204 protein-coding genes, 2 pseudogenes and 1 riboswitch (2 of these 207 cut by a window edge) are annotated in these 230686 nt (G+C 39.7%); of the genes and pseudogenes, 109 read left to right on the top strand and 97 right to left on the bottom strand.

Going from position 1 to position 230686, the window contains the following annotated elements:
- The 8 genes and pseudogenes from VOI17_RS01610 to VOI17_RS01580 form a co-directional block, all read left to right on the top strand.
- On the top strand, positions 1 to 994 hold the end of the coding sequence (locus tag VOI17_RS01610; RefSeq protein ID WP_323755486.1) for a hypothetical protein. It extends 3677 nt beyond the left edge of the window; only the last 994 of its 4671 coding nucleotides appear in the window; its start codon lies off the left edge, out of view; it ends in the stop codon at positions 992 to 994.
- A gap of 74 nt (positions 995 to 1068) precedes the next feature.
- Positions 1069 to 2457, top strand: coding sequence for a dipeptidase (locus tag VOI17_RS01605; protein ID WP_323755485.1), 1389 nt, complete (start codon positions 1069 to 1071; stop codon positions 2455 to 2457).
- A 58-nt stretch (positions 2458 to 2515) separates the two neighbouring features.
- Positions 2516 to 5020, top strand: a complete 2505-nt coding sequence (locus VOI17_RS01600) for a protein-disulfide reductase DsbD family protein (protein ID WP_323755484.1) — start codon at positions 2516 to 2518, stop codon at positions 5018 to 5020.
- A gap of 49 nt (positions 5021 to 5069) precedes the next feature.
- A pseudogene (locus VOI17_RS17985) lies at positions 5070 to 5267 on the top strand (cation transporter); the annotation flags it as partial.
- A 117-nt stretch (positions 5268 to 5384) separates the two neighbouring features.
- The gene (locus tag VOI17_RS01595) at positions 5385 to 7283 is read left to right on the top strand and encodes a copper-translocating P-type ATPase (protein WP_416376042.1); all 1899 of its coding nucleotides are present in this window, start codon (positions 5385 to 5387) and stop codon (positions 7281 to 7283) included.
- A gap of 71 nt (positions 7284 to 7354) precedes the next feature.
- On the top strand, positions 7355 to 8632 hold the full coding sequence (locus VOI17_RS01590) for a M23 family metallopeptidase (RefSeq protein ID WP_323755482.1): 1278 nt from the start codon (positions 7355 to 7357) through the stop codon (positions 8630 to 8632).
- Between the two features lie 47 nt (positions 8633 to 8679).
- Positions 8680 to 11010: a patatin-like phospholipase family protein gene (locus VOI17_RS01585; RefSeq protein ID WP_323755481.1), complete on the top strand. Its 2331-nt coding sequence runs from the start codon at positions 8680 to 8682 to the stop codon at positions 11008 to 11010.
- A 56-nt stretch (positions 11011 to 11066) separates the two neighbouring features.
- The gene (locus tag VOI17_RS01580) at positions 11067 to 13322 is read left to right on the top strand and encodes an OmpA family protein (protein WP_323755480.1); all 2256 of its coding nucleotides are present in this window, start codon (positions 11067 to 11069) and stop codon (positions 13320 to 13322) included.
- Positions 13323 to 13330: 8 nt separating this feature from the next.
- On the opposite strand, the gene VOI17_RS01575 is transcribed toward VOI17_RS01580, so the two are convergent.
- On the bottom strand, positions 13331 to 14191 hold the full coding sequence (locus VOI17_RS01575; RefSeq protein WP_323755479.1) for a hypothetical protein: 861 nt from the start codon (positions 14189 to 14191) through the stop codon (positions 13331 to 13333).
- A 214-nt stretch (positions 14192 to 14405) separates the two neighbouring features.
- On the opposite strand from VOI17_RS01575, the gene VOI17_RS01570 reads away from it, so the two are divergent.
- The 3 genes from VOI17_RS01570 to VOI17_RS01560 all read left to right on the top strand — a co-directional run bounded on the left by VOI17_RS01570 (position 14406) and on the right by VOI17_RS01560 (position 18484).
- The gene (locus VOI17_RS01570) at positions 14406 to 14942 is read left to right on the top strand and encodes a PepSY-associated TM helix domain-containing protein (protein WP_323755478.1); all 537 of its coding nucleotides are present in this window, start codon (positions 14406 to 14408) and stop codon (positions 14940 to 14942) included.
- A gap of 91 nt (positions 14943 to 15033) precedes the next feature.
- Positions 15034 to 18099 carry an AsmA-like C-terminal region-containing protein gene (locus tag VOI17_RS01565; RefSeq protein WP_323755477.1) on the top strand — a complete coding sequence of 1022 codons (3066 nt, stop codon included), beginning with the start codon at positions 15034 to 15036 and terminating at the stop codon, positions 18097 to 18099.
- A gap of 163 nt (positions 18100 to 18262) precedes the next feature.
- Positions 18263 to 18484 carry a hypothetical protein gene (locus tag VOI17_RS01560; RefSeq protein WP_323755476.1) on the top strand — a complete coding sequence of 74 codons (222 nt, stop codon included), beginning with the start codon at positions 18263 to 18265 and terminating at the stop codon, positions 18482 to 18484.
- On the opposite strand, the gene VOI17_RS01555 is transcribed toward VOI17_RS01560, so the two are convergent.
- The 4 genes from VOI17_RS01555 to VOI17_RS01540 are packed head-to-tail and all read right to left on the bottom strand — an operon-like array spanning position 18481 to position 22346.
- A complete protein-coding gene (locus VOI17_RS01555) occupies positions 18481 to 18882 on the bottom strand; it encodes a VOC family protein (protein ID WP_323755475.1) in 402 nt (133 codons plus the stop codon). The two genes, VOI17_RS01560 and VOI17_RS01555, sit on opposite strands and share 4 nt — an antisense overlap.
- A 5-nt stretch (positions 18883 to 18887) precedes the next feature.
- On the bottom strand, positions 18888 to 19394 hold the full coding sequence (gene purE / locus VOI17_RS01550; RefSeq protein WP_323755474.1) for a 5-(carboxyamino)imidazole ribonucleotide mutase: 507 nt from the start codon (positions 19392 to 19394) through the stop codon (positions 18888 to 18890).
- A complete protein-coding gene (locus tag VOI17_RS01545) occupies positions 19391 to 20530 on the bottom strand; it encodes a 5-(carboxyamino)imidazole ribonucleotide synthase (RefSeq protein WP_323755473.1) in 1140 nt (379 codons plus the stop codon). Before VOI17_RS01545 ends, purE begins: the two co-directional genes overlap by 4 nt.
- 28 nt (positions 20531 to 20558) lie before the next feature.
- Positions 20559 to 22346 carry a MutS-related protein gene (locus VOI17_RS01540; protein WP_323755472.1) on the bottom strand — a complete coding sequence of 596 codons (1788 nt, stop codon included), beginning with the start codon at positions 22344 to 22346 and terminating at the stop codon, positions 20559 to 20561.
- 206 nt (positions 22347 to 22552) lie between these two features.
- Here VOI17_RS01540 and VOI17_RS01535 point away from each other — a divergent pair, with 206 nt between their 5' ends.
- Genes VOI17_RS01535 through VOI17_RS01525 form a run of 3 tightly spaced genes read left to right on the top strand, consistent with a single transcriptional unit; the run spans position 22553 to position 25646 of the window.
- Positions 22553 to 23125, top strand: a complete 573-nt coding sequence (locus VOI17_RS01535; RefSeq protein WP_323755471.1) for an RNA polymerase sigma-70 factor — start codon at positions 22553 to 22555, stop codon at positions 23123 to 23125.
- A 47-nt stretch (positions 23126 to 23172) separates the two neighbouring features.
- Positions 23173 to 24153, top strand: coding sequence for a FecR family protein (locus VOI17_RS01530; protein WP_323755470.1), 981 nt, complete (start codon positions 23173 to 23175; stop codon positions 24151 to 24153).
- Between the two features lie 8 nt (positions 24154 to 24161).
- Positions 24162 to 25646, top strand: a complete 1485-nt coding sequence (locus VOI17_RS01525) for a carboxypeptidase-like regulatory domain-containing protein (RefSeq protein ID WP_323755469.1) — start codon at positions 24162 to 24164, stop codon at positions 25644 to 25646.
- A gap of 25 nt (positions 25647 to 25671) precedes the next feature.
- Here the strand turns inward: VOI17_RS01525 and feoB are convergent, their stop codons facing one another.
- The 3 genes from feoB to VOI17_RS01510 form a co-directional block, all read right to left on the bottom strand.
- Complete coding sequence (gene feoB / locus VOI17_RS01520; RefSeq protein ID WP_323755468.1) at positions 25672 to 27786, bottom strand: ferrous iron transport protein B; 2115 nt, start codon at positions 27784 to 27786, stop codon at positions 25672 to 25674.
- A 3-nt stretch (positions 27787 to 27789) separates the two neighbouring features.
- Positions 27790 to 28011, bottom strand: a complete 222-nt coding sequence (locus VOI17_RS01515) for a FeoA family protein (RefSeq protein ID WP_323755467.1) — start codon at positions 28009 to 28011, stop codon at positions 27790 to 27792.
- Between the two features lie 116 nt (positions 28012 to 28127).
- A complete protein-coding gene (locus tag VOI17_RS01510) occupies positions 28128 to 29468 on the bottom strand; it encodes an HTTM domain-containing protein (protein ID WP_323755466.1) in 1341 nt (446 codons plus the stop codon).
- A gap of 55 nt (positions 29469 to 29523) precedes the next feature.
- Here VOI17_RS01510 and VOI17_RS01505 point away from each other — a divergent pair, with 55 nt between their 5' ends.
- Positions 29524 to 29688: a hypothetical protein gene (locus tag VOI17_RS01505; protein ID WP_323755465.1), complete on the top strand. Its 165-nt coding sequence runs from the start codon at positions 29524 to 29526 to the stop codon at positions 29686 to 29688.
- 8 nt (positions 29689 to 29696) lie between these two features.
- On the opposite strand, the gene rsmI is transcribed toward VOI17_RS01505, so the two are convergent.
- The 9 genes from rsmI to VOI17_RS01460 form a co-directional block, all read right to left on the bottom strand.
- Positions 29697 to 30371 carry a 16S rRNA (cytidine(1402)-2'-O)-methyltransferase gene (gene rsmI / locus VOI17_RS01500; protein ID WP_323755464.1) on the bottom strand — a complete coding sequence of 225 codons (675 nt, stop codon included), beginning with the start codon at positions 30369 to 30371 and terminating at the stop codon, positions 29697 to 29699.
- The gene (locus VOI17_RS01495; protein ID WP_323755463.1) at positions 30371 to 30601 is read right to left on the bottom strand and encodes a 4a-hydroxytetrahydrobiopterin dehydratase; all 231 of its coding nucleotides are present in this window, start codon (positions 30599 to 30601) and stop codon (positions 30371 to 30373) included. The genes rsmI and VOI17_RS01495 overlap by 1 nt, the downstream gene beginning before the upstream one ends.
- A 3-nt stretch (positions 30602 to 30604) precedes the next feature.
- Positions 30605 to 31279, bottom strand: coding sequence for a class I SAM-dependent methyltransferase (locus VOI17_RS01490; RefSeq protein WP_323755462.1), 675 nt, complete (start codon positions 31277 to 31279; stop codon positions 30605 to 30607).
- Between the two features lie 11 nt (positions 31280 to 31290).
- On the bottom strand, positions 31291 to 31554 hold the full coding sequence (locus VOI17_RS01485) for a DUF493 family protein (protein ID WP_323755461.1): 264 nt from the start codon (positions 31552 to 31554) through the stop codon (positions 31291 to 31293).
- 61 nt (positions 31555 to 31615) lie between these two features.
- Complete coding sequence (locus VOI17_RS01480; protein WP_323755460.1) at positions 31616 to 33745, bottom strand: peptidylprolyl isomerase; 2130 nt, start codon at positions 33743 to 33745, stop codon at positions 31616 to 31618.
- Positions 33746 to 33830: 85 nt separating this feature from the next.
- Complete coding sequence (locus VOI17_RS01475) at positions 33831 to 35111, bottom strand: hemolysin family protein (protein WP_323755459.1); 1281 nt, start codon at positions 35109 to 35111, stop codon at positions 33831 to 33833.
- 198 nt (positions 35112 to 35309) lie between these two features.
- Complete coding sequence (gene lptC / locus VOI17_RS01470; protein ID WP_323755458.1) at positions 35310 to 35858, bottom strand: LPS export ABC transporter periplasmic protein LptC; 549 nt, start codon at positions 35856 to 35858, stop codon at positions 35310 to 35312.
- Between the two features lie 61 nt (positions 35859 to 35919).
- Positions 35920 to 37245, bottom strand: a complete 1326-nt coding sequence (locus tag VOI17_RS01465) for a hypothetical protein (protein ID WP_323755457.1) — start codon at positions 37243 to 37245, stop codon at positions 35920 to 35922.
- 11 nt (positions 37246 to 37256) lie between these two features.
- On the bottom strand, positions 37257 to 38534 hold the full coding sequence (locus VOI17_RS01460; protein ID WP_323755456.1) for a hypothetical protein: 1278 nt from the start codon (positions 38532 to 38534) through the stop codon (positions 37257 to 37259).
- A gap of 760 nt (positions 38535 to 39294) precedes the next feature.
- On the opposite strand from VOI17_RS01460, the gene VOI17_RS01455 reads away from it, so the two are divergent.
- Both VOI17_RS01455 and VOI17_RS01450 read left to right on the top strand, forming a co-directional pair.
- On the top strand, positions 39295 to 40788 hold the full coding sequence (locus VOI17_RS01455) for a sodium:proton antiporter (protein ID WP_323755455.1): 1494 nt from the start codon (positions 39295 to 39297) through the stop codon (positions 40786 to 40788).
- An 83-nt stretch (positions 40789 to 40871) separates the two neighbouring features.
- A complete protein-coding gene (locus tag VOI17_RS01450; protein WP_323755454.1) occupies positions 40872 to 41093 on the top strand; it encodes a hypothetical protein in 222 nt (73 codons plus the stop codon).
- Here the strand turns inward: VOI17_RS01450 and VOI17_RS01445 are convergent, their stop codons facing one another.
- Together VOI17_RS01445 and VOI17_RS01440 are read right to left on the bottom strand one after the other, a co-directional pair.
- Positions 41094 to 41516, bottom strand: coding sequence for a Fur family transcriptional regulator (locus VOI17_RS01445; protein ID WP_323755453.1), 423 nt, complete (start codon positions 41514 to 41516; stop codon positions 41094 to 41096). It lies immediately after the preceding gene.
- 83 nt (positions 41517 to 41599) lie between these two features.
- Positions 41600 to 41926 (bottom strand): DUF6787 family protein, encoded by a 327-nt coding sequence (locus VOI17_RS01440; RefSeq protein WP_323755452.1) that lies wholly within the window; start codon positions 41924 to 41926, stop codon positions 41600 to 41602.
- 145 nt (positions 41927 to 42071) lie between these two features.
- Between VOI17_RS01440 and VOI17_RS01435 the strand changes: the two genes are divergently transcribed.
- Positions 42072 to 42998: a universal stress protein gene (locus VOI17_RS01435; protein WP_323755783.1), complete on the top strand. Its 927-nt coding sequence runs from the start codon at positions 42072 to 42074 to the stop codon at positions 42996 to 42998.
- Position 42999: 1 nt separating this feature from the next.
- Here the strand turns inward: VOI17_RS01435 and VOI17_RS01430 are convergent, their stop codons facing one another.
- Together VOI17_RS01430 and gpmI are read right to left on the bottom strand one after the other, a co-directional pair.
- Positions 43000 to 43563 carry a hypothetical protein gene (locus VOI17_RS01430; RefSeq protein ID WP_323755451.1) on the bottom strand — a complete coding sequence of 188 codons (564 nt, stop codon included), beginning with the start codon at positions 43561 to 43563 and terminating at the stop codon, positions 43000 to 43002.
- Between the two features lie 14 nt (positions 43564 to 43577).
- Entirely contained in the window at positions 43578 to 45095 is a 1518-nt protein-coding gene (gene gpmI / locus VOI17_RS01425; RefSeq protein WP_323755450.1) for a 2,3-bisphosphoglycerate-independent phosphoglycerate mutase, read from the bottom strand.
- Positions 45096 to 45207: 112 nt separating this feature from the next.
- Between gpmI and VOI17_RS01420 the strand changes: the two genes are divergently transcribed.
- The 6 genes from VOI17_RS01420 to VOI17_RS01395 all read left to right on the top strand — a co-directional run bounded on the left by VOI17_RS01420 (position 45208) and on the right by VOI17_RS01395 (position 51164).
- The gene (locus tag VOI17_RS01420) at positions 45208 to 45639 is read left to right on the top strand and encodes a DUF4783 domain-containing protein (protein WP_323755449.1); all 432 of its coding nucleotides are present in this window, start codon (positions 45208 to 45210) and stop codon (positions 45637 to 45639) included.
- A 31-nt stretch (positions 45640 to 45670) separates the two neighbouring features.
- Positions 45671 to 46540 (top strand): carboxylating nicotinate-nucleotide diphosphorylase, encoded by an 870-nt coding sequence (nadC, locus tag VOI17_RS01415; protein WP_323755448.1) that lies wholly within the window; start codon positions 45671 to 45673, stop codon positions 46538 to 46540.
- 98 nt (positions 46541 to 46638) lie between these two features.
- Complete coding sequence (locus VOI17_RS01410) at positions 46639 to 47139, top strand: YcxB family protein (RefSeq protein ID WP_323755447.1); 501 nt, start codon at positions 46639 to 46641, stop codon at positions 47137 to 47139.
- 79 nt (positions 47140 to 47218) lie between these two features.
- Positions 47219 to 48082, top strand: a complete 864-nt coding sequence (locus tag VOI17_RS01405; RefSeq protein ID WP_323755446.1) for a DMT family transporter — start codon at positions 47219 to 47221, stop codon at positions 48080 to 48082.
- 97 nt (positions 48083 to 48179) lie between these two features.
- On the top strand, positions 48180 to 48512 hold the full coding sequence (locus VOI17_RS01400) for a PadR family transcriptional regulator (RefSeq protein WP_323755445.1): 333 nt from the start codon (positions 48180 to 48182) through the stop codon (positions 48510 to 48512).
- A 3-nt stretch (positions 48513 to 48515) separates the two neighbouring features.
- Positions 48516 to 51164 carry an ABC transporter permease gene (locus tag VOI17_RS01395; protein ID WP_323755444.1) on the top strand — a complete coding sequence of 883 codons (2649 nt, stop codon included), beginning with the start codon at positions 48516 to 48518 and terminating at the stop codon, positions 51162 to 51164.
- A gap of 73 nt (positions 51165 to 51237) precedes the next feature.
- Here the strand turns inward: VOI17_RS01395 and VOI17_RS01390 are convergent, their stop codons facing one another.
- Positions 51238 to 51429 carry a hypothetical protein gene (locus VOI17_RS01390; RefSeq protein WP_323755443.1) on the bottom strand — a complete coding sequence of 64 codons (192 nt, stop codon included), beginning with the start codon at positions 51427 to 51429 and terminating at the stop codon, positions 51238 to 51240.
- A gap of 161 nt (positions 51430 to 51590) precedes the next feature.
- Between VOI17_RS01390 and VOI17_RS01385 the strand changes: the two genes are divergently transcribed.
- A complete protein-coding gene (locus VOI17_RS01385; RefSeq protein ID WP_323755442.1) occupies positions 51591 to 52610 on the top strand; it encodes a helix-turn-helix domain-containing protein in 1020 nt (339 codons plus the stop codon).
- A 105-nt stretch (positions 52611 to 52715) separates the two neighbouring features.
- Positions 52716 to 54287 (top strand): PQQ-dependent sugar dehydrogenase, encoded by a 1572-nt coding sequence (locus tag VOI17_RS01380; protein ID WP_323755441.1) that lies wholly within the window; start codon positions 52716 to 52718, stop codon positions 54285 to 54287.
- A gap of 221 nt (positions 54288 to 54508) precedes the next feature.
- Here the strand turns inward: VOI17_RS01380 and VOI17_RS01375 are convergent, their stop codons facing one another.
- The 5 genes from VOI17_RS01375 to uvrA all read right to left on the bottom strand — a co-directional run bounded on the left by VOI17_RS01375 (position 54509) and on the right by uvrA (position 59544).
- Positions 54509 to 55120: a MarR family transcriptional regulator gene (locus tag VOI17_RS01375; protein WP_323755440.1), complete on the bottom strand. Its 612-nt coding sequence runs from the start codon at positions 55118 to 55120 to the stop codon at positions 54509 to 54511.
- Positions 55121 to 55173: 53 nt separating this feature from the next.
- Positions 55174 to 55437, bottom strand: a complete 264-nt coding sequence (locus VOI17_RS01370) for a DUF2024 family protein (RefSeq protein WP_323755439.1) — start codon at positions 55435 to 55437, stop codon at positions 55174 to 55176.
- A 4-nt stretch (positions 55438 to 55441) separates the two neighbouring features.
- Positions 55442 to 56164, bottom strand: coding sequence for a hypothetical protein (locus tag VOI17_RS01365; protein ID WP_323755438.1), 723 nt, complete (start codon positions 56162 to 56164; stop codon positions 55442 to 55444).
- Between the two features lie 64 nt (positions 56165 to 56228).
- Positions 56229 to 56462: a thioredoxin family protein gene (locus VOI17_RS01360; protein WP_323755437.1), complete on the bottom strand. Its 234-nt coding sequence runs from the start codon at positions 56460 to 56462 to the stop codon at positions 56229 to 56231.
- A 262-nt stretch (positions 56463 to 56724) separates the two neighbouring features.
- On the bottom strand, positions 56725 to 59544 hold the full coding sequence (gene uvrA / locus VOI17_RS01355; RefSeq protein ID WP_323755436.1) for an excinuclease ABC subunit UvrA: 2820 nt from the start codon (positions 59542 to 59544) through the stop codon (positions 56725 to 56727).
- A gap of 277 nt (positions 59545 to 59821) precedes the next feature.
- Between uvrA and VOI17_RS01350 the strand changes: the two genes are divergently transcribed.
- From VOI17_RS01350 to VOI17_RS01335, 4 genes are read left to right on the top strand one after another with little or no spacing between them, the layout of a single operon-like run.
- Complete coding sequence (locus tag VOI17_RS01350; protein ID WP_323755435.1) at positions 59822 to 60421, top strand: RNA polymerase sigma factor; 600 nt, start codon at positions 59822 to 59824, stop codon at positions 60419 to 60421.
- Entirely contained in the window at positions 60396 to 60632 is a 237-nt protein-coding gene (locus tag VOI17_RS01345; RefSeq protein ID WP_323755434.1) for a hypothetical protein, read from the top strand. The genes VOI17_RS01350 and VOI17_RS01345 overlap by 26 nt, the downstream gene beginning before the upstream one ends.
- 14 nt (positions 60633 to 60646) lie before the next feature.
- Positions 60647 to 61300, top strand: a complete 654-nt coding sequence (nth, locus tag VOI17_RS01340; RefSeq protein WP_323755433.1) for an endonuclease III — start codon at positions 60647 to 60649, stop codon at positions 61298 to 61300.
- Positions 61301 to 61318: 18 nt separating this feature from the next.
- Positions 61319 to 62509: a glycosyltransferase family 4 protein gene (locus VOI17_RS01335; RefSeq protein WP_323755432.1), complete on the top strand. Its 1191-nt coding sequence runs from the start codon at positions 61319 to 61321 to the stop codon at positions 62507 to 62509.
- Here the strand turns inward: VOI17_RS01335 and VOI17_RS01330 are convergent.
- A complete protein-coding gene (locus VOI17_RS01330) occupies positions 62506 to 63489 on the bottom strand; it encodes a hypothetical protein (RefSeq protein ID WP_323755431.1) in 984 nt (327 codons plus the stop codon). The two genes, VOI17_RS01335 and VOI17_RS01330, sit on opposite strands and share 4 nt — an antisense overlap.
- A 43-nt stretch (positions 63490 to 63532) precedes the next feature.
- On the opposite strand from VOI17_RS01330, the gene VOI17_RS01325 reads away from it, so the two are divergent.
- Entirely contained in the window at positions 63533 to 64180 is a 648-nt protein-coding gene (locus VOI17_RS01325; protein ID WP_323755430.1) for a porin family protein, read from the top strand.
- 29 nt (positions 64181 to 64209) lie between these two features.
- Here the strand turns inward: VOI17_RS01325 and VOI17_RS01320 are convergent, their stop codons facing one another.
- The gene (locus VOI17_RS01320; protein ID WP_323755429.1) at positions 64210 to 64491 is read right to left on the bottom strand and encodes a hypothetical protein; all 282 of its coding nucleotides are present in this window, start codon (positions 64489 to 64491) and stop codon (positions 64210 to 64212) included.
- Between the two features lie 173 nt (positions 64492 to 64664).
- On the opposite strand from VOI17_RS01320, the gene VOI17_RS01315 reads away from it, so the two are divergent.
- Positions 64665 to 64877, top strand: a complete 213-nt coding sequence (locus VOI17_RS01315; protein ID WP_323755428.1) for a helix-turn-helix transcriptional regulator — start codon at positions 64665 to 64667, stop codon at positions 64875 to 64877.
- Between the two features lie 167 nt (positions 64878 to 65044).
- Positions 65045 to 65416 carry a helix-turn-helix transcriptional regulator gene (locus VOI17_RS01310; RefSeq protein WP_323755427.1) on the top strand — a complete coding sequence of 124 codons (372 nt, stop codon included), beginning with the start codon at positions 65045 to 65047 and terminating at the stop codon, positions 65414 to 65416.
- Here the strand turns inward: VOI17_RS01310 and VOI17_RS01305 are convergent.
- Both VOI17_RS01305 and VOI17_RS01300 read right to left on the bottom strand, forming a co-directional pair.
- Entirely contained in the window at positions 65413 to 67680 is a 2268-nt protein-coding gene (locus VOI17_RS01305; RefSeq protein WP_323755426.1) for a TonB-dependent receptor, read from the bottom strand. The two genes, VOI17_RS01310 and VOI17_RS01305, sit on opposite strands and share 4 nt — an antisense overlap.
- 120 nt (positions 67681 to 67800) lie before the next feature.
- The gene (locus VOI17_RS01300; protein ID WP_323755425.1) at positions 67801 to 68250 is read right to left on the bottom strand and encodes an Lrp/AsnC family transcriptional regulator; all 450 of its coding nucleotides are present in this window, start codon (positions 68248 to 68250) and stop codon (positions 67801 to 67803) included.
- A 119-nt stretch (positions 68251 to 68369) separates the two neighbouring features.
- On the opposite strand from VOI17_RS01300, the gene VOI17_RS01295 reads away from it, so the two are divergent.
- From VOI17_RS01295 to VOI17_RS01280, 4 genes are all read left to right on the top strand, one after another.
- The gene (locus VOI17_RS01295) at positions 68370 to 68801 is read left to right on the top strand and encodes a VOC family protein (RefSeq protein WP_323755782.1); all 432 of its coding nucleotides are present in this window, start codon (positions 68370 to 68372) and stop codon (positions 68799 to 68801) included.
- Between the two features lie 161 nt (positions 68802 to 68962).
- The gene (locus tag VOI17_RS01290) at positions 68963 to 72079 is read left to right on the top strand and encodes a S41 family peptidase (protein WP_323755424.1); all 3117 of its coding nucleotides are present in this window, start codon (positions 68963 to 68965) and stop codon (positions 72077 to 72079) included.
- Positions 72079 to 72405, top strand: a complete 327-nt coding sequence (locus VOI17_RS01285; protein ID WP_323755423.1) for a Rieske (2Fe-2S) protein — start codon at positions 72079 to 72081, stop codon at positions 72403 to 72405. The genes VOI17_RS01290 and VOI17_RS01285 overlap by 1 nt, the downstream gene beginning before the upstream one ends.
- Before the next feature lie 40 nt (positions 72406 to 72445).
- A complete protein-coding gene (locus VOI17_RS01280) occupies positions 72446 to 73678 on the top strand; it encodes a DUF418 domain-containing protein (protein ID WP_323755422.1) in 1233 nt (410 codons plus the stop codon).
- 2 nt (positions 73679 to 73680) lie between these two features.
- On the opposite strand, the gene VOI17_RS01275 is transcribed toward VOI17_RS01280, so the two are convergent.
- Entirely contained in the window at positions 73681 to 74655 is a 975-nt protein-coding gene (locus VOI17_RS01275; RefSeq protein WP_323755421.1) for a N(4)-(beta-N-acetylglucosaminyl)-L-asparaginase, read from the bottom strand.
- 94 nt (positions 74656 to 74749) lie between these two features.
- On the opposite strand from VOI17_RS01275, the gene VOI17_RS01270 reads away from it, so the two are divergent.
- The 3 genes from VOI17_RS01270 to VOI17_RS01260 all read left to right on the top strand — a co-directional run bounded on the left by VOI17_RS01270 (position 74750) and on the right by VOI17_RS01260 (position 76408).
- Positions 74750 to 75385, top strand: coding sequence for a hypothetical protein (locus VOI17_RS01270; RefSeq protein WP_323755420.1), 636 nt, complete (start codon positions 74750 to 74752; stop codon positions 75383 to 75385).
- Entirely contained in the window at positions 75382 to 75747 is a 366-nt protein-coding gene (locus VOI17_RS01265) for a YccF domain-containing protein (RefSeq protein ID WP_323755419.1), read from the top strand. The genes VOI17_RS01270 and VOI17_RS01265 overlap by 4 nt, the downstream gene beginning before the upstream one ends.
- A gap of 94 nt (positions 75748 to 75841) precedes the next feature.
- Entirely contained in the window at positions 75842 to 76408 is a 567-nt protein-coding gene (locus VOI17_RS01260; RefSeq protein ID WP_323755418.1) for an RNA polymerase sigma factor, read from the top strand.
- Between the two features lies 1 nt (position 76409).
- Here the strand turns inward: VOI17_RS01260 and VOI17_RS01255 are convergent, their stop codons facing one another.
- Both VOI17_RS01255 and VOI17_RS01250 read right to left on the bottom strand, forming a co-directional pair.
- Entirely contained in the window at positions 76410 to 78845 is a 2436-nt protein-coding gene (locus tag VOI17_RS01255; protein WP_323755417.1) for a bifunctional UDP-N-acetylmuramoyl-tripeptide:D-alanyl-D-alanine ligase/alanine racemase, read from the bottom strand.
- A 9-nt stretch (positions 78846 to 78854) separates the two neighbouring features.
- Positions 78855 to 79196, bottom strand: coding sequence for a tRNA-binding protein (locus VOI17_RS01250; RefSeq protein WP_323755416.1), 342 nt, complete (start codon positions 79194 to 79196; stop codon positions 78855 to 78857).
- Between the two features lie 130 nt (positions 79197 to 79326).
- Here VOI17_RS01250 and VOI17_RS01245 point away from each other — a divergent pair, with 130 nt between their 5' ends.
- Complete coding sequence (locus tag VOI17_RS01245; protein ID WP_323755415.1) at positions 79327 to 79698, top strand: hypothetical protein; 372 nt, start codon at positions 79327 to 79329, stop codon at positions 79696 to 79698.
- 158 nt (positions 79699 to 79856) lie between these two features.
- The gene (locus VOI17_RS01240) at positions 79857 to 82154 is read left to right on the top strand and encodes a TonB-dependent receptor (RefSeq protein WP_323755414.1); all 2298 of its coding nucleotides are present in this window, start codon (positions 79857 to 79859) and stop codon (positions 82152 to 82154) included.
- A gap of 5 nt (positions 82155 to 82159) precedes the next feature.
- On the opposite strand, the gene VOI17_RS01235 is transcribed toward VOI17_RS01240, so the two are convergent.
- The 3 genes from VOI17_RS01235 to VOI17_RS01225 form a co-directional block, all read right to left on the bottom strand.
- On the bottom strand, positions 82160 to 82894 hold the full coding sequence (locus VOI17_RS01235; RefSeq protein ID WP_323755413.1) for a 1-(5-phosphoribosyl)-5-[(5-phosphoribosylamino)methylideneamino] imidazole-4-carboxamide isomerase: 735 nt from the start codon (positions 82892 to 82894) through the stop codon (positions 82160 to 82162).
- Between the two features lie 181 nt (positions 82895 to 83075).
- On the bottom strand, positions 83076 to 83783 hold the full coding sequence (locus tag VOI17_RS01230) for a response regulator transcription factor (RefSeq protein WP_323755412.1): 708 nt from the start codon (positions 83781 to 83783) through the stop codon (positions 83076 to 83078).
- Positions 83776 to 85326: a sensor histidine kinase gene (locus VOI17_RS01225; RefSeq protein ID WP_323755411.1), complete on the bottom strand. Its 1551-nt coding sequence runs from the start codon at positions 85324 to 85326 to the stop codon at positions 83776 to 83778. The genes VOI17_RS01230 and VOI17_RS01225 overlap by 8 nt, the downstream gene beginning before the upstream one ends.
- Positions 85327 to 85466: 140 nt before the next feature.
- Here VOI17_RS01225 and VOI17_RS01220 point away from each other — a divergent pair, with 140 nt between their 5' ends.
- The 4 genes from VOI17_RS01220 to VOI17_RS01205 all read left to right on the top strand — a co-directional run bounded on the left by VOI17_RS01220 (position 85467) and on the right by VOI17_RS01205 (position 89357).
- The gene (locus tag VOI17_RS01220) at positions 85467 to 86468 is read left to right on the top strand and encodes a T9SS type A sorting domain-containing protein (protein ID WP_323755410.1); all 1002 of its coding nucleotides are present in this window, start codon (positions 85467 to 85469) and stop codon (positions 86466 to 86468) included.
- A gap of 95 nt (positions 86469 to 86563) precedes the next feature.
- Entirely contained in the window at positions 86564 to 87796 is a 1233-nt protein-coding gene (gene lysA / locus VOI17_RS01215) for a diaminopimelate decarboxylase (RefSeq protein WP_323755409.1), read from the top strand.
- Positions 87797 to 87922: 126 nt separating this feature from the next.
- Positions 87923 to 88336, top strand: coding sequence for a cytochrome c (locus VOI17_RS01210; RefSeq protein WP_323755408.1), 414 nt, complete (start codon positions 87923 to 87925; stop codon positions 88334 to 88336).
- 100 nt (positions 88337 to 88436) lie between these two features.
- The gene (locus VOI17_RS01205; RefSeq protein WP_323755407.1) at positions 88437 to 89357 is read left to right on the top strand and encodes a hypothetical protein; all 921 of its coding nucleotides are present in this window, start codon (positions 88437 to 88439) and stop codon (positions 89355 to 89357) included.
- Here the strand turns inward: VOI17_RS01205 and VOI17_RS01200 are convergent.
- Entirely contained in the window at positions 89354 to 90130 is a 777-nt protein-coding gene (locus VOI17_RS01200; RefSeq protein WP_323755406.1) for a LytR/AlgR family response regulator transcription factor, read from the bottom strand. The two genes, VOI17_RS01205 and VOI17_RS01200, sit on opposite strands and share 4 nt — an antisense overlap.
- Before the next feature lie 106 nt (positions 90131 to 90236).
- Between VOI17_RS01200 and VOI17_RS01195 the strand changes: the two genes are divergently transcribed.
- Positions 90237 to 93260: a PAS domain S-box protein gene (locus tag VOI17_RS01195; RefSeq protein WP_323755405.1), complete on the top strand. Its 3024-nt coding sequence runs from the start codon at positions 90237 to 90239 to the stop codon at positions 93258 to 93260.
- Positions 93261 to 93280: 20 nt separating this feature from the next.
- Here VOI17_RS01195 and VOI17_RS01190 read toward each other — a convergent pair whose 3' ends face one another.
- Positions 93281 to 96964, bottom strand: a complete 3684-nt coding sequence (locus tag VOI17_RS01190) for a metallophosphoesterase (protein WP_323755404.1) — start codon at positions 96962 to 96964, stop codon at positions 93281 to 93283.
- Positions 96965 to 97009: 45 nt separating this feature from the next.
- Entirely contained in the window at positions 97010 to 97846 is an 837-nt protein-coding gene (locus VOI17_RS01185; protein WP_323755403.1) for an SdiA-regulated domain-containing protein, read from the bottom strand.
- A gap of 86 nt (positions 97847 to 97932) precedes the next feature.
- On the opposite strand from VOI17_RS01185, the gene VOI17_RS01180 reads away from it, so the two are divergent.
- The 3 genes from VOI17_RS01180 (at position 97933) to VOI17_RS01170 (ending at position 102620) form a co-directional block, all read left to right on the top strand.
- Positions 97933 to 99159, top strand: coding sequence for a Pycsar system effector family protein (locus VOI17_RS01180; protein WP_323755402.1), 1227 nt, complete (start codon positions 97933 to 97935; stop codon positions 99157 to 99159).
- Positions 99160 to 99396: 237 nt separating this feature from the next.
- Complete coding sequence (locus VOI17_RS01175) at positions 99397 to 101802, top strand: ABC transporter permease (protein WP_323755401.1); 2406 nt, start codon at positions 99397 to 99399, stop codon at positions 101800 to 101802.
- A gap of 143 nt (positions 101803 to 101945) precedes the next feature.
- Positions 101946 to 102620, top strand: coding sequence for an ABC transporter ATP-binding protein (locus VOI17_RS01170; protein WP_323755400.1), 675 nt, complete (start codon positions 101946 to 101948; stop codon positions 102618 to 102620).
- Between the two features lie 46 nt (positions 102621 to 102666).
- On the opposite strand, the gene VOI17_RS01165 is transcribed toward VOI17_RS01170, so the two are convergent.
- From VOI17_RS01165 to VOI17_RS01125, 9 genes are all read right to left on the bottom strand, one after another.
- Positions 102667 to 103953 carry a hypothetical protein gene (locus VOI17_RS01165; RefSeq protein WP_323755399.1) on the bottom strand — a complete coding sequence of 429 codons (1287 nt, stop codon included), beginning with the start codon at positions 103951 to 103953 and terminating at the stop codon, positions 102667 to 102669.
- A gap of 93 nt (positions 103954 to 104046) precedes the next feature.
- On the bottom strand, positions 104047 to 104733 hold the full coding sequence (locus tag VOI17_RS01160; protein ID WP_323755398.1) for a fatty acid desaturase: 687 nt from the start codon (positions 104731 to 104733) through the stop codon (positions 104047 to 104049).
- 23 nt (positions 104734 to 104756) lie between these two features.
- Positions 104757 to 105602 (bottom strand): 4-hydroxy-3-methylbut-2-enyl diphosphate reductase, encoded by an 846-nt coding sequence (locus tag VOI17_RS01155; RefSeq protein WP_323755397.1) that lies wholly within the window; start codon positions 105600 to 105602, stop codon positions 104757 to 104759.
- A gap of 74 nt (positions 105603 to 105676) precedes the next feature.
- Positions 105677 to 106513 (bottom strand): phytoene/squalene synthase family protein, encoded by an 837-nt coding sequence (locus tag VOI17_RS01150; protein ID WP_323755396.1) that lies wholly within the window; start codon positions 106511 to 106513, stop codon positions 105677 to 105679.
- A gap of 26 nt (positions 106514 to 106539) precedes the next feature.
- Entirely contained in the window at positions 106540 to 108015 is a 1476-nt protein-coding gene (locus tag VOI17_RS01145; protein ID WP_323755395.1) for a phytoene desaturase family protein, read from the bottom strand.
- 14 nt (positions 108016 to 108029) lie between these two features.
- Positions 108030 to 108539 carry an RNA polymerase sigma factor gene (locus VOI17_RS01140; protein ID WP_323755394.1) on the bottom strand — a complete coding sequence of 170 codons (510 nt, stop codon included), beginning with the start codon at positions 108537 to 108539 and terminating at the stop codon, positions 108030 to 108032.
- A 251-nt stretch (positions 108540 to 108790) separates the two neighbouring features.
- Positions 108791 to 109690 (bottom strand): MerR family transcriptional regulator, encoded by a 900-nt coding sequence (locus tag VOI17_RS01135; protein WP_323755393.1) that lies wholly within the window; start codon positions 109688 to 109690, stop codon positions 108791 to 108793.
- Between the two features lie 2 nt (positions 109691 to 109692).
- The gene (locus VOI17_RS01130) at positions 109693 to 110148 is read right to left on the bottom strand and encodes a sterol desaturase family protein (protein ID WP_416376039.1); all 456 of its coding nucleotides are present in this window, start codon (positions 110146 to 110148) and stop codon (positions 109693 to 109695) included.
- Between the two features lie 33 nt (positions 110149 to 110181).
- Positions 110182 to 110832 (bottom strand): carotenoid biosynthesis protein, encoded by a 651-nt coding sequence (locus VOI17_RS01125; RefSeq protein ID WP_323755392.1) that lies wholly within the window; start codon positions 110830 to 110832, stop codon positions 110182 to 110184.
- Positions 110833 to 110912: 80 nt separating this feature from the next.
- Here VOI17_RS01125 and VOI17_RS01120 point away from each other — a divergent pair, with 80 nt between their 5' ends.
- Positions 110913 to 111215: a DUF4286 family protein gene (locus tag VOI17_RS01120; protein ID WP_323755391.1), complete on the top strand. Its 303-nt coding sequence runs from the start codon at positions 110913 to 110915 to the stop codon at positions 111213 to 111215.
- 37 nt (positions 111216 to 111252) lie between these two features.
- Here VOI17_RS01120 and VOI17_RS01115 read toward each other — a convergent pair whose 3' ends face one another.
- Together VOI17_RS01115 and serS are read right to left on the bottom strand one after the other, a co-directional pair.
- Positions 111253 to 111729 (bottom strand): GNAT family N-acetyltransferase, encoded by a 477-nt coding sequence (locus VOI17_RS01115; protein ID WP_323755780.1) that lies wholly within the window; start codon positions 111727 to 111729, stop codon positions 111253 to 111255.
- A 45-nt stretch (positions 111730 to 111774) separates the two neighbouring features.
- Positions 111775 to 113046 carry a serine--tRNA ligase gene (serS, locus tag VOI17_RS01110; protein ID WP_323755390.1) on the bottom strand — a complete coding sequence of 424 codons (1272 nt, stop codon included), beginning with the start codon at positions 113044 to 113046 and terminating at the stop codon, positions 111775 to 111777.
- A 259-nt stretch (positions 113047 to 113305) separates the two neighbouring features.
- Here serS and rho point away from each other — a divergent pair, with 259 nt between their 5' ends.
- The 7 genes from rho to VOI17_RS01075 all read left to right on the top strand — a co-directional run bounded on the left by rho (position 113306) and on the right by VOI17_RS01075 (position 122970).
- Positions 113306 to 114982, top strand: a complete 1677-nt coding sequence (rho, locus tag VOI17_RS01105) for a transcription termination factor Rho (protein ID WP_068410243.1) — start codon at positions 113306 to 113308, stop codon at positions 114980 to 114982.
- A gap of 203 nt (positions 114983 to 115185) precedes the next feature.
- Entirely contained in the window at positions 115186 to 117147 is a 1962-nt protein-coding gene (locus VOI17_RS01100) for a histidine kinase dimerization/phosphoacceptor domain -containing protein (RefSeq protein ID WP_068410241.1), read from the top strand.
- Positions 117148 to 117153: 6 nt separating this feature from the next.
- Positions 117154 to 117765: a response regulator transcription factor gene (locus VOI17_RS01095; RefSeq protein ID WP_068410238.1), complete on the top strand. Its 612-nt coding sequence runs from the start codon at positions 117154 to 117156 to the stop codon at positions 117763 to 117765.
- Between the two features lie 2 nt (positions 117766 to 117767).
- The gene (locus VOI17_RS01090; protein ID WP_323755389.1) at positions 117768 to 119810 is read left to right on the top strand and encodes a sensor histidine kinase; all 2043 of its coding nucleotides are present in this window, start codon (positions 117768 to 117770) and stop codon (positions 119808 to 119810) included.
- A gap of 84 nt (positions 119811 to 119894) precedes the next feature.
- Positions 119895 to 120281: a response regulator gene (locus VOI17_RS01085; protein ID WP_323755388.1), complete on the top strand. Its 387-nt coding sequence runs from the start codon at positions 119895 to 119897 to the stop codon at positions 120279 to 120281.
- Between the two features lie 78 nt (positions 120282 to 120359).
- On the top strand, positions 120360 to 120974 hold the full coding sequence (locus VOI17_RS01080) for a response regulator transcription factor (RefSeq protein ID WP_323755387.1): 615 nt from the start codon (positions 120360 to 120362) through the stop codon (positions 120972 to 120974).
- A gap of 457 nt (positions 120975 to 121431) precedes the next feature.
- Positions 121432 to 122970 carry a GH3 family domain-containing protein gene (locus VOI17_RS01075; protein WP_323755386.1) on the top strand — a complete coding sequence of 513 codons (1539 nt, stop codon included), beginning with the start codon at positions 121432 to 121434 and terminating at the stop codon, positions 122968 to 122970.
- Here VOI17_RS01075 and VOI17_RS01070 read toward each other — a convergent pair.
- Complete coding sequence (locus tag VOI17_RS01070) at positions 122956 to 123555, bottom strand: hypothetical protein (RefSeq protein ID WP_323755385.1); 600 nt, start codon at positions 123553 to 123555, stop codon at positions 122956 to 122958. The genes VOI17_RS01075 and VOI17_RS01070 overlap by 15 nt on opposite strands.
- A gap of 232 nt (positions 123556 to 123787) precedes the next feature.
- Here VOI17_RS01070 and VOI17_RS01065 point away from each other — a divergent pair, with 232 nt between their 5' ends.
- Both VOI17_RS01065 and VOI17_RS01060 read left to right on the top strand, forming a co-directional pair.
- The gene (locus VOI17_RS01065) at positions 123788 to 124144 is read left to right on the top strand and encodes a response regulator (RefSeq protein ID WP_323755384.1); all 357 of its coding nucleotides are present in this window, start codon (positions 123788 to 123790) and stop codon (positions 124142 to 124144) included.
- 1 nt (position 124145) lies between these two features.
- Positions 124146 to 125519, top strand: coding sequence for a sigma-54 dependent transcriptional regulator (locus VOI17_RS01060; protein WP_323755383.1), 1374 nt, complete (start codon positions 124146 to 124148; stop codon positions 125517 to 125519).
- Between the two features lie 87 nt (positions 125520 to 125606).
- Here the strand turns inward: VOI17_RS01060 and VOI17_RS01055 are convergent, their stop codons facing one another.
- A complete protein-coding gene (locus VOI17_RS01055; RefSeq protein WP_323755382.1) occupies positions 125607 to 126227 on the bottom strand; it encodes a porin family protein in 621 nt (206 codons plus the stop codon).
- 152 nt (positions 126228 to 126379) lie between these two features.
- On the opposite strand from VOI17_RS01055, the gene VOI17_RS01050 reads away from it, so the two are divergent.
- The 7 genes from VOI17_RS01050 (at position 126380) to VOI17_RS01020 (ending at position 131120) form a co-directional block, all read left to right on the top strand.
- Entirely contained in the window at positions 126380 to 127819 is a 1440-nt protein-coding gene (locus VOI17_RS01050; RefSeq protein WP_323755381.1) for an ATP-binding protein, read from the top strand.
- A 132-nt stretch (positions 127820 to 127951) separates the two neighbouring features.
- Positions 127952 to 128476, top strand: coding sequence for a DNA starvation/stationary phase protection protein (locus tag VOI17_RS01045; RefSeq protein WP_323755380.1), 525 nt, complete (start codon positions 127952 to 127954; stop codon positions 128474 to 128476).
- Between the two features lie 191 nt (positions 128477 to 128667).
- Positions 128668 to 128859, top strand: coding sequence for a general stress protein CsbD (locus VOI17_RS01040; protein WP_323755379.1), 192 nt, complete (start codon positions 128668 to 128670; stop codon positions 128857 to 128859).
- Positions 128860 to 128863: 4 nt separating this feature from the next.
- Entirely contained in the window at positions 128864 to 129781 is a 918-nt protein-coding gene (locus tag VOI17_RS01035; protein WP_323755378.1) for a mechanosensitive ion channel family protein, read from the top strand.
- A 33-nt stretch (positions 129782 to 129814) separates the two neighbouring features.
- Positions 129815 to 130204 (top strand): hypothetical protein, encoded by a 390-nt coding sequence (locus tag VOI17_RS01030; RefSeq protein ID WP_323755377.1) that lies wholly within the window; start codon positions 129815 to 129817, stop codon positions 130202 to 130204.
- Between the two features lie 25 nt (positions 130205 to 130229).
- Positions 130230 to 130718, top strand: a complete 489-nt coding sequence (locus tag VOI17_RS01025) for a hypothetical protein (RefSeq protein ID WP_323755376.1) — start codon at positions 130230 to 130232, stop codon at positions 130716 to 130718.
- Positions 130719 to 130961: 243 nt separating this feature from the next.
- Entirely contained in the window at positions 130962 to 131120 is a 159-nt protein-coding gene (locus VOI17_RS01020) for a DUF1328 domain-containing protein (protein ID WP_084362715.1), read from the top strand.
- An 87-nt stretch (positions 131121 to 131207) separates the two neighbouring features.
- Here VOI17_RS01020 and VOI17_RS01015 read toward each other — a convergent pair whose 3' ends face one another.
- From VOI17_RS01015 to VOI17_RS01000, 4 genes are all read right to left on the bottom strand, one after another.
- A complete protein-coding gene (locus VOI17_RS01015) occupies positions 131208 to 132824 on the bottom strand; it encodes a mechanosensitive ion channel family protein (RefSeq protein ID WP_323755375.1) in 1617 nt (538 codons plus the stop codon).
- 57 nt (positions 132825 to 132881) lie between these two features.
- On the bottom strand, positions 132882 to 133601 hold the full coding sequence (locus VOI17_RS01010) for a LytR/AlgR family response regulator transcription factor (RefSeq protein WP_068410203.1): 720 nt from the start codon (positions 133599 to 133601) through the stop codon (positions 132882 to 132884).
- A 17-nt stretch (positions 133602 to 133618) separates the two neighbouring features.
- Positions 133619 to 134665: a sensor histidine kinase gene (locus VOI17_RS01005; RefSeq protein WP_323755374.1), complete on the bottom strand. Its 1047-nt coding sequence runs from the start codon at positions 134663 to 134665 to the stop codon at positions 133619 to 133621.
- 68 nt (positions 134666 to 134733) lie between these two features.
- Positions 134734 to 136053, bottom strand: a complete 1320-nt coding sequence (locus VOI17_RS01000) for an NAD(P)/FAD-dependent oxidoreductase (protein ID WP_323755373.1) — start codon at positions 136051 to 136053, stop codon at positions 134734 to 134736.
- A gap of 357 nt (positions 136054 to 136410) precedes the next feature.
- Between VOI17_RS01000 and VOI17_RS00995 the strand changes: the two genes are divergently transcribed.
- Positions 136411 to 137304, top strand: a complete 894-nt coding sequence (locus tag VOI17_RS00995; RefSeq protein ID WP_323755372.1) for a 1-aminocyclopropane-1-carboxylate deaminase/D-cysteine desulfhydrase — start codon at positions 136411 to 136413, stop codon at positions 137302 to 137304.
- On the opposite strand, the gene radA is transcribed toward VOI17_RS00995, so the two are convergent.
- From radA to rbfA, 4 genes are all read right to left on the bottom strand, one after another.
- Positions 137301 to 138674, bottom strand: coding sequence for a DNA repair protein RadA (gene radA, locus VOI17_RS00990; protein WP_323755371.1), 1374 nt, complete (start codon positions 138672 to 138674; stop codon positions 137301 to 137303). The genes VOI17_RS00995 and radA overlap by 4 nt on opposite strands.
- A gap of 289 nt (positions 138675 to 138963) precedes the next feature.
- A complete protein-coding gene (locus VOI17_RS00985; RefSeq protein ID WP_323755370.1) occupies positions 138964 to 141894 on the bottom strand; it encodes a DEAD/DEAH box helicase in 2931 nt (976 codons plus the stop codon).
- Between the two features lie 95 nt (positions 141895 to 141989).
- Complete coding sequence (locus tag VOI17_RS00980) at positions 141990 to 143216, bottom strand: ABC transporter permease (protein ID WP_323755369.1); 1227 nt, start codon at positions 143214 to 143216, stop codon at positions 141990 to 141992.
- Between the two features lie 3 nt (positions 143217 to 143219).
- A complete protein-coding gene (gene rbfA / locus VOI17_RS00975; protein WP_323755368.1) occupies positions 143220 to 143600 on the bottom strand; it encodes a 30S ribosome-binding factor RbfA in 381 nt (126 codons plus the stop codon).
- A gap of 118 nt (positions 143601 to 143718) precedes the next feature.
- Here rbfA and VOI17_RS00970 point away from each other — a divergent pair, with 118 nt between their 5' ends.
- Positions 143719 to 144738 carry a hypothetical protein gene (locus VOI17_RS00970; RefSeq protein ID WP_323755367.1) on the top strand — a complete coding sequence of 340 codons (1020 nt, stop codon included), beginning with the start codon at positions 143719 to 143721 and terminating at the stop codon, positions 144736 to 144738.
- A 13-nt stretch (positions 144739 to 144751) separates the two neighbouring features.
- Here VOI17_RS00970 and rpiB read toward each other — a convergent pair whose 3' ends face one another.
- From rpiB to VOI17_RS00950, 4 genes are all read right to left on the bottom strand, one after another.
- Positions 144752 to 145183, bottom strand: coding sequence for a ribose 5-phosphate isomerase B (gene rpiB, locus VOI17_RS00965; RefSeq protein WP_323755366.1), 432 nt, complete (start codon positions 145181 to 145183; stop codon positions 144752 to 144754).
- A gap of 1 nt (position 145184) precedes the next feature.
- Positions 145185 to 146003 carry a twin-arginine translocase subunit TatC gene (gene tatC / locus VOI17_RS00960; RefSeq protein ID WP_323755365.1) on the bottom strand — a complete coding sequence of 273 codons (819 nt, stop codon included), beginning with the start codon at positions 146001 to 146003 and terminating at the stop codon, positions 145185 to 145187.
- 4 nt (positions 146004 to 146007) lie between these two features.
- Entirely contained in the window at positions 146008 to 147282 is a 1275-nt protein-coding gene (gene glyA, locus VOI17_RS00955; protein ID WP_323755364.1) for a serine hydroxymethyltransferase, read from the bottom strand.
- A gap of 96 nt (positions 147283 to 147378) precedes the next feature.
- Positions 147379 to 147822 (bottom strand): response regulator, encoded by a 444-nt coding sequence (locus VOI17_RS00950; protein WP_323755363.1) that lies wholly within the window; start codon positions 147820 to 147822, stop codon positions 147379 to 147381.
- Between the two features lie 300 nt (positions 147823 to 148122).
- On the opposite strand from VOI17_RS00950, the gene VOI17_RS00945 reads away from it, so the two are divergent.
- The 18 genes from VOI17_RS00945 to VOI17_RS00860 all read left to right on the top strand — a co-directional run bounded on the left by VOI17_RS00945 (position 148123) and on the right by VOI17_RS00860 (position 165644).
- The gene (locus tag VOI17_RS00945) at positions 148123 to 148662 is read left to right on the top strand and encodes a sigma-70 family RNA polymerase sigma factor (protein WP_323755362.1); all 540 of its coding nucleotides are present in this window, start codon (positions 148123 to 148125) and stop codon (positions 148660 to 148662) included.
- Between the two features lie 6 nt (positions 148663 to 148668).
- A complete protein-coding gene (locus VOI17_RS00940; protein WP_323755361.1) occupies positions 148669 to 149700 on the top strand; it encodes a tetratricopeptide repeat protein in 1032 nt (343 codons plus the stop codon).
- Positions 149701 to 150125: 425 nt separating this feature from the next.
- Positions 150126 to 150776 carry an ATP-binding protein gene (locus tag VOI17_RS00935; protein WP_323755360.1) on the top strand — a complete coding sequence of 217 codons (651 nt, stop codon included), beginning with the start codon at positions 150126 to 150128 and terminating at the stop codon, positions 150774 to 150776.
- A gap of 17 nt (positions 150777 to 150793) precedes the next feature.
- Positions 150794 to 151024, top strand: a complete 231-nt coding sequence (locus VOI17_RS00930; protein WP_323755359.1) for a hypothetical protein — start codon at positions 150794 to 150796, stop codon at positions 151022 to 151024.
- 66 nt (positions 151025 to 151090) lie between these two features.
- Entirely contained in the window at positions 151091 to 151381 is a 291-nt protein-coding gene (locus VOI17_RS00925) for a YSC84-related protein (protein WP_323755358.1), read from the top strand.
- Between the two features lie 127 nt (positions 151382 to 151508).
- Entirely contained in the window at positions 151509 to 152420 is a 912-nt protein-coding gene (locus tag VOI17_RS00920; RefSeq protein ID WP_323755357.1) for a type II CAAX prenyl endopeptidase Rce1 family protein, read from the top strand.
- 105 nt (positions 152421 to 152525) lie between these two features.
- Complete coding sequence (locus tag VOI17_RS00915; RefSeq protein ID WP_323755356.1) at positions 152526 to 154253, top strand: DUF885 family protein; 1728 nt, start codon at positions 152526 to 152528, stop codon at positions 154251 to 154253.
- Between the two features lie 111 nt (positions 154254 to 154364).
- Entirely contained in the window at positions 154365 to 155024 is a 660-nt protein-coding gene (locus VOI17_RS00910) for an FKBP-type peptidyl-prolyl cis-trans isomerase (protein ID WP_323755355.1), read from the top strand.
- Between the two features lie 116 nt (positions 155025 to 155140).
- A riboswitch (cobalamin riboswitch) is annotated at positions 155141 to 155339 on the top strand.
- A gap of 26 nt (positions 155340 to 155365) precedes the next feature.
- On the top strand, positions 155366 to 156559 hold the full coding sequence (locus tag VOI17_RS00905; RefSeq protein ID WP_323755354.1) for an ABC transporter substrate-binding protein: 1194 nt from the start codon (positions 155366 to 155368) through the stop codon (positions 156557 to 156559).
- Positions 156560 to 156579: 20 nt separating this feature from the next.
- Positions 156580 to 157638, top strand: coding sequence for an iron ABC transporter permease (locus VOI17_RS00900; RefSeq protein WP_323755353.1), 1059 nt, complete (start codon positions 156580 to 156582; stop codon positions 157636 to 157638).
- Between the two features lie 7 nt (positions 157639 to 157645).
- Positions 157646 to 158656, top strand: coding sequence for an ABC transporter ATP-binding protein (locus VOI17_RS00895; protein ID WP_323755352.1), 1011 nt, complete (start codon positions 157646 to 157648; stop codon positions 158654 to 158656).
- A complete protein-coding gene (locus VOI17_RS00890; RefSeq protein ID WP_323755351.1) occupies positions 158653 to 160533 on the top strand; it encodes a TonB-dependent receptor plug domain-containing protein in 1881 nt (626 codons plus the stop codon). Before VOI17_RS00895 ends, VOI17_RS00890 begins: the two co-directional genes overlap by 4 nt.
- 106 nt (positions 160534 to 160639) lie before the next feature.
- Positions 160640 to 161344, top strand: coding sequence for a diphthine--ammonia ligase (locus VOI17_RS00885; RefSeq protein ID WP_323755350.1), 705 nt, complete (start codon positions 160640 to 160642; stop codon positions 161342 to 161344).
- A 96-nt stretch (positions 161345 to 161440) separates the two neighbouring features.
- On the top strand, positions 161441 to 162214 hold the full coding sequence (locus VOI17_RS00880; protein ID WP_323755349.1) for a DUF547 domain-containing protein: 774 nt from the start codon (positions 161441 to 161443) through the stop codon (positions 162212 to 162214).
- Positions 162215 to 162380: 166 nt separating this feature from the next.
- Positions 162381 to 163655 (top strand): serine hydrolase domain-containing protein, encoded by a 1275-nt coding sequence (locus VOI17_RS00875; RefSeq protein ID WP_323755348.1) that lies wholly within the window; start codon positions 162381 to 162383, stop codon positions 163653 to 163655.
- A 49-nt stretch (positions 163656 to 163704) separates the two neighbouring features.
- Positions 163705 to 163995: a nucleotidyltransferase family protein gene (locus tag VOI17_RS00870; protein WP_323755347.1), complete on the top strand. Its 291-nt coding sequence runs from the start codon at positions 163705 to 163707 to the stop codon at positions 163993 to 163995.
- Entirely contained in the window at positions 163988 to 164320 is a 333-nt protein-coding gene (locus VOI17_RS00865) for a DUF86 domain-containing protein (RefSeq protein ID WP_323755346.1), read from the top strand. The genes VOI17_RS00870 and VOI17_RS00865 overlap by 8 nt, the downstream gene beginning before the upstream one ends.
- 91 nt (positions 164321 to 164411) lie before the next feature.
- Positions 164412 to 165644: a hypothetical protein gene (locus VOI17_RS00860; RefSeq protein ID WP_323755345.1), complete on the top strand. Its 1233-nt coding sequence runs from the start codon at positions 164412 to 164414 to the stop codon at positions 165642 to 165644.
- A gap of 43 nt (positions 165645 to 165687) precedes the next feature.
- Here the strand turns inward: VOI17_RS00860 and argH are convergent, their stop codons facing one another.
- From argH to lon, 4 genes are read right to left on the bottom strand one after another with little or no spacing between them, the layout of a single operon-like run.
- On the bottom strand, positions 165688 to 167019 hold the full coding sequence (argH, locus tag VOI17_RS00855; RefSeq protein WP_323755344.1) for an argininosuccinate lyase: 1332 nt from the start codon (positions 167017 to 167019) through the stop codon (positions 165688 to 165690).
- A gap of 40 nt (positions 167020 to 167059) precedes the next feature.
- Positions 167060 to 168448, bottom strand: a complete 1389-nt coding sequence (gene hslU / locus VOI17_RS00850; RefSeq protein ID WP_323755343.1) for an ATP-dependent protease ATPase subunit HslU — start codon at positions 168446 to 168448, stop codon at positions 167060 to 167062.
- A 1-nt stretch (position 168449) separates the two neighbouring features.
- On the bottom strand, positions 168450 to 169481 hold the full coding sequence (gene porQ / locus VOI17_RS00845; RefSeq protein WP_323755342.1) for a type IX secretion system protein PorQ: 1032 nt from the start codon (positions 169479 to 169481) through the stop codon (positions 168450 to 168452).
- A 57-nt stretch (positions 169482 to 169538) separates the two neighbouring features.
- The gene (lon, locus tag VOI17_RS00840) at positions 169539 to 172004 is read right to left on the bottom strand and encodes an endopeptidase La (protein WP_323755341.1); all 2466 of its coding nucleotides are present in this window, start codon (positions 172002 to 172004) and stop codon (positions 169539 to 169541) included.
- Between the two features lie 167 nt (positions 172005 to 172171).
- On the opposite strand from lon, the gene VOI17_RS00835 reads away from it, so the two are divergent.
- The gene (locus VOI17_RS00835; protein ID WP_323755340.1) at positions 172172 to 174157 is read left to right on the top strand and encodes an OmpA family protein; all 1986 of its coding nucleotides are present in this window, start codon (positions 172172 to 172174) and stop codon (positions 174155 to 174157) included.
- A gap of 205 nt (positions 174158 to 174362) precedes the next feature.
- Here the strand turns inward: VOI17_RS00835 and VOI17_RS00830 are convergent, their stop codons facing one another.
- From VOI17_RS00830 to VOI17_RS00810, 5 genes are all read right to left on the bottom strand, one after another.
- Positions 174363 to 175154, bottom strand: coding sequence for a nucleotidyl transferase AbiEii/AbiGii toxin family protein (locus VOI17_RS00830; protein WP_323755339.1), 792 nt, complete (start codon positions 175152 to 175154; stop codon positions 174363 to 174365).
- Between the two features lie 27 nt (positions 175155 to 175181).
- Positions 175182 to 175946, bottom strand: coding sequence for a type IV toxin-antitoxin system AbiEi family antitoxin (locus VOI17_RS00825; protein WP_323755338.1), 765 nt, complete (start codon positions 175944 to 175946; stop codon positions 175182 to 175184).
- A gap of 275 nt (positions 175947 to 176221) precedes the next feature.
- A complete protein-coding gene (gene rseP / locus VOI17_RS00820) occupies positions 176222 to 177529 on the bottom strand; it encodes an RIP metalloprotease RseP (protein ID WP_323755337.1) in 1308 nt (435 codons plus the stop codon).
- A gap of 3 nt (positions 177530 to 177532) precedes the next feature.
- Positions 177533 to 178696: a 1-deoxy-D-xylulose-5-phosphate reductoisomerase gene (locus VOI17_RS00815; protein WP_323755336.1), complete on the bottom strand. Its 1164-nt coding sequence runs from the start codon at positions 178694 to 178696 to the stop codon at positions 177533 to 177535.
- Between the two features lie 11 nt (positions 178697 to 178707).
- A complete protein-coding gene (locus VOI17_RS00810; protein WP_323755335.1) occupies positions 178708 to 180204 on the bottom strand; it encodes a GH3 auxin-responsive promoter family protein in 1497 nt (498 codons plus the stop codon).
- A 217-nt stretch (positions 180205 to 180421) separates the two neighbouring features.
- On the opposite strand from VOI17_RS00810, the gene VOI17_RS00805 reads away from it, so the two are divergent.
- Positions 180422 to 181906 (top strand): trypsin-like peptidase domain-containing protein, encoded by a 1485-nt coding sequence (locus tag VOI17_RS00805; protein WP_323755334.1) that lies wholly within the window; start codon positions 180422 to 180424, stop codon positions 181904 to 181906.
- A 49-nt stretch (positions 181907 to 181955) separates the two neighbouring features.
- On the opposite strand, the gene dnaA is transcribed toward VOI17_RS00805, so the two are convergent.
- The gene (gene dnaA, locus VOI17_RS00800) at positions 181956 to 183371 is read right to left on the bottom strand and encodes a chromosomal replication initiator protein DnaA (protein WP_323755333.1); all 1416 of its coding nucleotides are present in this window, start codon (positions 183369 to 183371) and stop codon (positions 181956 to 181958) included.
- Between the two features lie 266 nt (positions 183372 to 183637).
- On the opposite strand from dnaA, the gene VOI17_RS00795 reads away from it, so the two are divergent.
- The 7 genes from VOI17_RS00795 to VOI17_RS00765 all read left to right on the top strand — a co-directional run bounded on the left by VOI17_RS00795 (position 183638) and on the right by VOI17_RS00765 (position 191479).
- Positions 183638 to 184774 (top strand): methylmalonyl-CoA mutase family protein, encoded by a 1137-nt coding sequence (locus VOI17_RS00795; RefSeq protein WP_323755332.1) that lies wholly within the window; start codon positions 183638 to 183640, stop codon positions 184772 to 184774.
- Between the two features lie 9 nt (positions 184775 to 184783).
- On the top strand, positions 184784 to 186901 hold the full coding sequence (gene scpA / locus VOI17_RS00790) for a methylmalonyl-CoA mutase (RefSeq protein WP_323755331.1): 2118 nt from the start codon (positions 184784 to 184786) through the stop codon (positions 186899 to 186901).
- Positions 186902 to 186985: 84 nt separating this feature from the next.
- Positions 186986 to 188107 carry a hypothetical protein gene (locus tag VOI17_RS00785; RefSeq protein WP_323755330.1) on the top strand — a complete coding sequence of 374 codons (1122 nt, stop codon included), beginning with the start codon at positions 186986 to 186988 and terminating at the stop codon, positions 188105 to 188107.
- 364 nt (positions 188108 to 188471) lie between these two features.
- Positions 188472 to 189527: a hypothetical protein gene (locus tag VOI17_RS00780; protein WP_323755329.1), complete on the top strand. Its 1056-nt coding sequence runs from the start codon at positions 188472 to 188474 to the stop codon at positions 189525 to 189527.
- A 107-nt stretch (positions 189528 to 189634) separates the two neighbouring features.
- Positions 189635 to 190213, top strand: a complete 579-nt coding sequence (locus VOI17_RS00775) for a hypothetical protein (protein ID WP_323755328.1) — start codon at positions 189635 to 189637, stop codon at positions 190211 to 190213.
- A gap of 100 nt (positions 190214 to 190313) precedes the next feature.
- The gene (locus tag VOI17_RS00770) at positions 190314 to 190502 is read left to right on the top strand and encodes a hypothetical protein (RefSeq protein ID WP_323755327.1); all 189 of its coding nucleotides are present in this window, start codon (positions 190314 to 190316) and stop codon (positions 190500 to 190502) included.
- 533 nt (positions 190503 to 191035) lie between these two features.
- Entirely contained in the window at positions 191036 to 191479 is a 444-nt protein-coding gene (locus VOI17_RS00765) for a hypothetical protein (RefSeq protein ID WP_323755326.1), read from the top strand.
- A gap of 561 nt (positions 191480 to 192040) precedes the next feature.
- On the opposite strand, the gene VOI17_RS00760 is transcribed toward VOI17_RS00765, so the two are convergent.
- The 4 genes from VOI17_RS00760 to VOI17_RS00745 are packed head-to-tail and all read right to left on the bottom strand — an operon-like array spanning position 192041 to position 196414.
- Complete coding sequence (locus VOI17_RS00760) at positions 192041 to 192892, bottom strand: hypothetical protein (protein ID WP_323755325.1); 852 nt, start codon at positions 192890 to 192892, stop codon at positions 192041 to 192043.
- Positions 192893 to 192918: 26 nt separating this feature from the next.
- Complete coding sequence (locus tag VOI17_RS00755; RefSeq protein WP_323755324.1) at positions 192919 to 194226, bottom strand: hypothetical protein; 1308 nt, start codon at positions 194224 to 194226, stop codon at positions 192919 to 192921.
- Complete coding sequence (locus tag VOI17_RS00750) at positions 194219 to 195706, bottom strand: cellulose synthase family protein (protein ID WP_323755323.1); 1488 nt, start codon at positions 195704 to 195706, stop codon at positions 194219 to 194221. The genes VOI17_RS00755 and VOI17_RS00750 overlap by 8 nt, the downstream gene beginning before the upstream one ends.
- Positions 195707 to 196414 (bottom strand): glycosyltransferase family 2 protein, encoded by a 708-nt coding sequence (locus tag VOI17_RS00745; RefSeq protein ID WP_323755322.1) that lies wholly within the window; start codon positions 196412 to 196414, stop codon positions 195707 to 195709.
- Between the two features lie 199 nt (positions 196415 to 196613).
- Between VOI17_RS00745 and VOI17_RS00740 the strand changes: the two genes are divergently transcribed.
- From VOI17_RS00740 to VOI17_RS00730, 3 genes are all read left to right on the top strand, one after another.
- On the top strand, positions 196614 to 197111 hold the full coding sequence (locus VOI17_RS00740; protein ID WP_323755321.1) for a hypothetical protein: 498 nt from the start codon (positions 196614 to 196616) through the stop codon (positions 197109 to 197111).
- 81 nt (positions 197112 to 197192) lie between these two features.
- A complete protein-coding gene (locus VOI17_RS00735; RefSeq protein ID WP_323755320.1) occupies positions 197193 to 197714 on the top strand; it encodes a hypothetical protein in 522 nt (173 codons plus the stop codon).
- A gap of 622 nt (positions 197715 to 198336) precedes the next feature.
- A complete protein-coding gene (locus VOI17_RS00730) occupies positions 198337 to 199047 on the top strand; it encodes a pirin family protein (protein ID WP_323755319.1) in 711 nt (236 codons plus the stop codon).
- A 37-nt stretch (positions 199048 to 199084) separates the two neighbouring features.
- Here the strand turns inward: VOI17_RS00730 and VOI17_RS00725 are convergent, their stop codons facing one another.
- The gene (locus VOI17_RS00725; RefSeq protein ID WP_323755318.1) at positions 199085 to 200182 is read right to left on the bottom strand and encodes a DegT/DnrJ/EryC1/StrS family aminotransferase; all 1098 of its coding nucleotides are present in this window, start codon (positions 200180 to 200182) and stop codon (positions 199085 to 199087) included.
- A gap of 181 nt (positions 200183 to 200363) precedes the next feature.
- Between VOI17_RS00725 and VOI17_RS00720 the strand changes: the two genes are divergently transcribed.
- Positions 200364 to 201185: a universal stress protein gene (locus VOI17_RS00720; protein ID WP_323755317.1), complete on the top strand. Its 822-nt coding sequence runs from the start codon at positions 200364 to 200366 to the stop codon at positions 201183 to 201185.
- A gap of 12 nt (positions 201186 to 201197) precedes the next feature.
- Here the strand turns inward: VOI17_RS00720 and VOI17_RS00715 are convergent, their stop codons facing one another.
- The 3 genes from VOI17_RS00715 to VOI17_RS00705 form a co-directional block, all read right to left on the bottom strand.
- Positions 201198 to 201974: an HAD-IIA family hydrolase gene (locus VOI17_RS00715; protein ID WP_323755316.1), complete on the bottom strand. Its 777-nt coding sequence runs from the start codon at positions 201972 to 201974 to the stop codon at positions 201198 to 201200.
- Between the two features lie 11 nt (positions 201975 to 201985).
- Positions 201986 to 202942: a Gfo/Idh/MocA family oxidoreductase gene (locus tag VOI17_RS00710; protein ID WP_323755315.1), complete on the bottom strand. Its 957-nt coding sequence runs from the start codon at positions 202940 to 202942 to the stop codon at positions 201986 to 201988.
- Between the two features lie 274 nt (positions 202943 to 203216).
- Positions 203217 to 204593 (bottom strand): pyridoxal-phosphate dependent enzyme, encoded by a 1377-nt coding sequence (locus tag VOI17_RS00705; protein ID WP_323755314.1) that lies wholly within the window; start codon positions 204591 to 204593, stop codon positions 203217 to 203219.
- 198 nt (positions 204594 to 204791) lie between these two features.
- Here VOI17_RS00705 and VOI17_RS00700 point away from each other — a divergent pair, with 198 nt between their 5' ends.
- Positions 204792 to 205496 (top strand): RluA family pseudouridine synthase, encoded by a 705-nt coding sequence (locus VOI17_RS00700; RefSeq protein ID WP_323755313.1) that lies wholly within the window; start codon positions 204792 to 204794, stop codon positions 205494 to 205496.
- A gap of 15 nt (positions 205497 to 205511) precedes the next feature.
- On the opposite strand, the gene VOI17_RS00695 is transcribed toward VOI17_RS00700, so the two are convergent.
- Genes VOI17_RS00695 through VOI17_RS00675 form a run of 5 tightly spaced genes read right to left on the bottom strand, consistent with a single transcriptional unit; the run spans position 205512 to position 209975 of the window.
- Complete coding sequence (locus VOI17_RS00695; protein ID WP_323755312.1) at positions 205512 to 206483, bottom strand: alpha/beta hydrolase; 972 nt, start codon at positions 206481 to 206483, stop codon at positions 205512 to 205514.
- Between the two features lie 4 nt (positions 206484 to 206487).
- Positions 206488 to 207420 (bottom strand): aspartate carbamoyltransferase catalytic subunit, encoded by a 933-nt coding sequence (locus VOI17_RS00690; protein ID WP_323755311.1) that lies wholly within the window; start codon positions 207418 to 207420, stop codon positions 206488 to 206490.
- Positions 207420 to 207968 carry a bifunctional pyr operon transcriptional regulator/uracil phosphoribosyltransferase PyrR gene (gene pyrR, locus VOI17_RS00685; protein ID WP_323755310.1) on the bottom strand — a complete coding sequence of 183 codons (549 nt, stop codon included), beginning with the start codon at positions 207966 to 207968 and terminating at the stop codon, positions 207420 to 207422. The genes VOI17_RS00690 and pyrR overlap by 1 nt, the downstream gene beginning before the upstream one ends.
- Positions 207969 to 208020: 52 nt before the next feature.
- Positions 208021 to 209568, bottom strand: a complete 1548-nt coding sequence (locus VOI17_RS00680) for a hypothetical protein (protein WP_323755309.1) — start codon at positions 209566 to 209568, stop codon at positions 208021 to 208023.
- Positions 209568 to 209975: an EVE domain-containing protein gene (locus VOI17_RS00675; RefSeq protein ID WP_323755308.1), complete on the bottom strand. Its 408-nt coding sequence runs from the start codon at positions 209973 to 209975 to the stop codon at positions 209568 to 209570. Before VOI17_RS00675 ends, VOI17_RS00680 begins: the two co-directional genes overlap by 1 nt.
- Positions 209976 to 210079: 104 nt before the next feature.
- On the opposite strand from VOI17_RS00675, the gene polX reads away from it, so the two are divergent.
- From polX to VOI17_RS00660, 3 genes are read left to right on the top strand one after another with little or no spacing between them, the layout of a single operon-like run.
- Complete coding sequence (gene polX, locus VOI17_RS00670) at positions 210080 to 211792, top strand: DNA polymerase/3'-5' exonuclease PolX (protein ID WP_323755307.1); 1713 nt, start codon at positions 210080 to 210082, stop codon at positions 211790 to 211792.
- Entirely contained in the window at positions 211785 to 212801 is a 1017-nt protein-coding gene (locus tag VOI17_RS00665) for a glycosyltransferase family 9 protein (protein WP_323755306.1), read from the top strand. The genes polX and VOI17_RS00665 overlap by 8 nt, the downstream gene beginning before the upstream one ends.
- The gene (locus tag VOI17_RS00660; RefSeq protein ID WP_323755305.1) at positions 212798 to 213067 is read left to right on the top strand and encodes a hypothetical protein; all 270 of its coding nucleotides are present in this window, start codon (positions 212798 to 212800) and stop codon (positions 213065 to 213067) included. Before VOI17_RS00665 ends, VOI17_RS00660 begins: the two co-directional genes overlap by 4 nt.
- Positions 213068 to 213122: 55 nt before the next feature.
- Here VOI17_RS00660 and VOI17_RS00655 read toward each other — a convergent pair whose 3' ends face one another.
- Positions 213123 to 213413, bottom strand: a complete 291-nt coding sequence (locus VOI17_RS00655) for a hypothetical protein (protein WP_323755304.1) — start codon at positions 213411 to 213413, stop codon at positions 213123 to 213125.
- Positions 213414 to 213430: 17 nt separating this feature from the next.
- On the bottom strand, positions 213431 to 214783 hold the full coding sequence (locus VOI17_RS00650) for a PhoH family protein (RefSeq protein ID WP_323755303.1): 1353 nt from the start codon (positions 214781 to 214783) through the stop codon (positions 213431 to 213433).
- A 193-nt stretch (positions 214784 to 214976) separates the two neighbouring features.
- Here VOI17_RS00650 and VOI17_RS00645 point away from each other — a divergent pair, with 193 nt between their 5' ends.
- Together VOI17_RS00645 and VOI17_RS00640 are read left to right on the top strand one after the other, a co-directional pair.
- Positions 214977 to 216344, top strand: a complete 1368-nt coding sequence (locus tag VOI17_RS00645; RefSeq protein WP_323755302.1) for a Gfo/Idh/MocA family protein — start codon at positions 214977 to 214979, stop codon at positions 216342 to 216344.
- A gap of 53 nt (positions 216345 to 216397) precedes the next feature.
- Complete coding sequence (locus VOI17_RS00640; RefSeq protein ID WP_323755301.1) at positions 216398 to 217450, top strand: M42 family metallopeptidase; 1053 nt, start codon at positions 216398 to 216400, stop codon at positions 217448 to 217450.
- Positions 217451 to 217626: 176 nt separating this feature from the next.
- Here the strand turns inward: VOI17_RS00640 and crcB are convergent, their stop codons facing one another.
- From crcB to VOI17_RS00620, 4 genes are all read right to left on the bottom strand, one after another.
- Positions 217627 to 218001: a fluoride efflux transporter CrcB gene (gene crcB / locus VOI17_RS00635; RefSeq protein WP_323755300.1), complete on the bottom strand. Its 375-nt coding sequence runs from the start codon at positions 217999 to 218001 to the stop codon at positions 217627 to 217629.
- Positions 217998 to 218357 carry a hypothetical protein gene (locus VOI17_RS00630; protein ID WP_323755299.1) on the bottom strand — a complete coding sequence of 120 codons (360 nt, stop codon included), beginning with the start codon at positions 218355 to 218357 and terminating at the stop codon, positions 217998 to 218000. The genes crcB and VOI17_RS00630 overlap by 4 nt, the downstream gene beginning before the upstream one ends.
- Before the next feature lie 87 nt (positions 218358 to 218444).
- A complete protein-coding gene (locus tag VOI17_RS00625) occupies positions 218445 to 218963 on the bottom strand; it encodes an acyl carrier protein phosphodiesterase (RefSeq protein ID WP_323755298.1) in 519 nt (172 codons plus the stop codon).
- 125 nt (positions 218964 to 219088) lie between these two features.
- A complete protein-coding gene (locus tag VOI17_RS00620; protein ID WP_323755297.1) occupies positions 219089 to 221566 on the bottom strand; it encodes a DUF5916 domain-containing protein in 2478 nt (825 codons plus the stop codon).
- A gap of 199 nt (positions 221567 to 221765) precedes the next feature.
- Here VOI17_RS00620 and VOI17_RS00615 point away from each other — a divergent pair, with 199 nt between their 5' ends.
- The 3 genes and pseudogenes from VOI17_RS00615 to VOI17_RS00605 all read left to right on the top strand — a co-directional run bounded on the left by VOI17_RS00615 (position 221766) and on the right by VOI17_RS00605 (position 228025).
- Entirely contained in the window at positions 221766 to 222557 is a 792-nt protein-coding gene (locus VOI17_RS00615; RefSeq protein ID WP_323755296.1) for a class I SAM-dependent methyltransferase, read from the top strand.
- A 65-nt stretch (positions 222558 to 222622) separates the two neighbouring features.
- Positions 222623 to 223898: pseudogene (locus VOI17_RS00610) on the top strand (amidohydrolase family protein).
- A gap of 122 nt (positions 223899 to 224020) precedes the next feature.
- Positions 224021 to 228025, top strand: a complete 4005-nt coding sequence (locus VOI17_RS00605; RefSeq protein WP_323755295.1) for an AAA domain-containing protein — start codon at positions 224021 to 224023, stop codon at positions 228023 to 228025.
- Here VOI17_RS00605 and VOI17_RS00600 read toward each other — a convergent pair.
- The 3 genes in view from VOI17_RS00600 to purD are tightly spaced (at most 34 nt apart) and all read right to left on the bottom strand, a layout consistent with a single transcriptional unit that may run on beyond the window.
- Positions 228022 to 228492, bottom strand: coding sequence for a gliding motility lipoprotein GldH (locus VOI17_RS00600; protein WP_323755294.1), 471 nt, complete (start codon positions 228490 to 228492; stop codon positions 228022 to 228024). The two genes, VOI17_RS00605 and VOI17_RS00600, sit on opposite strands and share 4 nt — an antisense overlap.
- Entirely contained in the window at positions 228489 to 229682 is a 1194-nt protein-coding gene (locus tag VOI17_RS00595) for a regulatory iron-sulfur-containing complex subunit RicT (RefSeq protein WP_323755293.1), read from the bottom strand. Before VOI17_RS00595 ends, VOI17_RS00600 begins: the two co-directional genes overlap by 4 nt.
- Before the next feature lie 34 nt (positions 229683 to 229716).
- Positions 229717 to 230686, bottom strand: partial view of a phosphoribosylamine--glycine ligase gene (purD, locus tag VOI17_RS00590; protein WP_323755292.1) — the 3' portion only. The gene runs 320 nt beyond the window's last position; 970 of the gene's 1290 nt are visible here — the last part of the coding sequence; its start codon lies off the right edge, out of view; the stop codon is at positions 229717 to 229719.

Raw genomic sequence — 230686 nt, 5'->3', positions numbered from 1 at the left:
TCTTTCTTTTATAACGGAAAAGCGAGGCTTAGACGATGAAGACTTTTTTATTCCTAAAGGCGGAAACCTGTTCTATGATCAAAATACAGGCTCTTACAATATCGTAAACCCCAATAAGCAGGAAGATCCGGCCAATTATTACAAGGGTAATATGTTTTCATACAACGAAGATAGCCAAGACGTTTCTTTTGAAGGAAAACTGAATTTTGTGAGCCCACTGAGTAAAGGGTTGACCGTCCAAGGGGCAGGCAAAGGCACTGGAAATTTAGATTCTGCTGACTTTAAAATCAACGCCATGTTGGTTATGGATTTTGGTTTGCCAGTGGCAAGTGTTCCGTTAATGGCTCAAAACTTGAAGGACATGGCCGAAAAATTAGGCATAAAAAGAGCCCATGATGACCGCTCTGATTTAATCTATAAAGCAGCCGAGTTTATTGGTGATGAAGCCGTAAAAAAATGGGACAAGTCATATCAAACGGTCCCAATTCCTTTGGTGAATGCTTCAGCTAATGGTGAGTTGATGAAAAATTTGGTCATCTCAAACGTAGACTTAAGGTGGTCTAAACAGTTAAGAACTTTTTATAGTGAAGGGAAAATTAGCGTTAGCAACATCAACAATATCGACATCAATATGGAGCTGGATGGCTTTGTCGAAATTAAGAAAACCCCAGAGGGTGACATCGTAAATGTTTTGATTCAGATGACCGATGGAACGTGGTATTACTTCACTTACGATGGGTTTAGCTTAGGTGCTTTTTCTTCAAATGCCGCCTTCAATGCCTCCATTGGGAATCCCTTAGACGGGAAGGGAAGATCGAAACCCAAAGTGGGCGAATTCAATGTCTTCTCATACTCTTTAGAAGAAGTTATCGCTTGGTCACGGAATTATCGCAAGCTGTTCTACGGCATAGACGAACCCTACAAGTTACTTATGGCCAGCGAATCGGATCAATCACTTAAAAAGAAAGAAGTGGTTGAAGGCGATGGGTTTTAGAACTTCCCAAAACCCATAATCTCAATGGGCGTTTCACTACAAATCAATTATCTTCGAGTCATAAATTAAAAGACATGGCAAACATCAACGATTACATTGAAAATAATAAGGATCGCTTTTTAAACGAACTCCTCGATTTACTTAGAATTCCTTCGGTAAGTGCCGACAGTAAATTCAAAGGAGATGTATTAAGAGCAGCTGAATTTGTACACGGAAAATTATTAGAAGCCGGTGCTGATGTGGCAGAAATCTGCCCAACAGGTGGACATCCAATTGTGTACGGAGAAAAAATTATTGATGCCAAACTACCTACCGTTTTGGTTTATGGTCATTACGATGTTCAACCAGCCGATCCCTACGAACTTTGGGATTCCCCTCCCTTCGAACCCGTAATTAAAACCACAGAGATTCACCCTGAAGGTGCAATTTTCGCCCGTGGTGCTTGTGACGACAAAGGTCAAGTATACATGCACATCAAGGCTTTCGAAACCATGATGAAGACCGACAATCTTGCCTGTAACATAAAATTCTTAATTGAAGGTGAAGAAGAGGTTGGGTCTGACCATTTAGGCATTTTCCTTGAAGAAAATAAAGAGAAATTGGCCGCTGACATTGTCTTGGTTTCTGATACGGGTATCATAGCGAACGATGTACCTTCAGTTACGGTTGGCCTAAGAGGCTTGAGTTATGTTCAGGTAGAAGTGACTGGGCCAAACAGAGATTTACATTCAGGTTTATACGGTGGGGCTGTTCCTAATCCTATCAATGTATTGGCCGAAATGATTGCTTCGTTGAAAGACGAAAATAAAAAAATAAACATACCGGGCTTCTATGCCGATGTCATTGAGCTTACTGCAGAAGAACGAGCGGCAATGGCCAAAGCGCCTTTTAATGAAGAAGACTATAAAAAATCAATCGGGCTTAGTGCTACTGAAGGCGAAGCAGGCTATACGACAATTGAACGTTCTTCAATCAGGCCGACACTAGACGTGAATGGAATTTGGGGCGGATATATTGGTGAAGGAGCCAAAACCGTAATTGCCTCAAAAGCCTATGCTAAAATATCGATGCGTTTGGTGCCAAACCAAGACCCGGATAAGATAACGAAGTTGTTCGAAGATTACTTTACTTCGATTGCACCCCCTTCTGTAAAAGTAAAAGTGACCCCACATCATGGAGGTCAACCTGCTGTTACGCCAACAGATTCTCCAGCATATATTGCTGCGTCTAGGGCTATGGAAACTACTTTCGGAAAAACACCTGTGCCATTTAGAAGTGGAGGAAGTATTCCAATCGTGGCACTTTTTGAACAAACGCTTGGTTTGAAAACTGTACTGATGGGCTTCGGTCTAGATTCAGACGCTATTCATTCGCCAAACGAACATTATGGTGTTTTCAATTACTTTAAAGGCATTGAAACCATTCCATTGTTTTTCAAAAACTTCGCAGAGTTGAATGACTAAATTACATTTATCATGAGCCTTAATTTTTAGGCTCATTTATTTTCCAAATGCTGGTTTTATGAGAAAGTATCTATTGTCATTAATCCTTATTGGTTTTGCCCTGAGTTCTTTTGCTCAGTTTCGTCAAACCACCAATTGGACTTTTGATGCTTCACAAAATGAGGTAAAAGTAGGAGATGAAATTGAGTTGATCTTCAATGTCAATGTCGTTAAGGACTGGTATATCTATTCTTCAAATCAGAAGGAAGATGTGATGGCGATACCCGCCACTGCAGAGCTGAATGCAGATCCTTCTTTCGAAGTCATTGGTAAACTTTATGGGGTTAATCCAAAGCATAAATACGATCCTATTTGGGGTGATACAGTAGAGTATTTTGGTAGTAAAGGAGAATTCAGACAGAAGATAAGAATACTCAAGAGCAACCTTAATATTTCTGGTGTACTTGATTTTCAAACTTGTACAGATGTTACAGGGCAGTGTGTTCCAGGTGAACAAGACTTTTTAATTGACTTTATAAAAGTAGCTGGAGGTGAAAAAACACCAACAGAATCGCCAACCCAAGTCGCACCTCAAAGCTTATTAGGTCAAGGGCCAGGCATACGAAAAGTTACCTCTTGGAAACTCAGCAAAGAAGGAACTGCTGAAGTAGGCAGTGAAATTGATTTGGTTTTCAATGTGACGGTTGATGCCAACTGGTACATCTATTCTAGTGATTTAGCCCCTGATGCCTCGCCAATTCCTGCTACGGTGATTTTTGAAGAAACTGACGGTTTTGAAGTAATCGGAGGATTGGTTCCTACTAACCCAAAGAAGAAGTTTGATAACTTTTTCAATGAAGAAGTGACCTACTTCTCTGGAAAAGGTGAGTTTAAACAGAGAATTAAAATTCTGAAACCTGACTTTCAATTGAAGGGCGAATTAGATTTTCAAACCTGCTCTGATGTAGAAGGTCTTTGCATTAATGGGAATGAAGATTTTGATGTAGCCTTTTCTGCCTTAGAAGATGGCGCACAAAAGATTACCGCAGCAGCTGGAGTAGCAACGGGTACCAGCAGTAAAGCAAGCAAAAGCAGTTATGAAGATTTACTAAAACCCGAAGATAATGGCTCCTTATGGGGCTTTTTTATTACCGCATTTCTTTTCGGTTTGGCTGCATTGCTAACGCCATGCGTTTTTCCAATGATTCCGATGACGGTTGCTTTCTTTACGAATAGCAGTCAGTCGAAGGCGCAGGCCATTACCAAAGCCAGCATTTACGGGGTCTCGATTATTGTTATCTATATCCTAATAGGCTTGCTTTTCACAAGTTTATTTGGGGTAGGCATTGCCAATGAATTGGCCACAGGCGCTATTCCAAACATTATATTCTTTGCGGTATTTGTGGTTTTCGCACTTTCCTTTTTTGGTCTTTTCGAAATCGTATTGCCAAGTGGGCTGGTAAATAGAATGGATAAAAAGGCCAATAAGGGCGGAATGTTCGGCACCTTCTTTATGGCTTTTACTTTGGTGCTGGTATCCTTCTCTTGTACAGGACCAATTGTAGGAACAATCTTAATAGAGTCTTTTCAAGGACAAGTAACTAAGCCCGTGGTGGGAATGTTGGGCTTTTCTATTGCCTTTGCCATTCCTTTTACGCTGTTTGCCATTTTCCCTGGAATGCTGAAGAGCCTTCCGAAATCGGGGGGTTGGTTAAATTCGGTAAAAGTGGTTTTAGGTTTTATTGAATTGGCTTTGGGTTTCAAATTCCTAAGCGTGGCTGATCAGGCCTATCATTGGGGCTTGCTCGACCGTGAAATATACATTGCCATTTGGTTGGTGATTGCGGTGCTTTTAGGCTTCTATTTATTAGGAAAACTGCGCTTGCCACACGATGATGAAGTTCAAAAAACTTCGGTACCACGTTTGGTTATGGCTATCATCAGTTTTGTATTTGCTGTGTATTTATTGCCAGGCATGTTTGGCGCGCCTCTCAAAGGGCTTTCAGGCTATTTACCTCCACTCACCACACATGATTTTGCTATAAGGGAAATGATCAGAGAGGAAATCGGAAATGCTCAAATTTCAGGTTCCACAGCCGGAACTGGCTTTCCGACCAACGTAAAGTATTCCAACATTCTACATTTGCCACATGGTATCAAGGGCTTTTTTGATTACGAACAAGCTATGGCTTATGCCAAAAAAGTAAAAAAACCACTCTTCATTGACTTTACAGGACACGGCTGTGTAAACTGCCGTAAGATGGAAGAATATGTTTGGTCAGATCCAGAAGTGCTCAGAAGAATGAAAGAAGACTATGTAGTGGTGGCTTTGTATGTAGACGACAAAACCGAACTTCCTGAGTCAGAATGGTACACTTCCGAGTTTGACAACAAAGTGAAAAAAACGATCGGAAAGCAGAACTTCGATTTTCAGATTACCCGTTTTAATGGCAACGCTCAACCCTACTATGTGCTTTTAGATAATAATGAACAGGCATTAGTTCGTCCAAAATCTTATGACGCTGAAGTATCCAACTTTGTGGAATTTCTAGACAAAGGGCTTGCTGAATTTGCTAAACGCTAATACCATACCTAAGGCACTTTTTGAGCGTTGGTAGTGTTGACTGAACGCAATGCAAGAAGCCATGATTAAAGATACATATCCAGTTGAAGGAATGCACTGCGCGGGCTGTGCTTCCACCGTTGAGAAAACCCTTAAGAACAGCAAAGGCGTACAAGAAGCTTCGGTAAACTATGCGACCAATGCGGTAAGTATGGTCTACAACGAAGCCGAGGTTGATTTCAAACTGCTCCAGAAATATGTAAAAGGGGCGGGTTACACATTGCAAGCCAAAAAGGACAAAGCCTCAGTTGATGCATCGCGCGAAGAAGGCTTAAAGCAAACAAAACGAGTATTGGCCTTGGCCATCTCTCTTGGAGTAGTGGTCATGGTGCTATCCATGTTCGTGGGCGATTTCCCCGATAAGAACTGGATTTTACTCACCCTCTCATTTCCAGTTGTCTTTATTTCTGGGTGGAGGTTTTTTACAAGTGCCTTTTCGCAGATCAAGCGTGGAGCCGTAAATATGGATACGCTCATTGCGTTTGGAACGGGCTCGGCTTTTCTGTTCAGCATGTTCAATACCATTTTCCCAGAAATAATCAGAAACCAAGGCTTGCAGGTGCACGTTTATTATGAGTCGGCCGCAGTGATTATTGCTTTTATTCTGCTTGGAAAATATTTGGAAGAAAAGGCCAAGTTCTCCACATCAAAGGCCATTGAAAAGCTCTATGAACTTCAGGTTAAAAAAGTAATAAAGATTGAAAACGAAGAACAGAAAGAGATTCTGTTTGAAGAAGTAAAGCTTGGCGATATTCTCTTGGTAAAAGCCGGAGAGAAGATTCCCGTGGACGGGAAAATCATTTCTGGGCGAGCCAGCTTAGATGAAGCCATGATTTCTGGTGAATCTGTTTTAGTGGAAAAATCTGAGGGGGATGAAGTAAAAGCGGGAACCATTAACACCGATGGCAGCCTTCAGATTAAAACCGAGAAGCTGGGTGAAGATACCGTTTTGGGTAAAATCATTCAGATGGTCACCCAAGCCCAAGGTTCCAAAGCTCCCGCCCAACAGCTTGCGGATAAAATTGCCAGTGTGTTTGTGCCCATAGTCTTGGGTTTGGCAGCACTCACTTTTGTGATATGGTATTTTGTTGGGCCCGATCCTGCGCTTACCTACGCTTTTGTAAATACTTTTTCAGTTTTAATTATCGCATGTCCTTGTGCATTGGGTTTGGCTACACCAATGGCCATTATGGTCGGAATTGGTAAAGGAGCCAAAAATGGAATTCTCGTTAAAGATGCCGTTGCCTTGGAAAACGCCTCAAAAGTGACCAAGCTGTTTGTTGATAAAACCGGAACAATATCAGAAGGAAAACTCTCGGTTACTGATTTCAAAACCTTCTTTACAGAAGACAATAACCTTGAACTCTTAAGTGTGCTCAACGCAATGGAGGCTGCATCAAATCACCCAATTGCAGGTGCCGTTACCGATTACCTAGAGGAGAATTATTCGCTTTTCCCTGTGCAGATCAAAGACCTGAAAACCATTGCAGGTGTTGGATTAGCCACCACATTAGGCCAACATAATTATAAAATTGTAGGAAAGAGTGGCTTGAAGGAGATCTCACTTTCAAATGAGATAGAAAGCTTAATCAAATCATACGATGAGGGTGGACGAACCCAGGTATTCTTTATTCGGGACGAAAAGGTGTTGGCCGTAATTGCTTTAAAAGATACCGTCCGTAAATCATCCGCAGCCTTGGTGGCGCAACTACAAAAGCGTGGAATAGAGATTGAAATGCTTTCTGGCGATAACGAACAAATTTGTGCTAATGTGGCACGTGAAACAGGGATTAAAAAGTTTCAGGCCAACCTGATGCCAGACGATAAACACAGGATTGTACAACAGGCCAAAGCTGATGGAAATGTTGTAGCTTTTGCTGGTGACGGCATTAATGATGCGCCTTCCATGGCCGAAGCGGATTTAGGAATCGCTATGAGTACAGGGGCCGATGTGGCCTTAGAGAGCGCGTCAGTAACTTTACTCAACGGAGACATTTCTAAACTACACCAGCTTATTTTGCTTTCCGAAAAAACCACAAAAACCATGAAGCAGAACTTGTTTTGGGCTTTTGCATATAATGTGGTGGCCATTCCATTGGCAGCAGGCGTGCTTTTCCCGATCAATGGCTTTCTTTTAAACCCCATGATTGCGGGAGCAGCCATGGCATTTTCGTCCGTATCTGTGGTGCTCAATAGCCTCAGATTAAGGAGTTCGAAAATATAGTGTAAAAAAAAGGCTTACAAAAGGGACACATTTTTAGTACTTTGCCGTTGAAAGGTGAAAACTAACGGAGAATGAAAAGAAACTTAGGACTTGCCAGTGTTGTGGGTTTAGTTGTTGTGGTAGTTCTATACTTCTATTTTAGCAGAGAAAGTACTACCTATATTGAGGAGACAATACCAATGAATGAGGTGGCGGATATTCCCGAACCACTCTATAAGTTTGGAATCCCATTAGATCAGTATCAAGTACTCGAAGGGAAGATCAAACGCAATCAGACAATTGCGGATATACTTCTTCCTTTTAACATCAGTAATCAAGATATTTTCAGCATAGACCGTCTCTCCAAAGACGTTTTTAGTGTGCGCAACTTTATTCCAAATCGGGACTATACCCTTTTTTATACAGAGGACTCTCTAAAGCGAGCCGCTTATTTTGTTTATGAGCCTAGCCCATTAGAATATGTGGTTTATCAATTGAAGGATTCGATATCTATCTATAAAGAGGAAAGAGAGGTTGAAATAATTGAAACAACCATGTCTGGAAGAATTACCGTTTCACTCGATCATTCGATTAGAGAAAAAGGAGGTTCAGCTGCTTTGGTGAGTGCTGTGGCTGATGTTTTCGGTTGGCAGATTGACATGCGTTCTTTACAAGTGGGAGATTGGTTCAAGGTGATTTATGAAGAAAGACAAGTAAATGGTGAGCCCATAGGTATTGGAAAAGTATTGGGCGCAGAGTTCAACCATATTCGAAATGACTACATGGCCTATGCCTACGACCAAGGAGATGGCCTAGATTATTATGATGATTTAGGCGAAAGTCTTCAAAGAGCATTCTTGAGATATCCTGTTGAGTTTTCTCGAATTTCTTCCCGCTATAGTAAAAGTCGACTCCACCCGGTACTCAACACCAGAAGGGCTCACTTGGGAACCGACTTTGCAGCTGACAAAGGGACTCCAATTAAAGCTGCTGCCGATGGGGTAATTATTGCGCGAGGCTATACTGGTGGAAATGGCAACTACGTGAAAATTAGACATAATGGTACCTACACGACAGGATACCTACACATGTCTAAATTTGGTAATTACAAGAATGGTCAAAAAGTCAAAAAAGGAGATATCATTGGCTATGTTGGAAGTACGGGCTTGGCTACAGGAAATCACCTTTGCTTCAGGTTTTGGAAAAGGGGTGAGCAAGTTGATTTCTTGAGAGAGGATTTGCCAGCTGAAAAACCACTTTCACCCGAACATATAGTAAAGTTTGAAGCCATGAAAGAATTAATGGATAAAAAACTAAACGATATACCCATGGAGTGGGTTAAAGATGTTATAACTGCGAGTAGTAGATAAGCGAAATTGAATCTATATTTTTAAGCAGGCTAATTCCTGCTTTTTTTATGCCAATTAGAATAGTGAACAAGTCTCTAATTATTACACTATTGCTGTGTAGTTCCTTTATCATCCATGCACAAAAAGTAGGATTGGTACTAAGTGGAGGAGCAGCAAAAGGCATTGCTCATATTGGCGTGATGAAAGCGCTTGAAGAAAACAATATTCCTATAGACTATGTAGTGGGGACTTCAATGGGGGCTGTGGTTGGCTCCCTTTACGCTGCAGGCTTTAGCCCAGAAGAAATCGAGATAATTGTAACCAATCCGAACTTTGAAGATTGGATTAATGGAAAATCTTCAGAGCGTTATCAATACAATTATACGAAGTCGCTGGACGATGCTTCATGGATCACGGTAGATTTACTTTTCGACAAAGATTTTCAAGCATCCATTAGTACACCACTGGCCAATGATATCATCATCAATTTTCTTTTGAATGAGTATTTAGGTCAAGCAGCGCAAGCAGCCAATTATAATTTCGACCATCTTTTTGTTCCTTTTAAGGCGGTTGCTGCAGATATATTTTCAGAGAAAGTAGTGAGATTAGACACGGGCTCTTTGATGCAAGCCACACGCTCTTCTATGGCAGTACCGTTCTTTTACAGGCCTATAAAATTTCAGAATCAGTATATATTCGATGGAGGTGTTTACGATAATTTTCCTGTAGACATTATGAAGGAAGACTTCAAGCCTGAAGTTACTATTGGTTCAAATGTGGCCACCAAAAAGGCAGAGACTTATCCTTTTGATGCCGATGAAGAAATTTTGACCGATGCCCTACTTTTTCTGTTTCTGAATAAAACGGACCCAAGTCAGCTAGACAGTACCGACATCTATCTTGAGCCCGATATGAAGCCATTTACGGCCTTGTCTTTCGATAAAGTACCAGAACTAATCAAAGCAGGGTATGATGTCACTATGAGTCAAATGGAGGGCATTAAGCAGAAGATTTCTAGGCGGGTGGCAAAGGACGAAGTGGAACTGGATCGAGCTGAATTTAGAGATCAATTTGTAGATTACAAGTTTGGGGCGATTAAGCTCTTTGGGTTTATGCCCAAACAGGAGCTATTGATCAACTCCCTCGTTTCGTTCAAGGATGGACCGTTAAGCTTGTTGCAAATTAGACAAGCTTACTTCAAATTAGTTTCCGAAGCTTACTTTAGAAATATATACCTGAATTTCGATTTTGATTCTGATAAGGGCTATTATGTGTTGGAATTTTATTTGAAGCCTACAGCCAGAAATGGACTTTCGGTTGACTTTGGAGGTAACCTTTCCACTAGAAGCGTGAGCACCCTTCACTTCGGGTTAACGCTGAATTCATTTAATCGTTATCTGAATTCGTATAAACTGAAAATTTCGACTGGCAAATTTTATGAATCCGTTTTTCTAGGTACCCGTTTCAATCTTAACCCACGAACAAGGTTGTTTGTAGAGCCTTCTTTTTTACTTAATCAATGGGATTACCTCAATACAGATGATTTTTTTAATGAAAAGGCAAATCCAACCATTCTAAATCGAATTGATAGAAAGTTTGGGGCGACTGTCGGCTTAGGTTCTGGCCAACGCAGCGTATTTGCAGTTGAGGCTGCTTATGTAAGAAACTCAGATAACTTTAGCAATATCTCAAATGTATCTGTCGAAGAGAGTTTAGATCATACGAGATTTGAGGCTTTCAAGGGTAAGCTGAGTTATGAACGGAATAGTCTGAATGCGAAGCAATTTGCCACATCTGGAGTAAGGCTATATGCCTCGGCCAATACTTTGTTAGGCCAACTTTCTTATACACCCGGGAGCACGTCTGTTTTATATAGGCCCAATGAAAAGACTACGTATACGGAATTGAAAAACTGGCTCTCATTGGAGCTGTACTTTGAGGAGTACAAGAAAATTTCTGAGAATTATCGTGTCGGGTGGAAGTTTGAGTCGGTATATAGTAATCAACCGAATTTTATAAACTACCAGTCCAGTTTGGTTTATGCTACTCAATTTAACCCAATGTTCGACTCAGAGACTTACTTTTTACCAAACTATAGGGCTTATAGCTATATTGGTACTGGCATGGTTCATTCTTTTCATTTAGCCAATAGCCTCTTTTTAAGAGCCGAAGTCTATGGTTTCAGTGCCTATAATCGACCTCAACAAATAACCGGGCAAGGAGCACAAGATAAAAAGGGATTTGATAGTGTACACTTTTTGGGAATGGCAGGGTTGATTTATAATTCCGTTTTGGGGCCACTTACTTTTCGTTTGAATTATTTAGAGAACCCAACTTCCAGTTTAGGGTTGTCGCTCTCATTCGGGTATATGATCTTCAACCAAAGATCAATTGAATAGGAAAAAGGGTATTTGCTATACCTAAATATTTATTTACTTGTTATAATTGGCTATTATTGAAACTCAATAACATACGTGTTTTCACTTCTATGAGAATTGTCCTTTGTGTGCTTCTTTGGGTGTTCTGCTTTCCTGCAACCTATTCCCAAACCACAGTTCAGTGGGCATCACGTGTGATCGATTATTCTTCTGAAATTTCTCAGCTACAGGGGTCGGCCAAGCAGTTGCTAGGTAAACCTGATGCATTACCTGCTGGAGGAGAGAGTCCTAGTGCTTGGGCACCCTTCAACCCCAATACTGTTGAATTTGTTAAGGTACAATTCAGTTTGGAAATGCCTATTGAACAAATTGCAATAGGGGAGACATTTAACCCAGGAGCCATAAGGGAAGTGTTTCTTTATGATGATGATAACAAGGAGCATTTAGTGTTTAAACAAATCCCAGGGCCAGTTGATGAGCCTCATAGGATGTTCAGGATTTTTTTGGAAAAGACCCCTTACAATGTAAAAGCAATCAAAATTGTAATTGATGGAAGAAGGGTTGATGGCTTTTCGGCCATTGACTGTATTGGCGTTTCTAATTCACAAGAGCCGATTGAGGCAGAGATTAACCTATTACCTAACATCAACACTAAGCTGGAGGTCAAAAGATTGAATGACTTGGTGAATAGTGCAAATAGGGAGATAAAGCCTTTATTGACAAAAGACAACAAAACATTGTATTTCAGCAGAAGAGGGCACCCTGGAAATGTGGGAGGAGAAGATGACATGGAAGACATATGGTATGCTGACTTTGATTCAACCACTTTAGACTGGGGTTTGGCAACCAATATTGGTGATGTGCTTAATAATCCTGACCCCAATTTTATAAGCTCATTTCTGCAAGAAGGCGAAGAACTGATTATTCTGGGCAATAAGTATTTGCCTGGCGGAATGAAGTATGGTATTTCGAAAAGTCTGAGGATATCCAAAAAGGAATGGACCAAGCCTGAAAATCTTAAGATTTTCAACGATGTTAATGTTCATAGAAATGTGAACTTTTGGCTTACACCAGACAGTGAAGTTCTTCTTATTTCTGAAGAAGGTAAGAGAACCGAAGGAGGAAGAGATTTATATGTTAGTTTTTTACAGAGAGATGGTCTATGGACGGAGCCATTACATATGGGACCTGTGGTTAACTCTGCTGGCGAAGAAGAAGGACAATTTTTAATGCCAGATAAAAAGACAATGTTTTTCACCTCTGAAGGGCATAGCGGCTATGGGAAGAAAGACATTTATGTAACCAGACGCTTAGATAACACTTGGACAAGTTGGACTGAACCGGAAAATTTAGGGCCAGTTATTAACACAGAAGAGGACGATATGTTCCTATTCGTTCCGCAAAATGGCTCGCTTGCCTATTTCTGTCGAGAAGTAGAGGGCAACGACCTTGATATTTTTTCTATGACGCTGCCTTTGGTAACACGTCAATTGAGGCTAGTGACCTTATGTGGAGCAATTACGGATCCCGAAACAGGGGATCCTTTAGATGCCGAAGTAGTATTTTCTAGACTGAGAGATGGAGTTGAAGTAGGCCGAGTGAGAACCGATGCCGCTGGAAATTATTGTACGGAATTGCCAGCAGATGAAATTTACACTTATAGAGCCGAGATACCTGGTTTTATTCCAGTTGGAGCAACAGTTGACTTGTTGGATATTTCCGAAGTCAATGTATTTGCAGTGACACTAGATAAATTAGACCTTGATAGTGCAGATTTGGCTACTGGTGAACCTATTAGCGTCCCAGAGAATATTATGAAGGCGGTGGCCATTGACCTTGCTTTACCTCAAATTAAGAGAGACACCTTTGAACTTTTAAATGCCCAGAGAAAAGAATTGGATGAGGCACCAATCGAATCTAATGCTTTGGTAAGTGATATTCAGAGCCCCGTCATAAACATAAATGCTCAGGTGGTGAAAGCCGCTCCTGGAGCTTCTTTTATTATAAGAAACGTATTTTTCGATTTTGATAAAGATCTGCTCAAACCCAGGTCTTGGACAGAAATTAGGAACCTTGCTAAATTCATGAACGACTACCCAACGGCCATTGTAGAGTTGGCCGGCCATACTGATAACTATGGCAGTCCAGAGTATAACGTTGACTTATCTAGAAGAAGGGTGGAGGCTGTTCGGAAAGCACTTGCAGGCTTAGGAATCAAAGAAGATCGGCTTCAGTTTGTTTGGTATGGAGAAAGTGTGCCATTGGCCACCAATAGAACCGATGCGGGTAGAGCCCTAAACCGAAGAGTTGAGTTCACCATTATAGGTATGTAAAGAGAAAATTATTTGGTTTGACTGATCTTATTCCCACGAACGTGAGAAATGTAATTGTTCAAGGCATCTTGTTTTACCTCTTGAGTTAAGCCCTCGCTATAAAGGATTTGATTTACTAATAATTGCATAAGTTGTTTTATTCTAACTGAAGGATACAGTTTGTGAGACTCCTCAGTATATTTTAACGCAGTAATCAGTTCAGAGTTCTTAAAACTTTCAATGGCCTTATTATAATACTGTAGGCCAGCCAGCTCTTTTAAGCCAATTTGATTATTAATATATGAGGGTTGTTCACTACTCTTTAATGAAGCTACGGCCGTCATTGATTGATTTACCACCGACCGCTCACTATAGCCACTCAACGCTTTTTCTATGTCCTTTTTGTTTGCGATAAAACCCCTAGCGCCCAAGGTTGATTCAAAAATGAATTTTGAGTTATCTTTTTCTACTAATAAGTAAACATGATCTGAAAGCTCAATCGCTGTAAAGTCAAAATCGAAATGCGATAGAAGAATGGAGTATAGTATTGTGCCTGATAAGCAGCCATAGTTTCCGTTCAGTAAGGTTTCAGAAAAATCAGAGTAGAGACTATATCTTCGAAGTGTTTTTCTATTTGTTTTAAGAAATAACTTGCGCAAAAAGGTCTCGTCATTGTTTTCTTTTTTTCTTATAATCTCAAGATTATCAATGATTTGAGTAAGGTTCTGATGAGCCTCTATTCTTTGCTGCGGTTCAGCCTCTACAAGAAATATATCAGCTTTGCTAAGTGTTTCCTGTAACGAGTTATTTTGAATACCAGTTTGAGCACATAGGTTAAAATTGAGAAATCCCAATATTATTATCCACCATATGTCTCTACTTTTATTCATTGTCTAGGTACAAAGTTACTGCTTTCCAACTCAATTCGTAACATTAAGTTAACATACGGGTAACATAATAGCAAATTACGTAACACACAATTTATGTTCACGTAATTTATGACAGTCGTTTTCTCACATTAATCAGAGCTTTGCTCATATAATTCTGGTTGTGGATTCCAGTTAAATTCCACTTATTCGCGTTTTCAGCAAAACTCATTGATTTATGGCCAAGGCTCCTGTTAAGCTTGTTAAAAGCATAAGATCATACCGTCAAATTCACAAGACACTTGGTTTGTTCATCGTGGTTTTTCTGATTTTAAGTTCAATTACAGGGCTAATTTTGGGATGGAAAAAAAACATAGATATTCTTCAGCCCCCTACTCAGGAAGGTGAAACATTGAATATTTCCGATTGGCATCCTGTTCATCGTTTGGCTGAGGTCTCACTTCAGGCCGTAGATAGTTTGGGTTTAGATGCGTCCAATTTTGATCGAATTGAATATCGACCTACCAAGGGAATTGCGAAAGTGATCTTCGATACAGGAAGTTGGGAAGTTCAAGTAGATGCGAAAACGCTTGAGGTTTATTCGGTAGCCAAGCGAAATTCTGATTGGATAGAGCAGATCCATGATGGAAGTATAATCTCAGAGCTGTTCAAGGTGATTTCAATGAACATTTTAGGATTGGGCCTTTTAATCCTTTCGATATCAGGTATTTGGTTGTGGTATGGCCCTAGGAAGATTAGAAAGCTCAAATCTTAATCCTTCAAGATTATTTAATCTCAATTTTCATAACATCAAGGCTTCTTCCTAGTTTATTCTATACTTTTGTATTATTAAAAACTAAAGGTTTATGAAGCGCTTTTTTAAAATTGTTCTCGGAGTATTTCTATTTGTCTTTTTATTGTTGCTGCTTATCCCCATCTTTTTCAAAGATAAAATAAGAGATAAGATTGTTTCCGAGTTTGACAAGAATACTGAAGCCACCTTATACTTCGATATTGATAAATTTGGGCTTTCGCTTATTACAAATTTCCCTGACTTTACGGTTAGCCTTGGCGACTTTGGGGTAATAGGAAAAGGTGTCTTTGAAGGAGATACGTTAGCTAACGTAAAGAACCTTGAAGCTCAAATTAATTTGAGAGAAGTGCTTTTTGGTGATGCAATTACTATTAAAGGAGTGAATCTAGATTCTCCTGATATTACCATCATTGTTTTGGAAGATGGGACAGCCAATTATGATATAATGAAGGTTGTGGAAGGCGCTGAAGAGATAAATACGACTGAGTCAGAAGGCTCTCTAAGCTTTGGGATTAAAAGCTTTTTAGTTTCAAATGGAGATTTTATTTATTTCGATCAATCTTCACAAGTATTTACGCAACTCAACGGAATAAACATTTATGGAAAGGGCGATTTTGCCGAAGACATTTTCGATTTAGTCTCTGAGGGAAAGGTTGATGCAGCAACATTTGCTTATAACGGAACAGAATATGTAACCAATAAAACACTAACAATGGACTTGGTGATGAGCATGGACCTGCCCAACATGAAGTTTACATTTAAGGAAAACGAATTCCTGATTAATGAATTTCCTTTAGCTGCCAACGGCTCATTTACGATGTTCGATGATTCCTACGGTATGGATCTTTCGTTTAGCTCTCCATCATCAGAATTCAAGAAAATATTCTCACTTATTCCTGGGGCTTATACAGAGAGCTTCGATGATGTAAAAGCCACCGGTAATGTTTCGTTTAGCGGAATGGTGAAGGGTAAGTATTCCGATACAGAAATGCCTGCCTTTGGCCTTAATCTTAATATTGACGATGCATCTGTTCAATACCCTGGTTTACCAGAGACGATTGATAATATTCAGGTTGCCTTGAATGTAGACAACCCAGATGGGGTAATCGAAAACACGGTAATCGACTTGAAGAAAATGCACATCGACTTTGGTAAGAATCCTTTTGATGCTCGATTAAAAGTGGCTAACCTAAAGGATTACCCTATTGATGCCTATATCAATGGTACGTTGAACCTAAAAGATTTAAATAGCATGTTGCCTATTGAAGGACTTGTTCTAGACGGAATAATGACATTGAATGCAAAGGCAAATGGCAAGTATGATAGTCTGCAGTCAATCATTCCTACATTAGACATTACCATGAACCTTAAAGATGGTAAAATACAGTCTACCGAGTTTCCAATTCCTTTGGAGAAAATCAATGTGGTGGCAGAAGTGCTTAACCCAACAGGTAAAATGAAGGACACCAAAATCAATGTTTCAAACATGGATTTCGTGATGGATGGACAACCTTTTCAGGCCAAGTTGATGTTACAAAACCCTGATAATTTTGAATGGGATGCTACGGCAAAAGGAACGATTGACCTTGAGAAAATTTTCAAAATTTACCCGATGGAAGGTGTTCAGGCCTCTGGAATCATTATGGCCGACTTGAGCTCAAAAGGCCGAATGAGCGATATAGAAAATGAGCGTTACCAAAACTTGGATACTAAAGGGGTTTTGAAAGTGACTAACCTTGTATATGCTGATGAAGCCATGGGGAAAACTTTTAAAATATCTTCTGCAAACACTTCTTTTGATAAAAGCAGTATTAACCTAAATGAGCTAAACGGCTCAGCTGGTGAAACCAACTTTAGTGCTACTGGTAAAATTGAAAACTACTTGGGCTTTGCTTTAAATGATGGAAATCTAAAAGGTAATTTAAATGCTACGGCTGATGTGCTCAACGTTAACGAATGGATGACCGAATCGGAAGAGGAGGTCGTTGACGAAACAGGTGAACCTATGCAGGTGGTTAGAATTCCTGAAAATGTGGAGTTCAACATGAATGCTTCGGTCAATAAAGTAATATACAATAAGCTTGAGCTTAAAGAAGTGAAAAGTGGTTTAGTCGTGAAGGATGGAAAAGTAGCCCTTGAAAATGCCAACATGAAAACCCTCAATGGTACAGTCGGATTGCAAGGTTCTTATGACAGTAAACCTGAAAAACCACTCTTTGCCTTTGGGTTCAAAGTGAAAGAGATTTCAATTCCTCAATCTTTCCAGAGCATCGAGATGATTCAAAAATTAGCTCCAATTGCTGAGAAGATGCAAGGTCTTTTGTCCACAGATTTTGCAATGGCAGGAGCCTTGGGTGCAGACATGATGCCTGATTATAGTACCTTATCTGGTAGTGGAGTATTGCAGTTATTACAAGCCAGTTTAGATCAAGATTCAAAAATAGTAACAGGTCTAACCTCGCTGACTAAACTTCAAAAAATTTCTACTTCAACTTTAGATAAAGTGAAAATGTCGGCCGAAATTAAGGATGGCCGACTTTTCGTCAAGCCATTTGATGTGAACCTTGGTGATTATAAAACCACCATTGCCGGAAGTACTGGAATTGATGGTTCAATCGATTATACTTTAGGAATGGATGTTCAAGCAGGACAAATTGGAGCTCAGCTAAATAGTTTAGTTTCTCAAGTTACAGGTAGTTCAGCAGTTTCTAGCAGCACAGTGAGACTCAATATTGGTATGAGTGGAACATACGCGAAACCTGAATTTGGACTTAGAAGTGTGGGTAGTGGTGACGGTACGGACGTTAAAAGTGCAGTAACTGCTTCAGTAAAAGCTAAAGTAGAGGAAAAGAAAGAAGAGGTAAAGCAAGAAGTTCAGGTAAAAGTTGATCAAGCAAAAGACTCAGCAAATATAGTTTTGGATGCGAAGAAAACAGAACTTAAGTCTAAAGCCGACTCATTATTGAAGTCCCAAACCGACAGTGCTGCTCTTAAATTGGCGGGTAAATTAGGGGTTAAAAAGGATACTACTGAACAAAAGCTTGAAGAAGCTAAGAAGAAGGCTGAAAGTGTATTGAAAGGTATACTCAAAAAGAAAAAGGGCGGAGGGGGCAATTAGAAATAATTTCTGAAGCCAACTGTAACATTTTACTCAATTAAGTCATCTTAACAATAAGTCGCTTGAAATGCAGGCGACTTATTGTTTTAGATACACAAATTTAATAATCTGATAAACAGCTGATTAAGTTACGTGTGTCGTAATTGATTAAAATTGCATTCAAATGAAAGCACAGCCCCACATCGACTTAGGCACTGGATATGTTCAGGTTTCTAGGTTACCATTTGATCAAGTGTTCAAACTTCGCGAGTGGTTGCCGCAAACGAGTTTTGTTAGACTCAATTTGGCGGATCAGGTTTTAGAAGATTGTATTCAATATTCAGAATATGAGTATTGGTTCGATTTCCAATATTCTGGAATTCATGAATTAGAATACGAGATTTAATTATCCCAAAGTTCGTTCGGAACAATTTCTAGAACATTGCCGTCTGGATCTTCAAAGTAAAGAGAGTATATGTTTTCTCTCCAATGGTGTTCATAGGTAATAGGAATGCCCAAATCTATCAGCTTCATCTTCCAATCTTCGTATTCTTTCAGAGGAATCCCAAATGCCATATGTTGTTTGCCTTTCGCAAAATGAGGCGGTAAAGTCTCTTCCATTTTACTCACTTCGGGCAGAAAACAGAGCAACATACAGTTACCTACTTTAAAAAAAATATGTCGCCCATCGACTTTGGCGACAACCGACAACCCAAGTTTGGTATGATAAAAATGCTCCGTCCGATTTAGGTCAGAAACATACAGGCAGGTTTCTTTTATATGGGATAAATGTAAATCAGCCATTTGGCTTATTTTTTCCAACCTTTAGAGGCTAATTCTTCTACACTGTCTTCAACCTTTTTGCGCATTTCCGCTTTGTACGACTTCAAGTTTTCAGCCACCTTTTCGTTAAAAGTACCCACGATTTGAGCTGCCAAAATACCAGCGTTTTTGGCGCCATCTAGGGCTACAGTCGCTACTGGCACTCCTCCTGGCATCTGTAAAATAGAAAGTACCGAATCCCAACCATCTATGGAGTTACTCGATTTAACAGGTACGCCAATTACAGGCAAAGTAGTTAAGGAAGCCACCATGCCTGGCAAATGAGCTGCACCACCCGCGCCAGCGATAATCACCTTAAGCCCTTTGCCAATCGCTTGCTCAGCATAGTCTACCATTCTATGTGGTGTGCGGTGCGCAGAAACTATGGTTACCTCGAAAGGAACACCCAATTCTTCTAAAACAGAAGCCGCATCAGACATTACACGTAAATCTGACTGACTACCCATGATGATTCCTACTAGTGCCTTGCTCATGCTTTTATCTTTAATTCTGCTTTTACGAAATTAACTTTTTCCTTCAAACCTTCTATGTTGCTTGCGGTAATCGTAGCATGCCCCATTTTACGGTGAGGTTTGGTGATTCTTTTGCCATAAAGGTGTACATGGATGCCTTCTTGGCCGAGTACATTTTCCATTCCTTCATATTTGGCGAGTCCTTCGAAGCCATCTTCGCCCAAAAGGTTAACCATTGCAGCCGGTTGAACAATTTTTGTGCTGCCCAAAGGCAAGTTTAAAATGGCCCTTAAATGTTGTTCAAACTGAGAGGTTTCGTTGCCTTCAATGGTTTGATGACCACTGTTATGCGTTCTTGGCGCTACTTCGTTCACCAATATTTCTCCTTCTTTAGTCAAGAACATTTCAATGGCCAGTAAACCGACCATGTTCAGTTTACTGATGAGCGTCTTGGCAATTTCTTGTGCTTTATCCTCAACCCTGGTGCTCACGATAGCGGGCGAAAATAGGTATTCTACCAGATTCAATTCAGGGTGAAAAACCATTTCAACTGTTGGAAAACAGGTGACCTCGCCCTTTTCATTTCTGGCAGCAATCACTGCTATTTCCTTTTCGAAAGGAATAAGTTTTTCAACAAAACCCGGGGCATCAAATGCTTTGCTGAATGCCTCTTCAGTGCGAATGACTTGCACCCCACGTCCATCATAACCGCCAGTAGCCAGTTTGTTTACAAAAGGAAGAAAGTCTTTATGCTTTGCCACATCAGTGTTGGATTCGGTTTCAATAAAGTCGGCTGTGGGTATTCCGTTTTCTTTATAAAATCTTTTCTGAAGTGTTTTGTTTTGAATCAACTCAATAACCTCAGGCTGCGGAAACACCTTTCTCCCTTCCTTAGCCAATTGCTTTAAGGCTTCAGTGTTCACGTTTTCAATCTCAATGGTAATTACATCTTTGTCTTTACCAAAATTGTAAACCGTATTAAAATCGGTGAGTTTTCCGTGTGTAAATGAAGCAGCAATTTCCTTACAAGGTGCGTTTGCATCGGGATCTAATACGTGCACATTAAAGTTGAAGTCTATGGCCGATTGAATCATCATTCGACCCAGCTGACCTCCTCCTAGAACCCCTATTTTGAAATTAGAATCAAATACCGACATGCTTGTTTTTAATGGAATGCGGGCAAATTTAGTCAATAATTTCTATTCCCATTTTTTGCATGAGCTTAGTTGCGTTAAAGCTTTTACAAAGTCCTGGGGTAAGTGTATAATCGAAGATGATATCGTCATTCTCAATCACACTATTGAAACTGTAATTTTTAATGCCATGCAGTTCCGTTGTTATTTTTCCCAGCGTTAAGTCATGTGTGGAAACAAAACCAAAAGCATATGATTTATTGAGCTGCCTAATTAAAGCTATCGCGCCTGTGTGTCTATCTTCTGAATTGGTTCCTTTCAACACCTCGTCTATCATAAATAGTGTAGGAATTTCTGTGTTGATTGAGCCCAAAAGCTGCTTCAATCTTTTCAATTCAGCATAAAAAGAAGAAACGCTTTCTTCCAAATCATCCTGTGTACGCATGCTGGTAAACACCTGAAGTTTAGAGATATTCATGGATTCGGCACAAACTGGAGCTCCCATAAGCGCCATAATCGAATTTACCCCCACTGTTCTTAAGAATGTACTTTTTCCACTCATGTTCGATCCTGTGATCAAGCAGATTCCACCTTTACCAGAGAAATCAAAATCATTACTCACCCTCTTTTTCGCGTTGAGCATTGGGTGGCCCATTTGAGTTGCTTTAATTATGAAAGGATCCGTTTCTATGGTTGGGAAAACAGCCGTTGGATTTGAAAAGTAGAATGCACCAAGGCTATTCACGGCTTCAATTTCTCCAATGGCCTCAAACCATGACTGTACATCTTCCTTGGTCTTTTGCCTCCATTTTTCTGCCTGTATCAACCAATATACATCAAGAATAAAAAGTGTATTGAATATCTGGTACATCATGTTGGCTCTGTTATGCAGATTATCCAAAATAAACTGGAGCTGGTTGATGACCACAGAAGCGTCTTTACCGTCCGTTTTCAGTTTTCCTTTTAAGTCTTTCATCAATGGAGATGTCAGCTCTTGTTTTTCTATCCAGGCTATTTGAGACTCGTAAGCCTTTAATATTTTATTGCTAAATACGGTTTTTTGATATACCTCACTGGCATATTTCAACACCGTTGCCAATACTCCTATGTTGATAAATACGGCTAGAATAGGAAGCCCAATGGGGGCTATGCCTATTGAAGAGAGCACAATGCAAGTGAGAGAAAGCAGTGGAAAAATGAAAATAGCGAGTCTATAAAATGTTTTTGTCAATAAAATATTGGGTTCTTTTATCCAAGAAAGTAGCGGTTCAATATTTGCCTTTTCTTCGTTGAAAGCCCTTCCACTGGCCTGAATGTTTTGCCTCCAATCAATTAAAGGAGCAATTTCCTTTGTTGCTTCTTGCCTCAATAGTATTTCTTCCTGATCGGCAGGAGTGCTTAACCATTTTGCCATGGTCTCTCGGCCAAAGGCGGTAGAAGCCCTATTGATTAATTGAAAAATAGAATGTCTCCCAAATACATCAAGGTCAATATGATATTCGTGAAGTGGGTTGATAAACTCCGCCCCATCATCTAAAGTGGAAAGCTTCATTTCTAGTCTTTGCAGCTCTTCTTCATTTACCTTAAGTAAGGCTTCTGTAAAGTCGAGTTGTTTCTTTACGGCAACGTGTTTTTTTAGTAAGTAGAAAAAGAGCAGAATAAAACCAATCACTGTTGCGGTTATGCCCTCTGTTATTTTTGCGTTTGCAAAAAGTGTGATTAAGATGATTGCAGCAAAAAAAGAAGAGACCCTAAGCCATGCCAGTGAAAGGGACCTTTTTTTTAGGTCATTAAGGCTATGTTCAAATTGCTCTGCCCTTTCTTTAAAAAGTTTTTCCATTTTGTTAATAAAATATTTAGGTACGGCTTTGGATAAGATGAAGGGAATAAAAAAACCATTCTTACCATTAAGGCGTACTTATGTTCAAACATAGACACCACAATTTACACTTCTACCAAAAATGTCAATTAATTAGTATGGGAACACGTAAATTCATTGGAATATGTTTTTTCTTTTTATCTTCATCGCTGCTGAAATCCTAAAGAGTGTCGTTAAACGAAAATCAACTTCTTGCTGCATTTGCCAAAGGCGATAGACGTGCTTTTGAGCATTTATTCAAAGAGCATTACAATGGCGCTTGCCGATATGTTTTCAGAATACTTCGTGATGAAGATACTTGCGAAGAAATTGTGCAGAGCACTTTCGTAAACCTTTGGGAAAAACGAGAGATGATTCGAGAAGACATCAATTTTAAATCATACCTGTTTAGAGCTGCTTACAATACTGCCCTTAATTATATTAAGCATGAAAAGGTGGTTAACAAGTATGTGAATAATAAGCAAGATTCTATTGAAATCAGCATGCAAAGCTATGTGAGTCATCAGCCTGATTTTGAATTACAAAAACGAATTGAAGACGCCCTTGATAGTCTACCTCCGCAATGTCAGAAAGTTTTCAGAATGAGTAGGGAAGAAGGATTAAAGTATCATGAAATTGCAGAGGAATTACACATTTCTAAAAAGACAGTTGAAGTGCATATGGGCAAGGCACTTAAGATATTAAGAAACCAATTACAGGACTATCTAGTTTTTTTTCTGCCTTTGGTGGTTTTGTTATAGGGGAATAAATTGTCAGGGTTGTTACATTAACTGACAGAAAGAAGGAAATGATGGAAGAGTTAATGGCCAAATATTTGGCCAATGAACTAGATACTAGTGAAAGAGCCGATTTTGAATCTCAATTGATTCAAGATGAACAGCTTAGACTCGACTTAGAGGTCTACGCTAATGTGCTTGATTTAACGAGCAATGAGAATGATAAAATTTTCAATGCTGATTCCGCTTGGAATAGAGTAAGTAAACGTACAAAAGACACTAAGGTTGTTGCGCTTGAAAAGAGCAGATTCAGCTTTTTAAAGATTGCAGCTTCGCTTTTGGTATTGTCAGTTGCCGGATATTTTATTTATAGCTCTACGAAAACTACAGGTTCTGATGGCACTGAGTTGGCCTCAGTGACTCATGGAGTCAAAGAATTTACATTGCCAGATGGATCGTTGGTGAAGTTAAACGCTAACGCCAAACTCACCTTATCCAAGCATTTTGGAGATAGTAATCGTAACGTGATTCTAAAGGGAGAGGCAAATTTTGATATTGTTCGAAATGAAGATTTGCCTTTCGTGATTGAGGCAGGAAATAGTACAGTAAAAGTTCTAGGTACTAGTTTTAATTTGGCCACTGAAGCTGATGATGGCGTAGAGCTGGATGTTACGGAAGGATTGGTTGAATTCTCTTCATCGATTACTGGAGTAAAGGAGCATGTAGCCAAAGGGCAAAGTGCGAAACTGGATAAAGCAGGAAAGATTATTCAAAAGAATGAAATGAAGGATGCCAACTTTAGCGGTTGGTGGACAAGAAAACTTGAATACGATGCCACGCCTCTCAGTGAAGTATTTAAAGATTTAGAAGATACCTATTGGGTAAATATAGATTATAATGAGGCCATTGGAGCTTGTACTCTTACTACAACATTTCAAGGAACTTCTATAGAAGATGTAATTAAGACCATTGTGGCTACTTTTACAGAAGTAAAACTCGTATCCCTTAAAGAAAATCAAATAAAATTAGACGGAAAGCCCTGCGATCATTAAATTGGTCCATGCTCAGGGGATTTCTGGTTTCCATCTACGCATTTTGGTGTATTAACGCACAAGCTCAAGAGAGGTCTAATTCAATTTTAGACTTCGAATACGTTGTTGAATTTGATAACGTAACGCTAAGTGCTGCTTTACGCCAATTGAATCGGCAGACGCAAATCAATTTTTCATACAATACTATGATCATTCCGAAAATGGATAAATTTTCGGTTACATATGATAGTGTCTCACTGCGATCAATCCTTGAAGATATATTATCTAAAGCCAACCTTTACTATAGAGAGGTAAATGGCACGATTGTGATTCTCAAGCAGCCTTCCACGGATCGAACAATTAAGGGGCAAGTGCTTGATGTCGAGACCCAAACGCCTCTTCCTTATGCCAATGTGTTTATAGATAATAGCACCTTTGGAGTGGCGACAAATCGTGAGGGCTATTTTGAAATTAAGAACATCCCTTATATCGCTTTCAATCTTGTCGTGTCTCATGTTGGATATGAACCTAAAACAATTCCTTTTAATTATAAACAGCCGTTACAAAATAATAGGTTTATTATTGAAATGGATGTTGAAGAAGTGGCTTTGGAGCCCGTTGAGGTTTCGGCCAACAAGACTAGAAAGCAACGTAAAAGCGACAGGAGACTTCTGAAAAGGTTTGAGGAAGATTTTTTAGGGAGAGATAGCAATGCCAAAGATTGTAGGATTGTAAACCCCGAAGTACTTGACTTCTTTGTACTAGATTCTCTGAATAACTATGAAGTAACGGCCAATGATAAGTTATATATTGAGAATTACGCCTTGGGTTATCAGGTGAGTTACATTCTGGAAGAATTCACGTTTATTAATGGCACGAAAACATACATTGGGAAGGCACAGTTTACGGAACTTGAACCTAAGTCGCGAAAGCAGAACAGTAGATGGGAAGAGGCCCGAGGGAAAGCGTATTACGGGTCGGTCAACCATTTTTTGAATTCCTTAATCGAAGGTAAAGTGGCCCAGGAAGGTTTTTCAGTGAATACCGTTCAATTTGATTCTGTTACTTCAGAATACAGTACCCCCCTTAATCCAGCCAAACTATCAGAAATTATCCGGCTTGAACCATCGGGTAAAGATTTAGAATACAGATTATTAGGATCATCGGATATAGAGGTGACTTATACGAAAGGCTTTGAAGACCAAGAGTATAAGAAGCTTTTTAGAAGTAAGTCTAAAAGTGGAAACTATAAATACACTGATCAGAAGTCGAGATCTACAATTTCCTTAAGCAACGATCAGAGTCTTACGAGCTATCAGGTAGTGGGTATGGATATCAGTGACGTTCCATTGTTTCAAAAGTCCGTAATCCTATTTCAGGAAAAACAACCATTGATTGCTTTTCCAGGCTATTTTAGCAGTAAGCGGGCCGCCCTATATCTCGGGTGGTGGACATGGGGTGGCTTTTCTGTAAAGCTGCCTTTAAACTTTAGACCAAAGGAGCAAGACCAATAACTCTAGGTCTCGTTATTCTACCATTCTAGGAGAAAATATTATAGGTAATAAGTGCCGAAATATAGGCGACTGCGGTCATGTAAATGGTTTGGATTATAGGCCATTTCCACCCTTTAGTTTCTCTGTAAACAATCGCTAACGTACTCATGCATTGCATTGCAAAAGCATAGAATACCATCAGTGAAAAAGCAACAGCAGGAGTATACATGGCTTCACCTGTTTCAGGATTTTTTTCCTGGCTCAACCTTTCCCTTATTGTTACATCATCATCATCACTGGCACCAATGCTGTATATGGTGGACATCGTGCCTACAAAAACCTCTCGTGCCGCAAAGGAAGTAATCAGTGCAATTCCTATTTTCCAGTCATAACCGAGTGGACGAATTGCAGGTTCTATAATTTTACCAAATGAACCAGCCACAGAGTATTCAAGCTTATAGGAGCTCAGGGCAATTTCATATTCTTCTTGAGATGCATTTGCCCCAATGTTTTGCCTAACGTTGGTTTCCGCATTTCGGAAATTATCGTTGAAACCATAGGAGGCCAAAACCCATAATACGATAGAGATAGCGATGATTATTTTACCTGCTTCAAATACAAAGGTTTTTGACTTATCGTAAATGGTGAGCCCAATATTCTTCCAGCTTGGGATTTTATACCCAGGCAGTTCCATAATAAAATAAGATTTTTCACCACTCTTAAGGATAAGCTTCATTACAAATGCTGAGCCTATGGCGGCAAGAAATCCTAGGAGATATAATGCTTGAAGCACCAAGCCTTGGAGGTTAAATATGCCAATCACCTGTTGGTCGGGAACAACTAAGCCAATTAGAATAGCATAAACCGGTAACCTCGCAGAGCAACTCATAAATGGGGTTACAAAGATCGTAATGAGGCGATCTTTCCAGCTTTCAATGTTTCTGGTGGCCATAATGGCTGGAATAGCACAGGCCATTCCGCTGATTAATGGCACTACAGACTTTCCATTGAGACCAACTTTTCTCATTAGTTTATCCATAAGGAAAACCGCTCTCGACATGTAACCACTTTCTTCCAAAAGGGCAATAAAAGCAAAAAGAATGGCGATTTGCGGTATAAATACCAGAACACCAGCAAGTCCAGCAAGGACACCATCGGTGAGCAAATCAGAAAGAATTCCTTCAGGAAGCACATCTTTCACCCAGCCACTAAACTCTGCTATTGATCCTTCAATAAGGTTCATAGGAGCTTCTGCCCAAGCGAAAATGGCCTGAAAGATAAGCATGAGTACCGTAAAGAAAATGAGGTATCCAAACACAGGGTGAGTCACCACCCTATCTATTTTCTGGCTAACGGATTTCTTTAACGGGTCTTGTGAGTTCTTTACATTTCTATCTACGATATCAGAAATGAGCTGATACCTACCTAAAGTCTCTTGGGATTGAGTTGGGACATCATAAAAGCCATTTTCAGCCTTTATTTTATCGATCTTCTCCTTTTCCCCTTCAGTCAAAAAATTCAAACGCACAGATTGTTGTGCGTATTGGTAGGCACGGTAATTTTCAGTCAGGTCAAATTTTGCTTTGATTACATCTATGGTTTTAGGAGCTAAATCATAGATATCATAGAATGGCCGCTTACTTTTTATAAGGGGCTGGGTGAGGGCTTCTTTTAAAGCCGCTACTCCATGGCCATTGTGTGAGTTCGTTGGAATAATTTTTATTCCTAAGTCAATAGAAAGGCCCCTTAAGTCGATATTGAGTTTCTTGAGCTGGGCAACATCCATCATGTTTAGCACCAAGATCAATGGAATACCTAAATCTCTTATTTGAGTAAAAAGGAGTAAGTTTCTTTTAAGGTTTGAGGCATCGGTGACTACAATTACTTTATCAGGGTATTGCGAATGTTCAGGGTCTAGCAGAATGTCTTGGACGATCTGTTCATCCAATGTTTTCGGGTAGATACTATAAGTACCAGGAAGGTCAATAATTTCGGCCGTGGTGCCATCAGGTAGTTTTGAGAAACCAGATTTCTTATCTACGGTTACCCCGGGAAAGTTTCCCGTTTTTTGATTTAGCCCAGTAAGTAAGTTGAAAAGTGTTGTTTTTCCAGAGTTAGGATTTCCAACAAGCGCAATTTTAATTCTGTTCGCCTTTGCCATGCTCTAATCTTCAATCATGATACAGGCCGCTTCATCTTTTCTGAGCGATAAGCAGTAACCAGAAACGCCAATAGCAATAGGGTCGCCAAACGGAGCGATGAGATCCACAGAAACTTCAGTTCCGGGCAAGCAGCCCATTTCAATAAGTTTGACTGAAAGAGTGTCATCTTTAAACCCATTTATGATCCCTTTCTCGTTTTTCTTTAGCTCTGCTAGACTTCTCACGGCTCTATGCTTATTTAGATTAAATATAAACAGGTGCAATTTACTAGAGACGGTGTTCATAACAAAATACTGATGCCTTTAAGGTTAATCTATTTTAAGAGGAGGAAAAGAAATGTTTATTTGGGACTCAAAATCCAAGCAGAATGCTTGAACGGTTGCCATTTCATTTGGGTAAGATCTATTTCAGGATCAATAATAATATGTCGCGCACTTCCATTTAGAGAGACACTTGTATTGGCATAAATTTCTATGTCTGCTATTCCTTCTTTTTTATAATACTTTTCCATCCATCGGACCATTTGCCAGATCATATCGGGTTTTGATGCCGCTGCTGCGACTTGTTTGGCTGTAAAGAAATCCAGCGGATCTACACGCCAGATCTTATCTGCTTTTGGGTCTTTTATGTCAAAATTTAAATTGCCATACTTTACCCTTAACATCATTCGCCATGAAAGACGGTGCCCTTCTTCCGTCCAAGACACATCGCCTTTATAAAGGTGATGCCGAAGGGGTAGATAGATTTGAAAGCAAAAGTAAATAGAGAAAACTACCGCTAACGCCAGTCTGCCAGCTTTGAGTTCAGTTTGCGTATTATTGGAAAGCCCTATTAAAGTCTTTTTTGGAAAGAAGGTTTTTCGGATGGTTTCAGGGTCGAAGAATAACACAGTCAGGCCAATCATCATGAACGGAAAAATCCCAATTTGAAAAACCACTGCGTTGAAGATGTGGAAGACCACCGAAATGCTAAATGCAATAACTCTGGTTTTCTTCCAAAGCAGGAAGTAGACAATGAGTAAATCAAAGACGATTCCGCCATAAATAACCAGGTTTTGGAGCCACTGTTTTTGTAAAAGATCGCCTATTAACCAGTATCTATTTTTTGAACCTAGGGCCACTTGGATAAAGTGGCCTTCTACCCACCCAGGATAAATTTTGTTGAAGGCGGCAAATGTGAAAACAATCCAGAGCTGTATAATGAAGATGCTGAGGCACCATCTTGGGCAGGTCATACTTACGACTGAATTCCATCTTTTAGCATCGAATGAGGCATAGGCATGGGCGGGAACGCAGAGCATGAAAAGACAAAGAAGGATAAGAAGGTAATAATGATTATTGTAATACGATTTTTGCATCCAATAGACCAGTGTCCAAAGAATAGTGAAGGCACTAAGACTAAGCCTGTAATGATAACCTACCATAACACATAGCCCACAAATTGCCATTAGTGCGAAATATGCATACATTCCATTGCCTGGAAGTGGTTGGAGCCACTCTAAACCAATAAGTGTAAAGGTAAACTTGGGCTCAATTAGGGCTTGTTTAACCCATCCAGTCAATATGGCACCAAAGGTCTCTGCGAAAATCAGAAAGCCGAAAATCATCCGAAATAATACGAGCGGAGAATTGTCGACTGGATCGAATTGCTTTTGAATGATTTTGGAAAAGAAATTCAACATATTTCTAATCTATAAAAATTTGGAATTTTAAACAGGAAGATTCGGTTATAAAATCATGAAAGAAAAAAGGGTAAAAGGTCCAAAACAGAAAAAAAAAGCGCCTAACAAGGATGCTAAAATCGTTGAAAAAGAGACGCAGAATGCTGAAAACGATGATTTTGATTTTGGAGGGATTCCAAAGAATGTTTCTTTAAAAAGAAACATCGGTTGCGGAGGTTAATTAAGGGCTTAAACCTTCCCTTCAACCAAAACAACGAATTCACCTTTCACACCTTTAATGGTAAAATGATCAATCAGTTCGGATAAAGAGCCTCGGACAGTTTCTTCAAACATCTTCGAAATTTCTCTCGACACGGAGGCTTTTCTGTCTCCTAAATGTTCTTTCAATTGCTCTAAGCATTTGATCAGTCGGTGCGGTGATTCGTAAAGAATTATGGTTCGATCTTCTTCAGCTAATTTTATCAGTCTTGTCTGACGCCCCTTTTTATGCGGAAGAAAGCCCTCAAAAACAAAACGATCAGATGGCAGACCAGAGTTGACCAAAGCGGGCACAAAGGCTGTGGCGCCCGGCAAACAGTTGACTTCGAGGCCAGCCTTTAACAGTTCCCTTACTAATAGGAAACCAGGGTCGGAAATTGAAGGTGTACCAGCATCAGAAATGAGTGCAAACTTTTCGCCTGACTCCATTCTATTGATTAGTTTTTCAACCGTTTTATGTTCGTTGAAAATATGATAACTCTGGAGTGGCTTGGTGATATTATGATGCTTTAATAGCTTGCCGGAAGTACGCGTGTCTTCCGCCAAAATAACATCCACTTCACTCAATATTCTCAAAGCTCTTAAAGTGATGTCTTCAAGATTTCCAATGGGAGTGGGTACAAGGAATAGAGAAATCTCAGACATTAGATTAATTGGTCAATTGAACTGGCAAGCTCACGATCTTTTTTCGTGACAGTATTCCCAGCGTCATGTGTGGTTAACTCAATGGTCACCCAATTATACACATTTGACCAATTTGGATGGTGGTTCATTTTTTCGGCACAAATGGCAACTCTCGTCATAAAACCAAAGGCCTCTACAAAATCGGTAAACTCGAATTTGCGAACGAGCTTATTGTCTTTTTCTTCCCACATATCTTAGTTTTTAGCTGTAATAATGTATTGATATTGTAGACTCTTGTTGTCAGTCTCTGTATTTGAGAAACCTGCTTTTTTCAAAGATTGTTCTAATGTTTTGCTCGAAACCTTGGCTTCATCTGAGGGGCCCACTGGAATGTCGCCCGTTTTGAAATCGATAATAAGCAAAGTCCCGCCTTTCTTCATTCCTTTTTTGAGTCGGCTTAAATATTCATCCTTGTTGGGAATATAGGCATAGGTATTTACAATCAACACAACGTCTACCTCATTGTCGAGTAAATTAGGCACATCGGCTGGGGTCAGTCGTGTATCAATATTATCAGCCCACTTGCCCACAATTGACTTCTGGTTTTGGATATACTCCAGTGAATTGGGGTCGATGTCTAGTGCGATCACCTTTTTCGCTTTTCTGGCAATTTTGAATGTAAAATACCCAGCTCCAGCTCCAACATCTGCCACTGTTTTATTGGTCAAATCACCCAATAGATTGATTACAAACTCTGGGTTTTGCCAATCGGTTCTCCCTTCATCTTCTTGTAATTCAGATGATTCTTGATGCTCGTTTAAAACTTCGGGCACTAGTTCTTCTTGCTGCAATACCGGAGAGTCTACACTTTTTTCTTTGGGTTTACTAGAGCAAGACCAGAGTAAAAAAATGAGCGATATGTAGGACAATGACCTCAAAGTTATAGGGCTATGATTCCTTCAATTTTTGCTGCTTCGAGATAGGTATCAATGATGGCATCGCTAGAAGGCATCATCAATTGGGCGGTAATACTTACGTATTTCCCTTTACTGGAAGCCTTCGTTTTTACATCATGGCCGGGGAAAAGCTTTTTTACTTCATCTTGCTTCTCGTCTTCCACGATAAATTTGAACATGTATAAAGCTGGAAAGTTAAGGGTGCTCTCTAGTTTTTCCTTAAAATTCTCTGAAGTGAATTTTTGCATCACGCTAAGTTAAGGTAGGAAGGGGCAAAAAAAAATCGGCCCGAAGGCCGATTTAATATTTTTAGTAATATTTATATCGTTTGTCTAGAATTTCGGCTTTATCTCTTACCGCTTGATTCATCTTCAGTTGAGCGTTGCTGAGTGCTCTTTGCTGAATTTGATTCACATAAGTAGTGTAATCCGTTATGCCAGCTGGCGTATTCTTCGCTTTTAACTCCATGATCACAACTCCTACATCGGTAGTAATTGCTTTAGATCTATCGCCTACATTTTTGAGTGCAAATGCTGTTCCTACAGCAGTAGGAGCAACGCCTACATTAGGCAAAGCGTTAGAGTTTAATTTCACTTGAGTATCTGTGTATACTTGTGCAATGGCATCGAATGAAGCAGCCATATCAGACAATGAACCTGAAGCAGCTGAAATTTTATCAGTGATGTATTTTGCTTTTTTATTGTTTTCAACCTTAAGTTTGATCTGGCTTCTTACCCCACTATCAGTAAGTTTAGCAGTACCTGCCTCTACTTTCGCTCTGTAAACAGCTACAACATATTCTTCGGCAAGGTCGAAGTCTTTCACGTCTCCTACAGATGCTTCTCCATATAACCATGTTACAATCTGACGAGCACTTTCTAATCTACCAATACTTGAGCTGTTAGAGTTAATATTGTTACCACTGAAAACAGAGTATCCGTTTGCAGATGCATTGTTTACGAAATCATCATATGAGTCAGTTTCTAAAACAAACTGACCAGCTTTCTGGTATGCCGCATCGATGGTCTCATCTGATGGGGTTAATTCTTTAAGAATCATGGCTACCTTATATCTGTTGTTGCTTGGTGCTCCAGTCACATTCATAATGTGGAAACCGAAATCACTTTCTACAAGACGGTTGATTACGCCTTCACGGCTTACAGAGAAAGCAGCATTTTCGAAAGGCTCAGCCCACTGACCTTGCGCATCTCCACCTTTTCTGTACCAACCTAAATCTCCACCTGAAGGGCCAGAAGAATCTTCAGAATTTAGTATGGCCAATTGGGTAAAATCTGCTCCATTTCTTGCTTCACGTAAAATTCCTTCAGCCTTTGCTTTTACTGCGGCTTTGTCTGCTGCTGACATTCCTTCTGTTCTCAGTAGGATGTGGCTTACTTTTACAAATTCGGATTCGCTCTTAATAACATCCGATAGTTTGAAAAGTGTATAAATTCCGTTTGTTAATTTTGGGCCAATTACATCACCTTTTTTAAGGTTCGATAGGTTGTTAACAATGTCATCAGGAAGTGCTGATGGATCGAATGTTCCAAAACCAATTCCCTGTTCCGTATTAATCACGGCTAAAGTAGAGTCATTGTCTCCAGCTTCAAGCTGAGTTCTAAGGTGATTTAGTTCTTCAGTATAATAGGCGCTGTCGGCAGCTGATGGGATAACAGGGAAAGAGATGTAGTCGATTGAACGACTCTCTTCTACAGTATATTCATCTTTGTGCTCATCTAAATAGGCTTGTAAATCGGCATCAGAAACTTCAGCAACTTGGTCATCATTTACAGCCAAGAAAGGAATGTAAAGGTAATCTAAAGTGACTCCACCCTCTTGCTCCATATATTCTTGCTGTGCTTCGGCCAAGGTTACATAGTTGGTCTTCAGAATTAGATTCTGATATTTTGCCATACGTCTGTTTTCAGCCAAGCTGTTTTCGAACATTTGCCATTGCAGTCTAGACTGAGGGTCTAAATCACTGTTGACCAAAACTTGGTTCAAAAACTGACGGTCCAGTTCACCTGTTTGAGGATCTGCAAATTGTTGCATTACTTGAGGTGAAATGTTTTTGCCCTGAACCATATCGATTCTTTCATCGCCAGAAACTGCAATGCCAGCTTTATCGAATCGTTTGGTATAAGCAATTTGAGCTATCAACTGCTCCCATGCCTGATTTCTTATGGTTTGCATTAAGAACTCATTCGGGTTAACACCGTATTGAGCCATGTAATTTTGTTTGATACTTTCTACTAGGTTAGCATATTCTTGCTGACTGATGGATTCTCCGGAAATTTCACCAACTTCTTGTTGATCACTACCAAGAATGGACGATCTGCTGCTTAATACATCGGTTAAAACGAAAGCTAAAATCGATGCCCCTACTACGACTACCAAGAGTCGTCCCATCTTTTCACGAAGCGTGTTAATTATTGCCATTTGTACTTATTAATTGAAATAGCCGCAAACATAATTGATTTATGACCTATTAGCAAAAGAAAATACAGACAAAAAGCCCTGTTAATCAGTCTTCTCTGTCTGGAAGGATGCTAAGCATTACGGTATCAATCCTAGCATCTTCCATTGCCACTATTTTTATTTTGAACGGTGGAACGGAAATGGTCTCATTTACTTGAGGGATATTCTCGGTGATTGACAGGATAAATCCGCCTAACGTGTCGTAATCACCTTCTGGAATATTGAAATGGTACTTCTCGTTCAAGTAATCTACTTCATGGCGAGCGCTGAAAAGATAATTGTTGTCGTCAAGTTTTTGCTCAACCCAGTCTTCATCATCGTGCTCATCTTGAATCTCACCAAAAATCTCTTCGATTACATCCTCTAGACTTACCAAGCCAGAAGTCCCTCCAAATTCGTCCACTACTAGGGCCAAACTTTTTCTTTCTTGAATAAACTGGATCATTAGCTCATTCACCAACATAGTTTCAGGCACAATGATTATTGGTGTAAGGATACTCTCAATGTCTTGCGGTTTTTTGAATAAGGCCAATGCATGACAATACCCAATTACCTCATCAATATTATCTCGGTACACCAACACCTTGGAGTGACCGCTTTCAATGAATTCATTTTTTAAATCTTCTATAGAATCCTCAAGCTCAACTGCGGCAATGTCCGTTCGAGGAATCATACATTCCCTTACTTTAACGGTTTTGAATTCCAGTGCATTGTTGAAAATTTTGGTGTCCAATTCTACTTTGGACTCTTTAATGTCTTTATGGGTATTGCGCTGAATGTATGAACGTAAGTCAGTAAGCCCGAAAACAGGACGATCTTGTGAGAATTTCTGTCTTAGAATATAAACGATAATAAAACGAGACATTTGCTCAATTACCCACACCAAAGGAAACATGATGATGAAGATGAGCATGATTGGAATGGAAAGAATGCTTAATAACCGGTTAGGGTTAATTAGGAAAATACTTTTAGGTGTAAACTCAGCGGTGAATAAAACCAACAGGGTAGATAGAATGGTTTGTATGATAAGCACTGCCCCTGGGTTAATTAAGTATTCTGGCAGAACATCCATGATTAATGGTTCCAGAATTAAGGCCATAAAATAGCCGTAGATAACCAGTGCAATAGTATTCCCCACCAAAGCGGTATTGATAAGTCGGGAAGGCTTTTGGGTGAAGAAGGCTAGAATTTTCCCGCTAAGTGTTCCTTTTTTACTCTGAAGCTCAATTTGGAGCTTGCTCGAGGTTACAAATGCGATTTCAGTTCCAGAAAAAAATGCTGAAAAAATTAGGGCAATGATGATAACCGTACCTTGGTAATAGTCCATTAATGTTTCTTTTTCCGCTTAGGAGTCGACTTTGTTTGTTCTTCCTTTTCTTTATGTTTTGCTTTCCTATATCTGTATAAAAATAACAGACCTATTGATATCATAAAAATAAAATAGGAATAGGCAATGCCATAGGTCATGGTCTGATGTACGCCAATCACAAATGTGACTACACAAAGTGAAAAGATTATGGTGCCACTAGTTGTTCTCATTTGTCTCTTTAATTAAGAATTCCGTATCCTTTGGGTTCGTAACCTTAAATTCTGAAAAATCTTGAGGAGCATCCATACCCGTACCTTGAATCAAATCTGTTTCAGTAGTCACAATAAAAAACTGGTCGGTATAAATTCTTTCTGTATTTGGGTTCCAAAACAACTCTTCAGTTTTTAAGGTCTGATTTTCCTTTAGGTTTATAACTACTACGTCACCAGTTGCTCTATAAAGCTTTGTTTTAGCATCATAAAAACCTTCCAATGCAGTGAGCACTGAAGTAGTATCTCCCTCGCCATCAAAAAAGTCAATTCTTATAGTTTCAGGAAACTCTAAATCTCCATTGGAGAAAGTTAGTTGTTTATTTCCCTTAATTCCCAATTTCCGGATAGAACCTTCGGTCATAATGATTTCTACATTCTCCGATTCTAGAATAGGGCCTTTATACTCTTCCATTTCGGCCAATTTTTTTGGCTCAGAAAAACAGGCAGTAAAGGCCAGAATAAATATAAGAGGTATAAGCTTTTTCAATGTCATTGTATGAAAAACGGTCTTCCCTAAGAGAGAAGACCGCTATTATTTTTCATTTGGGAATCAACTATTGCTGATCTGGTCTTTTCTGCAATTTAACAGTTTGTTGTATCCAACATCCTACTGATACAGAGTCACCAACTTCTTTTCCTTCGGTAAAGATTTCTCCACCACTTGGAAATTGCGCCTTAGCTTGGCTTGCTTTCAGTTGATTACCTCCTTTAACGTAATATTCGTAGGCAACAATGAATTTTGCTCTATCATCCACTTGGCTTTTCTGCTGATCACACTCTGTACTTTGCATCACCATGTCACCAATCAATGTGTACATCTCTTCCTTTAAAGTAGGGTCAATTTCTACAGTAGCAATGGCCAATTTTCTGGCCTCCGCTTTATTTCCTTCAAGACGTTCCATTAACACAATCTGCTTCATGGCTTTTCCTTTGTCAGTATTGTCTTCGGCAATTTCTATAGCTTTCTCATAATAGAGTTTGGCATTTACATAGTCTTTTTCTTTAACATATGTTGAGGCCAATAAATTAGCTACACCGTACTGTGGCTTTGTTTCGAGAACCGTTTTAGCGGCATCAAGAAACCAGTCAGCATCGGTACATCCACCATCGTAAGCATAAACAAATATTTTGTTTGCCAACTCCTCATCCTTAGGGTTTGCCTTAAACTGAGGAACAAGTTTTTCAATAATAAAGGTACAGTCGATTAAGTTAAGGTCAGCCAATTTTTTATCGACAAACTCTTTTACTGCATCCATACTCTTGGTGCTCTTATTCTGACTTTTCGCCTTTTTGATTTGATAATCAATGTGCTCAGTACACCTGTTATAAACCTCAAGAATTTGCTCGTCAGTAAGACCTATATTACGTGTGTAGCCTAAAACAGCAGTCTGCATGTAATAACGACCCGTTGAGTAGAAACCTTCATTTCCTTCAAGATCATAGGTCAGCTTAAATAGGTCAAGCAAATACTGAGTTTTGGTAGCATCGGTTATATAATACTTATAGGCAGAAATAGCCTGACGACCAATGTTTTCCTTTTTGGAATCTGGGTACATTTTAAAGCGCATCTCGTAGAGTGACATCACTTTAGCGGCTGCTGCTTCTTTTTCAGCTTCGGTTTTTCCGTTTTCCCAAGATTCGTCCCAGATCGCAATCCCTTTAATATAAGTTGACTCACTTAAATCAGGGAAATGCTCCAAGATATATTCTAGATGACCTTTGGCTGCATCGTAATTACCAGACTTCTCTGTATCGCTAAACAAGGTCCATTTTGTTTGGGCATCGCTTCTTTCTTCTGGTGGTTCTGGCCATTTGAATTGAGCCATAGCAGAGTACCCAGAGGTAATGATGATAAAGGTCAATAAAAATTTAATTCTCATAATACTGTAGTTTAATTATACTTCTGTCTCGCAAACCATGTCTGGTCTTGCAAGCTAAATCCAATGCTCAACTTGAGGTAGTTTTCTCTCATTAACCCATCGGTTACGTTACCTCTATTTCCAAAGGTAGCTCCTAAATTTATATTTGAAACACCCACAATTCCGTTCAACGGTAAGGACGTTCCAATATTTATACCAAAGTCGTTTACTTCTTGTGAATTGATTAAAAAAGGAGTCCTTTCATAATGAATCCCGAATCTATAAGTTATTCTCGGGCCAGCCTTCGAAACTTCGTAGTTTGGTAATAATTCTCCACCAACGGCAATTCTAAATGCATCTCCAAAGTTTGAACTGGTTTGGCCAGATTCGTCAAGATACTGACTCCATGCCTGAGTTTGTACATCTATGCCAATGGCAAATCTCTGCGATTTTTCATAAGAAATACCAAATCCAATACGTTTGGGAATAGATATTTGGGTGTCTAAATTATTTTTTAGCGTATCACTCGAAAGAACGTTTCCGTTGATATCCTGACTCTCTAGCCTGGTCAGATTCCTGCTTCTTATATTTGCCTCCAAATTATAGAATGCTCCAAAATTCAGGAATTGCTTGTCATTAAATTTCAATTTATATGCTAAACCAATATTGGCAGTCACATCCGAAAAACTTCTTCTTTCATTATAAATTGTGCTACTAAAGGTGATCGTTGGAATACCTGAAAGAAGGTATTCTGTATCCCTTTCAATCGAGCCAAAAAGATATGAAGTTTTCAGGCCAACCATGAAGTTACCAAGTCTTAGAGCATGGGTCATAAAAGCTTCGTCTATCCCCCCATTTCCGTCTAATTGAGATAATAGAATTGAGTTATCAGGGCCAGTGGAGGTTTGGAGAATACCGTAGTTCACTGAAGTATATGGACTAAGACCCAGTGCCATATTCCATTTTCCATATTTTATGGGTAACGAAAAACCAAAATCTTTGAACCCACCCGTAAACGAGCTGTAGCTCTGGTCACCGTTATTATAAGTTCTTGAGTCAAAGGAAGTACCAATTTGAAATACAGCCTCGAAGTTAGTGGCGATTAAAGCAGGATTAAGATTATTGAGGTAAAGCCTGTTGTTATAACTTATACCGAATCCTCCCATTCCAGCATTATGGGAATAACCTCCCCAGTTTACATCCCCTACTCCAAAAGCAGAATAAGAACTTTGAGTATACTGTGCCTTAAGAGTGGTACAGAATAAAAATGCCCCAAGAAGGGCCGAATATTTAATGATATTTTTGAGCATTACTTAACCTAAACACATTCAGTCCAACGAGCACTAATTTGAGGGTTACAAATATGTCAGCTTTTCTTTTAGTTTCAAACCTTTCTAAAAAAGGTAAGCCAATAATCCGCTTAAAATCAGACATTTTTAACCAAAATTGTGAGAATTACCTCTAATCCCACGCTTAGATACATTTATAAAGATCTAACCATAGCTCAAAGTTTGACTCGGTATCGTCATAATAAGCACAAAGGCCTAGACCATTACCGTTTCAAAATAAAGACAAATTGAATTTATATATGACTATAAAATTAGTTGATAAAAATGAGTATGGCAATGCTCCTTTGTTATTTTTTGTTAGGCTTCGATTCAAAGTGATGGGAAACCGGTTTCCAGAGCAAAGCGCTTAAGTTTTCATAACTTAAAGAATCTTTATTTCGTAAGGCTAATCCATTGGCAATTGAGGTCAACACTTAAGGGATTGGTTAACCCTCTGATTTTAATTTTTGCCTTTCGAGTAAATATTCTTTGGTCAGTCAATCAATAGTCTAAAATTGACTTTATAAATTGAACAACAGTTTAAAAATTCTAAAGCATTTCAAGACGAGTTGGTTTTGGAGGGTTTAAAATTAAATGAGAACTTAATATTTCGTGTAATCCACTGAATTTGATTTTTGATTAACATTGGTTTTACCGCTAATGCTTATCTTAGCCCAAAATCTGCAAAGCGAATTTGTATTCTCGAATCAGAAGTATACTTTAGCGACACACAGCGACTTTAATGAAAAACAGATTCCTACTAACATTGTGCATGTTGTTTATGGTTTTTATAGCCAAAGCTGAATATATCAACGGGATTGCCCCAACGACTTCAGTTACGGTTATGACTTCCGAAGAGATATCTATTGAATCGCATGATGATTCAGCTGCCGCCTCTTCAGACGAAGAGCATCCATCTCCTGCGGGTTGGTCCGTAATTCCATTTGTCTTGTTATTGGTAATGATTGCCACAGGGCCTTTGTTCTATGAGCATTTTTGGCATAAGAACTATCCAATAATTGCGGTGTCTTTAGCGGCAATTGTGGTTATATACTACCTCTTTGTCGTTGGTGACGTTAACCATCCTGTACATGCTTTAGCAGAGTACGTTCAATTCATTGCCTTATTATCTTCCTTATACATTGCTTCTGGAGGGATAATGATTGATGTGGACAAAAAAGCTACACCACTAACCAATGTAGGATTACTGCTTATTGGAGCTGTTATATCTAACCTAATTGGAACAACTGGAGCCTCAATGCTTTTAATCAGACCCTTCGTTCGTTTGAATAAAGGTAGAATTCAGCCATACCATATTATCTTCTTTATTTTTATAGTGAGTAATGTTGGTGGCGCACTGACCCCAATTGGTGATCCGCCATTGTTTTTAGGCTTTTTGAAAGGAGTACCATTCTTTTGGACTTTAGAGCATAATCTTTTACCATGGATTACTGGAGTGGGAATCTTATCCTTTGTATTCTACATTTTTGATAAAAGGAATACGGATGAAGATTTGGAAGAAATTTCAACTTTCTCCAACAAAACCAAAATTCTTGGGTCAAGAAATTTTATCTGGTTGGCCATTATAATTGCTGCTGTTTTTATTGATCCGAATGTAATTGAAGGGGTTCCAGCAATTCACTATGACGGAATGAAGTTCTCCTATATTAGAGAATTAATTATGTTCTCTGTAGGCTTCCTGTCTTTTAGATTTGCCGATAAGCGTGCGATAAAGGGGAACGAATTTAATTTTGAGCCCATACGGGAAGTGGCATTTATATTTATTGGGATTTTCGGAACGATGATGCCTGCACTGGCCTTGGTAAGTGAATTTGCGCAGTCTGAAGCTGGTAGTGCACTAATCACGCACAATACCTTGTATTGGGGTACGGGGATTCTCTCTGGATTCTTGGATAACGCACCTACTTACTTGAATTTCTTAGCGGCTGCCATGGCTTCGCAGGGCGGAGATATTGCTGTAATTAGCGATGTTCAAAGTTATGCGATAGGTGGCGTTTATGATGACTCCGTGTTCATGCTAATGGCGATATCTATTGGTGCAGTGTTTTTTGGTGCCATGACCTACATTGGAAATGGGCCAAATTTTATGGTGAAGTCTATTGCTGAGCAAATGGGAATTCACATGCCTTCGTTCTTTGGCTATATATTGAGGTATTCCATTCCTATTCTATTGCCAGTTCTCTTTGTTATTTGGCTTGTTTTCTTCGCTTTTTAAATTTTGAATCAAAGAAGGAAAGCCTTCGTTTAATTGATTTTGTGTAGAAACATTTTGTAACTTCATTTCTCCGAAGTTTTGAAATGGATAGCATTTACTTAGATTTGATTTTAAGCGGCCTCACTTACGTGATTCTTACTTACTTGACTTTTCAACTGATGAAAAGCCGAAAGGTAAATAATCATGAAGATGATGACGAGGGAGGAATTCATGAGTTTACACCTCCAAATATAGACTTACCGCCTGGTGTAGTTTGGCCTGATTCCCCTTTACTCAAAAAGAGAAAGGCTGAAAAAGCCTATTAATTAATGCTGCTTACATTTATCACAAATACCAGTAATCAAAAAATTACTTTCTTCGCCAGTGAATCCCCTAGGTAGTTTTACCATGGGAATTTCAACATGTTCCAAGCAAGTGGTTTGCTCACATTTGTTGCACTTAAAATGGATGTGATTATGTTGATGACTTCCTTCGGAACAGGCATCGGCACAGAGGGCATAACGTATTCCTCCTTTATCATCGAGTATTTTGTGAATCAATCCCTTGTCTAAAAAAGATTTAAGCGTTCGATAGATTGTAACCCTGTCATATTTTCCATCCACAGCCACCTCAATGTCGGCATGAGAAACCGCTACTTCGTGATTTAGAAAAACATCAATTACATCAGCCCTGCCTTGGGTTAGTCTTAATGTGTGATCTCTTAAAAGTTCTTTAATATGATTGTCCACGAAATAAAGATAGTTATTCGTCAGAAGAATGCTACACAGGGTTTATTAGTTCCTTGTATTCGTGGATAGAGTTTCAAAAGAAGTTAATCCTTCTTTTTCCGCTTTCGGAAAAGCTTCCCTATTGAATTGAAAGTTTTCTTTTCCCACTTCCAGAAAAAAGAAAACTGCCCAAGTAAGGTGCCATATACCATTAAAAGGATTTGGTATAATGGCGGAATTAAGAGCAAATAAAGAAAGATCCCCCTTATGCCTGTAAGCCTTTCAATACCAAAAAGCTGAAAAACATAGGGCTTTAAAAACACCACTGACATTCCAGTAAGTGAGAACACAACCAACACCAAAACCACCTGAATGAGCGAGTTGAGATTCCAACGCTCCTTCATTTTCTCTAAAAACTGTGTATTCGCCAAATTTTTTACCTTTTAAAAGCGCACGAAGTTAGGCATGTTGATACCAATCACCAACCCTAAATAAAACCTTATCAAAAAAAACTTCAATGCGTGGGTATGGGCTAATTATTTCAATAAATTACATCAACAAATTTCCTGATTGAAGATGTACGACTTAAGCAAGTTTCAGCGAATGATGGTCTGTTTAGACCTTACCCAAATGGATAAAGGGCTTATCCAGTATGCGTCTATGATAGCGCGCGTTTTTGAAATTGATTCTGTTTACTTTTTACATGTGGCCGAATCATTGGAGCTACCTGTTGAAATTCAAGAAAAATACCCAGATTTGATCGCTCCGCTAGACGAAACGCTTGAGCACGAAATAAAGGCTAAGGTGGATGAGAACTTTGTGCTGCCAAATGGTTGCGATGTCCAAATCAAGGTAGCCACTGGGAAAGTGACCGAAGAAGTGATAAAAATGGCCAAAGTAAAGGTAATAGACCTTATGGTTTTGGGGAGAAAGCATCACCGTTCTAATGCTGGTTTGAATTCTAGCAAAATCGCCAAGAGCTCTCCTTCTTCCGTAATGTATGTTCCTGAAAACCCAAAACTGGAGCTGAATAAGATTCTTATACCAATTGATTATTCAGAGCACTCTCAAATGGCTTTTGAGATTGGATTGGCTCTACAGAAGCAAACAGGAGCGAAACTGATGAGTAATCATATATATAGAGTGCCGACTGGTTATCATAAATCAGGGAAGAATTATGAAGAGTTTTCTGAGATTATGCTCGAAAACACTAAGAAAGACTCTGAAAAGTTCTTTAAGAAAATGGATACTGGTGATGTGAAATTTGAACACACTTTTGCGCTTGACGATGACCCACACCCAGCAGACAAAATCTATAAGACGGCTTCTGAAAAAGGAGTGGATTTGATTATTCTTGGGTCGAAAGGCCGAACCAGCGCTGCTGCATTTTTAATTGGTAGCGTAGCCGAAAAGCTTGTTTATGAAAGTGGAGATATTCCTTTATTTTTGGTAAAGAAAGGAAAAGAGAACCTTAGCCTACTTGAGGCATTATTCCGTTTGTAATCTATTTTCCGATTGTGGCTTTTAAGCTATAATTCAGTTCGTCTTTTAAGATCATGCTCTGATCTCCAGAAATAGTAAAAGAGCTCAAAATCGACTTTCCTTGCACCACATTGAAATAGAGGTTGAGCTCTTTTTCGAATTTATACACTGGATTTTCGTCCTTCACTATGATTCGAATGCTTTCTAACTGGTCTGCCTTATAGTTATATTCAATGGAGCGAACAGCGGGCCTATCTGTTTTGGCCGAATCAATGACTTTTTTGATATCTGTTCCGGTTGAAAGCTCTTCTGTAGTGTAGGATGTTTCCAGTCCTAGCTTATTAATGTCAGCCTGATAAAAGAGACCAAGCTCTTCTTTCCATTGTTTTGCAGAATCAAACTGAACTATCACTTGATCGGTTTCGCCATTCACGCTTAGTTCCTTAGTGAGGATTGGCTTTTCCACTTCAAACACAGCAATTTGCTCGTCTAATAGCTCGACAAGGTCAAAATAAGTACCTGTTCTAATCGGCTCAGATTTCTGTCCCTCGGTACAGCTGACAAGGGATAGAGCAAGTAAGAACATAAAGTTTTTCAATTTCATAAGAGTATCTCTCCGCCCATTTCTTTAGGAATTTTAAGCCCCATTAATGTTAAAATAGTAGGGGCTAAATCGCCCAATTTACCATCTTTCATTTGAGGTCTCAATTCATTGTCAACGAGAATACAAGGCACCAAGTTCGTGGTATGGGCAGTATTTGGGCTGCCATCTGGATTTGTCATTACATCGGAATTACCGTGGTCGGCAATTACGATGGTCGTATAGCCATTTTTCAAGGCCGAATCAATTACTTCTCCAGCACACTTGTCTACGGTTTCGCATGCCTTTACTGCAGCTTCAAAAACCCCAGTATGCCCCACCATATCTGGATTGGCAAAATTGAGGCATACAAAATCTACTTCTTGTATACCTAGCTCCTTAACAATCGCTTCCTTAATATCATTTGCACTCATTTCGGGCTGCAAATCGTAGGTGGCCACTTTAGGAGATGGACATAAAATTCGTTTTTCCCCCTCGAATGGCGTTTCTCTTCCACCATTAAAGAAGAAAGTTACATGCGGATATTTCTCTGTTTCAGCTATTCTAATTTGCCTTTTGCCTGCTTTGGCAATTACTTCACCCAAGGTGTTTCTAAGATTGTCTTTGTCAAACATTACCTTTACGCCACTAAATGAATCATCGTAATTCGTGAGGGTAACAAAGTAAAGCTTCATGGCTTTCATTTCCTGTTCAGGAAAATCACGCTGCGTAAGGGCTTGGGTAATTTCTCTTCCTCTGTCAGTTCTGAAATTGAAATAGATCACCACATCATCTTCCTCAATAGTGGCCAATGGGACACCATTCTTAGAATGAATTATTGGAATAATAAACTCATCCGTGACACCTTCGATATAGGATTTAGCAATGCTCTCTGTGATATTTTCTGAGTTTACTCCGGTTCCTTTCACCATGGCATCGTAAGCCAATTTGACTCTTTCCCAGCGATTGTCTCTGTCCATGGCGTAATAGCGGCCAATCACAGAAGCCACTTTTCCAGTGGTTTTTTCCATGTGTGCCTCAAGGTCTGCCATATACTTTATTCCTCCTTTTGGGTCAGTATCTCGGCCATCGGTAAAGGCATGCACAAAAACATTGTTCAATCCTTCATTGTGCGCAATGCTAAGTAATGCTTTCAAGTGATTGATATGAGAATGCACTCCTCCATCGGAGAGCAGACCTAAAAAATGTACTTTTTTAGAATTCGTCTTTGCGTAGTGGAAAGCAGATTTCAATGTTGGGTTATCTGCCAAAGTGTTCTCTTCCACTGCTTTGTTTACCTTCACTAAATCTTGGTAAACTACTCTACCAGCACCAATATTCATATGGCCTACTTCTGAGTTTCCCATTTGACCAGCGGGCAAACCAACGGCTAAGCCAGAAGCCTCTAGTTTAGAATGAGAGTATTTTTGATAGAGAGAATCAATAACGGGAGTTTTGGCATGATCAATGGCAGAAACGTTGGAATCGGTACCTAAACCCCAACCGTCCAAGATCATTAAGAGAACGCGTTTTTCCATGGGGCAAATATATATTATTATGATCTGGTTTGTAAGTCCAAAGCGATTGTATTAATTTGATTCTGAACTAAACCTAAGGAGAGTAATAATTGGCATTATTTTCGTTAAACTAATGGCTAAGTCACTAAAAATGAGGAAGAAAAATATTGTTATTACTTTCATGTCTCTTTTGATGATGCTGAGCTCCTTGTCAGGTTTTGCTCAGACGCCAGAGGAAAAGTTGATAAAAAATGTTCAAGAGGCATTAAAGTCTTCGAGTTCTAGAGAGTTAGTGAAATATCTGCATGACAGGGTAGAGATCAAACTCGACAATGAAAAAAAGGACTATAGCACCAATCAGGCAGAAATTGTTCTGAAGCAATTTTTTCAAAAAAACCCTGCCGATTCCACGGAATTCATTCATGAAGGAAATTCAGATGGCGGTATTATATATGCCATTGGTTCCTATGTTTCTGGGAATAAAAAATACAGAGTTGTACTTCGGGCGAAGAAATATAAAGCGGACTATAAAATCTATCGACTGGAATTTACCGAAGACCGTTAAGCCCTTGCAATCTATTTAGTATTTTTGGCCCATGTGGCCGAAATACATTACAGAAAAATCTCTCAATCAGTTTATTGAAAGTGCTTTAGCCGAAGATATTGGCGATGGCGATCATTCATCTTTAGCGTCTATTCCAGAAAATGCTGAAAGCTCAGCTTATCTGCTGATGAAAGACAGCGGCATTATTGCTGGGGTGGAATTGGTCGAAATCATTTTCAAAAAATTGAGCCCTTCGATTAAAGTAGAACCTTTGGTAAAAGATGGTGATGTGGTCAAAAAGGGCGACATCATCATGCGGATCCACGGTAGTTCAAGGGCCATTTTGTCTGGTGAGCGCTTAATGCTTAACTGCATGCAGCGCATGAGTGGCATTGCTACTTATACCAATAAACTGAATTTGCTTATTTCTCATACTTCAACAAAACTTTTAGACACTCGAAAAACCACCCCTAACTTTAGGTTAATGGAAAAATGGGCGGTTTTTATTGGGGGAGGCGTAAACCACAGGTTTGGATTGTATGATATGATCATGCTGAAAGACAACCACAATGATTTTGCTGGCGGAATTACTCCGTCAGTTTCAGCAACAAAAGACTATTTAAAGCGCACTGGCCGTGACCTTAAAATCGAAGTAGAAACCCGTAACTTAGAGGAAGTTAAAGAGGTTTTGACCTTGGAAGGAGTACATAGAATCATGCTCGATAACATGAGCCCGGAATTAATGAGCGAAGCTTTGGCTTTGATCAATGGCCGTTTAGAAACCGAAGCTTCCGGTGGCATTACCGAATCGACCATTGGGGCGGTGGCAGAGACTGGAGTAGACTATATTTCCGTTGGTGCACTTACCCATTCGGCAAAAAGCCTGGACATAAGTCTAAAAGCAGAAGAATTTGAAAGTTAAGAAACGCAATTTTTTAGTGTTAATGATTGAAGCCTTGGTTTTGATCATTATGTTTGTGTTCCTTTTTCGACACTGTGCGAGTTAGCAGGTAAATTATCATGATTGTAAAAACAAAAAAATACGCTTTAGACAAAAAAGCTTACATCCGTGCGGGGATGAGAAACATCCTTAAAGAGCAATGGTGGGTGGTTTTAATTGCTATTGGCATTTCGTCCATGGCCTTTGTCATTCCTTCAAATTGGTGGTGGATTGGCGCTTTGATCGCTTATGTACTTTATCTTTTATTCTGGTTGATCCAGTTTACGGGAGTAACCCAGCTAGAACAAAGTAAAATGCTTTTCGATAAGCTTTCTTACGAAATTGACAGCCGTCAGATTTTGATCAAAATGAATTCTAAGCAAGGTATGCCCATGAAATGGGAGCAAATCAAATATGCTTGGATGGACAAAAAGCAATTTGTGCTTGTGGTAAACAAGGCCCAAATGATGATGTTCCCTTTCACCGTTTTCAAAACTCAAAACGAAATAAAATTCGTGGAGACGATTATGAGGCGCAAGGGATTGATCAAAGAGAAGAAAGAGCAACAAATAGAAAAATAAGCACAGCTAAGAATTTTGTAAAAGCACGGTTATTCAATAGCCGTGCTTTTTTGCGTTATTTGTTTTCTAATTCAGAAAGTTGAAATCACGCTACTACATCGAAGGGTTGATTGCCGTTTTTCTCTTTGGCATTACTCCCATTTTTATCAAGGAAGTTTCTGCCAATGCAGTAACCATTGGCTTGGTGCGGTTAGTAATTGGCGCAAGTTTTCTCTTTTTCATAGCGGGAAATAAGAATCTAAAAAAGCTCACCAAAAAGGATTGGAAGGCACTTGTACTCATTGGTATTGTTTTCGGTGGGCATTGGATCACCTACTTTATGAGTGTAAAACTCGCAACCCCGTCAATGGCCATTCTTTCCGTTTCGTCATTTGGGCTGCACATGATTTACCTCAATTGGATCATCAATATGAAGAAGCCGTCACCCTATGATATCATCGCGGTACTGATTGCCCTTTTCGGGATTTACCTCATCGTCCCTGCTTTTGACTTAAGTAATAATCTCACCACAGGTATTTTAGTCGGACTGGTCAGCGCAGCCTTTTTTGCCATACTTCCCTTTATCCAACAAAGGAATCAGCACCTAGACTCTATGACCCGGGCCTTTGGCCAATACAGTTTTGCGCTTATAGTTTTCTTGCCCATGTCATTCCAGTCCAATTGGGATTTGACCCAACAGGATTGGGTTTACCTGGCAATTCTAGGAACAGTTTGTACGGTAGGCGCACACACTTTATGGCTGAGGGCCTCCACGGTTTTACCGCCCACCAACACCAGTCTTATTTTCTATCTGGGCACTCCAATTGCCATGATTACCAGTTTTATTTTCTTAGACGAAGCTATGCCTACTCAGAAAATCGTGGGGGCAAGTCTCATCATTTCTGCCAATGTTTTTGCCGTATTTATCAGCAGAATGAAGCGCAGAAAAAGCCTTAAGGCTTAACGCCTAACTCTTCTTCCAATAAATTTTTTTTTGACAAATCAAGTTTCATATTTGTAGATTTTGATTATGTTTGTTCTACAAATACGAAACTTGAAGAATGAAAGGAACGCAATTAGGTGAATTTGAAGAGCTGGTATTGTTGGTGGTTGGCGTATTATTTCCAGAAGCTTACGGCCTAAATATCCGCGAGGAAATCATTAATCAAACCAAACGAAAGGTAGCGATTGGCGCAGTACATTCTGCACTTAGTAGGCTGGACGAAAAAGGATTTTTAGAATCTGAATTGGCCGAAGGAACTCACGAACGCGGAGGTAGAAGAAAGCGCCTTTTTAAGATTACCGCAAGCGGTAAACAAGCCCTTGAAAGAAATCATGAATTGAGAAACACTCTCTTCAACCAAATTCCAGAAATGGCCTTAAAAATAGTCTAATCCTTGGGCCTACAACCAACATATGAACCACCAAAAATTGCTGTCAAGCTGCTCTCGCTTGTCTGCAAAAATAACCTTTTTGAAGAAATAGAGGGCGATTTATACGAATACTATCAGTCCCAAAGGGAAGAAAAATCGAAGCGAGTAGCCAACCTCCATTATTGGTTTCACATGTTCAATTTTATCCGACCCTTTGCCATCAAAAAACTCGGTCAAAACTCAAATACAATCATCATGTACAGAAGCTATTTTAAATTTGCTTGGCGCGGAATGCTCCGCCAAAAACTGCAAACCAGTTTCCATTTACTAGGACTTATTGTGGCCTTTTGCGTTTGCGGATTCATCTACTCGCACATCAAATACGAGTCGTCTTATGATTCTTTTCTCGATAACGCTGATGACATTTATCGCGTAGCATGGATGAGTGAAAACCCTCAAACCAGAACGCCTCATCCAATGGCCCAGGCCTTGGTCAACGATTTCCCTGAAGTGATTGATGCGGTCAGTATTTCGCCAATTTATGGCCCTGGGCTGACTAAAACTACCATTCCACTTCGGAACGAAAAAAGAGACGTAGGCTTTAGCGAACCCAATGGTTATTTTGCCGACAGTACCTTCTTCGATGTTTTTAGCTTTAAAGCGGTGGAAGGCAATGCAGACAAAGCATTGCGAAAGCCTTTCGGAATAATTCTCTCCGAGTCTATGGCCAAGCGCTATTTTGGAGATGAAGAAGCGGTGGGTCAAACGCTATCTTTTATGGGAAATCCAGATATGCTGGAAGTGGCAGCGGTAGTTGAAGACGCCCCAAAAAACTCACATTTCCATTATAATTTCATCATCTCCTATGTAACATTAAAGTCGTTACAATTTAACGATCCGTGGATGTCGTGGGATGATTTTGGGCATTTCAATTATTTGAAACTTGCGCCCGGAACCGAGGCAAAAGCTTTCGAAGCGAAAATTCCTGATTGGGCACCTAAGTATTTAGACTGGGGAGAAGAAAGCTTGGCTTCTCTCAAAGCTGGTGATTTAAAGTTTGAGTTACAGCCTGTCCAAAGTATTCACCTGCATTCGAATATTCGCTGGGAACTGGAAGCCAATGGAAGTTACAGCTATCTGCTTATTTATGGCATCAGTGCTCTGTTCATTCTGCTGATCTCTATTATTAATTTCGTGAATTTGAACACGGCAAAAGCTGCGCAAAGACTAAAGGAAGTTGGCGTGAAGAAAACTTTAGGCGCCTACAAATCTCAGGTGTTTTCGCAATTTATTTTCGAAGCGCTGTTCACTACGTTTTTGGCCCTCGTACTTTCCTTTGTGGCCATGTATATGTTGGAAGCCCCCTTCAATCAATTGGTCAATGGAAACGTTTCGGTGGCGGATTTATATCAGGCAGATATCATTTTACTCTTGCTTTCAATTGCCATTATCACCGCACTTTTATCGGCCATTTATCCCTCGCTCTACCTTAATTCTTTTGAAGCAGGGCAAATTCTGAAAGGATTAAAACTCAGTAAACTGGGTGGTAATAATATTAGAAATGGGCTTTTGGCAGTTCAACTTATTGCGGCAATCGTGATGATTAGCGGCAGTTTGGTGATCAAACATCAGATCACGTTTCTAAAGGAAAAAGACCTTGGCTTTAAGCAGGACAACCTGATGGTTTTGGAAGTGGATGGTTATGACCCAAGAACTAAACTAGTTAAAACGGAATTGCTGAAAAATTCGGCTGTATCAGGAATCACTGCGGTTTCAAATATTCCCGGTGGTCAATTTAACCAACACCCGATTTATGCTGAAAACAACCCTTCTGAAAGAGTAGATGCCTCTGAAATGTTTGTGGATGATGATGTGGCCGAAGTACTTGGACTGAAGGTATCGGATGGCAGAATGTTGAGTAAAGCCTATGCTGCTGATTCGGCAGGGCGTTCTTTTGTGCTGAATCAGTCAGCCATCAACCAGCTGAACTTGACCGACCCGATTGGTAAGCAATTGGTTTGGCAAGACAATGAAAACCTAGTGAAGGGCACCATTGTAGGAACCGTAGAAGACTTCCATTTCAGGTCATTGCACGAGCCGATAAGACCGATGATTATGCTGATGCAGCCGCTGAACTCGAACTTCATGTTGGTAAAGGTAAACCCAACTGACCTCAGTCAAACGGTATCGAAAATTGAAGCTGATTATAAGGAGATCATTGCGGATGGTCAGTTCAGTTATCAGTTTCTGGACACCGAAATTCAGGACTTGTACAAGGAAGAATCACGCACGCTCAAGCTCATTACTTTGCTTTCGGCCATTTCCATTCTATTGGCTTGCGGTGGACTCTTGGGCATAATCTCCATTGTAATTAAGCAGCGCGTAAAGGAAATCAGTATTCGTAAAATTATGGGCGCTTCGGCTTCTCAAATTCTATGGCTGATGAACTTTAAGTACCTCTTAATCGCTGGCGTTTCGCTGCTGATTGCCGTGCCTGTTTCCGTCTATTTTATGAAAGACTGGCTCAGCAATTTCACGTACCAAATTGGAATAGATCCTTTGGCCTATGTGCTTACTGCGATAGCGGTGTTATTCTTAATTGGCTTTACCATCACACTTATTTCCATGAAAACAGTAAAAAGCAATCCAGTAAATGCGTTGAGGTCGGAGTAGAAATGGGAGAGCTTTGAGGTCAGTACAATGGAATGGTTAGTATATGGCACGTTTTAATGTGCTATATACATTGCTAGCCATTTTTATTAGGATTGTCATCATTTTCCATTTTGCTTCGTTGTTGCGTTAAGGTTGTTCCAATTCCAGCACCAATTGCTATTCCTACGGCAATCCATAGTCCCGTATTTTCAGTTGCAACTCCTATTGCAGTCCCTATTCCAGCACCTAATGCAATTGCCATCCCTAATCTATTCTGTTTTTTCATATTATATTAATTATAGCTAATGTTAGTGATCAGTCATAAATTTATTGAATTTTATGGATTTTAGCTCTCTTCCTTAAGCACAACATCAACCTGAACTGAATCGAACCGTTAGATAAACAGAGTCTTTTTCTATCTTTATCCTATCATTCTAAAACCTCAAGATGTCAGTACTTTATTTGCTCTCCAGTTTGGGGGTAATCAACGGATTATTGATTGGTGTTTTTCTGGTTTTTCGCAACCAGAACAAAGTCGCGAATGCCTATCTGGGTGGTTTGCTATTGGCGCTGAGCTTACGGATTGGTAAATCTGTTTTCTATTATTTTGAAGAGAATGTAGACTTACTGATCCTTCAAATTGGGCTTTCGGCCTGTACTTTTATTGGGCCATTCTTTTATTTATATACCAAAGCCATTTACAGGCAGCATCGGAAAATTCATACCAAGGATGTTATGCTGCTCATGCTCCTTTTGGTATCTATTGTAACAATCGGTTTAATCTATCCATACCGAACGCAGCCCTCCATATGGAATGGCTATGTCATTTATAGGATCTATATCAACTGGGGCCTATTCACATTAATGGGTTTGTACTACGCTGTCAAAATGCTGAAACCTGTAATACTCAAACCCTCCACAATAAGCAAACCACAGCAACATTTGGCCATACTCACCATTGCCATGCTCATCATCAATTTGACCTACCAGATGGCACTATATGGTTTGTTTACCTACATCTGGGGGGCACTCATTTTTTCCTTTACCTTATATTTTCTCTTGGGAAGGATGCTGCTTTCTAGCAAGTTTTTTTCACCCAAGTCTACCGACCAACCTCTTGCTAATGCTTCAAAAAAACTGGAGGAACTGAATGTCCTCATGGATACGCAAAAACCATATATCAATCAGAAACTTAAACTGGACGACCTGGCCGCACAGACAGGGCTTTCAAAACACAGCTTGTCCAAGTTATTGAATGAAGAGTACCGATATGGCTTTGCGCAATATGTGAAGGAGTTTAGGGTGAAAGAAGCGAAGCAATTGATTCACACCAGAAATGAACTTTCGCTGGAAGGCATCGGCTTTGAAGCAGGCTTTAGCTCCAAGTCATCGTTCTTTGATGCATTCAAAAAGATCACGAATTCCACCCCCTCGGAGTATAGAAAGACTCAGCAGCTGGTGACATAAGCTACAAATCACTCCAGAATGATCATTCTGGACTTCTTATCTCCAATTAATTCGATTTCTTGACGGCACTGCTCGTAATCTTGGCTGAACAAATCAATTCATCCAATGAAAATTAAAGCATTCATCTTTCTCGTAGTCATAAGTATCAGCCCGTGTTTTGCCCAAACAGATCACGAACAAATCACGAAAATACTCAACCAGTTTATTGTGGGTACCCAGTATAACTATCCAGATTCGATAGCCACGGCTTTCCATCCGGGCACCCGTATGTTTCTTTATAATGGAACGGACTCGGCCTATTATATGACCTCTGAAAATTATGCCGGATTGTATGGACGTAAAGCGCCAGGCACACTGAATAATCGGCCATCAAAGATCATCGGCATTGAGATTGTGAGAGATGTGGCTTATGCCAAATTGGAGATTGATATTCCATCTTTTGGGAATCGATATCATGATTTACTGTTGCTTAAAAAGATCCTTGGTCATTGGAAAATTGTGGGCAAGGCCACTTCAGCCGAACCGATTCCTAAAGCGGCCGAAGAGTTTACGCCCAGCCCAGCAAAGGAAGTTATATTGAAAGGGCTCAACAAGCCTTGGAGCATGGCTTTCCTTTCAGAAAAGGATGTGCTTATTGCTGAAAAGGATGGCAGTCTTCTTCGTGTTAATTTGGAAACCAAAGAACGGAAAGCTATTTCAGGATTACCCAAGGATATAGCGAGGGCCGTGCAAATTGATTCTACGAAATTCGAAAAAGGCATTTTTCCGAATAGTCTACATGGGCAAACCCTAAGCGCTAATGCTGGCTGGTTTCAGGTGCTCCTCGACCCAGACTTTGACCAAAATAGCTATGTATATATGTCCTATGCTGCGGAGAATAAAGCACGCGCCAGCACGACCAAAGTTATTCGCGGAAAGCTCATGGATAATCAACTGAAGGAGGTGGAGACACTTTTTGTTGCAGAACCCTATGTGCATGGGCTCTATCACTATGGAGGCGGCATGATCTTCGGCAGGGATGGCAAGCTATACATTACCATTGGCGAGCGTAACTTCTTTGAGTACATGAACCCCGAAATTCCAGTTGCGCAAGATGTACAAGACAAGCGTGGAAAAATCATTAGAATTAATCCTGATGGAAGCATTCCAAATGACAATCCCGATTTTGGATCAGATGCAGTTCAAGGGTTGTATGCCATTGGTATTCGTGCTTCGCAAGGCTTGGCCATTCACTCAGAAACGGGCGATATTTGGTTTAGTGAACACGGTACAAATCAAGGAGATGAATTGAACATTCTGAAGCCTAGTGCAAACTACGGATGGCCGAATGTTACTACGGGCAATTACCGAACGGATTACCAACCAAAAGCCATTTCGGGAGCCACTTTCACCGATCCATTATATTCATGGGGCCATACTGTTGCGCCAACTGGACTGACCTTTTACTCAGGAAGAGAATTTCCAGTATGGAATGGGAATTTGATTGTGCCTGGGTTGAGCAAAGGCAGTTTGTGGAGAATGGTGGTGGATGGTGATAAAATCATAAGTGCCGAAGAACTATTCATCAATAGCAGGGTGAGGTTAAGAAAAGCAATTGTTTCACCTGGAGGGCAACTCTATTTGCTTTCTGACGAAGAAGACGGCAAACTGATTCGGGTGTTTAATAGTGGGCGTTGAAATGTAAGAAGTTGTTTAGAGGGGGTTGACTCTCTAAGAAATTGGTGAAAATGTAATTTTGAAATGCAAGGGATTAGAGTAGAGAATAAGGGTTACTAAATTGAAAATGGTCTGAGTGGAGAATGGTGAAAAATTGCTAGAGTAACGGTTAGTATATGAAAAGTAGGGTAGTTTGTAAGCGATTACTTTTTGGTTAAGCACTTAGCCATAATTTTACATTGTTAACCACGGGCTTTTTCTTCGTATTCTGGACAGTCCAATCGGATTTCCTTGTTCAATAATTCTTTTTGAAGTAGGTAACAATAATCAACTTCATGATTTCTTTCATAAAACTTACAACCGTAGCAAGTTCTTTGAACGCTTAATATTCCGTTACGATTCAATTTGAAAATCAGTTGACTTAAAGTTCCGAACAAACTTTCTAATTCGGATTGCGAAAAACCATTAATTTCCTTTTTTAACAGATTTGAGAAGTCATTCGTTTGAGAAACTATATCATTGCCTAAATCAGATAATAATATTGAATAACTTCGACTATCTGATGATGAAAAGTCCTTTATGATAAGCCTTTTCTTGTCCAAAATCCTAACAGCGTCACTTACAGTTGGTTTTGTTACGTTAAACTCTTTTGCAAGATGGCTAACGTTGCATAAACTCCGTTTATGAAATGCTATGAAAATAAGTATCTGAATTTGTATCGGACTTAAACCAACCATTTTGGCTTTCTCCCATAACAAGATTTTAAATACTTCCGAAACTCGTTCCAACCCTGCAACGATTTTACTCGAAATATCCTTTTCCTGTTGATTCGGGTTAAATGTACTTTCTTTCATAAAAAAGCCTGTCGAGATTAGTTCGACAGGCAAAGTTAGTAATCCTAATTAAATTAACTGCAATTTTCCATTTCTATAATTGAATATCCTTTTTGTTCAATTGACAAGATAGTATCTTTGGTAGCTTGCTCCATGTGGCAAAGACGACATTCATCAGCAGATAATTGATTAGTTGGAAAAGGCTTGGTTTTTAGATAAGCCTTACCATAGGCAAATATGGTTTTTTCATCCGTTACACTGTTTGGTACTAAAATATCAAAATGCATAACCTTGCCATCTTCCCTTTTTACATATGTGTCCCAAATCGCTATTTTCATAGTATCACTTTTTGACTTTATACGGTAGAGACAAATCTCCACTTGCTACACTAAAAACTTCGTAAACGCCTAGCATTGGTAGGTTTTCATTGCTTGTGTTTACTTGCATAAATGCTGTTACACCATCATAATTGAAGTCCGTTTTGTTGTTCATTCGGTAATCAGGGACTATAACTTTTATGGTATTGCTTTTAGCGGTAACAGGATAACCTGGTGAATCCATATACATTGGCATTCCTGGGTTAGTTGGTGGCAATACAACTGTTTCATCTGCTTTTTTAAATTGTTTTACAGAAAGACCACCTGCTACTCGCTCATCTTCGTGTAGGATTACCCAGTGCGGATGCCAAACAAGGCCATCGTTATCATACACTTTGTCGTTATTCTCGTCCCACAGAGGTGTATCGTCAAAATCGGGATGAGATGTTAGGGCAAGTGCCACAATACCGTCTGTTTGATTAAAACCTACATCAGTTGGTTTTAAACTGGTGGGAAACACATATCCTAAAACTGGTGCGCCATCAAGCTGTCCAACTTTTGTCGGTGTTGTTTTTCCTGCTGTTCCATTGACTCTTATTTCCCAAACAGTAACTCCGAGTTTGGGTTCGTGACTTACACTTACTTCTTTAATGTTGAAGTCGTCATTTTTGTATTGGTGTTTTTGCGCAAAAGATTTTGCGCTTAATAGTAAGGTGGTTAACAGTAATATCAGTATTGATTTCATCATGAATTGTTTTTAGAAGTTAGAATATCGATATAAATTAGGAATCCTAACTATTTTAATTAAAATATTACCCTTTTACATCTGCCATAGATGCACCGAAATTGATATGTAGAGTGTTACCGTTTGGTGTTACCAATGCAGGTACAGAATTAACACCTGCTTTTTCTGCCTCTGATATTCTTACTCGGTTTTCGCCAATATTGACAACTTCAACATTGTCAGCTCCAACTAAATTGACAATGTCATGTTCTGCGCTTACACATACTGGACATCCTGCGTGATAAAAAATTGATTTTTTCATTTTAATAGAATTTGATTTTTGCACTATTGCAATGCAAATATAGTAAGGAATCCTAACTATACAAGTTTGTTTCAAAATAATCTTGAAGTGGAAAGGTTATTTTGTGTCGATAAGTTTTTTTCGTGCAGTATTTTCAGTTTTTGGCTCACGTTATTTATCAGTCACATTTATGACGTATACCCATAAATATATTGAGTTTTCTGACTATAATACTTGATATATCAGGTATTACAGTCACTGGCTAGCGTATAATTGGAAAAGTTTATTTACTCATATCCGCAGCCAAATACTGTGCAGTGTAGTTGTCATTGAGCTTTATCATTTCTTCTGGGGTGCCGGTAAAAGTGATGTTTCCGCCTTCTTGTCCACCTTCTGGGCCAAGGTCAATAATCCAGTCGGCTAGTTTGATGACTTCCGTATTATGCTCAATAATAATTACCGAGTTGCCTTGCTCAATTAGTGCATTAATGGCTTTCATTAGTTTACTGATGTCATGGAAATGAAGGCCAGTAGTCGGTTCGTCAAAAATGAAAAGGATGTGCTCCTTGTCATTCGATTTGCCCTTTCCTAGGTAGAAAGCCAATTTCACCCTTTGTGCTTCACCTCCACTGAGTGAGTTCGAAGATTGCCCCAAACGGATGTAGCCCAAACCTACTTCTTGCAGTGGCTTCAACTTGCTATGCACCGCTTTTTCGTTGGCAAAAAAGTCCATGGCATCGTCAATCGTCATGTCCAACACATCGGAAATACTCTTATCGTTGTAAGTCGCTTCTAAAATTTCTTGTTTAAAGCGCTTGCCTTTGCAGCTTTCGCAGGTCAACTGAATGTCGGCCATAAACTGCATTTCAATTTTTACTACACCTTCCCCTTGGCAAGTTTCACAACGACCACCATCTACATTGAAAGAGAAAAACGCAGGCTTATAACCACGCTGTTTCGATAGTGGTAAGTTGGAATACAATGCCCTGATGGCATCATAGGCTTTTACATAGGTAACGGGGTTCGATCGGGATGATTTGCCAATCGGGTTTTGGTCGATGAACTCGATTTGAGTTACCTTTTTGGTGTCGCCTTCCAGTGCATCCATTTTCCCGGTCTGTTCACCAACCGTACCCAACATTTTGCCCAATGAAGGATATAGAATTTTCTTTACTAAGGTGGATTTCCCCGAACCACTTACGCCCGTAATTACGGTAAGCACGTCCAATGGAATATCGACATTTACATTCTTGAGGTTGTTTTCTCTGGCGCCTTTAATTTTAAGTGCGTCACGCCATTTTCTTCTTTGTTCAGGAATTGGCAAACCCTCTCTTCCACTTAGGTAATTGGCGGTATGACCTGTGCCATTTTGAATCAATTCGTCAATTGTGCCTTGAAAAATCAACTCACCACCATGCGTACCAGCATCTGGACCAATGTCGATGATCTGATCTGCCGCTTGCATTACTTTCTCTTCATGTTCTACCACCACTACGGTATTTCCTAAATCTCGAAGGGTAAGTAAAACAGAAATCAGTCGGTCGGTATCGCGGGGATGGAGACCAATACTGGGTTCATCCAAAATATACATGGAACCCACCAAGGCACTGCCCAAAGACGTGGCAAGTTTAATGCGTTGGTACTCGCCTCCCGATAAAGTGCTGGTTAATCTATTTAGGGTGAGGTAACCTAAACCAACACGGCTCAAATACTCGAGCCTATTTTGAATTTCTTTCAGTAGCCTTTTTGCCACTTTTTCTTCATGCACAGTAAGCGGAAGTGTTTCAAAGAATACAGCGGCATCCTTCACTGGCATTAGTACAACATCGGTAATACTCTTGCCATTTACTTTTACATAAGCTGCATCTTTCCTTAATCTGGTGCCCTTGCATTCTGGGCAGTCGGTGCGGCCACGGTAACGCGAAAGCATTACGCGGTACTGAATTTTGTGCGTTTTCGATTCTAAGTGCTCAAAAAACTTATTCAGTCCTTTGAAGAATTTATTGCCTGTCCAAAGTAGCTGCTTCTCTTTGTCGGTGAGTTCCGCAAAGGTTCTATGAATGGGAAAATCGAATTCTATTCCGTGCTTTAATAGTGGTTGCAACCATTTATTCATGGTTTCACTGCGCCACGGAGCAATAGCACCTTCATACACGGAAAGCGATTTATCTGGGATCACCAAGTCGATATCGATGCCCAAGACCTTCCCAAAACCCTCGCAGCGCTTACAAGCGCCAAAGGGGTTGTTAAAGGTGAATAGGTTAACGCTTGGTTCGTCAAACAGAATTCCGTCTGCTTCAAATCTATCCGAAAAAGTGGTTCGACCTTCGCCTGGAATTTCAATAATACAATCCCCTTGACTTTCGAAAAGTGCGGTTTGTACTGAATCTGAAAAACGGAATTGGGTGTCTTCGTTATGGGCTACTACCCCTCTATCAATCAGGATTTCTAAGTCTTTTGAAACAATGTCTTTTCCGTCCTTGAGTAAATCTTCTATAAAATAAGGCTCGCCTTTGGCCACTACACGGGTATAGCCTTTTTGCAGTAGTAAATTCAATTCCTCTACAACGCTTCTTTCTTCCTTCTGAATAAGCGGACAAAGAATCATCAACTTAGTGCCTTCTTCTTTGGCCATTAAAAACTCTACAATACCTGTAACGCTATCACGGCTTACCTCTTTGCCACTCACTGGGCTGAAAGTTCTACCGATACGGGCGAAGAGTAATTTTAGGTAATCGTAAATTTCGGTGGTAGTCCCAACCGTAGAGCGCGGGTTTCTATTGTTTACCTTCTGCTCAATGGCAATGGCGGGTGAAACCCCTTTGATGTAGTCAACCTCAGGTTTCTCCATTCTGCCTAAAAACTGACGCGCATAAGAACTCAAGCTTTCCACATACATCCGCTGTCCTTCCGCAAAAAGCGTATCGAAAGCTAGCGATGATTTGCCAGAACCAGAAAGGCCTGTTACCACCACCAATTTATTCCTTGGAATGGCTACATCGATGCTTTTAAGGTTATTTACCCTAGCACCTTTAATGATGATGAACTCTCTCGGGTTCAGGTCGTCAATAGGGGTAGGGCGGTTAAGTGTTGTTGAATTCATAAGATTGCAAAGATAACAGAGCTAGCAACTAATTGTTAATTGAGAATAATTACCTTTTTCAGAATTAAATTCTAAACTCTGGCATTATACTTGAGTAAAGTTTTGCGATAGTCTTGATGGCATTAGCCTAAAGCTTGAAAATTAAAAATCACGATCAAATATTTGTAATCTATATTTGATTGAATACATTTGAGATCGTTACTATTATTAATCCATTTCTAAAAACTAAACATTACCGTATGATATAAACCTCTACTTAGACCTAACAATAACTAACATGAGGAAATATGAAGTAAGCGATAGCCAATTGATATCGCTATACAAAAACGGTAATGAAGACGCATTCGCGGAATTAGTCTCTCGTCACAAAAATAAAATCTTTACTACAATCTTTATGATTGTGAAAGACCATGATCTTGCACAAGATTTGTTGCAGGAAACTTACGTTAAAGTGGTGAATACAGTAAAGTCTGGACGCTACAATGAGGAAGGTAAGTTTCTGCCTTGGGTGAGCCGAATCGCACATAATTTGGCGATTGATCACTTTAGAAAGGCCAAGAGATACCCAACTATTGTGATGGAAGACGGAAGCAATGTGTTCAATAGTTTAGAGTTTTCGGAAGAATCTATCGAGGATCGTCAAATAAAAGAAGATACACATGCGTTACTTAGGGAGTTAATAAAAGAACTACCCGATTCACAGCGAGAAGTTCTTATGATGAGGCATTACATGCAAATGAGCTTTCAGGAAATTGCTGAAGTAACAGATGTTAGTATCAACACCGCCCTTGGCCGTATGCGTTATGCGCTCATCAATCTTAGAAAAAAGATGGACAAAATGAACGTTGCGTATGATAAGAACATCTACCCAGAATGACCTGATCAGATACATATATCAGGAGACCGACACAGAAGAAAATATCGAAATTCAAACTGCCGCCATTTTAAATGGCGCACTGGCGCATGAGTTGCATGAACTTGAGCAGACAGTGTCGTCAATAACGGCAGCTGAACGAGTGCCTTCTGAATCGATAATCGACAAAATACTGAGTTACTCTAAATCCTATGACCTTCATTCCTTGAAATAGCCTAATTTAGGGGCATGACGAGGAAGCAGAGATACGAGGCTTTTATAGCATACTTTAGTGAAAACCAACCACAGGCCGAAACGGAACTGCAATATGGCAATCCGTTTGAGCTGCTAGTGGCTGTGGTTTTGAGTGCACAATGCACTGACAAACGAATCAATTTGGTGACACCCAAATTGTTTCAAGATTTTCCTACTCCAGCCCATTTAGCGGCTTCTCATTTTGACGAACTTTTTCCCTATATAAAAACCATTTCATACCCCAACAACAAAACCAAGCACCTTTTGGGCTTGGGAAAGATGATGGTGGAAGATTTTAATTCTGAAGTTCCTGAAACCATTGAGGACTTACAGAAACTACCCGGTGTGGGAAGAAAAACGGCCAACGTAATTACCTCCGTAGTTTGGAATCAGCCCAGCATGGCGGTAGACACACACGTGTTTAGGGTGTCTAAAAGATTGGGTTTGGTAAATCAGAATGCCAATACTCCATTGGCCGTAGAAAAACAGTTGGTAAGCCACCTTCCAAAGGAGGTAATTCCTTTAGCTCATCATTGGCTCATATTGCATGGACGCTATACCTGCTTAGCGCGAACGCCAAAGTGCGAATCGTGTGCTTTAACTTCTTTTTGCCGTTATTTCGAAAAAAAGGAAGGGATTGTGCGTTAAGTCAGCTGATTGTTTACCATGAAAATTCTGTATATCCACCAATATTTTAAAACGCCTCAAGAAGGAGGAGCTATTCGCTCTTACTACTTGGCCAAAGGCTTGGTGGACCAGGGATTTGAAGTGGAAATGATTACCAGCCACAATGCGAGTATTTATCAAAAAACCGTAATTGATGGAATCACAGTCCATTACTTGCCTGTTTATTACAGCAACGACTTAGGCTTTCTTAAGCGCATTTATTCTTTCTACTCGTTTCAAAAGAAAGCAAAGCAACTGATTTCAAAAGAAGGTTTAAGTTTTGACTTGGCTTATTTGACTTCCACACCCCTAACTGTTGGCTTGGTCGGTCTTTGGCTGAAGAAGAGGTTGAACAAACCCTATATTTTTGAAGTGCGTGACTTGTGGCCTACCGCTCCTATTCAGATTGGTGCAATTAAGTCCCGCTGGCTGAAAAAGTGGCTTTACGCGCTTGAGAAAAAAATATATGTGCAAGCGGAAAAAATCATCGCTCTTTCCCCCGGTATGGAAGATTGGATTAGAGAAGTGGTTCCTGAAAAGGAAGTGCACATGATCCCGAACATGGCAGATTGCGAGTTCTTTAGCAAGGAATTGAAAGACCCAAAGCTGACTTCTTTTTATAATGTGAATAATGCTTTTGTGATTACTTACTTGGGTAGTATTGGAATTACAAATCACCTTGAGTTTTTGTTGGTTGTCGCTGAAAAATGCTTAAAACTGAGGCTGAATATCAAATTCAAAATTGTGGGCGAAGGAGCAAAACTGCAGCGAATAAAACTAGAGGCCTATCTGAAAAAACTGAACAATGTGGAGTTCTATGGCCATCAGAATAAAGAAGGGGTACGAAGAATACTTAATGTAACTGATGCGACTTATGTCTCTTTTGCCAATTTCCCTGTTTTGAGCACCAATAGCCCCAATAAAATGTTTGATAGTCTAGCGGCAGGTAAACTTACGATTGTGAACTCACTTGGCTGGACAAAGGATTTGGTGGAGGAAAATAAGTGCGGTTTCTATACTAACCCTGAAGACGCAAATGATTTTATTCAGAAGATCACACCATTTATTGAACAAAAAGATAAACTAGATACCTATAAAAACAATGCGCGAATTGTTGCAGAAAAACTTTACTCGAAGCGATTACAAGTACAAAAATTGATTGCAGTTTTAGAATCAATCAAGGGAGGCTAGTTGTTTTTAGGCCTATACCTCGACTGCAACAAAAAGTCATTGGCGTCTGTCAGCTTCATCAATGCTGTAAAGTCCAAATCCTTTTCTTCTTGATATTTCTGAACAATACGCCAGCCTATCCATTGGCCAATTCTGCCAGGGCAAATCGGATCAATTTCAGGAATTCCTGGGCGCTCATCAATGTATTTGGATAAATTGAGTGGGTTCTTGTCGTATAATAAAGCATTATCCACAAAATACGACCAAAGAAAACCTTCACTTCGAATGGACGAGGCCAGGCTTTCACCATCATAGCCCATAATCAAACTGTCTGGCAAACAAGGTAACATGGTTTTTGTGAACTCAAGTGCCTTTCCGTAGTACACCATTTCCTCTAAAATAGTGCGTTCACCATTGTCAAACGTATCGTTGAATTTTAAAGAAGAGAACTGAACAATGTGTGGAACAAGGTGTTCCGGAGTAAGCCTTACCAATAGGTAGTCATAGACGTTTGGTCGGTAAGAGGCCTTAGGGCCCAAATAATAGTCAATACCAATAATGACTAGGGAGTCAGAGAAAAATACATCGTTACCAAAAGCCGAGTAAACCGTTTGAACTTTAGGCACCTTGTATTCAGGGTAATATGATTTTATACGTTTAAAGGCTGTTTCTAAATCTTGCTCTAATTGAGCCTCGTCTATAATCTGCTTGGTTTGTTGATAAAGGGTATCAACAAATGGGTTTTTTATTAAATTGAAAACCTCGGTAAGCATCTCAGCTTTAGATGGATAATCGGCCGCTAAAAAGAAGTAATCACGTACAACAGGGTTGGCTTCTAAAAAATCATTTAAAGCCGCTGTATCTTCTACTGAATGAATTTGGTCTACTAAACTCGTATAGTCCAAATCAAGGGCTATATTTGGGATGTCTATGCAAGGGTCATCTTTGCCACAAGCCATTACCAACAAGAAAACGAAACTAATAATCCAGCTTTTGTTCATACTTAATTTTAAATGACAAAAGTATTCATTTATTTTATTCCCCATGAGAAAATTCACTTTAGCAGCGGTTTTGTTATCATTGTTTAGCGTGGCAGCTGTAGCGCAAGATTATAATATTGGCATCAAATTAGGGCCAACCCTAACGTATTCAAAGCCAAGTACAGACGGGACAAGCACAAACTATGATGATGACGGTTCTTCCGTTCAGTTTTTGATCGGTGCTTTTGTAGATTATCAGTTTAAGGAAAACTATTTTTTCAGTACTGGGATCAACTATGCCTCCAAGGATTTTGGGATAACTGCTAGATCAACTAATAGTATAGCTAGTGTGATTGGGGCAGCCAGCTTTAACCAAGAGTTTTTGCAGGTTCCGGTCTTGCTAAAGCTATACACCAATGAGGTGATTCTTGATACTAAGATTTATTTCAACTTTGGTATTGTACCCGAAGTACGTTTGAGCAGTTCTCCGAAATCTACTAATTCTGATATCATCCGTGAATTTAGAAGTTTTGATTTAGCAGGTAATTTTGGTGGAGGCTTAGAGCGTAACATTGGGGTGAATACCCGTGTGTATGCTGGTATTTTCTCTAATCTCGGTTTTATTAATCAGGTGAAAACCCAAAATGAAGCTTACGATGAGCTTATCCTTAAAAACCGACTATTTGCATTGGAGGTAGGTATTAAGTTTTAATTCCGCTGCATAAAATGTTTGTTTACAAATCAGTTAAAGCTTTCTAATGATTTGTAAATGTTGAGTGCTACAATATAAATCCCTGCCTCATTACCCCAAGTTATCTTTTCTATCTTGGCCATTCCTTGCACATAAACATCTACCCAATCGTCTATTGTCTTAACATTGGAATGCCCCATTAAAGCACGGATAACACGTACCAAATCAGGGTGAAACTCTATTTGAATACCAACGCTGTTTTGGGCAACCACCATTTGGCGGTATTTAAGGTCTTGTTTTATGAGATGAAGGGCAAGGGCTTTTTTGTCCATAACAATTAGCTTTAACGTTTGTAATATTTAATCAAATTTAAAATTATTATCGTTAAACACAATTAATAGTTCATTATACGATATAATAATTTATTTATACGATAATTGTAGTTGTCAAAAAGTAGTTTCTATTTTCTTATTTTAGTCAATAATTAGTGTATAACGATAATTTTATGGCTGATAAAAAAACCTATAACCGGATAAAGGCAGTATTGGCGGAGAAAGGAAAAACTAACAATTGGCTTTCTGAGCATACTGGGAAGAACATTACTACTGTATCACGCTGGTGTACTAACGATATGCAGCCCACCATGGAAACCCTGTTTACTATTGCTGAAACATTGGATGTAGATGTTAGGGAGTTATTGGTTAGCACAAAAGCATAGCACAAGCGGTTTCAGACTCCTTTTAAGTGTCTTAAACCTTTTGCCGTATTTCTTTATCCGAGCTTTTAACTATGTTTGAGTCTATGTTTTGGTTCAATGGCCATTGAGTTAACAAATATGTAATCATTTGATTACAATATCAAACATATGAGAACAATATTTTGTATATGTCAGTAAACGATCGTTTAGAATTGTTAATGAAGCATTTTGATTTGTCCGTGAATTCGCTGGCAAAACAATTGGATTTCAGTCGTACTACAATTCATAATATCATTTCTGAGAATGGCAGACGTACTTCGCCCAGTCATGATTTCTATGCAAAACTGAAAGAATCATATGAGAACATAAATCTGAACTGGTTAATTACTGGGGAGGGTGAAATGCTACTTGATGAATCACAATCAATGGTAGCCGACTCTGTGGGTGAATACAAGGTGAAAACAAAACAAAATCCCGATCTACAAGGGGCTTTGGCTGATATTCAAAAAGAACTCCAGTCTGTAAATCAGCGTATCGATCGTTTGGAAAAAGGTCTTTAGTCTCTAAAAGATAATTTCAATCGGGCACCAAAGTAATAATTCCTTCCTGGTGCAGGTTGAAAATAACGATTGCCAAATGCATTAAGGTCGTTACCCAAACTATAATCCACATCAAAAAGATTATTCACTCCTCCGAACAATTCCCATTGCATCTTTTTCTTTTTCGGGATGAGGTAACTGTAATTTATGTTCCAAAGGTTATATGGCCTTGAATACACGGTGTTTGAATCATTTAGTGGAATGGCGTCTGAATAGTGATAACTCAGCTTAACATCCAAACCATAAATAAAACTGGCGTTTACTTGTAGGTTCAATACTTTTTTAGCCGTACCTGGAAGGGCGTTTCCTGAAAAATCATCCCCATCATTCACGTAATTTTTATACTCAAAGTCATGGAAAGTATAGGAAATTGAAGTACTTAAGTTTTGCACAGGCTGTTCTTCATCTTTAATCCATTCACCAATAACCTGTAACTCTAAACCTTGTTGAGTGTTTTTCCCTGCATTTCTGAAAAGCACCACACCATCACCATTGGTATATGATGAAATAGATTCTTTTAGGTCGAATCTAAAAATGGCCATGTCAAAGGAGAGTCTCGAATCCAGTAAATTGCCCCTCACATTCCATTCGTAATTGGTGCCTTTTTCGGGTTGAATATCGCGGTTAATACTGCCCTCATTGGTGCGTACTTCTGTGGTGGTTGGAGGTGAAAAGCCCTGCGAAACACTAAAGTGAATCGATAGATCCTCATTTAACTTTTTAGAGACGCCAAGCCTTGGCGACCATACAGTTTCAAAAGTCTTGTTAAATTGAGTGGGGTTGTTGTTTACCTTATCCACCAAGCGATTAATATCGTAATTCAATGTATTTCGGCTAAGGCCTGCAGTAACAAAAAGGTCATTTATGGGTTCTATTTTAAATGATCCAAACAGAATGGATTGCTTAGAATTGATATCATCTTCAAAATTAATGGTGTCTGCCTGACCCATCACATTGCCAAAATTCTTCCCTAAGAAGGAAGAATTCTGAAGTTCAGTCCCCACTACAAAAGAGGCAGGTTTTCCAGCCAAAATCACATTCCGGCTCACCTCCATTCTTCCACCCAAAATATCTTGCTCATCTTGTTTATAGTCTAGAATGAAAGGATTTTCAAAATTCATCTTCGAACCAAAAATTGACATTTTACCCTTCCAAGCTCTTCCCCATTCTAACTCTTGCCCCAGTTTTACAAGCCAATACTGATTATCAACAGAAGCATTTCTGTCAATACTTCCTGGTCTTGATTGTCTTCTGTTTTCACTTCGTTGTAAAGGATTGAGTGCCCCGGGTATTTCATAAAATAGGTTAGAGTATAGCCATGAAACGGATAAGGTTTGCTTGTTACTTGGAAAGAATAAGGCATCCATTTCCAAAGTACGTCTGTCCATTGCATTGTGCTCTCTATAGCCATCCGCTTTTTGAATGGCCGCTTTTACGGTAAGGCTATTTTTTTGGCTTAGCTGATTGAAAATGGCATCAGCTTTTTGCATTCCATAAGAACCCGCTGTGGCCGATGCCTGAATACTATTGTTCAAGTCGCCCGGTACCGTACTTTTCAGCTTTATTACTCCGCCTGTTCCTGCACCATAAATACTGCTTGCAGGGCCTTTTATAATTTCAATTCCTGAAATATTCGTCAGGTCGAGTAAGTTGATGAAGGTGTTTCCTCCAGGCTCTGTAAAGGGAATGTCGTTCCAGTAGACCTTTACATTTCGCACACCAAAGGGAGAACGAACTGAACTTCCACGAATCGAAATACGGTAGCTTGCTCCAGCCCTTTCTTCAAAACGAATCCCTGGTATAGCATTTACGGCTTGTACCAAAGAACTTCGATCGGAGCGCTGTAAGTCTCTGAGGCCAATGGTTGAAATGGCACCGGCTTGTTCACGGAGGTCAGTGTTTTCTAAAAAACCCTCAACTTTTACACTCTGTAAATTGGTGGTGTTTGGTGTAAGTGTAATGGTTTGCCAAGAGTCGACCGCTACTTCAATTTCTGTAGTTTTGAAACCTACATGAGTAATGTTGACTTTGCTATTTTCCGTAATTTCTAAAATTACAATGCCTCGCTGATCACTTACCTTGACCTGACTTGTGCCCAGTACAAATACCAAGGCTCCCTCTACTGGTTCAGCATTCTTACCTAAGAGTATTATTCCTGTTTGGGCTTTGGTTAAGGAACTAATGCTTAATAGGGTGAGCACTAATACCAAATGAGTGAATTTCATACTTCTTATTGATCTGCAAACTTCTTTAACCATTGACATGTAACTTTCCACACTCGAAGATCGGATTTTTTGTGGATTAGGGAATACTTCTCGGCCTTGTTTATAGGGGTTCGATGTTACTTACTTCGAGATGGTGTAGCTGGTTTTTTCTTTGTCGATTTCTACTTCGGATAATATGAGTTGAGTGAGCGTATCACCGTATTCCATAATTTTATCGATGAGCTTCTGTAGTTGCAGTCTGTCCTTTGCAATGATTTCCAGTTGAACATTCTGCCCGCCAGTTATTCTATAGGCTCTTTTTACTTCTGGAAATGTTCCTACAATGCTTAGAAAAGGCTTGAGTTTTCCATGGAATACTTTTACAGAGATAAAGGCCTCAATATCATAGCCAAGTAACCGACTGTTGATTTCTACTGTATAGTTAGAGATCACTTCTTTCTCTTCTAGCTTTTGCACCCGCTCTCTTGTGGCAGACGGAGAAAGGCTTACAATCCTTCCAATTTCGGCAAAGGAGAGCCTCGAATTTTTCTCTAAAACTTTCAGGATTTTCAAATCTAAAGCATCAATCATTGAATCAACTGTTTTTGTTTAATAAAACCATTCATAAAATGGAAATATCAAACTTAGACAATTCAATCAATTTTAGAATGAAGCTATCTCAAAAGATATTTGTGGAAAAAGAGAAACATATGAAAAAACTTAATCCATTTCACTTGGCTATTCCCGTGCAGAACTTAGCGCTATGCCGAGAATTTTATGGTCAAACCTTAGGTTGCGCTGAAGGAAGAAGCGCTGAAAAGTGGGTTGATTTCAGTTTTTTTGGACATCAACTCGTCATTCACACAACTGCTAAAAGCCAAAGTGTCGACAAAGCTCAATCCAATCCAGTAGACGGGCATGATGTTCCTGTTCCTCACTTTGGAGTAGTATTGGGTTGGGGTGAATGGATAGATTTGTCAGAAAGGTTAAAGACTTGGGGAATTCATTTCATTATAGAACCTTATATCCGTTTTAAAGGGGAGGCTGGAGAACAGGCCACCATGTTTTTTCTAGACCCAGACGGTAACGCTTTAGAGTTTAAAGCATTTAAAAATATCGATCAGTTATTCGCTAAAGATTAACGTTTCGTTTTTTAAACTCAATTGGTATTTTGATTCAAAAGCCAAACGATTCAAGGCGGACGTTTGAAAGTAAAGTACAAATCTGATACATTTAATAACTAGTCACATGGTACAACTGCAGTTATACCATGTGATACGTTTCCATTATGAATCAATTTTGTATGAAAAAGGCTTACTCGATACTCGCTTTACTGATTTTTGCAACGACACTTCATGCGCAAAGCGATGTTTACTTTGCTTCAACTCCAAGTTTAAACCCTGATGGTTCCGAAATCATTTTTTCTTATGATAGTGATTTGTGGATAGTAGCTACAAATGGTGGCACCGCCACTAGAATTACGGCCATGGACGGGAATGAAAGTTATCCACGCGTAAGCCCAGATGGTAAGTGGATTGCCTTTTCTTCGGAACAATATGGAAATACAGACATTTACCTGATGCCATATGGAGGAGGAGAAATTAGGCAACTCACCTTTAATTCCTCAAGTGATCAAATGGAAACTTGGTCGTGGGATAGTAAAACCATTTACTTTCAATCGAGCAGATACAACAGCCGCTCAGCCTATTCGGTAAGTATTGAGGGTGGTACGCCAAAACGTATTTTCGAACATTTTTTTAACTGGCCACACAACTTGGCCATTCATCCTGATGGTTCAATTTATTTTAATGAAAGCTGGGAAAGCAGTAATCAAGTGGCGCGTAAACGCTATAAAGGGGCCTTCAACCCAGATATTAAATCATATAACCCGAAAACGGAAGAATTTAAAATACATACTGACTATATAGGTAAAGATATGTGGGCTACCATTGACCGCAAGAGCAACCTATATTTTGTGTCGGATGAATCGAACGAACAGTACAATTTGTATGCTTTTCAAAACGGAAGCAAAACCAAACTCACCAGCTTTAATACTTCCATAAAAACCCCTCAGGTAAATGCTAATGGGGGTAAGGTGGTGTTTGAAAAAGACTATCAGTTATACGTTTATGATGTAGCCAGTAAGAAAAGTGAAAAGGTGAAGATTTCTATATTCCAGAATTCAACACTGGCCAAAACCACCAATTTCAATACAAAGGGAAATATTTCTGCTTTTGATGTTTCGGCCGATGAGAAGAAAATGGCCTTTGTTTCTAGGGGCGAACTCTTTGTGTCTGACATCAGCGGAAAATTCATCAAGCAGATTAAAACCAATGACAGGGAAAGAGTAACGGAAGTAAAATGGCTTAAGGACAACCAAACTTTATTGTATGCCCAAACGGTAAAGGGCTATACCAACCTTTTTACCATTGATGCTTCTGATGACCAAGCCAAGGAAAGGAAACTGACGCAAGACGATCAATCCAATAGAAATTTAGAGTTTAATGCACATAGAACCCAAGCCGTTTACTACAGTGGAATCAACGAAGTGCGTCTGCTAGATTTGAACACATTAAAGAGCGAAACGATTGCCAACGAAGAACTTTGGGGACTTTATAATGCGCAACCAAGGTTTTCGCCAGATGGCCAATACATTGCTTTTACTGTAAAAAATGATTTTGAAGATGATGTTTACCTTTATCACCTTCCTACAAAAAAATTAACCAATTACACCCAAACTGGCGTAACAGAAACCAGTCCGTTTTGGGGGCCAGATGGCAAATACCTCTACTTTGTTTCCAACCGAACCAAGCCGAGTTATCCTTTTGGTTTGGAAGATGGAAGGGTGTATCGTGCACCTCTTTCCCGTCAGGAAACCGATTTTAAAACCGATAAACTAGATGAGGTTTTTGAAAAGAGCGACAAGAAGAAAGACAGTACTAAAGTGGTTGTCAACATTGATTTCGATCAAAACTGGTTACGTAATTTAGAGCGTATTAGCCCCAATTTTGGAACTCAAAGCAACCCCAATGTCATCAAGTCTGGCGACAAAACTTATGTGATTTACTCTTCTAACCACGATGAAAACCAACGCGCCCTTTGGATGACTACCTTAGAAGATTTTGAAAGAAATAAAACGGAGAAAATAGCCGGTTCAAATAGAGCAAGTGGCGAAATTCTAACGGTGAAAAAGAACCACTATTTAATCAATGGAGGTTCCATCAGTAAACTCAATTTGAGCCAAAATAAGCTCACAGACATCGAAACTGATTTCACTTTCAGAAAATCACTTCGCAACGAGTTCGACCAGATGTATGATGAAACTTGGGCAGGTATTGAAGAGAATTTCTACAACGAAACTTTTCATGGGGCTGACTGGGCTAAGCTTAAAACTCAATACGCCCAATTTCTCTCTCATGTAAAAAGTAGAGCTGAATTACGCGTGCTCCTCAATGATTTACTAGGTGAATTGAATTCTTCTCACATGGGTTTTAATTCTGGCGGTGCTGAGGAGCGCACCTACTACAACACGCAAAGCTTGAATCTTGGCGTCCTTTTCTCTAATGAGAATCCATATGAAATTACAAAAGTGGTAAGTGAAGGGCCAGTCGATTATTCGAATAAAAACATCAGAAAAGGGGATGTGATTACATCTATCAACGGAGAAGTCATTGACCCGAAAATGAATCGGGAATATTACCTTTCTAAGCCTTCCGTGGATGAGGAAGTTACCTTGGGCATAAAAAGAGGGAAGGAAGACTTAGAAGTAAAAGTACATCCATCGAGTATGGGCGCACTGAGAAATAACCTGTATGATGAATGGATAGCTGACAATCAAAAACGGGTGGATGAAGCCACAAAAGACCAAGTGGCTTATGTGCATATGAAGAATATGAGCACGGGTTCGTTAGAGGATTTTTTAATTGAGATGACTTCTGAAGGTTATAATCGTGATGGACTTATTTTGGATTTGAGATATAACACTGGTGGAAATGTTCATGACGAAGTGCTTAAATTCCTTGCTCAAAAGCCTTACTTGAAATGGAAATTCCGTGAAGGAAAATTGACCACTCAGGCCAATTTTGGAGCTGGTGCTAAACCGATGGTATTGCTCATTAATGAGCAATCTTTAAGTGATGCAGAAATGACAGCGGCTGGCTTTAAAGAGTTGGGTTTGGGTAAAATAATTGGAACCGAAACGTATCGCTGGATTATATTCACGAGTTCGGCAAGATTAGTAGATGGCTCCTCATACCGACTACCTTCGTGGGGTTGTTATACCATGGATGGCAAAAACTTGGAAAGTGAGGGCGTGAGTCCGGATATTTTAGTGAATATGAATTTTACAGATCGCCTTAGCGGAAAAGATCCACAACTCGATAGAGCGATTGAAGAGGTAATGAAGCAAATCAATAACTAATGAAATCCTTTAAGCTCTTTGATTCAAAGAAAGAACTGCTGGAAAGAATAGGAGTGAATGGGCGCAGTATTGTTCGAATTGGGGATCATAAGATTTGTCTCGTTTTAAATGCGGGAGAATTTCACGCGTTTGACCATCTTTGCCCCCATAATCAACATTCTTTGTTAGAAGGAGCAATTAATTACAAGAACGAAGTAGTTTGCCCACTTCATTCGTATCGTTTTAGCTTGAAGGATGGAAGCGAATGTGAGCAGCGAACCAAGCCATTGAAAATTCATGCTTTAAAAATTGAAAGTGATGGTGTTTTTTTGCAAGTGAACGACTGATTTTCAGATTGAAAACTAATGAGTTATTATTAATGCGGTTATGGCAGGTACATCATATATTCTACAGCCTATTGGTACTAAAAATAGAGTTATAACTCTAGATATCTTGAGAGGTTGCGCAGTGCTCGGAATATTACTCATGAGTATTCAGAGTTTTTCGATGCCATATTCGGCCTACTTGCATCCTCTTTCTTTTGAAAACCTTGAAGGGCTTAACTTATATGCTTGGCTGATAAGCCATGTGTTCGCCAACGGAAAATTTTCAGCAATGCTGGCCATGTTATTTGGAGCAGGCATAATAATGATATCACAGAAGGCGAGAAAGGAACATATGAGGTCGAGTAAATTGCAGTATCGCAGACTATTTGTGTTACTGCTTATTGGAATTTTACATGCTTACCTTCTTTGGTTCGGGGATCTCTTGATGGCATTTTCTATATGTGGTCTTTTTATGTTTGCCTTTCGGAGCAAGAGCAAAGCCTATCTCTTTAAGTCGGGGATAATATTCTTGGTAGTTGGTTCAGGCTTAAAACTTATGTTGGCCTATAGCATTCCATTTTGGGAGCCAGGTCAATTTCAATTATTAGAATCGGAATTATGGAACCCTAGCGCTCAGGAAATCACCAATCAAATTAGCTATTACAGGGGCACTTGGGAACAACAAATGCTGAATAGAGTTCCTGATGCATTTTTTATGCAAACCAAAATCTTCTTTTCAGAAGTATTTTGGAAAGTGAGTGGCTTAATGTTGTTAGGAATGGCTTTTTATAAGAAAGGAGTCCTAATTGGAAAACAGTCCAAAAAATACTTATCAAAAATGTTCATTTACGGGATAGGTTTGGGCTTACCATTGGTGGTGTCGGGTGTTTTACTCGACTTTCACTATCGTTGGAGTTTTGAATTGAGTTATTTTTATTTTTCTCAATTTAATTATTGGGGAGGCGTTTTAATGGCAATTGGTTACTGCGGGTTTATTGTTCTACTCTGTAAAATTTCGACTAGAAGTTTTATTGCCAAAAGCCTATCCTATGTAGGACGAATGAGCCTCTCCAACTATCTGATGCAGTCCATTATATGCAGCTTTATATTTTACGGACATGGCCTGAGCCTTTATGGTGATTTAGACCGTTCAGCTCAAGTGGTGGCGGTATTAGCACTTTGGGTTTTTCAGATTGTCTTTTCTGCTATATGGTTAAGCTATTTCCAATTTGGGCCGTTTGAATGGGCTTGGCGCTCGCTAAGTTACGGGCGCACTCAGCCCATAAGAAAATAGGATTAAACAGCAGATTTAGAATCTATCAATTCATCCTGCGTATTTGATTTTACCGCAAAATTAAATCCTTTGTGGATGCCATAAGCTCCATACTCTCCGGTTTTACTCAGGGCTAAAAAACCAACTTGCAAATCCATGTAGTTGTTTTTGTACTTTCTGACAATCCGATCCACAGCTTCTTTACAAGCTTCTTGTGGAGGGTAACCTTGGCGCATGAGTTCAACAATCATATGTGAACCACAAATCTTAATTACAAATTCACCCAAACCAGTGGCGGTTGCTGCTCCAATTTCGTTGTCAACATAAAGGCCAGCGCCAATAATAGGAGAATCCCCCACGCGGCCGTGCATTTTCCAAGCTGCACCGCTGGTGGTACATGCACCAGAAAGATCACCATCGGCATCCAAGGCTAACATACCAATGGTGTCGTGGTTTTCTACATTAATTTTTGGTTTGTAGTCCTGATTTTTCAGCCAGTTTTTCCAAGCTTTTTCAGAATTGGGAGTGAGTAGGTTTTCTTCTTTAAAACCTTTTTCTAAAGCGAACTGCTTGGCGCCTTCACCTACCAGCATTACATGAGGTGTATCGTCCATTACCTTTCGGGCAACAGAAATAGGGTGCATAATGTCTTGCAAAAAAGCAACTGAGCCACAGTTCTCATTGTGGTCCATAATACAAGCATCGAGCGTTACGAAACCATCACGATCAGGAAAACCACCAATGCCCACAGTGGCATTGTTGGGGTCGGCTTCGGTAATTCTTACGCCTTGCTCTACAGCATCAACCGATTTTCCTCCTTTAGATAAAACCTCCCATGCACCTACATTCGCCTGCATTCCGTGGTTCCAAGTAGAAATAACAATTGGCTTCTGACCTGCTTTGGCTGGAGTAGCACAAGCCATGGTTGATAAGCTTCCAGTAGTAACAGCAAGGCCACCTAATATGCCTGATTTTATGAATTTTCTTCGATTGCTCATGGTAAAAATTTTAGGAAGTTAAAAAAATGTACCGACCTGTAACATACCTTTTAACATTGATTTTATATTTGGTTGAATCTCAATACCTTCCTGAATGAAAAGAAAAGTAATATGGAATGGAGTTTTAGGCGTAATGCTCTTGGCATTGGGCTTAACTGCTTGCGACCAAAGAAACGATGAAGATAGGTTTCAGGCCGAAATCCGTTATTTCATATTGGAGCATTTAGAAGATGACATTGCCTATAACCCCATTCGTTTTCAACGTATCGACAATAATTTCCTGTCGTCTGATGTAGAGTTAATGACTTCCGTTTTGGCCATTCAAGATACGGTGAGAACGAAGATGAACTTAGCTTTAGGCAATGCTGTGGTATTTGAAAGTCCTGTGATCAAGGCCTTTCTTGGTATGGAAAACGATTTTGAAATCGACTTGATCGATGAGTTAATTCTGGAGAACATCAAATTGGACAATGCGCTAAAGTCCAAACTGGATCATAAGCCACTTCCTGAAAATTATCGCGCACAACAGCAGCTTTTCACCGACCAGCTTTTCGATATTAATAATGCCCTGAGCCACTTTAACCTTTCTGCTTATCATATTGACCTTAGCGGAAAAGCATCTACTTTTTATTTACACCAATACCAACTTAACCAAGCGCAAAGCATTACCACGATTTTTGAATTAAATACCGAGAGCTTAGAGGTGCTTTCTTTTAAAGATATTATATGAGTTTAATCGGAAACATAATCTGGATCGTATTTGGGGGTTGGATGATCGCCTTGGAATACATTATTGGTGGCATTGCCTTATGTCTCACCATTGTAGGAATTCCGTTTGGGATTCAGTGCTTTAAACTGGCCATTGTAGGTTTTGCGCCTTTTGGTCAACGAATTGATGGGGGCAGAACGCTTACCGGTTGCCTTTCCCTTCCCTTAAACATTATCTGGTTTATTTTCGGTGGCTTCTGGGTCTTCCTTACGCACTTGGCTTGGGGGCTGATCTTCTGCATTACCATTATCGGTATTCCTTTCGGTATGCAACACTTCAAACTCGCAGGCTTGGCCTTTGCTCCGTTTGGGAGGGGGATTTAAACACCACACCTTTACCAAAAAGCGATCATGTATTTTTCTACCTTTGTATTTCTTTGGCCAAAGGCTTAAGAAAGGAACATTGGGTTAAAGCTTTATGCTGAAAAACGACAACTTATCGGACGAGGAAGTAGTTGCCTTCTTGAAAGCGGGAGGCCACGAACGCTATTTCGAGATCATTACCAGAAGGTATGAGACTTATATTATTAAGAAGTGTCGCAGCTATGTAAAGAATGAAGACGTTTCGGAAGATCTTTGTCAGGAGATTCTGATCAAGGTGTTTATGCAGCTCAAGAATTTCCGCAGCGATGCAAAATTCAAAACCTGGCTCTATTCTATTATTCATCACACCTGCATTGATTATTTACGGAAGGAGAAAAAGAAAACGCACACCGTGATTTCTGAAAAGTTGATGGACGAAATGATCGACTTGGTGGATGACGATGTGCTGGACAAAGAGGCCATGGAAAATGCCTTGTTTAAATTATTGGAAGACATTACCCCTGAGGAAAAGTTGATTCTGCTGCTCAAATACAAAGAAAAACACTCCATTAAAGAGATTGAGCAAACCATGGGCATTTCGGAAAGCGCTGTGAAAATGCGGCTTTCAAGGGCCAAAGAGAAAATCAATAAGCTATACTCCAAATACAGCCATCACGATTAGCCTATTCGGCAAAGTAGACACGCTTTACGCGATCACTCACATTGGTCAGTATTTCGTAAGGAATCGTTTTCGCATTTTTAGCCAAGTCGGAAATGGTAGGCTTTTCGCCAAAAATAATCACGGAATCCCCTTCTTCGGCTTCAATAGTAGAAATATCGATCATCGTCATATCCATACACACGTTGCCAATCACTTTCGCCATTTGCCCGTTTAGCATTACCTCGCCATTTCCGTTACTGAAAATTCTTGAGAAGCCATCGGCATAACCAATCGCAATGGTAGCAATACGCATATTCTTGGTCACTTTTCCTTTTCTTCCATAACCAATAGTTTCTCCCTTCTTCACATTTCTAATTTGAGAGATCACGGTTTTTAAAGTGCTTATCGACTTCAACTCGTGCTGCAAATTGCCACTAGGTTCAATGCCGTAGAGTCCAATACCTAATCGCACCATATCAAACTGGTAATCGGGGTAGGCCACAATACCAGCGGAGTTCAATGCATGTTTTATGGTTTTTATGCCCAGTTGCTGCTCAACCTTTTCAGCATAACCTTTAAAACTTTGCAATTGCTGAAGCGAAAATTCTTTGTGCTCATGTTCGTCCGAAGCGGCCAAATGCGTGTACAAACTCTGTACTTTAATATGGGGCTGAGCATGAAGCTGCGCCATTAATGTAGCTAATTCTTCAGGGTCAAAACCCAAGCGGTTCATTCCGGTATTAATGGTGAAATGACCTTTGAGCTCAATTCCTTTTTTTAAGTAGAATTCAGAAAAAGTTTTGAGCTGTAAGAAACTATAAATTTCAGGCTCGATGTCGTAGGTTACCAAATTGGGTAAATCTTCCTCCGAAGGGTTGATCACCATTATCGGAAGATTGATTCCTGCTTTTCGCAATTGCACCGCTTCATCTACATAAGCCACGCCCAAGTAATCTACCTTATGAAACTGTAAAAGGTGAGCGATTTCTGTACCTCCACTGCCATAGGCTAAAGCCTTCACCATAATCAACAGCTTGGTTTCTGGCTTTAACTGCTGGCGGAACACATTAAGATTGTGTGTGACAGCATCTAAATCGATTTCAAGCACCGTGCGGTGAATGCGCTCTGTTAGCTCTTTGGCAATTTGCTCGAAACCAAAACTCCTTGCTCCTTTGATGAGGACAACTTCTTTTTCAAAATCATCAAATGAATGCTGAAGGAAATCCTCAGTGGAGGGATAAAACTTGGTTGAAGAAGGAAACAGGTTTTTAAAGTCCGTCAATTCATTTCCAATGGCATACAATTGCGTAATGCCTTTTTCTTGTACCAGTTCGGCCACACGAGCATAGGTACTTTCTTTCGGAGCAGACTGTGGAATGTCGGAAAGAATCAGTGATTTTTTGGGGTAATGCTTCTGTTGTGCTAAAAAATCGAGCGCAATTTCTAACCCAGCCAAGTCATTGTTATAAGTGTCATCTATAATGTAGGTTTGGTTAATGCCCTTTTTCAATTCCAGCCTCATTTTTATAGGTCGCAGAGCATCAATTCCTTTTTGAATTTCTGAGGGCGTCCAGCCATTGAAATAGGCGAAACAAATGCAATGCATTATGTTCTCTACATAAGTCTCGTTAACAGAATGAAGCTTAAGGGTGAAACACTCGCTTTTACTTTTCAACCTAAAAAACGAACCCTCCTTTTTTTCAACCTGAAGATCTGCTTTGGAATTAAAGCCCCAAGAAGTTTTGTGCTTGGGTGGCTTTTTCATCCGTGCTATACCTTCATTAATCAGCGGGTTGTCATTGCGGTAATAGAGCTGGTCAATGTCTTCGAAGAGAATGAGTTTTTCATCCAGTTTTTGATCGATGGAGGCGAAGTATTGCTCATGTGCCGAACCAATATTGGTAAGAATGCCGTGGGTAGGTTGAATTACCTTTTTCAGATAAATCATTTCGCCAGGCTCGGAAATACCCGTTTCAAAAATTCCTAGGTCGTGCGCTTCGTTTAAAGGCCAAACCGAAAGCGGAACACCAATTTGAGAGTTAAAGCTTTTGGGACTTTTACATACATTTAGCTTTTCTGAAAGCAATTGTGCCAGCCATTCTTTAATAATGGTTTTTCCATTGCTACCAGTGATAGCCACCACATTTTTATTAAATGCAGCCCTTTTCACAGCAGCTATAAGCTGTAAGGTATTAACGGAAGAGGCTACTTTGATGACGTTTGTGTTTTTATGAATTGGTCCTACTTCCTTTTCCACCACAAAATTTTGAAAGCCTGCTTTTATCAATTCAGGAATAAAAGAATGACCATCATGATGTGGGCCATCAATGGCAAAGAAAAGCCCCGACTCTAAATCAAAAGCCTTTCTACTGTCCGTCATTAAATGAGCGATATCGTTATCTATTCCTTGAGATAGATACTCGCCATCAATTGCATCAAAAATCTGTGAGAGTTTCAAGCCTTAAAATTAGAAAAGTTTAGCACCATTCGGCACGGGTTTATCTGGTCTTGCCAATATTATATTTCCATCTTGATCGGGAAAGCCTGTCACTAGAATTTCGGACTTAATATTGGCGATCTGTTTGGCTGGAAAGTTCACCACGCACATTACTTGACTGTTAAGCAAATCTTCTTTAGCATAATGGTGTTTTATTTGGGCGCTCGATTTCTTTATGCCCAATTCTGATCCTAAATCCACATAAAGTATCCAAGCAGGCCTCCTCGCTTTTTCAAAATCTTCTACCTGTACAATGGTGCCTGCCCGAAGGTCAACTTTCTCGAAATCGGACCAGCTGATAAGATTGTTCATGTATCTTTATTGTTTACAGAGTTTTAACACTAAGTTAGCACTTAGGTAAGAAAACTAAACAAAATAAAATATCTACCGTTTAGATAATTGAGATTTTTTATTAATTTTATCCCCCCATGAGATAAATACTATGAATAGACAACTACTTCGTATCTTCACTTTCGGAATTTTAGGGATGTCCATGCATTCTATGAGTGCCCTGGGTCAAGAGGGTGAAGAAGTGCTCTTACCTGTTCCTAGACACGAAAATACAGTTATTCAAGATAGCATCATCCCAGTAGATTTTCATTCTGAAGCTAAGCGTGACATGCCTCGTGGCACTTCTGAGGCCGCCATTTTAGGGAGCGAGTTGAATTCTGTTAATCTAGAAAAACCCTCAGAAAGAAAGGACAACCAACCAAAAGTTACTACCAAAGAAGAGAACCAATCGGCTCTTTCGTTTAATTTCCTCTATTACATCTTTTACAAGTTTAAGCCTTCTGACGTTTTTGAGAAGAAATAAATACCTTCTTTAACTTCTTTTGACCTTTTGAAAATTCATTGTTGCAATGGTGTTGCATTTACGCATACCTTGCCAACATGATTTTAAAGCGTCTCTCTTTTTTAATTTTATTACTAACCTTATTTAGCGTAGCGGCCTTTGGTCAAACCAGCTGTGATTTGAAGCTATCTGGAGTTATCATTGGAAAAGATAGTGGCGAGACAATTCCTTTAGCTACAATTGAAATAGCCCATACCCAACATCGGGCAGTCGCAAACGAAAAGGGGGAGTTTGAAATAGCAAATCTATGTGCTGGTAGCTATGAAGTTTTAATTCGATTTGTTGGCTATACACCTTACAAAGAAACCATTAGCATTACAAAAACCACTAAAATTCAAGTGGAGTTGGTTCCTGAGATTACGGATTTGAGTGAAGTAACGGTTGAAGGAGAAAAAGCAGAAGAGGTTGCTACGCTAAAACAGCTCGAAATAAAGAAAGAAGAACTTTTTAGAAAGAGTGGTGAGTCACTAGGCAAGGTACTCTCTACAATGTCTGGAGTAAATATGCTTCAAACAGGCCCCAATATTGCTAAGCCAGTAATTCATGGATTGCACAGTAGTCGTATTCTGATTTTGAACAATGGGATCAGGCAAGAAGGCCAGCAATGGGGTCAAGAACATGCGCCTGAAATAGACCCATTTGTAGCCACTAACCTTCAGTTAATAAAAGGCGCAGCAGCAGTAAAGTACGGGTCTGATGCCATTGGTGGTGTTATTTTAGTAAACCCACCAGATTTACCAGAGACAGCAGGAATTTCTGGTTCACTGAATGCCGTTGGTAATTCTAACAATGGTATGTACACAGGTAGTGCCATGGTAGAAGGAGGAGTTGAAGGCCTGAATGGTTTTGGTTGGAGACTTCAGGGTAGTTATAAGAAGGCAGGCGATTCTAAAGCGCCTAATTACAGGCTAACCAATACAGGAACTTTAGAAAGGAATTTTTCTATAGGATTAGGCTATCATAAGGAAAAAGGTGGGCTCGAATTATTCTTCAGCAGTTTTGATGCAGAAATGGGCGTGCTAAGAAGTGCTCATACAGGAAATCTTACCGATTTAGAAAGAGCAATTGGAAGTGACCGCCCTCTTTTTATCAGCGACTTTAGTTATGATATTAATAACCCAAAGCAAAGGGTTCAACATCAATTGCTGAAAGTAAATGGGCATTTGGATTGGAAAGACCTAGGTGAAGTTACTGTGCAATACGGACTTCAGCGAAACTTAAGGAAAGAATTTGATATCAGACGAGGAGGCCGATCTACCACTCCTGCTCTTTCGCTAGAGTTGATTACACATACCGTTGAACTGGACTTGGACATGAAGCCTATGGGTGACTTTAAAGGAGATATAGGTGCAAGCTTTCTTTATCAAGGAAATTCCAACGATCCAGAAACGGGAATACAACCATTGATTCCCAACTTTGACAATTGGACTGTGGGTGTACATGCCATCTGGAGATATATTCAAAATTCATATGAATTGGAAGGAGGCGTTCGCTATGATTTCAAGCATTACCTGGTCAAGCGTTTCGATTCGCAAAACAACTTGCTGAAACCTGAATTCGACTTTAATAATGTAACAGGGTCGGTTGGAGCTGTATTCTTTCTTCCATCGGGATGGAATTTCAGAACTAATTTAGGGACCGCTTGGCGTGCACCTCACATTAATGAGCTGTACAGTGGAGGGCTTCACCATGGGTCTGCAGCCATTGAAATGGGAAATGAGAACCTTTTGAGCGAAAAGGCCATTAAGTGGATCAGTAGCTTCGAAAAGACCTCAGAGAAGTTTGATATGAACATAGCTGCTTACTACAATTACATCTACGACTATATCTACCTGAGACCTGAGAATGTTGAGCTTACAATTCAAGGGGCTTTTCCGTTGCTCAGTTATACCCAAACGGATGCTTCATTTATTGGCTTCGATACAGATTTAACTTATCACCTCGATGAACATTTTGATGTCACTGGTAAGCTATCACTGATTAAAGTTGAAGATCAGTTGAATAATGGGCCGTTGATTAATATCCCTACGAATAGACTCTCAACTGGTATTACTTACAATTTTAATGATGGCTGGTTAAAAGACCCTTATATTTCATTGTCGGCCGATATGGTCGATAAACAAAGGAATGCACCTAGGGTGGTGAGCATTTCTGAGGTTATTGAGGCCAATGAGACCAATACGGACCTCTTCACAGGTAATCAAACTGTTTTTGACTTTCTGGCCGCTCCTGCTGGCTACACCAATTTTGGGTTTAGTGTTGGATTTAAAGTGCCAGTTTCTGCAAATTATATTGCAGTATATGCTTCTGTTGAAAACATGTTTAATAACAGTTACCGCGACTACATGAATAGATTACGCTACTATTCGGATGAGGTGGGTAGAAACTTTAGTATTAAGCTGAATTACAGTTTTTAAGGAGCTTATTTAGATTGGCTGACAATGAACTTCTCAATGTCTTTTAAGGTCAGGTTACCTTCATAATATGCCCTTCCGAAAATCACGGACTTAACTCCAATTTCTTCTAATTTTTTGATATCGTCTATGTTCCTTACCCCACCACTGGCCAGTACGTGAATTCCTTTAAAGCGAGATACAATCTCCTTGTACATATCAAAATTTGGTCCTTCTTGAATACCGTCTTTGGCTACATCGGTGCTCTTCACGTACTTAAGTCCCCTCATGTAGTAGTAATCAATATGGTCAAATAGGTCGATATCGGTATTTTTCTGCCAACCCCTAATGGCTATTTTCCCATCTCTTGCATCCGCACCAAGAATGATCTTTTCTCTTCCATAAGATACTAACCAAGAGCCAAACTGTTCTTTATCCGAAGTGGCAATGGATGCCGCAGTAATTGAATTGGCTCCGTACTCATAAGCTTTACTAATGTCTCCATCAGTAGCAATACCTCCGCTATAATCAACTTTTAGTTTGGTATAACCGACTATAGATTCTAATATATCGTAGTTGACAGGAGTGCCACTTCTTGCGCCATCTAAATCAACAATATGGATTTTCTTTACCCCGCAATCTTCAAACCTTCTAGCGATATCAACAGGGCTATCTTTATATACTGTGCCGTGTTCGTAATCACCTTGTTTTAAACGGGTTACTTTTCCGTTGATAATCGATATAGAGGGAACAATTCTTATCATATAGTAGGTGTATAAAGCTTATAGAGCCAAAATTAGCAGTTTCTAACACTAAAAAGAAAAAATCTATATTAATATTATGTTAGAATTCAAGCCAAGTAAAATAGCCTTTTTACACCAGTATTCAAAATTTGGTGGCTATAAAATCTCAAACTATTGAACGTCAATATCCCAAATTGGATGATTACTTTTCTGCAATGCTTTCGGTAATCAATTTGAAACCAGACCCGTGAATAGTGATGATCTGAACAGAGTCATCTTCTTTTAGCATCTTTCTGAGTTTGGCAATATAGACATCCATGCTTCGGGCATTAAAATAGCTATCGTCTCTCCAGATAATTTTTAATGCTGTTGATCTATCCAAAGGCTGGTTTTCATGCAAACATAAAAGGCGTAAAAGCTCAGACTCTTTAGAAGTGAGCCTGTTTTCGCCTCCATTCCATGAAAGAATTTGTTTGTCAAAATCAAAATGGAAAGAGCCAAATTCAAAAATCTTTTGGTCGGAAACTTGAGGGTTCTTTTCAGCTGTTCTTCTCAGAATAGCTTGAATACGGAGCAGTAATTCTTCCATACTGAAAGGCTTTGTAATGTAGTCGTCACCACCAATCTTAAAGCCCTCAATGGTGTCTTCTTTCATCGATTTGGCCGTTAGAAAAATTATTGGAGTCACTTTATCGTCTCTCCTTATTTCTTTGGCCATAGAAAAGCCGTCCTTTTTAGGAAGCATCACATCAAAAAGGCAAAGGTCGAAAGCTTCGCGTTTGAATGCCTTAACGCCTTCTTCGCCATCGCGGCAAAGTTTCGTTTCATACCCTTTGAGCGAAAGGTATTCATTTAGAATTTGCCCAAGATTGGGGTCGTCTTCTACAAGTAATATTTTAAAACTAGCCATGATTGAAAGGTAAATAAATTTTAAATGTGCTCCCTTTTCCTAGGTCGCTTTTCACTGAGATGGTCCCTTTGTGCATTTCAACGATGTTTTTTACGTAGGATAGGCCAAGACCAAATCCTTTAACATCGTGAACGTTGCCCGTGGAAACACGGTAAAATTTCTCGAAAATCTTTTCAATGTCTTCCCGCGCCATTCCAATACCCTTGTCTGATATTTTGATGATGACACCCGTTGAAATGTTTTCGGTTCTAATATGTATTTCTGGAGGATCTGGAGAATACTTATTGGCGTTGTCCAATAGGTTATAAATGATATTCGTGAGATGCACCTTATCGGCTTCAATAATTGGGTTTGAAGCCAACAGCTGACTGGTGATAGAACCTTGACGTTTTTGTACCAAGATGTCAATGTTAACCAATGCCTTCTCTATAATATCATGCACATCGGAAGTTTCAAATTTCAACCTAAAATCCTTTTTATCCAGGCTAGCAATCTGAAGTACTTTCTCCACTTGCATTCCAAGCCTTTTGTTCTCGTCCCGAATGACTTGAATATATCGGTCTACGATGCCTTCATTCTTTCTAAGGTCTGGATCTTGAAGGGCTTCGGTGGCCAAAGAAACTGTAGCAATCGGGGTTTTGAACTCATGCGTCATGTTATTGATGAAGTCGTTCTTGATTTCAGAAATTCTCTTTTGTCGAAGAATGACCATAACGGCATAGGTAAAACAGCCAATCAGAATAAGCATTAAAAGCCCAGAAGCTGTTAGTGGCAGTAAGCCTTGCTTCAGCAAAAACTGCTTTTGACTTGGAAAGTAAACACTAAGAAAATAGTCCTTTGGCTGTAAATCTGTAGGGAATAAATTCGCCTGTAAATTTGAGTTTTTAATATTATCTAAATCGTCTGCGTTGGGGGTATTAATCAGGTTGGTCTTGCCTGTTTTACGTTCAATAATTCCATAATTGTAGTCCAAATCAATACCCCGATTCCTCATTTCTCTTTTTAATAGTGTATCCAATTCTATTGGATTGACCCTTGAAAAGAGGTTGTTACTTCCTACTAAATGCTCAGCCCAGTCTCTCTGTATAGACCTCAATCTATTCTTCATTTGCTGCTCCAACTGAAAACGTTCTTGGTCGAGATTAGGATTAGTTTGGGAGTAAAAATCTTGGAGCATTAACCCAAGGTTTACGTTAAAATCAATTTTGTTATTTGCTTCATCTACAGCAAGGTTGTAGGTGATTAGCGTTGGGTCAAGGTATGGCATTGGACGCCTGTTTTGAGGAGGGTATGGATTTGATGAGCTATCTCCTTGCTGCATTCGCTCTGGCGGACTCGGCATCATTTGACTAATGTCTGTCTGCAAAAAGTTGGTGTCATTTTGACGGGCCAGCTTATTTGTGACTTCATTCAAAGCCGTCTGAACATTCTGGGTAAAACGTTCTTCGTTTACTTTGGTTACTTCCTTGATCCAATAAAACTGGAAGACGATCAAACCGAGCATGGCTATGCTCAGCAATCCTATCAACCACCTTATCTTCATTATACTCATGGCTCAAAAGTACTTTAATAAAATGGTCATGGCTGTGGGCTTAACAAAAATTAACATGATTTAACCGCCTTTTAACAATGTCGTTTTTGTTAATTAAATACTTTCGTATCAACAACTTAAAGGTTTAAAAGATGAAAAGGTCGGTGAATAAAAAAACGCTAAAAGTCATGGCTTTTCTTGCCATGATCATTTTAATGGCCACCAGTTTTGATGGCTTTGCACAAACACAAGAACGCAGTCAGTCCAAGTCGGTTTCCGTAAATACCACTGAAGATGGTAAAGTAAGGCTCAAAGTAGTGACAAAAGTAGGAGATGATACCAAGACTTTTGAAAAGACCTATGATAGTTATGATGAAATTAACGGTGACCCAGATTTAGAGAAAAATGGTATTGATTTGAGCGACTGGAATTTTGGTGGGGGGAGCTCAGCCTTTGGTTCTTCTGGGGCTTTCCAAATGGGACAAGGACCCTCTTCTATGTTTGATTTAGACATGGATAATATGCGCAAATACATGGAATCGATGATGCGAGGAGGCTTTGGGACGAACAACTTCTTCTTCAACTTCGATAATGACGATCCTTTTTTCATGGATATGGATTCGCTCCAAAATCAACTGAATTTTCATTTTAAGAATGGAAAAATGTTTCAGAATGGAGACGAGATTATGGACATGGATTCGTTGAGAGAAGTCTTGAAAAACAGATTTGGCAACATGGATTTTGACAGCGGTAGTGAAGATGGAAATTTTAAATCTTGGAGCTTTGGGGACGACAAGGATGATGACGGCTTCCATGTTATTTCAAGAGCAAGAGTCTTTATTCGCGCAGCAAAAGACAAGGACAAAGAGATCGTTGGGGCAGATAAGATGGAACCACTTGAAATTAAGGACATCAGTTTTTACCCCAACCCAAGTGACGGTAGGTTTGATTTGCAAATAGAAACTACCGACAGCGGCCCTATACAAGTAAAAATTGTGAGTCCAATAGGAAACGTAGTTTACGATAAAACAGATTCTACTGGGGCATCAATTTATAACTTCAAAATCGATATTTCAGACGAAAGAGAAGGTGTATACATTTTACAGGTAATTCAGAACAATAAAACGCTTACAAAACGAGTAATTATTGAGTAATAAATATTCATTCTCATTTTCTAAGAGGAAGGTTTGGTCAATCTTCCTCTTTTTTATTTTTCTACACAGTATATTTGCCCCTTAATTTATTCGAAATGGATTTAGTGAATGACCGATACACCATTCAAGGTGTAGATTTAGTGGAGCTTACCGAAGCGTATGGCTCTCCACTATATGTATATGATGCCGAGAAAATAGAAACTCAATTTAAAAAGCTTACTTCTGCTTTTAACGGAGTTAAAATGAAGGTAAAATATGCCACTAAAGCCCTTACCAATATTTCTATTCTTAAGTTGCTTAAAAACATTGGATCAGAGCTTGATTGTGTTTCCATTCAGGAAGTACAAATGGGGCTAAAGGCTGGTTTTGAGCCAGGTCAAATTCTGTATACGCCAAACTGTGTTTCTATTTCGGAAATAAAGGAAGCGGTTGAATTAGGGGTTATGATTAACCTCGACAACATTTCCATTCTAGAACAATTCGGAAACGAATTCCATAATACGGTACCAGTCTGTATCCGTCTGAATCCTCATATTATGGCAGGCGGAAATAAGAAAATTTCAACTGGCCACGCTGATTCTAAATTCGGGATTTCCATCTACCAGCTTCAACATATTGTGAGGGTGGTAAATACCTATGGCCTCAATGTTACAGGCCTTCATATGCACACGGGTTCTGATATATTGGATGCTGAAGTATTTCTAAGAGCAGCTGCAATTTTATTCGATGCCGCTAAAAGCTTTAAAGATTTGGAGTTTATCGATTTCGGAAGCGGTTTTAAAGTGGGCTATAAAGAGGCCGACATCGTAACCGATATTGAAGAGCTGGGCGAAAAATTAAGTGCAGCTTTCAAGGATTTTTGTAAGGAATATGGCCGAGAACTAGAAATGTGGTTTGAGCCAGGTAAATTTCTTGTGAGTGAATCAGGGGTATTTCTTACCACGACTAATGTGGTAAAGACTACTCCTGCTACGGTATTTGTTGGTGTTGATTCTGGAATGAATCACTTGATTCGTCCAATGATGTACGATTCTTATCACGAAATCATGAACCTATCAAACCCCAATGGAACAAAGCGGATATACACCGTAGTGGGCTATATCTGTGAAACCGATACTTTTGGTTTGGATAGGAAAATGAATGAGGTAAAAGAAGGTGATATAATTGCTTTCAAGAATGCTGGGGCATATGCTTTTAGTATGGCTTCAAACTATAACTCAAGACTAAAGCCTGCGGAAGTACTAATCCATAAAGGCGAAGCAAAATTGATAAGGCAAAGAGAAGTTTTTGAGGATTTGGTTCGTAACCAGATTGAGGTAGACATTTAAGCTGAGCGATTTTGGTTCGATTTCTGTACTGTACGGATTGAAATTAATGTTGTGGCTTTTTTATTTTATGAGCTACGGGTTTCGGAAATATTCTCATACTTTTACTAACGACACAATCTAAGAGAGATGAAAAAAACACATATTCTATTTGCAGTACTGGCGGTTGCCACAATTTCATTCAGTTTCACTACCGTTCAGGATGCCGCCTTGAAGAAGAGCATGACTGAAGGAAAGGATGTTTATGAAGGTCTTTGTATGGCTTGTCATATGAATGAAGGACAAGGAATTGCCAGTGTTTTCCCTCCTTTGGCTAAATCTGATTTTTTAATGAAAGACCTCGATAGATCAATTAACGTATTGATTAAAGGACAACAAGGGGAGATCACGGTAAATGGGAAAAAATATAAAGGAGCCATGCCAGCCACCGGCTTGGACGACAAAGATATCGCAGATGTACTTAATTATGTCCGAAACTCATGGGGCAATAAAGGTGATAGAGTAACTACAGAACAAGTAGCCAAGGTTCGAGCGAAAAAATAATCACAGAATTTAATAGCCTCACTGGAGGCTATTTTTATTTGTTCCCAGTCTTTTTTATCGAAGTAAAAATACTTTTCAGAAAATGAGCGTTAAGCCTATAATGAAAACTCTAAAAAGCGGATTGTTACTTTTTGCGCTTATGACTTTTGTGGCGGCAGGCTGCAAAGAAGTTTCTGGAGATGATGATCCAATAGACAATAGTCCAATCAGCGAATTATTTGCTGCCGCTCAAGAAGTGGGTACAATTGCCTCCGAAGATATTGACGAGGCATCTGGTCTTGTAGCCAGTCGGTCAAACAGCAACTACCTTTGGACGCACAATGATAGTGGGGGCGAACCTATCGTTTACCTTATGTCTAAGGCGGGAGCAGATTCTAGCCAGGCAAGATTTGAAGGAGCGCGGAACACAGACTGGGAAGACATTGCGATGGGACCAGGCCCTGATGATGCCATTCAATACTTATATGTGGGTGACATTGGTGATAACAGTGCCAGGAGGTCTAATCTAACCATATACCGAGTTGCTGAACCTGACTTAAATGTACTAGATATTCCAAATCAGCAGACTTTATCTAATGTTGATGCCATTAATTATGTTTACTCTAATGGAGCTAGAGATGCCGAAAGCTTGATGGTTGATCCAGTAACCAAAGACATTTATGTCCTTTCGAAAAGAGAGTCTCAAGTAGGGCTTTATATATTGCCCTATCCTCAGTCATTAATAGAAATGGACACAGCAGAGTTTTTAATGAGTATGCCTTATACTGGATTTGTAGCAGGCGATATTTCTTTAGATGGCTCTGAAATTCTGATCAAGACCTATTCTGAAATTTATCACTGGACTCGGACCAATGGGGTGACTGTTAAGGATGCCCTCACTGGAAAACCAAGTAGGTTGATTTACACACCTGAATCACAAGGAGAAGCCATCTGCTTTTCAACAGATGGCTCTGGGTTTTATACTGTAAGTGAAAAGAATTCTGCGGATCCTGTTTCTATATTTTTTTATAGGAGAAATTAACTGGCGCTAATCGTATTTAAGGTTGCAGTAAAAGCATTGTAATACGATCTTCCAATCGGAATCTTCTTATCCTCCATGTGTACATGGTTAGTGTCAATTGCAGTAACCGCGTCAACTTGAACAACAAACGATTTATGTACCCTGAGGAATTTATCCTTAGGAAGCTTGTCCGTAATTTCTTTGAGTGATTTTCTTACGGTGTAGCTTCTATCTTTTGTTGCATGTAAGGTAATGTGGTTGCCGTCTGCCTCTATCCACATTAAGTCCGAATACTTTACTTTTTCAAGCACAGTTTTCTTCTTAATAAAGATGGAATCATTGTTATAAGTGGTTGGATTTGAATTGGATAAATTTTGCCCAGAGTTTACCGCGATACGATTTTTATTAAATAGCGCTACCTCAATAGCAGCATAAACGTCATCTTTGGTAAAAGGCTTTACAATAAAACCCAAAGGGCGAGTGTGCTTAGCGCGATTAACGGTTTCTTTGTCGGAATAGGAAGTAATGTAAACAAAAGGTACTTTATATTGCTCATGAATAATGCTTCCCAGTTCTATTCCGTCTTGATCGCCTTTGATTTTTACATCGAGTAGTATAAGTTCTGGTAAGGAAGCTTTAATTGCTTTGATCGCCTGATTTGCTGAGTTGGCTATTTCGGTTTGTTCATAACCGAAAATGGCCAACATTTCTTGAAGGTTTTCCGCAATAAAAGGTTCATCTTCAACTATGAGAATTCTTGGCGATTGGTCATAGTCATTGTTGATTACAGCCATTTTAAATTTATATTTAGGGGTGTTGGGTGAATTGTTTTTTTGTCAGTAATTACTGAATATGCTATCTTAAATTTAGACAAATTAATTCACAGAGGCCATAGTTGTTATGCAAAACATTTTCGAGGATTCTACAGACGAAATACAAGATACAAGTGAAAAAAGTATCAATTATGAGTCTGTAGTTAAGAATCTCTTTGAAGTCGTTTGGAGCATTAATATGTCGATGGAGCCGTATGAAATTATTTACCTTAATGATCCGCTGACTAGAACACCAGGAGGAGTTTATAAAAAAGCAGCAGCCACAATTGAGGAATGGCAAAACACAATTCATCCCGAGGATCAAGAACGTATTCTTGATGAAGTAGTGAGTGTTCTTAATATAGGCAGTGGTAATTATGCCTATAGGGCCCTGAGAGGTGAAGACAACTACCGCTATGTCAGGGACAGGGTGAAAGTGTTCTATGAAAATGGGAAGCCCGTTCGTTTGGATGGTATTACCACAGATATTGACGATATCAGAAGGTCCAGAAGAGACTTGGAGCTTAGTCAACAGCGGCTCAGAAGTATTGTAGAAGCATTACCAGACCCTGTTTTTATTTCAACACAAGACACGGGAAAGGCAATTTTTGCCAACGAGATGCTTTTTGAAGTTTATGGAATGAAGCCCGATGAATTTTTGGGAAAGAAAGCAGTCCAGTTCTATCAAAACTTTGAGGGGAGAAAGTCATATCTAGAAACTTTGGCGAATAATGGATCAGTACAAAACCATGAGCTTCTACTCCAAAACAATAAGGGAGCGTCATATTGGGTTAGTGCTTCGACAATGCCCTTGGAGTTTCAAAATGAGCCTTGTTACATTACCATTCTTCAGGATATCACAGTTAGAAAGTCACTTGAAAGGGAGTTGAAGCAAAGCAATGACCGCTACCAACTTGCAGTGGAGGGAACCAATGATGTGATTTGGGAATATGATTTCAAAAAATCCACCTCTTATCTTTCTCCTCAGTTTTGGGAAGCCATGGGCTTAAAACCTAAGAAGAATCCGCTTGACAAAAATTTACTAGCCAAATTCATTCAAGAAGAAGATAGGGTCGAATTTCTTCAGCTTATTCATCATAAGTTCGAAACAAGGAATGAAGAACTGGAACTGGAAACCAGAATGGTGGGGAAGGATGGGGAAATTCTTTGGCTTTTTGTAAAAGCAAAAATTTTATACAGTGAAGGAATGGGCCAGCCAAGAAGGATTGTTGGCTCGCTTTCCAACATTACATCCTTAAAACAAGCGCAGTCGAAACTGAGAGAAAGTGAGGCCAAGTATAAGTTGATTTCTGAAAACTCTAGTGATTGTATTTGTCTACAAACTCCTGATGGAGCATTTATTTTTGTAAGTCCATCTTCCAGAGATATCATTGGATATGATGCTTCTGAGCTAGAGCAGTTGAGGTTACACGAGTTTATAGAAAAGGAAGAGCTGATTCAGGTGTCTCAGGCTATGCTAAGCGTAATTAATCAAGAGACCAAAATGGCGAGTGTAACCTTTAAAGCCAAGCATAAAAAAGGGTATGACGTATGGCTAGAAAGTAGAGGTGGGTTAATTACAGATGGGGAAGGAGACCCCTTGTATTTACTTACCTCAACAAGGGATGTAACAGAGCGGTTTATTGCCGCTCAAAAACTAAAGGAAAGTCAAGAGAGATATAAACTCATTACCGAAAACTCACATGATATTGTTACACTCATGGACGTGGAGGGTGTTTATGATTTTGTGTCACCATCGATTAAGGAAATGCTGGGCTATGAAGTCGATGAGGTATTGGGAAAGAAAATTTCCTCATTTATTCACCCACAAGACTTAGATGAAGTAGTAAAAGAGCTGGATAAAACTGTCGATGAAAAGCTAAAAGACCATAAGATGACCTTTCGGTATAGAAACAAGGAAGGAGATTGGCGATGGATGGAGGCCCAGGAAGGGGTTATACTTGATGATAACGATCAGATAATTTATATAAGGACTAATCAAAGAGATATTACTGATAGAATCTTAACCCAACAAAAACTTCAAGAAAAGGAAGAGCAATATAAACTGGTATCTGAGAACTCTGGCGATGTAATTGCTTTACAGGATTTCGAAGGTAGAATTTCCTTTATTTCTCCGTCATCAAAATTTTTACTGGGCTATGAACAGGAAGCCTTGTTAGATACTTTTTACTCTGATTTAATTCATCCAGACGAGCAACCATTTGTTCAGTCTATTATTAATCAAGTAACCCAAAATAGGAGTAAGAATATTAAGGTTACCTATAGAATTCAAACTCAAAATGAAGAATGGATTTGGGTGGAGTCGTCATATAGTTCGATAGAGAGCCCTAACAATGATTTTTTATACTTACAATCTTCCACCCGTGATATTTCTGAGAGAATAAAGGCCTTGGAGAAAGAAAGGCAACTAGGAAAACTGAAGTCAAGCTTTATTTCTATGGCTTCGCATGAGTTTAGAACGCCATTGACGACTATTCAGTCTAGTAATGAACTGATCAATATGTATTTGGATGCAGACCCAACCCCTAATGTCAAATTTAAAAAGCACGTAGGTCGAATTAGAACCGAATTGGAAAGAATGAATTCCCTGCTTAAGGATGTTTTTACATTAGGCAGATTAGATGTGGGTAAAACCATAATCAAAAAAGATATTACTTCTTTGACAGGTATTATAAAACAAGTGGTTTTAGAGAATAGTGTACAGCATAAATCAAGAAGTATCCAGATCAATATTGAAGGAGAAGAAAGGCAAGTGGAATTGGATAGCCAGCTGATAAGTCACTCGCTCTCGAATCTAATTAGCAATGCGCTAAAATACTCTGAGAACAAACCTGATCCAGAAATTATTGTCACCTACAAGAAGGTAGGCGTGTGTGTGGAAATAAAAGATTATGGAATTGGAATCCCAGAGAAAGACCAAAAAGGGCTTTTTGAATCTTTTTCGCGTGCGACTAATGTTGGCGACATTGAAGGAACAGGGTTGGGGCTCATTATTGTAAAGCAGTTTGTAGAGATTCATGGAGGCACTGTCACTTATAAAACCTTACTTGGTAAGGGTACCTCATTCTACATTAATTTACCTGATGTATAGTGGTTGAACAGTTTCGAAAGCTAAAAATAGAAACCAAATTTGACCAAAGGAAGTACGCTTTCTTCAGAAACCGCTAGCAGAATGTTAATGGCTGCGAAGTTGAATGGTGTAATATAAAACCCACCGCCATAACCGTGGTGAATTTTATTAGACTCCTCTCCATCTACCCAAACCCTGCCGAGGTCATTAAATAAAATCATCCCTACTTGTGAAGGAAGATAGAATGACCTCCAATCGAACAGTTTCACTCGCATTTCTACTTGGTGATATAAGCTGCTTTCGCCCGAAAAGCGATAACGTCTATAACCTCTTAAAGTATTAAAACCGTCCAGTTGAGAGGATTGGAAAAACTCAAAATCTCCAAAGCTCTTTTCGTAACCCATCCTTGTAGCAAATATAGTTCTAGAAGGCTCGTGGAAGCTCCATCTGAAAGAAGCATCGGTTTTGAAATGGGCGCTATTGCCAGAAAGTTTGTTTATACCAGCATTGTAGTCTAAAACGGCATTGAAGTTTAATCCGCTTTTAGGAATTAGCTGATCTGAAGTTTCATTAAAGTGAAGGCCAACAGTTCCGCCAGCATAAGTTTTATGTTCAAAAACGTTGACGCCTAGCGGGTCGGTATTGGCAAAATCACTGATGAACCTATCAGTACTTTCCTCAACTTCCACCGTTCTGAACGTTGGCCCAAAATTAAGAGAAGTATTCTTTCCGAGGTTTAAAGTCAATGTTGGTTTTACTGCATATTCTTCGAACCTGGTACGGTAATACCGCTCCTCGATATCTTTATTGTAGGGAGTTTCATTACCCATCCCAAAGAAGTTGTTTACAAAATTGGGTGCTTTGGCTTCAGCCGATAGTGAGAAATCCAATTTCCCAAAAGCATCAATGATATCAAGGTCATATGAGAATTGATAAGAAGAAGTGCCGATGGCATAACTGCCCAAAATCTTATGTTTGGTGGCGTAAGGAGTCTTTCTGAAGCCATCCGTTTTTATATATACGCCTCCTCCTAAGAACAAGCCATCATCGGAGTTGTAGTTTATCGATGCTAATGGAGCCAAAAGGTTAAAATCAAACTCCTGACGATTGTAGGCATTGATATTTGGGTCTGTATCGGTAGTTAAGTTTCTGGTTTCAGAGCTCACTTCTAAATCAGTTCCGCTCTTTGTGTCATAAATAATTGTCTTTTTCCCAAGGCCTCTCACTTTACTGTTGTCAACGATAACATCATTATCGTCACCAGCAATAATTCTTACTTTAATGCCTTTGTTTACTTCTCCCGTAATTTCGTATCTGTCGTTTCCATCAAAACCGAAAAGGCGAATTTCGTCTGTTTCCGAAGTTTTGAAAGTACGTTCATAAATGGTTTGCAAATTTCCTTTTTTGGAAATCTTTTGAACCGTCACTTTTGTGTGTTCATCATCCAGCCTTTCCACTTTAAAAAGTTCCTGTTTGTCACTGGCCAAAACATCTACTTCTTTTGAAATCAAGAGGTAATAATCCTTTGCGTAATTCTCGAGATTATCTCTTCTGTTTTTCAGTTTTCGAATAATCTCTTCTCCGTGCAAATCATAAATTTCATCAGGCCATTGCCTGATGGACGATTCGATGATTTTATCGGTTAGTGCGGCTTTCAATTCACGGGCTTGCGCTATCCAGTTTTCCATTGAAACCTCAGTCATGAAAATGCGGTCAAAATAGCGAATACGATAAGACCCCATGCTTGGCAAGTAATCAATTTCATCATGAAAACCCCTTAGCGCAGGTTGAGCCCATTTTGAGGAGGCTACTTTTTTAAAGAGTCCCTCTCCGGCAAAAAAGGCTACATCTCTATCTCTTGGGATCGGTTTGTATAAATTCTCGTCATCTTTTTTATCGTATTCAACCCATCGCCATTGGTCGTCATGGCGATCCCAATCGCCTATCCAGAAATCAAAGAGGCGGTTTCGAGCCACAAAAACTTGGTCTACATGGTTGTCATTATCTTTCCTTAGTTTTTCATACAAGTCTGGACTTGATAATACGTCATCTCCGCTTCCAAAAAAGGACTCTTCTATATTTTCTTTATTTGGCCTTTCTTCAAACAGCGCCAGCGTATTTGCGAAATCTTGCATGTGAAGTCCAAACCTTGGGTCGTTAGGAATGTAAACCACTTTTGGGTTGGTGTGGAAGATCCCAGCGGCATCGGCCAAAGGTGGAATAATGAAAGGCGCGTAAGGATGAGATGCCGAAATTCCATCTTGAACAATCGTCTTTATGAAAGTCTTTCGAAACTCTCGAGGCAAAGTAAGCGCTGGGTTTTTATCCATCGACCGCAGTACATATTGTTTTCCGTTTTCCGCTTCTAACCTAAGCGAAATGGTTTGGTGCCCGCCTCCTCTTTGCAGAATCTCTAAGCCACCTTTTTCACTACCAATATCAAAAACAGGGACTTTTACTTTTGTTGCCCATTCATTGCGATAGTTCTCACCAAACATTTTTAAATGGAAATTACTACGCTCATGGTAAAGTTCACTTGCAGCAAAAACAGTGTCCTTGCCTGCGAAAGAAAGGTTGGCAAACGTTTTCAGCAAATCTTCTGGGGCTGGCTTAAATGGCTTCTCAGAAAGAATCTTGGTATAAATCTCAGAAGACTTTTCATCTTCTGGCGTAATAAATTTTAATTCTGTTTTTCCATCTGCATAGTAATCTAGACGGGCATAACCCATGGTGTTGGTGGCAAATAGCGCATCGCCTTTTTGCTTTACATGTGCATTGTTTTTAGAACCTGATCCGCTTACAACAAAGTCCATTCCTTCCTTTTGAATATGCTGGAGGGCATGCTCATGTCCAGCCACATCAACAATATCAGGGTGGTTTTTCATTAGGGAAACCATCGCATCTCTAAATTGGCGGTAGACCGGGTGGGCAGTGTCTTGAATATTGCCGAGCCACTTTCTATAGAGGGGATAAATAGAACCAATAACTGGCAAAGGGAGATACAGGTTCTTTGTTTTACTTGATGCCGTAAGTGGGAAAAGGTGATCCTTCAGACTAAAAATCCCTCCGTGAATTCCATAAGTGTACATTGGGTGATGTGAAGCTACGATCACTTTTTTATGGGCATTTCTTTTTAGCGCATCCTGAAAATTGGCCATCACATCAACAATCGTAGAAGCTCCACAGTCAGAGCCTTCTCTAGGTTTATCTCCTCGGTGCAAAAACCATTGGGTATCCATTACGATCAACGTGATGTTTTCATTGAGGTCTACTTCAACAGGGCCAGGACAACCTCTGGTGGGAATCCAAACATCTTGGCTGTCGAGCTTATCTTCCACATATTTCTCTTGAATAGATAGCCATTCTAGACCGTTCGATCTTCCTTGCGCCCAATCATGATTGCCAGGAATAAAGAACTTTTTTCCTTTAAAGTCTTTTACAGCATTGATTTGTCCATCAATAGCAATTTCAGCATTGGCCCTCAGTCTATGTCCTTTTGGCGGCATTCCTTGCGGATAAATATTATCACCAAGGAAGAGCACAGTTCCTCGATCACCAACTTTGTCCAGCTCCGTTTTCAGTAAGTCCAATACTGGGTTTTTGCCAGGTTCGCCAGCATCGCCTATTAGAAAAACAGAATAAATGGGCGCTTCCTTTTGCTGAAAACCATATACCGATGTTCCGAATATAAAAAAGCTAAAAATGGCAATAAAAATGCTTTTCATAGAGCTGTAAAACTGCTTCAAATTAAGTTATTCAAATCAGGGTACTTAATTTTGTTTCATATTGAAACGATGAATTATTCCACCATCATCCCCTTCATTTGATATAAATAAGTCGCCATTGGGCATAAAAGCAATGCCCTCTGGTTGAGGGAAAAGGCTTCTTTTTAAAATACTTAAGTTTTTAGGGCTGCCGTCATTGTTAAAAACAACTAAAGCAGAACCTACTGAGGCAATCATATAGATTTCCCCACTGATGGGGTGAACAGCAATGGCTGATGGCCGAAATTTTGAGCTGTTAGAGCCTAGCACGCGTTCGAGGTCTTTGTCTTGTAAGATGAAGAGTGGGGTTTTGGAGAACTTTTCGGTGGTCAAGTTATAGCCATACACTGCTTTGCCTTTTACTTTGACATGATCAATATCCCCTTTTCCCTTTAGGGCGATCAGTAAATTATTGCTGTTTTTGTCATAACCCAGACCTTCAACATCATTTTCAGAGTTGAAAGGGGTGTCAATGGACTCTACAACACCTTCAATATCAATATTGAACTTATATAGCTTTCCATTGCTTTTAATGGCATACATGTTTTTACCAACTAATTCTAAGCCTTCAAAATCGCCATTGCCTTCAAACCGAATGCGTTGAACAATCTCCTTTTCATTAAGGTCATAGATATAAACCCTACCCTGTTCATCATTGAGTGTTGCCAACTGACTAGGGCCATAGTAACTGAGTGCAGATATTTCCTCTAATATTGAGGGAAGTCGATAGCTTTCGGAAGGTGATTCGAGGTTATAGGGAAAGCTGGCTTTGTCTTGAGCCCAAACCGAATAGGGTAAAGTGAACAGGCACACAACAATGAATAGAAAGGGCGTTCGTTTCATGCTCACTCGAACAAAAATAAAGAATTTATAATTCACCCCGAGCAATACTTTTATGTTATGTGAAATGAGCAGATTATATTTAAGCAATGATTGATCAGAAGTCGATAATAGAAAAAGTAGTCTTGTATGCGAAGGAAATCCTCGAAAATGAGATTTCTTCTGACTTTGTTTATCACGACCTATACCACACAAGCAGAGTAGTGAAGGCCGCACAAATGATTGGTGAAGAAAGTGGGCTGTCTGTTCAAGATCTTGAAATTGTAACCATTGCCGCTTGGTTTCATGATTTGGGCTATCGTTTTGGTTGTGTTAAGCATGAAAAGGCGAGTGCCGAATTGGCGCGTGAATTTTTACTAAAAGAAGGTTACCCTGAAGAGAAAATTATAAAGGTGGAAAGCTGTATTATGGCTACCCAAATGCCTCAGGCGCCAAAAAATTTATTGGAAGAGGTTTTGTGCGATGCAGATTTGCATCACCTCGCTTGTACCGATTACAGTGTGACGGCTGAGAAGATGCATTCGGAGATCGAAAAAATCAAAGGGCATGAGATAAAAATGGAAGAATGGAACTCCATGAATTTCAACTTCTTTAAAGACCACAAATATTTTACTAATTATGGTCAGCAATATTTGGAGCCGATTAAAAAGCAAAACCTCAAGTCGATAAAAAAGAAGAGCAAAGGGCAGAATAAAAATGACAATTATATCAAAAAGCTTGAGGGAAAGATTGAAAAACTAGAGAGTAAAGCAGCACAAAAGCCGGATCGAGGAATTGAAACCATGTTTCGAACCACTTCTAAAAACCATTTAGAGTTAAGTGCCATGGCCGATAACAAAGCCAACATTATGATTTCCGTAAACACCATTATTCTTTCGGTGGTGGTTTCCGTTTTGGTCAGAAAGCTTTATGAATACCCAAACTTGGTCATCCCAACCATGATGCTCGTAGTGGTTTGTTTGTTTACCATAGTTTTAGCCATTTTGGCCACTAGGCCTAATGTTTCTTCGGGTGTGTTTACCGATGAAGATGTGTTGAACAAAAAAACCAACCTGCTTTTCTTTGGGAATTTTCATAAAATGAAACTAGACCGCTACCAATGGGGTATGCGCGAAATGATGAAAGACAGCGAGTACCTTTATGGGAGCCTTACCAAGGACATTTATTTTTTAGGAGTTGTACTTGGTAAGAAATATAAGCTGTTGCGAATTGCTTATACCACCTTTATGATTGGTTTTGTACTTTCTATTTTGGCCTTTTTGTGTGCTATGCTCTTCTTTCCACCTCAAGACACGCCAAGCTTCTATACCTTTTAAAAGTCCTTTAATTGACAGTTTGATGCTTCTGGAATTTCTGTGATCCATTTTACCAGGTTAAAACGATCGTACTTTTTATGCCTGCTTATTGAAAGGTGATTGACTTAAGTGCTTGTCTATCAGTAATTATTTTTTGAGCGGCATATATGAGTTCGGTAATTAACGTAATTTATCAATGTGTAATTTAGTTCGCAAAGGTCTTCTAGCGCATTGCTCCGTACTATTAAAGTCATTAGAATGATAAAAAATTACTTAAAAATAGCCTTTAGAAGTATTCTGAAAAACCCTGGTTATTCGGGTATCAATATTTTTGGATTAACCCTAGGCATTACCTGTTTTCTCTTTATTTTTTTGGTTGTACAATACGAACTCAGCTACGATCGATTTCATAAAGATGCTGATTTGATTTATCGGGTTGATAACGCCCTGCAGTTAAGCAGTGGAGAATATAAATACCCAAATGGCCCGAGTGGCATTGGCCCTTCTTTAGTTACTGAAGTGCCTGAAGTTACCGCCTTTACAAGGTTAACAGGCAATGGACAACAGCGGATTTTTGAAGTAAACAATGAGCTCTACCAAACCGAAAATGCTTTTTATGCCGATTCTACCTTTTTCGAGTTTTTTGACTTTAAACTGACTTTTGGAGATCGCAGGGAAGTACTTGATGAACCCTTAATGGCAGTACTTACAGAAAAGGCTGCCTTACGATTTTTCGGAAAAAAGAATGCTGTAGGAGAAATATTAACCCTAAAGGGAAATCAGGATGCACGTTATTTAGTCAGTGGAATCATGGCTGACGTACCTGCCAATTCCCACATGAACTTTGAGTTGTTGCTCTCATTAGAAACGCTCCGCAATCCCAATAATCCTTCAAACCTCAATAGCTGGAATGGTGGTGGAGCCTTTACTTACGTAAAACTGAATTCACCAAAGTCAGCAGAGTTGGTCTATCAGAAAATGCTTGAATTAAAGGCCAAGTATGTTGAAGAAAGCAATAGTATTCGGGTTAATCCATCATTGATTGCCATGACGGATATTCACCTTAAATCCAATTTAAGAAATGAAATGCAACCCAACGGTAGTATGGAGGTGGTGTATGTATTTTCTGCCATTGCCATTTTTATCCTTTTGATAGCCGCTATCAATTATATGAATTTGGCTACTGCACGGTCAGCAAAACGGGCAAAGGAAGTTGGGGTTAGGAAAGTATTGGGCGCTTATAAAAAACAGTTGATTGCCCAGTTTATGGGAGAGTCAGTAGTATTAGTAGTTATTTCTGCCCTGCTGTCCATCGCGGTAATTGGTGCTACTATTAACTTAATGGCAGATTTTACTGGCAAAGCACTAATCATTGATATGCTCTTTCAGCCCAGAATTATTGGGGTGCTATTAATCGTGGTAGTCCTTATTGGCTTTGGCTCTGGAATTTATCCTGCTCTTTTTCTTTCATCCTTTAAGCCCGTTGTAGTGCTTAAGGGCAAGCTCACACCCGGCATGAACAGCTCAGGTATTTTAAGAAAGGGCTTGGTCATTTTTCAGTTTGCCATTTCTATCATGCTTATGATAGGCACTTATACAGTTTACAACCAACTGACTTATATGAAGAACAAGTCGCTAGGTTTTCAGAAGAAGAATATGCTCGTCATTTCGAATACGCGGAATGCCGTAACACCTCAACTCAATGCTTTCAAGAATGAATTGATGAAAAATCCTTCCATCGAGGCTGTGACTTCTTCTATGAGTAAGCCGGGAGGACTAAGGCCTATTATCTTCATAAAATCTGAAACTGTAATAGACGATGAGGGTAGTTTGAACCTTGCAGGTATTAGTACAGATTTCGATTACATGAGTACTTTTGGTATCGAAATCCTGAAAGGGCGTGACTTCGACAGATCGATACCGAGTGATTCTACTCAAAATATTTTGTTAAACGAGCAAGCCGCCAGAGAGCTCAATATTCTAGAGAATCCTCTCGGTCAAATCATACAAATCAATCAAGGTCAGAATTGGGTGAACAAAAAAGTGATTGGGCTAGTAGCAGATGTCAACTTTGAACCCCTGCAGCGCAAAACGGAGTCAACTATGTATGGGCCACTTTTCGGGTCTAACTTATATATATACGTCAAAGTAAACCCCGATAGAGTAGTAGAATCGGTTGAATCCGCCCGCGCCACCTGGGAACAGTTTGCCCCTCAGCAACCCTTTCAGTATTCATTCTTAGAAGACGACCTGAATCAACTTTATCAGTCGGAAGAACAACTTAGTCAGGTTGTTATTTTCTTCGCCATACTGACCGTTATCATTGCCTGCCTTGGGTTATTTGGTTTGGCCTCTTTTGCTACAGAACAGCGCATTAAAGAAATTGGAGTGAGAAAGGTGCTAGGAGCTTCGGTAGCCCAAGTGCTTCTGCTACTTTCCAAGGATTTTATGATCTTGATTATAGTTGCCTTTTTGATTGCCGCACCTGCCGCCTATTTTCTGTCGGATTGGTGGCTCCAAAATTTTGCTTTCAAAGTAGACCTAGGTGCTTTTACTTTTATATTGGCAGGTTTGGGAGCCTTGGTGATCGCACTGGGCACAATTAGTTATAAAACCTTTAATGCGGCCAGATCAAACCCAGTAAAAGCATTAAGAATTGACTGATTTCAGTGTCAAAATCGAACGCATATGATCGTTACCGAACATATTTAAAGGCGTTTGCTTTGCTTAACTACTTAGTATGAATAAATTAGGCCTTGGCATGTTAATTGGTAAATGCAGAAAGGTCAGAATCTAAATCAACCACAATGATTAAACTAAATGATGTCGATAAATTCATCGATTCAAAATACCAGAGAACCTTCATACTCAAGGGTATCGATCTAGAGATTAAGCAAGGCGAGTTTGTTACCATTATGGGGCCCAGTGGTGCTGGAAAATCCACGGTAATGAACATTATCGGAATGCTTGACGAGCCTTCTCAAGGTGAATATTATTTTTTGGATGAGCCTATCCATAAAATGAAAGAAAGAAAGCGTTCCGAATTGCATAAACATCATATCGGATTCGTATTTCAGGCTTATCATTTGATTGATGAGCTAACGGTTTACGAAAACATTGAAACCCCACTTTTATATAAAGGGGTTAAGTCTTCTGAAAGAAAAAGTTTGGTGGCAGAAATGCTAGACCGTTTCCAAATGGTAGCCAAAAAAGATCTTTTCCCTGAGCAACTTTCGGGTGGACAGCAGCAATTAGTAGGCGTAGCCCGTGCGTTAATTGGTCAGCCTAAATTGCTTTTGGCTGATGAACCAACTGGTAACCTTCATTCGGACCAAGCCGAAGAAATTATGAAGCTTTTCCAAAAACTAAATAGTGAAGGAATGACGATTGTGCAGGTTACACACTCAAAAGAAAACGCGTCTTATGGCAAGCGTACAATCAATATTGTAGATGGTGCCATTGAGACTGATGACACGCATTAAGTTTAAACCCTCTTTGAAATTGAAAGCTACCTAAGTGTAGCTTTTTTTATTTCTCAGATTCATCGTTTACTTCTTTAAAATAGAACCTTAAAAAGGCATTTGAGCCTGCCAGATTTTTTGAATACGTTTTGGCATTTTCAATATTAAGGTACCCATTTCCAATCACCATTACTAACGCGATTCGGATGTGTGGCTCATAGAAAAACTGTTTATAGAATATTAACATAACAGTATCAATACTTACTATAATCGTTGTGATTAGTAGCGCTTGTTTGAGCTTTAGTTTAGCAAGAAAACCAAAAATGAGTAATAACACCGGAAACATAAAGTATTGAAAATATGGCGCTTCTTCAAAGGATTCCAACAAGAGGTAAACCGTTCCAGAATTAAGGAATATTAGTGGTTCATTTTTGAATATGACGCTCAATGCAGAGAGGGTTGTTCCAAGAATTATTATATCAATAAGTATGAATGAAAGCCTTGTTGAAAATAAGGCTTTACTGTTTAAATTTTCTCGCCTATGATATTTTTGGGCTTCTTTCAATCCATAGTCCTTGTTCAGACTATATTCAGGGCAGTCAGCAATAAATGTGGGCTTTTTTCGAGTTAAGCCGCAAACAACCCCTTGATACTTATCAAATGATCGGTTTGTACATTGTTTACAAAAAAATAGTTTGTCATCAAGTGAAAGTTCTTTTGGTTGCTCCAAGAGGTGTTTTTTTAGAACCTCCTGTGCTACATCAATGGAGTTGAAAATTCTGTCATTATTGGCTATTATAACTTTGTTACTTAGGAAGCTGTTTAGGAAAGTCTGTTCGTTTTCTAAAGCTGCTCTATAAATGACATCTATTTTTTTCTGATCACGATAATGAAACCAAATTAAGGTGAATAGAAGAGTAACGATGTTTAGCCCTAGATTTAAATTTGATTCAATAATTACAGAATAAACTAAGGCGGCAAAGAGTATGCTATAAACTAAATGTCTGTAATTATAGGTGAAAGGTGTAGCTAAAAGAGCTATTGGGAAGCAAAGCAAAGCAAGTAAGTTCCATGGGCTTATAATTAAAGCACTAGCAAAAATTGTTAAAAGTAAGATTACGGGAATTGTATTTAATGATACATATACTGCTCTTTCCAAAATGGAAGAACTCTCTTCAAAATTTTCAAGAGGTATATCCTGATTCACAAATATCTTAATATCTCCGTTTTTTAGTTTTTGCTTTACAGAATCAAATGAAGTGGCTGGTAAGAGACTTTTGACATCGGCTACCTTGAGATCAGTCAGGTCGACTTGATCAAATTCTAAGATCAAGGGGAATGGATTTGCTTCCATAGTCGGGTTAAGTTATGGACTCAAGATATGCTAAATTTTCAATGTCTACTTTCATCATTATAGTTTTTACATCTAATGAATGTAGCTTGTTGCTTAAACCTTTCCCTTGACCTTATATAATTGCCACCAAGGTGTACCTGGAGAATCATGATGCTCATAATGGTAGCCAAAGAAATAACAGCTTAAAAAAGCCCAAAGGTGGTTCTTCTTTTGACTTCGTGAAAAGTGCTTATTATCTGGCGCATGAATGCCTCTGTGTGGTAGGTAGGTGCCAAAATAGAAAAGCTGGAAAGTAGAGAGTATAGCAGGCAACATCCAGAAGAGTATCAGGTTTTCCACCGGAAAAAAGAGTTTAAGAATATTAAAGCTAATGGCCATTAGCACAATTTGCTGCCAAGTAATATACTGTTTCAAAAAACTTAAATACCAAGGAAAAAAGCTTCCATGGTGATAATCAGGATCTTTATCTGTTGCTACAAACCTATGGTGTTCATGGTGTTTCGGGTTGAGCTTATAATAGAAATTGAAGCTAAAAAGCAAAGCACTGATGGTGCCTATTAGTTTATTCGTCTGCTTATTCTTAGAAATCGTACCATGCATTCCGTCATGGGCGGTAATGAAAAGGCCCGTATATAAGTGCATTTGAAACAAGATGAGCAGATAAGTGAACGGAGAAGAAAAGTTGACATTGAAATTCAGGCCAATGGCAAGGCATACTCCCCAAGTCATAATAATGATTAGCGCGATAATCACCCCCAAATGATTTTTGATGCTATTCATACTACAAAGAAAGGAATAATCAATTAGAGATGCTGCAAGTGTTGCTGAACCTCTTGCATAAGCCACATTGGCGTAGACGTAGCTCCACAAATGCCAACACGTTCATTTTTCCCAAACCATTCCGATTTTACATCAGCAATTGAAGAAACGAAATAAGTATTCGGGTTCTGATCTAAGCACACATTATAAAGCACCTTCCCATTAGATGACTTGGTGCCACTTACAAAGACAATGCGATCGTAGTTTTTAGCAAAATTGCGCAGTTCTTTATCACGATTAGAAACCTGTCGACAAATGGTGTCATTGGTATTTACCGTAATTCCGTTTTCCGCTAACACCTTATTGATTTCATAAAAGCTGTCGGTGCTTTTCGTGGTTTGGCTATAAAGCGTTATTTCTTTAGGCATGGTAGCCAAATCGAGTTCTTCCAAATTCTGAAAAACCACTGCTTCTTCATTTGTTTGACCTAATAAGCCTACTACTTCTGCATGGCCGTGTTTGCCATAGATATAGATGTTTTCTTCCTTATCGAATGAGTTTTTGATTCTATTCTGAAGTTTTAAAACGACTGGGCATGAAGCGTCTATCAGTTCGATATTATTTTCTAAAGCCAGTTGATAGGTAGAAGGCGGCTCGCCATGGGCACGAATTAAGACAGGTGCATTTTTGATTTCTTTGAGTTCCGCGTGATTAATGATCTTCAATCCCTTAGATTCAAGTCGTCTAACCTCTTCATCGTTGTGCACAATATCACCCAAGCAATAGAGCGTGCCTCTTTCGTCCAGAATATCTTCAGCCATTTCAATGGCATAAACAACTCCGAAACAGAAGCCTGAACTAGGGTCAATTTCTACAGTGAGGTCAAACATGCGGTTACAAACAAGTGTTTAACTATTTTGTTTAAAATTCTAACTACTATTTGGATTGCCTGTTCTAACGAAAACTAGAGCACTTTGATTCTATGCTGAAAATAAGTCATCACTAGAATTCCCATTTTCATGCTGTCTTTAATCCTTATTCTTTCCTCTTTTATGCGTGAAGCAGGTAATCTTTTTATTTTTCTAAAAAGCTTTAAGTAGTATCTATAAGCCAGGTAAACTCCCAGCTTAGCTCCTTTGGGCAATCTTAAAATGCCTTCGAGAGCTTCATCAAAGTCGCGCTGAATGTCTTCTTCAATTTCCTTTTTCGTTTGTTTTGTAAAATCATTGAAATCAACCCCAGGAAAATAAACTCTTCCTCTCTCTTCAAAATCACTTTTGATATCTCTAATGAAATTGACTTTTTGAAAAGCCGCCCCAAGCTTTTTAGCAGGCCCCACAAGAGAATCGTAAAGTGCTTGGTTGTTTTCACAAAACACTTTTAAGCACATTAAACCAACCACTTCGGCTGACCCATAAATATATTGGTCGTAGCCAGTCTGGTCATAGGTCGTTTCCTCCAAATCCAGTTCCATGCTATGAAGAAATGCTTCGATCAAATCATGGTCAATTTGATATTTGTTGACCATCAATTGAAAGGAATGTAAAACAGGATTGAAGCTTACGCCATCTTCAATGGCCTTATAGGTTTCTGCTTTAAAATTCTGAAGCAGTGTTTTTTTATCGTAATCGTGGAATGTATCTACAATTTCATCGGCATAACGCACAAAACCATAAATAGCGTAAACGGGCAAATGGAATTTCTTATCCAAAGTTTTTATCCCTAATGTAAAGGAGGTGCTATAGCGTTGAGTAATCAGCTTGCTGCACTCCAATGAGGTTTGATTGAATAAGTCCATCATTTTAATTTACAAAATCTGTTGCCCATTTAGGCAAAGTCCTTAATAATTTCTTTTGCCACCACTTGTCCAGAAATCAAACTTGGAGGTACTCCAGGGCCCGGTACAGTCAGTTGACCGGTGTAAAACAGATTGTTTAACTTTTTGTTTGCCAACTGCGGTTTTAAAATCGCAGTTTGGTTTAAGGTGTTTGCTAAACCATATGCATTTCCCTTAAATGCGTTGTAGTCTTTTACGAAGTCTTTATGTGCAAAGGATCGTTTAAACACTATATTTTCCTTAAAATCAAGTCCCATTTTATCCTTCATTCGTTCTAACATGAGGTCGAAATAGTGCTCTCTAATTACTTCGGTGTCATCTAGACCGGGAGCCACTGGAATGAGCATGAAAATATTTTCACTGCCTTCTGGCGCAACGGTATCATCCGTTTTTGAAGGTGCCGAAATATAAAAGAGTGGTTTCTCAGGCCATTTTGCTTCAGTGTAAATATCATGCGCATGCGGCCCAAAATCTGTATCGAAGAATAGATTATGATGAAGAAGGCCATCTAGTTTTTTATTCACCCCTACATAGTATAATAGTGAGGAGGGCGCCATTACTCGCTTGTCCCAATAGACCTCATCATAATTTCTGGTCTTGCTATCGAGCAACATGCTGTCTACATGATGGTAATCAGCTCCAGCAACCACAACATCTGCCTCAAAATCACTATGATTTGTGCTTACGCTTGTGGCCTTATTTCCAGAATAATTGATGGAAGTCACTTCATGATTGGTGAGAATTTCAACGCCCTTTTCTTTGGCCAAACTCTCCAGGGCTTCTATGATTTTATACATGCCGCCTTTAGGGTACCAGGTACCTAATGCCATATCTGCATAGTTCATTAGGCTGTACATGGCAGGCGTGTTTTCAGGAAGTGCACCTAAAAAGAGGACAGGGAATTCCATCAACTGAATAAGCCTTTCGTTCTTAAAGAACTTTCGAACGTGCTTGGCCATCGACTGGAATATCTGAAGCCGAACGGCATCAATGGCGAGTTTCGGCTTTGCAAACTCAAGTATTGAACGGCTAGGTTTATAAACAAATTTATTGATCCCTACTTCGTATTTGTACTCGGCTATTTTGAGAAATTTTCTGAGTTGTTCTCCCGCACCAGGTTCTATGGAATCAAATAACTTTTCGAGCTCCTGCATATTGGCAGGAATAGGCATAAAATCATTTTTACCATGGATTACTTGATAGGAAGGGTCGAGCCGAATGAGTTCGTAATAATCGGCAGTGGTTTTTCCGAATTGATTAAAGAATGATTCGAAAACATCGGGCATCCAATACCAGCTTGGGCCCATGTCAAAAGTAAAGCCCGACTCTTTAAACTGTCGGGCTCGCCCTCCTATGGAGGTATTTTTTTCTAATATCTTAACGTTAAATCCTTTATCGGCTAGGCAAATGGCTGCTGAAAAACCAGCAAATCCAGCACCTATTACCACTACCTTGCCTTTTATCATTGAGGATTTTTTTATTAACGTGATTTATATACGCTTAATTTATCCTTTAAAAGTTTTCTGGCAATGTGAATTCTGTTTTTTACTGTACCAATTGGGATTTGCTCTCTGTCTGCAATCTCTTGGTATTTAAAACCCCTGAAATACATCATGAAAGGAGTTTTATAAACATCATCAAGCTGGTCAATCGACATATTGATGTCATTCAGAGTAAAATCTCCGTAAGCGCTATTTTCAATTTTAGTGCTTGAAGAATTGATAAAGTGGAGGTTATCGGTGGTGTCAATGAAAGTACCTCTTCTCATCATTTTTTGATAATTGGTGATGAAGGTGTTTTTCATAATGGTATATAACCAAGCCTTGAGATTTGTTCCTTCCGAAAACTTATCTCTGTTCTTATACGCCTTCATCAGAGTTTCTTGAAGCAAATCGTTAGCGTCTTCTGAATCTCTAGTGAGTTTTAGAGCAAAAGGTTTTAGTGACTTAGTCATTAGTCCAATCTCATGGTTGTATTCTAGAACTGTCATGGCTATCTTTTTATTTTGTTGAACAAATATCAGTAAAGGTTAAACAAAAGACAAACAAAAACCGTGAAGTTTTTTGAAAAAGATATGAATATAGCGTCTACACCAATGTGGAAATCAGGGGTAAGGAGATCATTAAATGGCTTGATTGTATTAGAAGCGTGTTTTACAATATTTTAATTAATTGAAAAATAATTTCTACTCAAAGTAGCTTGTTTTTCAAGATGAAGCTTTCCTTGTAGAGAAAATTACTCCTATGGGGCGGTGATTGTGGAATTCTCTTCCACAAAAGTGATAAAGTCATTAAGGCTAGCGAGGGGTGTAACGTTGTCAGGTAGCTGAAGGTCTTGACCGACCACCTGCCTTCCACTTACTAAGATTTTAGAAGTAGGGAAAAGGTTTGATAGCTCTTCAATGTATTCTGTGGCTGTTGATTTTTGCGGTTTACCAGTGAGTACAGTAATTAGGTATTCAGGTTCATAGATTTCATGAGCCATCTTTAAGTCATCAATTGGCAAAGTTTGGCCCAGGTATATTACTCTTCCACCTCTAGATTTTATTAGGTAGTTAGCGAAAAGTAGATTTAGCTCGTGAAGTTCGCCTTCAGGTAAAAATAGCATGTATTTTTTTGCTGAGCTGTCTACATTCGTAGGGTGGCCATCAATAGCGACCATCGTTTTCTGCCGCACTAAATGGCTTATGAAGTGTTCTTGAGCTGGGTTTATGGCATCTGTAAGCCACATTACTCCAATTTTAGATAGGAATGGAATAACCAAGTTCATCATGGTTCGCTCAAATCCATGCTTAAGTGTATTTGAGTTTATTATTTTTTCGAACCGCTGTTCGTCCAAATCAATCATGCATAGGGTAAGGGCATAGATTTGATCCGCGAAGTTGGTACTGCTGTCGGAAATATTGATAATGGCTTCGTTCAGTTGTTCCCGAGTCATTTCTGCAATCTTCGATATTTTAATGCCGTTATCCTTTAACAATGAAACGTTGAGGATGAGCTTCAGATCATCTTGATCATAAAACCGAATATTGGTGTCTGTTCTCTTTGGATTAATGAGATTATAGCGCTGTTCCCATATGCGCAAAGTATGGGCTTTAATGCCTGATAAATGCTCTAAATCTTTGATTGAATAATTGGCCACGGCTATATATCTTCTTCTTTAAAATACTTTCTTGGAATCAAAAATAGTCCGAAAGATTCTGCATCCTCCTTTTCTTTCGATTTATGATGTGCTCTATGCGCCTTTGTAATGGCTTTCAAGTACTTCAATTTTGGTCTTCCCAATAGCTTCAATCGTTTATGAATGAGTACATCGTGCAAAACGAAGTAGAGCATTCCATACAGACTGATTCCGCAACCTAACCAAAACCTATAATCTAAATTTTCAACTCCTAAGAAGATGAGCACTACAGCTGCTCCTCCAAATATGAGTGTGAAAATGTCATTCAACTCAAAATAACCTTTTGTATGCTGATGATGTGTTTTGTGAATTTTCCATAAAACGCCATGCATAATGTACTTGTGAATCCACCATGAGAAAGTTTCCATTAAAACGAAACCAGCCACTAACCACAACACAGCTTTAATCATCAGCGGCATAACTTAATGTTTGATGCTTTGTTTAACAAAAGTTTAAATTAGGTTAAGACTTACGAAAAACGCCATTTCTATTATAAGAAGCTTAATCGCAAGCGGATTGTTTTTAGAAAAGTCTAATTCCTGAAAAACAATGTGGAGAAGAAAGGCAATTAAAAACCAGCTTAGGTAATTCTGAGTTGGAATACTAGAGCCTACCCATTGCCAAAAGTCGAGGCGTATTGCAACAGGCTCAATTAATACATCGATAAAGACCATCATTATTGCTCCGTAAATACAGCGCACCCAAAAATTGCTTGACAGTTTGTTGCTCGCAATTCCTGTAATATAAATCAGTATCGCCCAGTTAAGCCCAATAATAAGAGGTACATCAAATAGCTTAAAACCCAAAGTTGGTCCATAGGTATATTCACCAAAAATGGCCCCAGTTTTAACGCCAGCTACTTCAATAAAAAAGCCGAATAGAAAGGTGAAAATGATAAAGATGAAGTACTTCGTGCTTTTGTCTACTTCGAAATGAAAAATAATGGCTGCCGTAAGCAGTAGGTTAAAAGGCGTAAGCGATTGGAAAATCGCACGGCTTTCTTCAAAAAACAAACCCAATATCCCAGCAGTGTGCATGGCAATGAGAAGGATAAAAGCAATGCGTTGGTTTCGTTTACCTGTGGAGAGAAGTTGCTTTAGCATAGTTTGAAAAAACCCGAAGTCCCTTTTATTGTTTCAAGGTTCAAGCAGATTGTTTTAGATTTGCAGTAAAACTAATATTTATGATCTTATATAACGTAACCGTAGCAATTGAAAAAACTGTAGAGGAAGATTGGAAAGTGTGGATGCGTGATATTCATATTCCTGAAGTGATGGCTACAGGTGCTTTTATTGAGCATAAATTTTTTAGAGTAATGAAGGAAGAAGAGGAATCTTCATCTTACAGCATTCAATATTTTGCTGAAAATCATAGTAAGCTTCAATTATATTTGGGCCAGCATGCCCCCGGGCTCCAAAAGAAAGCAGGCGATGCCTTCCCTGGTAAATTCGCTGCTTTTAGAACCTTGCTGCAGGCGGTGGAGTGATTTAGAACTGAAATAAAAAAGGTAAAAACCTCTCTAGTTAACCCATCTTATACTCCTGAATCTGCTTGAACTCTAGCTTGCAGTTGATCCAACCTTCGTCTAAATCGGTGCCTAGTTTTTTGTAGAAGTTAATAGCAGGTTCGTTCCAGTCGAGCACTTGCCACATCACTTGGCGGGCATCTACATCCTTGGCCTCTTGCACAATGGCGTCTAAAAGCTTTTTACCAATACCGGCTCCTCTTTTTTCTTTTCTTACAACCAAATCTTCAAGAAAAACGGCTTTACCTTTCCAAGTAGAATAACGGTAATAGAAAATGGCTGTACCTTCAATCTTACCATTTTCTTCGGCCACAAAAAATTCAAAAATGGGCTTTTCACCAAAGGCATCTTCTGTCATTCTCTCTACAGAATTTTCTACTTCGTGAAGTGCTTTTTCGTATTCTGCCAATTCTTTAACCAGTTCGAAAACTTGAGTTAAATCTTTTGCTGTTCCTTTTCTGATGGTAATGCTCATGGTAGGGATCAAAGAAATGGGGCCTAAGCCCCATTGTGTTTTCAATTAAATTTTATCGAAGCCGGTGTATTGCACCAGCACCTCTGGAATATTGATTCCATCTGGTGTTTGGTTGTTCTCTAAAAGGGCAGCTATAATTCTAGGCAAGGCCAAGGCGCTTCCGTTCAAGGTGTGCAACAACTGAATTTTTTTGTTTTCGTCTTTGTATCTCAACTTTAATCGGTTGGCCTGAAAAGTCTCGAAATTACTTACTGAACTTACTTCTAACCATTTTTCCTGTGCAGCAGAATATACTTCAAAATCGAAGGTAAGGGCAGAAGTAAAGCCAATGTCGCCTCCGCAAAGCCTTAAAACTCTGTATTGCAGCCCAAGCTTTTCAAGCAGGCTGGCCACGTGATCACACATCTTATCAAGTGCTTTGTACGAATCTTCGGCCTTACACACCTGAACAATTTCTACTTTATCAAACTGATGCAATCTGTTTAGTCCACGAACGTGTGCACCCCAGCTTCCAGCTTCTCTTCTAAAGCAAGGCGTAAAACCAGTGTGTTTAATAGGCAATTGGTCTTCGTTTATAATTACGTCTCTATATAAGTTAGTAATAGGCACTTCGGCAGTAGGAATAAGGAACAAGTTCTCAATACCTACATGGTACATTTGACCTTCTTTATCAGGCAATTGGCCTGTGGCATAACCCGAGGCTTCGTTGACCATAATTGGAGGCTGAATCTCTGAAAAACCTGCGGCTACTGCTTCATCCAAAAAGAAGTTGACCAAGGAACGCTGCAAACGAGCACCTTTTCCTTTGTAGACAGGAAAGCCAGCACTAGTAATTTTAATGCCGAGGTCAAAGTCAATAATGTCGTATTGCTTGATTAAGTCCCAATGCGGAACTGCCTGATCGTGCAGCTTAGGAGCTTCACCAAAAGTTTTTATAATTTCATTGTCTTCCTCTGTATTTCCTGACGGAACAGAAGGGTGAGGCACATTTGGGATGGTGTATAACAAAGCCAATAGTTCCTTTTCAACTTGGTCTTTAACTTCTGCTAATTCTTTGCTGGCCGCTTTCAGTTCGGCCGTTTTGCTTTTGATTTGCTCCGCCTCATCGCGTTTACCCGCTTTCATTAAGCCGCCAATTTCTTTGGCAAGCGCATTTGCTTCCGCCAAATTGGAGTCAAGGCTCTGCTGAGAGGATTTACGCTTGTCATCAAGCGCAATGGCCTGATCCAAAACCTGTTCAACATTAGGGAAGTTGCGTTTCTTCAACCCCTCGATGACCCTTTCTTTCTCCGTAACTATTTGGCTGATTTGCAGCATAACTTAATATTCGTTTATAGCGGCAAAGTAAATCAATTCCTATAAAAAAGAGGGTGTAAAACGAGCTAAGTATATCCTTTTTGTTAAAATTACCGTTCAATGTTTGATAAGTAGCAAGAGATGCTCTATACTTGCGTGTTCCTAGGATGAGAGTGATCTTTTTCTGCACATCATCTCGAGAAATACTCAAATAATTATTTCATTAATTTTAATTAACTCCCACCCATCCGGATAAGGGATTCCCCCAAAGTATAAATCTATGTACACCATTGAAGAATTGAAGCTAATGCTGCTTTCAGAATTGAAAGAAATTGCAGAGGCAATGAGCTTAAAGAACTATAAGAAGCTCGGAAAACAAGAACTTATTTACGCTATCCTCGATCAACAAGCTCGAACTCCAGACGAGGCTTTACCAAAGAAAACCGCAGTTAAGAAAGAAGAAACTACTACGGACGAAGCTCCTAAAGAAAAAGTAGAAAGACCTGAGAGAGCTGAGCGCCCACCAAGAAAAGTGAAGCGTGAAAACGTAACCGAAGTCAAAAAAGAAGAAGAGTCTAAGAAAACTGAAGGCGGTGAAGAGAAAGCTGTTGAAGCAAAGGTAGAAAGACCACGCCCAAGGCCACGTCCTGTTAACAAAGATGCGCAACCAAAATCTTCTGACAATGTAGAGGTCGAGCAAGAAGTAAAGGGAGAACAGCAAGAAGGCGAAGCAAGTGATGCAAAGCCAGAAGCTAGAAAAAATAACGACCGTAAAGATAACGGTGACCGCAGAGATAACAGAAAAAGCAATAAGCAGCAATACAATCAAAGCATCAAAGATTTTGATGGCTTAATTGAAAGCGAAGGTGTTTTGGAGATTATGCAAGATGGCTACGGCTTCTTAAGGTCTTCAGATTACAACTACTTGGCCAGCCCAGATGATATTTATGTATCTCCTTCTCAAATCAAATTATTTGGTTTGAAAACAGGAGATACTGTAAAAGGACAAATCAGACCTCCGAAAGAAGGTGAAAAGTATTTCGCTTTATTAAGAGTAGAGTCTGTAAATGGAAAAACTACTGAAGAAATTCGTGATAGAGTTCCTTTTGAGTATTTGACTCCACTTTTCCCAGAGGAGAAAATCAATTTAAGTACTAAGCCTAGCCTTACTTCAACCCGAATTTTGGACATGTTTGCTCCAATTGGAAAAGGGCAAAGAGGTATGATTGTGGCGCAGCCTAAAACAGGTAAAACTGTTTTATTGAAAGAAATTGCTAACGCGATTGCTGAAAACCACCCTGAGATTTATCTAATCATTTTATTGATTGATGAAAGACCTGAAGAGGTTACGGATATGGCCAGAAGCGTAAAAGCTGAGGTAGTATCTTCTACTTTCGATGAGCAAGCCGACAGACATGTGAAGGTTTCTAACATCGTTTTAGAAAAAGCGAAAAGAATGGTAGAGTGTGGTCATGACGTAGTAATCCTTTTGGATTCAATCACGCGTTTGGCCAGGGCTTATAACACCGTTGTTCCTTCATCTGGTAAAATCCTTTCTGGTGGTGTTGATGCAAATGCACTACACAAACCAAAGAGATTCTTTGGTGCTGCAAGAAATGTAGAGAATGGAGGTTCGCTTTCAATTATCGCTACTGCCTTGATTGAAACTGGTTCTAAAATGGACGAAGTAATCTTTGAAGAATTCAAAGGTACGGGTAACATGGAGCTTCAATTGGATAGAAAATTGGCCAACAAGCGTGTTTATCCTGCTATCGATGTTCCTGCTTCTGGTACAAGAAGAGAAGACCTATTGATGAGCAAAGAGGAATTACAACGTGTTTGGATCTTGAGAAAATTCATGTCGGACATGAACTCAATCGAAGCCATGGAATTCTTATTAGACAGAATGAAAGGAACGAAAGACAACGAAGAGTTCTTGATTTCAATGAACGGATAGTTCTTCCGGAACAAAAATTTCAAAGCGATCCTCGAAAGAGGGTCGCTTTTTTTATGCCTCACCCACCTTCTGCTTAATACTTAATTGAAGTAAATAAGAGGTATAACTAAATTATTATAGCAAATTGAACTAAGGTTGAATTAATCAATCGGCCTACCTCACTGTATATATAATAGTTTTTTAGTAAACAATTAATATCAATAATGCTTCAATTAAATATTCTGAAAAAGCATTCTGGTTGTGTTTGGGGCATACTTCTACTTGTACTCATTAATTTTAACCCAGCATTACAAGCCCAAGAGGTAATCTCAATTGATTCACCTCAATTTGACTTTTCAGTGGGTAAGGGAAAATCGCTACTTGTTTTTGAAGACACCACTGCGAGCTTAACCTTCAATGATATTATTGAAAACCCACCATTCAATGGTGAAGTGACTGGCCCAAATAACCTTACAGGGTTTTACTGGATAAAATTAAGCCTTTTGAACACTACCATTAATGACTTGGAAGTGGTGGTTACGGGTTTTAGAACGATCAATAGCAAGTTGTTTCAAGTACTGTCAAACGGAGAGTTATTCAATGCACCCTATGGAGCGTTTCAAAAGAAAAAGGGACTTAACCAAGGAGATAGTAGAGCACATGTTTCCTTCGCTCTAAAGGCAGGAGCACCACAGGATGTTTATTTTAGAGTTCATGGAAGGGCCTTCAGTGCCAATTTTATGGACAGTAAAACATTTCGGACTAAGCAGTTACGGGGGCAAGTACAGGATTTGCTGTTTTTTGGTGCTTGTCTAATCTTGGTTATTTACTCATTGATTCAATTTGGCGTTTATCGTTATATGCCATACCTCTGGTTGGCCATGTTTGCATTGGGAATGGGAATGTATGCTTTCTCTGTCCAAGGCTTTTTTGTGGACTGGATTTTACCCAACTCGCCTACAACAGCGCTTAATTTCACTATGCCCTGGTCTCAGTTTGGCCATTTAGGAATGTTGTTTTTGGCCATTAGTTTTTTGGAGTTAAAAACAAAATTTCCGCTTTGGTATAAGGTCTTTATTGGGTTGATTCTCCTCACATTGTTACGTACAGTTGCAGGCGTAGTTCTTACTTCAGTCTATCAAGATTATGGCTTAATGACTGACATGAGTATTAAGCTGCTCATGATCGACATTACTCTGTTTCATGTTCTGCTTTTTGCCTTATGGAAAAAGGTAGAGAGAAGCAGAAAAGTGTTCTTGATAGGGCTTATAATATTTGGTGCAACACTAATCATTGCTTCTTTCACATGGAAATACATCTTCGTCTCTAAGTCAATTGTGCTTTTGTATACCAGCTCACTGGGCTCGTTGGTGCAGGTACTAATCTTTTCTATTGCCATTGGTATTAGAATGCGTCAGCACGAGGTAGAAAAAAATATTGCCTTAAACGAGTTGAATGTTGTTTTGAAGGAGCAAAATAAAAGAGTTGAAAACGAGGTAGTTGAGAGAACTAAGGAAATTGAAGATCAAAAGGTTGTTCTTAAGGAAAGAAACGAACGAATAGAAACACTATTCAAAGAAATACACCACAGAGTAAAAAACAACTTGCAGCTCATCTCAAGTTTACTGAATATGCAGCAAGAGTGGAGCGGAACTAAAGATTCTGCTAAGGCGATAGAGGAAAGCAGAAGCAGGGTGGTGGCTATGTCAATGATCCATCAGTTCTTATACCGAACGGATGACATTGCCACGATTGATTTTAAGGATTATGTGGTCGAGTTGGTTAAGAAAATTGATGGTATCCAGACAAAAAAGGGATGTTATGAATTGGTGGTGGACTTTGATAGCCAGCCTAATTTTGACCTTGATACTTCTATTTCTTTGGGGCTAATCTTGAATGAGCTTTTGACCAATTCATATAAACATATGATTGATGAAAATAATCAACTAGAATTAATGCTTAAACTTCATTCTAGGAAAGATGGAATGTTTAACTTGACATATCAGGACAATGGGGCTCCTATACCTGATACATTTGAAGAAATGACAAAGAAGGGTTTTGGCCTGAGGTTAGCTTCTCGCTTGGCGACACAATTACACGGGAAACTTGGTTACGAATATGATTGCGGCAATAGATTTACTATTGTATTTGCCGATGAAGAGATGAGAATAACACTTATTGACTAAAACTGAATGAAGAAGAGAATACTTGTTGTGGATGATGAAGTCATTATTGCAGATGACCTTTGCAGCACATTGAATGGGCTTGGTTATGATGCATTAGAGCCTGCCCTTTCATACAAACAAGCCATAGACATGCTATCTACTGAAACCGTAGATTTGGCAATCTTAGACATTAATTTGGGTGGAAGAAAAACAGGAATGGACGTGGCCGAATATATTCAGGAAGCGTTGGAAATACCATTCATTTATTTGTCTTCTCATACCGATACAAAGACCTTGGAATTGGCCAAGAACACAATGCCCTATGCCTACTTGGTTAAACCTTATGGAGCATCCGATGTAATGGCGGCTATTGAAATTGCTTTTAATAACCAAAAACGTTACTCAGAGAACAAAGGAAACATTGATACAGAGCAGATTCCTTCCCTTACCGCGATGGAAAAAGTGGTGATTAGGAAAATTTCAGAAAACCTTTCCACAAAGGAAATTGCTGAACAGCTGTTTATCAGTGAGAGCACAGTCAAAAATCACCGACATAACATATGTGTTAAACTAGATTTGGCACCAGGAACCCATTCACTTCTTAAATGGGTAATGGAGAATAATCAGTATATTCAGTAATTATGACTAACCACCTCACCACTTCTGTAATTCGATACATTGCTGTAGTTGGCATTTTGGTATTGATACCACTTAAGCCCTTTGCCCAAGATAAACAGGAAGCAAAGATGGACAGTTTGGAACTAATCATTAACCAAACTAAATCTGAAGATAAGCTGATTGAATTGTTCTCTGCTCAAATAGTATTGGCTGAGCAAATGGGTGATTCTCCTAAAGTAGCCGAAGTTGAGCTTAGGCTGGCCAAGGTTTCTAGCTACGATGGGATCGAAATGCAACAGTACGCCAAAAGTGCTCTTAATTATTACCGTACCGCTAAAGATACGTCAAACATGATTGAAGCCACCTATCAAATGGCTTATTCAAAACAGCTTCAAAACGATTATGACAGCACCCTATTTTTTGCCAAAAATTTGGTGTCTTTGGCAGAAGAATCCCGTGATACAATCTCAATAATTAAAGGGCGATTAATGCTGTCGTCAGTTTATAATCATTTGACTCAATTCCCTGAGTCATTGCAAGAGTTGAATAAAAGTAAGATTTTGGCAGAAAGTACGCCTGATAATAAGTCGGTAATTACTGATATTCTAAACCGAGAATCATTTATCTATTACTCCTTGGGTGAGTATGATAAGAGTGCTGAAAGGATCAATCAAATTATTGAGATATTAAAGCCCGAAGGAGATGCAAGGAGACTAAATATTTGGTCGAACAATTTGGCCAGTGTTTACTCCCTCTGCAACTGCGTTTCCTTTGACAGGAGGAAGGAAGTGCTTAAGGAGTCAATCGGCTACGCAAAACAAGCGAATTTCACCTATGGTAAAGCTTTTGCCTATAAACATTTGGCCGATACTTACAGGGATGCGAGAGAATTCGACAGTACTAGGTATTATTTAGAACAGATAGAGATTTTACTTCCTGAAATCAACAAACCAGATTTTACAGGGTTAGTCAGTGTGGCTCAAGGCTCTTATTGGAGTTATGTTGGTAATGATCCAAAAGCCATTCCCTATTTTATAAAGGGCTACAATATTTGGGAAGCACTGGGCAAGCGGAAGGATCAAATGGACATTGCGTGGTTATTAAATGATATATACAATCGTCAAAAAGACTACACTAATGCATACAAATACTTACATGAGTATACTGCTTTAAGGGATTCATTGTATAGCGAAGAAAAAATAAGAGAGGTAAAGGAGCTCGAATTATCTTATGATTTTCGCCAAAAGCAAATTACTGATAGCCTAAGGAATCAAGAAAAACTTTTACAGTCTGAATATGAGACCACGCTTCAAAAGCGTTCAAAACTCATGATTTTGCTTGTTGGTATTGGTGTACTAATTATTGCCTGTGTTATCTACTACAGTTTTATAAAGCAAAGGAAGTTAGCGGGGCTGCTTCGAGTGAAGAGTGACCAAGTAGAAATTGAACTGAAGCAAAAGGAGCTTCTTCTCACCGAGATTCATCACAGAGTAAAAAACAATTTTCAGATTCTTTCCAGTTTACTCGAATTGCAGGCCAAAGGGGTGGATGATCAGGCTACAAAAGATCGTATTTCTGAAGGTAAAAGTAGGGTTAAATCAATGGCATTGATACATAGTCAACTTTATGATAATGAAGGTCTGACCATACATTTAGCAGAGTATCTCAAAAATCTTATCAATGAAATTCAGAAATCTTTTGAAGGTCAAACTTCTGAGATTAACATGGATATTGATGCTGAGTATACGCTAGATATAGATAATATGGTGCCATTGGGACTTATTGCAAATGAGCTTGTCACCAATTCTTTTAAATATGGAACCAATGCTGGTGGCCAATTAAGATTACATGTTAGTCTTCACCAAGAGGGAGAGTATAATGTGATTACATTTAAGGATAACGGCCCAGGGGTACCTTCAAGTTTTGATGTAAAGACGGCCAAAAGCACGGGTATTTGGTTGATTAGCAGGTTGGTACTTCAACTTCATGGCCACTATGAGTATGAATACAATGATGGAGCCATTTTTAAAATTTACTTCACTCAAAGTAAATTTTTAAACGCCTAAATCGATTTCAGCCCATACATAATAGTACAATATAAACCTTGTGGTCTATTTACCTCTCTATCGTTAGGCAATAGATTTGTGGTTATGGTAGGAGCCGAAACCCTGTCGGCAATTAGAAAAGTACTTGTCGTTGAAGATGAAATAATCATTGCTGATGATATTGCTATGACCGTAGCCAAAATGGGGTTTCATCCGCTTGAACCTGTTTTTGACTATAATAGCGCAGTAAACTCTTACAATACGCACAATCCTGATTTGGTAATTATTGACATTCGTCTTCAAGGGAGGAAGACAGGAATTGAGTTTGCTACATGGATTCGCTCTCGTTTTAACACGCCAATTATTTATATCACTGTTCTTGGGGGTAAAGTAATTAGGCCTCAAGCTGAGCTTACCCAGCCTACTGCTTACTTAGTTAAACCCTTCATAAATCAAGAACTAATTGATGCAGTTAGCTCAATCCTGAACTAATCAATTTAGACCTTTAGGTCTATTTACTGTTTTTTAATGTAAGCGTAGCTTTAGAATATCAACTTAAAGAAATTTATTTTGGAGCAGAAAAAAATTTTGGTCGTTGAAGATAATGCGGAAATCGCTGAGTGCCTTTGCGAGGCGCTTCAATCATGCGGTTACCAAACTTGCCCTGTTGCGAAATCTTATGACGAGGCAATTTCTTATTTCGAAACCTATACTCCAGATCTTGTTACCCTTGATATCTGTATCGAGGATGAGCGAACAGGAATTGATGTAGCTAAATACATTAAGAAGAACTCTAACACTCCATTTATTTATCTTTCCGGCTCCATAGATAGGGCGTCCATTTCGCAAGTCAAGGCCACTAATCCGTTTGCTTTTTTAACAAAGCCGTATGAGTTTTTTTCTTTAGAAACCACATTACAATCCGCCTTCACTAGTTATAGACCATTGCCTAAGTCGGGCGAAATTGAGGAAAAAGAACTTCTAGAGTTTACACCAATGGAAAGGGTTATTTTAAGGGAAATTGCAAATGGACTTACCTCAAAAAAAATTGCAGCTATGCTTAAGTTAAGTGTAAGTACCATTAAGAATCATCGACATAATATTTGCGTCAAGCTCAAACTATCCCATACCACACATTCCCTCTTGAGCTGGGTGCTACAAAACAAGAATCAGTTGAAGTTCTAATGCATTTTGGTTTTAATAGGATGCTTCTTGATAATTAATTTAGACCATGAGGTCTATTTACTACTATTAATAAAGGGTATAGATTTGAATAATATAGTCTAAGACTATTTCTGTTTGAATTCAAGAAGTGGGTTTCTTGTTTTAAGCTGCATTTAAACGGAGAGATCTATCAGGTTTCTCTGTTTTGCAGTTATAAAAATAGACCTTAAGGTCTATTTTCTAAAGGAATTTAAGGGACTAGCTTTAAGGTCTTAGGGTTGGTTTTTATGATTATTTCTTTGTTATTACCAATTATAAGATTGCTATAAAGGATATAAGAATTTAGTAGACGACTATTTGGTTGAGGTGTAGTCAATCTACGAAGCCACCATACGGGTGGCTTCTTTTTTTTACCCAAGCGTTTAATAATGGCAAAGCTCTTGCAATATTGAGTTCATTAATCATCTAAATGAGCCAAATGCCACTGTTAGGAAAACTAATAAAGAAATCAATCGATGTCGCCAGCGACCTTTTAGAAGAGGATAAAAATCCAATTGAAGCACAAGCTGAAGTGTTGAAAAACTTGCTGGAAATAGCAAAGAACACTGATTTTGGGAAGCGTTATCAATTTAACGAAATACTTAAATCAAGAGACCTTCCTAAATCATTTAGAGTATCCATCCCTTGTTTTGACTACGACCGAATGTTTGGGGAATGGTGGCATAAGACTGTGGAGGGAATTCCCGATGTTACTTGGCCTGGCAGTCCAGAATATTTTGCACTTAGCTCAGGCACCACAGGGTCGCAAAGCAAGCGTATTCCTGTCACCAATGAAATGATTGAGGCAATTCGAAGCACAGGAATTAAGCAGGTAATGAGCCTTTCAGACTATGACTTGCCTGATGAGTTTTTCCAGAAAGGAATACTTATGCTAGGAAGTAGTACTGAACTTGAAGAAAGAGACGGTCATTTAGAAGGAGAGATTAGCGGGATAAGTGCTAGCAATATTCCGTTTTGGTTCAAAGGGTACTATAAGCCAGGAGAAGAGATTTCTAAAATTCAAGATTGGGATGAGCGTGTGCTGCGCATTGCTGAACAAGCACCCAACTGGGATATAGGTGCCCTTTCAGGAATACCTTCTTGGATTGAACTTATGCTGAAGAAGGTGATTGAATACAATAACCTTAAAAATATCCATGAGATTTGGCCCTCACTCTCCGTATTTACTACCGGTGGAGTTCCGTTTGAACCTCATAAAGAGAGCTTTGAAAAATTACTCGATCACCCATTACTCTATTTAGATACTTACTTGGCTTCAGAAGGCTTTATAGCGCTCCAGGTAAACCCGAATGACGATATGTCGATGCAACTGGCATACAATGGCGGTATTTACTTTGAGTTTATTCCTTTTGAACCGGAATACTTTGATGAAAACGGAGCTCCACTTGAAGGTGCTCCATCCCTGAGTCTGGCTCAAGTGGAAGAAGGTAACGAATATGCAATGCTAATTTCTACTGTGAGTGGGGCTTGGCGATATAGCATTGGTGATACGGTAAAGTTTACAGATAGAGAAAAGGCCGAGATTAAGATTACGGGCCGAACAAAGTTTTTTATGAATGTAGTTGGTTCACAACTGTCGGTACACAAAATGACCGATGCTATTCAGAAGCTGAAAGAAGAGTTTGATATGGCAATCTCTGAATTCACTGTAGCCGCGGTTAAATACGATGGTGAGTTTTATCACCAATGGGTAATCGGAACGGAAAATGGCTCCAATTTGAATGAAGAGGTTTTGGCTGACAAGCTGGATGAAGCTTTACAAAGTGCAAATAAAAATTATGGGGTGGCCAGAAGTAAGGCCCTTAAGGGTGTTAAGGTAAAATTGATAACCTCGGAAGTTTTTTATGACTGGGCAGAGCAAACCAAGAAAAAGGGAGGTCAAATTAAAATTCCACAAATGATGAAGGAATCGGAAATGAAGGCATTTTTAGATTTTCTGAAATTAAACGCTAGCTAGTTTTTTTGGAATTTCTTCCTCATCAGTGTTTACAATCTCCATAATTTCTTCTGGCGATAGGTATAGCCTTTTGATCTTATTCTTATAGCGTTCAGGAAGGTGAGTGTTGTTAAGGATGAAATTCTTAGTCTCTAATATTTCTGACCTTAAACCATGTCTAACAGCAAATTCATCCGCTCTTCTTTCTGCAGCTCGAATATATTTACCCAGTATAAGGTAGCCAAGACCAAAGCCCAAAAGGGAGAGTACTGAGCGATCTTTATAATCCATGATATGACCAAGCTCATGTCCAATCCAGCCTACTAAAATGTTCTGAGGAAGCTCTTCTATGCGCAATAACTTACCTTCAATAACAAACCTTCTTCTAACATATATAACATAAGATCGTTCTTCTAAAATACTAAATACAGTGCGAAATGAAGGCCTAGCGCTCATAACTGATTTGCTTTTATTCTCAGCAAAACGAAACTCGATCTTCACCCCTTTTAGTTCGGGGTAATGCGAAAGCGCAATAAGAGTGGGTGTTCTAATTTCTTCTGGGATTTTCTTTCTCCAGCCAAATGTATTTAACAGTAATGATTTCATAAATTTGTGTTTTAACAAAGTATTGCTAATTATTAATAGCTTTTTCATTTTGAACTTTGGTTGCCTGATTTGTAAACCTTTTAGCTCAATCACACTTTTTAAAGCTCATGTCATCTACTTATAGTGAAAATTCCGTGCCGTTGTGAACAAAGTGAGCATAACTAGACTTTATTAAATATTCTGTGTAGTTTATTCCCCAACAAGGGGTATATTCAGACAGTAGAAAGAAACCATGGTAGAAAGGAAGAGTGTAGCAATTGTAGATGATGAGGAATTTATCGGGCACATGGTGTCAAAATTCTTACAGAAAGAAGGGTTAAAAACCGCTTACTTTGATAGAATGCTTACAGCAAAGGAGAACTTTTTAAACACCGTATATGACTATTATTTTTTGGATTTGAATCTTCCGGATGGAACAGGCTTCGATCTGGTGCCTTTAATTCAAGAGAGGGCAGAAAATGCGAAAATAATTATCATTAGTGCGCATGATGGACATGAAGAATTAAGCAGAGCTAAGGCATTTGGTGTCCATGACTTTATTCACAAACCTTTCAATAAGCAGTCAATACTAAATACCGTAAAAAGATAAAATGGAGAAAATTTTAATAATTGACGATGATCAGGACATATGCCTGCTCCTCCAAAAATATCTTACGAAAAAAGGATATGAAACTTATGTGGTCTACAGCGGAAAACAAGCTGAAGAATGGCTGAAGAGTAACCAAGTAGATCTTGTGCTTTGCGACTTTAAGTTGCCAGATTATTCTGGTCTAGAGATTCTGCAGAAGATTAAAATCATAGACTCCAATATCCAAGTCATAATCATCACAGGTTACTCAGATGTTCGGGTTGCAGTGGAGGCCTTAAAAAGGGGGGCTTTCGAATATGTAACCAAACCCTTGTACCCAGATGAAATTCTCTTGACCATACAGAATGCACTGAACCAAAAGTTGGAAGAAAATCACCCGAGGGCAAGAATCAAGAAGAAACAGGTTAGGAATGAGTTTGTAGAAGGTGTGAGCATGGCAGCACAAACCTTGGCCAAACACATTGAGTTGATCGCTCCTACTGATATGTCAGTCATTATTATGGGCGAAACAGGTATTGGGAAAGAATTTGTTGCAACCGCAATTCATGAGAAGAGCAAAAGAGCTGATCAGCCCTTTCAAGCTGTTGATTGTGGTGCTCTACCCAAAGATTTGGCAGGTTCGGAACTTTTTGGTCATCAGAAAGGAGCTTTTACGGGTGCAATTGCCGATAAAAAAGGATGTTTTGAATTGGCCAATGGAGGAACCCTCTTCTTAGATGAGGTTGGGAACCTGACATACGAAAACCAAGTGAAGCTTCTAAGGGTGCTTCAAGAAAGAAAAGTGAAGCCTTTAGGTGCCACCAAGGAAGTTGAAGTGGATGTGCGCTTAGTTGTGGCGACAAACGAGAATTTAAAGGAGATGGTCAAAAAAGGCAAATTCCGTGAGGATATTTACCATCGACTAAATGAGTTTAGAATAGAAGTACCCCCGTTAAGAGAAAGACCGGATGATATTATCGTTTATGCTGAGCATTTCTTACTAATGGCTGATAGACAATTGGAGAAAGACGTGAAAGGCTTTACAGATGAAACGAAGGAAAAACTGAGCGAGTACCCTTGGCATGGAAACCTAAGGGAGTTAAGCAATGTGATAAAAAGAGCGGTCTTACTTTGTCAGGGAGAGCTTATAGAAACCATTCATTTACCACAGGAAATTGTGACTCCAGACTTATCAGAAGCTGATTCATCATTGCAAGTATCTTTCAACGGAGAAATGCCTACAGACTTAAAGTCGGTGGCAGAGGCGGCAGAAAAACGGGCAATTATTGAAGTGTTGAAACGCACGAAGAATAATAAAAGTAAAACAGCCGATCTACTTAAAGTGGATAGGAAAACGCTTTATAATAAATTGAAGGCATACGGAATAAACACCTAATTCAGTGGCTTCAGTAACTTGAATAACAAAAATGCCCAGCGATATCGCTGGGCATTTTTTACTATTCTATTTTTAACAATTCGTTCCTTACATTCCCAGAGCAATGTAAAATTGGATGACTGAATTTTTGGCATCTCCCATAACGGACCTAGCATTATTGGAGTTCGCTATTTCTGTAAGTCCTAAATTATATCGTGCGCCAAGTTCGGTGTTCCCAAAATTTAGCCCTAGTCCGCCAGAGAAACCAAAGTCGAAAGCCTTTAATTCGTCCCTGTCAATTTCACTGTATGAACTTCCGAAATCACCTTCAGTTGTCACATTTGCGCTTACTAAATAGGACACGTAAGGCCCAAAGGTAATATCAAGAGCAGAACCAGCCTTTAAATCTAGCATGACGGGTAACTCTAAATAATTAAGGTTGAATTTCGCTTCACCATTGAATGGGCCTGAACGGTACTCTGATCTATTTCCTTTTGTGGAAAACAAGAACTCGGTTTGGATGGCCGCAGTTGGACCAATTTGGCTTTCATTGAATACACCAAAACTGAAACCTGGTCTTAAGTTATTGTCGTCTATGTCGTTAGAATAGAAATTACTAAGGTTAAAACTACCTTTTATACCTGACCTAAATTCCTGTGCTTGACTTTGGCTTGTAAAGGCCACTAAGCTCAACAGTGAAAAAATACTTGTTATAATAATCTTTTTCATGACTTTCTAGTTTAATTGTTATGTGCTTTTGCACAGTGAATTAGAAAAGGTTGTGCCATTCGCCAGAAAGGGGATTGGACTGTTTTACAACATTTTTCTTGGGGAATTGAAACCCCTTGTGAGTAAAACCGACCCTACAATTAATTGAAAATATGAGTTTGAAGCCTGAGTTCGAAGACCTGATAATATCCATTTTTGAAAATGCTCCTTATGGAATAATTTCATTTAAGTCCATCCGTGATGAGAGAGATAAAATTATAGATTTTGAGTGCCTTTTTATTAATCCAAAAGCAGAGAAGGTTACCGGAATTCCTTCTAGTGAAATGATAGGGAATACGCTTTTAAACACAATGCCAGGTAATAAAGAAGCAGGCTTATTTGATGCTTATTGTAAAGTGGTAGAAACTAGAGAGCCGGTAAGTTTCAAAAAACACTATGAAGGAGAGCACTTCGATAATTGGTTTGAGATTCATGCTTCTGCATTAGCCGATGGATTGACCGTGAGTTTTCTAGACATCAGTGAGCATGAACGAGCCATAAGGAAGGCCAAGGCGTCAGAGGTCCGCTATGAACAACTTTTTCAGGAATCAATTGATGCTATTTTCATTACTAATAACGAGCTGCTTTTTTTGGAAACAAATGACGCCATGCTCAAGACATTTGGCTATGTGCGCGCGGTAATGAGGAGCTTAACCTTCAAGAGCTTGTTTTTGAATGAGGAGGACTTTATTCGCTTTAATAAAGAGTTCTATAAGAATGACAGAGTAGAGGAGTTTGAAGCGGAACTTTTGCTGAGTAATGGAAAAACAGGAATCTGCTTAATCAATATAGTTGAACTGAGTCAGACTGAGGAGGGGTTAAGGTTATACCAAGGTATTATTAAGGATATTACTCGGAAGAAAATGTCAGAACGCGAGTTGATATGGGCCGAAAAGTTGTCGATGACAGGAAAAATTGCTCGAAGCATTGCGCACGAAGTGAGAAATCCACTCACAAATTTATCTCTGGCTTTGGAGCAACTCAAAGATGAGATTCCGGCAGAAGTTAAAGAGGCCGATTTATACATTGATATTATTGAGCGCAACTCAAAGCGCATCGGTAATCTGATAACTGAATTACTTGAGTCATCTAAGCCAAAGTCGTTAAAGTTGACTAAATCCTTACTGAACGAGGTGGTAGAAGATACATTGGGCCTAGTAAAGGATAGATTAAAGCTTCAAGGAATGACGCTGGAAGAGGATTATGACCCCTCTATTCCTTTGATTCCATTAGATTCTGATCAAATGAAAACCGCTTTGGTTAATCTTTTTGTCAATGCCATTGAAGCGATGAAGCCAGGTAAGGGAGTATTATCGATAAAAACTTACTTGGAGGATGGCACCATCTTCTTACAAGTGGCCGATAATGGTATTGGCATTTCAGATGAAAATATCAATAGCCTTTTCGAACCCTTTTTTACTGCAAAAACTGGAGGTATGGGGCTGGGGTTAACAGCGGTTCAGAATATAATAAAAAGTCATATGGGACAAATTTCTGCCAGCAGTGTAGTTGGTGAGGGCACGGTTTTCCAGATTTCTTTTAGTGTAGACTGAGGGCGGACCTCCCCAGGTTTGTAGATCAAATTGCTCACAATCTTTAATAAAAATTGCTTTTAGAGCCCTGAGGCTATTGGAATGACTTTGGCTTATCCTTCATAAGAATTGATAAACTTTAAACAAAAGGATATGATAACTGATAGAGAAACAGCAGAGAAACCTAAAGCAAAATTACAGAAAAGAGCTTTCGCTCGTTTAGGTTATACAAAGATGGAAACAGCGGAGTTGGTAGATGCATTGAACAAGTTATTGGCGAATTATAGTGTCCATTATCAAAAATTAAGAAACTTTCACTGGAACGTAAAAGGCTCAGATTTCTTCGATATTCATGAGCAGTTTGAGCAACAATACAATGATGCTAAAGTAGCGATTGATGATGTTGCCGAGAGAATAAGAGTTTTTGGGCAAACTCCGTTGAGTACTATGCGGGATTACCTAGAAACTTCGGACATCAAAGAGTCAAGTACAGACCTTAGTGGGATGGAGATGGTTTCAGAAGTACTGAAGGATTATGAAATTTTATTGGAACACATGTTCAGCGGAATTGAAGTTGCCCTCAATAATGGCGACAGCGGAACGGTAGATATGCTTAATTCTATGGTAAAATACATCGAGAAAAAACATTGGATGCTTACTGCCTTTTCTAAAAAATAAATTGAAGTTGGTGTATGTGTAATGAAGGGTGGGGTTTTTCTTCACCCTTTTTTGTGAATTTTTTTCTACGTTCTTAACGTGTTCAATATACAATATACGTTTAAAGGGCTTTAAACATTGTTTCTTGTGGCGTGAAAGCTTGGTACAATTCTTTCTTTACAAGGGCAAGAACCAACAAAAGTACAGCACATATGAAAAGATTTCTTCAAGGTAATTGGGATCAGGTCAGGAGAAAGCTAAAGAAAAAATATGAAGAGCTCAATGAAGAGGATCTGAAGTATGTAGAGGGGTATGAAGAAGAACTAATAGGCAGACTACAAATAAAATTAGACAAGACGAAACGTGAAATCACTGCCGAACTCAAAACCATTATAACCAAGTGACCCAATGAATTTCGGAATAAATGATGCCGCTAATATTGTATCCACCAAGCTAAAAGGCTGGCTGGAAGCGCTAACCGCTATGCTACCCAATATTGTAGTGGCTATTTTGGTGCTTATTACTTTCTATACCCTGTCTAGGGTGGTAAAAGCAGGGTTCAGAAAATTGATTTCCAAATTTTCGGATCAGCCAGCCATTATAGGTTTATTTTCAACCATTATGGCATTGCTGACCATTATGGTCGGGTTGGTGGTAGCTTTAAATGTACTTCAACTTACGCAAGCTGTTACTTCTCTGTTGGCTGGTGCAGGAATTATTGGGTTGGCACTTGGATTTGCATTTCAGGACATCTCAGCCAATTTTATTTCTGGAGTTATTATGGCCTTTAAGAAGCCAATTGTGGTGGGCGATATTATTGAGACCAACGGATACAATGGCTTTGTAGAAAGAATTGAACTAAGGTCAACCGTAATCAGAACCTTTCAAGGGCTACATGTAATCATTCCTAATAAAGATATTTTCCAAAACCCATTTACCAATTATACACGCACGCATACCAGAAGAATTGATTTAGAAGTAGGTGTTTCTTATGGGGATGATTTGGATAAAGTATCTGAAGTAGTTGAAAAGGCCATTGCTTCCAACTCCCATTTAGTGGACGGTGAACCAATAAAACTGGTGTATCAAGAGTTTGGTAGTTCTTCAATAAATTTTAAGGTGATGTTTTGGATTGACTATAATCCTAAGAACCCAATGTATTTAGAAGCCAGAAGCGAGGCAATTAGAGCCATTAAGAAGGCTTTTGATGCAAATGATATTACGATTCCTTTCCCAATCAGAACACTGGATTTTGGAATTAAAGGAGGAGAAAAACTCTCAGAACAATTGAAAGCAAAAGAAATTAAGCTTTTACCAAAGGCTTAGTAATTCAGGAAAACACATTAAAATAATACAGTCATGAAAACTATTAATAAAGCGATATATCTAATTGTCATTTTTTCAGTTTTTGGAATATTGAGTTGTCAAAATGGGGCATCATTTGCTGATGAAAAAGCGGAATTGACAGAACGTCTAGATAAGGCCCAAGCCAATATTGATAAGGCCATTGAAGATATTGACAAAAGAATAGAAAATGCAGGAGATGAAACAAAAGACAGGTTAGAAGAAATCAGAGAAGATTTAGTAAACGAGAAGTCTGCACTTGAAGAAGCTGCAGATGATGTTGCCGATGCCACGGAAGAAGCATGGGAAGCAACGAAATCAGGAGTAAGTAGAACTTACGATGATGTAACGAAGGGTTTAGAAAATATAAATTCTAATATTCAAGACCTTTTTGAGAATAAGTAAACAACACATATTTAAATAAATGATGATGAAAAAAATTATTGTAAGCACATTCATATTCGCACTATTATTTACAGTCTCAAACGAGGCAAAGGCGCAGAATTATAACACAGCATTAGGGCTCCGCTTTGGAGGAACTAGCGGATTAACTTTTAACAAAGGTAATTTTGAGGGAATTTTAGGCTTTTGGGGCAATGGATTTAGTGTTACTGCCCTGCATGAAAAGCACACAACTGCTTTTGAGACACCTGAATTGAATTGGTTTTACGGTTACGGTGGTCATATTGCTTTTTTTAACAATGGAAACCCAGGAGCGAATTATGGAAGAGGCGATAGAAGGTACGATGATTCCACGGTAGGCTTTGGTATTGACGGCATTATTGGGCTGGAATTCACACCTAGAGAAGTTCCCTTTGCGTTTAGCATTGGCTTAAAACCGTTCTTAGAAATAGATACTAATGGGAATTTTTATGGCGCACCAGATCCAGCCATAGGAATTAAATACATTATCAATTAACAAGTAGAGTTGATTTGAAGAAGGAAGGGTTCATTTGAAAAGATGAATCCTTTTTTTGTGTTGTATTCATGGTGAAAATAGCCACAATTCAAAAGGCAATAACGTGGATTATTTTCTACAAAAGAGAACTACTTAAGAACAAAAACAGCGATTCTGGCTCAGGATGAGTGTTTTAGTATTTGGATACCAAATTGTCTTATAGTCAATAAGATTAAAATAAGTATTCACTAAAAATATAAAATCATGTTATACTGGTCAATCGTATTTTTCGTGGTTGCAATCATTGCAGCTTTATTCGGATTTAGAGGAATTGCTTCGGTAACGTCTAGTATTGCCAAGTTTCTATTCTTTATATTCATCGTTCTTTTTGTACTGTCACTTCTCTATCAAGGTTTTGCATAGATATAATGGCTTAGCAGTAAGAAATTAAAAGCCCTGAGTAATTTTTTACTCAGGGCTTTTCTATTCTATAGGTTTTGAAATTGGCTTTTAATCCTTCTTAATTCTGAACCAAGGTGCTAAATAATCCGCTGGCAAATTCTCTTGAGGAATCGTACTTTGGTTTCCATCGCGGTGAGCCCCATAATGTGGTGACATAATTTCTACTCCAGCAGCGTTAAACCCGTCCTGAATATTCTGATGTAAGTCGGAATAGATTTTAGACATTTTTTGTACTTCTCGTGTCCTTACGTTGATCTGATAGCTCACATAGAAATCATCTAGGCTAGTTTGATAGACATAAGGATGCGGCATCTTCTTTACAAACTCAGTTTTAAGCCCCGCTTCAATTAATAGCTCGTGTACTTGTCGCCAAGGCACATCGTAACCAATAGTGACAGTTGTGTGTAAAATAAGCCCATCTTCATCATTGGCAGTAGTATAGTTTATAGTATGGCTCGTGAGCAAGTTCGAATTGGGAATAGTAATGATCTCGTTTTTGATTGTTTTGATTCTAGTATTTAAGAGTGATTTCTCTTTTACATCGCCCATTACATCACCAATCTTCACGCGATCTCCAACTTTGAAAGATCGCATATAAGTAACTACTACCCCAGCAATAACATTTGAAATGGCAGAGGCACCCCCTAAAGCGATCAGTAGTCCAAAGAAAGCCGAAACACCTTTGAAGCTTTCGGATTCCCCCATAGGTAAAAGTGGAAAAATACCAATAAGCACTAAGGCTAAAATTATTCCTTTAAGGATGTTATAAGTTGGCCGTGCCCAATCAGGGTAAAAACCAGGAACAATTAGTCTACTATTCTCTATTTCTACTCTAAAGAACTTTATCAACTTTAAGAAATAACGGGTTACGACCACGGTAACCACAATGGTCAATAAATTTGGCAGATAACTCAAAAGACCAATCCCAAGCTTCTTAAGTGGCGTAAGGATCAGCTGAAACAAAGTGTCAGCAATGCCTTGGGTCCAAGGAAAAAGGCTAAAGAGTATAGGGAGCAGCAAATAAATTACAAGCACCAAAATTACTATTCTAAGGCCTTTTGTCGCATAAACAATAATGCGAGTAAGTATTTCAGATTTTAGAAGTTGATAGTTTTTAATGGAAATACTTTTAATCAGCTTTCCTTCTTGGGCATGTATTTTAATATAAATGACTCTGAAAAAACGGTTATAATATTTTAAGCCGTAAAGGAAGACTCCAACAATTAGAAGTGCAATCAGGATGTTGATTACCAAACCTTGCCAATCAAATACTGTCTCTTTGGTAAGTCCTTCTTGAAGGATCTCGTAATAATAAATAGTGGTCCGGTTAAGGTTGAGTCCTAATTGAATTGCATCCTTTTCCGTAACAGACATAATAATGGTCCCTTCGACAATAATGTCTTGGGTCATATTATTTTTCAAAACCTTTAGAGAGTCAGCTACTTGTGTATCGCTAGAAAGAAAATTGGCTATTTTTCGATTGATTTGTTTCACCCTTTCTTCTGCAGAAAAGGGGCCAATACCTTGCTGAAGATAAAAGAGAGTGTCTTTTGCAATTACAGGAAAGCCTGCAGGTTTAATTTGGGTAATACTATCCGTTTCTACCTGAGCTCTAAGCCCCTGAAAGGAAAGTATTAAAATAAGAAAGCTGAAAACTATTTTCATGTTGGAACAATGCTACGCATTATCATGATAATAGTTTTCAGCTTAAGAAACAATTATTTAGAGACTCATCATCTCTTTAAAGCGAGCCGCTTGTCTTCTGCTTACTTCAACTTTGTCGCCACCGCGTAAAACTACCATTAAACCACCATTAAACCATGATTCAATACTTTCAACCCAAGTAAGGTTGATGATGTGTTTTCTACTGGCACGGAAGAATGACCTATCGTCTAATCTTTCGTCTAGTGCATTCAATGACTTGTGAATCATTGGCTTAAAGTTGTCGAAATAGATTTTGATATAGTTTCCATCAGATTCGAACAAACGAATGTTTTCTAGTTTTACAAACCAGCACTTGTCACCATCTTTAACAAAAACACGGTCGTTTGGACCTAATTTCTTATCTTCTACTTCACCAACTTCTTCAGGCTGAGCACGTTTTAATAGCTTATTCAAAGCATCTTTTAAACGGTCTGGCTCGATAGGCTTCAATAAATAATCGAGCGCATTAAAGTCAAAGGCCTTAAGTGCATACTCATCGTAGGCCGTGGTGAAAATTACTTCTGGAACATTGTCCAAGGATTCAAGTAGCTCAAAACCTGTTTTCTCTGGCATCTGGATATCCAAAAATAGCAAATCGGGCTTTAGTGAATTAATCTTTTCCAAGGCGTCCTCAGCATTTACTGCTTCTCCTACAATGTCGATTTCAGGATATTCCTGAAGCAAATTGGTTAGCTCTTTTCGGGCTAATCTCTCGTCATCTATTATAAGTGCTTTCATAATTTATGGGCTAACTGTTAAATTCCCTGTGGAATTCTAACTTCTGTAATTACAAACTTATCATTTTCATTGTAAATATTGAATGTCGCTTCCGATCCATAGATAAGTTTTAGTCTTTCTTTGGTATTGCTAATACCATAACCTCCCTTTTTCCCTGGTTTTTTGGCGACATGAACATACTGACCACTATTTTTTATCCGCAACTTCAACACAGAATCTTCGGTAATACTTTTTATTTCAATTATTCCACCATCTACCAAGTTCGAAACCCCATGTTTAATTGCATTTTCCACCAATGTTTGTAGCATCATCGGTGGAATCTGAAAATGATTGGAGCGCGGATCAATGTTATATTTGATCTTAAGCCGCTCTTCAAACCGAATGGATTCAAGTGCCAAATAAGCCCTTACAGTATTTAATTCGTCATTAAAATTAATGACTCTTTTTTTGTCCATAATGAGGGAGGTTCTCAAAATATTGGACAGTTGAGTAATGGCTATTTTTGCCTTGGCGGGTTCTTCATCTACCAAAGCCCTTACACTATTAAGAGCGTTAAAAATAAAGTGTGGATTCAGCTGAGATTTAAGTTGGTTCAGCTGCATTTCATTTATGGCTGCCTCATATTTAAGTGAGCGGTTGTTACTTTCTAGGTAATGGTAAAGGAAGTATATCGTAGTCCAAATAACATAAAGAAAGGCTGTTACCAGAAAATCGAAAGTAAGTTGAAGAAAGAGATCTCCATTAGTGTAGTCAGTGCTTCTAAATATTAAATAGGAAAGCTGATAGAGTAAGCCCGTAAGTACAGCCACAACCAATATAAGGCCCAATACTCGAGAAACAATTTTACCTAAATCTACTTTAAGCCAATTGTATTTGATTATTATGTTTCGAATTACAAAGTGTGAAACTAGAAAGGGAATAAGACTTTGAGTAACGGCCTCAAACTGCTGCCTTTGCATTTGTTCGGAGCTTTCACCAAGTGCTGAAATAAAAATCAAGTTGATGATGGCTGGTAAAGCCCATCCAACAATTTGTAATGTCCAGTATAACCTCTTCTTCCGCACCCCAAAAAGTAAGAATATTTAATCATTCCATACCTCTGGATTTTATAAAAGGCAGAAATAAATCCTAATTATAAGGATTCTCCTTGTTTGTAGTTTTTGTCGCGAACAAAAGTTCGAATAATTAAACGGGTTCCTCGGTCATAGGTAAAGTAGTTCCAAACCCAGTTACTGAAAACCACAAGACGGTTTCTGAAACCAATAATTGAGAGGAGGTGAACGAACATCCAAACTAACCAAGCAGGGAAACCACCAAAAGTGAATTTAGGCATATCCACGACTGCTCTATTACGCCCAACCGTGGCCATTGATCCTTTGTCTGTGTAGTCAAAGGGCTTCATTTCTACATTTTTTGATTGCCGAATGAGATTTCGAGCTAAAAGCTTCCCTTGTTGAATGGCAACTGGAGCCAACATGGGCTGGCCTTTTGGATATCTTTCCGTTTTCATAAAGGCAATATCTCCAAGGGCAAAAATATTCTTTAGATCTTTCACCGCGTTGAATTCATCTACTAAAATACGCCCACGCTCAAGCGAATTTTCTGGAACTCCGTTAATGATATTCCCTTTTACACCAGCTGCCCAAATCACTGTTTTCGCTGGAATCACTGTGCCATCAGAAAGAGTCACTTCTTCTCCGTCATAGGTTTTGAGCGAGGTATTTAGCTTCACATTTACATCGAAGGCAGCCAAGTATTTCAAGGCTTTTGCACTTGCCTTTTCAGACATTCCAGCCAAAAGTCGTGGACCCGCATCTACTAAATGCAGGTTCATAATGTTAAAGTCGATGTCTGGGTAATCTTTCGGCAATACATGCTTTTTCAATTCTCCAAGTGCGCCCGAAACTTCAACTCCTGTTGGCCCTCCACCAACTACCACAAAATTAGTCAGTTTGTCTTTTTCAAGATGATCTCTAGTCAAAACGGTCTGTTCAAAATTCTGCAGCATTTGACTTCTTAAATTAAGTGCTTGGGGAATTTGCTTTAAGGGAAAAGTGAGATTAAACATTTCCTTATTTCCGAAATAGTTGGTTTTAGAGCCGTTTGCAATTACCAAATAGTCATAATTTAAATCGCCAATAAGCGTCCTTATTTTCTGTTCTTCTGGGTGAATTTCCGTCACCTTGGCCATTCTAAAATAGAAGTCGGGATAGTTATTGAACAGCTGACGGAGGGCTCCTGCAATAGAGTCTGGTTCTAGGCCGGCTGTTGCTACCTGATAGAGCAACGGTTGAAAGGTGTGGTAGTTATTTCTATCTAATAAAACTACCTGGAAACCATGGCCTTTTAATCCTTTGGCCATTTGAATTCCGGCAAAACCCCCGCCAATAATTACTACTCTTTTCTTTTGGGTTTGAGGAATGTCGAGGTGGAGATTCTTAAAAGGGTCCATATGTTAATAATAGTTAATAAGTGAACGATTATGTGCTCGTATGGTTTAAATAAATGAACAAAGGTTTAAAAGAAAGTCTGAAGAATTTGTAATACTGTTTAACGACTTATCGTTAAAAAAATGAATAAAGAAATGACTAGCCATGGCTAGAAAAGGTAATGTTAAAATCGTGTTGGTAACTTTGAGTGTTAGGTAAATACTTAAGTTAAAAGTAGAGACAGATTAGATTGAGGTTTTAATGTTTTTGGTTGAAGATGGTGCTGTTGCGAAAGTGGCAGCATCTTTTTTTTGTTCCTACTGTTTAATCAAATGTTCCTTATAATTCGAATAGTTTTTGAAACTCATCTATCTTCAATCATGCAATCGCCTAAAACCCCTATTCAAGAAATCAAAGACCCGCTTTTCGATGAAAAGGGGGTTAGATTTTTAGTGAAGCGAGACGACCTAAATCACCCTGTGGTTTCGGGTAACAAGTTCAGAAAACTGAAATATAATCTTGAGCAAGCAAAACTGAAGGGACATGATACGCTCTTGACATTTGGTGGTGCCTTTTCCAATCATATTTATGCGGTAGCTGGTGCGGGTGCTTCTTTTGGTTTTAAAACCATTGGTGTTATTCGAGGCGAGGCGCACGAAACGCTGAATCCAACCTTGGCTTTTGCGCAATCTAAAGGAATGCATTTGCATTATATGGACAGGGAAAATTACCGAAGAAAAGGGGAGCCCGAAGTTTTAAAAAAGCTCGAAAGCCAATTTGGTAAATGCTATGTATTACCCGAAGGAGGCACTAACGCTTTGGCGATAAAAGGATGCGTGGAGATCATCAGCGAGATAGATCAGGATTTTGATGTGATTACTTGCCCAGTAGGCACTGGAGGTACCGTATCAGGGTTGATTGCAGGCTTAAATGGAATGAAACGAATAATAGGCTTTTCGGCACTTAAAGGAGACTTTTTGAAAGATGAAGTTCACACGCTTCTGCAAGGGGCTGATGTTGAAAATTTTGGTAATTGGTCTATCCAAACTGATTATCATTTTGGCGGCTATGCAAAGGTAAAACCCGCTTTGATTGACTTTATCCAGAAATTTGAGCGCGCTTATAATATCCCTTTAGATCCCATATATACAGGTAAAATGTTCTATGGCCTTTTCGATATGATTAGGAATGATTTCTTTGAACAAGGAACCGTAATTATGGCTTTGCATACGGGCGGCCTTCAAGGAAATGCTGGGTTTGATTTTAGAACTTAACCCAGCAGGTCTTCAAAAACATCCGTCAACCTGCTGAAAGGTCGGATTTTGATCTCATATTTTTTGGGATCGAGCCCTTTCATATTGTACTTAGAAATAAAGATTTCAGTAAAGCCCAGCTTTTCTGCTTCAGAAATTCGGTTGTCTATTCTGTTTACGGCCCTAACTTCTCCCCCTAAACCTACTTCGGCAGCAAAAGCTGTTTTATCGGATATGGGTACATCGTGTAAACCGCTTACTAGTGAGGCGCAAACTGCTAGGTCAATGGCGGGTTCTTCAATTTTTATTCCGCCTGCCACGTTTAAAAATACATCTTGGCTGCTGAGCCTGAACCCACCGCGTTTTTCCAACACAGCCAAAAGCATGTTGAGCCTTTTGGCATCGAAGCCAGTAGAGCTTCTTTGAGGCGTGCCGTACGAAGCTGTGCTCACCAGCGACTGAATCTCTATCAAAAGTGGTCGATTGCCTTCTATAGATGCACCAATGGCTACTCCTGGCGAATCAGCTTCGCGTTGACTGATTAGAATTTCAGACGGGTTTGAAACTTCGCGAAGCCCAGTGGACTGCATTTCGTAAATTCCCAATTCTGAAGTAGAGCCAAAACGATTCTTTACTGTCCGTAAAATTCGATAGGCTAAATGGCGGTCACCTTCAAACTGGAGGACGGTATCCACCATATGCTCCAATACTTTTGGGCCAGCCAAACTTCCTTCTTTGGTAATATGGCCTACTAAAAAGACGGGAGTGTTACTTTCTTTCGCAAACTTGAGCAGTTCAGCAGTACATTCTCTCACTTGAGATACGCTGCCTGCTGCAGATTCGATTCTTGGCGTGTGGAGTGTCTGTATCGAATCGATAACGAGAATGTCAGGTTGAATTTCTCGGATTTGAGTGAATATGTGTTGGGTAGAAGTTTCTGCTAGAATAAAGCAATTGTCTGACGATTGGCCAATTCGCTGCGCCCGCATTTTAATTTGCTGTTGACTCTCCTCCCCAGAAACATAAAGTACTTTTAATCTTTTAGATGAAAGGGCCAATTGAAGCATCAAAGTAGATTTGCCGATACCCGGTTCGCCACCAATAAGCACCAATGAGCCATATACTATTCCTCCGCCTAAAACCCGGTTTAATTCTTTGTCATAAGTGACAATTCGCTTTTCACTATTGCTCTCAATTTCGTTAAGACGAATGGGTTTTGAAGTAGGCGATTTAGAATCCTTTTCCCTCCAATTGGTGAGTTCTTTTTCAGGTGCTCCTACCTGTTCTTCAACATATGTATTCCATTCATTGCATGAATTACATTTGCCAACCCACTTGGCAGATTGGACTCCACAATTTTGACAAACGTAAACAGATTTGATCTTCGCCATACCATGGGCAAGTTAAATGGAAAGGGAGTATAAAAAAATAGCGGGCACCTTCTGCGCCCGCTTTTCAATCGAATTATCAACATCTTTTTTTTACTAACTATGAAGAGAGTATTTCAAAATGAATGTTAATTCCTTTGCATACTGGGTTTGGAGCAAAAAGGATTCATTTTGGATTAACTTTTTAGTTGAAAAATGTAAAGTTCCTCTTATAGTGGTATTGAATATAAATGAGTACAATTAGAGACAGTAATATTTGGTTTATTAATCCAGTTTTTGGGCGCAAATCAGATTAACTCAATAGACTTGCAATATCGCTGGCTTCTAACTTTTTGATAAAGCTTTCTTCTGTGGTGATTAAATCTGAGGCCAACTTGATTTTGTTTTGTTGTAGGGCCAGAATTTTTTCCTCTACCGTGTTTCGGGTGATAAATTTGTAGGTGAACACGGTGTTTTTCTGCCCAATTCTGTGGGCTCTGTCTACGGCTTGCGCTTCAATAGCTGGGTTCCACCAAGGGTCAAGTAAGAATACATAATCTGCTCGGGTGAGGTTTAAACCTACACCACCAGCTTTTAGAGAAATCAAGAATAACCTTATGCTTTCGTCTTCTTGAAAAAGCTCTACTTGTTCTTGTCTGTTTTTGGTACTTCCGTCCAAATAGGCATATGTCATTTCGTTTTTATCGAAATACTCCCGCACAATGGATAAATGCTTTACAAACTGACTAAAAATAAGGATTTTATGGCCTTTACTCAAGGCAGATTCAATCATATAAGTTACATCTTCCAGCTTTCCAGAATCACCGGTATATTCAGGGTCTGTCATTCTAGGGTGGTTGGCAATTTGCCTGAGTTGTGTGAGGCCTTGCAGCAGTAGCAGCTGGGACTTTTTAACGCCAGTTTTTTCTATGTTGTCCAGAATCTTGTTTCGGTAATACGATTTTACCTCTTCATATTTTTCTTCCTGTTGGGCAGTCATTGTGCTGTATTTCACATTTTCTACCTTTTCGGGCAAGTCCTTGGCCACTTGCGATTTTTGCCTTCTTAAAATGAACGGTTTAATGATTACGTTCAGCCTTTTGGCTTTTTCTTGGTCTTGCTTCTTTTCGATAGGTATTTGAAACTCATCTTTAAAGTAACTCTCCGTACCCAATAGTCCAGGGTTTACAAAACTCATTTGAGACCATAAGTCTAAAGTGCTGTTTTCAAGTGGAGTTCCAGTAAGGATAAGTCTGTATTTAGACTTTAGCTTACGGACGGACTTGGCAATGTTGGAAGATGGGTTTTTGATGGCTTGCGACTCATCTAGAATCACATAGTTAAAGTAGTAACCCTTCAGAATATCAATATCTATTCTTGTAATGCCATAAGAAGTAAGCACCAAATCATAGCCTTCAAAGTTTGCTACATCTTTGTCTCTTCCAGAACCAGTATACACCAATACTTTGAGGTCAGGAGTAAATTTTGAGGCTTCAATTTCCCAGTTGTAAATTAGGGAAGTAGGCATGATTAGTAGCGATGCATTCTTCTTTCCCTTGTCTTTTTCCGACTGAAGCATGGCCAAGGTTTGGACGGTTTTACCCAAACCCATGTCATCTGCCAAGCAACCTCCAAAGTTATAGCTAGAAAGGAAACGCATCCAATTATACCCTGCTTTTTGATAAGGCCTTAGCTCCCCAATAAAGCTTGGCGGAATGTCGAAATCTTCAATTTCCTCAAAGTTTTCGAGCTGCCTAAGCTTCCTGTCCATACTGACTTGAGCCAGTTGTCCGTTCTGTAAATCTTGAATAAGCGACAGGTGATGCTTTTTAAGTCGTGGAGCACCTTCGTGATCCATGAAGGCGAAGAGCTCAGCATAATTGACAAACCATGCGTCAGGAATTACCGCTATTTCACCATTTGGAAGTATGATTTCCCTTTTTTTGCCTGAAATAAGTTTTCTTAATTGCTCAAAGGGGATTTCGAAATCCCCGAATTTTATGATGGCGTGAATGTCGAACCAGTCGATGTTTTCATTCACTTTGATATCAATATGGGCTTCGCCAACAAAATAGCGTTTGCTGTCTTTTTCACTTTGGCGTACGATAATACCTTCGTTGTCAATAAATTCTTTTTTCTCTGAAAGCCAGGCAAAGCCTTCTCCACGGGTTAAGGTCTGGCGTCCATTTTTTAGCACTAAACCCTTCTCTGCTAATTTATTAATGATCCATAATTCAGCGTCAAGATTTCGCTTTACTTTATGGAAAATGTAATCCTCGCCTTTCTGCTCAAGCTTTACTGATGAGGCTGCATTTATATCATATGGGAAAGTATATGGGCCATACTTAAAGCCAATTTTAAATAGCAATTTGGCGGGTTCTAGATCCCCTTTTCCATTGCTTTTACTAGACCCAAAAAGGTCTGGTGTTGCTGTTTGAGCCGTTGATAATTCCGAGAAAGTAATTTCTGTTATCAGGTCATGCCTTTCGGTGTTAATGTCAAAACCCTTGGCATATACATCGAATGAAGCCACCAAATTACTGACAAATTTTTCGTAGTAAGTGGCTTCCACTTTTCTAGGGATTACAACAAACTTCTTATTCAAAAAGGGTTTCAGCTTTGGCCCATCAACTCCTTTTTCGAAGCGGAATAGCTGATCATTTACCACCAACCAGGCTGGCTGATTACAAATGAGGAATGACCCATTATACTGCCATTCTAATCTTTCGCCATTGTGTTTAATGGTAGGGAAGTAGTGAGTGTTATCCTCGTTTCTTCTGAAATGAAAAAGCACACTGGCCTTTTGTTCCATCCAGTGAATTTGCCGCCAAGCGGGCTCACCATCGCGACCCATTTCAAAAATCATTTTCCCTTCCATAAGGTCCAGAATTCTCGAACGCCTTACTTCTAGGTAGTGGTCAATGGTGTTTTGTAATTCAACATCGCCTTTTTCTTTGTCATATACTTTGAAAAAGAAATCAGCGGGTTTGATTTTTTTCTTGTAGAACTTAAGGGTGATGGCTTCTTGTTGCATTTGGTCCATGAGCTTTATCAGCTCAAAGTCACGGTCGTCCATTTTGGCCCCAAATTCTTTAGCGTTTTTGGAAGATATGTTTTGGTGTTGCAGGGTCAAGCGCCCTTTGTCATCCAACTGAATTACAAAGGACTCAAAGAGATAGCCTAAGTATTCGTGCTGAAAAAGCGAATAGATTAATTGGAACGGTTTGCCTGTTGATACCTTCATTTCAAAAAAATGCGACCCGCAAATTAATTATTAATTTGAGAAGGGCTGGCCGAAATTGAACAAAAAGCCAAGTAAAAAATATAACTACTTGAAAATCAATTGAGATTTTTAATGGTTTCTACGCGTGATGCAATAATTGCGGGGCGGTAGGATATTAAAACGGTAATCAGAAAAATACTAACGCCCACCATAATAAAATCCGTTAACTCTAATTTAACAGGATAGGCATTCATTACTGCACTTTGCATTCCCATGCTCACCAAGCCAAACCGCTGTTGTAAGAGACAAAGGGCCAATCCACTTAATAAGCCGATTACTGAACCTACCAGAGAAATTATGCTGCCTTGCTTAAGGAAAATCTGTCGAATAAACGGTGCTGTAGCTCCAAAGGAGTAGAGCACGGAGATGTCTCGCTTCTTTTCAATTGCCAGCATGGAAAGGGTAAAGAAAATATTGAAAGAGGCGATAGCCATAATGAATGATAGTGTGATGTAAGCAAAAAGTTTTTCAATTTTTATGGCCTTTAATAAACTAGAATGAAGTTCATCGCTATCTAGGACCTTAAATTCACTTCCGAGTGTATTTTTGACCTGTTCTTTTAATTTCTTAATGCTTACCCCTTCATTAAGGTAAAGTTCAATGGAAGTCCGCTTATCCCCATAATCCATTAATTCTTGGGCGAAACTCAATGGAACAAATACATAGCTTTCATTATAAACGGGTTCAATGTTGAAAATGGCAGTGGGTACTATACTTTTTCGAGTGATTGAACTATTGGTAACGATTACCCCTGGTTTGAGTTTTTTGGGGTAAACGATTTGCATTCCATAGGGGTTTACATCAAGCCTCAGGCTTAAATCATAGGCCACACCTGTTCCTAAAATTGCATAGTTGATGTTGTTTTCTTTTAACTTCAATTTGCCTCGCACCAAAAAAGAGTCGAGTCGGTTTACGGTAGCATAGTTGCTTTCAACCCCCTTAATTTTAGCCACTACTTGTTGGTCCTGAAATAGAATGAGGGCGTTATCTTCAATCACCTCAGTCACAACATTTATACCATCAATGGTTTCTATTTTTGAGCGCAGCTCAGGTGTCATCAAGAAAGATTTTCCTACTGATGCTTGAATGGTTAATGGAGCATCAAAGGAGTTGTATATTGAGCGAACAAAATCTTGAAGGCCATTGAAAACCGAAAGTACAACGATTAGGGAGGCTGTGCCTATGGCCACGCCAATCACGGAGATCCATGAAAGTACCTGAATGAAGTTCTTTTTTTTCTTTGAAGCGAAATAACGCTTTGCTATGAAACTGGAGAGGTTCAAAATTTATTCTTCAGTATCGTTATTTGGAGTGGGCGGTATATTCAGTTTGTTAATAATTTGGTCCATTTTCTCAGCTTCCTCGGCAGTATTGTCTGAATGGAAAGCGATATGTGGAACGATTCGTACTTCTTTGCCAATACGTCTTCCTAGGCTTCCACGAATTTTGCTTTTGGCTGCTTCTATTTCTTCCATAATTTTTTCAGAGGATTTCACTGGGAAAATACTGAGGTAAATTCTGGCTAAACCGAGATCAGGGCTCATGCTGACATCAGATACGGTAACCAATGAGCCGATGAATTTAGCGGAGTGTTCCTTTTGAAATATTTCACTTATCTCTTTTTGAATGAGTTTAGAAAATTTAAGCTGTCTTTTACTTTGGGTCATGCTGCAAATATCTTATTAATTTATCTATTTTCCTTCCTGCCATTTTTTTGGCTTATTTTAGCAACTCATTGTAACAACATTCAAATTGCTTCGATTCTTCAGAAAAAACGATCCCTACTTGCTATTGTTTATAGCTGCCTTTTTGATCATTACCAGGGTCATTTTGCTCATTATGGGCATAGAGGAATCTACTATTCTGAATGACTCATACTTGTTGGGTTCTTCTTTAAACGAAAACCCAGGGATGATAATATCCAATTCCATTTCTGCTGGGCCATTGTATGTCTTTTTTTACGGATTACTTACATTTTTATTTAATAGTTCCGTGTTGGTATCAGTTGTGGTGTCAACTATACTTGTTTTTATACAAGCGCTAATTTTTAATTCAACACTTCAAAGGAATGCAGCTTTTGAAGAAAATACTTATTTGCCTGGTATACTTTACGCCTTGATATTAAGCTCAAATCAAGAGTTTTTGTTCTTAAGTCCAGCGTTAATGGCCAATACCTTTTTGCTTTTAGCTATGGATAAAATTCTTGTTCATCTGAAGTTTAGGGGATCAGAAGAGAATATTCTTACAACAGGGTTCTTATTAGGCTTGGGCGCTTTGTGTTATGCTCCGTACTTTATTTTCTTGATTTTCGCCATTATTATTTACGTCATCTATTCGGGTACTTTAGTTAGAAGGTACTTCTTAATGACATATGGATTTGTTTTTAGTTTTCTAATCTTCTGGATTTATTATTTATACTCCGGACAAGGAGGAGTTTTTCTGGGAGATTACTTTTCAGGTCTGTTTCAGATAAATGAAATGGACAGCGGAGTAATTAATGAACTGCTATTGATTTTTGGTTTGCCTTTATTTCTGAGTGTTTTATCTGGAGCTCAAAGCTTTCAGGGGGTTGGGCTTATAAATCATCAAATTTTGATACAAAGGATGATGTTATGGATGTTAATCTTCGCTTTTGTGATTTTTCGATTAGATAATCAGTTAACACTATTGACAGCACAAACCATAATTATACCCTTGACTTTTTTTTCCACTCAGTTTTTGCTGACAAGAGGAAAACGCTGGGTTGCGGAAATTGTATTTTTTCTTCTTGTAGTCTCTTCAATCACTTTTCTGTTCACACCTTGATTAAGGTGGACAACTAGCAATTGATTTTATCAACTCTTTTTTGGTGTCTGCCACCCTCAAAATCAGTTTCAAGAAATACTTTTGTCATTTCTTTTGCTAGGTCTAAATCTACAAATCGTGCAGGGATACAAACAACATTTGCATTATTGTGTTGGCGTGCCAAAGAAGCCAATTCTGTATTCCAAGTTAAGGCAGCTCTTATTCCCTGATGTTTATTAGCGGTCATGCAAACACCATTTCCGCTTCCGCAAATGGCAATCCCTAAATCCAGCTTACCAGCTTCAACTTGAGAGGCCATTGGGTGGATGTAATCTGGGTAGTCTACCGAATCTGTCGAGTTAGGTCCAAAGTCTGTCACTTTAAATCCTAAGGCCTCTAAATAAGGTATGATTTCACTTTTGTATTCGTAACCTGCGTGGTCGCCACCAATTCCTATATTCTTCATTTTATTGATTTTTCTGACTTTTCTTTTCTACTCTTCTCGAGACGATGATACTTACCTCGTAAAGTACTATAATTGGTAAAGAAATTAAAACCTGACTCATTACATCGGGGGGGGTAAGTATTGCTGATAGAATAAGTATAACCACTAAAGCGTGTTTTCTATACCTTTTCATTAATGCTGGCGTAACTAAACCTGCCTTAGATAGAAAATAAGATACCACGGGCAGTTGAAACATAAAGCCACAAGCCAAGGTGAGCATTGTCAACATTCCCACAATAGACTTAATATCAATATCGTTTTTGATCAGATCGGATAGACTATAATTGGCTAGAAAATTTATAGAAAGTGGAGTGATGATGAAGTACCCAAAAGACACTCCTAGAATAAAAAGGAAGGATACAACCAAAACAGCTCCTCTCGATGCGCTTTTTTCACTGCCTTTCAATCCTGGCTTAATAAACCTCCAAAGCTCCCAAAACACATAGGGAAAGCCCAATATCAAACCAATAACAGCTGAAGACATAATATCCATCATAAACTGCCCTGCCATTTCTCTATTCTGAAAAGAAATGGGAATTGTATCGATGCATAATTGAGGGGAGCCAATCACTTCCGCAAGCTCACAGAGCTTTCTATAAGTCCAAAAGTCAGGTTGAGTAGGGCCTAAAATTACAGTACCCCAAACAAAATCAGTTGATAAGTAGGCTAAGAGGGCGAAAACGAAAATAGCAATCACGGATCGCACCAAGTGCCATCTAAGCTCTTCAAGATGGTCTAAAAAGCCCATCTCGGTTTTATCATTTAACTGATCTAGTGCCAATTAGTTAAACCTGAAAAAGTGGATAATCTCGCATCCATGAATTAACATCAGCGCGAATTGAATTAAGTTTTGAATCATTATCATGACTCATAAGCGCCTGATCAATCATTTCAACGATTCGTTCCATATCTGATTCAATTAAACCTCGCGATGTAATTGCAGCGGTTCCAATTCGCATTCCTGATGTTATAAATGGAGACTTGTCATCGAATGGAACCATGTTTTTATTGATCGTGATGTCTGCCTTTCCTAATGTAGCTTCGGCTATTTTTCCAGTAAGTCCCTTACTTCTAAGATCAATCAACATCATGTGATTATCGGTACCTCCAGAAATAATCTTATAACCTGAGTCCATAAATGCTTTTGCCATGACATGGGCATTTTTCTTCACTTGAAGAATGTAGTCCATATATTGGTCACTCAAAGCTTCCCCAAAAGAAACTGCTTTGGCGGCAATTACATGCTCCAATGGCCCGCCCTGTGTACCAGGGAAAACACCAGAATCGAGTAGTTGAGACATCATTCTAGGTTCACCTTTTGGAGTTTTTAAACCCCAAGGGTTCTCGAAATCTTCACCCATCATGATTAAACCGCCTCTTGGTCCTCTAAGAGTCTTGTGCGTGGTCGTTGTAACGATATGGCAATGTTCTAATGGGTCGTTTAATATTCCTCTGGCAATTAAACCAGATGGATGAGAAATGTCGGCCAAAAGAAGGGCCCCAATTTTGTCTGCTATTTCACGTAGACGTTCATAATTCCAATCTCTACTATAAGCAGAAGCACCGCATATAATCATTTGTGGCCTTTGCTCTAAAGCAATGGTCTCAACTTTATCCCAATCGATCAATCCAGTTTCCTGCTCAACCCCATAAAAGGATGGTTGGTACAATTTACCCGAAAAGTTTACCGGAGAACCATGAGTAAGGTGACCTCCATGGGATAGGTCAAAGCCTAAAATTTTGTCTCCAGCTTTTAAGCATGCGAGCATTACAGCAGCATTGGCTTGTGCGCCTGAGTGTGGTTGTACATTGGCCCATTCAGCCCCAAATAATTCTTTAATTCTTGAAATCGCCAATGACTCAACTTCATCTACAATCTCACAGCCACCATAGTACCTCTTGCCAGGGAGCCCTTCTGCGTATTTATTTGTTAGCACTGAACCCATGGCTTCCATGACTTGGTCAGATACATAGTTTTCCGAAGCAATTAATTCAAGCCCTTCGGTTTGCCTGTGACGTTCTTTTTTAATAAGATCGAAAATGAGTTGGTCTCTTTGCATGGCAATGGGTGTAGTTTTCGCCAAAAATAGGGTAACAAGTTCTAATTACCAACCAAGGTAGTCTAGCAAATGAATATAAAAAAAGAAAGGGGAATCTTATTTCTGAACACCAACAGCTTCTAGAATGGTGTCTATTACCTGAATATGAGTGAATGGTTTTCCGATATAACCACTCATACCGCAATCTTCCATTTCAAGTTTAACATCATTGTAGCTATAAGTAGTATATGCCAATATCGGAATTGGGTTGTTTTTATATTCTTCTGTTTCTCTAATTAACTTTGTAGCAGCAAAACCATCTATGTTTGGCATATGCAAATCCATTAAAATTAGCTGTATTGGCTTGGACTTGAAAGCTACTAAAGATTCTTCTGCACTAAGGCATTTGAAAGAAGTGCCTCCGAATTTGGCTAGAGTCTTGTCTGCAACTGTAAGATTAATAGGGTTATCGTCAACTACCAGGATGTTGATACCTTCCAGTAATTTCCAGTCAGACTTATTCACAATAAACGAAGGCTCATTGGAAAATCGATCCTCCATCAAATGAATCTTATCGTCTATTAAATAGTATGATGTCCCTTTCAATTGCAAAATGTCTCTTTATAGCTTTAATGATTTAAAATGGCAAATGTCACCCTCGGAAAACCATTAATTTTATATTTTCAGAAAAAATCACTTTAAAATCGAAAAAAGTTATAGTTCTTGGGTGTACAATACAGAAGCCAATGGTAGGTTATTTACCTAATTATACCCTAAAAAGGTGGGGTTTTTGAAAAAAAATAAAAAAAATCACTTTACAAGGGTGACCTTTAGGGTTCTTAATCATTAATAAGAGAAGGCATGAGCGAGAGCAGTCTTATTGTGAGACTAAAACGCGGTGATCAGCAAGCACTTGAACAGATTTATTCTGACTATAGGCAAAGCTTTATTGCGTATATCACAAACACTCATAATTGTTCACAAGAACAAGCTGTTGATATTTATCAATATGCCATTTTATCTTTCTATGAAAATGTCGTAGATGGTAGTTTTGAGGAAATGAATGCTGCTGGGATTAAGACGTATCTCTATTCTATTGGAAAAAATAAGTTGCTTGGTGATTTAAGGAAGAAGAACAAAATCACTTTTCAAGGAAAATTCAATGATGATGATCTTATACTTGAAGACGATGATTTCGAAGTTGAGAAAATCGAAAAGTATGATAGAGTCAGAGAAATTATAAGTTCAATGGGAGATCCTTGCAAGCGAATTTTAGAGCTATTCTATTTCAACAAGCTTTCCACTGATGAGATTGCTGAAATAATGGGGTATAGTAGCGGTAACACAGTAAAAAACTTGAAATACAAGTGTATTCAAAGAATAAAGAAACTAATAGAGTAAATTCCGATGAAAGAGAATTTAGATTTAATTGATGCTTATTTGAATGGCAATCTCGAAATAAACGAGATGCAGGACTTTGATGATAGGTTAAAGAGTGATCCTGAATTTCAATTGGAATTTCAAGAAGCAAAACTCATTAAAAATATTCTTAGAGAAGAAGTTAAACTTAAAGTACTTCAATCTTTAAAAAACCAAGAAGCCTCGATTGAAAAACGTCAAACAATTAAAACCCACACCACTATGAAAAAATACATTTCGATTGCAGCTACTCTGCTTTTGATAGTTTCGCTGAGTTACATTGGTCTCTTTAGCGGTACATCAGAAGTTAATGGAGCGAAAGTTTTCGGACAATACTATGAGGCGTATACTAACATTGCATCAGGTATTGAAAGAGGGACGGCTGTTGACCTTACAAATTTGAAAAACAGAGCTTATTATGCTTATGACTTAGGTAACTATGAAGAAGCAGAAAGAGGACTTGCTCAATTGGTAGAAACGGATAAGAATGCCGACAACTATTTCTATTTGGGTATTGCCCATATTGAGACAGGAGATACCGAAGCAGCCAAAAATGATTTAAATGTTGTTCTTAATAATTACTCAAAATATGCTGAACAAGCCCAATGGTATTTAGCACTTACTCTTTTGAAAGATGGAGCAACTGATGAAGCATTGTCTAACCTTGTTGATCTAAGTGTTAAAGGCGATTCTTATAAAGAGAAGAGTCTGGAGATACTTAAGGAGAAATTTGGGTTGAAGAGTTTAGGTGAAACTAACCCTGTTATTGTAGTTGAAACTACCACGAGGCCAGAAAGTGATGAGTCTGGAGGCTTAGGTACTAATGTTCCCGATGGTTCATTTGTTGACCAGCGCCAAGTACAGTTTGGAACAGTTGTGAATCCCAATAATGGGGAGGAGTATCGTTTCTTCAATGATAGACCAATAAGGAATCTTAAAGAAGGGGATATGATTGAATGCATCATTTTAACCAGAGGTAAAAAAGGGCGTGGTAAAGGTTACGCTTTCTTGCTAGGATAAATTAGAATTCCATATACACACATATACACACACTTTAAAACGTCTCAATTTATTTTGAGACGTTTTTTGCTTTTATGAGCTTTTCGTTTTCTGTCACAGATTGAAGCAAGCTTGGTGATACAAGTCCGATTCACCAGAAATCGGGAAATACCCCCTTCCTGACCCTTCTTTTAGGTATTTTTATATCTGCAATCAATACTCATGGCATTTGCCTTGTTGGTGAATAATTGAGCATCCATAACTATTTCGAAACCTTTAGAATGCTTTCAGCCTTTGTCTATGTATCAAATGAAGAAGAAGTACAAATTGAATATTCTTGTTCTAAATTTGATTCTTCAATTTGAAGTGTAATTAAAAAGGAAGTTTCTTTTTTCTCTTGACTGGAAAAAACAAATGGAGAGAAGAAACAATTTGATTTACTAAGTATGGAAAACTGGAGTATCCGAAGGTTAAACGAGCTCACCAAAAACGGAGAAGGTATTCACCTTGAATTTAAAAGGAAAGCTAACTTTCCAGATAAGATAGCCAAAGAGTTGGTTGCTTTTGCCAATACCCAAGGAGGTATACTTCTACTTGGTGTAGATGATGACGGTACATTATCTGGCACTCGCAACATAGAAGGGGAAGTATTTGTGATGGAGCAGGCCATTGGAAATTTAATTTGGCCAAAACTCGATTACGCGTTGAAGGTTGTTAAACTTAATGAGAAGAAAGGAGTAGCGGTTTTTGAAATTCAAAAAGGTCAGAAATTACCTTTACAGTTACGAGAAAAGTCTGATACCAAAGCGGGAAAAGCATATATTAGGGTGGGTGAACAAAGTCTGCAAGCAAGTAAAGAAATGCGTGAAATTTTAAGAAGACGTGTTAAAGCAAAAGACACACAATTCACCTTTGGTGAAAAGGAAAGAACGTTGATGGAGCTTTTAGAGAACAACCGGACCATTTCTCTTATTGAGTTTGCAAAGGCTGCTAAGCTTTCAAAGTTTATCGCTTCACGAACATTGATAAAATTGGTACTTGCAAACGTATTGGAAATACAACCGGAAGAAGGTCAAGATGTATATTTCAGGAAATAGAGGTTTTAAAAATTGGAATGACAATTGATGAAGAGAGATTAGCAAAAACGGATCGTATTATGAGAATCAAAAGTCTAATAGCAGCATTTTTAGTTTTAGGCGTATTCATTTCAACTCAGGCGATGGCCCAGAGGAAAGAAAAATATGATATAAAGAAAGCGCAGAAAACTATCACCGAGTTCAAGAAAGTAGATAGCGGCTTGGAGGGGTTCTTTGATAATTCCTTTGGTTATGCGGTGTTTCCATGAATTGGAAAAGGCGGCATTGGTATTGGAGGAGCGGCTGGAAAAGGGGTGGTGTTTAAGCAGGGAGAAATGATTGGAGGATCTAATATGACTCAAATCACTGTGGGCTTCCAGTTGGGAGGGCAAGAATACAGTGAAGTTATCTTCTTTGAGACAGCCGATAGTTACAATAGATTCATCAATAATAAATACCAGTTCGCAGCTCAAGCTTCGGCTGTAGCATTAAAGTCAGGAATATCGGCAGATGCAAGTTATACCGATGGAGTAGCCGTTTTCACCCAAGACAAAGGCGGATTAATGTATGAAGCCTCTGTTGGAGGACAAAAGTTTAAGTTTGTTTCAGAGAACGAAATGAAGTAGTGTCTGACTAAAAATACTTGAAGTTATTGACCGTTTTACCCGAGAAGGGTAAGCCTTTTTTATTACCCTATTGCAAGGTGTTTTTTATAATCTTTTTCATTTACTTTAGTAGATTAACTCTACAATATTGATAAGGCAAATATTCTCTCAGCGGAATTTTAATTGGGTATTGAAGCTGGGTACTCTCTCATTAATTTTAGGATTCATAATTCTTTTCATTTCTGCGGATGACATTACCCCTGAGGGCTTTGGCGGGTTGAGCTTTGAGCAGATCTTTTTTATGGCTGTATTTATCGCGCCATTTCTTGAAGAAACAACTTTCCGTGGTCAGCACTCGTCAAATAGAACAATCAAAATCGTTAGTCTTATTGCCATCATTCTATTGACGATTAGTCAGTATTCTGAGTGGCTCAATTTCACTTTAGGTTTAGCCTTGATTATCGTCATTCTTTTATCGAGAACTGAACGTCTAAGTCGTGATAAGTTTTTGCCTAGCTACATTATTCTCAACTCAGTATTATTCGCTTTAGTCCATTTAAGTGAAGGTGAATTTGGGTTGAATATTGACACTTTCCTTGTCCTTATACAATTAGGTGCAGGCCTAATTTTTAACTGGATTTGCCTGAACTTTAAGCTTCGTAATGCCATATACATTCATATGAGCTGGAATTTCATGTTATTTACCATTTTGTTTTTCGCTCTTCAATTTCCTTTTTGCAACAAAGTAGTTAAAGAAACGGAACATGGTATACTCAGTTATGAGCAGGTACCTTTTTATGATGGTAAGCCAAGTAAATTCCAGATTAATAGTTCAGAGGTAACTCTTGAAGGTCAGGGGATTGATGCGCTATTTAGATATTTAGAATTGGCTGACAAAGGCAAAAGTACTGACGATTTTCTAATTAATGCACCATTTTTCAGATTCAACTTGAATTATACCTCTAAACATGACACAATCTTTTACCAAGATTTCTTTGAGGCTTTACAAAAAGAAGAATTGATTAGTTTAGCCAAGAAGTCTAAAGGCAGTTTAAAATAGATAGAGGCAAACCATTCATCAGGCCAACTGACAATCATAGCAACTTCACTGATGAACTTCGGTTTTCTCTTCTATTTTTACCTTTTGATTAAACTCGTTCTACAAATGAAAAAGCTATCAAAGTTATTTTTTATTGCTTGCCTATTTTTGACAATTGGGCACTTGACAATTGCTCAGCAGCCTGATAATCAATCAGGGGTTACCGAATTATACGATTTTTCTGTCAACCTAAGAGCAGATTACGGAAGCCTTTCTCGCTTCTATTCTATTGAAAACTCACCTGAAAGAAGGCTGCGTTTTGAAAGTTTTTTCAAGGACCAACTTTCAAAACTTGAAAAATTGAATTTCAACAAACTGTCCACTGGAGGCCAAGTAGACTACCTACTTCAGAAACGATATATAGATGAAAACCTGTTTGAGTTATCGGTAGAAGAAAAAGAAGTAAACCAGCTGAAAAGATGGATTAGCCCAGCCGTACCTCTTTATGATCTGGAAAAGAAGAGAAGAAGAGGGTTGCACCTGGACAGCGAAAAAGTGGCGGCTGACTTGAATGACATCGCCAAAAAGCTGAAAGTGGCCACTGCTGAATTGAAAAAGGAGAATCCAACTTTTTCTAGAGAACTAACTCGGAGAGCAGAAAGAACAATTCGTGGACAAAAGCGTGCGCTCAATAGTGTTTATGATTTTTACAAAGGTTACGATCCGCTGTTTACTTGGTGGGTGACAAAACCATATGAAGTATTGGATAAGGCTTTGGATGATTACTCAAAAGTACTCAGTGCGCAAGTCGACAAATCTACATTGCCGAAAGATGATGGTAGCGGAATTATAGGAAATCCGATTGGAAGAGAGGAACTCATTAGACAGATGAAATACGAAATGATTCCTTATTCACCTGAGCAATTGGTAGAAATTGCCAACAAAGAATTTGCTTGGGCAGATGCAGAATTATTAAAAGCATCAAGAGAAATGGGCTTTGGTGATGACTGGCGAGCCGCGCAAGAAAAGGTGAAAATGTCTTTCGTGCCTGAAGGACACCAACCAGAAGCCATGCTAAAATTATATAATGAGTCAGTGGATTTCTTGAAAAAGAACAACCTGCTTACCATTCCCCCAATCGCAGAAGAAACTTGGAGAATGAGCATGATTTCGCCAGCACGACAATTGATCAGTCCTTTCTTTTTAGGGGGTGAAACACTTCAAATTTCTTACCCAACTGACGAAATGAACCATGAGGATAAATTGATGAGCATGCGAGGTAACAACCCTCATTTCTCTCGTGCAACGGTACACCACGAATTAATCGCTGGTCATCATCTCCAAGGTTTTATGAACAACCGAAATAAAGAGTATCGCTCTTATGGCACTCCTTTTTGGACCGAAGGCTGGGCACTTTATTGGGAGCTTTTACTTTGGGATATGGACTTTCCGCAGTCGCCAGAAGACCGCATAGGCATGCTATTTTGGAGAATGCACCGTTCGGCTCGAATCATATTTTCGCTCAACTATCACTTAGGCGAATGGACTCCTCAACAATGTATCGATTTCTTGGTGGATAGAGTGGGGCATGAACGCGCCAATGCCGAAGGTGAAGTGAGACGTTCTTTTGAGGGCAACTACGGGCCACTTTACCAATTGGCCTACATGACGGGTGGCCTCCAATTTTATGAGCTTAAAAAGGAATTAGTTGATAGTGGAAAAATGACCATTAAAGAATTTCACGATGCTGTTTTAAAAGAAAATAGCATGCCTGTAGAAATGGTACGTGCCATACTGACTGATCAGCGCTTAGAAAAGGACTTCGAAAGTAGCTGGATGTTCTATAATAAGTAATTAACAAGCTGAAAATTAACTTTGAACCAATTCTTGAAGGAGTTGAGGCTTAGATTATTAAACGTGTATTTAATTTTTACCTTTGCGCCTGACTTTAAAAACTAAACGATTATGAAAAACATACTTTCTATTGGCTTGGTAATTCTATTGGCCACTGCCATTGGATGCAGCAATGACAATACTTCTACTGCACAAATGAAAACACCACAAGATAGCCTGAGCTATGCTTATGGAGTTCAGATTGCAGAAATGCTAAAGCAACAGAACATAACCTTAGACGCTGATATGGTAGCGGCTGCTGTAAGAGAGGCTCTATCTGATACTGCTCAGATGACTTTAGACCAGTCACAAGAAATTCTTATTGCCGATCAACAGAGATCAATGGAAGGAGCAAAAGAAGAAGGCGAATTATTTTTAGCTGAAAACGCTACTAAAGCAGGGGTTCAAACTACAGCTACTGGTTTGCAATACAAGGTTGTTCAAGAAGGAACGGGCGCATCTCCAAAAGCAGAGGACACAGTAACTATTCATTACACAGGTAAACTTTTGGACGGTACAGTATTCGATAGTTCTGTGGGTGGCGATCCATTAACCTACCCTGTAAATCAATTTATTGCTGGATGGATCGAAGGTCTTCAGCTAATGAAAATAGGAGGCAAAGTGGAATTATACATTCCATCTGACTTAGCCTATGGCGAAAGAGGCATTAGCGGTGCAATTCCTCCATATGCTGCTTTAATCTTTGAAATCGAATTGCTAGAGATTAAGTAGTTTGCTAAAATTAAGATTTTGGAAGCCCTCTCGATGATTCGAGAGGGCTTTTTTGTTGTTTCAGGTTGGAACCAATATTTCCCATTTCATTCTTCCAATCAAAATTTAATTCTCTACATTTGCGCTACCGCAAGGGTTTCCTGAAAGCTTCGGTTTTCGGAATTAAAAGGGAATCGGGTGTAAATCCCGGACAGTCCCAGCTGCTGTAATCCTACAAAAAAGTGTATTGCACTTTGCCACTGTTTCGAAATTCGGAATGGGAAGGCGCAATAAACAAGGAGAGTCAGAAGACCTGCCATTGCAAAGTTCAACTAAACCACCCTCTGAGGAAGGGCAATAGCATGAAGAAAACTGAAAAACGCAATGCGCACCGCTGGGCGGTATATACCCTGCTGTGTTTCCTAATGGCTGGCTTTTCGGCCTGCCAATCCAATTCCAAAAATCAATCTGATTTTCCAGATTTCGATCCCCAAAAGGATTATTTTCCAGAGAAGGTCTCGATCGATCATTCCATTGGCTTTGATGTTGAATACCATAACAACTACAAAACACTCCACCTTTTTAGGCACTACAATGAAGTAGCAGATACCGTGAGTTTTCTGCTTGTTCAAAAAGGAACCCCAGCTCCAGAAGGTATTGACTTGCCAGTTATTGCTGTCCCTATTGAGAAAGCCGTTTCATTGTCCACCACACATTTAGCTATGTTTGAATTGCTCAATGCGCTTGGTGAACTCAAGGGAATTGAAAGGAGGCAATATGTGAGCAGTCCTAAGGTGGTCAGTATGGTAGACTCTGGTGAGGTCATAGAAGTAGAGCCTGCTGGAACACTAAACGTGGAGACCATTATCGAAATGGATGTTGATGTAGTCTTAGGTGTAGGCTATCCAAACTCACAGAACGAATCTTTTCAGCAGCTTCAACGCTTGAATATTCCTGTGGTGCTCAATGCCGATTGGCAAGAGGTTGACCTATTAGGGCGTGCCGAATGGGTAAAGCTATTGGCCGTTTTATTAAATAAAGAAAAGCTAGTCAACGAAAAATTTAGCACTATTGAAGCCGAGTTTCAGAGCGTTTTAGACTTGATTGCCGAAAAAGTGATTGATGCACCTCTGACCATCACGGGTATTGCTCAAGGCGATGCTTGGCAGGTTTCTGGTGGAAAAAGCTTTGCCTACAACGTTTTGAAAGTAGCCAAGGCCGATTACCCATGGAAAGATGATAATTCTACTGGTAGCATCAAGCTAAGTTTTGAAGCAGTGTATGAAGTTGGGTTGAATGCCGATTTCTGGATTGCGCCAGGCAGTGCTAGCAGCTTGCAGAATATAAGAGAAAGAGATCCGCGTTATATGGATTTCAAATCCTATAAAAACCGAGGCATTTACAATGTCTTTGGCCGAAATACCGAAGGCGGTGGCAATGACTATTACGAAACCGGTGTAATAGAACCGCACATTGTTTTGAAGGACGTGGTGAAAATCTTTCATCCCGAACTTCTCCCCGATCACCAATTGGTGTACTACAATCAGCTGAAGTAAGCTATTAAATCCCTTCTATTATGAATGCAATCACTCAAGGAAAACGCCTTAGAGCGAAGTCGTTGACCCTATTAGGGTTCACGCTTATCCTGCTTTTTTTGCTCGACATCGGTTTGGGTTCGGTACGAATCCCTGTGAGCGATGTGATCAAAACACTTTTGGGGCAACAAATCGACAATAGTGGCTGGCAAGGAATTATTCTGAAAATTAGACTTCCGAGAGCGGTCACTGCAATTTTGGCTGGAGCAGCCCTGTCATTGGGCGGCCTTCAAATGCAAACACTTTTCAGAAACCCACTCGCTGGGCCTTCAGTATTGGGGATTACGGCCGGGGCTAGTTTGGGTGTAGCCGCAGTAATGTTGGCCGCGGGCACGGTTACTACCACCTTTTCAATTCGTGAATTGGGGGTAGACGGAAGCTGGTTGATTATCATCGCTTCTACTTTAGGTGCCGCCTTGGTGCTCATGCTTATTCTGGGAATCTCTTTCAAAATCAGAGACAATGTAGTTATGCTGATTGTTGGTTTGATGGTGGCAAATATCACCATTGCCGTGGTGAGCATTTGGCAGTTCTTTAGCGATCCCGAGCAAATTCAGGAATACATTTTATGGACTTTTGGCAGCTTGGGAGGCGTGACCAACGAACAACTCGGTGCCTTGGCCATCATTGTACTCACGGGCGTTATCCTCACCTTCTTTCTTTCGAAAACATTAAATGCACTGCTTTTAGGAGAAGACTATGCCCAAAGCATGGGACTCAATGTAAAATGGGCAAGAGTAGGCATTATCGCCACCACCAGTATTTTGGCTGGAGCTGTTACAGGTTTCTGTGGGCCTATCGGTTTTGTGGGTATAGCCGTGCCACACCTTTCGCGTAGCTTTTTAAATACTTCCGACCATCGCACTTTGGTGCCTACTTGTGCATTGGTAGGCGGAATCCTCATGCTCGTCTGCGACATCATTTCTCAAGTGCCGGGCAGTCAAACGGTGCTGCCGATTAATGCCATAACGGCCCTCATTGGCTCACCTATTGTCATCTGGATCATTGTTAAACGCAAGAACCTAAAAGCTTCTTTTTAAAGGTAGAATGATGAACGAGACAAAAACGATACTCAGCACCACAAACCTTACGGTAGGCTACAAGGATAAAAAGGAGACAAAGCCTGTTTTATCCAACCTTAACCTAAACCTGGAAAAAGGGAAACTTACCTGCCTACTAGGCACTAATGGCGCAGGAAAATCTACCTTGATGCGGACGATTGGAGGCATTCAAAAACCATTGGAGGGCGAAGTTTCCATGCAAGGGAAACCCATTCGCTCGATTGATGCCAAAACGCTCTCGAAGCAACTGAGTTTAGTGCTTACCGATAGAATTGCCCCAGGAAATTTAACCGTTTATGCTTTGGTTTCCCTAGGCCGTTTTCCTTATACCAGCTGGTTGGGAACTTTAAGCCAGAAAGACAAAGACATAATTTTCAGAGCCATGGAGGCCACTGGAATACTCGAATTTGCCAACAAGCACATTGGTGAATTGAGCGATGGAGAAAGGCAGAAAGTAATGATTGCACGAACACTAGCGCAAGACACAGAGGTGATCTTTCTGGATGAACCCACCGCCCATTTAGACCTACCCAACCGCATTGAAATTTTCCACCTACTGCGTGCATTAGCTGTTGAGTCAGACAAGGCCATTTTACTTACCACACATGAATTAGATATGGCGTTGGCCAATGCCGATCATTTATGGCTTATCAATCAAAATCAATCAATAGACTCAGGATTGCCTGAAGATTTGGTATTAAACGGACTGCTGGAGGAAGCTTTCCAAAGAGATCAACTTCAATTCGATTACGAACTGGGGACTTTTAAAAGGACTTCGACCCAAAGCAAAACAAAGGTCTGGCTCGAAGGTGATGTGATCTTGAAGCGCTGGACGAGAAGTGCTTTGGAAAGGGCAGGTTTCGAAGTAAGTCCAAACGCATCTGATATAGAAATTAAAATTTCAGGCAGCCTAAAAGCACCGCTTTGGCACCTGAATTACAACGATACTACCTATAAAACTATTCAAGAATTATTAATTCAACTAAACACTCAATGACAATCATTTTTAGAAAATTTAGTCTTGTTGCACTAACGATTTTGACCGCTTCATTCAACCTATTTGCTCAAGAGGAAGGGCAAGTAAGAGACCTAGGTCGTGTTGTAGTAACAGGCAATAAGTTTGAAACACCCATTGAAAAATCAGGTAAAGTGATTTATAAAATTACTGCCGATGAAATTAGAAATTCACCTGGAAGAACAGTGGCCGATCTTTTGAATCAACTGCCCGGAATAAATATTGACGGGGCTTTTGGAACTCCTGGCACCAACCTAGATTATAATATTCGCGGAGGAAGAAACGCTCATACTTTGATATTAATTGATGGACTTCCTATCAACGATCCGTCTGGCATTGCAATGGATTATGATTTGAGATTGCTCAATGCACAGGCTGTTGAATACATCGAAGTACTGAAAGGTGCTGCGAGTACTTTGTACGGAACAGGGGCTGTGGCTGGTGTAATCAATATTAAGATGAAAGCCTCAACTTCCGAGGTACCAAAAGTGACTTTATCACAGTCCATTGGTTCGTTCAGTACTTCCAATACTAATGCCGATGTACAAGGAAAGGCAGGGAAACTCAGTTATTTAGCGGCTGGCGCTTTCGCCATCAGCGAAGGCATCTCAGCAGCACAAGACAATGACCCCGCCACCGATTTCGGTGATGACGGCTTTTACCGTTATTCGGGAAGAACAAAATTCGGCTATGACTTTTCTGAAGCCTTTAATTTAGGAGCGAACTTTTCATATGAAAAATTAAGATCAGATTACGATGATGGCGCTTTTGCCGATGCGGATAATGAATTCACGTTGAAGCAAACGAGCTTTGGCTTGAACCCAAAGTTTAAATACAACAAAGGAAACTTACAGTTGAAGTTCAACCATAATCAAATCAAAAGAGATTTCGTTTCTGCTTATCCTTCAAAAAGTGAAGGTGAAAACACGCAAGCCGATTTGACCAATGAGTACATATTTAGTAGCCGAATAAAAACCATTGTTGGGGTGCATTATCAGGGCTATAAGTTTGTCGCTGGTGATGAAGAGCCAGATGCGACCAATATTGACCCCTACTTCAATTTGGCTGTGGAGGCAACCGATGCACTCACTTTAAACGCAGGGGCTAGGCTCAATATCAATAGCGAATACGGCTCAAACTTCGTGTATAGCCTTAACCCTTCTTACTTATTCAACCTTGGTGGCGAAAGTAATTTGAAGGTTTTCGGTTCCTATTCTACAGCATTCATTTCACCTAGTTTATATCAATTATTTGCTCCATTCTATGGAAATACGGCATTGGAACCACAAGAAACCCAGTCGACTGAATTTGGGCTGTCGCTTTACCTTGGTAGAAATTTTACTGTAAATGCAGAATACTTTACGCGTAAAGAAGAAAACGCAATCGATTTCGTGTCTCGATTCGATAATGCAGGAAACTATGTGGGTGGAGGTTACGATAACGTGAGCGGAACAAGAGAAATCGAAGGTTTTGAGATTGACTTTCAGTGGCAAATTATTGAGCCACTTTCTTTCAGCGGAAATTTGGCCTCCTACCAATTTGGCAATCCGGCTCAATTTTATAGAATTCCCGACTTGAAATTTGGTTTCAATACGAATTATGCCATTACTTCGAACACGAATGTAGCGGTAAACTACACGCGCTTTGGCGAACGCGAAGCTGCCATTTTCTCTGATCCGTACTTGGTGAAACTCAAAGCCTATAACATGGTTGACCTATCGTTTTCGCACAAGGTATTGGACGGAGCAGTCATTTTTTCAGGAACGATCAATAATTTATTAGACGAAGACTTTGTAGGTGTTTATGGCTTCACCACTCGGCCGGCCAACTTTACGATTGGTGTAACAGGTACCTTCTAAGGATTTGAAAAACACCAAACCAAATCATAGCTGTTCTTTTCTTTGCTCTTGGAGTGGAAAAGGACAGCTATTTGGCTTTTATAGGACAATCTAAACTGAGCAGAAGATGAAGACCGAAAAAAAGGAGAAAGCAATTTTCAATTGGAGTGGAGGTAAAGACAGTGCTTTGTCTTTACATTATGTGCTTCAAGGAAATGCGTTTGAAGTAGTGACATTGATGACCAGTGTTAATGCTGAATTGGAAAGAATTTCCATGCATGGAGTTCACAAAGATTTGCTGAAACGCCAAGTCAAAGCCATTGGCCTGCCTATATCAATCCTGTCCATTCCTGGTGAAGTGACGATGCCAGAATATGATCACTTAATGTCAGAGAAGATGGAAGGCTTTAAAGCCCAAGGCATAACGCATTCTATTTTCGGTGATATTTTTCTGGAAGACTTAAAGGAATATAGAGAAAAGAGATTGGCTGAAGTGGGACTTAAAGGGCACTTTCCGTTATGGAAAAGAAACACGGCTGACTTAGTAAGAGAGTTCATTGACTTGGGCTTTAAAACCATGCTCGTTTCGGTAGATGGTAGTAAGCTCGATCAATCTTTTGCAGGCCAAATCATAGACCATGATTTGCTTAAAGAGCTACCGAAAAACGTAGACCCTTGTGGGGAAAATGGAGAGTTCCACAGCTTTGTTTTTGATGGCCCAATCTTCGATCATCCCGTGGCATTCGAAAAAGGAGAGGTTGTGCCAAAAGAATACACTTTGTCTGCCGAGACCAATGAAAAGGTAACTTACTGGTTTCAAGATTTGCTATAACGAATACATTCAAGATTTGTCGTGGCCAATACCATGCGTTGGAGATAAACGGAACATGTATGAGCCGATTCGGGTTAAGCACCTAAGCACTCCAAGATGAAAGCATTGAAGAAACTATTTGTGTTGGCCTTTTTTGTATTGGTTTCTTGTACCAATGACAAAGCAAGTTTTGAGGGCAATGGCCCAGCTCCAAATCATGAGACCTGGGATGAACTTCTAAAAGAGTATGTGAACGAAGAGGGCTTTATCGACTACAAAGGCATCATTTCTGAAAAAGACAAGTTTGAAAGTTATCTTGATTTGCTCAGCAATAATGCCCCAGCCGATAGTTGGAGTGAAGACGAAAAGCTGGCCTATTGGATCAATGTGTATAATGCGTTTACCGTAAAACTGATTATCGATAATTACCCTTTGGTGAGTATTAAAGACCTGAACCCAACATTGAGCGTTCCAACCGTGAACACGGTTTGGACGAAGGATTTTTTCACAATTGGAGGGGAAGACTTTAACTTGGATCGGGTAGAACATGATATTCTCCGGAAGGAATTTGCAGAACCCAGAATTCATTTTGCGATCAACTGTGCTTCATTTTCTTGTCCTGTTTTAAGGGCAGAAGCTTTTACAGCAAATAAGGTTGAAACGCAACTGGCGGAACAGGCAAGAGCCTTTATCAATGATCCGAATCGAAATAAAGTCACCAAAAACAAAGTAGAGCTGTCAAAGATTTTTAGCTGGTTTGGCGGAGACTTTAAAAAAGGGCAGAGCTTAATTCAATTCCTTAATAAGTATTCCAAAGTGAAGATTGACGAAAATGCGGAAGTCGATTTTATGGATTACCAATGGAGTTTGAATGATGCTTCAAGAAAGTAACTGCCCCAAAATTAAACCCCAAGCCTCTAAAACCGTCTGACGAATGCGATTATTAGCGTAAAAAAGAGGCTCATTTTGGATTAACTCAAAGAGACTGTCTATTGGCCTTTACGTTTAACCTTAGTTTTCTTATAATTGCTTTTCGTAAAGGGTCGTTACTTAATATATGCAGTATAAAGGCAAAGCTATTTTGGTTGTTCTTACCATGGGTATTCTTGTATCCTTGCTTTCACTATCTCCCTCAGAACCAAAAATTCCAGCCGAAAATAAGCCTGCAAAGCGGGCACTCACCAATAAAGATTCTGACATCCCTGCTTTAGAGGCCATAGACAAAATGGCTGAGCGACTTTTGACCAGCCTAAATTTAACGGGAGCTACAGTGGCAGTGGTGAAAAATGAAAAATTGGTATATGCCAAGGGCTTTGGCTATGCAGACAAAGACAATAAAATACCTGTTGAACCTTCTCATCTTTTCCGAATCGGAAGTGTTTCAAAGCTGGTGACTGCAACGGCCATATTAAAAATGGTAGACGATGGAAAAATTGGCTTAGATGATTTTGTTTTTGGAGATAATGGCATTCTCAAAGGAGCCAAGTACAAAGGAATTACCAACCGTAATGTTTATAAAATAAAGGTCAAGCACCTGCTTAACCATACTGCAGGTTGGAGTTTGATTACCTATGGCGACCCCATGTTTATTCCTGCTAAAATTCATAAAATGGATAAGGCAGCTTATCCAATAGATTTTGACGAAGTAATCAGTTTTGTAATTACACGCCACCTCCCTTATACGCCTGGCACGCATTACAATTACTCTAATTTTGGCTACTGTTTGCTAGGTAGAATTATAGAAGAAAAAACGGGTGAAAAATACGAAGACTGGGTGCAGAAAAACATTCTCAAGCCGAACGGTATCACCCATATGCAAATTGCCGGGAATTTTGAAAGTGACCGACTCAAGAACGAAGTAAAATATTACGACTACAGCCCAGACAATAAGCAATTGGCCTACACTGGTTCTGGTAAAATGGTAGACAAACCTTATGGTGCCGATGATGTGAAGATGCTTGCGCCTGCTGGCGGCTGGGTAGCCAATTCGGTAGACATGATGCGCCTTTTAGTGATGGTAGACGGCTATTCTAAACGTTACAAAGATATTTTAAGCAAAGACTCCATGAATAAAATGATCAAGGGAGTTGGAGGCGTAAATCAGCCTTTGGGCTGGCGTAGCGTAAGTGGTGAGCATTGGTGGCGCACTGGCACACTTTCAGGCACCTCAGCCTTACTTACCCGCGACCTGAATGGAGTTTCATGGGTGGTCATCTCAAACACTACACCGCGTAGAGGTAGCTTTTGGAGCACCAGCCGTTGGGCCATGCGGGAATCTTTCAAGCAAATCAAAAGCTGGCCTAGCACAGACTTGTTTGAGGTAAGCGAGTAGGCGTATTTTTCCAATTCAATATGTCCTAAGGAATCAATATATTTGAAATATGAAATCCTTGACTGAAATAAAGGCAGCCTTAGCAGAAAGAAAGACTTTTCTTTTCAAAAAGTACCCTATTCAGTCTTTGGCCATTTTTGGTTCTTTCGCTCGAAATGAACAAAATGATCATAGCGACCTCGATCTGGTCGTAGAATTCAATGATAAAATCGGTTCTGATTTTATCCTGTTAGCAGAAGAGCTAGAGAGTTATTTAGGCTTCAAAGTAGATCTTGTTTCCAGAAAAGGAATAAAAGATCGCTATTTTCAGAAGATCAAATCTGACTTGATATATGTCTAAGCGGGACAACTCGGCTCTTATTCAAGACATGCTGGAATCAGCAATGAAAATCATTAAGTATACAGAGGGATTGAGCTTTGATCAATTTGGCGCAGATGACAAAACAGTTGATGCTGTAATTCGGAATTTTGAGATTATAGGTGAGGCTGCAAATAGAATTGAAGACGACTTTAAATCATTAAATCCGCAAATTGAGTGGACAAAAATGCGCGGTTTTAGAAATCGAATTGTGCACGATTATTTTGGCATTGATTTAGAAATAGTCTGGTCAATAATCCAAGATGATATTGAAGAACTAGTCCATCAACTCAAACAGCTTAGTTGAAACACTTCTTCTTGAGTCCCCAATTAGACAAGCAATACCAATTCCTTACATTTTTATTTACTTCATCGTTTCAATGTTTATATTGAAGCTGATGAAAAGGTTATTCATTCTATCTCTTTTATTGTGTACGTCAGCTAGTGTGCTAGCGCAAGATATTCCCAAGGAATTACTGAAAACGTGGATGCCGATTATGACTCAAAACTATAAAGGAGATACGCTGGCTTACATAACCTCTAGTTCTATAACATTTTGGAGCTTTAATGAAAACAGAAATGGTTATTTAATTAGTCCTGGAACAACCGTGAAAAAGAACTTCACTTATACTATCGCAACATCTGATTCTCTCAACTTAAATATAGGTGGCTTGGAGGGAGTTTATGCCAAAATAGCTGAGTTGACCGATGATCGACTTGTAATGGTAATTGACTCTAACGAAGTAAATACCTTTATACCTGTTCCTTCTTTTCAAGACAAAACAAACTCAGGCGCTATTAAAGGCATGCTTTTCGGAAAAACTTGGACCTTTACGAGTGATCATCCCTACCCTCTAAAATATGATATACACTTTTTACCTTCCTTAGAAGACTCTTCTTTTGTTCTTAGTGAATATTACAATCAAACCTACTCGGCAAGACTTAATGGTCCTTTAGGTTTGGATAGAAGCTTTTGGGGTCTAGCAAACCATGGGGGAACCCCTATTCTATCAATACCTATGACAAATAGAACAGGAATGATTGATGAATTTCAGGCGTTATTGGTGAAAAATGTTGACCGGACAAAAATCACATTTGCTTATTGGTATAAGGGAGAAGAATTTGAGCTTACCGCCACAAAATGGAAAAAGAAAACTTCTAGGGTTCAAAGGAAGGATATTGAAAACCTCACACGTCAGCCTTGGAGAATTCAGGAGGAGGCAACCCCTTTACCAACAGACACAGTAGAATTTATAGGTTCGGTTGGTTTCAGTACTTACCTTCTGGATGAAGGAGAAGCTTATGTCAATGATAGCACATCGCTTATTTCTCAAGAAGATATTGATAACCATTCTCTCATTCTAAAATTTGACAAAACAGGAAAGTATAGAATATACCGCGAATCAAGAGTGTTAGATGAAGGGAAATGGAGCTTCCAATTCAATAACAGCATTATTTACCTAATTAGTGAGCGAGAAGAAATACTAACGGATGGTATTTTTGGTGGTTATATTAAAGTTCAAAAACTCACCAACAATAGATTCATTGTTAAGAGGGTTTTCAAGGCTAAACTCAATAAATATTTTTGGGATGAGGAAAGCCTCTGGGAAGTGTATAAACCTGTTCGATAAGCCTCAACCCTTGAACTTCATAAAATTTAAACCCTAAACTATTTTAACCTACCAACCCCTCAAAAGCCTTTTCCCATTTAGTAAAATTGAAGTTGGCGGTGGCTTTGTTCATCATGGCTTTGATTTCTGCATGATTTAATTGGCCAATGCTGCCTTCGTGGCTATGGTTTACACTGCGTTCGGGCTGAAACTCGCCTCTTTCAATGGCCATTCCGACTTGCTTGTACGCATCTCTGAATGGAACGCCTGAAAGCACCAAGCGATTTACTTCTTCTACCGTAAACAGGTAATTGTATTTCTCTTGCTGAATCAGTTGATCGTTAATCGTGATTTTCTCCAACATAAAATCAGCCATGAAAAGGCAGTCTTTCAAATCTTGAATGGCAGGAAAAATCACTTCCTTGATCAGCTGCATTTCGCGGTGATAACCCACAGGCAAATTGGTGGTCATTATGGCAATATCGTTCGGTGCAGCCTGTAGCTTATTGCATTTGCCACGCATCAGTTCGAAAACGTCAGGGTTCTTTTTATGCGGCATAATGCTGGAGCCTGTGGTCAGTTCATCGGGGAAACCGATAAAGCCGAAATCGGAGCCCATGTAGAGGCATACGTCCATGGCGAATTTGCCCAAAGTGGCTGCTACAGCCGCCATTCCAGTGGCCAATGAACGTTCGGCCTTGCCTCGACCCATCATGGCATAAACCACGTTATAATTCAGGTCTTCGAAGCCCAAAAGCTCCGTAGTCATTTTTCTATTTAGAGGAAAAGAAGAACCAAAGCCAGCGCCAGAACCCAGAGGGTTTTTGTTCACTACTTTATAAGCCGCTTCTAAAGCATATAGATCGTCCACCAAGCTTTCGCCATAAGCACCAAACCAAAGCCCGAAAGACGATGGCATGGCCACTTGCATGTGCGTATAGCCCGGCATTAAAGTGTTTTTGTGCTGGTCACTCAAGTGCATCAAGCGATCGAAAAGCTTATTCACGCCTTCCACCAAAGCCTTGATTTCAGAACGCATGAAAAGCTTCATGTCTACCAAAACTTGGTCGTTGCGCGAACGGCCACTATGGATTTTCTTTCCTACATCGCCCAGTCGTTCCGTAAGGATAAATTCCACTTGAGAATGAATGTCTTCCACGCCTTCTTCAATCGAAAAATCTCCTGCTTGAATGGACTTGAAAATATTTTTAAGCTCCACATGAATGGCTTCCTTTTCTCCTGCGGTGAGCAAGCCAATGCTGGCCAACATTTCGGTATGGGCCAAAGAACCCAACACATCATAAGGCGCCAAATGGATATCAAACTCCAGGTCGCGACCAACGGTAAATCGTTCTACAATTTCAGATACGCGGGTTTCTTTTTGCCAGAGTTTCATGTGTTTCTATTTTGGAGCGAAATTAGTAATTCAATATGAGTTACAGCATAAACTCGCTCAAGTCTTTGCTTTGTACCAAGCCCGATAGTCTTTCTTGCACCAATTCTTTGGTGACTAGCACCTTGGCATTATTCGGGATTTTCTCTGGAATATCGAAAAGGATATCGTTGAGCAATTTGCTCATTACCGTGTACAGACGTCTGGCGCCAATATTTTCTACTTCTTCGTTTACCTTGAAGGCAATATCCGCCAATTCCATTAAGGACTCATCGGTAAATTCTAAAGACACATCTTCAGAATTCATTAAAGCTTCGTACTGTTTTGTAAGGGCATTTTTTGGCTCTTTCAAAATGCGGTAGAAATCATCTCTCGTAAGGCTGTTCAACTCTACACGGATAGGGAAACGACCCTGCAACTCAGGAATCAAATCTGAAGGTTTCGCTACATGGAAAGCCCCAGCAGCAATAAACAGAATATGGTCAGTATTGATAATGCCGTGTTTGGTGTTTACAGAACTGCCTTCTACAATAGGTAAAAGATCGCGCTGCACACCCTCGCGACTTACATCGGGTCCGCCACCACCTTTTTTAGAACTGCCAGCTACTTTATCAATTTCATCGATAAAGATAATGCCCGTGTTTTCCGCTTTGCGAATGGCTTCTTCTTTCACTTCATCCATGTCGATGAGCTTGGCGCTTTCTTCATCCAATAGGATCTTTTTCGCTTCGCCAATGGTCACCTTGCGCTTTTTCGATTTCTTCGGCATCACATTGCTCAGCATGTCCTGAAGGTTCATCATGGAAACTTCGTCCATGCCGCCACCTACCATACCAACTCCTGCACCAGAAGAGGTAATATTGATTTCAATTTTGCGGTCGTCAATTTCGCCAGAGCGAATTTTCTCACGGAAACGCTCGCGGGTTCTTTCATTCAATTCCGCATCCGACATTTTATCGGGCTCTTCTCCGTTTTCAACCACAGTAGCCGAAGGACGCGTATTTTTGATCGGGGGAATCAATGCGTCAAGAATTACATCTTCAACGGCTTGTTCGGCCCTGCCTTTAACTTCTTCTTTTTTGGATTGGCGCACCAAGTTGACAGACTGTTCTACCAAGTCGCGTACCATGCTTTCCACATCGCGCCCAACGTAACCCACTTCCGTGAATTTAGAAGCTTCCACTTTAGTGAAAGGAGCGTCTGCAATTTTGGCCAGTCTTCGGGCAATTTCAGTTTTACCCACACCCGTTGCGCCTATCATCAAGATATTATTAGGCACAATTTCACGCTGCATTTCTTCCTTCACGTGCATTCTTCTCCAACGATTACGGAGTGCAATGGCCACGTTTTTCTTAGCGTCCGCTTGGCCAATAATGTATTTATCTAGTTCGGCAACAATCTGCCTTGGGGTTAAATATTGTGTGTCTAACATCTTAGTTCTTTTTCTTTACGATCCCACTCAAATTGGTGGTCAATTGTATGGTGTTGCTTCCTCCTGCCGAGTGATAAAGTGCTCTGGCATAAGAAAATTCAAATCTTTTTACTTTAAACATCAGCCCAAATGAAAAGCCTGCACCTCCCGAAGTGGCATCTTGTTTAAGCTCTTTTCTTAGTAAATGGTTATAACCAAAGCGCAATTGAAAATTGTCGCTCAAGAGTAATTCTGTACCGAAGACCAGTCTTCTAAACACCTCTTCACTAAAACCCGGTTCCTTTTCTGTAGCTCCAACGAGTGTATTGGCTTTTGGGTCGAAAAAAACTACATCAGAACGATTTAAATTTCGAGCCGTGAGGGAAAACCGAAAGGGCATAAACTCTGGTTTGTAAGTCACTCCTAACTGAACATCTAAGGGTAATTCGCTTTGATTGTCTTCCGTATAGTCGCTCAATAGCACGCCTAAATTTTTAACCGCTAAGCCCACGGTCAAATCTTTTTCTGGATGTTTGAAGGTGCCTCCAAAATCGATTAGCAACGCAGAAGCTTTATATGAGCCTAAATCGGAAGCAGCGATTTTCAAGGTAGAACCCGCTTGAAAAGGACCAAATGCCATAGAATGACTTAAGCCAAAAACGAATTCTGAAGCGTTGAAATCACCATTCAGAAAACCGTTTTCATCATAACTTTGAATGGTGCCGTAGTTTAGGTAAGTAAGGTTGGCTGCCCAAAGCCCAGCTTTTTCAATGTTTCGGGCATAGGAAACTGATGTTTGAGCAATGTCGGCAAAATAGCCCAGCCTGTCGATCACCAATTGGTTGTGCCAATCGCTATTCAGTAGTGCAGGATTAGAAGCTAACATGCCTGGGTCATTCCAACCAGAGGTAAGATTCACTCCCCCTAAAGCGGCTTGCCGAGTACTGTTTGGAAGGTTTAGAAATTCAAATGCCCTTTGCCCACCCAATTGGGCAGTCAATAGTTGGGGAATGAAAAGCCCAGCAACCAAAACAATACGGACAATTTGCTTCAATACTTCGGGATTAATTGGGGGAGAACCGAAGTTCTTCCCCTTAAAATAGTTTGAATTTTAGTCTTCTACTACTAGATCAATAGCATTGGCTACTTTTTGCTTCATTAATGCCAATTCTAATACCTCCTCGGCCGTTTCAACATAATGAATGTTGAGGCCTTTGGTGTAACGCTCGTCAATATCAAGAATGTCTTTCTCATTCTTTTTACTTAAAATCAATTCTTTGATTCCCGCTCTTCGTGCAGCAAGAATTTTCTCCTTGATACCACCAACTGGTAGCACTCTACCACGCAAAGTGATTTCGCCTGTCATCGCCAATTTGTTCTTCACCTTGCGCTGCGTAAATACCGAAGTAATGGCAGTAAGCATGGTGATTCCCGCAGAAGGGCCATCCTTGGGCACCGCACCCGCAGGCACGTGAATATGTAAATCGTATTTATCGAAAACACGGTAGTCAATATTGTATTTATGCGCTTCTGACTTGAGGTAAGAAAGCGCAGCTACGGCCGATTCTTTCATTACATCACCCAACTGACCCGAAAGCGTCAACTTGCCTTTGCCCCGGCTTAAATTGGTTTCGATGAAAAGAATTTCACCACCAACGGATGTCCAAGCCAAGCCAGTGACCACGCCAGCCAAGTCATTGTTATCGTAAGTTTCCTTATCGAAAACTGGGCCGCCAAGCACTTTTTCAATAAACTCAGCCGTCACTTTTTTAGGATACTCTTCTTCTAAAGCAATTGATTTAGCAGCACTTCGTACAACCGAACCAATTTTCCTTTCCAAGTTTCGAACCCCAGATTCACGGGTATATTCATCTACTATTTTCTGAATGGTCTTTTTATCGAAAACCAAGTCGGTAGACTTCAAGCCATGCTCTTCTTTTTGCTTCGGAACAAGGTGCCTTTTGGCAATCTCCATTTTCTCCTCAACCGTATAACCCGACACTTCAATGATCTCCATTCTGTCGCGCAATGCTGGCTGAATGGTGTCTAAGGAGTTGGCTGTGGCTACAAATAACACCTTAGAAAGGTCGTATTCAACTTCTAGGTAGTTGTCGGTAAACTCTGCGTTTTGCTCAGGGTCAAGCACCTCCAGCAAAGCTGAAGAGGGATCGCCACGGAAGTTAGAATTTACCTTATCTATTTCGTCCAGTACAAATACTGGGTTCGAAGTTTTCGATTTTTTAATGTTTTGGATCACTTTGCCCGGCATAGCACCCACGTAGGTTTTACGGTGTCCACGAATTTCGGCTTCATCATGAATTCCACCCAAAGACATTCTGACATACTGGCGGTTCAAGGCCTTGGCTATACTTTTTCCTAAAGAGGTTTTACCCACGCCCGGAGGGCCATAAAGGCAAAGAATTGGACCTTTTAAGTCATTTTTTAGCTTAAGTACGGCCAAGTATTCAAGAATTCTATCCTTTACTTTTTCTAAACCAAAATGATCTTTGTCCAGAATTTTCTTGGCGCGCTTGAGGTCTAAATTATCTTTTGAATATTCAGCCCAAGGCAAGTCAGTCATCAATTCGGCATAGTTCATGGTAATCGGATATTCCGCTGCCATTGGGTTCATCCGAAGGATTTTATCCAGCTCTTTGTTAAAGTGTATACCGACTTTTTCTGGCCAGTTTTTGCTTTCTCCCTTTTTACGAAGTGCTTCCACTTCACGCTCTGGGCCGTCTTCACCCAATTCGTCTTGCAATACTTTCATTTGCTGACGCAAGAAATAATCGCGTTGCTGCTGATCGATGTCAGAATGCACTCGGCTATGAATTTCATGCTTCAGTTCAAGCAACTGCACTTCTTTCAACATGTATTGAAGTAATGCCGTAGCCCTTTCAACACCATCGTTGATTTCTAAAAGCTTCTGTTTTTCCTTGGCTTCAGTGTTAATGTTGCTGCAAAGGAAATGAATCAAGAAGCTGGTTTTGTCTATGTTGTCCAAGGCCACTTGCGCCTCCTTCGGAATCTCAGGGTTGAGCGACATAATCTTATTGGCCGCATCCCTCACCGATTGTATCAGTGCTTTTACTTCCTTGCTCAGTCTTTTTGGAAAGTTTTCGGACAAATACTTCACCTTGGCTTTCATATAAGGCGCATCGGCAGTGTATTCCTCTACTTCGAACCTGCTTTTCCCTTGAATAATGATGGTGGTATTTCCATCAGGCAGCACCAACATTTTCACAATCTTGGCGACTGTTCCTACCCTGAAAAGATCCTTTTGTGTAGGGTCGTCTACCTTTGGGTTTTCTTGGGCAAGTACCCCAACAAGACGGTTTCCCTTATATGCATTCTTCACCACTTTGATGGATTTTTGGCGACCTACAGTGATGGGGATCAGCACCCCAGGAAATAATACTGTATTACGTACCGCCAAAATCGGTAATTCATCTGGTTGGTTGGCTTCGTTTAACTCCTCGTCATCTTCACCACCAATTACTTGAATAAGATCTCCAGCTTCATCGTCATCGATATCGCTAGCCATCATGGATCCGAACATTTGGTTATTAATTTTCATATATAAAGTGCCAGAATGACACGTTTGTGCTTAAATAAATTTGGACGTCCTAAATTGCAAGCCCTGTGCCAAAGAGCAATGTGTCATGAACGGTTTTTTAATTGTGGCGAAATACACGTTATTTGGTACATCTTTTGCCAAAAAAGATACTAAAACACTTGAAAGATATGAGACCGATATTCCTCATTGCGGTCGTACTGATATGCTGTAGCTCTACAGTACATGGGCAGTTTTTCAAAAAGAAGGAAGACAACAAGAAAACCGAGCTTTTAGAATTGAATTCTGATTCGGTATCAGTTGAAATTACAGACATCATCTTCAGGAATATAAACAAGGTTGGGCTTTACACCAACGATAAGCAACTTAAAAGAATAGACAAATTAGATAAGGAGAAGAATTGGAAGGAATTGTATCCTGAGCTGAAGGACTATGTGTCCAACTTTGGGATTGAGAACTTCGCTTATCAAACCTATTACCTCTGGAAGTTGGCGAAACTGACTGAAGTTTTAGGAACCGTAGATCAGGCCAGGCCGCTTTACAACCTTGTATTGAAACATCACCGAAGAGGGCTTCCTATTGAAGATATACTCGCCCGATACGATTCCATCAACCCTAATAAGAAAGAGTATTATGTTCCATTGGAATACTATTACGAGCTGGTGGAATACCGAAGAAAAGTGGATACACTCCTTCCACCGCGCGGTGTGCTCACCACCATGGGCAATCAAATCAATTCTTTATTTGAGGACTATGCGCCAAGCGTGGCCAAAGGCGATGAGATTTTACTGCTTACTTCCAAAAGAAATGCGCGCAATGTGGGCATTAAAGTAATCAGTAATGAGGATATTTTTATTGCTCAGAGTACTGGAAATGGCTGGGGCGAAGCCAAACCCTTTGACGCTATTAACAGCGAATACAACGAAGGTTCGGCAGCGATGACCAAGGATGGAAACACGATTTTCTTTTCGCGTTGCGCTGCGCCCGATAGTTTTGGCAATTGCGATTTATACACTTCTGTTTTTCAGGGCGACAGCCTTTGGACGGAGCCCAAAAACATGGGGGAATTGATTAACTCAAAGGGTTGGGATTCGCACCCTACACTTTCGCCTACGGAAGACACACTCTATTTTTCATCTGACAGACAAGGTGGTTTTGGTTTGGCAGACCTGTACTACACTTTTAAAAATGCCCAGAATGAATGGGGCCAGCCTCAGAATTTAGGACCCATTGTGAATACGCGTCAGAACGAAGTAAGTCCTTTTTATCACCCAGAACACAGCGTGCTTTACTTTAGCAGCAATGGGCACTTGTTGAATTTCGGAGATTACGACATCTACAAAACTTATAAAGAAGGAATCAACTTTTCGGAACCGATCAATATTGGTCCTTTAGTGAACGGGCCAGGAACGGAGTTTTACTTTACGATTGACAAGGCCTCGAAAGATATTTTTTACTCGCGCTCAGAGGAAAAGAGCATGAAGAACCTAGACCTCTTTTCTTTTCCCTTACCCATGGGTGGGCAACCTTTGGCCACCACCCGCTTTATGGGTCGAATACAAAGCGTGACAGGGAAGATCCCCCAAAACATGGTAGTGTCGATTATTGATTTGGACGATGGCGTGGAAGTGGCCCCAAAATTCGCCAGAGAAGATGGCACTTTTGAGTTCGATTTGATCAACCAAAGAAATTATTTGGTGGTAATTCAAGGAGATGATTTTTTCCGCTTAGAAAAGATGTTTTTTCTGGATGGCGACACCGAATATGAAGGCATTGTGGAGCGCGTGGCCAGTAAAATTGAATTTGCCTCTTTAGAGTTTGAAAATGGAAAATCAGACATTCTCCCCAACATGGAAAGTGACCTGAAGAAAGTGGTTGACTTTTTAATTGATCATCCCTCATTTAAATTGAATGTATCTGGCCATACCGACTCCAGTGGCGATGCGCTATTGAACTTGGCCCTTTCACAAGAAAGGGCCCGATCGATTAAGACTTGGATTGTGGATGGCGGAGTAGGTGCCGAACGCATTAATGCCATTGGTTACGGAAGCCAAAGACCGATTGTTAAAGAGGAAAAAACGGATGAAGACCGAGCAGTGAACCGCAGGGTAGAGTTTGAAATTTATAGAGAGGCTCAAGAGGAGGACGGGAATTAGAGAGGCTTAATACATTAGCACAGTGGGTTATCGGTTTGAAACCGCCTTTAAGGCATCCTCGATACAATCGAGGATGAGTGGGGCTGTTACTTCATCTAAATTAGACTTGATCCATTTTGTATCTGAACAGGTTTTGCCAAAAATGGACACAAAAAAAGGTGCCTTTTCAAGCACCTTCTTTATTGAAATTGTTTTTAGTGATCATTTACATTCTTACTATTAATTCATCTTTCAGCCATTGAAAGGCTTCCTGTTGATTATATGCTATCTCTGGTCTTAATAAAGCCTCCATGTCTCCTGTAAAGTTTGGATCATTTTCTTTAGCCTCTATGTTCAGTAAAAACTCCTTTTGGCTCGGAGCCTTTTTCTCAGTGCCAGACTCTATATACTGTCGAAAACACTCAAGAATTTCATCAATATTGATGTCCATACTCCGCCTAGCATAATCTAAATCAAACAAGTCACGCCCTTTACTTCTTTGGTACAATGCCCTGAGTTTGGTGCCGAGCAATTCATTTATGCTATAAGTCCTTATTTCACAACTCCCTTCATACCATTCGCTATGTACTTTATAAGGGAAGTCCACCCAATCCAATACGTTGAAATGTTCCCGACAATTGATTTCTAATTTCAATCGCATTCGTATTGCTTCATACTCAGAAGTAAATCGATACAGTGCCTTAATACCATGCCCTCTATTTTGCGTTTTTCTGTCTTCCTCAAAGAAGGTGATCACCTCCCCAAGTCTTTCCATGATTGGTTTGATGGGGCCCTGCTTAATTTGCACCAAGTCAATATCTTCTGAATATCGCAGAGCTGGATTGAGATAGAGTTTATGCAAGGCTGTACCTCCTCTAAATGCTAGGTGTTCCCTGAGAAAGTCATCAGAGAAAATTTCCACCAATGTCCTGCTGATCACTAAGTCTTGCTCTACTTGAGAAAACTCTTTCCACGGGGCATGTTCCTGCCATTTTGCTATGTAAGGTTTTGCAATCATTTATGAGACAAAGTTTTATGCAGGGGATTACAAATCACTCTCCAGTTTAATGTTTACATCTATTTTCCATTTGTTATCAACTGCTCCGGGCTTTTGGGTTTTCTTGGGACTCAATAATACTGGAAAGTAGGGCTGTTCTTTTAGCTTTTCATAGATGATGTCGGCTAAAACATTTTCTCCCATCAGCTCCTCTAGTAAAAAACCTGTTCTTTGAAGTGTACTCTTATGAGTGTACCAAGAGATAAGTCCTTTTAAGTCTACCTCATTCATTTCTTCCGTGAGTTCTTCTAAAGAAGCCAACATGCGATTGAGTCCACCAATTTTCGTGTGGTGATGGATCAGATCGATAAAAGTGAGAGTGGGGGAGGATATCTTATACTCTCCGGCATCCGACTTCTTCATTTCAATATTGCTGCTTGGCCAAGTACCCGTAGTTAAGAACTGAATATCAAAGCTTTTCTTTTTAATGGTATTGAGTTTGGGAGTTTCTATAATTAGATAATCCCGTTGTGACTGCTGATGGCTAGCTCCGTGAATTTTTGCAGCGGCATATAGCCCAACATAGTATTTCCGATTAAGATATTTGAATAGCTTTTCAGCATACAGTTGAATAGGAAGTTTTTCTGATGAGGAGTACCTAGGTGGTATAATTAGATAAAATCCTTTTCGAAGGTTTAGAATTTCATTTTTCTCTACCAGTCTTCGTAACTCAAATTTTAAAGAAGTTTCTGTTCCTATTGTTTTGCTTCCTATCTCTTCCAGTGAGAAGGAGTACTCCTCATGGGAGGACAAATATGTGATATATTCTTTTGCGTTCAGCTTAGTAATATTTCGAGAAAGGTAGTGAAAAAAGCTACTAACCTCGAATTAATACTATGATAATTGTTGTGTGGGGTAGCTCTTTTGGTTTCTTTTGAGGGGGATACGTGACAGCATGAAATCAAGCACTCCTTTTTAAAGCTGATCCTTTAATAAAAGCTTGTCTCATTGTTCAGGTTTCTCCTATGGGTAGAAACAAAAGAAGGTGCCTTTTCAAGCACCTTCTTCAATAAAATTTTTGGTTCAGTTTAAATTCCGAAAAGCTTTAGAATATCATTTCCGAATACAAATACCATCAGTAAAAGAAGAATGATCATCCCCACTTTTTGGGCATTTTCAAGGAATCTGTCTGAAGGCGCTTTGCCCGATACCATCTCGAAGAGTAAGAACATTACATGTCCGCCATCCAATGCTGGAATCGGCAATAGGTTCATAAAGGCCAATACCATAGAAATAAAGCCTGTGATTCCCCAGAAAGCATTCCAGTCCCAAGTTTTAGGGAACATGTTGACGATGCCGATTGGGCCACTCATATTTCTAGCAGACATTTCGCCATTGAACTTGAACATTTTGCCCATGGCCTTGGCATTAAGAATTACGGCACTAAATGCTTTAGAGGTGCCTCTTGGAATGGCTTCGGCCAAAGTGTATTCGTCTATTTCGAAAGGAGATGACAATGCAATGCCTATTTGAGTCTCCTCATTAACATCAAGGTTTAGCGTCATTTCTTGACCATTTCTCTCGATTAAAAAGGCAACATTTTGCCCAGCATAGTTTGCCATTTCAGACCTCAATTGGTCAAAATACTGAACTTCAACGCCATTGGCTTTTAAAATTCTGTCGCCTTCCTGTAATGGAATATCAAATCCTTTTTGCAAACCGCCTACTATTGAAGGCTGCCTTGGCTCTAAGAATTTCAACTGGAAGTCTTCATCACTCAAGTTGTTCAAAAAGCCTTTTGGAATTGGAATATCAAGTTGCTGTCCGTTACGGTCAACGGTCCAGTAGCCATCGGTGGTGAGCAAAGTTGTTCCGCTGGCGATGTCGCCAAAACGGTCATAATCGGCACCGTTGACCTTGATGACCTTATCACCCGTTTGGAAACCTACTTCTTGAGCAATTTCTCCAGCCACTACACCGTAATCTTTTGTGAACTTGGCAGGAATATAAGCTTCGCCTTGATTGTAAGTAAGAATGACAAAGGCAATAATACCGGCAACTACGTTCACGATAATACCACCCAGCATCACGATTAAGCGCTGCCAAGCTGGTTTAGAACGAAACTCCCATGGCTGAGGCTCTTGTTTCATTTGCTCTTTATCCATGGACTCATCGATCATCCCAGATATTTTAACAAAGCCACCCAATGGAATAGCACCTAAACCGTATTCTGTATCTCCTTTTTTGAAACTGAATATTTTTGGTGGAAAGCCAATGAAGAATTTCTCCACTTTCATTCCAAAGAAACGAGCGGCAAGCATGTGGCCTGCTTCGTGAATTCCTACCAGAATTGATAGGGCCAGCAATAGCTGAGCAATCTGTACTATAGTTTCCATTAATTAAATTATGTGTTCAAATGCTATTTTTCTCGTCTCCTCATCGGTAAAGACATAGTCCTCATACGTTGGCTTTTTAACAAAAGATACCTTTTGCATACAAGCTTCAACTACATCGGACATTCCTAGGAAGCTGATTTCATCTTTAAGGAATTTTTCTACTGCCACTTCATTGGCAGCATTTAATATACAAGACATGTTTCCGCCTTGTTTAAGGGCTTCAAATGCCAGCGCCAAGTTACGGAAAGTCTTTGTATCAGCCTGCTCAAAAGTAAGGGCAGGATAATTCAAAAAATCGAATCTTGGGAAGTTCGTTTTGATTCTTTCAGGATAAGTCATGGCAAACTGAATGGGCAGTTTCATGTCTGGCAAACCCATTTGCGCTTTCATGCTGCCGTCTTCAAACTGCACAATCGAATGAATAATGGATTGCGGATGCACAATGACTTCTATCTGCTCTTGCTTTAGGTTGAAGAGCCACTTGGCTTCAATTACCTCAAGCCCTTTGTTCATCAATGAAGCAGAATCGATTGTGATTTTTGCGCCCATGTCCCAATTTGGGTGTTTCAAGGCTTGTGCTTTCGTTACCGTTTTAAGGAAGTTGGTGTCTTTTCCTCGGAATGGTCCACCGGAAGCGGTGAGAATGATTTTTTCGATTGGGTTGTGAAATTCTCCCACCAAGCATTGGAAAATAGCCGAATGCTCGGAGTCTACTGGGTAAATATTCACCCCATATTGTTCGGCCAAGGCGGTCACCAGTTCACCCGCCACCACCATGGTTTCTTTATTGGCCAAGGCAATAGGCTTTCCACTTTCAATGGCTTTGATGGTAGGTTTTAACCCCGCATAGCCCACCAAAGCGGTAAGCACCAAATCAATGGAGTCCATTTGCACGACAGAGGACAGTGCGTTTTCGCCAGCGTACACCTTTATGTCAAGGCGATCTAAAGCGTCAAAAACTTTATCGTAATGATTCTCATTGCCAATGACTACCGCATTCGGTTTGAAGGCAATGGCCTGTTCAATCAGTAAATGGCAGTTGTTTTGTGCGGTAAGCACTTCCACCTGAAAACGGTCTGGGTTGGCTTGAATTACCTCTAAGGCTTGCGTGCCGATAGAGCCAGTTGAGCCCAAAATGGCAATGTGCTTCTTTTTAATTTCTTCCACGTATTGCTTAACTATTTCAGATAATGTAAAAGTGCATCTGCAAGTTTACGGTCGTTTGAAAGGCGAGGTACTTTATTTTGCCCACCTAACTTGCCCTGCGATTTCATGTAATTTCTGAAAGCATCGCGCGACAATGATTTTACTTCCAGATTTTTTAGAATGCTCCCCGAAATTAAATCATCGTAGTAAGAATTCAGTTTTCGAAGCTGCAAATTTAGGTCTTTTTCAAAGGCCTCCAAATCAGAAGGTTCATTGGCAAATTCTATGTACCACTCGTGCAGTGGTAAACCGCTTTTTGGAGATACGTTAGGCGCTACTGTAAACTCCACTAATTCAGTTCCTGGCTGTTGTTCAACCGCATATTGCATGGCTTTTTCTACCTCTTCTCCAATCACATGTTCGCCAAAGGCAGAGATAAAATGTTTGATTCGACCCGACACCACAATGCGATAAGGATCTTTCGACACAAACTTTATGGTATCGCCAATGGAATAACCCCAAAGTCCAGCATTGTTATTGATAATGAGTGCGTAGTTTTTATCCAGCTCTACATCGTCAATGGAAAGACGGGTTGGGTTTTCGTTAAAATATTCATCGGCTGGAACAAACTCGAAGAAGATGCCGCTATTTAACAGCAGCAATAAGCCTTTTTCCTTTTGAGAATCCTGATAAGCAATAAAGCCTTCGGAAGCAGGGTATAGCTCAATGCTATCCACTTCTTTCCCAATCGTTTCGAACAACTTTTGGCGGTAAGGTTCAAAGTTTACTCCACCATAAATAAAGAGGTCGAATTCAGGGAAAATGTCTTTTATTTTCTTTCCAGTTCTGGCCTGAATTCGGTCGAAATACATTTGTACCCAAGGTGGAATGCCGGAGATTAAGCTCATGGGCTGATCAAGTGTTTCGTCAATAATGGCGTCCAATTTCTGTTCCCAATCTTCAATGCAATTGGTTTCGTAGCTCGGCATTTGATTACTACGCAAATAGCTTGGTACGTGGTGGTTCACAATTCCTGAAAGTCGCCCTGTATTGATTCCTGCAGTTTTATAGGTTTCTGGGCTACCCGATAAAAAGATCAGCTTGTTGTCTAGAAACTTCGATTTACCCGTTTCGGCCACATAGCTCAATATCGCATCTCGTGCGCTGCCAATATGGTTGGGAATGGAGTCTTTTGTAATAGGAATGTACTTGGTGCCCGAAGTGGTGCCTGAGGTTTTCGCAAAGTAGGCAGGCTTGCCCGGCCAAAGTACATCAGCTTCGCCCTGAAGAATTTTTTCTACATAAGGCTTGAGCTCTTCGTAGTCTCGAATGGGTACATTTTTCTTAAAATCATCATAGGTTTTGATGCTTTCAAAATTATGGTCTTTACCAAAAACCGTTTGGCTTGCAGCTTTGATGTTTTGCTTAAAAACTTTGGCCTGAGAAGCGCTCGGATTCATTGACCACCTACGCTGTTGCGCTGCCATGTAGGCTGCCAAAGGTTTGCTAAGTATTGACCGTATTCCCATAAGAGGCAAAGATATGTTTTTTGGAATGCTGAAACACCGAAATCTAATAATCTCGATAGAATCTGTTTTGGCTTTTAACCTTAATTAACAATGGACAGATTATCAACAATTGTTGTGTTACGTATGTTTGAATAGTGTAAAGAGAATTCAGCCTGAATTACATTCTGCTCTCTTACATTTTTCGAATTTAGATAAAATAAATATTTAGGATACAGATATGAAAAGCGCAGCAAAGATGATTCTTCTGGCTTTTGTGGCCGGACTGGCCGGAGCCTTTGTTTTCCAACAATACTTGAGCCCAGCTCAAGTAAATGAAATTATAAGAGAAGTGCCCGCCAATTTCAGGCAGGCGAGCTATACCGATGATCGGTCGAATGACGAAATGACGAGTCGGCCATTTGAAGCGCCAGCAGACTTTAGAACGGCTGCCGATAAATCTATTCGTAGTGTAGTCTACATTAAGAACTTACAGCGCAACAGAAGGAGTATGTCATTTTATGATTACATCTATGGGCGTGAGGGGGCTGGTTCCGAAGTGGCCATTGGCTCTGGTTCGGGAGTGATCTATTCCGAGGATGGATACATCATTACGAACAATCACGTGATTCAAGGAGCGGATGAAATTGAGGTAATGCACGAAAAAAGAACTTATCGTGCAACTTTGGTAGGTACCGACCCTAACCTTGATCTAGCAGTATTGAAAATTGAGGCGAAAGACTTACCAGCAGTTGAAATTGGTAAGAGTTCCGATGTAAGAATTGGAGATTGGGTATTGGCCGTGGGCAATCCCTTTAATTTAACTTCTACTGTAACGGCTGGAATCGTAAGTGCAATTGGTAGTGAAACGGCTGCCTTAAGAGAGAACTTCCCTCTAGAACTTTATATCCAAACCGATGCCGCCATTAACCCCGGAAACAGCGGTGGTGCATTGGTCAATACCGATGGTGAATTGGTTGGCATCAACTCTTCTATTATTTCAAAAACAGGTTCTTATGCAGGCTATGGTTTTGCCGTGCCTTCAGACATTGTGGTGAAAGCGGTGGAGGATTTGAAGAAATATAAATATGTGCAAAAAGCATATACAGGTGCCGATGTAGCTGAAATCAATGAAGAACTAGCGAAACGTGAAAATCTAAAAGATCTAAAAGGGGTATTTATTCAGTCCATTAAAAGGGAAAGCGCAGCAGATATGGCTGGACTTGAGGCTGGCGATGTGATCCTTAGTTTGAATGGAAAGCATATCAATAGCAAGTCTACTTTTGATGAGTTGCTCACTTATATGTCGCCAGGCGACAAGGTATTGGTGGAGTACAGAAGAAACCAACGAGTGGGGGAAACCTACGTAACTTTAGAGAATGTTTTGGGGAATACGGACATCCTAGATAGCCAATCTGGACTCAGTGAAGAAGACATTCATTTCTCTGATTTTTTGGGGGCCGAAATGAGAAAACTCACCCAAGTGGAACTAGAAAAGAATGGTTTGAAATATGGAGTGAAGGTGACCAAAATCAACAAGGACACTGGTTTTATGAGAAAGCTCAGCGATATTAAAGAAGGAGATATCATTGTAGCCATTAATCAAAAATGGGCGGGCGACCCAACAGCAGTTGCCAATTATCTAGAACGTTATTCAGGAAGAATTCAATTGGATATTCTCGATGCTAAAGGAAAACAGAATACACTGAGGTATAGATTTCAGTAATAGTGCAATTGAAGAGGTAATAAAAAAGGGGCTTTAAGCCCCTTTTTTATTACACTGATTTCATTCTCATTTTCTTTTTAAGCTCGTCCATGCTATGACAGAACTTATTGTCAATCTCAATCATATCGCTGACAGATTGCACCGCGTGAATTACGGTAGAGTGATCACGGCCACCAAAATGGTAACCAATAGATTTTAATGAGTGGTTTGTATATTCTTTGCACAAGTACATCGCTACTTGTCGTGCAATTACAATTTCTTTCTTTCGGGTTTTATCCTTCAAGTCTTCCACACTAATTTGGAAGTATTCACCTACAGATTTTTGGATATAATCAACGCCCACTTCCGACTCAATGTCGTGCACGATGTTTTTCAGTGTTTGCTTGGCCAGTTCTAGATTGATTTCTGCTTTGTTTAGTGTTGCATGAGCAATTAGGGAAATCAAAACGCCCTCTAATTCACGCACGTTTGTATCAACACTGTAGGCCAAATATTCCACTACGTCATCAGGAATATAGATTCCGTCCGATTCCATTTTTCTGGAGATAATGGCAATTCTGGTTTCAAAATCAGGCATCTGCAAATCTGCCGTAAGCCCCCATTTGAATCTAGAAAGCAATCGGTCCTGCAAGCCTTTCAAATCTCTTGGTGGCCTATCGCTCGACATAATGATTTGCTTACCGCTTTGGTGTAAATGATTAAAAATATGGAAGAACATTTCCTGTGTTTTCTCTTTGCCCGAGAAAAACTGCACATCATCTATAATCAAAGTATCTACTTGTAGGTAGAAGTTGGTAAAGCTCTGAATGCTGTTGTTCTTAATCGCATCCGTAAACTGAGTAGTAAATTTTTCAGAAGACACATAAAGCACAAAATGCTTTTTATCATCTCTTCTAATTTTATTTCCAATGGATTGAATCAGGTGAGTTTTCCCCAAACCCACACCACCGTAAACCATCAATGGATTAAAAGAAGTAACGCCCGGCTTTTCGGCTACAGCGATACCGGCAGATCTTGCCAAACGGTTACAGTCTCCTTCAATATAGTTTTCGAAATCGTAATTTGGGTTGAGGTTTGAGTGTCTAAACTCTTCCTCAACAGAGGGCATATCAAAGGGGCTATGAATTTTTGCCGGCTTGTCTTGCTCCCATTTATTCTTTGGTGTCTGGTTTGGCAGTGTAACAGAATAAGCTTGATTCTGCGCACTTCCACTGTCCACAATCACAGAATATTCAAGGCGACCATGAGGGCCAAGTTCTGCATGAATCACTTGCCTTAACAGCTGCACATAGTGTTCTTCTAAATACTCGTAGAAAAACTGGCTAGGTACCTGAATGGTGAGAATGCCTTCATTCAGTTTAAGCGGGACGATAGGCTCAAACCAAGTTTTAAAACTTTGGTCGCCCACCTGACTCCTAATGAATCGGAGACAGTCTTCCCAAACCGATACGCAATCTTTTACCATTAATTGATTATGCAAATTGGATAAAAAATCCCCAAGTGATTTTTGGGGGACGACAAAAATGATAAAAATAAGACGAACATGAAAGGCGAATTCGCAAGAGAGGCGAAAATAATTTCGCTGCTAAAACTCGCTGCCTCAGCTATATGCCTCATTACCTGTTAAATGGCACATGGATGTTCAAAATTCAGTTTATAAAGGCGAATTTCACTTTAAATCAGCATGGCGATTTGAAATCCCTTATTTTCGTGTCAATAAATTGATGGAGTATGGAGCAAAGACTTTTCGATGACTTTAAAAAGCCAGCATCCACGGCTTGGCAGAACCAAATCATTAAAGAACTGAAGGGCAAACCTATTGAAGAACTCAATTGGGAAATTGCAGGGGCAGAAGGAAAACCTTTTTATACCCAAGAAGATTTACCAAGTCCTTTACCACAATTACAAATTCCCAATCATCAGTCTGAAGCTTTTGGGATAAGAAATTGGGTCAACTACCAAGTGATTGAAGTGAGTTCAGAAAAAGAGGCCAATGAAAAGGCACTTTTGGCCTTGAATAGTGGTGCTACAGGAATCTTATTTCAGCTGAAAACAGTTCCAAACTTTGATTTGCTCCTCAAAGATATACTGATCCATTATTGCCATGTAAGTTTTAAAATAGAACAGGAAGCCCAATCATTGGTAAGTGCCTATGAAGCTTATGTTAAAGCAAAGGGAATTGATGAAAAGGAGGTCAGGGGCTTTCTCCGTTCCCATGAGGAGTCTTTTTTAAGTAAACTGCCCAATTTCAGGTTTTTCATTTCAGAAGAGAAAAACGACAATGTCAATCTAGGCTTGGCTGTTCTTCTTGCCAAAACCATCGATCTTGTGGATGCCAGTACGACCACAATTGAAGAGGTTCAGGCTTGGTTTAAGCGAATACAGTTTAACCTCAATGTAGGTGAATCCTATTTTTTGGAGATCACCCGTCATCGTGCATTGCGCATTTTGGTTGGACAGCTGGCCAATTCATATGGTTTTGAATTAGCATTGAATGACATTCAAATCGCTTCAAGTTCTGGCCAATGGAATGAACCCACCAAGGATGAGTATAATTACTTGCTTCGCGCAACAACGGAAGCCATGACCGCCATTATCGGAGGAACAAACGCTGTGATCATTCAACCTTTCCATCATTTGTTCCCGAAAAACCCAGCCCAAGGCGAGCGCATTGCTAGAAACATTTCTACAATTCTTAAAGACGAATCGTATTTGGACAAGACCCTCGATCCCTCTGCTGGATCCTATTATATAGAATCACTGACCGCCCAATTGGTGGAGAAAACCTGGGCGACTCTTCAACAAATAGAAGCAAAAGGAGGGTTGAAAAACCTTTCTGAAAATGACATTAACGCTTTAGCCCTTTAAACCGAAATTATGAGACCGACATTAAAACCACTCAACATCTCGGCTGAAAGTACACCAACTAAGGCTGCTGAAAATTGGACTACTGCAGAAGGAATTGAAGTGCCTTCAACGATCTCCTTTTCCGAAATTAAAGATGCCGAGCATTTAAAGTTTGAGGCAGGAATACCTCCTTACCTACGCGGGCCCTATGCTTCAATGTACACTCAACGCCCTTGGACGATCCGCCAATATGCGGGTTTTTCTACGGCCGAAGAATCAAATGCTTTTTACCGAAGAAATTTAGCCGCAGGGCAAAAAGGATTGTCCGTTGCTTTTGATTTAGCCACCCACAGAGGTTATGATTCCGATCATCCACGCGTGGTGGGCGATGTGGGTAAAGCAGGTGTAGCCATTGATTCCATCTTGGACATGAAGCTGCTTTTCGATCAAATTCCGCTCGATAAAATGTCGGTTTCGATGACCATGAATGGTGCGGTTTTGCCCATTATGGCATTCTACATTGCGGCAGCAGAAGAACAAGGTGTAGCGAAAGAAGAACTGAGTGGAACCATTCAGAATGACATTCTGAAAGAATTTATGGTGCGGAATACTTATATCTATCCGCCCTTGCCTTCCATGAAAATCATTGGCGATATTTTCGAGTATTCGTCCAACAACATGCCCCGATTTAACTCTATTAGTATATCGGGCTACCACATGCACGAAGCCGGTGCACCAGCGCATATTGAATTGGCTTATACTTTGGCTGATGGTTTGGAATACATCCGCACAGGTATTAACGCGGGCATGGACATTGATACCTTCGCCCCACGCCTTTCTTTTTTCTGGGGAATTGGCATGAACCACTTTATGGAAATTGCCAAAATGCGTGCGGGTCGTTTGCTTTGGTCTAAAATCGTAAAACAGTTCAATCCAAAGAACGAAAAGTCGATGGCGCTAAGAACGCACAGCCAAACTTCCGGCTGGAGTTTAGCGGCACAAGACCCCTTCAATAACGTTACTAGAACTTGTGTGGAAGCCATGGCTGCCGTGCTTGGTCATACGCAATCACTACACACCAACGCCTTAGACGAGGCCATTGCCCTGCCTACTGACTTCTCGGCCAAAATTGCCAGAAACACACAAATCTACCTACAGCAAGAAACCGACATTACCAACGTGGTTGATCCATGGGGAGGTTCTTATTATGTGGAATACCTTACCGAAGAGTTGGTAAAAAAGGCTTGGGAGCTGATTGAAGAAGTGGAGGAGCTAGGCGGAATGGCCAAAGCTATTGAGCAGGGCCTTCCGAAGATGAAAATTGAAGAAGCCGCTGCCCGTAAACAGGCCCGAATTGATTCTGGAAAAGACATTATTGTAGGTGTAAACCAATACAAAGTGGACGAGGCCTTAGATTTCGATTTGCTGGAAGTTGACAATGCTTCGGTAAGGAAATCACAATTGGAAAGACTGGCCTTTTTGAAAGCCAACAGAGATACTGCAAAAGTGGAAGCAAGCTTGAAAGCATTAGAAGATGCCGCTCGTTCTGGCGAAGGTAATTTGCTCGAACTGGCGGTGGATGCCGCTAGGCTAAGGGCTTCTTTGGGTGAGATTTCTACCGCATTGGAAAATGTTTTTGGAAGACACAAAGCTGTGATCAGATCAATTTCTGGTGTATATTCAAACGAAGTGAAAGACAACGAAGACTTTAAAAAGGCCAGAGAGCTGGCCGATAAGTTTGCCGAAATGGACGGTCGAAGACCACGAATTATGGTGGCGAAAATGGGGCAAGATGGCCACGACCGTGGTGCTAAAGTAATCGCAACCAGCTTTGCGGATTTAGGTTTTGATGTGGACATAGGGCCACTTTTTCAAACCCCAGAAGAGACGGCATTACAAGCAGCCGAAAACGATGTGCATATGATTGGCGCTTCCAGCTTGGCTGCAGGACATAAAACCTTAATTCCACAACTTATTGCCGAATTAAAGCGTCTAGGCCGTGAAGATATTATGGTCATTGCAGGTGGTGTAATTCCTCCAGCCGATTACGATTTTCTGAGAGAAGCTGGAGCTGCGGCCATTTTTGGTCCAGGGACAGTAATTGCAAAAGCGGCTCAGGAAATTCTTCTGAAGTTGATGGAAGAATAAGCTGTTGGAAAAAAAAGGATTAAAGATTTTAACCAGAACTAAATATCAGATTTCTTTGTAACAATCAGGGATAAGCTTAGGTCAATGCAAATCATCGAGGTTAAGAACAAAAAGAATAGTAAGGATTTTCTGGATACCGCCAGAGTCATTTATAAGAATGATCCTGTATGGGTATGTCCTTTGGATCAAGAAATCAACAATATTTTTGATCCGAAAGAAAATGTCTTCTTTCAAAATGGAGAAGCCGCACGTTGGGTATTCAAAGACGATCAAGGGAATCTGATTGGTAGAATTGCCGCTTTTATTAATGAAAACAAAGCCAATTTTGGCGATCAACGTATTGGTGGCATTGGCTTTTTTGAGTCCATTAATGATAAATCCATAGCCTTTGAGATTTTTGATACCGCCAAGAAATGGTTGGTTGAACGAAAGGTGAATACGATTCAAGGGCCGATTAATTTTGGCGAGAATGATTCTTTCTGGGGCCTTTTGGTGGAAGGCTTTACGCACCCATCGAACGGCATGGTGTATAACCCACCTCATTACCGTGATTTTTTCGAAGCCTATGGTTTCAAAAAGAAGATGGAGCAACTGACGAATCACCTCAACATAACGGATGGTTTGCCAGAGCGCTTTGTGAAAATTGCAGAGTATGCAATTACAAAAAAGCCCAACCTTACTTTAAGGCCACTGGATGCCAATAGGTTTGATGAATGTGCCGAAGATTTCATGGAAATTTATAATGCGGCTTGGGCACATCACGAGAACTTCACACCCATTAAAAAGGAGTACGTAAAAGAGACTTTCAAGAAAGTAAAGCCATTCTACGACCCCAACTATATTTGGTTTGCTTATGTTGATGGGCAACCCGCTAGTTTCGTTTTGGTGCTTCCCGATGTAAATCAAATCCTAAAGCACTTTAAGGGTAAAATCAACCTTTGGAACAAGCTGCGATTTGTAATGTTGAAGAGGAAAAAGACAATCACTAGACTCAGGGTTTGGGCGATGGGTACACACCCAAAATTCCAAAATACTGGGTTAGAATCCGTCTTGGTTTACAAATGCTTTGAAGGCGCCATGAAAAGTCATTATGTAGAAGGCGAACTCTCTTGGGTAGGCGATTTCAATGATAAAATGATTGCTATTCATAAAGCATTAGGCGCAGTGCCAGGGAAAAAGCACATCACTTACGAGCTTGCTGTTTAGTAGCTGCTACTTTTTTGCTCGAACTGTACCTCCCACCCGAGAAAGCTCTGGCGCAAGCGTTGCGAATCAGCTCACGATTATCGGAGCGTAAGCGCCTAAGAGAAGCAAATTTGCGGATGAATAACCACAAAGGATTTAGCGTTTTATAAGGTTGCCTAACTGCAGCTTCGTGGATTTTTAAATGCTAAATAGACAACAAATATTGCTGTTCTATCAGTTAATTTCACTAAACTTATTGCTTGTTAAAAGGTGCGTATAGCACACCATATTGGGGTGCTAACGCTCACTTTGTAACAATTATATATTGCTATACGCCACGTTTGTGATCGATAGCTAACGTTGTGAGCAATGAAAAAATAAGTGCATGAAACAAAAACTAGTCAAGTTTATTTCAAATAATTGGTTAATAATAGCACTCGCCATTATTCCTCCGTTTTTCATCTACTATTATTTTCAGAGAGAAACCAAGGAGATTGAAGTCACAATTAATTCACGGACCTCTGTCATTGAACTAAATGAAAAGTATTCCAAAGACATAAAGGTTTTCTATAAAAGCAACCCAATCAATGCATTGGAAGTTTTACAAATTTCTGTTACAAACACTGGTAATAAACCGATTAAAGCAGACGACTTCTCATCACCACTGTCATTTGAGTTTCAATCCAATACCCAGATCCCACTTAGTTCCATTGAGTCCTCACCTAAAAACCTCAACCCAATTATTTCAAATGTTTCGGATTCGATTTATTTCCTAAAACCCCTTTTATTAAACCCTAATGATAGATTCACATTTTTAGCATTTATAATTGACTCGCAAAAACCGAATATTCCATTAACAGTAAATGCCCGGATTATTGGAATTTCTGAACCCAAGCTTGAACTTGCATCTAACGATGAGAAAGTTCAAATAGAAATGAAATTGGTTGAAATTCTAGCAGTTATTCTAGCGATACTAACTAGTGTGATTTCAATAATTAGCGTAGCTAAGAGATTAAAGGAAATAACTCTGTCAATTACACCAACTGGTCAAATTGGAATTCAACTTTCTGAGATTTCTGAGAAAAAGGAAATTCGGTCATTAGCTCATAGACTAAAGATTGAAGGACACGACACCAAGTCAAATCTCTTACTAATTAGAATTAAAATTGAAGAACAGCTAAGAGAACTAGCTTCCAATTTAGACTTACCAGAAAAGAAAAGGCTTTCTTCACCTTACTTGCTAACAAGGTCATTAGAAGACCAGCGTATCCTACAAAGAGCTATGGGACACGGAATCAGAGAAATTTTAAAAATAATAAATAGGGAACTTCATGTAAGTGAGTCCTATTTATCCCATAAAGAATATAAAGGCCTACAAGTAGAATCTTTACGCATATTAGATGATTTGATTTCACTTAATGAAACAACAACAAGAAATTAAAATCACTGCTCACAACAATCGCTATAAAAACATGCCCTTCGGGACACGTTTCATAGCGGAACCGTTAGCGGCAAGCATTTTTGATCAACAGTAGAGTAAATTATTAAATGGACTTTTGGTACACTGCGACAGAAAACTACGACAAGGAATTTGATGACAATGGGTTATCGTGGACAAAGTACATAGAGTTTAGTAAGCTGACTCATTTGACTGAGTTAGTGTCATTAGACGGAATGCTTAATGAATTGATCTTTGAGCCGGACAGGGGAGAAAATGGAGACTGGGACTTCATTATCGTGGACAACCTTTATGAAACTGGACTCTTTAACTCGTTGGAATACGTAATTAAAAAAATAAAAGATAAAGAACGATTCAATCTTTTAACAGTTGTTAAAGAACCGACTGAGAAGTGTGATAAAATAGAAATTTTGGACTTTGAATTTGTTGGCTACGATTTGCTTGACAAGGATTACTCGACAAGTGCGCTTTCAAATTGTGGTGGTTTTGATGAGACATTTCTACCGTCTGACTTAAACCAATACGGTCTAATAGACACTTTTGAAAAAGCATACGACATACGTGACCGACTATTTGCAAACAATCCAGAAGAACATCACGCGGATTGTAATGTATTTGCATTATGGAGACACAAAAAAATAGGCAGAGTAGAAAATGCCAGCCGCTAACAATGGACACATAAGAATAAGGGAATTGGAAACCTAGTTAATAAAAACCATTAGCCAGCAATAAAAGCCATCAAGAAAAGGAACAATAGTAGAGAAGAAAATGAATAATTTTTTAGGGGTACTTTTCATTATAATTGGTTTTAGCTGGATACTCTACAGCGTCAAAAGCTTTATAAAAGATAAAAGTGGATTAAGTGGTTATGACTTAATAAAGGGAATTGGAGGAGCTTTGGCATTAATTCTATTAGGCATTTTAACTCTTCTGGAAAAAATCAATTGGACTGGTTAAACATATTAACTTGAACTTATGTGGGTATAAAAAAGGGCTGTAAGGCAAAAATGCCAGCCGCTAACAATGCGTATATGCTATGGCGCTGAATGATTTTGATTATTTATATATTTGATCAGCGCCACATCATATACGCTGGCGTTAGATGCAGTCGTAGAAGCGCAATAAAAAAGCCCCTGATTTCTCAGAGGCTGATTTCTTAAACTTGATTACGTTCCAAAGGAAGAGGCTTGATCAAGCATTACGATGTAAATATACGACCTATATTTACATTTTGTTACTTAATTCTCTAAAATTTGGAATACAGCAAACTTGAATATTTTATCTCGCAACCAAGAATCCAGAGGTTTTTGATAGCCGCTGGGAATTCCAAATCTAAGGCTCAACAACTTTACAGAATTAATCTCAGAGTAAGTCAAGCTTTTTATCCAATCCTCAACCTTTTCGAAATTTTCATACGGAATACCGTGAATTACCAAATCACTTCGCATTTTGCCAACCCTAATTGGATAGTTTCGGAAAAACACGGGTTTATGAACGATAATTCACTAAGGCACTCAAAATTCTTTTTGAAAAATTCCGTGGAAAAGGCCGAAAGAACGATAAGAAGAAAAGGAGGTGCTATTTCTTCTGGGAAGGTCATATCTGAACAATCATTTGGGTTTTGGACATCATTATTCGAAACTCATCATTACAGATTAATTGGAGGAGTTATAATCCATTGCTTTCCGAACAAACCTAATAACGTAAATAGAAGCGTCATCTCTCAGAAATTAAATAGGATAAGAGAATTTAGAAATCGTGTATATCACAATGAACCTATTTGCTTCAACGGCCCGAACATCGACTTTAGTCAGGCTGAAGATATACGCGATGAAATATTTGAAATGCTTTCTTGGATTGACTCAGATTTATCAACTTATGCTGAATATTTCAACGGAATTAACACAAAAATCGATCAGATAAACAACATTTAGAGCATCTAACAAACACTATCCATGAGCAACCTGAGGCATTTGCAAAGGCCAGTGCAATCGGATACTTTAGTAGAAATTTGAAAAGTCCAGCTCAGGGATGATAGTTGGACGTTGTAGCTCATCTGAAAAACATTTCAAGCTTAAAACCTTCCTGTCTTGATCTATAAACATTATTTGAGTGAGCTATAGTTTAAAGAAATGGACAAGCGAGATAAGGAAATCATTGAATTTGCGTAGTGCGATGTTTCGGAGCTTTCGGTGAATTAATTCTCCATAGAGAATTTCATCTATGAATTATAGAATACGTTAAGCAATCTCAATCTTCTTTTAGGGTACGGTCTGACCTTCGGTACCGACCGATTACATAAGAGCCACTCTCAGGTCGGCACCGAAGGTCAGACCTGATTTGATAATACTAAAAGCCTCAAGTTTTTCGCAGAAGTAGTCGTAGTTCATTACCAGCACACAAGTCTGACGTGCCGTCCGACTTTAAAAGAGGTTCGGTACCGAAGGTCAGACCTGTATAAATTAACGAAAGCACCTGTCTGGCCCTGAAATAGGTTAAAACCCAAACCGATCTAAATAGGACTGATAGAAAGGAATCATACGGTTGCCATATTTGGCGATGAGCACTTTATAGGCTGTGGCGGCATCGGCAAATAAACCCCTATTTTCAAGCATTATGGCCTTGGTCAAATCGGTCAGCATAGTGCCTTCTTTTGGGAAAGTACGGAAGGCTTGATCGAGTAATTCTTTATCGGGTGGAGAGAGCTTATCTAGAAAATATACGCCTGTCGATCTTTTACTATTCTTAGCAAATACTTCCACCCCAAAGATGTCTTTAAATGCTAAGCTACCACTCAAAAGGTCAATGTTGAAATGAGTGGAATCGACATCATGCGTTTCAAAAATCTTATCGTATTCGCTCCAAAATCGTACTTGATATTCATCGTGAATGTCAGCCCAGTCCAGTTGGATATACCTTCCATAAACTTCAGTAGAAGAAGGAAAATTAAGGTGGAGGTCAACAAAACTGGATGGTTCTTTTACGTAATGGTTGGGTGCCCAATCTTCTAAATTTCGTTTTGGGTTATAAAAATTTTCCCACTCGGTATAAATTAATTCTGAAGGAGGATAGAGTTCTTTAAGATCAAGCGTGGCCATATCATACTGGCCCTCCAGTTCAATTTCTAATAACCGCCCTTCGCTATCCATCAAAATAACCAAGCCGTTGGGCAGCACTTCGATTCGATCTTTTTTGTTGAGTGGCGTTCCGTTTTTCAACTCAAAAAAGCCCTTTTCCGTCTTTTTGTAGTTTTTTCCAGAAGATAGAATCACCCTAAAACCCTCTTGACCTTTGGCCAAGAAACTAAGCATAAGAAAAACGCAAATGAGGGAAAGGTGCCTGAACATTGACGCCAATTTAGTAATCATTAGCATCAAAAAAACCACCTTTGCAATGAGCGGCCTGTGGCTTCGTAAAAGGCAAAAATTGCCACCAGACTGTATTCGATGATTACGACTTCAATCCATTCAAAATAATTACCGCTAAGATAGTTGGCATAGGTAAAGAAAATGAGCAGTGTCCATAAAAAGGCGAATCGCTTTTCGGTAAACACACTAATGGCCAGTAAAGGAATGGCATACCATGGATGAACCGTGGTAGCGAAGAGCAAATAGATCGTCCAAACCCAGAGCATTCGTACAGGCAGTTCTTTTTTTGACGGCAAAAGTGAATACAGCACAATGCCAATAAAAGTAGCCGCCATCATCCATTTCCCCGATTGCGCAATAATGTTGTGTCCCTCGGTTTCAAAACCATACCAACGGGCTAAATAATAGATGCTGCCATTGAATTCGAATTTCTGGAAATAAAGCTCTAAACTGTCTTTTATCGCCCAAATATGAGCGGTGTTGATCAATGGCAGGAAAGAAATTATAAGTACTCCAGCCACAATAAGGCCGTAGATCATTGTTTTCTTAAAACCGATTTTCCGGATCAGTAGCGGAAGGAAAATCAGCGGCAAAAACTTTGTAGCCACCGAGAGTCCAAACCAAATGGCCGACTGATGAAGCTTCTCCTGTTCGTAACTCCAAATCGCTAGAAGCAGGAAGAAAATCATGATGGCTTCGAAATGCAGATTGCCGGTTAGCTCTAGGACTACCATAGGGTTAAGCGCATAGAAAAGACCATACCTTTCAGGCAAACCGTAATGGCGTAATAGCTTTCTGATCAAACGAATATTACCAAACTCGAAGGCCAGAATAATCACGCGTAAAACTACTATCGACCAGAATTCGGAGCCTGGGCTAAGCAAAGCGGAAAGAAAAAAAAACACCTGATTGAAAGGCGGATACACCGAGAAATATTCGGGGGAATTAAGCTTGGCAAATAAACCAATATTAATGCCTTCGATGCCTTGCACTAAATATGTGGTAGGGAGCTCTTTGTATGGATCGACCATTTGGGTCAGCAATCGGCCATCCCAAATAAAGCGATACACATCATCGGACAAACCGGGAATGGAAAAGAGCAAAAGCAGCCTGAGCAACATGGCCCAGTAAAAGGGTAAATCTGCTTCTCGCTCTTGCGTGCAGCGCATAATATAAATCATGGCTATGGCCATCAATACAAAAGACGATAGTAAGGGAATGGTCAGCGCACGATCTAAGTAATAGCCCGCCACAAGAATGAGCAGAGCATATAGAATGTAGGCAAATGAGAGTCGGTTATTATTTTCAGGCATTTCGCGTATGCTGCACGGTATAATAGAATACCAACAGAAAGCCTAAGCTAAGCAAAATATGAAAAGGGAGTAAAGCAAAATCCTGAAAGTAAAAGGCCAAGCCTAAACCAGCCATAAAATAGAGCGAAAGCAAGCCTTCTACCACGGTTAGCGGATTGATTTTCTTCACAAAGTATTTGTTGCCTTTCCAGCCTTCTTTTTTACTTGTAATGTTGAATTTTGGTGTACGCACGAAAGGGGTTTTCTTTCCAATCCAACCTTCGAAAACGGCCACAGCATTGTGAATGCTCAAGCCTAGAAATACAGAAAGCAGCATAAACATCTGTGGCACAAATTCCTTTAGCGTTTTCCAGAAACTTTCGCGCTTTTCTTTAAAACCATTCCAATAGAAGATGATCAGAAAGATATAGCCCAATAAGAAAATGCTAGAAATATTCAGCAGGGTTACCCAGCCTGTAGATAGGTTACGAATAAACAGAACAGGCACACTTAAAATGGCCGTGACCACAATACAAATGAAAATGGCGGAATTCAATAAGTGAAAAGCCGCATGAAATTTTGTTCCGAAAGAAAGGTTAGATCTTAAAACTTGCGGTAATAGCTTTTTGCTGGTTTCAGCAGCGCCTTTTGTCCAGCGGTATTGCTGCGATTTAATAGCACCCATAGCCGCAGGAAGTTCCGCAGGAGCCACAGTGTTCGATACATAAAAAATTTGCCAGCCTTTCAACTGAGCGCGGTAACTCAAGTCTAAATCTTCAGTCAGCGTATCGGCTTTCCAGCCACCAGCATCAGAAATGCAGCTTTTTCGCCAAACACCAGCGGTACCGTTAAAGTTAAGGAAGTGACCTCCACTGGAACGTCCATTTTGTTCCACAAAGAAATGAGTGTTCAAGCCAAAGGCCTGAAGTTTGGTCAGCATGGAGTAATTTTCATTGATGTGCCCCCAACGGCTTTGGACTACTCCAATTTTTTCGTCTTGTGCAAAATGAGGAACAGTGTTTTTCAAGAAGTCCTTTTCTGGAACAAAGTCAGCATCAAAAATGGCGATGAATTCCCCTTTGGCGATCTTCATTCCGTATTGCAGCGCCCCCGCCTTAAAGCCTTTACGTTCAGGTCTTCTTACCTGAGTGATATCAATTCCTTTGGCTCGCCACTCGGCTACTTTTGCAGTGATCAAATCAACGGTCTCGTCATCCGAATCGTCCAGCACTTGAATTTCCAGTTTGTCTTTAGGCCAATCGAGTGAAGCCACGGCATCGATGAGCCTTTCCACTACATACAATTCGTTGTAAACCGGTAATTGTACAGTAACTACAGGGTGCTTATAATCAGCTGGAATTTCAGGGATTGGAGGAAGTAAGTTATTTCTTTTTGCCTTTCGGTACTTGTAAACAAGGTTCAGTTGTGAAATGCTATAGACGAAAATAAACGACAGCGCTCCAGTGTATAATGTTAATATGATCAGCTCCAGCCAATACATTTATAGGTATTTAAATATGGTAAAGATAATCTTGTAGCCTGCCATAACAGTGCCTTTCACAGTACCCGACACCTTGCTAACCCCAATTCGCTTTTTATAGTTTACAGGCACTTCTGTTATTCGTAATTTCTGCTTTGCGGCCTTCAATTGCATTTCCACCGTCCAACCGTAGGTTTTGTCCTTCATGTCGAGCGCCACTAACTGAGGAAAGGCGATGGCGCGGAAAGGGCCAAGGTCGGTATAATTTGTCTTATAAAACCATTTCATCATCGAAGTGGCCAGCCAATTGCCAAATACTTGGGGAAAGGTCATTGAACCTCCTTCACGATTTCCCAAAGCCCTAGAACCAATAACGAAATCTGCTTCCCCTTTTACAATAGGCCCTGCGACTTCTGGTAATTGTTGTGGATAGTCGGAATAATCGCCATCCATAAACACTAAAATATCAGGGCTTTTGCTGGGGTCTTTTAAGTATTCAATACCCATTAAGCAGGCATTTCCATAACCTGCTTTGGGTTGATGAAGTACGGTGGCGCCAGCTTTTGCAGCGACTTCAGCTGTTTTATCGGTAGAACCGTTATTCACCACGATAATTTCACTTACCCAGTCTTTTGGTATATCTGAAATCACATGCGCGATAGATTGCTCTTCGTTGTATGCGGGTATTACCACTTTGATGTTCGGCCTCACCTGTTCGTTCACGGACAAAATTAAAAATATTAATAAGAGGAAGGCCTCGATTGACACATTAGTTCCTTTATTATCAAATTCGTTTGGCAAAAGGTGCTCTACCCGACCAATACAATTCTTGACTTTCTATTTTTAAAAACGAAATTAGAACCTCATACACTTGACCGCGTTATGAAGAAAGAGGAGCCCACCAACAGTAACAATTAAAAAAGCAATCGTGAAAAACATAGTATTATTATCATTGAGCCTGATGTTCTCTTCAACACTGGCTTATGCTCAAATTGATATTGAGCCGAGCGAAATTATAGTCCGGAAAACGGGATTGGCCATGACCAATAACATCACGTATGGGAACACCGTACAAGAAATGATTACGGCTTTTGGACAGCCTACCAGTACCAATACCCAATATTGGGAAATGCTTGAAAAAACGGTAAATGTGTACAATTACGGGACGGATGCTTCTTTTACTTTTGAGGATGGAAAGCTCCGTACAATAGATTTGTATAGTAGCATCTTCTATATTGGCAAGGTTGGTCATTTGGTGTATATAAAAATTGGAGAGAATACTTCCACGTTACAGCAAAAATTCGCAACGGCTTACGCTGAAAGGGCAGACGGTAAGATTTATATTTTTATAGGGATAGCCGAATTTCTCCTTGTCAAATATGATTCAAATAATATTATTACAGAAATAATCCATAACCCTGGATAACCACAGTATTTAAAATGGCTTGGCCTAAAAGAAGCCAAGCTATTTTTTTAAGACCAGCTTAAAGGGGTAAGCTCAATAACCATGAAAAATATATTTATTCTTTTATTCATACTTACATCAACTGTTCAAGTATTTGCTCAGACCAACACTTATGATATAATTGATCCATCCCATGTAATTATTAGAAAAACTGGGTTGGCAATGACCAATAATATAACTTATGGCAGTACCGTACAAGACATGGTTACGGCTTTTGGTCAGTATTCTAGCACCAGTACTGAATACTGGGAGATGAGTGATGTGAATGTTAACGTATATAAGTATGGCACTGATGCTACTTTCACATTTGAAAACAGCAAACTAAGGCTTATTGAAATTTTTACCAGCAATTTTTACATCGGTAAGGTAGGCCATTTGGTGTATATTAAACCAGGTGAGAATATAAGTACATTACAGTCTAGTTTTCCTACATCTTATGCGAATCGAATAAACCATCATGGTGCTATCGTTTTGAGGTTTGGACTGAGTGAGGCTGTTATTGTTGTTCGTTACAACCCTAGCACGAATATTATAACCAAGATTGAACAAAGCACTGGGAGCTAATATTTTTGTTATGCTATTTTAACATTAAAGATGAGCTGCTTTAATTAAGGCAGCTCATTTTTTGTACCGTATATCAAGTTGGGCTAAAGAGCTCTACGCAACCAAAGCTTTGCTTTTTTGATGGAATGATGGCTTTATATTCCTTCTCTGTTTCCATGTATTCAGGCCGCCCCGCTGGGGCTTGGTGTTTGAACTTTTCGGAAAGGCTACAAACGGTGTATCCCTCTGGGGTTATTAAAACTTATGGTTTTCCTAAATCTAATGGCTTGTTTTTAATGACTAGGGCAATTGGGTCTATTGGAGTATGGATAATTGAAATGAAAATTTATTGAATCAATAAGCTGATTCATCGAATCGGTTTTATGAAGTTTAGTTCATTAAATAATTTTCAATGAATACTGAGGAGGCTCTCATATCCAAGCCCCATCGGGGCGAACAGGTTGTAGAAAAGCCAATACCCCAACCCTAATCCGTAAGCTCCGTAGGAGCGACCCGAAAAGGATATCTAGCCCGAACATGACTTGATATTATGTTTTTAAAAACGAAATTGGGAACTGATTTAGATCGGATTCAGTTTAATTCATGTACATACATACAATTTAAACAAGAAAGGAAATTCATTATGAAAACCGTTGTACATACATCAGAATCAAGGGGTTCAGCAAACCATGGCTGGTTAAAGAGCCGTCATACTTTTAGTTTTGCGGGTTATCACAATCCTGAACGCGTTCACTTTGGGGCACTTAGGGTGTTGAATGATGATGAAGTAGATGGGGGTCAGGGTTTTGGTGCCCATCCTCACGATAACATGGAAATTGTTTCGATTCCGTTGCAAGGTGATTTGGAACACAAAGACAGCACGGGCCGTAATGAGGTAATTCGCCAAGGCGATGTTCAAATCATGTCGGCTGGAACAGGAATTCAACATTCAGAATTTAATCATAATAAAGATGAGGCAGTTCATTTTCTTCAGGTTTGGGTTTTCCCGAAGGAAAGAAACATTGAGCCGAGGTATGAGCAGAAAACTTATTTGGCGGAAGACCGCATGAACAAATTTCAAACGGTGGTTTCTCCAAATGGTGGCGATGCACTTTGGATTAACCAAGATGCGGAATTCAATTTGGCCAATTTAGATGCGGGTACAAAATTGACTTATGAAGTAAAGCATCCAGGAAATGGAGTTTATGTTTTCGTATTGAACGGTGAGCTTACTGCCGCCAATGAAAACCTAGATACACGAGATGCCGTGGCGGTTACCGAAACCAACAGCTTCGAAATTAAGGCAAAATCTTATGCCGAAGTGCTGGTCATTGAAGTCCCAATGGAGTTTTAGAAATTAGAGAGGATGTCCGAATGGGCATCCTTTTTTGTTATTTGAACTCCTTTACCTTTTCAATAATATACGCTATTTCAGCTTCTGTCAATTCTGGGTAAATGGGCAATGAAAGCACTTCGTTTTGAAGTTGAGAACTGTTGGGGAAATTTTTAGAACTATAATTTGCATTAAAAGCTGGTGTTAACGGGCTCGCCAACGGATAATGGATCTCAGTTGCAATTCCGGCATTCTGCAAATGTGCTTTTAGGGCATCTCTTTTTTTCGTGCGGATGCAGTAAATATGAAAGTTGTGTGTTTCACTTTCATTTACTTCTGTGGTAATGATTCCCTCAATAGCTGCAAATGCTTCGGAATACCTATTCGCAATTCGGTTTCGGGCTTCAATCCATTCATATACATAATTGAGTTTTACATTGAGCACAGCGGCCTGAAGTGTATCAAGTCTACTATTAATGCCCTTTACCTGATGGTCGTTCTTGGATAGGCCACCATGATTGGCAAACATTCTGCACTGCTTTGCAAACATGTCATCATTGGTGAGTATTGCACCACCATCGCCAAAGGCCCCGAGGATTTTACTGGGGTAAAAACTGAATGCTGAAGCAATGCCCCAACTGCCTGCCATACTATCACTCTTCTCTGCAAAGTGCGCTTGAGCTGCATCTTCTATCAAGTACAGGTGATGCTTTTTTGCGAGTTCAGCCAAAGCTTCAATCTCGCAGATTTGTCCATACAAATGAATGGGAATAACGGCTTTCGTTCGCGCTGTAATTTTCTCTTCAACACTCTTAGGGTCTAGGCCAAATCGCTGCAATTCAACATCAGCAAAGACGGGTGTAGCACCGCTAAGTGACACCATTTCGGCAGCAGAGAGCCAACCGTGGGCTGGAACAATGACTTCATCTCCATTCCCAATTCCTAAAGATTTCAGAATAACAAAAAGGGCATCCGTGGCATTTCCTAGTCCAATGCAATGCTTCACTTTATGGGCTTTGGCAAAGGCTTTTTCAAAACTAGAAACAACTTCTCCACCAACAAAACGATGTTCATCAATTACAGTTTGAATCGCAGCATCAACTTCCGGTTTTACGGAAAGGTATTGTCGCTTAAGGTCTAAGAAGGGAATCTCCATGCGTTGCTAAAATGATGACGAGGATCATATTTGTTACTGATGCCTGTCAGGCCAAAGTTAAAGATACCAACATACCTTGGATATGAAATCTAGAAGGCCTGTAATTTAATTATCAGACGATCAGTTCTAGATTTTTAAAACGATTTAATAATTAGCGTGTTAGCTATAAAAAGACATTGTTATGAAAAAGATTATTGTTCCTATAGATTTCTCCGACTGTTCTAAAAATGCTTTAACCAATGCTATTGTTGTAGCCGAACGCATGAACATGGAGTTGGTTTTACTTCATTCATTTATGCTGCCAATGGCCACGACAGACGGAACCCCTTTAATGGTGGGCTCTATGATTGACGATTTACAAGAGGCATCTGAGTCGAACATGGCTAGTTTTGTGAAGAAAACCCCAGAGCTTGAGCGCGTGGAGTACAGCACAGAAGTAACGGCTGGTTTGCTTTTGAATGGTTTAAATGATGTGCTTGAAAAGCACGATACTGCCTATGTGATTATGGGCACTCATGGTGCTTCTGGTTTAAAGAGAGCATTTATGGGAAGCAATGCCCATACGGTAATTAAAAATGTTGACTGCCCAGTAATTGCGCTCCCAGAAGATGCAGACATTACCAAAATGAAAAGAATTGCAATGTCGGGTGATTATAAGCACGCACCTGCGGCACAGACCATTGAACCTGTGATTGCTTTAACGAAGGCGTTTTTCGCTCATTTATCAATCATTCATATCGATCAAGATAAAGATTTGGAGCATAATGAAATTGAAATCGCTAAAAGCTTAGAGAAGTATTTGAAAAAGGTGAATCACTCTTTTCACTTCAAAAGAGACTACGATGTAGAAGAAGGATTATTAAGCTTTGCGAAAGAAGAGCATATCGATTTACTCGTAATGATTTCACGCCATCATAGCTTCCTTGACAGAATTGCCCGCGGTAGTGAGACCAAACGCATGGTCATGGATATTCCAATGCCATTAATGATTATGCCTGGATAAGTTTAAATACGCTTATTTCCACCAAGGAAGTGGCAATTTTATATCAGCAATCGAATTAACAACCATATCGGGCTTAAACGGGAAATCGTTTAAGTCCTCTTTTTTTGACATCCCTGACAAAGTTAGGATGGTATTATAACCCACTTGAACGCCACCTTGAATGTCAGTGGCTAGTGTGTCTCCAATGACGGTTACCTCTTCCGTAGCCAACCCTATGTGTTTTCTGGCTTGGCGCATCATTACTGGGCTAGGCTTGCCAACGGTAAAGGCCACTTTTCCTGTTGCTGCTTCAATCATGGCCACAATACTGGCAATGCCTAAGTTGTTCCAACCCGGTTTTCGGGGGGAAGGGTCAAGGTTAGTGGCGATAAACTTGGAGCCGCCTAAAATAAAATCAATCGCTTTTCTTACCATTTCTAAAGTGAAGTTGATGCCTTCACCCACCACCACAAAGTCAGGGTCGTTTTGAACCAAGGTAAATCCATGTTCGTGCAAACTTGAAATCAAACCACCTTCACCCAATACATAGGCCGTCCCGTTTGGGAATTGCTGCCCCATAAAATGAGCCGTTGCCATGGCACTGGTGTATATGTTTTTTTCTTCAACATGAATGCCCAGCTTTTCTAATTTCCTGACGGCATCCAAAGGGCTTCGTTGGCTATTATTGGTCATAAAAGTGAAGGGGATATTTTCCTTCTGAAGCATTTCTACGAACTTGTCAGCACCCGGAATCATTCTGTTTTCGACATATATAACTCCGTCTTGGTCTATTAGAAATCCTTTAGGCATAGTGATTTGAATTATGATTGGTTAAAGATTGATGATAGAATACGTTCTACCAAATTTGCACTCATTAAGCTATCGTTAAGTGTGAATAAGGAAGATTCCGTTTTACCCTCTTTGATGCATTTCGCTACTTCTTCTATTTCATGAACATACCCCGTGCTTTTAAAAGGAAGTTCTACTTTTTCAATACTATCGTTTTTGTGAACTTCAAAAGTTTCTGCTTTCCAGAAAAGTGGAAGTTTGATAAATCCTTCGGAACCGTAAATACAGGCTTCTTTATTAGTGTTCATGGCTATGCTCCCGAACACTTGTGCCATTTCTCCGCCCTCGTAAGAAAGTTGAACTTGAATACTCTGGTCGATACCTGTTGCTGAAAGTACTGCATCTGCACTGAAGCTGTTGGGCTCCCATCCAAAAATATCTGAGACTATGGTGAGTGGGTAAACGCCAACATCGTACAAAGCACCTCCCGCTAAATCTGGATTAAGTAACCGTCCGTCTGGCTTTAAATTGGGTGAATTGAAACCAAAGCTTGCGGTGATGTACTGAATCGCTCCAATTTCACCCGTTTTGGCTCTGCGAATGGCCTCTCGGTAAGCGGGTAAAAAGCGCATCCACATGGCCTCCATTAGAAATTTGCCAGTGCTTCTGGCCACTTCCGTCATTTTACGAATTTCCTCTGAAGAAATGGCCATGGGCTTCTCACAAAGCACATGTTTGCCAGCATTCAGCGCATCAATTACATTTTGGCAATGGAAGTTGTGTGTAGTACTGATGTAGACAAGGTCTACGTTGGGGTCAGCTAAAAGTGCCTCGTAACTATCATAAACCTTAACGTCAGGGAATTCCTTCTCAAGCGCAGTAGCATTAGACCGCGAGGCAAAAGCATAAGGCGTTTCTCCCTCAACAGAAGTTAAACTGCTTAAAAATTTTCTGGCAATTCTGCCAAAACCTATAAATCCCCAATTCATAATTCAAGAACGGAAATTTTGAAGAGAGCGCAGCTTATTTTCTGTTGTTACAGTGGTTGGCTAGGATTAAAATTAAAAGGGATTGCCCTTCGGACAACCCCTTTCTTCAACCAAAACATACAGTATCTGCCATACCATATAATAGAAAAACCGATTCCTCGAATTTTTATTGTGGGAGTCAATGAACTTAATTTTGACCTCAATTTGAGGAAATAAAAAGGCCGACTTAGAACATTTCTAAGTCAGCCTCTCATTTTTAAGTTCTATCGGAGTCTTAATTGCTAGCCATGGCTTGCAGCAAATCGTGTCTTGTGATGATGTGTACTTCGTTCGATTTGTCTCTAATCATTACCGCTGGATTGTCTTTAGTGATTACCGAAGACAACACATCTAAAGTATTATCAGGTGAAACAAACTGGAATGGTTTGTCCATTATTTCAGAAACTGATTTACTCTTAACATCTGCGTCATCAATCATGTGCACTAAAATTTTAGAGTCTACTAAACTTCCTACAAACTCATTGCCATTCATAACTGGCAATTGAGAAATACCTTTGGATGTCATTAGCTTAATGGCCTCGGCAACGGTAGCAGTTTGAGCGATGGTAGTTAATTTACCATTTCCATTTTGCTGGCTCATTATATCAGCAGCAGTTTCGAAAGCACGGTTTTCAATAAAACCACGGGCTTTCATCCATTCGTCATTGTATACTTTGCCCAAGTAGCGAGTACCATGATCAGGCAAAATAATCACCATTACATCGTCCTCTTTCATGTTTTCTTTGGCCCACTCCAATGCTCCAGCCACAGCCGAACCACAAGACCAACCGCAGAATAAACCTTCTTCGCGCGACAGTCTACGGGTCATAATCGCACCGTCTTTATCTGTTACCTTCACAAAGTGATCGATCATATCGAAGTCTACATTCTTAGGAAGAATATCTTCGCCAATACCTTCGGTTAAGTAAGAGTAAATCTCTTTTTCATCGAAAATACCAGTCTCTTTATATTTTTTGAATACAGAACCGTAAGTGTCAATTCCTACAGTGACCACATTCGCGTTTTGTTCTTTCAAGAATTTTGAAGTACCACACATTGAACCACCAGTACCAACACCAGCTGCATAATGTGTGATTTTTCCTTCAGTATCTCTCCAAATTTCTGGACCAGTAGTTTCGTAGTGGGCCGCAGTATTCGACATGTTGTCATACTGGTTCGGATAGTATGAATTAGGAATATCAGCGTTTAATTTTTTCGCTACTGAGTAATATGAGCGTGGATCGTCAGGCGAAACATTGGTAGGGCAAACAATTACTTCGGCACCCACTGCCCTCAAAATATCCATCTTTTCTTGCGACTGCTTATCGGCTAAAGTGAAAATACATTTGTAGCCTTTTGCAATACCCGCTAGCGCCAAGCCCATTCCTGTGTTACCAGAAGTGCCTTCAATAATAGTACCTCCTGGCTTAAGTATGCCCGCTTTTTCCGCATCTTCAATCATCTTCACCGCCATTCTATCTTTCATAGAATTGCCAGGGTTAAAATATTCCACTTTGGCCAAAATAGTGCCCGGAATACCCTTGGTTACAGAGTTTAACTTTACAAGAGGCGTGTCGCCAATGGTTTCAATGATCGAATTGTAATACTTCATTTTTTAAAAGTTTTGACAAAATTACGATTTCTATCGCTCAATCCTAAGCCATGTTTTTAAACCTTTGTTAAGATAAGGTATTTCATGTTCAAGAGAGTCTACCGCAGTTAGACATAAGTTCTTTGCTGAACTCAATGATATGAATTGTGGAACACCATTCTTCTTTTTATATCTTTGGTTTTAAATTTCAATTCTAATATGTCCGAAGGTACTCCCAAGTCAAAAAAGCCATCGAAAAAACACAAACCACCAGGGCTCAAAATCCTTCACGAAGACAGGGACATTATTGTGGTAGACAAATCGGAAGGTCTTTTGACCATTAGTAACGATAAGGTCAAAGATAAAACCGCTCATTTTTTCCTCAATAACTACGTTCAAAAAGGCAATCCAAAATCCCGTGATCGGGTTTTCATTGTGCATCGCTTGGATCGAGATACTTCAGGCGTTTTAGTTTTCGCAAAAAACCAGAATGCAAAAGCCTATTTGCAAGAAGAGTGGGGCCAATTCAATAAAAAATATTATGCCATAGTACTTGGAAAGCCACCGGAAATGGAAGGCGAAATCACCTCCTATTTAATGGAAAATAGTGCGTACAGGATGTATTCTACCAAAGATTCAAGCAATGGAAAATTTGCTAAAACGGGTTATAAAGTGATTAAAAGTAACAGTCGCTATAGCTTGCTGGAAATAGAATTGTTCACAGGTAGAAAGAATCAGATCCGTGTGCACATGTCTGATATTGGCTGCCCAATTGTAGGCGACAAAGTGTATGGTAAAGATCCTAAAGTGAAAGGAAGGTTGGCCCTCCATGCCGCTAGCCTTACTATTCTTCACCCTTATTCTAAAAAAGAAATGACCTTTGAAACAGGCATACCGAATGAATTCAGGGTGGCCTTGTCTTAGCGTTTCACGAAGCTGTTACTTCCTCAAGAAATCATTCACCGCTTGGGTGTATCGGTCTCTGTATTCTGGGCGAGTATAGAGTTGCACGTGGTCTGCACCCTCAAAGAGCTCAGTCTTGACGTTGTTGAGCCCCATAATTTCATTTTCTAAAACTGAAGATGGTGTGGTAGAGTCTCCATTCCCATAAAGAATTAGGGTAGGGAGTGGATTGTTATTCAAAAGGAAAGAAAATTTCATATTGTCTCCCCAGTCATCAATTACATGATCGAACTTATCGAAGGACATATCAAAGATAAAGCCCGGTATGCCCATCTCTTCACTTGCTACTTTTGAAGTCGCATAAATATTACTCAAAGGGCTGTCAAGGATTAATTTGTCGACTTTTAGCCCTTCGCTTTGTGCATATTCAACCAAATCGGGTCGGTTGACTGTAATGGCGCTGGCCATTGCGCCCATTGAAAAACCCCAAAGCACAAATTCGTTTTGGCCATAATTGGCTTTCAGCATTTTCATGGCACCCGTTATGTCTTCAGCAAATTCATAACCTAGGGCGGTTTGGGCATCATCAGACTTGCCAGAATTTCGCAAATCTGGAATGAAAACATTGTACAATGAATCAAGCCCAGTTTCTTTAATCAAAGCCAAATACTTCATGGTTTTCAGTCGGTTGGAAGTACGACCATGATTGATCATCAAGGTTTGAGTAATGCCTTCTTTGGTGGCAGCGATATACCAGCCGTTAAGGTTTAAGCCATCCGTCAATGTTTCAAAATCAACTTCTTCAAAGTTAGGGTAGCCATAATCAGCAGGATCACGGTTTTCACCAATACCGAACTTCGAAATCATGGCGGTGTCACTCAATACATAATCAAAAGTGAAGCGGCCGTAATCCGTAATCAGTTTCACGGTGTAAGGCAATACCAAAAAATAGAATGCTGCAATCACTAGCAAAAGGCCAATGATCATGATTTTGAAAAACCTATTCATGATTTTAATTTTTTGAGAGCGAAGCAAGTAAGTATAAAACAGCCATTCTTATGGCTACACCATTTTCTACCTGATCAAGGATAATGGCGTGGTCTGAATCTGCCACATCGCTGTTTAGTTCTACCCCTCGGTTGATTGGTCCAGGGTGCATGATCACAATCTCTTTATTGAGCGAGTCTAAAAGCTTTTTATTGATGCCGTAATAGAGCGAGTATTCGCGCAGCGAAGGAAAATATTTGATCTGTTGGCGCTCTAGCTGAATCCTTAATACGTTGGCAACATCGCACCATTCTAGGGCCTTCCTTACATTCAATTCTACTTTCACTCCTAAGGAAGCAATGTGTTTTGGTAGTAAAGTTATGGGGCCGCATACCATTACTTCCGCTCCTAGTTTTTGTAAGGCAAAGATGTTGGAAAGGGCCACTCGTGAGTGAAGAATATCTCCAATAATGGCTACTTTTTTTCCTGCCACTTCTCCTAGTCTCTGCCTAATCGAGAAGGTGTCGAGTAGAGCCTGAGTAGGGTGTTCGTGAGTACCGTCACCTGCGTTTACAATGTTGGCACTGATGTGTTTCGAAAGGAAATGTGGTGCGCCTGGGCTGGCATGTCGCATTACAATCATATCCACTTTCATGGACAAAATATTGTTAACCGTATCGAGTAGGGTTTCTCCTTTTTTTACTGAACTATTGCTAGAAGAAAAATTGACGATATCGGCTGAAAGTCTTTTTTCTGCCAATTCGAATGACAGCTTTGTACGTGTAGAGTTTTCAAAAAACACATTCGCAACCGTAACATCGCGCAATGAGGGTACTTTCTTGATCGGCCTGTTGATGACATCTTTAAATTCATCGGCAGTTTCAAAAATAAGCTCAATATCTCCAGGCGTTAAATCCTTGATTCCCAAAAGATGTTTGACACTTAACTGTTCCTGCATTATTCTTCTTCGTTAGTGATTAACCAAATGTTGTCGTCATCAACGCCTTGCCCTTTCCATTCCACCAAAACCTTGTGGGAATCAAGTGTATTCACTTGTTGACCCACATAATCGGGCTTAATAGGTACATGCCTAGAGTATTTTCTTTCCACTAAAACCAGCAATTCTACTTTGGCTGGGCGACCATAAGCAATCATGGCATCCATTGCCGCCCTGATGGAACGGCCTGTGTAAAACACATCATCAATCAGAATTACTTTCTTGCCTTCAATCAAAAAGTCGATTTTGGTTTCGTTGGCCCGCTTGGGAGAGTCTCTTCTTCTGAAATCATCACGGTAAAAGGTAGAATCTAAGTAACCTAATTCTACTTCTGCACCTGTGATTTCATGAAGTCGTTCCTTAATACGCTCGGCAAAGAATATACCTCTCGGCTGAAGACCTAATATTACGGTATTATCAAAATTCTCGTGATTTTCTATCAGTTCCTGACAGAGGCGGCCGATGGTGATGGCCAGTTGTGGATGTCCTAAAAGGAGTCTGCGTTGCATTTCAAGTGTCAAAGATACTAAAAGGATTGGCTACTGGAACGATTCATGTCAATTAATCGAGCCCATCTCCTTTCAGGTTTGGGTTTAATGAAATTTTATTAATGAAGAAAACCTTTCTCAAGTCGCCATTATTATCTCCAGAGCGTATGCTTTGAACGCCATAAACGATAAAATAATTGTCGTACCAACGTAATGTTCCTGAGCTGTTTTCACTCTCATATCTTAGTTTGTCTTCTGGGTCACTCAATTCTAAATTGTCTACAACCTCTTCAGTATCTTCTTCACTATCCATCATCTTTGCATGTACCTCTTTATCAAAATAATAGGCATATGCACCTTGACTTTTATCCCAAATAAAGGCACCATATGGTTCAGGAATTCCCTTTCCATCTTTGGGAACTTCAATCCAGTCATCCCATTGGATGTTACCTTTTTTATCCAAAACCAGTGTGTAGGCGTGGGTGAACTGGAATGATGCTCTTTGTTGTGAGTTATCATCATTGTTTGCACTTTGGCTTCTAAAACCCGTTGGAAAATTGGTTCCGGCCCATGGATAGTTGCCGGTATCATGATTGTAGCTTCTTAGAAATTCTCCAAATACGACTAGTTGGTCATCGTCTTCAATCATTTCTGAAAACAAAGGCTGAACTCTATACCGTACTTCTTTACCTTTTTTTCTAGCAGCTTCTGCTTTTTCGCGATATCGTGTTGCCTTTTTTTCTCCTAAGTAGGAAAAGAAGTGTTGTAATTCACCAAAGCCATAATATTTCATGGTTTGAAGCCCAGTTCTATCGATATGGTTTACAAAGATACCTGCTGGGCTATTAGTGGCTTTGTACGAGTATATGCCTACAACCACTTGCGAAATATCGTTTATGGAAGAAGAAATTGCTGATGTAAGGTGGTAGTCTTTATTCGTTTCTAGCGCATAATCTCGAATGGGATTTCCCAAATAATCGTAAGTATTTACAATGATGGTTTGATCACGGTCCCTATTGAATTCAGATGCTAATACATTAAAAGTGAGGCTGTCGCTATTGATCCGTATTTCAAGAAGTTTTGATTCGTTCTGATAAACATTGGATAGCGTTTTGATTTTATCATTCTCCAAATCAAAGGCAAAAACTACTGGTCTGTTTTCGAAGTACCCACCTATGATAGCCGTGTTTTGAATTACTTCAAACTCTTGAATATCCAACTCAAGTACTTCTTTGGGGTTATACTCTTGAACGTCTCCAGTTCGATTATTGACACTAAGTATTTTTATTTTAAACCTGCCAGGAAACTCTTGAAGGAGGAGGTAAGTTTTTTCATGAACAGAGTGGTAACCCAACAGTTCAAAGCCTCTTTTTATAGCCACTTCCTTCACCCATTTTTGGTTAAAATCGGTATCCAGTTGAGTAATGGCAAGGGTGTAATCTTTAGTGATTCCTCTATAGTCGGCCTGTACCAAGGTCAAACCAAACTTTTCATTCGAGATTAACAGATAGTCCTCATCCCGCCATTCATATTCCAACTCAAATCTTTTGTTGTTTTCTATTTGCGCTTTCGCAAATTGAGAGAAAGCAAACAGTATCGATATAAGAATGAATTGGCGCATTAGGATTGAGATTTTTCTATAATGATGTCAAATTCTTCTTTTTTAACCGACTGAACCGAAAGACGAGACAGCCGCAGTAAATCCATGTCTTGAAGTCGATCATCTGCTTTTACGTCTTCTAAGCTTACTGGTTTTTTCAGCTTTTGTTTGGGCGAAAAATCTACCACCACCCAGCGATCGTCATCAGTGGTTGGATCGGGATAATGCGCTTTAACACATTCAGCAATGCCCACAATTGCCTTTTCCTTTACGCTATGATAGAAAAAAGCCAAATCCCCCACTTTCATTTCCTTCATGTTATTTCGGGCTGCATAGTTTCTCACACCATCCCAATGGTCGGTACCTTTAGCCACCAGATCATCCCAAGCGTAGGTATTCGGTTCCGATTTGATCAACCAATAGTTCATAAAGACTTATTTTTGAATTAGCTTTCGATGGAATTTAGGAAATGTTCAATGATTAAAAAAGTAGAACATTTTCTTCAATTTATTTCGAACTAAAAATTGCCGCTTTGGACAACAAGACGATCCTTAAACAATTAAAGCTTCAGGCTGCCCTTATGGAGCTGCACGATGAAAACAGTTTTAAGATCAGAGGCTACCAGAATGCGGTGTTCAATCTCGATAAAACTGACCTAGAATTGGGCAACTTATCCTTGGCCGAACTCGAAAAAATTGACGGTGTAGGAAAAAGTATAGCTACCAATATTGATGAGATCAACCAAAGAGGTGTCTCTACTGCTTTAGAAGAATACCTGAAAAATACGCCAGAAGGCATTGTCGAATTACTCGACATGAAGGGCATCGGCCCAAAAAAAATCAAAGTGCTTTGGAAGGAATTGGGCATTGAAAGTGGCCATGAACTGAAAGAAGCCGCCAATTCTGGTTTAGTGGCCAAGCTGAAAGGCTTTGGTGAAAAAACACAGCAAGCCATTATTAATGCTTTAGAGTTTAAAGAAGCCAACGCGCATAAGCTCCATTTTGCGGAAGCCGAAAAGTTGGCAGAAATCGTCATAGCTGAAATTCTAGAAATTGCTCCCGACATTAAAATTGAAGTGACGGGTGCCCTGCGAAGAAAAATGGAGGTGATCGAAGTCATCGACCTGATTGTGGCCATCGATGACATTGAAACCATTGAAGATGCTTTGGACGATGCTGAAAACTTTGAACAACTCATTGAAGAATCAGGGCCAATTACTTGGCGAGGGAATTATAAGGCACTCAGAATTCCGATTCAACTTTCTTTCTGTGAAAAGGAAGACTTTGTAAAAGAGCAGTTTTTAAGAACGGGAAGCAACCTGCACCTCAGCTTAGAAGTAAAAGACAAACTGACTTTAAAAGACATTGTTAGACAGCAAAGCTTCGCTTCGGAAAAGGAAATTTATGCTGCGGCTGGTTTGGGTGAAATTGTCCCTGAAATGCGCGAAGGGACCTTCGAAATTGAAGCTGCAAAAAATGGAAAACTGCCTCTGCTGGTAGAAATGCAAGACCTGAAAGGTATTCTGCACAACCACTCCACTTACAGTGACGGAAAGCACAGTTTGGAACAGATGGCGCAACATTGTAAAGATTTGGGTTATGAATACCTCGGTATTTGCGACCACAGCAAATCAGCTTTTTATGCCAACGGACTTAAGGAAGATCGTGTAATTCAACAGCAAGAAGAAATTGATCGACTGAACGAAAAACTAGCTCCTTTTAAAATCTTCAAAGGCATTGAGTCTGATATTCTATATGACGGCAAACTCGATTATACCGATGATGTTTTGGCCAGCTTTGATTTCATTGTGGCTTCCGTGCATTCGGTGCTGAACATGAACATTGAAAAGGCCACTCAAAGACTTTTAACGGCCATTGAAAATCCTTACACTACCATTTTAGGCCACCCGACAGGGCGTTTATTGCTCAGAAGAGAAGGTTATCCGATTGACCATAAAATGGTAATCGACCATTGTGCAAAACATAACGTGGTGATTGAAATCAATGCCAATCCTTGGCGATTAGATTTGGATTGGCGCTGGGTACATTATGCTTTAGAGCAAGGCGTAAAATTGGCCATTAATCCCGATGCGCATGAAATGGATGGTTACCAACACATGGTTTATGGTTTGCTGGCCGGACGCAAAGGTGGGCTCACTGCCGACATGACATTTAATGCATTAAGCGCTGAAGAAATCGGGAAATACTTTGCCGAGCGCAAACGAAAAATCGCAGCGAATGTCTAAGCAAAAAATTCTCGTATTGCGGTTTTCGTCCATTGGAGATATTGTGCTCACTACCCCCATTGTGCGAGCGCTGAAGACTCAATTGGAAGATGCCGAAGTTCACTTCTGTACAAAGGCGAGTTTTGCTTCAATTTTAGAGGCCAACCCTTACATTGATAAAGTGCATTTGCTGGAAAAGGATCTAAACCCTTTGATTGCTGAACTGAAGAAAGAGAACTTCGATCACATTGTGGACCTCCACAATAACCTCCGCACCCGCATTATTAAAACCCGTTTGGGCAAACCGAGTAACGCATTCGATAAGCTGAATTGGGAAAAATGGCTCATCGTTAATCTCAAGGTAAACAAACTGCCGAACGTGCACATTGTAGACCGTTATTTTGAGACGGTAAAACCTTTGGGCGTTAAGAAGGACATGCTCGGGCTTGATTATTTTATTCCTGAAAAGGATGAAGTAGAGAAGGACTGGCTTCCAGAGACGCACCGTAACGGATACATTGCATTTGCCATTGGTGGCCAGCTCAATACTAAGAAACTACCCATCGATCGGATGATTGAGCTTTGCGATAAAATCAACAAACCGATTGTGGTTTTAGGCGGAAAAGAAGATATAGAAAATGGAGAAAGACTCGAAGACTTTTTCAACCGAAAACACGACAAGGCGGATATGATTTCGCCTTTAGAGGAATTGGGTAAGAAAGCCAATATTTATAATGCTTGTGGAAAATTCAACCTCAATCAATCGGCTTCCATCTTGAAAGGCGCGAGCCATGTTTTCACCCACGATACGGGCTTAATGCACATTGCTTCGGCCTTTAAAAAGAACGTCTTTTCCATTTGGGGAAATACCATTCCTGAATTTGGGATGTATCCTTATCAAACAAAATTCACCATTTTGGAAAACAAGAAACTGGATTGTAGACCTTGTTCTAAAATCGGTTTCCAAAAATGCCCGAAAGGACATTTCAAGTGCATGAACGACATCATCTTTGACTTCTGGATTCCATGAAACATCACCATATTCAACGTACTTCATTCGTCTTCTTTTTGGCTTCTATTATTTTAGAAGCGGGGATGAGAACGGATAAAATCACTTCGGAAGATCATTCTTTAATGATGGGTATTTCGTTGGGGCTTATTCTTTTTGCAATCGGCATGAATGTGAGCATTGTGAAGAAAATGGGCATCCCAAAGCGTGAAAAAAACATCAGCCAAGTCCTTGGTCTAGTGTATGCGATTTACGCCCTTGTCATTTATGTAATTCTGCCTGTTTAGAGGCGCTCTCATATTTCGAAGGAGATATAGGTCGAATTTTGAATGTAAAAGACCTTCAATTCATTATAAAGTTTTCAAGCACGAGCCCCATGGCTATTAATAGAATATCTATGGCGGCCCATCTAAAAGGGGGTAATTTTTTCAAAAACACTTTCGTTCCTAAATAGATACCAATAATACTAATAACTATATGGATAAAGAGCACATAGTCTGGAATCATATACGGAAACCGAGCATTAGTGAAGTGGTATAGGTAATACAAGTCAGCAAATAAGTAGAGCCAATAAATATTAATCACTAGCAGAAGGGTACCAATGATTTTTGGTGCAGTAAAAATTTTCTTCATTCGACTAAGTTATACTATTACAACATCTCATTGGCCAAATTCGCTAACTCAGATCTCTCGCCTTTTTCTAGGGTAATATGCGCATACAGCGGATGGTCTTTTACTCTATCGATCAAGTAAGAAAGTCCATTCGATTGCGAGTCTAGGTAAGGGGTATCGATTTGATAGATATCGCCCGTAAATACGATTTTGGTGTTTTCACCTGCTCGGGTAATGATCGTTTTGATTTCGTGAGGCGTTAGGTTTTGGGCTTCGTCCACAATAAAGAAAATGTTTGATAAACTACGCCCACGGATATAGGCCAATGGCGTGATCATTAACTTTTCTTTGGCCACCATTTCCGTGATGGCTTTGTACTCCTTATCAGATTCCTTGTATTGGTTTTGGATGAATTTCAGGTTGTCCCAAAGTGGCTCCATATAAGGGTTCAACTTTGATTTGATATCGCCTGGCAAATAACCAATGTCTTTATTGCTTAAAGGTACAATGGGTCTGGCCAAATAAATCTGCTTGTATTCTCTGCGTTGTTCTAAAGCACCCGCCAAAGTCAGCAAGGTTTTTCCTGTTCCTGCCACCCCCTGAATGGTTACCAATTTTACATCGGGATTCATGATAGCATCAATGGCAAAAGTCTGTTCTGCATTACGCGGTTTAATGCCAGAAACAGGTCGTTTATCTACTTTGTGAATGCAGTCCTCTTGTGAGTTATAACGGGCAAGCACCGAGTTTTTATCGCTTTTCAGAATGAAGTATTGATTCGGATGTGCCTTCTTTCTTTTCAGTACTTCCTTAGGGCTAATGGTGCCGTCTTCGTAAAGGTGATTCACCAAATCCGAATCTACCTTTTCGATTTCAATCATTCCTTTCCTCAGCGATTGAACGTTTTTGATCTTTCCAGTCTCGTAATCTTCAGCCGCCAAGCCCATCGATTTAGCCTTGAGCCTAAGATTAATATCCTTGCTGACCAAAATGACTTTTCGGCCTTTGTTTTCATCGCGCATGCGCAGGGCAGCATTCAGAATTCGGTGGTCGTTTTTCGTTTCTCCAAAAACCTCATTGGCATCCAGTTCTCCTTTACCCGAACCAGCTTCCATGATCACCTTCAGACTACCACGGGTTTTCCCGTTAAGGGGAATCCAGTCTTGTAAAGATTTGTCCTGCGCCAGCTTATCGAGTAAACGGGTAAACTCGCGGGCCTCAAAATTCTTGGTGTCATTTCCTTTTTTGAACTGGTCCAATTCTTCCAACACGGTAATGGGAATCCCAATATCGTGTTCCTCGAAATTCATGATGGAGATGTGTTCAAAAAGTATTACGGAAGTATCAAGTACGAAAATTTTCTTCTCACTCAGCGTCTTAGCTCTTGCCATATCGGATTGGTCAATAATTAAGTAGAAAGGTTGATATAAGGTAGTAAAATAATGGTTGAAACTAGACTGACAGGCTTTATTAATAAAGACTTAACATAGGGATTTGTTTAAAATATTGAAAATGAGTGGGTTAAATTTATTGGCTATATCATTCAAAAAAATACCTTAATTTGAAGATCAAATTTTTACAGCTATGACACCTCCACTTTCCAGAAGAAACTTTATTAGAAATACGGCAACTGTTGGAGCAGTTTTGCCTTTTATGTCCCCTACAATGCTTTTTTCAGATCAAAAGAGAGCCAAAATCAGAATGGGCTTTATTGGTACTGGCGAAAGGGGCAGAAGCCAATTGACCGTGGCTTTGTTAAGAGATGATGTTGAAGTAGTCGCCATTTGTGATGTGGACAATGCGGTTTTGGAAAAAGCCGAAGACATGATTACGAAAAGCGGAGGCAAGAAGCCTGTACGTTTTGACGGTGATGGAGAAGCCTATCACAAGATGCTCGAAATGGACAACCTAGACGCTGTGTACATTGCTACCCCATGGGTTTGGCACGTACCAATGGCCGTTGCGGCCATGAAGGCTGGAAAGGCTGTTGCCCTTGAGGTTTCTGGTGCAACTGATATTGAAGAGTGCTGGGACTTGGTGAACGCACAAGAAGAAACGGGTGTGCCTTTAATGTTTATGGAAAACGTTTGTTACAGAAGAGATGTAATGGCGGTTTTAAATATGGTGCGCGATGACCTCTTTGGTGAAATGGTTCACTTGGAAGGTGGTTATCAGCATGACCTTAGGGCAGTAAAATTGAACGATGGAAAGTCGGCTTACGGTCAAGGCGTTGAGTTTGGCGAAAATGGTTATAGCGAGTCGAAATGGAGAACGACTCATTCGGTACATAGAAATGCAGAACTTTATCCGACACACGGTTTAGGCCCAGTGGCTACGGCCATTAACCTGAACAGAGGTAACCGAATGGCTTACCTTACTTCGATGAGTTCGAAAAGTAGAGGTTTGCACGATTATATAGTGAACCATCCAAAAGGAGGAAAAGACCACCCGAACGCTAAAGTCGATTTCAAATTGGGTGATGTGGTAACCACAATGATTAGAACAGTAAACGGTGAAACCATAAACCTTACACACGATACTAACCTTCCAAGACCTTATTCTTTAGGCTTCCGTTTTCAAGGAACCAAAGGGCTATGGATGGACATCAATAAATCACTTTATGTAGAAGGACAAGGCAGACCGCATCAATGGCAGTCGGACAAAGAGATGATGGAGAAATACGATCATCCGCTTTGGAAAAAGTATGGTGAAAAAGCTTCGGGTGCTGGCCATGGCGGTATGGACTTCTTTGTATTCCACGCCTTTATTGAAGCCCTAAAAAGAGATGCACCAATGCCAATTGATGTGTATGACGGTGCCGCTTGGATGGCTGTGACTGCGCTCTCTGAACAATCTATTTTACAAGGTGGAGAACCAGTTCAGTTTCCAGACTTTACGCGAGGTAGATGGATAAATCGAAAACCTATTTTCGCCCTAGATGATAGTTATTAATAGTAAAGGGCGTTCTTAATTTAGCCCTATATTCGTATAAAATTGTACGTCATATGAGCATCAATATATCCCTTCTGAAGAAAATTTGCGAAGAGGCTGGAGCACCTGGCTTCGAAAAGAGAATTCGTGATTTGGTGATTAAGGAAGTTACTCCTTTAGTTGATGAGTTGTCCATCGATAATATGGGTAATGTAATTACCATAAAAAGAGGAGTGAATAATCCACAAGGAAAAAAGGCCATGGTGGCTGCACACATGGACGAGATTGGCTTTATAGTAAGCCATATAGACGATAATGGTTTTGTGCGTTTTCATACCTTGGGTGGTTTCGATCCCAAAACACTCACTGCCCAACGGGTAATTATTCACGGCAAAGAAGATGTTATCGGTGTAATGGGTAGTAAACCTATCCACGTTATGTCGGCTGAAGAGCGAACTAAAGTTGCCAAGATTTCCGATTACTTTATTGACTTGGGTAGGTCGAAAGAAGAAGTAGAAAAACTGATTTCTATTGGCGATCCTATTACCAGAGAAAGGGAATTGATTGAAATGGGAGATTGCGTCAACTGTAAATCTATTGATAACCGGGTTTCAGTTTTTATTTTGATTGAGGCCTTGCGGAACTTGAAAGATCAGCCTTATGATGTTTACGGAGTATTCACTGTGCAAGAAGAAGTGGGTTTAAGAGGAGCAAACGTCTCTGCTCATACCATCAATCCTGATTTTGGTTTTGGATTAGACACCACTATCGCCTTTGATTTACCGGGGGCTCAACCACACGAAATGATCACAGAATTAGGGAAGGGTACGGCCATTAAAATAATGGATGCTTCAACCATTTGCGATTACCGTATGGTGGAGTTCATGAAGCAGACGGCCAATGCTGAGAACATTAAATGGCAACCAGAAATACTTACGGCTGGCGGAACCGATACCGCTGGTCTTCAGCGCATGGGTAAAAACGGAGCAATTTCAGGAGCGGTTTCCATTCCAACAAGACATTTACATCAAGTCATTGAAATGGCACATAAAGATGATATTCAGGGATCGATAGATTTATTGATCGCATGCCTAATGAGACTGGATACGTATGATTGGAGTCATTAATTTACATCTAAAGGCGTCTACTAATCTGAGTTTAACTTTATGTTTTAATCCCGAAGGAATTCAATGCTTATAGGTTTTAAGGATTTTAAGATATTCGACCCCGATGGAGTCGAATGCTTTTTTGATTCTGATTTGTTATCAATATATTAGCCTCTAAGGGTTTGTTTGCCAATTGATTAGCCCCTCGTAAATTTATAGCCTAAGTAAGCAGCTACCATTCCAACAACAACGCTGGCTGCTATATATAATAGTGCTTGGAGTGGTTTGTTTTCAAGTAGAAGTGTATTGCCCTCGTAAGCAAAGGTGGAAAAAGTAGTGAACCCACCACAGAACCCTGCTATGAGCAATAGATTGATTTGGGGTGAGAATAACTTTTCTTGTGTGGCCCAACCCATCAAAAGCCCAATGAGAAGGCAACCAGCAATATTTACCACAAAAGTACCATAGGGAAATAGGTTAGGGTATTTGGAATGAATGGTGTGCTGAATTACATACCGCAAGGCACTTCCTACTGCGCCACCTAAAGCAACAATGAATGCATTTTTTATCATTCTTTTACCTCCTTTTTGGGAGCTTTCTTTTTAATGTATTTGTATACTTTATCGTAATCGCTGTTCTCTTGATTAGATATTTTTACGTAGCCTTTATTTAGAAACACCAATTTTAATTGCTTGTATTCAGTTTTATTGGTATTAATAATCGTCTCTTGCCAAGCACCGAGCTCAGATATTTCTTGAACGGATTTAAAAAATCGGAAAGGATAGTAAACATGGATTTGATCATAGCCAATTTTCAATACCTTATAGTTGAAAATGAGTTTGTAGAGCATAATGGAGCAAACTACCAATAAAAAGCCAAGCAGAATATACCGCCAAGTACCCGATGGCTCTGCTAAAATTTGACGCATAAAGTAGAGGGCCCCTATAACAGAAACAAGAGTGAAAACCGTTAGGGAAAAGATGGTCTTACGTTTGGGTTTTGAAATAATCATGTGCTACGAATTAATCAAATCTTCTCTGAATTCGCTAATGTGTGATTGAATGTCGGGGAAAAATAGTCGAAATTCTTCTTCGAACAACGAATAATGTAGAGTTAAATCTTGTATTGACTCATCCATTTTCGAGTCGAATTTGGTTCTTCTTGATAAGCCAGAAAGTGCCCTATGAATCCCTTTTAATTCGGCATAGGCCATTAACCAATTATTTGACACCATATAGGGTAGCATGTGCTGTGCTCTCGCAGGCATTTGATCTTGAAAAGCAACCAGCTTTTTGAAATGACTTTCAGAAAAGGTTTTTAAGTCATCGGAATGAAACTCACTAAAGTTCTTGGCCAAAAAGTGGTCATAAAACATGTCTACAATTACGCCAGAATAGTGTCTATACTTGTCAGAAAGACGTTTTTTGCTTTGACTTACCACTTCGTGCGTATCGGTAAATCGATCAATTTCACGATGAAGCAGCACACCTTTGGCAACATCGGGCTCATAATCTTGGTATTGATTTCCCTTCACAAAATCACCTAAAAAATTGCCGATGGCTATTTTGGAGTGTTGGCCTGAGAGATATAAATGCGCTAAATAATTGATGACCTTTTATATTAGGTCAGTAAGGTAACTACTGAATACTTGAATTACAATTAGCCTCTGGTGAAGATATTTTTAATGTTGAGGTAGTCGATGAAGTAAACCATTCGAATGGTAATTGAATCTACGTTTGGCGCTCCAAAAGTATTGTTGAAGTTATCTAAAAAGCGCAATTGAGTATCGTAATCATTTGTTCCAATGCTTCTTTTCCAAATGGCCTTAATTTCAGAGCCAGGGGCGAATTGCCAATTGTACTCCATGTCAATATTAAAGGCATTGTAGTTTCTATTATCTGCCATTTCGCCTGAATCTATACCATCATAAGTTGTCGCTACCAGTTCATCGTCTTCAGTAAGTTCATAAAACTCCTTGTAGTCTACGCGACTCCAATAATGTCTAGCCCTAAGTGTAACTCCCATTCTGTTTGAAAAAATGTAACTTCCGTTTAGGGTATTCGTGAAGTTTCTTACTTCTCTTCTTCCAAAAATGACAGACTCCAAATCACCTGTTACGCTGTCATAAAGCCTTCTGGCATAACCTCTTTCGTTGTCTCGGCTGCTGGCTTCTATATTATGGCTAATTTCTGCTCTTTCTCCAATTCTAATTCTAGCGGATAGGTTTATTGACTTATCAGTCTGATCCCAATCAGGCCTTTTTCCAAACCTAAAGTTTCCAGATAGCCTTACTTGCTTGCGACTATCTGTATTCACATTTAGTCTTGTGCTGTAGCTGCTAGGTTTTTTGAATATGTAACCTGAAACACGTGATTCAAAAAAGTCATTACTTGTTCCAGGGCTATTATTGAACTCAGTACTTAAGCTCCAGAAATTCTTTAGTTGTCCGTTGATGTTCACGCTATATCTCCAAGTGGAAAATGCCCTTGGCTCATAAAGCAGTTCATGATTTGCATTCAGCCTAAAACTATAATTGTTAAAAGCACCAATTGGTTGAAACTGGTTGAACGAGAAGTCTCCCCTATGTTCAATTTGGTTTGACTGACGAAGAAAACCTAAGTCATTAATGTCGTAGGTATCACTCTCAACATTTCGATTGATACCATACCGAAATACCCCTCTATTCTTATCTATTCCAATGTTATATTTAATTCCTCCTTTGGTGTTCTTAATGTCATCAGTGTAAGAAGCTACATTGCTATAGCCAAAAAAACCTGAGGTACGCCAATTTCTATTGGCATCATTGAGTGAAAAATTAAATGCCGTTACATTGGCATCATCTCCATTTTTAGCTCTTGTTACATTGGTATTTGTCAGTGTTACACTTGAATTGTTCTTTAGGTTTTGGTCAAGAACAATTACATTAAAATTGGTGAGCGGGTCAGCCTCCACTTCTGTTGTTTCTCCGGTGTCGGTATTTTCAACTTCTAAATAGGTGGGTTTCGTTATGGCATTGAAAAAACCAATCCCCAAACCTTTATTCGTTCGGCCAGTGATTTTACTGGCGTTGATTAATTGTGCTGCATCTGGTGAGTAGGTAACAGATTCGTTACTGTTTAGTGCTCTGGTTCGATTGCCAAATATACCACCAATCCTTCTAGAATAGAATAAACCTGCTTTGTTAAAAAGTTCAACTCCTTCTGTGAAAAAGGCTCGGTTTTCGTCAAACTTCACCTCAAAAGGACTGAGGTTGAGTACTTGTCTGTCAGATCTCACTCCACTAAAATCTGGAATTAGGGTCATATCTAAAGTAAAGGCATCATTGATTCCGTACTTAATGTCCATACCTCCATTGAGCCTTGGGTTGCTAGCACCTATTCCTGTGGCCCGGTTAATTACGGTTGATACGTATGGGTAAAAGAATAGTCGTGTGGGAGGTTTTAAGTTATTAAGGTTCCTTACTACTCCCGCTTGGTTTAGGAAACCTGGAATTTCAGGATCCACAGGGTTCCAGTATGAGTCTTCGTTGATGGATACACTTTTTCGAAAAAAATTAATACCCCAATCTTGAATATCTTTTGAAGTAAACCTTAAAACAGCATAAGGTATTTTCATCTCAACAACCCAATAATCATCCTTGACCTGAGCGGAAGAGAGCCAAACCGCATTCCAGCCTGAATCGTTTCTGTATACGCTCTCATTGCCGCCATTTGAATAACGTGTGTCATATTGAACACCTGCAACGGTAACAAAAAGACCCACACCGTTGAGTCCCGCATTATAAGGGTCAAAACTCACACCGAAATAGTCTGAATTACCTATGTTATCACGATTAGTCAAGATGTTAAAAACATCCTCCTTTTTTTCATAAAGTTGCGCAACGATGTATACCGCTTCATCATCATAAAGCATTCTAACCTCTGATTTTCTAGTGGCAGCCATGCCTGGATTTGGGCTATTTTGTATAAAGTCAGTCACTAAAGGGGCTAGGCACCATACGTCTTCGTCCATTACACCGTCTATGGTGATTTTCTCATTCGTTCTTACCGCTTCAAACGATTTTCGTTCGTCTTGAGCATTTGCACTAATCGTCCAAACTAATGCCAGAAGTATGATTGTTAACTTATTGAAGTTCAATGCTTTTTTGTTTGTGTGTTATAACAGACAAAGGTGGGTATTGTTGGAAGACTTATAAATTCAAATTATTTACGTACCTCCTTTTTTAGTGTGAATGGTTTTGGTACACTAATTCCTATGTTTAATAATATATAATTATTACACTTTAAAATATTGATATCTGGAATCATGACTTTCCAAAATGAATCTATAGTGGTGTGTGTCGGTAGGTAAAGAAGAATTGGGAGAGGCATTTTTTATTGTTGAGAAATTCCGAAGGTTCCACCCTTTCATTTTCTTAACGTACTTTTGCACGATGGATGTTTACGGAAAGGCACTCAATGATTTTCATGCTGGAATAGAAGATCAATCACTCATGCTAAATACCTCGTATGGTGGTACTGAAGAAATGCCAGTGTGGTATTTTTTTAGAGGTTATGATGAGATGCCGGAAATGGAGCAAATGGCACTGTCTATTGCCGATGGCGATATTTTGGATGTGGGCGCTGGGGCTGGCTGTCATGCCTTGGTGTTACAACAAATGGGAAAATCGATCACTGCAATTGATACCTCTAGCGATTCCGTTGATTTAATGAAAAAAGATGGTCTGAAAAATGCCATCAAGGCCGACTACTTTAAATTCAATCAAAAGAAATACGATACCATAATTCTATTAATGAACGGCATTGGTATGGTGGGCAAACTCAACAGGTTTAAAACCTTTCTGGATCATGCTAAAACCCTCTTGAAACCCGAAGGACAGTTGATTTTTGACACTTCAGACATAAAGTATTTATATGAAGGCCAAGACTTACCAACGGACAAATATTATGGGGAAGTAAGCTTTCAATACGAATACCAAGGCGAAAAAGGGGAGTGGTTTGATTGGGTATATATTGATGAAGACACCCTTGCTGACATTGCTGAAGAATGTGGTTGGTTTCTGTATTACCTCCATAAAGATAAAAGTGATCAGTATTTGGTGAGAATGATTCCGAAGGAGTACAAGTAAGCCTTTTGTGAGCTTGAATTCTAGTCACAGAATTGCGTATCTTCCAATGATAAAACCCTGATCAAATGAAAAGAATACTTACACTATCACTTTTAGTACTACTCTCATTAGGCCTAAACGCCCAAAAAACAATTATCCATGCAGGAAAATTAATTGATGGTAAATCCGATCAAGTAATGACATCCATGTCGATTGTGATTGAAGGAAATAAGATTGTTTCTGTAGACCGAGGATATACTAAGGGGGGAAATGAGGATCAAGTGATTGATTTAAAGGACAAAACAGTGATGCCTGGGCTCATACATGCACGTTCATATTGAGTCTCAAAGCAGCCCAAGTTCACAGCTCGCTGGGTATATCATGAACGAGGCCGACATTGCCTATGACGCGCAAGTATATGCCAATCGAACTTTAATGGCTGGATTTACTACCGTGAGAGATTTGGGCGGCTCAGGCGTAAATGTGGCCTTGCGAAATGCCATTAATGCAGGAAAAGTAGTTGGCCCAAGGATTTATACAGCAGAAAAAACCATAGCCACCACTGGCGGCCATGGCGACCCAACAAACGGAGCCAGTAATCACCTAATGGGAGACCCAGGACCACTGGACGGAGTAATAAATAGCGAAGAAGAAGCGAGAAAGGCCGTGCGTCAACGTTATAAAAACGGAGCAGATGTAATAAAGATTACAGCGACAGGTGGTGTATTGTCTGTGGCAAAAGATGGCCAAGGCCCTCAGTTTAAAATGGACGAGCTCAAAGGAGTTATCGAAACAGCCAATGAATACGGAATGGTTAGTGCCGCACATGCACATGGTGATGAAGGAATGCGAAGAGCAGTAGAGGCCGGAATTACTTCCATCGAACATGGTACTTTTATGAGTGATCAGACCATGGATTTGATGATCAAAAAGGGAACGTATTATGTGCCTACCATTTCGGCAGGTGAGTTCGTGGTAGAAAAGGCAAAAATACCAGGCTTCTTCCCTGACGTGGTGGTGCCGAAAGCTTTGGAAGTAGGACCACAGATAAGTGCCACCTTTAGTAAAGCATACAAGAGAGGAGTAAAAATTGCCTTCGGAACAGATGCTGGTGTTTTTCCTCATGGCGACAATGGTAAAGAATTCGTCTACATGGTAAAAGCTGGAATGAAACCCATGGAGGCCATCAAAACGGCTACTATGACTGCTTCTCAATTATTAAGAATCGAGAAGCAATATGGTTCAATAGAATCAGGAAAAATGGCAGATATTATTGCTGTTAACGGTGACCCAATACAAGATATTTCTACAATGACGGATGTTAAATTCGTAATGAAAGACGGGAAGGTTTATAAGAAGTAAGTCATTCGTTAGTTAGAATTTTATAGATGCTGGAGAAAATAAAATGGTTTTTCCAGCATTCTTTTTAATAATAAACAACCACTGATTTTACTCGAACCGAAGACTAATTCCTAAATTCGACTATGCAACACATTTTGCAATCCTACCTCAGGCGATTGACAAACCTTTCAGCGAACAACCGCTCGCTGGTGTTGCTCAAACTTTTGTCCAATCAGTTCATCGATCTCCACGATTTCGATCATATGGACTTAAAGCCGTCTTTTCGGATAATAGAAGATATTATTGCACAGAAAGCTTCTATTCCCCTGATTCCAAATTCAGATGCTAGAGATGCACGTTCTAACCAACTGGCTACCCGATTGAGAAAAGTGAAAAGAAGGGAACAATTCCTGTTTGAAGAAACAGGAGGCAAAGATTTGTATGTCGGTTGGCCATTTGTGCATGGCAAGTTCAACGATGGCTCTATTGTTCGGGCTCCTCTTATTTTCTTCCCAGTTAATCTGGAAATGAATGACAATGAATGGAGCTTAAAGCCAAGAACGGATGTGAACGTAACCCTCAACAAGAGCTTTTTGATGGCCTATGCCCATTTCAATAATGTAAGCCTTGATGAAGATTTGTTGGAAAGATCTTTTGATGATTTTGAAAAGGGGAGTACAGTGTTCAGGTCAAGTCTGTATGATTTGCTGGAAGAAAGCAAAATCAGTATCCGATTTGGAAGTGCCATTTATGCAGATAAGCTAAATCGCTTTACTGAATTCTCGAAGGCTGGATTTGAAAAGGAGAATGACATTGGTAAACTCAATCTGGTTTCAGAAGCCGTGTTGGGCATTTTCCCTCAGGCCGATTCTTACTTAATGCCAGATTATGATCATATGCTGGCTAATTTAAAGGTGGATTCGTTGGAAGAATTCTTTGCCCAGAAAAACCTTTCGGAACAAAATGACTTTGGGCCTGATTTCGATCCTTACCGATACTTTTTAGACAAGGTGAAAGAAGAAGAAACTTTCACACCTTTCAGAAAAGATGTTTTTCAGGAGAATGCTATCAAGGCAGTTAAAAAAGGAAATTCGATTGTTGTGCAAGGCCCTCCTGGCACAGGAAAATCCCAGCTGATATGTAACCTCATGGCTGATTATATGGCCCGAGGGAAGAAAGTACTTTTGGTAAGCCAAAAGCGAGCGGCTTTAGATGTGGTGTACGATCGTCTAAAATCTAAAGACATCAGTGATTTTGTAGGCTTGGTACATGATTTTAAGAATGACCGGAAGGAGATTTACTCAAAAATTTCGAACCAAATCTCTAGGTTGAATGAGTACAAAAGGAACAATACCAATCTGGATGCCATTCAGCTCGATCGTGCCTTTAAGCAGGCCAGTCGAACCATTGATGATGTAACCGAAACACTGGAAGATTATAAAAAGGCATTGTTTGATGATACAGAAAGTGGCCTTTCTGTAAAGGAATTATACCTCACATCTGACCCAGAAATGGAGTCGATTTCTTTGGTACAAGAATACAATCAAATTGACTTTAGAGGCAATCAGTTTGAAAAAGAAATGACGCGCTATTTTGAGTATGCTCAGAAATTAAATGTGGAGGGTTATCCTTGGGCAGAAAGGGTGGATTTTTCTTCTTTCAAGATTCAGGACCTCAAGAAAATGCTGGAGTATCTAGATGAGATTCCCGTAGAGACAAGCCGATTGGCGACAGAAGTTTCTTCAATTCTGGATGAAAAGGTAGATTACGATACTTGTCGGAGAATGGGCGAGAACCTAGACAAACTCAAAGGTTTTAATGAGTATTTAAAAAATGAAAAAATTTATGCCCTGCTGAAACCCATGATCGGTGTTCCGAATAGGGATAGTGACCTGCTTTGGTTGGCCAATAGTAGGGTATTGATCAATAAATGTTTTGAAGACGAAGGGGTTGAGAAGAGTTTGGAAACTAAGGAACTAGGAGAAGTTCAGACGCTATTGAAAAAAAGAGCGAACGCTCGAAAATCGTTTGTCAGGTCTATCAAGTGGAGTTTTTCCAAAGAGAAAATCAGGTTGGCTCGAATTCTTGTGGCGAATAGTCTTTCCAACACCAAAGAGGATTTCAAAATTCTAGATCAACGCATTGATAACCGTTTGAATCTGCAGCATCAGATTACAAAAATTAAATCAGTGATTTGGATCAATGAAGTGCCGAGTTCTTTTGAACAGGAAGATTTAAATGTTTGGGTTGATCAGCTTGAAATGGCCCTTAAGGCTAAGTTGATTTTTGCTTCGTTCACTAATTTCAAAGAATATTTCCCTGTCAATAAATTGACGGCCAAAGAAATAAAGTTAAGAATAAGTGCCGTTCGTACAACTTTAAAGGACTTACCCAAGAAGAGGGAAGTGTGGAATAAGTTTATTCTCCCTGTCCAGGTAGACCAATTGCTACTTTCTGAGGATTTTCTTTCACAATTGAAAAGGACACTGAAACGCGATTTCGATTCTATCTGCGAAATGGACCAAATCAAAAGTTCTCTCACAGAAGATAGACTCTCAGGACTCAAAAGGTTAGAAGAATTGGGAGCAAGAACAACCGCAGAATACATTGCCATTTTTGATAATAGCCTACGCTTGGCTTGGATCGATCATATTGAAAGTAAGCACCCAATATTGAGATCTGTATCTACTTTGAAGTTTGAGCAAATGATCAGCGATCTTCAGGATGCTGAGGCGCAAAAACTAGAAACGAGTGCTCAGATTTTACTTCAAAAGGCCAGAGAAAAAACCTACGAACCTGCCGAATACAATCGCCTCAATAATATGACGACCTACCGTGATCTTGAACATCAGGTAAATAAGAAGCGACAAATTTGGCCTTTGAGAAAACTGATAAACCATCTTTCGGAAGATATATTTTCTTTAGTACCATGCTGGATGGCATCACCAGAATCCGTTTCGGCTATTTTTCCGATGGAAAGTTTCTTCGATTTGGTCATTTTTGATGAAGCAAGTCAGTGCTTTTCAGAGAAAGGGCTACCTGCCATTTACAGAGGTAAGCAATTGGTCATCGCTGGTGACAGTCAGCAACTGAGGCCGAATGATTTGTATCGGGTGAAGTGGGAAGAGGAGTCGGAGGAGATGGCGCTGGAAGTAGAATCGCTATTGGAGCTGGCGAGTAAGTTCTTAATGCAAGTTGAGCTTCAAGGCCATTATAGAAGTCAATCTTTGGCCTTAATCGATTTTTCGAACCAACATTTTTATAAAGGGAAACTTCAAATGCTTCCCCATTTCAATCAAATCAATGATTCAAAACCCGCCATTGATTTTATAAAGATTGATGGGATTTGGGAAAAGCAGACCAATATATTAGAAGCGGAAGAAGTAATTCAATTACTTCTTCAACTCAAGAAGAATGAAACGTCAAAATCCGTAGGGGTGGTCACTTTCAATGTAAGCCAACAGCATTTGATTCAAGATAAAATTGACGAGAACGCGCTTGGTGATTGGGAAGGGCTTTTTGTAAAAAACATTGAAAACGTTCAGGGGGACGAACGCGATATTATCATTTTTTCTACGGCCTATGGGCGTGATGCCAAAGGTAAAATCAATCTCCAATTTGGTAGTTTGAACATGGCTGGCGGAGAGAATCGATTAAATGTAGCCATTACAAGAGCCAAGGAAAAGGTAATGATTGTGACCTCTTTGCTGCCTGAAGAAATGAAGGTAGGTCAATTAAAGAATGAAGGACCAAAGTTGCTCAAATCTTATTTGGAATATGCCCGAAAGGTGTCGGAAGGCGAATATGAGCCTACTGTTAGTGTCTCGAAAGTCTTTGGACAAGATTGGTATTTGAAAAATAAGCTGAAGGATTGGGAGAAAGACTTCCCCATAAAATTCACTGAAGAACTTCCTTTTGCAGATCTTTCATTAAAGTGGCGGGGGAAATACAAGGGCGTTTTAATGACAGACGACAATGTGTTTTATGAAAGCTCCACGGTAAAGGACAGTTTCGTTTATAAGCCGTTTCTATTGGAATCAAAAGAATGGAAATACAGGTTTGTTCATAGCCGAAATTTCTGGCAAACCCCTCAAGTTGTAAAGGAAAATATTGGCCGTTTGGTAGAAACGGTTCAGGAAGCTAACTAATTCGAAGTTTCCTCTACCCGAATGCCCACAGACGGAATTTCTTGTAAATCAGCTTCGCGCATATATTGAGCTACTCTGATTTTAAATACTCCCGTTTTTGGGAAAGTATAGGAAGGAAGAATTTCTACCTCGTGTTGAAAAATACTATTGCCTTTGCCTGATGGCTTTCCAGTAATGGGGTCAAACAATTGAATATTGATCAACTCAGACTTGATTTCTGCGCCTTCTTTGTTCAGTAAGTAATAAGTGAGGTATAGGTTTTGAGATTTAAAGTCAATTGTATTGCGAACGTTCAACAGTATTCTTTTGGGTTGGCTGTCTTCAATATTAAACTCGAATTCAGGTATGGTGTCCATGTTCCATACTGCAGCCTCAAAATCATATACATCTTCATAGATTTTGTGAGGATCGCAAGCGGATAGTGTAATCACCAGAGCTAACAGAGAAAGCCATTGTACTCGTTTCATTTCTCTGGCCTATTGTTTTTATTGTTACGATTATTTCGGTTTCTGTTCTTGTTACTTCTATTCCTGTTTTTGGAATTGAGATTACCTTTCTTCCCACTTTGATTTTGTCCCTTGTCTTTTTGCTTGAACTTCTTGTCCATTTTTTCAAGGTCACGGTTGATACCTACATCGCTCAAGTCTTTAATCTCAAGTTCATCTAGGGTAAGGGTTTCTGGAATTACACCCTCTTCATTCATGGCTTTAATTTCAGCTACCCTTGAGGCATCAATAGGGTGCCAAGTGTTTTCGCCATCGTAGCCAAACCACATAATTTTTCTAAAAATATCTGTTTTTTGAAGCTTGGCATCTCCAATTTTGGTTTTCAGTTTAGTTACCTCCGGAATGTCCTCTAGAGCATCCATATAGGTTTCCAGTTCGTAGTTTAGGCAACATTTCAGTCGCCCACACTGGCCTGAAAGTTTACCAGGATTTAGACTTAAGTTTTGATAACGGGCTGCGCTGGTACTGACACTTTTAAACTCATTCAGCCAAGTAGAACAGCAGAGCTCTCTTCCACAAGAACCTATTCCGCCTAAGCGGCCAGCTTCTTGTCGAAGGCTAATTTGTTTCATTTCTACCCTGATTTTGAACTCGCTCGCCAACACTTTGATGAGTTCTCTGAAGTCAACACGGTCTTCTGCAGAGTAGTAAAAAGTGGCTTTTGTATTGTCCGATTGATACTCAACATCAGTGAGTTTCATATTCAATTGTTGATCTTGAATAATTTGGCGCGTACGAAACATGGTAGGCATGTCGCGCTTTCTTACGCTGTCATATTTTTCTAGGTCTTTAATGGTTGCTTGACGGTATACTTTTCTGATTTCATCGTTATTGGCTACCTTTTTCTTTTGCATTTGGAGCCTAACCAGTTCGCCCTGCATAGAAACATAACCCAAATGATGACCACTTGGTACGTCTACAATGACGGCATCGCCAGTAACAAAATCTATGTTATCTGTATTACGGAAGAATTCTTTTCTGCCGTTTTTGAATCTAACCTCTACAATATCGAAAGTGTCCACAGCGGGCATGTCCATATTGGACAGCCAGTCGAAGACATTCATTTTGTTACAACCTCCGGTTGAACAGCCTCCGTTATTGTTGCAGCCAGAGACTTCCCCTTCGGTACTTACTCCACAACTACAGCTCATATTTTATTTTTAAGACCCGAAGGCCATTAAATCGTTATTTTAACAATCTCAAAATATCTTGGCCAATATCTGTTCTATGATATTCGTCCTGCCAAGAAATTTTCTTCACCCCATTATACGCATTTTCAAGTGCTTTTTCTACTGATTCCCCCATGCCTGTAACGGCCAATACTCTACCGCCATTGGTTACCGTTTGACCAGAAGAATTCAATTGAGTACCTGCATGAAATACCGAGGCCTCATTTACGTTCTCAATTCCAGTAATTTCTTTGCCTTTTTCATAAGCTTCAGGGTAACCGCCAGCCACCATCACCACGGTAGTGGCCGTTTGCGGACTAACACTAAAGGTTTTTTTATTGAGGGTTCCATTGGCCGAACCTTCCAAAATTTCTAGTAAATCAGAGTCAATTCTAGACAAAACTGATTGTGTTTCAGGGTCGCCCATTCGGACATTATACTCAATTACGAAAGGTTCGCCTTCCATATTCATAAGGCCAATGAAAAGGAATCCTTTATAGTCGATACCTTCTTTTTTCAAACCATCGATTGAAGGCTTGATTACTTTTTCTTCTACCTTGGCTAAAAACGCTGGTGTAGCAAAAGGCACTGGTGAAATGGCGCCCATACCTCCAGTATTTAAGCCTGTGTCTTGCTCTCCAATACGTTTATAATCCTTGGCTTCAGGTAGAATTTTGTAGTTAGAACCATCGCTCAATACAAAAACAGAAAGCTCAATTCCTTTTAAGAATTGTTCTACCACCACACGGCTTGAGGCTTCCCCGAATTTGGCGTCTACCAGCATTTCCTTTAGTGTTTCGCGGGCCTGTTCTGCGGTTTCGGAAATAATTACTCCCTTACCAGCGGCCAAACCATCGGCCTTTAAAACGATAGGTGTTGGATGGCTTGAAACATAATTGAGCCCTTCTTCTAGGGTGTCAATGGTAAAGGTCTTGGATTTTGCCGTTGGAATTCCATGACGGTTCATGAAGTCTTTCGAAAAATCT

The organism is Roseivirga sp. (assembly GCF_034669765.1).
Lineage (GTDB): Bacteria > Bacteroidota > Bacteroidia > Cytophagales > Cyclobacteriaceae > Roseivirga.
The sequence above is the reverse complement of the archived record's forward strand: the minus strand, read 5'-3'. Positions and strand labels throughout refer to the sequence as shown.

Excerpts from the sequence above, each read along its gene's own strand:
- VOI17_RS01585 (WP_323755481.1), top strand. The coding sequence starts at position 8,680 with ATGCCAATTAGAATAGTGAACAAGTCTCTAATTATTACACTATTGCTG.
- VOI17_RS01150 (WP_323755396.1), bottom strand. The coding sequence starts at position 106,513 with ATGATGGACTTATTCAATCAAACCTCATTGGAGTGCAGCAAGCTGATT.
- VOI17_RS01015 (WP_323755375.1), bottom strand. The coding sequence starts at position 132,824 with ATGAAAATAGTTTTCAGCTTTCTTATTTTAATACTTTCCTTTCAGGGG.
- rseP (WP_323755337.1), bottom strand. The coding sequence starts at position 177,529 with ATGGAAACTATAGTACAGATTGCTCAGCTATTGCTGGCCCTATCAATT.
- argH (WP_323755344.1), bottom strand. The coding sequence starts at position 167,019 with ATGAAACTCTGGCAAAAAGAAACCCGCGTATCTGAAATTGTAGAACGA.
- VOI17_RS01125 (WP_323755392.1), bottom strand. The coding sequence starts at position 110,832 with ATGCTAAAGCAACTTCTCTCCACAGGTAAACGAAACCAACGCATTGCT.
- VOI17_RS01245 (WP_323755415.1), top strand. The coding sequence starts at position 79,327 with ATGAATAGACAACTACTTCGTATCTTCACTTTCGGAATTTTAGGGATG.
- feoB (WP_323755468.1), bottom strand. The coding sequence starts at position 27,786 with ATGGCAAAGGCGAACAGAATTAAAATTGCGCTTGTTGGAAATCCTAAC.
- VOI17_RS01320 (WP_323755429.1), bottom strand. The coding sequence starts at position 64,491 with ATGGACAAAAAAGCCCTTGCCCTTCATCTCATAAAACAAGACCTTAAA.
- VOI17_RS00655 (WP_323755304.1), bottom strand. The coding sequence starts at position 213,413 with ATGAAGAAAATTTTTACTGCACCAAAAATCATTGGTACCCTTCTGCTA.
- VOI17_RS00680 (WP_323755309.1), bottom strand. The coding sequence starts at position 209,568 with ATGCGCCAATTCATTCTTATATCGATACTGTTTGCTTTCTCTCAATTT.
- VOI17_RS00895 (WP_323755352.1), top strand. The coding sequence starts at position 157,646 with ATGATGAACGAGACAAAAACGATACTCAGCACCACAAACCTTACGGTA.
- dnaA (WP_323755333.1), bottom strand. The coding sequence starts at position 183,371 with ATGGTAAAAGATTGCGTATCGGTTTGGGAAGACTGTCTCCGATTCATT.
- VOI17_RS00910 (WP_323755355.1), top strand. The coding sequence starts at position 154,365 with ATGAAAAACATACTTTCTATTGGCTTGGTAATTCTATTGGCCACTGCC.
- VOI17_RS00795 (WP_323755332.1), top strand. The coding sequence starts at position 183,638 with ATGGAGCAAAGACTTTTCGATGACTTTAAAAAGCCAGCATCCACGGCT.
- VOI17_RS01420 (WP_323755449.1), top strand. The coding sequence starts at position 45,208 with ATGGCTAAGTCACTAAAAATGAGGAAGAAAAATATTGTTATTACTTTC.
- VOI17_RS01365 (WP_323755438.1), bottom strand. The coding sequence starts at position 56,164 with ATGATGAAATCAATACTGATATTACTGTTAACCACCTTACTATTAAGC.
- VOI17_RS00640 (WP_323755301.1), top strand. The coding sequence starts at position 216,398 with ATGAGCATCAATATATCCCTTCTGAAGAAAATTTGCGAAGAGGCTGGA.
- pyrR (WP_323755310.1), bottom strand. The coding sequence starts at position 207,968 with ATGCAACGCAGACTCCTTTTAGGACATCCACAACTGGCCATCACCATC.
- VOI17_RS01160 (WP_323755398.1), bottom strand. The coding sequence starts at position 104,733 with ATGAATAGCATCAAAAATCATTTGGGGGTGATTATCGCGCTAATCATT.
- VOI17_RS00930 (WP_323755359.1), top strand. The coding sequence starts at position 150,794 with ATGACAATTGATGAAGAGAGATTAGCAAAAACGGATCGTATTATGAGA.
- VOI17_RS00695 (WP_323755312.1), bottom strand. The coding sequence starts at position 206,483 with ATGAATAGGTTTTTCAAAATCATGATCATTGGCCTTTTGCTAGTGATT.
- VOI17_RS00675 (WP_323755308.1), bottom strand. The coding sequence starts at position 209,975 with ATGAACTATTGGTTGATCAAATCGGAACCGAATACCTACGCTTGGGAT.
- rpiB (WP_323755366.1), bottom strand. The coding sequence starts at position 145,183 with ATGAAGAATATAGGAATTGGTGGCGACCACGCAGGTTACGAATACAAA.
- VOI17_RS00720 (WP_323755317.1), top strand. The coding sequence starts at position 200,364 with ATGAAAAAGATTATTGTTCCTATAGATTTCTCCGACTGTTCTAAAAAT.
- VOI17_RS01335 (WP_323755432.1), top strand. The coding sequence starts at position 61,319 with ATGAAAATTCTGTATATCCACCAATATTTTAAAACGCCTCAAGAAGGA.
- VOI17_RS01350 (WP_323755435.1), top strand. The coding sequence starts at position 59,822 with ATGAGGAAATATGAAGTAAGCGATAGCCAATTGATATCGCTATACAAA.
- VOI17_RS00595 (WP_323755293.1), bottom strand. The coding sequence starts at position 229,682 with ATGAGCTGTAGTTGTGGAGTAAGTACCGAAGGGGAAGTCTCTGGCTGC.
- VOI17_RS01530 (WP_323755470.1), top strand. The coding sequence starts at position 23,173 with ATGATGGAAGAGTTAATGGCCAAATATTTGGCCAATGAACTAGATACT.
- VOI17_RS01360 (WP_323755437.1), bottom strand. The coding sequence starts at position 56,462 with ATGAAAAAATCAATTTTTTATCACGCAGGATGTCCAGTATGTGTAAGC.
- VOI17_RS01555 (WP_323755475.1), bottom strand. The coding sequence starts at position 18,882 with ATGGCTGATTTACATTTATCCCATATAAAAGAAACCTGCCTGTATGTT.
- VOI17_RS01605 (WP_323755485.1), top strand. The coding sequence starts at position 1,069 with ATGGCAAACATCAACGATTACATTGAAAATAATAAGGATCGCTTTTTA.
- VOI17_RS01130 (WP_416376039.1), bottom strand. The coding sequence starts at position 110,148 with ATGCCGCTGATGATTAAAGCTGTGTTGTGGTTAGTGGCTGGTTTCGTT.
- VOI17_RS01260 (WP_323755418.1), top strand. The coding sequence starts at position 75,842 with ATGCTGAAAAACGACAACTTATCGGACGAGGAAGTAGTTGCCTTCTTG.
- VOI17_RS01465 (WP_323755457.1), bottom strand. The coding sequence starts at position 37,245 with ATGAGAATTAAATTTTTATTGACCTTTATCATCATTACCTCTGGGTAC.
- VOI17_RS01380 (WP_323755441.1), top strand. The coding sequence starts at position 52,716 with ATGAAAATTAAAGCATTCATCTTTCTCGTAGTCATAAGTATCAGCCCG.
- glyA (WP_323755364.1), bottom strand. The coding sequence starts at position 147,282 with ATGCAAAGAGACCAACTCATTTTCGATCTTATTAAAAAAGAACGTCAC.
- VOI17_RS00690 (WP_323755311.1), bottom strand. The coding sequence starts at position 207,420 with ATGCAGGAACAGTTAAGTGTCAAACATCTTTTGGGAATCAAGGATTTA.
- VOI17_RS01595 (WP_416376042.1), top strand. The coding sequence starts at position 5,385 with ATGGTGCTATCCATGTTCGTGGGCGATTTCCCCGATAAGAACTGGATT.
- VOI17_RS00810 (WP_323755335.1), bottom strand. The coding sequence starts at position 180,204 with ATGGGAATACGGTCAATACTTAGCAAACCTTTGGCAGCCTACATGGCA.
- radA (WP_323755371.1), bottom strand. The coding sequence starts at position 138,674 with ATGGCGAAGATCAAATCTGTTTACGTTTGTCAAAATTGTGGAGTCCAA.
- VOI17_RS01480 (WP_323755460.1), bottom strand. The coding sequence starts at position 33,745 with ATGGCAATAATTAACACGCTTCGTGAAAAGATGGGACGACTCTTGGTA.
- VOI17_RS00780 (WP_323755329.1), top strand. The coding sequence starts at position 188,472 with ATGAAACAAAAACTAGTCAAGTTTATTTCAAATAATTGGTTAATAATA.
- VOI17_RS01600 (WP_323755484.1), top strand. The coding sequence starts at position 2,516 with ATGAGAAAGTATCTATTGTCATTAATCCTTATTGGTTTTGCCCTGAGT.
- VOI17_RS01020 (WP_084362715.1), top strand. The coding sequence starts at position 130,962 with ATGTTATACTGGTCAATCGTATTTTTCGTGGTTGCAATCATTGCAGCT.
- VOI17_RS01345 (WP_323755434.1), top strand. The coding sequence starts at position 60,396 with ATGATAAGAACATCTACCCAGAATGACCTGATCAGATACATATATCAG.
- VOI17_RS01455 (WP_323755455.1), top strand. The coding sequence starts at position 39,295 with ATGAAAAACAGATTCCTACTAACATTGTGCATGTTGTTTATGGTTTTT.
- VOI17_RS01170 (WP_323755400.1), top strand. The coding sequence starts at position 101,946 with ATGATTAAACTAAATGATGTCGATAAATTCATCGATTCAAAATACCAG.
- gpmI (WP_323755450.1), bottom strand. The coding sequence starts at position 45,095 with ATGGAAAAACGCGTTCTCTTAATGATCTTGGACGGTTGGGGTTTAGGT.
- VOI17_RS00890 (WP_323755351.1), top strand. The coding sequence starts at position 158,653 with ATGACAATCATTTTTAGAAAATTTAGTCTTGTTGCACTAACGATTTTG.
- VOI17_RS00950 (WP_323755363.1), bottom strand. The coding sequence starts at position 147,822 with ATGGAGGATCGATTTTCCAATGAGCCTTCGTTTATTGTGAATAAGTCT.
- VOI17_RS01485 (WP_323755461.1), bottom strand. The coding sequence starts at position 31,554 with ATGCAAAAATTCACTTCAGAGAATTTTAAGGAAAAACTAGAGAGCACC.
- lon (WP_323755341.1), bottom strand. The coding sequence starts at position 172,004 with ATGAAAATTAATAACCAAATGTTCGGATCCATGATGGCTAGCGATATC.
- serS (WP_323755390.1), bottom strand. The coding sequence starts at position 113,046 with ATGCTGCAAATCAGCCAAATAGTTACGGAGAAAGAAAGGGTCATCGAG.
- VOI17_RS00600 (WP_323755294.1), bottom strand. The coding sequence starts at position 228,492 with ATGAAACGAGTACAATGGCTTTCTCTGTTAGCTCTGGTGATTACACTA.
- rbfA (WP_323755368.1), bottom strand. The coding sequence starts at position 143,600 with ATGACCCAAAGTAAAAGACAGCTTAAATTTTCTAAACTCATTCAAAAA.
- VOI17_RS00755 (WP_323755324.1), bottom strand. The coding sequence starts at position 194,226 with ATGCCTGAAAATAATAACCGACTCTCATTTGCCTACATTCTATATGCT.
- VOI17_RS01410 (WP_323755447.1), top strand. The coding sequence starts at position 46,639 with ATGATTGTAAAAACAAAAAAATACGCTTTAGACAAAAAAGCTTACATC.
- VOI17_RS00880 (WP_323755349.1), top strand. The coding sequence starts at position 161,441 with ATGAAAGCATTGAAGAAACTATTTGTGTTGGCCTTTTTTGTATTGGTT.
- VOI17_RS01450 (WP_323755454.1), top strand. The coding sequence starts at position 40,872 with ATGGATAGCATTTACTTAGATTTGATTTTAAGCGGCCTCACTTACGTG.
- VOI17_RS00860 (WP_323755345.1), top strand. The coding sequence starts at position 164,412 with ATGAAAAGGTTATTCATTCTATCTCTTTTATTGTGTACGTCAGCTAGT.
- VOI17_RS00940 (WP_323755361.1), top strand. The coding sequence starts at position 148,669 with ATGAAAGAGAATTTAGATTTAATTGATGCTTATTTGAATGGCAATCTC.
- VOI17_RS01250 (WP_323755416.1), bottom strand. The coding sequence starts at position 79,196 with ATGAACAATCTTATCAGCTGGTCCGATTTCGAGAAAGTTGACCTTCGG.
- VOI17_RS00985 (WP_323755370.1), bottom strand. The coding sequence starts at position 141,894 with ATGAAGGTATCAACAGGCAAACCGTTCCAATTAATCTATTCGCTTTTT.
- VOI17_RS00645 (WP_323755302.1), top strand. The coding sequence starts at position 214,977 with ATGACACCTCCACTTTCCAGAAGAAACTTTATTAGAAATACGGCAACT.
- VOI17_RS01390 (WP_323755443.1), bottom strand. The coding sequence starts at position 51,429 with ATGAAAAAACAGAATAGATTAGGGATGGCAATTGCATTAGGTGCTGGA.
- VOI17_RS01545 (WP_323755473.1), bottom strand. The coding sequence starts at position 20,530 with ATGTCGGTATTTGATTCTAATTTCAAAATAGGGGTTCTAGGAGGAGGT.
- VOI17_RS01280 (WP_323755422.1), top strand. The coding sequence starts at position 72,446 with ATGGCAGGTACATCATATATTCTACAGCCTATTGGTACTAAAAATAGA.
- VOI17_RS01235 (WP_323755413.1), bottom strand. The coding sequence starts at position 82,894 with ATGATAAGAATTGTTCCCTCTATATCGATTATCAACGGAAAAGTAACC.
- nadC (WP_323755448.1), top strand. The coding sequence starts at position 45,671 with ATGTGGCCGAAATACATTACAGAAAAATCTCTCAATCAGTTTATTGAA.
- hslU (WP_323755343.1), bottom strand. The coding sequence starts at position 168,448 with ATGTTAGACACACAATATTTAACCCCAAGGCAGATTGTTGCCGAACTA.
- VOI17_RS00925 (WP_323755358.1), top strand. The coding sequence starts at position 151,091 with ATGATTGGAGGATCTAATATGACTCAAATCACTGTGGGCTTCCAGTTG.
- lysA (WP_323755409.1), top strand. The coding sequence starts at position 86,564 with ATGGATTTAGTGAATGACCGATACACCATTCAAGGTGTAGATTTAGTG.
- VOI17_RS01540 (WP_323755472.1), bottom strand. The coding sequence starts at position 22,346 with ATGGAAAAACTTTTTAAAGAAAGGGCAGAGCAATTTGAACATAGCCTT.
- VOI17_RS00830 (WP_323755339.1), bottom strand. The coding sequence starts at position 175,154 with ATGATTGCAAAACCTTACATAGCAAAATGGCAGGAACATGCCCCGTGG.
- VOI17_RS00915 (WP_323755356.1), top strand. The coding sequence starts at position 152,526 with ATGAAAAAGCTATCAAAGTTATTTTTTATTGCTTGCCTATTTTTGACA.
- VOI17_RS01590 (WP_323755482.1), top strand. The coding sequence starts at position 7,355 with ATGAAAAGAAACTTAGGACTTGCCAGTGTTGTGGGTTTAGTTGTTGTG.
- VOI17_RS00730 (WP_323755319.1), top strand. The coding sequence starts at position 198,337 with ATGAAAACCGTTGTACATACATCAGAATCAAGGGGTTCAGCAAACCAT.
- VOI17_RS01265 (WP_323755419.1), top strand. The coding sequence starts at position 75,382 with ATGAGTTTAATCGGAAACATAATCTGGATCGTATTTGGGGGTTGGATG.
- VOI17_RS01570 (WP_323755478.1), top strand. The coding sequence starts at position 14,406 with ATGGCCAAGGCTCCTGTTAAGCTTGTTAAAAGCATAAGATCATACCGT.
- VOI17_RS01330 (WP_323755431.1), bottom strand. The coding sequence starts at position 63,489 with ATGAACAAAAGCTGGATTATTAGTTTCGTTTTCTTGTTGGTAATGGCT.
- VOI17_RS00785 (WP_323755330.1), top strand. The coding sequence starts at position 186,986 with ATGCAAATCATCGAGGTTAAGAACAAAAAGAATAGTAAGGATTTTCTG.
- VOI17_RS01325 (WP_323755430.1), top strand. The coding sequence starts at position 63,533 with ATGAGAAAATTCACTTTAGCAGCGGTTTTGTTATCATTGTTTAGCGTG.
- rsmI (WP_323755464.1), bottom strand. The coding sequence starts at position 30,371 with ATGTCTGAGATTTCTCTATTCCTTGTACCCACTCCCATTGGAAATCTT.
- VOI17_RS00775 (WP_323755328.1), top strand. The coding sequence starts at position 189,635 with ATGGACTTTTGGTACACTGCGACAGAAAACTACGACAAGGAATTTGAT.
- VOI17_RS01495 (WP_323755463.1), bottom strand. The coding sequence starts at position 30,601 with ATGTGGGAAGAAAAAGACAATAAGCTCGTTCGCAAATTCGAGTTTACC.
- crcB (WP_323755300.1), bottom strand. The coding sequence starts at position 218,001 with ATGATAAAAAATGCATTCATTGTTGCTTTAGGTGGCGCAGTAGGAAGT.
- VOI17_RS01560 (WP_323755476.1), top strand. The coding sequence starts at position 18,263 with ATGAAAGCACAGCCCCACATCGACTTAGGCACTGGATATGTTCAGGTT.
- VOI17_RS00630 (WP_323755299.1), bottom strand. The coding sequence starts at position 218,357 with ATGCGTCAAATTTTAGCAGAGCCATCGGGTACTTGGCGGTATATTCTG.
- VOI17_RS01175 (WP_323755401.1), top strand. The coding sequence starts at position 99,397 with ATGATAAAAAATTACTTAAAAATAGCCTTTAGAAGTATTCTGAAAAAC.
- VOI17_RS00715 (WP_323755316.1), bottom strand. The coding sequence starts at position 201,974 with ATGCCTAAAGGATTTCTAATAGACCAAGACGGAGTTATATATGTCGAA.
- VOI17_RS01025 (WP_323755376.1), top strand. The coding sequence starts at position 130,230 with ATGAAAAAAATTATTGTAAGCACATTCATATTCGCACTATTATTTACA.
- VOI17_RS00700 (WP_323755313.1), top strand. The coding sequence starts at position 204,792 with ATGTCCGAAGGTACTCCCAAGTCAAAAAAGCCATCGAAAAAACACAAA.
- VOI17_RS01285 (WP_323755423.1), top strand. The coding sequence starts at position 72,079 with ATGAAATCCTTTAAGCTCTTTGATTCAAAGAAAGAACTGCTGGAAAGA.
- VOI17_RS00900 (WP_323755353.1), top strand. The coding sequence starts at position 156,580 with ATGAATGCAATCACTCAAGGAAAACGCCTTAGAGCGAAGTCGTTGACC.
- VOI17_RS01140 (WP_323755394.1), bottom strand. The coding sequence starts at position 108,539 with ATGACAGTTCTAGAATACAACCATGAGATTGGACTAATGACTAAGTCA.
- VOI17_RS01045 (WP_323755380.1), top strand. The coding sequence starts at position 127,952 with ATGATAACTGATAGAGAAACAGCAGAGAAACCTAAAGCAAAATTACAG.
- VOI17_RS01270 (WP_323755420.1), top strand. The coding sequence starts at position 74,750 with ATGAAAAGAAAAGTAATATGGAATGGAGTTTTAGGCGTAATGCTCTTG.
- VOI17_RS01290 (WP_323755424.1), top strand. The coding sequence starts at position 68,963 with ATGAAAAAGGCTTACTCGATACTCGCTTTACTGATTTTTGCAACGACA.
- VOI17_RS00905 (WP_323755354.1), top strand. The coding sequence starts at position 155,366 with ATGAAGAAAACTGAAAAACGCAATGCGCACCGCTGGGCGGTATATACC.
- VOI17_RS01060 (WP_323755383.1), top strand. The coding sequence starts at position 124,146 with ATGGAGAAAATTTTAATAATTGACGATGATCAGGACATATGCCTGCTC.
- VOI17_RS01190 (WP_323755404.1), bottom strand. The coding sequence starts at position 96,964 with ATGAAAAGCATTTTTATTGCCATTTTTAGCTTTTTTATATTCGGAACA.
- VOI17_RS01180 (WP_323755402.1), top strand. The coding sequence starts at position 97,933 with ATGATTGATCAGAAGTCGATAATAGAAAAAGTAGTCTTGTATGCGAAG.
- VOI17_RS01510 (WP_323755466.1), bottom strand. The coding sequence starts at position 29,468 with ATGTTGAATTTCTTTTCCAAAATCATTCAAAAGCAATTCGATCCAGTC.
- VOI17_RS01075 (WP_323755386.1), top strand. The coding sequence starts at position 121,432 with ATGCCACTGTTAGGAAAACTAATAAAGAAATCAATCGATGTCGCCAGC.
- VOI17_RS00710 (WP_323755315.1), bottom strand. The coding sequence starts at position 202,942 with ATGAATTGGGGATTTATAGGTTTTGGCAGAATTGCCAGAAAATTTTTA.
- VOI17_RS00705 (WP_323755314.1), bottom strand. The coding sequence starts at position 204,593 with ATGAAGTATTACAATTCGATCATTGAAACCATTGGCGACACGCCTCTT.
- VOI17_RS01225 (WP_323755411.1), bottom strand. The coding sequence starts at position 85,326 with ATGAAGATAAGGTGGTTGATAGGATTGCTGAGCATAGCCATGCTCGGT.
- VOI17_RS01305 (WP_323755426.1), bottom strand. The coding sequence starts at position 67,680 with ATGAAATTCACTCATTTGGTATTAGTGCTCACCCTATTAAGCATTAGT.
- VOI17_RS01035 (WP_323755378.1), top strand. The coding sequence starts at position 128,864 with ATGAATTTCGGAATAAATGATGCCGCTAATATTGTATCCACCAAGCTA.
- VOI17_RS01210 (WP_323755408.1), top strand. The coding sequence starts at position 87,923 with ATGAAAAAAACACATATTCTATTTGCAGTACTGGCGGTTGCCACAATT.
- VOI17_RS01385 (WP_323755442.1), top strand. The coding sequence starts at position 51,591 with ATGTCAGTACTTTATTTGCTCTCCAGTTTGGGGGTAATCAACGGATTA.
- rho (WP_068410243.1), top strand. The coding sequence starts at position 113,306 with ATGTACACCATTGAAGAATTGAAGCTAATGCTGCTTTCAGAATTGAAA.
- VOI17_RS01275 (WP_323755421.1), bottom strand. The coding sequence starts at position 74,655 with ATGAGCAATCGAAGAAAATTCATAAAATCAGGCATATTAGGTGGCCTT.
- VOI17_RS01050 (WP_323755381.1), top strand. The coding sequence starts at position 126,380 with ATGAGTTTGAAGCCTGAGTTCGAAGACCTGATAATATCCATTTTTGAA.
- VOI17_RS01095 (WP_068410238.1), top strand. The coding sequence starts at position 117,154 with ATGAAGAAGAGAATACTTGTTGTGGATGATGAAGTCATTATTGCAGAT.
- purE (WP_323755474.1), bottom strand. The coding sequence starts at position 19,394 with ATGAGCAAGGCACTAGTAGGAATCATCATGGGTAGTCAGTCAGATTTA.
- VOI17_RS01295 (WP_323755782.1), top strand. The coding sequence starts at position 68,370 with ATGAAAAAACTTAATCCATTTCACTTGGCTATTCCCGTGCAGAACTTA.
- VOI17_RS00995 (WP_323755372.1), top strand. The coding sequence starts at position 136,411 with ATGCAATCGCCTAAAACCCCTATTCAAGAAATCAAAGACCCGCTTTTC.
- VOI17_RS01100 (WP_068410241.1), top strand. The coding sequence starts at position 115,186 with ATGCTTCAATTAAATATTCTGAAAAAGCATTCTGGTTGTGTTTGGGGC.
- VOI17_RS00605 (WP_323755295.1), top strand. The coding sequence starts at position 224,021 with ATGCAACACATTTTGCAATCCTACCTCAGGCGATTGACAAACCTTTCA.
- VOI17_RS00660 (WP_323755305.1), top strand. The coding sequence starts at position 212,798 with ATGAAACATCACCATATTCAACGTACTTCATTCGTCTTCTTTTTGGCT.
- VOI17_RS01460 (WP_323755456.1), bottom strand. The coding sequence starts at position 38,534 with ATGCTCAAAAATATCATTAAATATTCGGCCCTTCTTGGGGCATTTTTA.
- scpA (WP_323755331.1), top strand. The coding sequence starts at position 184,784 with ATGAGACCGACATTAAAACCACTCAACATCTCGGCTGAAAGTACACCA.
- VOI17_RS01375 (WP_323755440.1), bottom strand. The coding sequence starts at position 55,120 with ATGAAAGAAAGTACATTTAACCCGAATCAACAGGAAAAGGATATTTCG.
- VOI17_RS00935 (WP_323755360.1), top strand. The coding sequence starts at position 150,126 with ATGGAAAACTGGAGTATCCGAAGGTTAAACGAGCTCACCAAAAACGGA.
- VOI17_RS01090 (WP_323755389.1), top strand. The coding sequence starts at position 117,768 with ATGACTAACCACCTCACCACTTCTGTAATTCGATACATTGCTGTAGTT.
- VOI17_RS01200 (WP_323755406.1), bottom strand. The coding sequence starts at position 90,130 with ATGGCTGTAATCAACAATGACTATGACCAATCGCCAAGAATTCTCATA.
- VOI17_RS01475 (WP_323755459.1), bottom strand. The coding sequence starts at position 35,111 with ATGGACTATTACCAAGGTACGGTTATCATCATTGCCCTAATTTTTTCA.
- VOI17_RS00760 (WP_323755325.1), bottom strand. The coding sequence starts at position 192,892 with ATGTTCAGGCACCTTTCCCTCATTTGCGTTTTTCTTATGCTTAGTTTC.
- VOI17_RS00885 (WP_323755350.1), top strand. The coding sequence starts at position 160,640 with ATGAAGACCGAAAAAAAGGAGAAAGCAATTTTCAATTGGAGTGGAGGT.
- VOI17_RS01055 (WP_323755382.1), bottom strand. The coding sequence starts at position 126,227 with ATGAAAAAGATTATTATAACAAGTATTTTTTCACTGTTGAGCTTAGTG.
- VOI17_RS00650 (WP_323755303.1), bottom strand. The coding sequence starts at position 214,783 with ATGGCAAGAGCTAAGACGCTGAGTGAGAAGAAAATTTTCGTACTTGAT.
- VOI17_RS01300 (WP_323755425.1), bottom strand. The coding sequence starts at position 68,250 with ATGATTGATGCTTTAGATTTGAAAATCCTGAAAGTTTTAGAGAAAAAT.
- VOI17_RS00835 (WP_323755340.1), top strand. The coding sequence starts at position 172,172 with ATGAGACCGATATTCCTCATTGCGGTCGTACTGATATGCTGTAGCTCT.
- VOI17_RS00865 (WP_323755346.1), top strand. The coding sequence starts at position 163,988 with ATGTCTAAGCGGGACAACTCGGCTCTTATTCAAGACATGCTGGAATCA.
- VOI17_RS00770 (WP_323755327.1), top strand. The coding sequence starts at position 190,314 with ATGAATAATTTTTTAGGGGTACTTTTCATTATAATTGGTTTTAGCTGG.
- VOI17_RS01195 (WP_323755405.1), top strand. The coding sequence starts at position 90,237 with ATGCAAAACATTTTCGAGGATTCTACAGACGAAATACAAGATACAAGT.
- VOI17_RS00805 (WP_323755334.1), top strand. The coding sequence starts at position 180,422 with ATGAAAAGCGCAGCAAAGATGATTCTTCTGGCTTTTGTGGCCGGACTG.
- VOI17_RS00665 (WP_323755306.1), top strand. The coding sequence starts at position 211,785 with ATGTCTAAGCAAAAAATTCTCGTATTGCGGTTTTCGTCCATTGGAGAT.
- VOI17_RS01430 (WP_323755451.1), bottom strand. The coding sequence starts at position 43,563 with ATGTTCTTACTTGCTCTATCCCTTGTCAGCTGTACCGAGGGACAGAAA.
- VOI17_RS01115 (WP_323755780.1), bottom strand. The coding sequence starts at position 111,729 with ATGAGCATTACCATCAGAAAAGGAACAGCAAAAGATTTAACTCAAGTT.
- VOI17_RS00735 (WP_323755320.1), top strand. The coding sequence starts at position 197,193 with ATGAAAAATATATTTATTCTTTTATTCATACTTACATCAACTGTTCAA.
- VOI17_RS01145 (WP_323755395.1), bottom strand. The coding sequence starts at position 108,015 with ATGATAAAAGGCAAGGTAGTGGTAATAGGTGCTGGATTTGCTGGTTTT.
- VOI17_RS00875 (WP_323755348.1), top strand. The coding sequence starts at position 162,381 with ATGCAGTATAAAGGCAAAGCTATTTTGGTTGTTCTTACCATGGGTATT.
- VOI17_RS01315 (WP_323755428.1), top strand. The coding sequence starts at position 64,665 with ATGGCTGATAAAAAAACCTATAACCGGATAAAGGCAGTATTGGCGGAG.
- VOI17_RS01220 (WP_323755410.1), top strand. The coding sequence starts at position 85,467 with ATGAAAAGGTCGGTGAATAAAAAAACGCTAAAAGTCATGGCTTTTCTT.
- VOI17_RS01565 (WP_323755477.1), top strand. The coding sequence starts at position 15,034 with ATGAAGCGCTTTTTTAAAATTGTTCTCGGAGTATTTCTATTTGTCTTT.
- VOI17_RS00765 (WP_323755326.1), top strand. The coding sequence starts at position 191,036 with ATGAACGATAATTCACTAAGGCACTCAAAATTCTTTTTGAAAAATTCC.
- VOI17_RS01435 (WP_323755783.1), top strand. The coding sequence starts at position 42,072 with ATGTACGACTTAAGCAAGTTTCAGCGAATGATGGTCTGTTTAGACCTT.
- VOI17_RS01525 (WP_323755469.1), top strand. The coding sequence starts at position 24,162 with ATGCTCAGGGGATTTCTGGTTTCCATCTACGCATTTTGGTGTATTAAC.
- VOI17_RS01185 (WP_323755403.1), bottom strand. The coding sequence starts at position 97,846 with ATGAAACGAACGCCCTTTCTATTCATTGTTGTGTGCCTGTTCACTTTA.
- lptC (WP_323755458.1), bottom strand. The coding sequence starts at position 35,858 with ATGACATTGAAAAAGCTTATACCTCTTATATTTATTCTGGCCTTTACT.
- VOI17_RS01065 (WP_323755384.1), top strand. The coding sequence starts at position 123,788 with ATGGTAGAAAGGAAGAGTGTAGCAATTGTAGATGATGAGGAATTTATC.
- VOI17_RS00870 (WP_323755347.1), top strand. The coding sequence starts at position 163,705 with ATGAAATCCTTGACTGAAATAAAGGCAGCCTTAGCAGAAAGAAAGACT.
- VOI17_RS01155 (WP_323755397.1), bottom strand. The coding sequence starts at position 105,602 with ATGTTTGACCTCACTGTAGAAATTGACCCTAGTTCAGGCTTCTGTTTC.
- VOI17_RS01370 (WP_323755439.1), bottom strand. The coding sequence starts at position 55,437 with ATGAAAATAGCGATTTGGGACACATATGTAAAAAGGGAAGATGGCAAG.
- VOI17_RS01400 (WP_323755445.1), top strand. The coding sequence starts at position 48,180 with ATGAAAGGAACGCAATTAGGTGAATTTGAAGAGCTGGTATTGTTGGTG.
- VOI17_RS01165 (WP_323755399.1), bottom strand. The coding sequence starts at position 103,953 with ATGGAAGCAAATCCATTCCCCTTGATCTTAGAATTTGATCAAGTCGAC.
- nth (WP_323755433.1), top strand. The coding sequence starts at position 60,647 with ATGACGAGGAAGCAGAGATACGAGGCTTTTATAGCATACTTTAGTGAA.
- VOI17_RS01000 (WP_323755373.1), bottom strand. The coding sequence starts at position 136,053 with ATGGACCCTTTTAAGAATCTCCACCTCGACATTCCTCAAACCCAAAAG.
- VOI17_RS01505 (WP_323755465.1), top strand. The coding sequence starts at position 29,524 with ATGAAAGAAAAAAGGGTAAAAGGTCCAAAACAGAAAAAAAAAGCGCCT.
- VOI17_RS01040 (WP_323755379.1), top strand. The coding sequence starts at position 128,668 with ATGAAAAGATTTCTTCAAGGTAATTGGGATCAGGTCAGGAGAAAGCTA.
- VOI17_RS01010 (WP_068410203.1), bottom strand. The coding sequence starts at position 133,601 with ATGAAAGCACTTATAATAGATGACGAGAGATTAGCCCGAAAAGAGCTA.
- VOI17_RS01310 (WP_323755427.1), top strand. The coding sequence starts at position 65,045 with ATGTCAGTAAACGATCGTTTAGAATTGTTAATGAAGCATTTTGATTTG.
- VOI17_RS00750 (WP_323755323.1), bottom strand. The coding sequence starts at position 195,706 with ATGTATTGGCTGGAGCTGATCATATTAACATTATACACTGGAGCGCTG.
- VOI17_RS01030 (WP_323755377.1), top strand. The coding sequence starts at position 129,815 with ATGAAAACTATTAATAAAGCGATATATCTAATTGTCATTTTTTCAGTT.
- VOI17_RS01085 (WP_323755388.1), top strand. The coding sequence starts at position 119,895 with ATGGTAGGAGCCGAAACCCTGTCGGCAATTAGAAAAGTACTTGTCGTT.
- VOI17_RS00725 (WP_323755318.1), bottom strand. The coding sequence starts at position 200,182 with ATGGAGATTCCCTTCTTAGACCTTAAGCGACAATACCTTTCCGTAAAA.
- VOI17_RS01575 (WP_323755479.1), bottom strand. The coding sequence starts at position 14,191 with ATGAATAAAAGTAGAGACATATGGTGGATAATAATATTGGGATTTCTC.
- uvrA (WP_323755436.1), bottom strand. The coding sequence starts at position 59,544 with ATGAATTCAACAACACTTAACCGCCCTACCCCTATTGACGACCTGAAC.
- VOI17_RS01120 (WP_323755391.1), top strand. The coding sequence starts at position 110,913 with ATGATCTTATATAACGTAACCGTAGCAATTGAAAAAACTGTAGAGGAA.
- VOI17_RS01230 (WP_323755412.1), bottom strand. The coding sequence starts at position 83,783 with ATGGCTAGTTTTAAAATATTACTTGTAGAAGACGACCCCAATCTTGGG.
- VOI17_RS01205 (WP_323755407.1), top strand. The coding sequence starts at position 88,437 with ATGAAAACTCTAAAAAGCGGATTGTTACTTTTTGCGCTTATGACTTTT.
- VOI17_RS00945 (WP_323755362.1), top strand. The coding sequence starts at position 148,123 with ATGAGCGAGAGCAGTCTTATTGTGAGACTAAAACGCGGTGATCAGCAA.
- VOI17_RS01070 (WP_323755385.1), bottom strand. The coding sequence starts at position 123,555 with ATGAAATCATTACTGTTAAATACATTTGGCTGGAGAAAGAAAATCCCA.